Origin of the sequence: Afipia massiliensis (assembly GCF_014203115.1) — a bacterium.
GTDB lineage: Bacteria > Pseudomonadota > Alphaproteobacteria > Rhizobiales > Xanthobacteraceae > Afipia > Afipia massiliensis.
On sequence record NZ_JACHIJ010000001.1, the window covers coordinates 798,347 to 1,026,612 of the forward strand.

Here is a 228,266-nt window from a genome sequence, read left to right on the forward strand (position 1 = left end):
GGCGTTTCGCCATGCTGAGTGCCTCGCCGCGGCAGCTCGACGCCACGCAGTTGACCCACTGCCCGCCATGAACGACGCCGACGCTGAAGGTGCAGTCGTCGCCGGTCATGCCGTCGATGGCAATGATCTGCCGCGCCATTTCGCGGATTGCGGATCGTCCCGCCGCGAGTGTTGCGCCGGCGTGGCTCGGCTTGCCGGCAGCTTCCAGATTGAACCGCGCAATCGCGTAGCGGCCCGTGGTGACGCCTGCATTCTTGAACGCCGGTTCCGGCACCAGCACATACTTGTTGCGCGCCGCTTCCGCCTCAATGATGTCGCGGGTGCTGGGCGTGCCCACTTCCTCATCCGGCGTGAACAGAACCGTGACCGGCAACGGCGTCGCAATCGACGCTCTCTGCAACTGCAGGATGGCTTCGAGCGCAGCGTAATTGCCGCCCTTCATGTCGAGGATGCCCGGCCCGTAACATTTGCCGCCCTCGCGCCGCCACGGCAGCTTTTGCAGCGTGCCGATCGGATGAACGGTATCCATGTGTCCTGCGATCAGGATACCCGGCTGTCCCTGATTGGGGTGCGGAAATCGCGCCCGGATGCAGCCGCCGAAGCCCTGCCGCCCGGCGATCGTTTCAATCGAGGCCCCGCCAATCGCCATGTCGCGCGCGGCAAGTTCAAGCATGCGATTGACCGCGGCGGCGTCCCAGGTCGGGCTTTCGCATTCAATCCACGGACGCAGGCCCGTCAGCATGGTTTCGGTATCGAACGGAAGCGAGGCGGGATTGATCAAGGCGCTGTCCCCTTTTGAATGCTTTTTCTGACTGGCGGGATCTCGTGCCCCGCGCCCCCGGATCGTTGCAGGTTCGGCAGCCGATTCAAGATGCAAACTTGCCGGGGCTGCTGTCAGTTTGGCGATGTTGCCTGCCGGAATCAGATTGCGTATGCAGGCCCCAATCTCATTGGGAAGGTTTGCGATGTCGATTTGCGCTGCAACACAGGTGCGTTTGTGACGCAATCGCTCGTCGTCGTCCCCCCGTCCAACGCGAGGGCCGCCGGCTGGATGGCCGGATGGCTGACCCTGATGCTGGTCCTGCTGGTGGCTGGCCGCGAAGCCACGCGCGAACTCAGCGTTTTCCAGATCATGGAAATGCGCTCGGTCATCGGCCTTTTCATGCTCTATCCGCTGATTCATCTGAACGGCGGCCTGGCAAATATGAAGACCGCGCGCCCGCTCCAGCACATCGGCCGCAACGTCGTTCACTACGCCGCGCAGTACGGCTGGTTTCTGGCCTTGACGCTGATCCCCCTGGCGCAGGTGGTGGCCATCGAATTCACCATGCCGATCTGGACCGCGTTGCTCGCGGTGAGCTTTCTTGGCGAACGGCTCAACGTCTGGAAAATTCTCGCCATCATACTCGGGCTTGTGGGTGTTCTCATCATCGTGCAGCCCGGCGCCGCGCAGGTCAGCCCCGGCCAGCTGATCATGGTCCTCGCCGCCATCGGCTTCGGCGCGGCGATTGTGATGGTGAAATCCCTCACCCGCACCGACTCGGTGATCGTGATCATCTTCTGGATGCTGGTGATCCAGTCCCTGATCGGATTGATCCCAGCCCTTTACTATTGGCACACGCCATCAGCGCATGTCTGGCCATGGATTCTAGTGATCGCGTTCTGCGGAACGTATTCGCACTACTGCTTCGCGCAGGCGATGCGCTATGCCGACGCCACGGTTGTTGTGCCGATGGACTTTCTCCGCGTACCGCTCTCGGCGACGCTCGGCTGGCTGCTCTATTCCGAGCGGCTTGATGCGGCGACCATTGCCGGCGCTGCGCTGATCCTGACCGGGAATCTGCTGAATTTGAAACGATCGTAACCGGCGGCGGGCGGTCGCCGTAGAAACCTAAGTTCGTCATGCCCGGCCTTGTGCCGGGCATCCACGCCTTCCTTTCTGAAGCGCAACAAGACGTGGATGGCCGGGACAAGCCCGGCCATGACACTGTTTGGATTGCGAGTTCAACGATAGAGCGAGCCTACGCCGCGCTTTTCTTGTCCGCCGACAGCACGCCGCGGCGGATCTGGTCTTCCTCGATCGACTCGAACAGCGCCTTGAAGTTGCCCTCGCCGAAGCCGTCGTCGCCCTTGCGCTGGATGAACTCGAAAAAGATCGGGCCAATCGCGTTGGCCGAGAAGATCTGCAACAGCACCTTGGTATGGCCGCCGTCCACCACGCCTTCGCCGTCGATCAGGATACCGTTCTTCTGCAGCCGCGCGACGTCCTCGCCGTGCTTCGGCAGCCGCGCGTCGATCTTCTCGAAATAAGTCTGCGGCGGCGGCGGCATGAACGGCAGGCCGTCGGCGCGCAGCTTCTCGATGGTGTGATAGATGTCCTTCACACCGCAGGCGATGTGCTGGATGCCCTCGCCGTGATAGGTGTTGAGATATTCCTCGATCTGGCCGGAATCGCCGGCGTCCTCGTTGATCGGAATCCGGATCTTGCCGTCGGGACTGGTCAGCGCGCGCGAGAACAGGCCAGAGGCCCTCCCCTCAATGTCGAAGAAACGGATCTGGCGAAAATTGAACAGCCGCTCATAGAAGCCGGTCCACACATCCATGCGGCCGCGATGCACGTTGTGGGTCAGATGGTCGAGGTAAAACAGTCCCGCGCCCTCCGGGTGAATGTCCTTCAGGCCAAGCCACTCGAACTCGGTGTCGTAGGCCGAGCCCTTCGCGCCGTAGCGGTCGACGAAGTACAGCAGACTGCCGCCGATACCCTTGATCGCCGGAACATCCAGCGTCTTGCGGGATGACGCCTCGTCGGCCGGCTCCGCGCCGAGCGACAGCGCGCGCTCATAGGCCTGCTTTGCGTCGACCACACGGAACGCCATCGACGGCGCGCACGGCCCATGCACGGCGACAAAGTCATATCCGTGGGTGCCCGGCTGTTCGTTGACGAGGTAGTTCACATCGCCCTGGCGATAGACCGTGATCGCCTTGGTCTTGTGCTTGGCGACTGCCGTGAATCCCATCAGGCGGAACAGCGCGTGGAGCTTTTCCGGCTCGGGATGGGCGTATTCGACAAACTCGAAGCCGTCGGTGCCCATCGGGTTCTGCTCGGAAATGACGGCGGCCGGTGCATCGTGCGGAAACGGACCCATGGCGATCTCCCTTGAATCTTCTGGCGATTCTTTCTCAGGGAAGCATCGTGCGCCGCTTTTCATGCAACAGGCGTGCAAAATGAGCCGAGTTATGCCAAAATCATGCACGGAACGTGCACATACGAGGGTTTTGGCGCATGACTTCGCTGGACGGATTCGACCTCAAAATTCTCGCCGCGCTTCAGGACGACGGCCGCCTGACCAATCAGCAACTCGCCGATCTGGCGGGCCTGTCGGCGTCGCAATGCTCGCGCCGCCGCACCCGGCTGGAGGACGAGAAGATCATCGCCGGCTATCACGCGGATCTCGCCAGCGAAGCGCTCGGTTTCAATGTGCTCGCCTTCATCCAGATCACGCTGGCGACGCACTCACCGAACAACGCAAAGCGGTTTCGCGATCTGATGCGCCGCGTCGATGAAATCCAGGAGGCCTATTCGCTGACCGGCGACGCGGACTATCTGTTGAAGGTCGTGCTGAGCGATCTCAAGAGCCTGTCCGACATCGTCAACAACGTGCTGATGCCGCACGAGAGCGTGGCGCATGTACGCTCGTCCATCGTACTCGACCGGCTGAAGACCACGCGCAAGCTGCCGCTGCGGAAGCTCGCCGGTTGATCACTGATCCCTCATCGCGTCATGGCCGGGCTTGTCCCGGCCATCCACGTCTTTCTTGGTGCAATCCAAGACGTGGATGCCCGGCATAAAGCCGGGCATGACGGTGGATGGATGCGAAGATGTACAATCACTTTCAAACCGACGGAAGGATCGTGCCTTCAACTTCGCCAAAGCCAATTCGGTAGCCGTTGCCCTGACACCAGCCGCGCATGGTCAGCGAGTCGCCGTCCTCGAGAAACGACCGGCGCTCGCCGCTCTCAAGCGCCAACGGTTCTGTCCCGTTCCAGCTCAATTCCAGCATACTGCCGCGCTCGCTTTTCTCGGGACCGCTGATGGTGCCCGAGCCCAGCAGGTCCCCGACATTCATCGCGCAGCCGCTTGAGGCATGATGCACAAGCTGCTGCACCGACGACCAGTACATGTTCCTGAAATTGGTGCGGCAGATCGTGCCGGGCTTGTTCATCTTCTCGGTCTTGATGTCGACTGCGAGCTGCATGTCGTAGTTATTCGCGCCCTTCTGCTGCAGATATGGCAGCGGCGTCGGGTCCTGCGCCGGGCCGTGAACCCGAAACGGCTCCAGCGCCTCGCGCGTCACGATCCACGGACTGATCGAAGTGCCGAACGCTTTCGCCTGAAACGGTCCCAGCGGCACGTATTCCCATTGCTGGATGTCGCGCGCGCTCCAGTCGTTCAGCAGTGTGAAGCCGAAGATCATCGCGTCGGCCTGCTGCTCGGTCAGCATCTCCCCCATCGCCGACGCCTGCCCGATCACGACGCCCATCTCCAACTCGAAATCGAGCCGCTTGCAGGGCCCGAAGGTCGGCAACTCCACCGTCGGCGGCTTCAACTGCCCGCGCGGGCGGCGGATCGGCGTGCCGCTGACGACGACAGTCGATGCGCGGCCATTATAGCCGATCGGGATGTGCAGCCAGTTCGGCAGCAGCGGATTGGTCTTGTCGCGGAACATGGTGCCGACATTGGTGGCGTGTTCCTTCGACGAATAGAAATCCGTGAAGCCCTGCACGGCAATTGGCATCTGCATTTGCACGAACTTTTGCGGAACAAGCGCTAGCTCACGTAGCTTCTTGTTATCGCGCAATTCTGCGTTGTCGTGGCGCAAAAGTTCGCTGATCCGCGCTCGGGTCTGTGACCAAACCTTTGGTCCCAGCGACATGAAATGATTAAGTGCGCCGACAGCAAAAACACCCGGTTGATCGGCCACGCTTAGCAGACCGTCTTGTTCAAGCTCCCATAGATCGAGCACGTAGTCGCCGATGGCAACCCCCGTTCGCGGAAGAGGCTTCTCCGGCGTGAAGAACACGCCGTAAGGCAAGTTCTGGATCGGAAAATCCGACGATGGATCGATCTCGATGAAGGAGCGCAGCTTGGGATCGTTGGGGTGCATCGTGTCCATCCGGTTTATCTATTCGGCATCGGGCTGGCGACCGGGTTCGGCGGCGGCAAAGGCTTTGAGCTTCGCGGCGGCAGCATCCAGCGCCACGATGCGCTTGTACGGCGCAAGATCCACACCGAACCGCCGCGCGTTGAACACCTGCGGCACGATGCAGATGTCGGCCAGCGTCGGCTGATCGCCGAGCGCAAACGGTCCCGGCAGATGCGCCAGCCGGGCCTCGACTGCCTCGAAGCCGGTCTCGATCCAGTGTTTCGACCATGCCGCGCGGGCGGCCTCATCGACGCCCATGCCGGTCAGCCTGTTCAGCACCCGCAAGTTTCCGATAGGATGAATGTCGCTGGCGACAACCAGCGCGATTTCGCGCGCAATCGCCCGCCCTTTTGGATCCGGCGGCAGCAGCGGTGGCTTCGGATGGGTCTCGTCGAGATATTCGATGATCGCAATCGACTGCGCCAGTTCGAGATCGTCATCGATCCAGTACGGCACCAGTCCCGCGGGATTGACCTTGCGATAGGCCGGTTGCGTTTGCTCGCCCTTGCGCAGATGCACAAAGCGATGCTCCGCGCTCAGTCCCTTGAGATTGAGCGCGATGCGCACGCGATAGGCCGCGCTTGAGCGGAAGTAGCCGTAGAGAACAGCGTCACTCATGTGCGCTGCTTTACGGCTTCGACGGGTCGAAGCGGCGCTCCAGCCCCTGCCAGCAATCGGCGTAGTCGTCCTGCAGCGTGCTGGTGGTCGCGGCATACTCGGTCACGCGCTGCGCAAAGCGCGTCTCGAACATGAAGGCCATGGTGCCGGTCAGTTTCACCGGCTTGAGTTCACCATTGCTGGCGTGATCGAACGCCTCGCGGTCCGGCCCGTGCGGCAGCATCATGTTGTGCAGGCTGATGCCGCCCGGCACGAAGCCCTGCGGCTTGGCATCGTAGACGCCGTAGATGAGCCCCATGAACTCCGACATGATGTTCATGTGATACCACGGCGGACGGAAAGTGTTTTCCGCCACTGCCCAGCGCTCGGGGAAGATCACGAAGTCGATGTTCGCGGTCCCCGCCGTTTCCGAAGGCGAGGTCAGCACCGTGAAGATCGACGGATCGGGATGATCGAAGCCGATGGCGCCGACCGGCGAGAACGTCCGCAGGTCATATTTATACGGCGCATAGTTGCCGTGCCACGCCACCACATCCATCGGCGAATGTGGCAGCTGGGTCACGAACAGCGAGCCGCCCCACTTCACGTAAAGCTCGGTCGGCGTGTCCTTGTCTTCGTAGGCCGCCACCGGCGTCAGGAAGTCGCGCGAGTTGGCGAGGCAATTCGCGCCAATGGGTCCGCGCTCCGGCAGCGTGAACGCGCCGCCGTAGTTCTCGCAGAGATAGCCGCGCGCCGGACCTGACGGAATCTCGACGCGGAATTTGGTGCCGCGCGGGATCACGGCGATCTCGCCGGGCTCGATGTCGATGATGCCGAACTCGGTGACGAGGCGCAGGTTGCCCTCCTGCGGAACGAACATCAGTTCGCCGTCGGCGTTGTAGAAATGCTGATCCACCATCGATTGGGTGATGAGATAGACATGCGCTGCCATGCCCGCCTGCGTGTTGGCATCGCCCGCCGTGGTCATGGTGTAAACGCCCTGCAGGAAGGTCTGGTCGTCCTTCGGCATCGGCACGGGATCCCAGCGCAGTTGCGCGATCGGCATGTGGTATTCGGTACATGGCGCGGTGCGCCAGTATTTCGCATCGGCCTTGGCGAAGCGGCCCGAATGTCTCACCGACGGGCGAATGCGATAGAGCCACGAGCGTTCGTTGGTGCCGCGCGGCGCGGTGAACGGCGAGCCGGACAGTTGCTCGGCGTAGAGCCCATAGGCGCAGCGCTGCGGCGAGTTGCGGCCGATGGGCAACGCGCCGGGCAGCGCCTCGGTCTCGAAGCTGTTGCCGAATCCGGACATGTAACCCGGCGTGACATTGACGGCGTTGCGGTTGACGACGCCAGGAGCGGTGTTGATGTTCATCGCACTATCCTCCTTGCAGAGCTGCCCACATTTCGCGGTCGCGCTTGTCGGTCCAGATCACCGGATCGTCGATCCCGGATGCTTCGTCGAAGGCGCGCGAGACATTGAACGGCAGGCAATGTTCATAGATCGCGAAGCTGGAGAATTTCGGGTCCATCACGGCACGCGTCGCGGCCATTGTTTCTTTCAGCGTCCGCCCCTTCGCCACCGACAGTTCCGCCGCGCCGTAGAGCGATGTCACGAAATCGCGCGTCATGGCGATGGCTTCGTTCACGGTCGCCACACCCTTCAGCGCGTCGCCGCGGCCGGGCGCAACGGCTTTTGGGTTGAAGTCGCGGATTTCATTCAGCGTCAGCGGCCATTCGCGCAGCAGCGCGTCGCCGCAATAGCAGGCCGAATGGAACTCGATCAGATCGCCGGAGCACATCACCTGCGCATCGGGCACCCAGGCCACGATGTCGCCGGACGTGTGGCCCGCGCCGAGATGAATCAGTTGCACTTCGCGCTTGCCGAGATAGAGCGTCATCCCGGTCTCGAACGTGATCGTCGGCCATGTGAGACCCGGAATGCTCTCGGCATCGCGGAACAGCCTTGGAAAGCGGCCATATTCAGAATCCCAATCCTGCTGCCCGCGCTCCATGATGAGGCGATGGGTTTCCTGCGAGGCGACGATGCCCTGCGCCTTGTAGGCGGATGCGCCGAGCACGCGCACCGCGTGATAATGCGACAGCACCACATACTTGATCGGCTTGTCGGTCACGGTCTTGACGCGCTCGATCACGCTGTTGGCCATCGCCGGCGTCGCCTGCGCGTCGAACACGAGGCAACTGTCGTCACCGACGATCACCGCCGTGTTGGGATCGCCCTCTGCCGTGAATGCGTAAATATCCGGGCCGATTTCGGAGAAGGTGATTTTCTTCTCCGTCATATCTCCGGTCGAAGCGAAACCCTTGGCGTTCATTTTGCGTCCCTTGTTGAATTCGTCGTATCGCCCGTGACGAGCTGGCGCTTCGCCAGCGCGATCGCTTCACGCAGCACCTCGGCATCGCCGATATGATTGGCTAAAATCAGAACCAGTGCTGTATCCAGCGATGCACTGTCCTCGTCGCTGAGGCCGCGATGCGCCTCGACCACCAGCCGGTAGGCGGTGTCGGGATCGCTGAAATTCGATGTCGTCGAGAGCGTCATGACGAGGCTCCCGGCTGTGCGCTGGCGCGGGCAATGGCGGCTTGCACGGCGGATGCCGTCGGTTTCCTGAAACGCGCCGCGACATAGCCGTCCGGCCGCAGCAGATAGGCCGCGCCATTGGAGAGATCATAGCGCTTCGCAAACAGTCTGGACACATCGCGCAGCGGCGCTGCTTCTCCAATCACGATGGAGTGACAGCCAGGCAACTCGCCGCCGCCTGCTCCCGATTGCAGCAACACGAAGTTGCCACTCCCCTGCCTGAACGCCTCGGTGAGATAGATCGGCTCGCCTTCTGCCGTCGCCAGCGGCGCGTCGATCATGTGCGCGCCGGGACGCGGCCCGGCATTCCATGGGTCGCGATCGGGCGTCGACAGCGGCGACTGATAGACCGACGGCGTCGAGAGCCGCCCGCCATTGACCATGCGCTTGGCGAATTCGGTTTCCTTCGCGAGTCTGAGCACCGCCTGCCGCATCCGGCGTTCCTGCTTCGAATGCGGCGCGATGAAATCGGTGGAGCGGGTCGATGCGCGGATGTTCTCGTCGGCAGCGGCGCTGCGTTCGATCTCGTAACTGTCGAGCAGCGATGCGGGCGCCTTGCCGCGCAGGATCAGCGACAGCTTCCACGCCACATTCTCCGCGTCCTCAAGACCGGAATTCGCGCCGCGCGCGCCGAACGGCGAAACCTGATGCGCGGAGTCGCCGGCGAAGATCACACGCTCATGCACAAAGCGCTGCATGCGGCGGCATTGAAACTTGTAGATCGAAATCCATTCGAAATCGAAATTGGTGTGACCCAGCATCCGCTCGATCCGCGGCCGCACATTCTCCGGCAGCCGCTCGACGGCGGGATCGGCATCCGGCCCCAGTTGCAGATCGATGCGCCAGACATCGTCCGGCTGACGATGCAGCAGTGCGGACTGGCCCGAATGGAACGGCGGATCGAACCAGAACCAGCGCTCGGTCGGAAACTCGGCGGTCATCTTGACGTCGGCGATCAGGAACTGATCCTCGAACACCTCGCCGGAAAACTCAGCTCCGACCAAACCTCGCAAGGCCGAGCGCGCGCCATCGCAGGCGACGACGAAATCCGCCTTCAGATGATAGCGCCCGTCCGGCGTGTCGATAGCCAGAACGACGTGATCGTTGCGCTGGTCCAGCCCGACCACCTTGTTGCGCCAGCGCAGATCGACCTGCGGCAGTTCCTGAACGCGATCGACCAGAAAGGCTTCGGCGTAATATTGCTGAAGATTGATGAAGGCCGGCATCTTGTGACCGTCTTCCGGCAGCAGATCGAAGCGGTAGAGCATGTCGTCGTTCAGAAAGATCTTGCCGACCTTCCAGACCACGCCCTTCTCCACCATGCGCTCGCCGACCCCGAGGCGGTCCCACAATTCCAGCGAGCGCTTCGAAAAGCAGATCGCGCGCGAGCCGTCGCCGATCCTGTCGGCGTCATCGAGCAAAACGACGCCGTGACCGCGCTGGGCCAGATCGATCGCCAGCGTCAGCCCGACCGGCCCCGCTCCGACCACCACCACCGGATGGCGCGCCGCATCCGCCGCCGTCCGGTCCTGATCGGAATGGCGGCGATAGCCGAACTGAATGACCCGAGGTTCCGGCACGTCTCAACCCTGCTTGACTGACGGGCTTCTTGAACGAAGCTCTGGTGTGGTGGTTCGCAAGTCCGCATCAGTTCTACGGCACATTCTGTTGCGGACTTGCGAACCCAAACCACACCAGAATTATAGTCTCCAGTGTCCTCTTGAATCCGACGTTCGCTATAGAGTGCGCTGCAAAAATGAAGCGAACTTCGGATTCAGGACACTGGTCATCAGGATAGACCAAGGCTATGATCGTTGCAACTGCAACCAACTAGACCAAGTCCTGCCCTTGGCCTCAACCGGACGTGTTTCCTTGAGCAAGCTCGATCTCTTCAAGTTCATGCCGTTCCGACTGAACCGGCTGGCGGCGGAAGTCAGCGCCGAACTCGCCAGCGAATATCGCGAGCGCTATGGCCTGGATATTCCGGAATGGCGGGTGCTGGCCACGCTGGGCTTTCGCGACGACGCCTGCACGGCGCAATACATCGCCGACTGCACGCGCACGCATAAATCCACCATCAGCCGGGCCGTCGCCCACCTGCTGGAACAGCAACTGATCGAACGCGTGGAAAACAAGGATGACCGGCGCGAGCTGGCGCTGCAACTCACCGGCAAGGGACGCGCGCTCTACGAGGAACTGATCCCTCGCCTGCTCCACAAGGAGCAGGACATCCTGTCATGCCTGACGGCGGCGGAGCGCAAGGATTTCGCCAACGCGCTCGGCAAGATCGAGCGCCAGCTCGATCTTGTTCAGACCGTGAAGGATGCACGCGCCAAGAAGGATGCGTATTAGTTTGCATTCCCGCGACTGAAAACCCACTCGCTCATTCCCGCGAAAGCGGGAATCCAGCCCTTCAAAGAGTGGGTCCCCGCTTTCGCGGGGACGAGCGGGGATGACATCACGCCGCGCGGATGTTCTCCATGAAGCGGTCCAGCTCCTGACGCAGCCGCGTGCTTTCAACCGCCAGCGTCTGCGCGGAGTTCAACACTTCACCCGAGGCCGTGCCGGTTTCGCTCGCGCCACGGTTGACCTCGGAGATGCCCTCCGCGATTTCCAGCGTGCCGCTGGCGGCGCTCTGGACGTTGCGGGCGATTTCCGTCGTCGCGGTGGTCTGCTGCTCAATCGCTGCGGCGATGTTGCCGGCGATCTTGGAAATCTGGCCGATGGTCTCGCCGATTTCCTTGATCGCAAAGACGGACTCTTGCGTGGCTTCCTGCATCCCGGCGATGTGCGACGAAATCTCGTCGGTCGCCTTCGCGGTCTGGCTCGCCAAAGACTTCACTTCGGACGCGACCACGGCAAAGCCCCGCCCCGCGTCGCCCGCCCGCGCAGCCTCGATGGTGGCGTTGAGCGCCAGCAGGTTGGTCTGCTCGGCAATCGCCGTGATCAGCTTGACCACGTCGCCGATCTCCTGTGCCGCGCGCGACAGTTTGGCGATGCGCGCGTCGGTGGCTTCGGCCTGCGACACCGCCGCGGCGGCGATCCGGCTCGACTCCTTGACCTGCCGGCCGATCTCGTTGACCGAAGCTGACAGTTCTTCCGTGGCGGCGGCGACGGATTGCACATTCGCCGAGGCTTCTTCCGACGCGCCCGCGACCTTACCGGACAACTCCTGAGCGGTCTCGACGGTCCGGGTCAGGGTCGTTGCGGACGACTCAAGCTGGCTCGCCGAAGACGAGACGCTCGACACGATCACGCCGACGGCGGTTTCGAAATCGTCGGCGAAACGGTGAAGCTCCGCACTGCGGGCAGCGCTGGCGGATTTGCCCTGCGCCTCACGCTCCGCCGCCTCGCTCTGCGCCTTGGCGACAGCGCGCATCTTGAACTCCTCGACGGCACCCGCCATCTCGCCGATTTCATCCTTCTGGCCGAGCCCCGGCAGCACAACATCGAAGTTGCCGCCGGCGAGCTGCCGCATCGCGTTGCACATGGCGATCATTGGCCGGGAAATTCCGCGGCCCAGCATCCATGCGAGGATCGCGCCGAACATGATGCCCCCGGCGCCGAGCGCCGTCACGAACTGGCTGGTCGTATGCGCTGCCGTGGCCGATTCCTTTGCAAGCTGCGTCTGCCGGACGACCAGACCATCCTTGATGGTCTTGGCTTCCTGGGTCACGGACGCCGCCGCCTCGTTCATCTTGGTAGACAGCGCCGTAATCTTCGCGGTGTTCTCGACGAACTTCGTGAAGGCCACCTTGTAGGCATCGAGTTCCTGGGTGATTTCCGAAATCTTCGATGCAAGCTTCGCGTCGTCAGCCGTCAGCGTGCCAAAGCTGTTCTTCAGAAGCTGCATGCGGGCATTGACGCTGTTGGCGACGGCTGCATCGGGACGCAGGACGTAGTTGCTGATGTTGGCTGTGATGGACGCCGAGTGGGTCGCCAGTTCCTTCGCATTCTGCTGGATCGACGTCAGGCCGGCGAGAATCGCGGTGTCCGCCAGATCGTCGAATTTGTAGCGGATCACGTTGCCCATGCGGAGCAACTGGTTCGACGCGATTGCCGCGTTCTCGGTCTTGAGCTTGATGACATCCGCGAACAGCGCGGAGAATTCACTGTAGCTGGCGGAAAGGCTGAGCACGCTCTTGCGGTTGTCGGCGGTGGCGACACGCGTCGCGCGCTCGATCGCCTCGCCAAGACTCTTCTCGGCGGCACGCGCAGCTTCTTCGTCCGCCGGAAGACCGGTCGTCACGTATTGGCGGGCGAGAAGCTGATAGGCCACAAGCTCGCGATCGATCTCGCGCGCGCTGTCGCTCTCGGCGACGATGCCCTGATAGGACTGAACGCCACTGGCGATGCGCTCGAACCCGAAATAGGCGACGCCCATATTGATGGCGGAAATGCCCAGCACGATCACGAAGCCGAGCATGATCTTGGTTCGGAATCTCAGATTTGAAAGGAAGCTGACGTTTGTCTTCTGCTTTGCCGGAGTGCCCTTGAACCAGCCCATTCCCAACCCCCAAAAATTCTTTTTGCATGCCCGACCGGCCGGCCAATCAGCCGGCGGAAAGTCCCCCAAGGTAAACAAAATTGAATAACGCCCCGTAAATTGCTACCGCGCGCAGCAAAAAACGCCCGCCAGGCGGGCGTTTCTTGCTAGCGACGTGTGCAAATGCAGCAGGGTCGCCATATCCCGGCACCGCCGGCGCCGAAAGATTAACAGTTCATTCCCAGCTCAGCGCGCCGCCATTCTGGTACTCGATCACGCGGGTCTCGAAGAAGTTCTTCTCCTTCTTCAGGTCCATCGCCTCCGACATCCACGGGAACGGATTGTCGGTCTCATCGAATACCCGGGTGAGCCCGAGCTGGGCGCAGCGGCGGTTGGCGATGAAATGCATGTACTGCTCGCACAGCGCCGCATTCAGACCCAGAAACCCTCTCGGCATGGTGTCGCGGCTGTAGGCGGCCTCCAGTTCGGCGGCCTCGCGGATCATGCCGCGTATCTCGTCCTGGAATTCGCGCGTCCACAGATGCGGATTTTCCATCTTGATCTGGTTGATGACGTCGATGCCGAAATTCAGATGAATGGATTCATCGCGCAGGATGTACTGATACTGCTCGGCAATGCCGACCATCTTGTTGCGGCGGCCGAGCGACAGGATCTGCGCGAAGCCTGTGTAGAACCACATGCCCTCGAAGATCACATAGAACGCGACCAGATCGCGCAGGAAGGCCTGATCGGAGTCCGGCGTGCCGGTCTTGAAATCCGGGTTCTCAAGATTCTGCGTGTGCTTCAGCGCCCACGCCGCCTTGTCGGTGATCGACGGCACCTCGCGGTACATGTTGAACAGCTCGCCCTCATCGAGGCCGAGACTTTCGACGATGTACTGGAACGTGTGGGTGTGCACCGCTTCCTCGAACGCCTGACGCAGCAGGTACTGGCGGCATTCGGGATTGGTCAGGTGGCGGTAGATCGCGAGCACGATGTTGTTGGCGACGAGGCTTTCGGAGGCCGCGAAGAATCCGAGATTGCGCTTGATCGCGCGGCGCTCGTCCTCGGTGAGGCCGTCGCGCGACTTCCACAGCGCGATATCAGCCTGCATCGAGACTTCCGTCGGCATCCAGTGGTTGTTGCAGCCGGCAAGATACTTCTCCCACGCCCATTTGTATTTCAGCGGCAGCAACTGGTTGACGTCGGCACGGCAATTGATCATCGCCTTGTCGTCCACCGACACGCGACCGCCCTTGCGGTCGATGGTGCCGAGTCCTGTTGAATCGAGGCCGGTCTGGTCAATCGCTGCGGATTGGCCGGTCAGGATCGGCGGGAGCGTGTTGGCGGCTTTGGGTGAGGTTTCGGACCAGTCGAGCATGGGGAATTCCTGAAAAATCGTGTGACTTTCACCCTCCCCTTGAGGGGGAGGGTCGGCGACCGTCAGGTCGACGGGGTGGGGTGAAGCGAGAGAACGGCGCAGAATTCTCACCCCACCCCGCCGCTACGCGGCGACCCTCCCCCTCAAGGGGAGGGTCAGAAACGTTACTGGCACGCCTCGCAATCGGGATTGTCGATCGAGCACGCCACCGCGTCCGACAGATCCGGTGCGGATGACGACTGCGGCACCACGATGGGCTTGTTCACCGGCATAGCCGCGAGCGACGACGACGACGACACCGCGTTGAGCTTGCCGTCGGTGCCCTTGAGCGTGGATTTCTCCACATGCGTGGCGCTGCGCGACCGCAGGTAGTAGGTCGTCTTCAGACCGCGCGTCCACGCCAGCCGGTACAGTTGATCGAGCTTTTTGCCCGATGGATTGGCGATGTAGAGGTTGAGCGACTGCGCCTGATCGATCCACTTCTGCCGCCGCGCCGCCGCCTCGATCAGCCACGCGCTGTCGATTTCGAAGGCTGTTGCATAGAGCAGCTTCAGATCGTCCGGCACGCGGTCGATGGAGCCGACGCTGCCGTCGAAATATTTCAGATCGGAGACCATCACCTCGTCCCACAGGCCACGCGCCTTCAGGTCGCGGACGAGGAACTCGTTCACCTCGGTGAAATCGCCGGACATGTTCGATTTAACGTAGAGGTTCTGATAGGCGGGCTCGATCGACTGCGCCACGCCGCAGATGTTGGAAATCGTCGCCGTCGGCGCAATCGCCATCACGTTGGAGTTGCGCATGCCGACCGACTGCACCCGCGCCCGCAGCGCCGTCCAGTCCAGCGTCACCGACCAGTCGACATCAAGGCCGCCGCGGGCGTCCGCTAAAATCTCGATGGAGTCGATCGGCAAGATGCCCCTGCTCCACAACGACCCCTTGAACGAGGGATACTGTCCGCGCTCGGCGGCGAGATCGACCGACGCCGTGATCGCGTGGAACGAAATCGCTTCCATGCTGGTGTCAGCGAACGTGACGGCCGCGTCCGACGCCATCGGGATTCGCAGCGCATGCAGTGCATCCTGAAAGCCCATCAGGCCGAGGCCGACCGGACGATGCTGCAGGTTCGAGCGGCGCGCTTCCGGAATGGTGTAGAAATTGATGTCGATGACGTTGTCGAGCATCCGCATCGCGGTCGAAATCGTCCGCTTCAGCCGCGCATGATCGATGCCGCCCTCGCCCACGTGGTTGAGCAGATTGACCGATCCGAGATTGCACACCGCAACCTCGTCGTCCGAGGTGTTCAATGTGATCTCGGTGCAGAGATTGGACGAATGGATCACGCCGACATGTTGCTGCGGCGAGCGCAGGTTGCACGGGTCCTTGAAGGTGATCCACGGATGCCCGGTCTCGAACAGCATGGTCAGCATCCGGCGCCACAAGTCAGTGGTGCGCAGCTTCTTGAACACGCGCATCTCACCGCGTGCAGCCTTCGCCTCATAGAAGGCATATCTTTCAGCAAAAGCCTTTCCATAAAGATCGTGCAGATCAGGCGTCTCGTCTGGCGAGAACAGCGTCCATTCGCCGTCGGATTCGACGCGCTGCATGAACAGATCCGGCACCCAGTTCGCAGTGTTCATGTCGTGGGTGCGGCGGCGGTCGTCGCCGGTGTTCTTGCGCAGATCGAGGAATTCCTCAATGTCGACATGCCACGTCTCGAGATAGGCGCAGACCGCGCCCTTGCGCTTGCCGCCCTGATTGACGGCTATCGCCGTGTCATTGGCGACTTTCAGGAACGGGACAACGCCCTGGCTTTCGCCGTTGGTGCCCTTGATGTGTGCACCGAGGCCGCGCACGCGGGTCCAGTCATTGCCAAGACCGCCGGAGTATTTCGCCAGCAGCGCATTGTCCTTCACCGACTTGAAGATGCCGTCGAGATCGTCGGCCACCGTGGTGAGGAAACAGGACGACAGCTGCGGCCGCAGCGTGCCGGAATTGAACAGTGTCGGCGTGGACGCCATGAAATCGAACGACGACAGCAGGTTGTAGAACTCGATGGCACGCGCCTCGCGGTCGATCTCGCGGATCGCGAGCCCCATCGCCACGCGCATGAAAAACGCCTGCGGCAGCTCGATGCGGTTGCCGTCTTGGTGAAGGAAATAGCGGTCGTACAACGTCTGCAGCCCGAGGAACTGGAACGACAGATCACGCTCCGGCTTCAAGGCCGCTGCGATCCGCTTCAGGTCGTAGCGCGCCAGTTCGGGATCGAGCAGCTCGGCCTCGATGCCCTTTTTGACATAGGCCGGAAAGTACTCCGCATAGCGCGCCGTCATGTCGGCCTGCGAGGCGTTGACCTGCGCGGAATGGACGAACGACAGCACTTCGGTGCGCAGCTTGTCGAGCAGCAGCCGCGCGCTGACATAGGCGTAGTTCGGCTCCAGTTCCACCAGCGTGCGCGCGGCCATGATGCCCGCGAGCGCCAGTTCATCCTGGCTGATGCCGTCGTAAAGGTTGCGGCGGGTCTCGGCGAGAACCGGTGCCGCATCGACGCCGTCAAGATTGGCGCAGGCTTCCTGAATGATCAGCGTCAGGCGGTCCACATCGAGCGGCACGCGCGCGCCATTGCCCAACGTCACATGCAACTGCGGTTCGGACGATGTCTTTGCGGGCTTCGCAGCGTCTGCCTTGGCGCGCTGGCGCGTGCGTTCCTCGCGATAGAGCACATAGGCACGGGCAACCTTGTGATGTTCGCTGCGCATCAGCGCCAGTTCGACCTGATCCTGCACGTCCTCGATGTGAAAAGTGCGCCCCTCGCCGATCCGGCGGGTCAGCGCGCTAACGACTTCGTTCGTCAGTTGCTCGATCACCTCGTGAATGCGGCGCGACGCCGCCGCCGTGTGGCCCTCGACGGCAAGAAACGCCTTGGTCATCGCAATCGAGATCTTGCTCGCATCGAACGGCGAGACCGTGCCGTTGCGGCGGATGACCTGCAAAGGCGGTGTGGTGGCAGGGACGGCCAGCGACTCGGAACGCAACTGAATGAGAGGAGCGGATTTGGCGGCTTCGCGTTCGAGAGAGAGAGACATCGGCAGACCCCGTGCGTGTTGCAATTTTCTGGGGGCTTGAGCCGAGAGCGCTGCATGACGACCGGCAAGCGCCGGCAATGCTGCAAGCGACCTCCGGACACCCCGCCCGTGGACGTTCTTTTGGTGTCGCGGCAGGTCTCCTGGCTCGCAGGTCGGCGTTGAATCCGGTCTTCCCGATGCGAAAACGCACCAGTGACATCGGTCGGATTCAACTCACTGCTTACAGTTGCGGGGGCAGCGCCGGACTTGCTGCATCAAACGTGCAGCTCACCGGCTTCCCATTTTCACCGCTAGGCCTTGCGGCTTTGCGGAACCTCGACGTCTACATCTGGTAGCGTTCGGGTGACGCTGTCAAGCACCGGTGGATGTGAATAACGGGACCAAAGCAACAAACGCGCGAAATGCTCAGCAAATCGCGACAGATTTTTTTCTGGGGCGGCGAGCAATGAGTGCGCGGCGCCTCGTGCATCGGGTAGCTCCCGGCGAATCGCCGCAAGCGAATCTCATTCCGCTCCTGCCCACTCACCCCGAGCGCGCGCCTAGCATCGCGGCGGTGGGAAGCTTTCCCTTTGACCGACCGGAATGCGGTTCTCATAACTTGACCATCGCGGTTCTGCGGATCGGTGGTCCGGAGCCAAGAGGGAATGCGGTGCGCGCGGTCCGGTTGAATCGTGCAAGTCCGGAGCTGCCCCCGCAACTGTAAGCGGCGAGCCTTAGTCCATCACTGCCACTGCGGCGCAAGCCGCGGGAAGGCCGGACGCAGGCGCCGACCCGTGAGCCAGGAGACCTGCCGCGATCACATAACGTCCACGGGCGGGGTGCCCCGGTGTGTCGCTGCGATAGGACGGCTCGCCGCCCTTGCCGTTCGCGCATGTCCGCCCCTGCCCCAACATCACGGGGTTTCCGATGACGAATTCTGCTTCCACTGCTTCCATTCCTGTCGCCACGCTTGGCGTTCCGCGCATCGGCCCACGCCGCGAACTGAAAATGGCGCTGGAGAAATTCTGGTCCGGCAAGATCGACGAGGCCACGCTGCGCGAGGCCGCCGCGAAAATCCGCGCCGACAACTGGACGCGCCAGCGCGATCTCGGCGTCACCGTGATCCCGTCCAACGATTTCTCGCTCTACGACCAGGTGCTCGACACCAGCACCATGGTCGGTGCGATTCCGAAGATCTACGGCTGGACCGGCGGGCCGGTGTCTTTCGAGACATATTTCGCGATGGCGCGCGGCAGCCAGAAAGACTTCTCTCATAAAGATTCGGGCGACCACGACGGCTGCGCGCATGGTCATAGCCATGGTCACGGTGTTCCGGCGCAGGAAATGACCAAGTGGTTCGACACCAACTATCACTACATGGTGCCGGAATTCGCCAAGGATCAGACCTTTGCCCTCTCCTCCACCAAGGCGATCGACGAATACCGCGAAGCCAAGGCGCTCGGCATCCAGACCCGGCCGGTGCTGGTCGGCCCCGTCACGTTCCTCAAGCTTGGCAAGGGCGAGAATCGGCTGTCGCTGCTGCCCAAGCTGCTGCCGGTCTACATCGAGGTGCTCAACAGGCTCGCAGCCGAAGGCTCTGACTGGGTGCAGATCGACGAGCCGTGTCTCGTGCTCGATCTCGACGCGGATGAAAAGGCTGCGCTGAAGACCGCATATAGCGAATTCGCGCTGAAGATCCCCGGCATCAAGATCATTTTGGCCACCTATTTCGGCGAGCTCGGCGACAACGCCGATCTCGTCACCAAATTGCCGGTGGCTGGCGTGCATCTCGATCTGGTGCGCGGCAAGGGCCAGATCAACTCCGTCCTCGACAAGATGCCCGCGGACCGCGTGATTTCGCTGGGCGTGATCGACGGACGCAACATCTGGCGCGCCGATCTCACACGGGTCTTCAATTTCTCCAGCGACGCCATCGCGCTCCGTGGCGCGGACAGAATCCAGATCGCGCCATCGTGCTCGATGCTGCATGCGCCGATCGATCTCGATCAGGAAACCGATCTCGATGCCGACCTGAAGAGCTGGCTTGCCTTCTCGGTGCAGAAGATGGGCGAGCTCGTCGCGCTCAGCCGCGCGCTGTCGTCGGGACGCGAGTCCGTCAAGGACGTGTTCGCGGCCTCGGACGATGCTGCCAAGAAGCGCGCATCGTCGCCGAAGATTCATAATCCTGCCGTGCAATCGCGCGCGGCGGAAAAATCCTCCGCCCTGTCGGAACGCAAGAGCGCGTTCAGCAAGCGGCAGAAACTCCAGAGCAAGGTGCTCGGCCTGCCCTCGTTCCCGACCACGACCATCGGCTCGTTCCCGCAGACCGAAGAGGTGCGCAAGGCGCGCGCCGCTCACGCCAAGGGTCGGCTCAGCGACGCCGAGTACGATGCGTTCCTGCGCAAGGAAACCGAGACCGCCGTGCGCTGGCAGGAGGACATCGGCATCGACGTGCTGGTGCACGGCGAGTTCGAGCGCAACGACATGGTGCAGTATTTCGGCGAGCAACTGTCGGGCTATGCCTTCACCAAGCACGGCTGGGTACAGAGCTACGGCTCGCGCTATGTCCGCCCGCCGATCATCTTCGGCGACGTCTCGCGCCCCAAGCCGATGACGGTCGGCTGGTCGTCCTACGCGCAGTCGCTGACCACGCTGCCGATGAAAGGCATGCTCACCGGCCCGGTCACCATGCTGCAATGGTCATTCGTGCGCGACGATCTTTCGCGCGATCAGGTCTGCCGCCAGATCGCCTTCGCGCTGCGCGACGAAGTGACCGATCTCGAGCGTGCCGGCATCGGCGTGATCCAGATCGACGAGCCGGCGTTGCGTGAAGGCCTGCCGCTGCGCAAGGGCGACTGGAAGGCGTATCTCGACTGGGCGGTGGACTGCTTCAAGGTTTCGCAAGCCGGCGTGAAGGACGAAACCCAGATCCACACCCACATGTGCTACGCCGAGTTTAACGACATCATCGACGCCATCGGCGCAATGGACGCCGACGTGATCTCGATCGAGACCTCGCGCTCGAAAATGGAGCTGCTCGACGCGTTCGTGACCTACAAGTATCCGAACGAAATCGGACCCGGCGTCTACGACATCCATTCGCCGCGCGTGCCGGAGGTGCCGGAGATGATGGAGCTGATCGGCAAGGCGCGGCGCAACCTGTCGCCGGAGCAGATCTGGATCAATCCGGATTGCGGCCTCAAGACCCGCGGCTGGCCCGAGGTCAAATCGGCGCTGAGCAACATGGTCGAAGCGGCACGGCAGGCGCGCGTGGCGTAGTCGTCGTTCTGTTGATGCCAGTTCTCCCTCTCCCCGTTTTTACGGGGAGAGGCGAAGAACAGTATCTCGTGTCGTCCCCGCAAAGGCGGGGACCCATAACCACCGAATTCACGGTTGCGCGTGATGTCGCACCGCTTGCCCGGCTATCAATCTTAAATGAGAGTTTAGGGCGTATGGGTCCCCGCCTGCGCGGGGACGACATTGTGCGTGTGGGTCGTTCGCGCGAACGCGCGCCCGGAATGACGGACTTACTTCTTCTTCCCGTCGGCGCCGAACTGCTTGAGGAATGCAGTGAGATCCTTGATCTCGTCTTCCTTCTTGATGCCGGCAAACGCCATCTTGGTACCGGGGATCTTCGCCTTCGGGTCCTTGATGTACTCGGCGAACACCGCGTCATCCCAGGTGATGCCCGAATTCTTGTTGGCGTCGGTATAGTTGTAGCCCTCGATCGTTCCCGACTTGCGGCCGAACAATCCGTTCAGCACCGGACCAACCGTGTTCTTGGCGGTCTCGCCGACCTGATGGCAGGCGCGGCACTTGTTGAAGGACTTCTCGCCCGCGGCAGCGTCCTGAGCATAGGCGGAAGTGGCAAAGCTGACAGCGGCAAGAGCGAGGGCGGCGACGAGCGAACGAGCAATCATGTGGTTTGACCTTTGAAGCGGGCAGGAAGGCTGGCAGGTGGTGAGTGTGAGAACTATGGGCGGGAAGACTTAGAGAAGAGACTTGAGAGAAGAGGATTTTGGGGCATGAGAACCGAAACCCGCCGCGCCCCGCGGCGGGTTCCGTCAGTGATCAGTTCATCAGCCGAATATATCGGCCGTGATCCCGGTATACCAACCCATGTTTTCCGCCTGTGTCTGCTTGCGCAGTTCGGCGCTCTCGCCGGTCTTTGAGACAAAGGTGGATGACGCGCCGATCTTGCCGTCCTTGGCTTCGTAAGCGCCGCCGACCTTCACGGCGTCATCGGTGTCGATCATGCTCCAGCAGGTGTTGGTGTAACGCGCCGGGAACGTGCGCGCCGAAGCCAGTTCACCCCGGATCATCATGGCGGCGACCTTCGCCTGGCTGTTGGCGGAGAACGCCGATTTCGGCATCTCGCCGGCGATGCAGGCATCGCCGAGAACGTAGATGTTGGAATCGATCGCCGACTTCATGTTCGTCGGATCGATGGCGCAAAAGCCGGTGGCATTGGCGAGGCCCGCATCGCGCGCGATCGCGCCGGCCATCTGCGCGGGAATGACGTTGACCAGCGCCGCGTTCTTGTAGGTCTCGAAACCGGTGACGACGGTGTTGGTCTTCGGATCGACCGATTTCAATCCGTCATGCACCTTCGGGCCGAGCCATTCGACCATGCCCTTGTAGCGGTTTTCCCAGCCTTCCTGAAACAGCGCCTGCTTGGAGAAGGTTTCCTTCGGATCGATGATGATGATCTTGCAGCGATCCTTGCGCGCCTTCTTCAGCGCATGGGCCATCATCGAGACGCGCTCATAGGGACCGGGCGGGCAGCGATAGGGGTTCGGCGGAGCGATCATCACAATGACGCCGCCGTTCGGCACCGCATCGAGACGCTTCTTGAGGAGCAGCGTCTGCGCACCCGGCTTCCAGGCATGCGGCATCTTTTCTTCCGCGGCCTGCGACCAGCCCGGAACGGAATCGTATTTCAGGTCGATACCCGGCGAGACCACGAGGCGGTCGTAGGGCAGCTTCTTGCCGCTGGCGAGAATGACTTCCTTCTTGTCGCGATCAATCTTCGCGGCCCGGTCAGCAACGACGGTGACACCGTGCTTCTTCAGGCCCGCATAGCCGTGGGTGATCGACGCATAATCCCGCACACCGCCGAGATAGAGATTGCTGTGGAAGCAGGTCTGATACTTGGCGTTCGGCTCGACCAGCGTGACGGAGATCGCGCCCGCGCTCTCCTTGGCGATATACTTCGCCGCCGTCGCACCGCCCGCGCCGCCGCCGATCACCACGACGCGCGGCTTGCCCTGCCCGAGTACCGCAGGTGCGCCAAACATCATGACGCCCGCGAACGATGCCGATCCCGTAATCAACTGCCGACGATTGATGCTCATGGTATCCCCCAATTATGTTTCATTGAAAACATGGATTCAGCAGGCAGGCCACGCCGGTCAGCCGACTTTCAGATAGGCAAAGCCTTTCGATTGCAGCGCCGCGACGGTGGCGACGCCCGACGGCACGAAGCTGATGAACGGCACGTCTCGCACCTTGCCCTTGTCGAGCTTCAGCCGCTGGAAGGTGATCTCGCACAGATGGACCTTGAGGCCGTTCTTGGCGAGCGCGGTCACGCGCTCGAACAAGGCCGGATCGATGGTCTCGTCCTTCCAGGGCGTTCCTTCCAGCGTGCTCAGGAAATACTTCACCGCAACGCTGTGCGCGATGATGACGAGTTGCAGGCCGAACGGATCGGAGCCGTAGGCCGAATAGTGATTGGAAATGTTGTTCAGCGTCTGGGCGAAGCGCGCGTTGTCGCCATAGTCGCAATGATAGAGGCATGCGACATCGCCCTCTTTCTTCAGGTCGGCCATCGACAGTGCCTGCGGCGCGGCTTGCGCCGTTGCCGCGGCCAGACCACCCGCAGCGGCTCCGATGATGACGCTGCGACGCGTTGTCGAACCCTTGTGGTCTGCCATGACAACCTCCGATGTTGGAACCGCTATTTCTGCGTCTTGAAATAAGCCGCCAGAGCCGCGATGTCACCCGCTTCGAGCCGTCCCGCGATGGTTTGCATCACCGGGTTGTCGCGTTGCTTGTCCTTGTAGGCATTCATCACCGCGATGAACTGGTCTTCCGGCCATCCAGCGATTTTCGGAATGCCCTGCGCATTCTGGCCCGAAACGCGGTGACAGGTCACGCATTCCGACGACAGATATTGTCCAAGTTCGCGGTCTCCCGCAGCAGCATTTTCCAGCGCAAGGCCCGCCGCCAGAACGAAAAGCATCGCCCTCGCCGACCGCAGGCTCATCAGTCGACCTTCGGCCCGGATTTGCTGTCGGGCGTCACGTCCACCGAGATCGCCCGGCCGGTCACCTTCGGTGCGCTGCGGCAATCCTTCATGCACGGGTCTTTCTTCCAGAACTGTTTTTCAGCGGTCTCGCGGTCGTCGTCGTAAAACGCCGCCGCATTCGGCATCTTGATGGACGTAAAGTTCCTGTCATTCAATTCGAAATTTTCGTCTTTGACGATATCATTCATGCTGAGAAGATAGGCCGTCAGGGCATAAACGTCATCATCGGACAGCGACCGCGCATTCCCGTAAGGCATCGCGCGCTTGATGTAGTCGAACGCGGTCGACAGATCCGGCCAGAACGAGCCGATGGTCTTGTCGGGGCGATCCGCCTTCAGCGTTCCGGCGCCCCCGGCCAGTACCGGCCAGCGGCCAGCACCCTCGCCGAATTCGCCGTGGCAGGACGCGCATTGCGCCTGAAACAACACGTCCCCCTGCTTCACCGTGCCCTTGCCCGGCGGAAGGCCCTTGCCGTCCGGCCGCACAGCGGTGTCCCACGCCTTGATTTCATCCGGCAGCGCGGGGCGCCCAAGCCCAAGCTTAGACGAGGTCTTCGCGGCCGCCTGTGCGGCAATTTGCTGCGCTTCGATCCGCGAGTTCGCAACTGCGAGCGCGACGCCGCACAACAGCGCGACTGCGGCGAGCTTAACCGATCTCGACATTTTCAGTCTCCCCGCCTGAACGCACCAGCCAGGTCTGAATGCCGTTGTTGTGGTAGATCGAGTTGACGCCGCGCACCTTGCGCAGTTCGTGCTTGGTGGGCTGCACATAGCCGGTGGAATCTATCGCACGGGACTGGATCATCAGTTCCTGCCCGTTCCAGTCGAAATCGACATAGAAGCGCACCAGCGACTTGTCGAACACCGGCCCGTCGATCCGCGCCGTCTGCCAGTTGCGGCCGCCGTCCATCGACACGTCGACACGCTTGACCGTACCGCGGCCGGACCATGCGAGACCACTCAGCACATTGCGGCCCTTGTGTTTGAGCGGCGCCTGCGGCGACGGGTTGGTCACCACCGACTTCGCATCCATGACGAAGGTATGCTTACGCGAGCGGCCGTCGGCCAGGAGGTCGGTGTATTTCGATGTTTCCTCGCGGGTCTGCCATGGCTGGTCGCCAACCTCGATGCGGCGAATCCATTTCACCCAGAGATTGCCTTCCCAGCCCGGGATCACCGCACGCAGCGGATAGCCCTGCTCGGGCCGCAACGCCTCGCCGTTCATGGCGAAGGCCAGCATGCAATCGTTCAGCGCCTTCTCGATCGGCAGCGAGCGGTTCATGGCGGCCGCGTCCGCGCCTTCCAGCATCAGCCACTTCGCATTCGGCTTCAGGCCCGCCTCATCCAGCAGCGTCTTCAGCGACACGCCGGTGTACATGACATTGTGCACCATGCCGTGGGTGAACTGGCAGCCATTGAGCTGCGCGCCGCGCCATTCCATGCCGGAATTCGCCGCGCATTCGAGGAAGTAGACCTTGTTCATGCGCGGCATGCGCTTGATGTCATCCATCGTGAACACCAGCGGCTTGTCCACGAGGCCGTTGATCATCAGGCGGTGTTCGGCGGGATTGATGTCCGCGACGCCGGAGTGATGCCGCTCGAAGCACAGCCCCGACGGCGTGATGATGCCGTCGAGTTCGTGCAGCGGCGTGAAGTTGACGGAGGATTCCGGCGATGCCGTGAGCCACGACACGTCGCGGCGGATCACGTTTTTCTCGAACTTCGACGGCATGCCGTAAGGAGTCTTCTGCACGCCATCGCCGAGATAGCGATTCCAGTCCTGAATCTCGGTGATCAGCGGATCGGGCTTGGCGCCTTCCGCCATCGCAGGCTTCGCGCCGAGCGCAGCGCCTGCGCCGGCGAGACCGACTGCGCCGAGAAACTTGCGGCGGTTGAGAATATCCGCAGATGATTTGTCACTCATGCGGCATCCTTTCTATTTATCTCGATACGTGAATATGTTGATGACGACAGTGCATTGAATGTCCTGCGTCAGACGCCTGAAACTTTAACGGCCGTGTTCGGTTCGACTTTGACGGTGCCGCGCTTGCCGACATGCGCCGACAAGACGTCCCAGATCGGCGGACCTTGGGTGTTTTCGTTGACGCTGGCCCAGCCCGCGACGGTGTAGCTCTTGGCGGCATCGATCGGCTTGCCGGATTTCAGATGCGTCAGTTCGGAGATGCGCGAGCCCATCGGCTTCGACACATCGATCGAGTAACCCATGCCGCCGATGCGGACCATGTCGCCGCCGCCCTGGAAGTACGGATCGGGGTGGAAGATGTTGTCGGCGACGTCCTCGAGGATTTCCTTGAGCTGCGCGCCGGTCATCTGGTTGCGATAGCAGTTCGGATAGGTAATCGCGGTGGCGTTGGTCACGTCTTCCCACGTGATCGGGCTGTCCGGAAGCAGCGTGCCGCCCCAGCGGAAGCCCGGCGACAGCGCGATTTCGACATCGCGCTCCGACAGCATCGCGTCGCAGATCAGATCGTCGAAGGTGCCGTTGAAATTGCCGCGGCGGTACAGCAGCGAGTCCGTCTTGCCGATGACGCGGGCCAGATCCTTGGCGAACGGCGCCCTCACCTTCTCCACCAGCGCGGTCATCGCGCTGTCCGGCTTGATCGCATCGGTGAACACCGGCATCAGCTTGAAGCGGACGCCCGCGACCTTCTTGTCCTTCACCTCGATATCGAGACGCGAGACGAACTTGCCGTGCGAGCCGGTCGCGACCAGCACGGTGTCGCCGACGCGCACGAGGCCCGGCATCGCATCATGCGTATGCGCGGTCAGGATCACGTCGAGACCCTTGACCCGGCCAGCCAGCTTGCGATCGACGTCGAAGCCGTCGTGCGACAGCAGAACGACGATCTGCGCGCCCTCGGCGCGCGCCTCGTCGACCTGCTTCTGCATGTCCTCTTCGCGAATACCGAATTCCCATTTCGGGAACATCCAGCGCGGATTGGCCACCGCCGTGCGCGGCAACGCCTGTCCGATCACGGCGATCTTCGCGCCGCCGCGCTCGAACATCTTGCGCGGCTCGAACACCGGCTCCTGCCATTCGTTGTCGCGGACGTTCTGCGCGAGGAACGCGAACGGCGCCTTGTCGGCGATTTCCTTGACGCGCTCGGCGCCGTAGGTGAATTCCCAGTGACCGACCATGGCGTCGAGCTTCAGCGCCGACATGACGTCGACCATGTCCTGCGCCTTGGTCTGCAGCGAGGACCAGCTTCCCTGCCAGGTGTCGCCGCCGTCGAGCAGCAGCACTTTGTCCGCGCCGCGCTCCGCGCGCACCGCATTGATCAGCGTCGCCACGCGGTCCATGCCGCCCATGCGGCCGTAGTTGCGCGCCAGCGAGACGAAATCGTCCGACGTCAGCGCATAGGCATCCGCCGACCCGGCGGCGACATTGAAATATTTCCGGAACTCCGCATCGGTGAGATGCGGGGGAAGTCCGCGATCCGCGCCGACGCCGAGATTGACCGACGGTTCGCGGAAATACAGCGGCATCAACTGCGCATGGATGTCGGCAACATAAAGCAGCGTCACCGTGCCCAGCGGATCGAAGCGCGTGATGTCGGCCTGCGTCAGGCGCTGCTGCGCGGCCACCCGTCCGAGCGAGCCAAGCCCGCTCCCGATCGTCAGCGCAGACGCAGCCGCGGTCGCCTGCAGGAATTCCCGCCTCGATATCATCGAACCACCTTTGTCCCCTCAGCTGAGGGAAACGATTTTCAGAAAGCTTGGCACTCGCGCGGGATTGAGAACCCGCGCGAAAAAATCAGCCGACAGTCAGCTTGTTCTTGGCCGTGTATTCCGAACCGTCGTCATCCTTCCAGGTGAAGGTGAACTCGCCGGTCTCAGCGGCCTTGTAGAAAAACGACTGATACGGATTCGCCGAGATCGCCGGATTCCAGTCCGCTTCAAACACCGGCTTGCCGTTGAACGTCGCCGAGAACTTGTTGATGATCTTGCGTGGCACAACCTTGCCGGACGAATCCTTGCGCTGACCCGATTCCATTTCGTGCGAAATGAGGGTCTTGATTTCGATCATCTCGCCGGCCTTCGCGGTGGCAGGAACACGAACGCGCGGGGTGGGTGCATTGGCCATGGGAAAATTCCTCGCCTGAATATTTCTTCTTAAGTGAACGCCGCTCGATCAGCCGCCGCAGCCGCCGATGGTGACCTTCACGTTTGCTTTCGCCATGTAGAGATTGCCGTCCGACATTTCCGCGACGCAGACGATGTTCTGGGTCTGCGCGAGGCGCATGCGGGTCGACGCGGAGGCCTTGCCGCAGGCCGGCGTGAACTTGTAGGTGACGACGCCGGGAAGCGGATTGCCGTCGGCGAACACATGAACCGCCTTCACGTAATCCTTGTCGGTCATCGGGCTTTCGACCTCGACGTTGACCGGCACCACGAGGCCGTTCTCGGCGATCTCGGGCACGTCGAGCTTGATCTTGCCGCTGGCTGGCTTCTTGTCGCCGTAGAGCTTCTTGATCTCGGCGGCGACGGCGTTCTCGTCGGCGAACGACATCTTCGGCGCGAGGAATGCCGCAAGCCCCGCGATGGCCGCGAGCGTCAGCGTTTCGCGACGGGTTGTTTCAGTCACTTTCAAATTCATCGATGATTCCTCCTGCGGGAGTCTTTTGCATCCCTTGACGATAGTATCGCTTGACGATGCCAAGTCTGATCTATCATGATCCGCTCACATCATTATATTGTTTTTCTTGAATGTAAAGATGTTCTAAGGTGGCGGTTCGCGGGTCCGAATCTGCAAAATTCGGATTCAGGACACCAGGCTAACCGGGGAACCGAAAAGGTCGCACAGACGACCTGACGGAGGGAGGATAAAGAATGAGACGGACCACGATTCGGTCGGCGATAGCTTTCGCCATTCTGGTGTGCGCTTCGGGCGCCCCCGTTCATGCACAGGATGCGAGTGAAAAGGAAATCGAGCGCTATCGCGCGATGATCTCCGATCCAATGTCGAATCCCGGCTTTCTCGCGGTCGATCGCGGCGAAGTCCTGTGGAGCCAGAAGCGCGGAACCAAGGATGTTTCCCTTGAAACCTGCGATCTCGGCCAGGGTCCAGGCAAGCTGGAAGGCGCCTTCGCCAAGCTGCCGCGCTATTTCAAGGACGCCGACAAGGTCATGGACACCGAGCAGCGCCTGCTGTGGTGCATGACGAACATTCAGGGTCTCGACACCAAGGACGTGATCGCCCGCCGGTTCTCCGGCCCCGGCCGCGCGTCCGACATGGAAGATCTCGTCGCCTTCATCGCCAACAAGTCGAGCGGCATGAAGATCGACGTTCCGCTCAGCCATCCGAAAGAGCAGGAAATGGCCGCGGTCGGCGAAACGCTGTTCTATCGGCGCGGCGGCGTGAACGATTTCTCCTGCGCGACCTGCCACGCCGAGGAAGGCAAGCGCATCCGGCTGCAGGGCCTGCCGGACCTGTCGAAGCCCGGCAAGCTCCCGCAGGAAACCATGGGCGGATGGCCGACCTATCGCGTGTCGCAGGGCGCGCTTCGCACGATGCAGCATCGTCTGTGGGACTGTTACCGGCAGCAGCGCTGGCCGGTGCCTGAATATGCCTCCGACGCACTGACCGCGCTGACCGTGTTCCTGCAGAAGCAGGCCGCGGGCGGCGAACTCAACGTCCCGTCAATCAAGCGTTGAGAGAGGAGCGCATCATGACGTCATCTTTGAAAATTGCAGCGCTGGCTCTCACTGCCGGCATCTTCACCGCCCTTCCCTTCGCAGCGTCGGCGCAAACCGCACCGAAGTCCGCGGACCCGGCACTTGTCGAAGCCTATCTGAAATCCACCTTCGGCAAGGCGCCGCAGGAATGGCAGGATCGCATCGTTCCGGACGAGACGCTGAAGGTCTGCAACGCCTTTCACAACAACGTGCCGTCGGCGGAAGCCGACAAGATCGTGAAACGCGAACTGGAGAAAGTCGTCTATCCAGCCGACGGAAAATTCCTCGGCGACTGGAAGGAAGGCCGGAAGGTTGCCAACAACGGCCGCGGCGGACAGTTCTCCGATGCACCGGGCACGGTCGCAGGCGGCAACTGCTACGCCTGTCACCAGTTGGAAAAGTCCGAGGTCTCCTTCGGCACGCTTGGGCCAAGCCTGACCAACTACGGCAAGGACCGCAAATACGCGCCCGACGAGATCAAGAGCGCCTACACCAAGATCTACGATTCGCAGGCCGTGTTCGCATGTTCCAACATGCCGCGGTTCGGCGCGAACAAGGTGCTCAACGAGCAGCAGATCAAGGATCTCGTCGCATTGCTGTTCGATCCGGAATCGCCGGTCAACAAGTAGACCCGGCAATCCTGCGCAAAGCGGAGACAACGAGATGAAGGTGCAATATCTGCTGGCGATGGCGGCTGTTTGCGCCCTCGCCTCGTTTCCCGCGCGCGCGCAGGACGCGACCGTCACGTACAAATCGCTCAGCCCCGAACTGGCGCTGGACGCGGCGAAGGCCGCGTTCGCCGATTGCCGCAAGCGCGGCTATCAGGTCTCGGTCGCCGTGGTCGATCGTTTCGGCACGCCGCAGGTGATGCTGCGTGATCGCTTCGCGGGTGCGCATACACCACCGACCGCAACCGGCAAGGCCTGGACCGCGGTTAGCTTCCGCAGCAGCACAACCGAGCTCAACACGGCAACGCAGGCCCCTGCGATGCAGGGCCTGCGCAATCTCCCCAACGTCGTGGTGATCGGCGGCGGCGTGATGATCGAAGCCGGCGGCTCATTGCTCGGCGCGATCGGCGTTTCCGGCGCACCGGGCGGCGACGCGGACGAAGCCTGCGCCAAGGCCGGCATCGCCGCGATCAGCGACAAGCTGGATTTTTAGCGCGATGTGATCGCGCTCTCGATGTGTCGCCGTCATCCTGAGGTGCGAGCGCTTGCGAGCCTCGAAGGATGATGGCTCTGATGCGTGGCGCGCATCCTTCGAGGCTCGCCGCAAACGCGGCTCGCACCTCAGGATGACGCTGCCTCCTGAACATGTCGGCGGCTGCTCATTCGCATTAGCCGCACGTCTCATCCGCTTTCGATTTAGGCCGGAGCCTTGAGCTTCTTCAGCCGGAACGACAGTCCGATGAAAATGACGCCCATGAGCATCGAGAACCAGGCGATCGTCCAGACCAGCGCCAATGCGCCGGCGCCGGGCCGGACCAGGAGGAGAACACCGAAGGCGATCGAAACCAGGCCGCCGAGGATCAGCCACCATTCGCCTTCAATTTCCTTGCGCAGTTGAATCGCGCCCCAGATCTCCAGCACGCCGATCACGATCGACCAGACGGCGATGAACATCAGCAGCACCAGGGCGGTCGTGCCGGGCCAGAAGAACGCCAGCAAGCCCGCGACAATGCCGGCGATGCCGACGAAAGCGAGCCACCAGCGCGGTGCAATGGCGTCACCTCTGCCGGATATCGCGGCCCATAGCGACAACACCCCGTCAGCGAGCGCGAATGCGCCCCAGAACAACGTGAGAGTCAGCAGCGTCAGACCCGGCCAGATAAAAGCCAGTATGCCGAAGAGAATGGCGGCGATGCCGCGCAACAACACCAGCCACCAGTTTTGAGCGAGAGCTTCACGCAGCGCAAATCCTGAACCGGGTAAGGTTGCCCGCGATGGGGCCGGTGTGTCGGACATTGGGTCTCTCCGTTCTTTTGACGTTGCACAATCGTCCCGTTGTTTCCAACCGTCTCCAGGGAGCGACCGATGGCATCGGCATGTTCGAACGCAGGAGCCGCCTTCAGCGCATCCTCGTGACATCGGTCAGAATTTGCCTGTTGCCGGCCAGTGTCAACTTTTGAAACCGGCATGTGCCGCAGAGCGCCAATGCTCGGAGCGCGATGCTTTGGTTAAAGAGGTCTTCCACAAGAAGAAACAATGCGCTCAGGCCAGCGAGCGCAGGATTGAATCGATGGGCGGGCCGATTTCTCCACCCGTCATTCCGGGATGCGTCCCTTGGCGCAGGCCCGGAATCCATGATCACTCGCGGAGACTGGACCGCCGTCATCCTGAGGTGCGAGCCCTTGCGAGCCTCGAAGGATGAGGGCGACGCGCGGCGCATCCTTCGAGGCTCGCCGCAAACGCGGCTCGCACCTCAGGATGACGCACCACCCACGCTAGGCCCGCCTGCAACATTTCGTGATGGGGATACGAATCCCCGCGCTCCGAACCGCTCGTATGTTCGGGACGTCCTGTTCGCGGGGGGCGCTTTCTAGAGGCGTCTGAAGGCGGAGCAGGATGCGGCGCCTGCGCGCACGGTTCGCACCCGTTGCGTCCGGGAGGCTGGGGTCACCGTCCGGGCCAACTAAGTGGCTCTGCCGTTCGCGGCTGGACGCGGCGAGGACGAAGGCGGCGAAAGCCGGCCGGATCAGGACGTGAAAGCGTCCGTCCTCACCCGGAAGTACGGTCCCCTCGCCCAAAATCGCCGCCAAATAGCAGTCAAGCTTGCGCAGACTGCGTAAACTTGTCTGCGGAGCGCCGCAAGGCGATGCGCTTTCGGAGAACCATCGCCTCGCAAGCGATGCCGGAAGCGAAACAAGACAAGGTGCGCCTCGCGGCGCTCCATGCCCCTCATTGCTAAGGGGCGAGACTAAAAGCTCACCTCGCGCGCGATCAAGCGCGAGAGCAATTGCGCGTGGCTGTTTGAAAATTGAATCAGAAAGTCGAAGTGACGCACGCTATCGCGTCACACTCAATGTCGTCCCCGCGAAAGCGGGGACCCATAACCACCAAACGACATGACAATGGCGAGAAGGTTGCTCCGAAATCTCCCTCAAATCGATGACTCAGGGAGTATGGATCCCCGCTTTCGCGGGGATGACGTGGAGGGGATGTCCTCCCCACAAGGGGATAAGAAGGTCACGCCTGCCGCTTCAGCCACTCCGGGAACGGCGCGGACTCATAACCCTTCTCACGGACATAACGGAACATCGCGAGAAATTCGTTCGGCTCCAGCAATCCCGGCAGGCGGGCGACTTCCCGCGCCTGTCCGCTCTTCGCCGCAAGACCCGTCGCGGCCTCGGGAAAGAACTGGATCGTCGGCGTGAAGCGAACGCCGTAAGCCTCGGCGAACGCCTTCTCGCCGCGCTTGCGCCCGTCGAAATCGGTCACTTCGCGCGCGCCGATATGGTTGAGATGAAGAATCTCGAAATTGTCGCGGATGTAGCTTTCGATCTTCGGGTCCAGCATATGCACCTCGTGCATCCGCTTGCAGGCCGGGCAACCCTTCAGCCCCCACATGATCGCGAAGCGCTTGCCCTTCGCGGCCGCGCCGGCGAGATCCTCGGACACATCGAGGAAGCTGTCGAGATACCAGTCCATGTGGTAGATGCCGTCGTCGCCGAGCTTGGCCTTCGCACTGGCCGGCGCAGCGCGCAGGCTCAGGGCGCCGATGCCGAGCGCCGCAATAGCGTGCCGCCGGGTCAGAAGTTTTTTGTTGTTGGGCAAGAAGACCTCCTTCGTCCGCGTCAGCCAAACGATCCGAACACCGGAAATGTTTCCAAGAGCCAGCCCGCGATGCGCGGCATGCCGCCAGTCAAAAACAGCACACCGGTCAGCACAAGAGCGCCGCCGATCACCTTTTCGATAGTGCCCATATGCCCGCGCAGCCGCGCCATCAACCGCATGAATGGCGCAGAAAACAGCGACGCCAGCATAAACGGAATGCCGATCCCGAGCGCATAGGCCCCGAGCAGCGACGCGCCGCGCACCGCCGATCCTTCGACGCCGGCGACCACAAGAATCGCCGCCAGCACCGGACCGACGCACGGCGTCCAGCCGAATGCGAAAGCGAGACCGACGACATAGGCACCGAGAAATCCCGCGGGCTTCGAGGCGGTTTGAAATCGCGCCTCGCGAAACAGCAGCCGGATCCTGAACACACCAAGGAAATGCAGACCGAGAATGATGATGATCACGCCGGCGATGATGGCGAGCGTGTCGAAATACGCGGTGATGGTCTTGCCCAGCGCCGAGGCCGATGCGCCGAGCGCGACGAACACCGTGGCGAAGCCAAGCACGAAGGCGAAAGACAGCGCCACCACGCGCCAGTTCGGCCGCCAGCCGGGCGCGGCGTCGTCCTTGGTCAGATCATCGAGGCTGATGCCCGCCAGGAAGCACAGATACGGCGGCACCAGCGGCAAAACGCAGGGCGAGAGGAACGACAGCAGCCCCGCCCCCAGCGCGCCGATCAAGGAAATGGAAGAAACCACGGATTTTCCGGCTCTGGCAGATACATGCGAATTCGTGTATATGTATCACATGTCTGGACAAACGCTCGCAAAAACCGTCGCCGCGGCCGCACTTTCAACAAGCATGCTGTGGCCGGTCATGACGCAGGCCGCCGAACTCGTGATGTTCGAGCAGGCCGGCTGCATCTATTGCCAGCGATGGGACCGCGAAGTCGGCGCGCTCTATGAGAGGACCGAAGAAGCCAAGGCGATGCCGCTCCGGCGCATCGATATTCGGGATCAAAAGGCCAGCGGTATCGTTCTCGCCGCGCCGGTGCGCTACACGCCGACCTTCGTGGTGGCCGAAAACGGCCGCGAGGTCGGGCGCATCACCGGCTACAGCAATGACACCGCGTTCTGGGGACTGCTCGACGCGCTCGTCGCGAAGCTGCGTCCCTCGCCGCGCGAACCCAGTCGAATCTGACGACGTTTCACCGTTTGAAAAGATAAAGCCAATGACATCGATCCTTTCATCCGAACTGGAAACCGAACTTCGCGACGGCGCGGAGTATTCGCCCGAACTCGACCAGTTGATGCGCAAGGCGCGCAAGGCCAGCAACTTCCTCAAAGCGTTGTCGCACGAGAACCGGCTGCTGCTGCTGTGTCTTCTGGCGGAGCGCGAACGGTCGGTCACCGAACTCGAGAACATCCTGTCGCTGCGGCAGTCCGCCGTGTCGCAGCAGCTCGCGCGGCTGCGTTACGACGGCATGGTCGATACACGGCGCGACGGCAAGACGATCTACTACAGCCTCGCCAATGACGACGTCCGCCGGGTGATCTCGGTGGTCTACGATATTTTCTGCGCGCCTGTGGAGGCTGCAGACAAGAAATAACCTGCCGCAACGGCAGGCGGACGCGACACGGCCCGCAAGGCCAGACGTCGCGCCGATCCGGGAGAAACGCCATGCAGAACATGTCTGCCTGGATGCAAGCTTTGGGCGGTTTCGCCATCGGCGCAACTGCGGGCTTCGCCGTGCGCCATGCGCGGCTGTGCACGTTCGGCGCCATCGAGGATGCGCTGATGGGCGGCGACAGCCGGCGGCTGCGCGTGTTCGGGCTGGCGCTCGGCATCGCCATTCTCGGAACGCAGGCGCTGATCGTCGGCGGTGTGCTCGATCCTTCATTGGTGACCTACACGCCGTCTGCGTTGCCACTGGTTGCGATCGCCATCGGCAGCGTGATGTTCGGCATTGGCATGGCGATGGTCGGCACATGCGGCTTCGGCTCGCTGGTGCGGCTCGGCACCGGCGATCTGCGCAGTCTCGTGGTGGTGTTGGTGCTGGGCGGTGCGGCCTATGCGACGCTGCGCGGAATCTTTGCCGGGTTCCGGATCGACTTTCTGGAATCCCTGTCGCTTCCGATGCCGAACGGCACCCGCGCCGAGATCGCATCGCTGTCGTCGCAACTTCTCGGTATCGACACGCGCATTATCCTCGCAACAATCGCAGGCGTCGGATTGTGCTGGCTGGCACTTCGCGACCCGCGGCTCAGGCGCGCACCGCGACTTCTATCAGCGGGTATCGTGCTCGGCGTTCTCATCGTCGCCGGATGGATCGTGACGGCGTCAGTCGTGGATGAGTTCGCCGGCCCGTCGCGCCCGCAAAGCCTGACGTTCGTCTCCACCGTCGGTAAGGCGCTTTACGCGGGCCTGCTGAACGTCACGAATTTCGCGGACTTCGGCGTCGCCAGCGTGTTCGGTGTCATCGCCGGATCGTGGCTCGCCGCATGGCGCGCGGCGGAGTTGCGCTGGGAAGCGTTCGATGACGACCACGAGATGCGGCGCCATCTCGGCGGCGGCGTGCTGATGGGCGTCGGCGGCATTCTCGCCGGCGGCTGCACCATCGGTCAGGGCCTGACCGCCGGATCGATGCTGGCGCTGTCCGCGCCGCTCGCCATCGGCGGCATGATTATCGGTGCGCGGCTCGGCATCGCAATTCTGGTCGACGGTTCGCCGCGCGACATCATTCAGCGCCGCTGGGCCAGCCTGCTCGGCAGAAGCAACCCGGCAGAATAGCGATCAGGGACGAATGACGGTGTAGCCGCTCTCGCTCAGGATCAGCAGTTGCCCGACGCCGACCTGCACTTCGATGGCATGCGGATTGATCTTCGGCCGCGTCCCGGTCTCGTGCTCGATAGTATCGAGCGTGTTGCCGCAGACATCAAAACGAACGCCCTGTGTGCTGAGGCTATCGACTAGTTGCCGGTTTTCGCTGGTGTCGCGCAAGAGGTCGATGCCCGGCCCGAAAGCCACCACCTCGATCGCGATCTTGTCCTGCCCGTAGGCCTTCTGAAGATTGCTCGCGACGCTCAGGACCAGCCGCTGCTTTTTCGGATCGGAATCGGACAGCTGCAACGCGATGAAATGCTCGGCGAAGGGCTTGTCCTCGGGCGGCTTGGCTCCAGCCTTCGTTTGTGCGCCAGCCGGACGCGAAACGGCCGAGGCCAGCGCAGCAAGAGCGGCTGAGTAAAACAGTTGACGACGATTCATGGTGGCTTGCCTTTTCCGGCCGACAACGCGGCGGGAGAATGCAGGAGCACTTTCAGGACGACAAGGTGCCGTCGCAAACGTTCTGGTGAACGCTCCGGGAACCGGGATATTGCCGTTAGCGCGTCGCCAGCGCCGGAATGATAACCGGTCCGCGAATGCCGAGCGCAGCACCCGAAATGATTCCGGCGACCGCGATGAACGACGGCATTCCCAGCGTGGATAAGCCGGTCAGTCCCTGCCCGATCGAACAGCCGTAAGCCATCGCACCGCCGATGCCCATCAGCGCCGCGCCGGAGATCGAGCGCACCATGTGGTTCGGCGAAGTGTAGCCCTCAAGCTTGAAACGTCCGGTCACGACTGCCGTCACAAGGCTGCCGGAGAGCACGCCCGCGACAAGCGCGATGCCGAAGCTCAACGTCAGGCCAGTGGAGAGCATCGTGTATTGCAACGAATCCGCGATCGGCGAAACGAAGGAGAGCGACGTCACCGGAATCGGGTTGAAATCATCGGCGCCGAGCCAGCCGGTGGTGAGCCAGCCGGCAGTGACCAGAAGGCCAACAGCGAGACCGGCCGCGATCTGGCCGTAAGCGCGGCGGAACTGGCGGTCGGAGAACGCGAAGATCAGCAGCGCGCCGCTCGCGATCAGCGTCACGGCGATGCGGGCCACGAACTCGTCAATGCCCATGCTGGCGAGCAGTCCCGGCGCGGAGACAGCGGCCGGCGTGGTCTGCGTCGCCTGGAGAACGCCGAGACGCGCAGGCGCGATCAGGCCCTTCAGGGTCATCTGGGCGGCGATGCCGATGATGGCGATCACGACCAGCGAGCGAAGATTGCCCTTGCCGAGCAGAACCAGCGCGCGCGAGGCGCAGCCGTTGGACAGAACCATGCCGAAGCCGAACAGCAGGCCACCGGCGAAAATCAGCGGCGCGGAGAACGAGGGCTGCAGATAGATCGACTTGGCGATATCGACGAGGCCTGCGCCCGCGATGAACTGCGTTCCCAGAATCGCGACGGCCAGCGCCAGCGCGTAACTGCGAACCTTGCGGCCGTCGTTGGCGGTCCACCAGTCGCGAAGGCTGCTCATCAGGCAGAAGCCGCTGAGAAGACCGACGACGCCGAACGCGAGACCAATCGCGAAACCAGCAGAAACCGGGATACCGGGCATGACGGAGTTCCTTGACCACAATCGATAACGTCTGGAGAACAAATATCTATTCGCCCGCTTGCAAAGGGTCCATATCGTTGAAAAACTAAGGATATTCTTGCCCACGCAGCGAAAAATGGAGAGAGTCCTGCTATTCTGAGAGGCGCCAGGCGGAAATCCTTCTCCCATGCTTCAGCAAAAATCCGTGCTGCCGGCGGCACTCTCTATAATCCTGCCCCATAGCCGGTCTATTCTGGCCGCATGAGATCAAACGCACCCCTCCCCGCCCCCGCCAATTCCCCCAGAGACGGTATGAACCCAGTTAAAGCTCTCACGACTCACGGCCAGGCCATCTGGCTTGATTTCCTTGCACGCGGTTTCATCGCCAATGGCGAACTCAAGGCGCTGGTCGACAGCGACGGGGTGCGCGGCGTCACGTCCAATCCTTCGATCTTCGAGAAGGCGATTGGCGGCAGCGATGAGTATGACGGGGCCGTCTCCGCACTCCTGAAAGAGCGCGACCGGCCCGTGGGTGATCTTTATGAAGCGCTGGCCGTGGAAGACATTCAGCGCGCTGCAGACGCACTGCATTCGGTCTATGCCGCACTGAAGGGCACTGACGGCTATGTCAGCCTCGAAGTCTCGCCTTATCTGGCGCGCGACACCGAGGGCACCATCGCCGAGGCGCAGCGGCTCTGGAAAGATGTCGGCCGCGCCAACCTGATGGTGAAGGTGCCGGGAACACGCGAGGGCGTGCCGGCGATCCGCGCGCTGATTTCGCAGGGCATCAGCATCAATGTCACGCTGCTGTTCTCGCAGAAGATGTACGCCGAAGTTCTGGAAGCCTATATCTCCGGCCTTGAAACCTTCATCGCGGGCGGTGGCGACCCGAAGCGCATCGCCAGCGTGGCCAGCTTCTTCGTCAGCCGCATCGATACTGCGGTCGATACTCAACTCGACGGCAAGATCGCCGCCGCGAGTGGCGATGAGAAGGCAAAGCTCGAAGCACTCAAGGGCAAGGTAGCCATCGCCAACGCCAAGCTGGCGTATCAGCATTATCTGAAAGTGATCGGAAGCGAGCGCTGGAAAAAACTCGCCGCGAAAGGCGCACAGGTCCAGCGCCTGCTGTGGGCCTCGACCGGCACCAAGAACAAGGCCTACAGCGACGTGCTGTATGTCGAGGAACTGATCGGACGCGATACGGTCAACACCGTACCGCCCGCGACCCTCGATGCCTTCCGGGATCACGGCAAGCCGCGAGACAGTCTCGAAGAAAACATTGCGGACGCCGAGAGCGTGCTCACTGGCCTCGCGAAAAGCGGCATCTCGCTCGACGCGATCACCGAAGCGCTGGTCGACGATGGCGTCAAGCTGTTCGCAGAGGCCTTCGACAAGCTGCTTGGCGCCGTCGCGCAAAAGCGTGCTGCAATTCTCGGTTCGCGTATCGATGCGCAGACCATCAAGCTGACGGTGGAGATCGAGAAGGACGCCAGGGCCTTGTCGGAGCGCTGGCGTGCGGATGGGACTATCCGCGCCTTGTGGCAGCGCGATGCGTCGGTCTGGACCGGCACTGATGAGAGCAAGTGGCTCGGATGGCTCGATGTCGTCGCCCGCGAGCAGAGCGACACGGCTCGCTATGTTGCGTTTTCCGGATGGGTGAAGAGCAAGAACTTCAGCGACGTTGTCGTGCTCGGCATGGGCGGCTCGAGTCTCGGGCCGGAAGTGCTCGCCGAAACCTATGGTCAGATCGACGGCTTTCCGAAACTGCGCATTCTGGACTCCACCGATCCCGCTCAAGTCCGGCGGACCGAAGCCGCAATCAATCTCGACAGGACGCTGTTCATCGTGTCGAGCAAATCCGGCGGCACCACCGAGCCAAACGCGCTGATGGAGTATTTCTTCATTCGCGCCGGCGCGAAGGCAGCCGAGCGTTTTGTCGCGGTGACCGATCCCGGTTCATCGCTTGAAAGGGTGGCAACCGCGCGCGGCTTTGCGCAGATTTTCCTCGGCGATCCGACCATCGGTGGCCGTTACTCGGTGCTGTCGCCGTTCGGTCTCGTACCTGCGGCAGCGGCTGGAATCGATGTGTCGGAGTTTCTCGGCCTTGCCGCCGCGATGGTGCGCTCCTGCGGTCCCGATGTGCCGCCTGCGGAGAATCCGGGCATTCAGTTGGGATTGGCGCTTGCTGCTGCCGCGAAACATGGCCGCGACAAGCTCACCCTGACCGGATCGAAACGCATCGCCGATTTCGGCGCTTGGGCCGAGCAGTTGATCGCCGAATCCACCGGCAAGAACGGCAAGGCGCTGATCCCGCTTGAGGGCGAGCCGCTCGGCGAGCCGGAGATTTACGGCAACGATCGCTTGTTCATCGATCTGCGGCTGAAGGACGATAGCGACAACGCGCGTAAGACCGCGCTTACAGCACTGGAGGCGGCAGGACATCCGGTCGTTCGCATTGTCGTGACCAGCCCCGCACATATCGGACAGGAGTTCTTCCGCTTCGAGATTGCAACCGCGATTGCGGGCGCAGTCATGGGCATCAATCCGTTCGACCAGCCAGACGTCGAGGCCGCGAAGATCAAGACGCGCGAGCTGACATCTGCGTTCGAAAAATCCGGCGCGTTGCCGGCTGAGACCGCCATTGCGACCGACGGAGCGATTGCGATTTATACCGATGCGGCGAACGCCGGCGCATTGCGTAAATCCGGCGCGGGCAACGATCTCGCATCATGGCTCAAGGCGCATCTCGGTCGCATCAAGGCGAATGATTATGTGGCCACCCTCGCCTATCTCGACCGTAGCGACGCCAACATTGCTGCGATCCAGAGCATCCGCATGGCGATCCGCAACAGCAGGCACGTTGCGACCTGCGTCGGATTCGGGCCGCGCTTCCTGCACTCCACCGGACAGGCCTACAAAGGCGGCCCGAACAATGGTGTGTTCCTCCAGATCACCGCGGACAACGCCGCCGATCTCGATGTGCCCGGCCAGAAGACGAGTTTTGGTGTGATCGAAGCGGCGCAGGCACGCGGCGATTTCGATGTGCTGACAGGACGCGGCAGGCGGGCGCTGCGGCTTCACATCACAGGCGATGTGGCGAAGGGATTGGCGATCATCGCCGCAGCTGTTCAGGGTGCCTTGAAGTAAGCGCTGAAAAAGGATCGCTCGGACTTATCCTAGCGATCCTCAACAGCCGACGCGATGAAGCGATAGATGTCCGTGTGATCGGCATTCTTGTCGAGCGCGGCCTTGGCGTTCTCCCAGAGCGTCGCGATGGTTTCCGCGTTCGACGGATCGAGCCCGACGAGCTTCGACAGATCGGCGGCGATGCGCAGATCCTTGGCCATCAAGGCCAGGGAGAATCCTGACGCGAACGTCTCCGAGATCACGAACTGCTTCATCTTGACGTCGGTGGAATTGTTCTTGCCCGTCGAGGCGTTGAGCACGTCGATGACAGTCTCAGGCTGCAAGCCGAAGCGGCGGCCCACCAGCAGCGCTTCGCAGGCTGCGACAAGCCCCGCCGCGGAAACATAGTTGTTCAGCGCCTTCATCGCATGACCCGAGCCTAGCGGTCCGGTCGCGAAGACCGATTTCGCCATGGCCTGCAGCACCGGCTTCGCGCGCTCCACGAGCGCTGCGTCACCTCCAGCCATAATCGACAGGGTGCCGTCGATGGCGCGCTTGACGCCGCCGGACACCGGCGCATCGATCAGCGCAATCCCGCGCGCGGCAAGATCCTTGCCGAGCGACTGGGTATCGACCGGCACCGACGAACTCATGTCGATGATCAGTGCGTTCTTCGCAAGAACGTCGGCGACGCCCTGCTCGCCGAGCACAGCCTCGCGCACGATCCTGCTGTCCGGCAGCATGGTGATCAATATCGACGCATCTTTTGCGGCCTCGCGTCCGCTCGCGAAAACCTCTCCGCCCACCGCAGCTAGCGCGTCGCGCGCGGAAGCTGACAGGTCCGCACCGCGAACCGTGAAACCTGCGGCGATGCAGCGTTTCACCATGGGCAGACCCATTTGCCCGAGACCTATGAACACAACAGTGTCGGGTGTCGCCATGGTGCTTCGATCCGTGTTGGCCTTAGAATAAAATATGCCGGCGCGAGTAACCCCGCGCCGGCAAAATCATAGCGAACGATCTCAGGCTGCGTTGAAGCCAGCGATCGCCTTGGCTTCGAGATACTCCTCGAGGCCGAACTTGCCCCACTCGCGGCCGTTGCCCGACTGCTTGTAGCCGCCAAATGGCGCGGTGCGCTCGTTCGGCACGCCGTTGAGGTTGACGTTGCCGGCGCGGATCTGACGGCCGACCTTGCGCGCACGCTCCACCGTGCCGGCCGAGACGTAACCTGCAAGACCGTAGGGCGTATCGTTAGCGATCTTCACCGCATCCGCTTCGTCCTTCGCACCCATGATCACCAGAACCGGCCCGAAAATTTCCTCGCGGGCGATGGTCATTTCGTCGGTGACGTCGGAGAACACGGTCGGGCGAACGTAGAAGCCCTTGTTGACTCCTTCCGGAAGGCCAACGCCGCCGGCGACCAGCGTCGCGCCTTCGTCGATGCCCTTCTGAATCAGGCTCTGGATCTTGTCCCACTGCGTGCGGTTGACCACCGGACCGATGGTGGTGCCTTCGGCGCGCGGATCGCCCGCCTTGGTCTTGTCGGCAACAGCCTTGGCGATCGCCGCGATCTCCTTGATCTTCGCCTGCGGCACGATCATGCGCGACGGCGCGTTGCAGGACTGGCCGGAGTTGTTGAACATGTGCGCCACGCCGCCGGTCACAGCCTTGGTGAAGTCCGCGTCATCAAGAATGATGTTCGGCGACTTGCCGCCCAGTTCCTGGCTGACGCGCTTCACGGTGTTGGCCGCGCGCTTCGCAACGTCGATACCGGCGCGGGTCGAACCGGTGAACGAGATCATGTCGATCCCGGGATGTTCGCTCATGGCGACGCCGACATCCGGGCCGAGGCCGTTGACCAGGTTGAACACACCCTTCGGCACGCCCGCTTCATGCAGGATTTCCGCGAAGATCAGCGCCGACGACGGCGTGTATTCCGATGGCTTCAGGACCATGGTGCAGCCGGCAGCGATCGCGGGCGCGACCTTGCAGGCGATCTGGTTGAGCGGCCAGTTCCATGGCGTGATCATGCCGATGACGCCGACCGGTTCGCGGACGACGACGGCGGAGCCGATCGGCTCCTCGAACTGGTAGTTCTTGAGAACCTCGAGGGTCGATGCGAGATGGCCGAGACCGGCGCCTGCCTGCATTTTCTCCGCCATCGGCAGCGGCGCGCCCATTTCATCGGACACCGCAGCGCCGATATCCTTCATCCGGGTCTTGTAGACCGCGATGATCTTTTCGAGCAGCGCAACGCGCTCCTCGCGGCTGGTCTGCGAGAAGGTCTCGAAGGCGCGGCGCGCGGCGGCGACCGCCTTGTCGACATCGGCTTTCGATCCAACCGCAATGTCATAGATCGCTTCTTCCGTCGCCGGATTGACCACCGGAATCGACTTCTTGATAGCGGGATCCACCCAGCTGCCGTCGATATAGAACTGCATACGATTGGTCATGACGTTTCCTTTACTGGCCGCGTTCGTGCGTAGATATTGATGGAATCGATCGTGCGATCGGTGAATTAGCAGACCGGCCCTCGCCGGCATATCGGGATCGTACCGCTCTTGCCGCTGAAGCGAAAGACCATTCCCGGTCGTTTCTCATGACGTGCGGTCGCAGCGCATGCGAGGCATGCGTTCTCCTTGAGTTTCGAGGTTTCGTGCGGCGGGATGCGTCAAACATCACAACCACAGGGAGCTTTTGAGCCATCTCAATCCTTTTGACAATGGCATAGCATTCTGGATTAATATCGGCTTTCTCGATACGAGGACGGTCGATGGATACCGAACTGGCCAGAACGTTTCTGACCGTCGTCGAAGCGGGCAACTTCATCAACGCCGCTGAACGGCTCCATGTAAGCCAGTCGACCGTCAGCACCCGAATCAACACGCTCGAAAATCTGCTTGGCTGCGTCATGTTCGTGCGCAACAAGGCCGGCACCACGTTGACGCCGGCCGGCCGTCAGTTTCAGCGACACGCGACCGCACTGGTCAGGACAGTCGCTCAGGCGCGGCACGATATTGGCCTCCCCGAGGGCTTCAGCGGAACGCTGGTGATCGGCGGCCGCATCGGGCTGTGGGAAGAATTCCTGCTGCAGTGGCTACCGCTCATGCAAAAGGCGACACCGACAATCTCCATTCGGGCCGAAAGCAGCCTTGAACCTGAAATCATGCAGGGACTGATCGAAGGCCGGATCGATATCGGCGTGATGTACACGCCGCAAAGCCGTCCAGGCCTCAAGGTTGAACAGCTATTCGACGAGCGCCTTGTGATGGTCTCGACCAGCGCCAGGAACGCGCCCGAGCCGCAGGCTGGATATGTTTACGTGGATTGGGGTCCGGAATTCTATGCGCGGCACAGCGCCTGCTTCCCAAACTTCGGCGGACCATCGCTCACGGCAAACATCGGCTGGCTGGGACTGCAACACGTCATGAAGAGCGGAGGATCCGGCTATTTCCCGATGCGGATCGTCCTCCCCCACATCGCCGCGAAACGGTTGCATCTTGTCGCAGGTGCACCTGAATTTTCCGTGCCCGCGTATGTGGTCTATCCCGTCGATAGCGAACGCGAGGTGATCGCGAGCGCGATCGACATCATGCATCGGCTGGCCAGCTCAGCGACAAAAAGCAAGACTGCGGTAAAACCGGTCAAGCACGCAACCCGGGCCAAGCGATAGCTTTCACGATGCGGCGCCGATGTATCAGGTTCTTCGATACAACCGGCCACTATTTATCACTTGCCAACCACTCCTTCGGGGCGAGGATAACAGATGCACATAATCGGTAACGGAGGAACGATGTATCGAACGCCATCCGGGCAAGAAACTGCCCTCGCCAGCATGATCCGGAAAAGTACGGCCTCCCCATGCTGGCCTCGCGACGCCGACATGGAGCAGTCTTCCGAAAAATCTTCCAGCAAGCCGGCGTCTTCTGCGCCATCCGTGCCTGCCGATGCCCGGCGAGACGAAAGAACATGACCGCAGTTTCAGCCAGTCTTGCCGATGCGCTGCTGGCATCAGCGTCAGATGCCATCATCGCAACCGACCGTAACGGCCTCGTCACTTTCTGGAATCCCGGTGCTGTGCGAATTTTCGGCTTCTCGTCCGATGAGGCGATGGGGCAACCGCTCGACTTCATCATTCCCGAAAATCTCAGGGCGCGCCATTGGGCTGGATATCGGAACACGATGGCAACCGGTGAAAGCCGCTATGGCGAGGGGGATCTGTTGTCGGTTCCGGCGCTGACCAAGAGCGGCCAGCGCATCTCCGTCGAGTTCACGATTGTCTTGTTGCGCGACGAACGCGGTCTGCCTGATGGAACGGTCGCCGTGCTGCGCGACGTGACCAGGAATTTCACAGAGAAACTCTCTTTGAGGCGCGAGGTTGCGGAGCTTCGACGGTCCACCTCCAGCAGGTGAACCGTCTCCGCCGTCCATTTCTGAAAATCTGATCTGATTTGACACCGTTCGGAACGAAAGGATAGCGTTCCGGCGACGTCATTTCCGCGACTCCAGCCGCGCGCTGGCATCCAAAATCGACGCACGTTGCGTTGCAAAAACCGCATCCCGGCTGGACGGCTGGGCAAAAGAATGTGCAGGACTATGATGACGATCAGCCCCTGCGGACAATTGGAAAAGGCCCTGTAGCGTGAGCGAGAATATTGTTGCGGAGACAGCGGAGCGGATTTTTGCGGATCTTGCGGACGCACAGAACATCAACGGCGCTGCGAATGATACCTGGAAGCAGCCACTGTGGAGCGCACTGACGGATGCGGGTCTGCCGCTGTCTTGGGTGCCGGAGGATTGTGACGGCTCCGGCGCGAGCCTCGCGGATGGTTTTGCGGTTGCGGCTTCCGCCGGAAAATTTGCGGTGCCCGTTCCGCTGGTCGAAACGATGCTGGCGGGCTGGCTGCTGGCGCAGGCGGGGCTTCCCTCGCCCGCCGGCAAAATGACCGTTGCCCCGGCGCGGCCGCAGGATCGCATCGCCCTCAACGTCGATGGCACGCTCAGCGGACGGCTTCGCGGGGTGCCGTTCGCATCCGAGGCCGCGCATATCGCGGTGATCGCACAAACTGCGAAGGGATACTCCATTGCACTGGTGGAGGCATCGGCCTGCCGGATCGAGACCGGAGAGAGTCTCGGCAATGACGCATCGGACACCGTGACGCTCGACAATGTCAGGCCGCTTGCCGCAAAGCCCGCGTCTGCGGGAGTGACGCACACCTCGCTGATGCAGATGGGCGCGACCGTGCGCAGCCTGCAGATCGCTGGTGCGCTGGAGACGATGCTGGAGATCACGGTGCGCTATTCGAACGAGCGTGTGGCGTTCGAGAAGAAAATCTCGAAGTTCCAAGCCGTACAGCACAACCTCGCGCGGCTCGCGGGCGAAGTCGCCGCCGCCGTCGCGGCGGCAGGGTCAGCCGCCGACGCGATCGCGAACAGCGCGTCATTCGACGACGCGGTGTTTCTCGAGGTTGCATCGGCCAAGGTCCGCTGTGCGGAAGCAGCCGAGAAAGGCACCGCGATCGCGCACCAAGTGCATGGCGCCATCGGCTTCTCGATGGAGCACATACTGCATCGCTACACGCTGCGCGCGCTGGGCTGGCGCGACGATTTCGGCCACGAAAGTTACTGGGCCACCGAGCTTGGCAAATTCGTCGCCGCCCGAGGCGCGGATGAGCTGTGGCCGCTGGTCGCGTCGCGGTAATCAAACCACAATCGAGTTTTCAGGAAATATAAGATGACCGCAGCGCTTCGTTTCGACCAGATCCGTTTGCCGGAAGAATGCGAGACGCTGCGGCGCGAGGTGCGCGCGTTCCTCGCCGAGGAGATCGCCGCCGGCACCTTCAATCCGCATGAACCGCAGCGCGAGGACACCGACATTCCGGAGTTCAGCCGACGGGTCGGCGAACGCGGCTGGATCGGCATGACCTGGCCGAAACAATACGGCGGCCACGAGCGCACCTTCCTCGAGCGCTATGTCGTCACCGAGGAGATGCGCGTCGCCAATGCGCCGACCCGCCGCTTTTTTGTCGCTGACCGCCAGAGCGGCCCGGTGCTGCTCAAATACGCCAACGAGCGGATCAAGATGGACATCGTGCCGCGGATCTGCCGCGGCGAAGTCTGTTTCGCGATCGGCATGAGCGAGCCGAACTCCGGCTCCGACCTGTTCGCCGCCAAAACCAAGGCCACCAAGACCGACGGCGGCTGGCTGATCAACGGCACCAAGATCTGGACCACCTCGGCACACATGGCCGACTACATGCTCGCGATTTTCCGCACCTCGCCGCCGACCAAGGAGAACCGCCGCCACGGCCTGACCCAGTTCCTGGTCGACATGAAGACGCCCGGCATCACCGTCAATCCGATTGAGCAGATCAGCGGGCTGAAGGAATTCAACGAGGTCGTGTTCCAGGATGCGTTCATGCCGGACGATCACGTGCTCGGCGAAATCGACGGCGCATGGAAGCAGGCGACCAGTGAACTGGCCTATGAACGCAGCGGACCCGAGCGATTCCTTGAGACCTACTACGTGCTGACCGAACTCGTGCGTGCGCTGGGACCGAACCCCGACACCCGCGGTGCGGAAGGCATTGGCCGGCTCGTCGCCCAGCTTCACACCATGCGCCGCATGTCGGTATCGGTCGCAGGCATGCTGCAGGCCGGCAAGGAGCCCGTCGTCGAGGCGTCCATCGTCAAGGACATCGGCACCATCTGGGAACAGCAGTTGCCACACCGGGTGCGCGACCTTGCCGCCTTTATCGATGCCGACGCTTCGAATCACCACACGCTAGAAGACCAGCTTGCCTTCGCCATCAAGATCGCACCCAAGCTCACCATCCAGGGCGGCACCACCGAAGTGCTGCGCGGCATCATCGCGCGCGGACTCGGGCTACGCTGAGATAACAACAACCATTGAACGAGGAAAATCAATGAGCGGCTTTACCGATATCGGCGTCGAGAAACATGGCCACGTCACGCTGATCGAAATTCGCCGGCCGCCGCTGAATTTTTTCGATCTTTCCCTTATCCGCCAGATTGCCGATGCGCTCGGACAGATCGACAACGACATGGACAGCCGCGCCGTGGTGCTCGCCTCGCAAGGGAAAGCGTTTTGCGCGGGCGCGAACTTCAACCGGCCTGCGGGCTTTGATGGAGACGCCGCCTCCGGCGACGGCACCACCGGTGACCTTTACCGTGAGGCTGTGCGTATCTTCAGCAACAAGAAGCCGATCGTTGCAGCCGTCCAGGGCGCGGCCATCGGTGGCGGACTTGGTCTTGCGGTCTCGGCAGATTTCCGCGTCACCTGCCCCGAGGCCCGCTTCGCAGCAAATTTCACCAAGCTTGGATTTCACCCCGGCTTCGGCCTCACCGTGACACTTCCCGAAGTGGTCGGAAAGAACAACGCCGCGCTGATGTTTTACACCAGCCGCCGCGTGACCGGTGAGGAAGCGTTCAACATGGGATTGGCCAACGTGCTGGTGCCGCAGGATCAGGTGCGCGACGAAGCGTTCAAACTCGCACACGAGATCGCAGAAAATTCGCCGCTGGGATTGATGTCAACACGCGCAACCATGCGTGCGGGATTGGCGGATCGCGTCAAGGCGCAAACCGATCATGAACTCGCTGAGCAAACGTGGCTGCGCGAAACCGAGGACTTCCAGGAAGGCATCAAGTCGACCGCAGAGCGCCGCGCCGGCAACTTCAAGGGGCGGTGACGCGTCCCTTAGATTCGTCCATCAGTTCCAAAAGCCACGCAAGGCTGACGCCGAGGCCGAGCCCAATCAGCAAGCTGGTGAGCAGCACACCGATGGGAAACGTTCCGCTCGGCTCAAGCGGTGCTCTCGCCCGGCTCAGTATCCTGGCATTTGAGCTGTCAGGTCGGGGTTGTCCGCCAAGGTCGCGAGACCGGGCCAGCACCGCCTGATAGGCAACCCGGCTCGCCTCCACGTCGCGTTCAAGCTCCTTGAGACGCGCGACAGTCTCGTTGGATTTCGTCACGTCCTGTTTCGACGTCTCAAGACGGCTTTTGAGCTGCGTTGCCGACGCGCGCGCCCGCTCCAACTCGCTCGTGGCAGACTGAACAGCCCCTTGGAGTGACTGATCCAGCAGCCGTTTTGCTTCGTTAGCCCGCATCCGCGCAATGATGAGATCGGGATGGCGGGGCCCAAGCGTCTCGGACAGATCGAGCTCAAGTTGCTTCGCCGCGGCGTAACGATTTCCGAGCGCGCCGACGGCTCCGCCGCGAGCCGTGTCGGGAATGCCTCCGGCTTCCAGAATCTTTTTGGCACGCTGAAGCTGGTTGAGCGTCGATCGCAGACCGGCGACCTTGGCCTCGGCAGCGGTCATCTGGCCGGAAATCTCGTTCATCTGCTTCTCGGCATTGGATGAACCGGTCGCGACAACCGTCTGGTTCTCACCGCGAAACTTCTCATAGCGTTGTTCCGCGTTCCGCACGCGGGACTGAAGCGTTTCCAGCCGTGGGCCGAGAGATGCGGCGGCGCTGGGCGATACTCCCTTGCGCGCCTGCGCCTGTTCCTCGACATAGCCATCCATTACGGCATTGGCGACACGAGCCGAGGTCTCACGGTCCGGTGTGACGACGTTGACGTCGACGGCATGAGAGCCGGGATTGCGCACGATGCTGACCGCACGGTCGAGCTGGCGCAGCGCCATCGCGTGCCGATCGACGGCAGGAGCAAGCCCGACGCCGGTCAGAAGCGTGGAGAGAATGCCCCTCGATTTGCCGCCAAAGAACGGGGCACTTTCGAGTTTCTCCTGCGCGATGACCCGATCGTAAACACTGCGCGATGTCATGACGTGGATCTGGTTTTCGACGCCCGTCGCGTCCGCGTTACCCGCTGCTGCCGGAGCCGCGCCACCGCTGCTAACCTGGGCTCCCGGCAAGTCGAGCAAAATCCGGCCGGAAGCGACATACTTTGGAGCCGACAGCAGAATCCAGGCAAGGCAAATACCGGCACACGCAAGCGTCACGGCGGTAATGAATGCAGCCCGGCGGCGCAACATCGCCGCGATGCCGTCCACATCCAGGGCGGGCGCCTGAACGCGCGGCAGGTACGCGTCGTGCCTGTCGCTCTCGGATATCGCCATGCCAACAACCTTACGCAGTACAATCCGAGAGCCAGTTTAGCCCCTCTCCGCACTCCCTGGGGAGACATCTTTGTTCAATGATTGAACAAAATCTGCCCTCAGACCGGGCCGCAGAAGGCACCCTGCGCCAAGTGACTGGAGCCACAAACGCCGCGATGAGCAGGATATGCGCGTCAGTCCGCGAATTCGATAAAGATCGGCTGATGGTCCGAAGCCGCGGTCTTGGCGTCCACCTCGATGTGGCGAATCCGGCCGCTCAAATCCTCGGTCGTGAAGATGAAATCGCGGCAGTCGGGCCCGTCTGACCATTGCACGCGATCATATAACCCACATGTCATCGCGTGAGGCTGGCCGGGATGACAGGTCGACCACGCATCGCGATAGTTCAACCCCGCACGGGCTGATTCATTGATCAGCGCGTGCTGGGGGTCCGAGACATCGAAATTGAAGTCGCCGCAGAGCAGGCTCGACGCTGCCAGTGTCTGGGCCGCATAGGGCTCGTTGTATGAACCGCTTGCCTTGGCGCTCGTCGATGCCTCTTCCTGAAGATCGAGCAACCGCTTGATCTGCGCTTCGCGCTGATCGGCAGAATGATACTCGAGGTGGGTGTTGACGACGCGCAGCGCACCGAACGCGGTCTGAACCGTCACATCAAGCGCGTGACGCCGCATGCTGCGGACAGCGCTGGCTCCCGGCCACGGCAACAGATGATTGGAGATCTGCATCACCGGCAAACGCGACAACGTCATGTTTCCGAACCGGTGCGTTCGTCCGTCGTTATCGATAGATTCAATTGCCGGACGAAAGACCGGCACATATCCGGGCAGCAGGGATGCCAGCTGCGCGCTTTGATCGTCGCCACCGTCGAGATTGGCAAAATTGTCGGAGACTTCCTGAAAACAGTAGACGTCCGCGTCAGCCAGCTCCTTTGCGACGGAGACGATGCGCGCAAGATCGGTCACGCCATCGCAGCCCTTGCCGCACTGAATATTCCAGGTCAGCAGCCGCATCAGCGAATGCCCGCACGCATGAAAGATTGTACGAACTGCCGCTGGAACAGCAGGAACGCAATCAGCAGCGGCCCCATCGTCATCACCGTGGCTGCCGTAATGATCGACCAGTCCACGCCGGTCTCAGGGGCACCGAACACAGCAAGGCCTACGGTAAGTGGCCGGCTTTCCACCGAGTTCGTCACGATCAAAGGCCACAGGAAGTTGTTCCAGTGATAGCTGACAGACACGAGGCCGAAGGCCACGTAAGTCGGTCGCGCCAGCGGAACGTAGACCTTCCAAAGGATCTGCAGCGGCCCCGCACCCTCGACACGGGCGGCTTCCACCAGTTCCTGCGGTACGCTCTTGAACGTCTGCCGCAACAAAAAGATGCCGAACGCGCTTGCGAGGTATGGCAGCGCAATCGCGGGGATCGTGTCGAGCAAGCCAAGCTTCCCGATCATGCGATAATTCTCGACGATCAGTACGTCCGGCATGATCATCAACTGCAATAGCACCAGTGCGAAGGCGATCCCACTTCCACGGAACGTGAAACGCGCGAAAGCGTAGGCCGCAAGCGTCGAAAGTATCAGCTGACCGATCAGAATGATGACGACCAATACGACCGTGTTGATGTAGTACCTTCCGAACGGCGCCTGATTCCAGGCGCGCGCGAAGTTCTCCAGTGTCCACGGCGCAGACAGACTGAACGATGTCGCGTAAGCCGCTGGATGCAGCGCACTCCAGAATGCGTAGACCAGCGGCGCAAGCCAAAGCAGCGCCAGCAGCCATGCGGCAATCGCCTCAAGAGGATGCGTGCGGCCGTTCATTGATAATGAATCCTGCGATCGAGGTAGCCGAATTTGATCAATGCGACCGCGCTGAGCAGAACCAAGAGCACCACCGTCAGGGTCGCAGCGTAGGCAGAATCCTGGAACGTGAACGCGACCTCATAGATGTAATACAGCAGCAACGTACTGGCGTTGTTGGGCCCGCCCTTCGTCATGATGACGAGATGATCGACCAGCTTGAACGAATTGATCACCGCGTTGATTGTCACAAACAACGTCGTCGGCATCAGCAACGGGAAGGTAATCCGACGGAAGGTGTACCAACGGCTTGCGCCTTCGACTGCGGCGGCCTCCTCCAGATCCGGCGACAACTGCTGAAGCGCAGCCAGATAGAAGATCATGAAGAATCCGGCTTCCTTCCAGATCACCATCACGACAAGACAGCTCATCACTGTGCTCGGATCACCGAGCCAGTTCCAGCCCGCAAGCCCGAAAACCCCGCGCAACTGATCGAGCAGTCCGTAATCCGGCGTGTAGAAAAACAGCCAGATGTTCGCGACCGCGATCATCGGCAGTACGGTCGGCGTGAAGAAGGCAAGCCGCAGAAAGCCGCGGCCACGCATGTTGCGATTGACCCAGATCGCCATCAACAGCGCCAGAGCTATCGACGTCGGGATGGTGCCCAGCGCAAACCAGAAATTGTTGACCAGCGCCTTCCAGAAAATCGGATCGGCAGCCATCGCATGATAGCTCTCCAGACCGACGAAAACTTCCGTGCCGTTCCGGCGCGTAATAAAGAACGAATGCCGGATAGTCGCCAGGATTGGATAATGCGTGAACGCGATCAATAGCACCGCGGCTGGCAACAGCAGCAGCCACGCGTTCACAGCATTCCACCACGCGTGCGACTTCGGCCTGCGTGCGGCAACTGATAGTGTGGCGGCTTGATCTGTCATCGGACAATTGACCGGATGGCGGCGAACCGCCACCCGGTCTTTTCTCTACTTATAAGCGCGCAGCACGCGATCCGCCTGCTGTTGCGCGGCCGCAAGCGCTTCTTGCGGCTTTTGCGTGCCCGTCACCGCAGCCTGAATGGCGTCGTTGACGAACTTGTAGATACGGCCGTTCTCGTGAACCGACAGCTCAGGGACAGCATGTTCGAGCTGATCGCGAGCGACCAGAGCTGCGGGGAAGCCCTTCGCATAAGCCTCCATCGCCGGCGTCTTGTAAGCCGCGGGCGAAACAGCAGCATATCCGGTCTTGATGCTCCATTCGGCCGCGCGCTCAGGCGTCGTCATCCACTGGATGAACTTCACCGCCGCCTTCTGCTGCTCGGGCGAAGCGCCCTTAAAGATGTAGAAGCTGCCGCCACCGGTTGGCGAACCACGGCGTTCCTTGGCAGGCAACATGGCGACACCAAAGTTGAACTTGGCGCCGTCCTTCACCGCGGTCAGATTGCCCGTGGTGTGCCACATCATCGCGGTCTTGCCTTCGAGGAAATCGGTACGCAGCGTCGCCCAGTCGATGCTGCCCGGAGGCATCACCGCCTGCTTGCGCGACAGATCAACCCAGTAATCCAGCGCACCGACGGTCTTCGGCGCGGTGAGATAGACCTCATTGCCCGCCTCGTTCATTAGTCTCTGGCCGTTTTCGATCGCCAGGGCCTGAAGCATCCAGTAGCCGTAACCCGTCGTCGGAATTTCGACGCCCCAGCGCGTGGTGTTGCCGGATGCATCCTTCTTGACGAGCTTCTTGCTCATCTCGGTCATTTCACCCCAGCTTGCGGGCGCCTTTTCCGGATCGAGACCCCCTTCCTTGAACGCGTCCTTGTTCCAGTACAGCACGATGGTCGACCGCTGGAACGGAATGCTCCAGGTCTTGCCGTCGACCTGCCCGTTCGCCATGAACGCCGGATAGAATTCCTTGAACCACGCCTTGTCGGCAACGAGGTCGTCCATCGGCACGATGGCTTTTTCATCCATCAGCGTAAACACGTCGGTCGAGAGCAGCACCGACAGCTGCGGCGGCTGGCCGCCCTTCATCGCCGTCATCGCCTTGGTCATCGTATCGGTGTAGTTTCCGGCATAGACCGCCGTCACCTTGATGTCCGCGTTTTCCTTCTCGAAACGCGCCACCATGTCGTCGATGATCTTGGTCACCGGGCCGCCGACCGCGACAGGATAATACATGGTGAGATCAACCGCAGCCGCAGGCCGCGAACCGAAAGACAGAGCCGCAAGCGCAGCCGCCGCAAGCATCGTTCGTGTACGGAATTTCATACTATCCTCCCCTTGTTATCGTTTGACTGTCTGATGCACCGTTACGGCCTCAGACAGCAGCAACCCTCTTCGTCTCACCGGCGACGGATTCGATCCGCCGCTCTGATGCCTTGTCGAACTGATGTTCAAAACCCGCATCCCAAACGAGCCGGATGTCGTCTCCCGGCTGTAATTTGCAGAATCCGTCCTGTCGCACCGAAACCGGCTGCCCATCGATTTCACAGAGAATGATGCTGTCAGCACCGAGATGCTCGACCGCCTTTACGCGCGCCGGATGACCGTCATGCGACACGACGCGAATATGTTCTGGACGAATGCCGAGCAACCGGTCGCCTTGCGCAATCAGATTCATCGGCGGCGTCCCGATGAAGCGCGCTGTAAACGCGGTTGCCGGCCGATTGTAGAGCTCTTCAGGCGTGCCGTTCTGCTCGATGCGACCGTCACGCATCAGCACCACGCGATCTGCCATGGTCATGGCTTCGGTCTGATCGTGAGTCACATAAACCATCGTCATGCCGAGGCGCTGCTGAAGCGAACGAATTTCGGTGCGCATTTCGTGGCGCAGCTTGGCATCGAGGTTGGAAAGCGGCTCGTCCATCAGGCAGACTTTCGCCTCCGCGATAATGGCGCGTCCAAGCGCGACACGCTGACGCTGGCCGCCGGAAAGCTGCGACGGTTTGCGCTCCAGCAGATGGCCGAGACCAACGATGTCCGCGACACGCTTGAGCCGTGCATCCCGCTCCGCGCGAGACACGCGGCGAACGCGCAGGCCAAACACAATGTTCTCCCCGACGCTCAGGTGCGGAAACAGGGCGTAGGACTGAAAGACCATCGAGATCTTGCGCTGAGCCGGCGTCAGATGCGTCACGTCGGCTCCGCCGATCGTAATGGTGCCGCCGTCCGGCTGCTCGAGGCCGGCAATCAATCGCAAGGTCGTGGATTTGCCGCAACCCGATGGCCCCAGAAGAACCAGCAGCGAACCCTGATCCGCCGTGAGACTCACGTCGTCAACGGCGCGCATCGGGCCCCAGTTCTTGGAGATATGATCGAGACTGATCGCCGACATGAACCTACCCGGTCCGGACAAATTGGGAGATACGAGAGCCTCTCCTTGTGCACGGGCATGCGCGCCGGACGATCCCGCTGGTCCGAGACTGCCACAACCGGCTCACGTCAAAAGAACGCTTCGCTCCCGTCCAAGGCAACATCCAAAAGCTCTCCATATGTTCATTCGAACATAAATCTTGATCAAACGAAATAAGAAATTGCGCGTTTCTGGTTCGGATGATAATATTTCAATCAGATACATGCTCAAGATGACAAACAAGCGACAGACGCTGATCCTCGAAATCGTGCGCGAAAAGGGTTTCGCCTCGATCGAGCACCTTGCTGCGCATTTCAACGTGACGCAGCAAACCGCGCGCCGCATCGTGAACCAGCTCTGCGATCAGGGTTTGTTGCGCCGCATCCATGGCGGCGTCGGCTTGCCGGTCTCGAACCAGAATCTGGCCTATGAAAGCCGGCAGGGGCTGAACTTCGAAGCCAAGCGGCAGATCGCCCAGGCGGTCTTCAATTTCATTCCCGACGGCGCGTCGATCATGATCGGGCTCGGGACGACGCCCGAATATGTCGCGCGGGCGCTCGCGGACCGCAAAAATCTGCGCGTCATCACCAACAATCTCAATGTGGCGTCTGCGTTCGCACGCAACCCCGATGTCGAGATCACGATCGCCGGCGGAACACTGCGCCCGCTCGATCGCGACATCATCGGCGACGCGGCTGTGCGCTTCTTCTCGCGCTTCAAGGTGGACGTCGGGATATTCGGCGTCGGCGGCATCGACGAGGAAGGCACGTTGCTCGATTTTTATTCCGGCGAGGTCCAGGCGCGCCAAGCCATCGTCGCGAATTGCCGGACCGCCCTGCTCGTCGCCGACGCCAGCAAATTCGGCCGCAGCGCCACCGTCCGCGGTGGACACGTCAGCGACTGCCATCATCTTTTTACGGACAAGCCGCTTCAGGCTGATTTTCAACGGATCGCCGAACAATATGGCGACAAGATCCGCGTCGTGGGCGACGGCCGCGTGCAGGCCGCCTAAACTCCTTTCGGCGCTCTAAGGGGACTCGATCATGACCCTGGCCATCAACCTGATCGACCTTGCCGGGTTCATCGCCTTGCTGCTGTGGGGCACCCATATGGTGCAAACCGGCATCCAGCGCGCCTTCGGTTCGAAGTTGCGCGCGATCCTCGGCAGCGCCTTGCGGAATCGCTTTCGCGCGTTCCTTGCAGGCATGGGTGTCACGGCAGTCCTCCAGAGCAGCACCGCAACCGGATTGATGACGGCTGGTTTCGCAGCGGGCGGTTTCATGGGGCTGGTGCCCGCCCTCGCCGTCATGCTTGGCGCCAATGTCGGGACGACCTTGATCGTCCAGGTTCTCTCGTTCGACGTCACACTGGTCGCACCCGCCCTCGTCCTGATCGGCATGCTGATGTTTCGCAGAGATTCGCGGACGCAGGCCCACGATCTTGGCCGCGTGTTCATCGGTCTCGGATTAATGCTCCTTGCGCTGCGCCACCTCCTCGATCTCATGACGGGCTACGAGAGTTCGCCGACCTTGGCCGCGCTGCTGGGCCTTATCTCGTCATCATGGTTGCTGGATGTATGTCTTGCGGCCGCATTGACATGGGCTGCCCATTCGAGCGTCGCCATCGTCCTGCTGATCATGTCGCTGGCGACAAAGGGGATCGTACCTCCGGATGCCGCCTTTGCGCTGGTACTCGGCGCAAACATCGGAACGGCTATCAATCCCCTGATTGAAGGCCCGGCGGGAGACGACCCGGCTGCCAAACGGCCCGCGCTCGGGAACCTGATCGGCCGTCTTGTCGGCGTTGCTCTCGCAATCGGTTTTCTGGGGCCGATCAGTCAGTTCATCATGGCGATAGAGCCAAACAAAGCGCGCGCCGTTGCCGACTTTCACACGCTTTTCAACCTCGCCATCGCGGTGGTGTCACTGCCACTGCTGACACCTTTTGCATCGCTGCTTCGCCGCTTGCTTCCTGACCGAGCTGATCCGGCCGATCCGGCGCGGCCGCTCTACCTCGACCCCGCGGCAAAGGAGACGCCCATCGTTGCTCTCGGCGCAGCTTCGCGCGAAGCGCTGCGTCTGGCGGACGTGCTGGAAGAAATGCTGCTGGGGGTCAACGCCGGGCTCGCAAAGGGAGACCGCCGGCTACTCGTGGAAATCCGGCGGCGCGAAGATATCCTCGACAAGCTTAACATTGCGATCAAGTCGTACCTGACATCGCTCGATCCGGACGAGTTGAATGAGACGGATCAGCGTCGCCTGAATGAAATTCTGACGTTCACAATGAACATCGAACAAGCCGGCGATGTGGTGGACCGCAATTTCCTGCCGCACGCTTCCAAGCGGCTCAAGCGCGGCCTTGTTTTCTCCCACGAGGAGCAGAGCGATCTGACTGCGATGATCGCGCGACTTGCGGTCAATCTCAAGACGGCGGCTTCGCTGTTCGTCACCGAAGACCCGCGAACTGCACGGCTGCTGGTCGATGAGAAGGCCGTTTTCAGGGATGCAGAAACAAAGGCGACCGCTTCGCATTTCGACAGACTCAGGGACAGCGATCTTCAGACCGCCCAAGCCAGTTCGATCCATCTCGATCTGCTGCGCGACATGAAGCTGATCAATTCGTACATTGTCGCCGCAGCTGCATATCCCGTGCTGGAGCGCACCGGAGCGTTGTTGCCAAGCCGGATGACATAAGCCTCGCTGGTTTGCGCCAGCAGTACGATGCTCGTCGACTAGCGCTCGACGAACGCCTTTTCGATCACGAACTCGCCCGGCTCGCCGTGATTGCCTTCGGTAAAGCCTTTGTCGAGCAACAGTGTACGAGTGTCCTGCAACAACGCGGGGCTGCCGCAGATCATGACGCGATCATGTGCAGCCTCGAGTGGCGCGAGACCCGTATCGTTGAACAGCTTGCCTGACGTCATCAGATCGGTGATCCGGCCGCGATTGCGGAACGGGTCGCGGGTGACCGTCGGATAGTAGATCAGCTGGTTGCGCACCAGTTCGCCGATCAAGTCGTCTTTCGGCAGATGCTCATTGATCATCTCCCCATACGCCAGCTCGGCGACATGGCGACAACCGTGCAGCAATACAACCTTTTCGAACCGGTCGTAGGTTTCCGGATCCTTGATGACGCTCAGGAACGGCGCGAGCCCGGTTCCGGTACCGACCAGATAGAGATTCCGGCCATCCTTCAGATTGTCGATGACAAGCGTGCCGGTCGCCTTGCGGCCAACGATGATCTCGTCGCCTTTCTTCAAGTGCTGCAGACGCGAGGTCAGCGGCCCGTCCGGCACCTTGATGGAGAAAAATTCGAGCCGGTCCTCGTAGTTGGCGCTCGCCACACTATAGGCACGCAGCAGCGGCTTCTCGCCGACCTTCAGGCCGATCATGGTGAATTCGCCGTTCCGGAAGCGGAACGACGGATCGCGTGTGGTGGTGAAGCTGAACAGCGTGTCGGTCCAGTGATGGACGCTGAGGACGCTCTCCTGATTGAAGTTGCTCATGTCGCTCGATCCGGTGTGCGGGTCTGATCGCGGGGCAAAATCAAAAAACGCAGAGACAGATTGCCTCGCCAAATTTCATTTGTATACTAATGAATAATCCAACTTGATCCCGCCGTCAAGGCGCGCTCAAGTTGGCGCCGACCCGCCGCCAAGCTCCTGAACCGAAGGAATAATCCATGTCCCACGATGCGCCCCAGGGCTCTGCCGGCCCCACCAAGCTGGTGATCCGCAACATCGGTCTCATCCTGAGCGGGGCGATGGAAAAGCCGATCCTGGATGCCGACACCATCGTCGCGGAGAACGGCAAGATCACCGCGATCGGGCGGGCCAAGGACATCGACGCGGAAGGCGCGACCACCACCATCGATGCCAACGGCACGACGGTGACCCCCGGCCTGATCGACAGTCACGTCCATCCGGTCGCCGGCGACTGGACGCCGCGACAGAATCAGATCGGCTGGATCGACAGCTTTCTGAACGGCGGCGTGACCACCATGATCTCGGCCGGCGAGGTTCACATGCCCGGCCGTCCACGCGACGTCGTCGGCGTCAAGGCCATGGCGATCTTTGCCCAGCGGGCGTTCGACAATCTGCGCCCCGGTGGCGTCAAGGTTCATGCCGGGGCACCGGTGATCGAGCCGGGGATGACAGAAGAAGACTTCAAGGAATTGGCCGCAGCCGGGGTCAGGCTGCTTGGTGAAGTCGGCCTCGGCGGCGTCAAGGACGGCCCAACTGCGCGCAAGATGGTAGCGTGGGCGCGCAAATACGGCATCCAGAGCACGATTCACACCGGCGGTCCGTCCATTCCAGGATCCGGCCTGATCGACGCGGACGTCGTGCTGGAAGCCGACACCGACGTCATCGGCCACATCAATGGCGGCCACACCGCCCTGCCCGATGGGCAGATCCGTTGCATCTGCGAGGGCTGCAAACGCGGCCTCGAACTGGTTCACAACGGCAACGAGCGCGCCGCGCTCTATACGCTGCGGATTGCCCGCGAGATGAAAGAGCTGAACCGCGTTATTCTCGGTACCGACGCGCCAGCGGGTTCAGGCGTGCAACCTCTCGGCATTCTACGCATGGTGTCATTGCTGTCGTCGCTCGGCGATGTGCCTGCCGAAATCGCGTTCTGCTTTGCGACGGGCAACACCGCGCGGATGCGCGCGCTGGATTGCGGCATTATCGAAGTCGGCCGCGCCGCAGACTTCGTCATCATGGACAGAGCGCAGCACTCGGCCGGAAAGAATATTCTGGAGAGTGTTCAACTCGGCGACCTGCCCGGCATCGGCATGACCATCATCGACGGCATCGTCCGTACCCAGCGCAGCCGCAACACGCCGCCAGCGACCAAGGTGCCGGAGATTGTCGCACACTAGTCAGCGATCCATCACCTCAGCTTGCTCAGCAGCGCGACAAAGGTTTCGCGCTCCTTTGCATCGAGCGGAGCAAGCGTTTCCTTGGTGATGGCCAGCGCATTCGGCGCGGCCTTCTCGGCCATTACCTGCCCTGCACGGGTCAGGCTGACCAGAAGCCGGCGGCCGTCCTGCGGGTCGGAGCTGGTCTCGGTCAGGCCCCGCGCGGTCAACCGATCGATCACGCCCTTGATGGTGGCAACATCCATTGCCGTCAAACGACCGAGCTGGTTCTGAGAGCACGGCCCGGTCTCGGTGAGTTTCGCCAAAGCCGCCCACTGCGTCGGTGTCAGATTGATCCCGATTTCCTTCGCAAAGATCGTCGCGTGGCGTTGCCAGACCTGACGCAGGATGAATCCAATCTGATCGTCGAGGACATAGGATGGCTTTGGCCCCTTGGTACTCCGTTTGGGAGCGGCTCCCTTGATCAAGGTTGTCGCTTTACTTTGAGCACCGGCATTGTTCAGCGCGGCCTTATTAAGAGCAGCCTTATTCAGAGCAGCTTTGGCCATTCTTTTCCCCCAGCATTTCTTCTTGCCTGACGGTGTGAGCCGCCCACCAGTTACACAGCCAGATGCGCATCGCGAATGTCCGGGCGAGCCTCGAGTTCGCTCATCGTGCCGCTGAAGCAGATGCGGCCACGCTCGATGATATAGGCACGGTCCGATATCAGATTCGCAAAGTGGAGATTCTGCTCGGAGACGACGATGCTGACGCCCTCCTTCTTCATCGCCAAGATCGCGCCCACCATCTGCTCGACGATCTTCGGCGACAATCCCTCGGATGGCTCATCCAGCAACACCAGTGACGGATTTCCCATCAAGGTCCTCGCGATGGTCAGCATCTGTTGCTCACCGCCGCTCATGCGCCCGCCCATGCGGCCGCGCATCTCGCCGAGATTGGGAAACAGGTTGAACAGCTTCTCGCGGGTCCACTGCGGTGCATTCAATCGCGGCGGCTGTCGTCCAACTTCGAGATTTTCATCAACGGTAAGGTCTGTGAATATTCGCCGCTCTTCCGGCACATAGCCAAGCCCGCTGCGGACAATGGCGTGGGTCGGCTGGTTCGAAACGTCCTGTCCTTCGAAAACAATCTGGCCTTCGCGCTGTTCGACCAGACCGACAATCGACCTGAACGTTGTCGACTTTCCCGCGCCGTTTCGGCCGAGAAGCGCCACGACCTCTCCATCACCTACCTCAAGCGCAACATCGAACAGGATATGCGCTGGCCCGTAATAGCTGTTTAGTCCCTGCACCGAGAGCTTCATGCCGAAGCTCCCTCGCGATGGCGTGCGTCGTACACCAGGCCTTCTCCGAGATAGATTGCGCGAACCTGCGGATTGCGCCGGACTTCCTCCGGCGAGCCCTCCGCGATCAGCGAGCCACGGTTGAGCACAAGGATACGGTCGGCATGTTCGAACACCACATCCATGTCGTGTTCGGTGAACAGAACCCCAATCGATTTTTCCCGCGCGATCCGCGCGGTAAGCTGCATCAGCGCGATACGCTCGCGCGGCGCCATGCCTGCGGTCGGCTCGTCCATTAAAAGTAGCTTTGGTTGATTGGCGAGCGCGATTGCAAGCTCAAGGCGCTTGAGATCGCCATAGGCGAGTTCTCCACATGGCCGGTCCGCATAGCCACTCATCCCGACGAGATCGAGCAGACGGTCGGCCTCAGTACGTTCGAATCCAGCGGTCGAGCGCCACATATTAAAAAGCTCGGAATTGTATGACACGAGGGGGACCTGCACGTTTTCACGCACAGTCATGGTGGGAAACGTCGCCGTAATCTGGAAGGTGCGCCCGACACCGAGCCGCCAGATCGTACGTGGTTTCTTGCCAACCGTGTCCTGGCCAAGCAAATGGATCTTGCCGCTGTCCGGCATGTTCTGGCCGTTGAGCATGTCGAAACACGTGCTCTTGCCAGCGCCGTTCGGACCGATCAGCGCCAGAATTTCGCCCGCCATGAGCGAGAACGACACGCCGCGCACGGCGTGTACGCCACCGTAGGATTTTGTCAGGCCTTCGACTGCAAGCAGTGTGGGTGCGACATTCATTCAGCGGTCTCGATCCGTGATGCCACAATGGCAGATTTCGACGATTGCGACTGACGCCGTGCGCGAATGGTTTCGATCATACCGACAATGCCCTTCGGGAAGGCAACCACGATCAGTACGATAATCGCGCCAAGCACCAGTTTGGACAAATCCGTCTGGCTCACCAGCCAGATGTTGAGGGCCTTGAAGACGATGGCGCCGACCACCGCGCCTGATACCGTCTCGACGCCGCCGAGCAGCACCATCACCAGCGCATCCACCGACAGAGAAATGCCAAGACTATCGGGGAAAACGCTGCCCTTGAGATACGCGAACAACGCACCGGCTACACCCGCGACGGTGCCTGCGATCACAAACGCGGTCCATTGAATGCGTTTGCCGTCGATACCGATCGCTTCGCTCCGCAGGATGGAATCCCGTGTCGCGCGCAAAGCGTAACCGAACGGTGAGAATACGATGACGCGAAGCACCACCACCGCCAGCGTCGCGATGCCCAGCGACAGCCAGTAGAAACTGGCAGGCCCTGCTGCCCACGCCGCGGGCCAGACTCCCAATATTCCATTATCACCGCCGGTTACGCCCACCCACTGAAATGCAATCGACCAGACGATTTGTGCAAAGGCCAGCGTCAGCATCGCAAAGTAAACGCCTGACAGTTGAACCGCGAAGAATCCGAAAATTGCCGCACCGAACAGTCCAAACAGCGGCCCGAGCAGCAGACACGCAATCATCGGCAGGCCCGCGGCCTTGGCGAAGAATGCGACGCCATAGGCCCCTAGGCCAAAGTAGGCCGCATGGCCAAACGACGCGAGGCCGCCGACCGACATCAGGAAATGCAGACTGGCCGCGATGATCACAAAGATCGCGATCTCCGCGCCGACGTTGAGTGCGTAGTTGCCGCCAAACAGCGGCAATGCTGCCGCCACAATCAACACGGCCAGCGTCGCAAAACGTTCGTTCATCGTGAGCGGCCGCCACGGACGAACCGTGAGCCCTGGCGTCTTGCGCGCCGGCGCTTCCGGTTTTCCGAACAGACCCCACGGCCGAACGATGAGGACCGCAGCCATGACAAGAAAGACGAGAATGATCGAGATCTTCGGGAATATCAGGATTCCGAACGCGTTGAGCTCGGAGACCAGCACCGCTGCAACGAACGCACCAATGATGCTGCCGAGGCCACCGATCACAACCACCACGAAAACATCAACGATGATGCGCAGATCCATCGCATGATGAACGGCATCACGCGGGATTTGCAGCGCGCCGCCGAGCGCGGCCAGAAACACACCAAGCGCGAACACGCTGGTGAAAAGCCACTTCTGGTTGACACCGAGCGCGGCCACCATGTCGCGATCCTGCGTCGCTGCGCGAACCAGAACGCCCCAGCGCGTGCGCCGGAACAACAGCCACAAGACGCCCAGCACCACGGGACTGAGCACAATCAGAAACAGGTCGTAGGTTGGAATGTTCTGGCCGAAGAAGTCCACCGCGCCACGGAATCCGGGTGCGCGGCGACCCACCAGATCATCCGGCCCCCAGATCAGAACCACGATATCCTGCACCATCAGGGTCAGGCCGAAAGTGGCGAGAAGCTGGAACAGTTCCGGCGACTTATAAATCCGCCGCAGCAACACCATTTCGACCAACACGCCAAGAACCGCAACGACAAGCGCCGCGACGACAATACCGCCCCAGAATCCCAGCGCACCGGACAACCGCTCAGTCAGGGTGAACGCAACATAGGCGCCCAGCATGTAGAACGCGCCATGCGCGAAATTCACGATCCGCGTCACGCCGAAGATAATCGACAGGCCCGATGCCACGAGGAACAGCGACGCCGCGCTCGCTAGACCAGTCAGGAACTGAACAAAGTAGAAGCTCATATGCGATCCAGGGGCTGGAAAATGCCGCGGGCGCATCGCGCGCCCGCGGTCGTCAACATCAGTCCTTCGGGCGCAGCTTCTCGACTTCCGCATCGCTCGGCAGGAAATCCTCGCCCTTGCGATACACAGAGTCGACCATCACACCCTTGCCGTCCTTCAGCGCTGTCTTGCCGACATAGGCACCGAGCGTCGATTGGTGATCATTCTTGCGGAAGGTGATCTGGCCGAACGGCGACGACATCGACAGGCCTTCTGCCGCTGCGATCATCTTTTCCGGATCGGTCGAATTGGCCTTGGTGAGAATCGCAGCCGCGGCCTTGATCGTCTGATAGCCGACGATGGAGCCCAGCCGCGGATAGTCGTTGAACTTGCCCTGATAGGCTTTCAGGAACGCGTCGTGTTCGGGTGTCTTGATGCTGTACCAGGGATAACCGGTGACGATCCAGCCCGAGGGAGTTTCCTCCTTCAGCGGATCCAGATATTCCGGCTCGCCGGTGAGGAAGCTGACCACCGAGCGATCCTTGAACAGACCACGGGTGTTGCCTTCGCGGACGAACTTCACGAGATCCGCACCGAAGGTCACGTTGAGAATGGCTTCCGGATTCGAATTCGCCAGCGCCTGCACGATCGGGCCTGCATCGATCTTGCCCTGCGGCGGCCACTGCTCATCGACCCACTGGATGTCGGGCCGCTTCTCCGACAGCAACTTCTTGAAAATACCGACTGCCGACTGGCCGTACTCGTAGTTCGGCGCGATAGTTGCCCAGCGCTTCGCTGGCAGCTTGGCGGCCTCATCGACCAGCATTGCCGCCTGCATGTAGTTCGATGGCCGCAGGCGGAACGTATAACGATTGCCTTTCGACCAGGTGATCGCGTCGGTCAAAGGCTCGGCAGCCAGGAAGAACACCTTCTTCTGCTTGGCGAAGTCGCTGACAGCGAGGCCGATGTTGGACAGAAACGTGCCGGTCAGCATCACCACGTTCTCGTTCGACACCAGTTCGTTCGCCGCGGTCTGCGCATCGGCAGGCTTACCGCTGTCATCTTTGGAGACAACGACCAGCTTCTTGCCGTTGATTCCGCCCGCCGCGTTGACCTCCTCGACCGCGAGCTGCCAACCCTTGCGATACGGCTCGGTGAACGCCGGCAATAGCGAATAGCTGTTAATCTCGCCGATCTTGATTTCGCCGCTCTGCGCCATGGCGGACGGCGCCATGCTGCCGAACACCACGCAGAGACTTGCGCCTAACAGGCCTTTCAAAAGAAATTTGCGTCGTTGCATCCCAGACCTCCAATGTTGGCGAAGCGTCTGCTTCGCCGTGACATCCGTCCATCCCTTCCCTCACTCGGGGATAGTCCGGCCATTCCTCTCGCTATCTCGGGAATCAGACGACTATCGAAGGCCGTCCTCACCCTTGATCTCTCCAATCGTCAGCCCACCGACACGTGGCAGCGGCCGCCCGCTGTCGGTCACGGCAACCGCGACCATGATTTCGTTGGCGCGCGGCGCGTCGCTGATCTGCACTTCCATGCCGTCGAAATGACTGCGCACGAACGCCGCGTCCTTGTGACCGAGCGGAATATCCAGCACTGTTCCCAGCCCGCCGCGCTTTTTGGAAGACGGTATCAACGCAGCACCCTTGCCCAGCACCTTGCGCACCGGCGCACCCATTTTCGGATGCAAGATTGCTGCCGCATGCTCAAGCTCGCCATTTTCGCCGACCGCTGCCGCCTTGCCGTAGCTTTGCGCCTTGCTGCCTTCGATGCCCAATGCCGCAACCGCCCTGGCGGCAAGCAACTCGCCCAATTCCTCGCCAATAGCGACAAGCGGCGCTAGATCGTCGGCAAACTTTCCGGCAAACGGATTGTCGATCACCGCTATCGCCGCCGCGCGGCGAGTCGGCGGCGAGACATCCCGCCCACCCTCCATCAGCGTTTCCTCGACCACTGTAACGATCTTGCGAATGACGGCACTCATCGCAGTCCATCCTCCCCCTTGATCTCGCTAGCCTTGAGGCCACCGACCCGGGCATGAATCCGTGAACCGGTGGTCATCACAAGTGCAAGAAGCAATTCATCAGCACGCGGGGCGTCGGAGATGCCGACTTCCATCGCATCGAAGTGGGACCGCACATAAGAAGCGTTGATGTGTGTCACCGGAACGTCAAGCCTGGCACCCGGGCCGCCAACCTTCTTGGCAGACGGCACGATAGCCTTCGCCTCGCCCAGAATTTCCCGCATCGCGTAGCCACCGGGCACATGCCACAACGCGCCGTGCTCCAGTTCACCGGCCGAACCAATGATCGCTCCCTTGCCATATCCCTCAATCGCGGCAGGATCGCCACCGAGCGCCTTCAACAATGAGCCCGCCATCGCGATGCCAAGCGGCGTGAGATCGTCCATGAATCCGGCGATATCTTCGACATAACGCCCGGCAAACGGATTGCGGATCACACACAGGATCGCACCGCGGCGTAACGGCCGCGCCGCCGGCTTTCCACCCTCATGGAAAATCTCTTCAATCAGAGTGACGCGTTTGCGGATCGCAATCTCAGGCATGCATCAGGCTTTCGGTTCGGGCCGTCGGGCGCTGTAACGGCGCGACGCCATCGACGATCCTCAGAGCGACAACGCACGTCTCACCCTGCAGGTGAAGTGCTGCACCATCGATCAATCCCGCAGCAAGCAACAGCCGCGCACAATCCGCGCCAGCCTCGAGAGCAACAGCAATATCGTCTGGTGGCAAATGGCCGACATCCCGGGTGACGAGACGCGCACCGAGATCGCTGTCGAGCTGAATCTCAGTCGCCGGGCAACGGACAACGGCCGGATGCCCCGGCAGATTCACCGAATTGGCGATAATGGTCGCGGCAGCATCGGCCTGCGCAGCAGTTCGCGCCAGAACCGTGATTGCGTCAGCAATACCCAATGAGAAACTGCGCCCACGCCATCCGCTGGTCGCGACACCTCGTGTCGGATCGCTCGCCGCAATAACCGTCGTCCCGATCAAGGCCGGTGTATCTGGCCGGTCTACCAGGCCGACCGTGAAGTGCTCGCCACTGGCAAGATGCAGCGCAATATCGCCGCCGTTGTTGACATAGGCGCGATCGAGATCGGCTGCTTGCGTCATGGCGCCAAGAATTTCTTCGGCAACGGAACCGGCGACCGCCGCCATCGGCGTGATGAAATGATCCGTGGCAAACGGCGCGACCGCGTCATGCATACGGCGCGCAACAACGCTGTTCAAGGAGCAGACGTCAGGCCGCGCAGCCTTGCGCAGTTCCGGCAACTCTTCGCAAAGTTCGTCGAGGAGTCCGGTGAATCGCCGAATGGAAGCTTCATATGCCGCACGAAGAGCAGCCCCCGCGCCTCGCGCCTCCACAATCAGATCAATGGGGCCGTCCTGCAGGTGAAGCCTCCTGCCGTCCGCCAGCCATCCGATCTGCGGGAGCCGTGTCATGGGCGCGATCTCGGCTCAGAAGTTTGTCGCGGCAATTGACGGATTTCCGTACTGTCCTTCAATGACGCCAATGGCCGCACGTGATCCATGTGACCGCCGAGCGCGGCATAATCCGAAAGCCGCAGGGTGAACTCGATGGGCGCAACCAACGCAGGTGTTGGCACATACCCGAAAGCTCCTTCCGGAACCTGCGTCACATCGACCATGAAGGTGATGCCGCCGCCCGGCCAGACATAAACTGGAGCACCACCGCAGGTTACCGAGGTCAGCGCATCCTTCACCGACCGCGTAAGCCGCACGGGGTTATCGGTGACGCCCGCCCTCAGCGATCCGCCCGCGCCGCCCATGAACAGCACCGTGCACAGGGCCGGTTCGCAGTTTTCCTGAATCCGCTCAACCGATAGCTTGAGGTCGGCCGGCATCTCCTTCTCGACGGGTTTCAGCGCCTCGTCGAGTTCGAAATAAGCGGCGTGCTCGCCGGTGGTGCTCACCATCATCATCCGCATGCCGGGATGCGCTGTCTTGGGATCGAATGGACCCAGCACCGAAAGCGGATCGGAGATGTTGGTCCCACCCCAGCCGGTGCCGGGCTCCGCGACCTGGAAATAACGTCCGGGTGTTGAGCGGCGGCCCTTCATCTTGATGCCGGTGTCGGGAATATCGAGAAGTTTTCCAGCCTGATGCTCGGACAAAACGCCAGTGATGTGATCGTCCACCACGACAACCTCATCGACTTTGCCATGCCACTGCTTGGCGAACATGCCTATGGTGGCGGAGCCGCAACCGACGCGCATCCGCTCCTCAGTGACGCCGTTGACGATCGGCGGGTAACCAGCCTGCACCACGACCGTCGCGCCACCGTCGATTGTGAGTTCGACAGGCTTGCCGTTGGACAGATCCATCAGCGCGTCGCACGTGACGCGCCCCTCTTTCTTCGATCCCCCGGTCAGGTGATGCACACCGCCGAGGGACAGCATCTGCGAACCGTACTCGCCGGTCGTGACATGCCCCACCGCCTCGCCCTGCACGCGCACCGTCGCGGTTTCAGGCCCGAGATAGCGATCGGTGTCGATCTTCACCTTGACGCCGCAGTAGCTGAAGATGCCCTCGGTCACCACCGTGACCATATCGACACCGTCTATCTCGGAAGAAACGATGAACGGCGCAGGCTTGTAATCGGGATAGGTGGTACCGGCGCCAATGGCCGTGACGAAAACGCCAGGCTCATGAACGATCTTGCCGTCCCAATCGCCACCGGCCTGAAACGGAACCAGCCGACCGCCATGCGAAACCGTGCGCTCAAGCACCACATGCGGATCGACGCGCACTAACTCGCCATTGTTGTTTGCATAGCGATCACACGCACCCGCGGCGCCGGGCTTGATGTAACACATCACCGGGCACGCATCGCAGCGGATCTTGTCCGCGCTGCCGGACGCTGTAACGGAGGTCACCTCGGTTTGCATGACCAAACTCGCGTGCAAGCCAGCGAACTGATGCGCGGCGCCAATGCCGCGAGGATTAGTTCAGTCAGTCCGCATTGGCATTTTGTTCGTATACGAACGATGTTGCGCGCAGTCACGAAAGCTGTCAAGCGCCGTCGCGCGCGAAAACCGGAACTGCCGAATAAAAACTCAATTGCCTACTTCCCGTGTTCACAAATCGTGCAATGCATCATCGCGCGGGACACGCGCCACTTGGGCGCATCATGCGCTTGCACGTTTGTATACAAACGGTATCGTCACCGTGAAGCATTACCGACCTTTTGCAGCGCAGCAGATCGGACCGTACGATGAACGTGGTGCAGGAAATGATCCGGCTGACGGTGAACGGCAGGATCCACGATGTCGGCGCCGCGCCCGACACCCCGCTACTTTATGTGTTGCGCAACGATCTTGAGTTGAACGGCCCCAAGTATGGCTGCGGGCTCGGCGAATGCGGCGCTTGCACCGTCATCATCGACGGTGTGGCAGCCCGCTCCTGCTTGATACCGGTCAGCGGCTGTGTGCAGCGAAACATACTGACGCTCGAAGGCCTCGGATCGCGCGATCATCCCGACCCTGTGCAGGAAGCCTTCATCGAGGAGCAGGCCACGCAATGCGGTTACTGCCTTAACGGCATGATCATGAGCACGAAGGCTCTTCTCATGCAGAACCCGCGCCCCTCGGAAACGGAGGTGCTCCAGGCCTTGCGATACAACCTGTGTCGGTGTGGCGCGCACGTCGAAATCCTGCGTGCCGTCATGCGTGCCGCGGGTCATGCCGTTGAAGGACACGAATAATGGTGGCGGATTCGCAGACGGATCGAGCCTCTCACTCCGGATCGCTATCCGTCGTTCGACCGGCATCTTCCAGCAATACTGGATCGGCTTTCGAGACCTTCATCAAGATCACCGCGAACGGGATTGTCACAGCGTTCAACGGTCATGTCGATCTCGGGACCGGCATCCGTACGGCGCTTGGGCAGATCGTCGCGGAAGAGCTGGACGTCTCGTTCGCGCGTGTCATCGTCGTACTGGGCGACACTTCGCTCGTTCCCAATCAAGGGGCGACTATCGCGAGCGAAACCATCCAGATCACTGCGGTACCACTGCGTAAAGCGGCCGCGCAGGCACGTCACTTTCTGATCGCACGCGCCGCGCAAAGGCTTCAGCTACCGGAAAGTGAACTATCGGTAGAGGATGGCCTGATCCGGGGTCACGATAACCGCAGCATCAGTTACGGCGAACTGATCGGAGACGAAACCATCCGGCTCGATCTCGCCGATGATGTCTCGGTCAAAGCGGTCGAATCCTACAAAATCGTCGGACAATCGACCCCGCGCGTCGATCTCCCGGCCAAGGCAACCGGTGAACTGGTCTACGTGCATGATGTGCGCGTTCCCGGCATGCTGCATGGGCGCGTGGTGCGTCCGCCCTACGCCGGTGTCGATGCCGGAAGTTTCGTCGGGACCAGCCTGATTGCCGTCGATGAATCGTCGGTTCGCGATATTCCCGGCATGGTGTCGGTTGTGCAGATCGGCGACTTCGTCGGTGTCGTCGCCGAACGCGAGGAAAACGCGGTCAAGGCGGCCGCTCAACTCAAGGTGACATGGAAACCGACACCGACGCTGCCCAATCTGAAAGATATCGAAACGGCGCTCCGCGCTAATCCGAGTACGCTACGCAAATTGCTCGACAAAGGCGACGTGGATTCTGCCATCGCGGATGCGGCGAAGCCGATGCAGCGGACCTACATCTGGCCGTACCAGATGCACGGATCAATCGGACCTTCGTGTTCTGTGGCAGATGTTCAGGAGGGATTCGCGCGGGTATGGTCCGGCACGCAGAATCCGCACATCCTGCGATCCGACCTCGCACTGCTTCTCGCACTGCCGGAAACCGAGATCGACGTGATCCGATTGGAGGCCGCCGGTTGCTACGGCCGCAACTGCGCCGATGACGTCTCCGCCGACGCGGTGTTGCTGTCACGCGCGGTCGGCCGGCCGGTGCGCGTACAGCTAACCCGTGAGCAGGAACACGCGTGGGAGCCCAAGGGCACTGCGCAACTGATGGACGTCAACGGCGGCCTGCGTGGCGATGGCAGCGTCGCGGGCTATGACTTCGCCACGCACTATCCATCGAACGGAGCGCCGACGCTGGCGCTGCTGCTGACCGGCACCGTCCCGCCTGTTCCCGCGGTCTTTGAGATGGGCGACCGCACCGCGATCCCGCCTTATGACTACGATGCGATGCGAGTGACCGCGCACGACATGCCACCCATCGTGCGGGCGTCGTGGTTTCGTGGCGTCTCGGCATTGCCCAATACGTTTGCGCACGAATCCTACATTGACGAACTCGCGGCCGAAGCCGGCGTCGATCCGATTGAATACCGCCTGCGCTATCTGAAAGATCCGCGTGCCGTCGATCTGGTCAAAGCCGTCGCCAAGCGCGCCGATTGGACGCCTCGTCCGCTCTGGAAAGAGCAGGAAGCCGAGGGCGATGTCGTGCGCGGGCGCGGCTTTGCTTACGCGCTCTATGTCCACAGCAAGTTCCCGGGCTACGGCGCAGCATGGTCGGCCTGGATTGCGGACGTTGCGGTCAACAAATCGACCGGCGATGTGAGCGTGACCCGCGTCGTTGCCGCGCAGGATTCCGGGCTGATGATCAATCCGGATGGCGTGCGCCATCAGATCCACGGCAACATCATCCAGTCCACCAGCCGCGCACTGATGGAAGAGGTCTCGTTCGATCGCGCAGCCGTGGCCAGCCGGGAATGGGGCGCCTACCCGATCATCACATTCCCGGACATTCCCAAGATCGATGTCTTGATGCTGCCACGGCAAGATCAGCCGCCGCTCGGCGTCGGTGAATCAGCATCGGTCCCGAGCGCCGCAGCAATCGCGAACGCAATTTTCGATGCAACCGGTGTGCGCTTCCGCGAACCCCCGTTCACGCCCGAGCGCATTCTTTCGGGGCTGCGCGGCGATGCTCCCGCACCGCGGGCCTTATTGCCGGCGACCAGTTTCAAGCCGCAGGAACGAATTCCGGATACGCCAAGTCCGTTCTTTAAACGCCGCAGTACGTTCGCAGGTATTGCCGCAGTCTGCACAGCGGCTGTCGGCATCGCCGCAGCGGTGCTGCCGTGGCGATCGATTGCACCAATCGCGCGGCCGGATGTATCGACGTATTCCGCGGCGACCATCGCCCGCGGCCAGCAACTTGCGGCGCTCGGCAACTGCGCCGGCTGCCATACCGACATTAACGGGATCGCCAATGCGGGCGGGCGAGCGCTCGAGACACCGTTTGGCATCATTTACAGCACCAACATCACCCCCGATGTCGAGACCGGCATAGGGGCGTGGTCTTATCCCGCATTCGAGCGCTCGATGCGCGAAGGCATCCATCGCGACGGCCGGCACCTCTACCCGGCATTTCCCTACAATCACTTCGCCAAGACCACCGATGCCGATCTTCAGGCGATCTACGCCTATCTGATGGCGCAGGCGCCTGTGCACGCCGTCAACCGCGAGACCGCACTGGCGTTTCCCTTCAACCTCCGGCCGCTGATGGCGGGCTGGAATGCACTGTTTCACGAGCCGACCCTCTTCAAGGCTGATTCCACAAAATCAGTCGTCTGGAATCGCGGAGCCTATCTGATCGAGAGCCTCGGCCATTGCGGAGCTTGCCATACACCAAGGAATGCATTGGGCGCGGAGAGAACAGCCAAAACCTATTTGGCCGGCGGCGTCGCGGAAGGCTGGGAAGCGCCGCCACTGACGTCCCTGTCGCGCGCGCCGATCCCGTGGAACGAGAACGAACTTTTCGCCTATCTGCGCACGGGCATCTCCCGCTTCCACGGAGTCGCCGCAGGACCGATGGCGCCGATCGTGAGAGAGCTCGCAACCGTGCCGGACAGCGACATTCGCGCTATGGCGGTTTATCTCGCCTCTTTCAACGAGACCGCGATCACGCCGGCGGTGCAGGAAGCTCTGGCGACACGACTGGAAACCGAAACGAGCGTGAAGTCCGTCTCTGCCTCAGCTCTCGGCGCGCGCATCTATGACGGCGCTTGCGCGGTCTGCCATCAGATCGGCGGGCCTGTTCTGTTTGGCAGCAAACCCTCATTGGCGCTGAACAGCAACTTGCACAGCACCATGCCCGACAACCTTATTCAGGTCATTCTCCACGGCATCGAGCAGCCGGTCTCCAGCGATCTCGGCTATATGCCCGCCTTCAAGAACAGCCTCAATGATGAACAGGTCTCGGAGCTGGTGTCCTATCTCAGGCAGCAGTTTGCTCCGGACAAGGCGCCCTGGACCGACATCGCCGCCGCGATCGGCCGGGTCCGGCACGCCGCCAGACCATAAAATCACGCGGGGGTGGCTGGCTGCCCCTGAGGGAGCCGGATATGATCCCGGCATGGCCATTACAGACATCGCTTCGCGAACCTACAACCACGGCTGGCGGCTCGATCCGATCGTGCGCAGCCTTCTCGACACCGATTTCTACAAGCTCCTGATGCTTCAGATGATCCGGCGATTCTATCCGGATGAGCATGTGACGTTCTCGGTGATCAATCGCACCCATCATGTACGCCTCGGTGAAATCATCGACGAGGGAGAGCTTCGCGCCCAGCTTGATCATGCCCGCACCGTTCGCTTCACCAAAAAGGAGCTGATCTGGCTCGCCGGTAATACGTTCTACGGCAAGACCCAGATGTTCTCGCCGGGCTTCATCAGCTGGCTCGCCACGTTCCAGCTCCCCGAATACGAGTTGCGCACCGTCGATGGGCAGTATGAGCTGCATTTCCACGGACCGTGGACCCACACGACCATGTGGGAAATCCCGGCGCTCGCCATCATCAACGAGTTGCGCTCACGGCAGGCGATGAAGGGACAAGGCCGGTTCGTTCTCGACGTTCTGTACGCGCGGGCCAAGGCCAAGCTCTGGACCAAGGTCGAACGGCTGCGCAAACTTGAAGGCCTGCGGCTGTCGGATTTCGGGACACGGCGGCGGCACGGCTTTCTGTGGCAGCGCTGGTGCGTCGAAGCTGTCAAGGAAGGGCTTGGTCCTGCATTCACCGGAACGTCCAATGTTTTGCTGGCGATGGACAATGATCTGGAAGCTATCGGCACCAACGCACATGAACTGCCGATGGTCGCAGCCGCATTGGCGAAGGACGACAACGAACTGCGGTGGGCGCCCTACCTTATCCTTGATCAGTGGCGACAGACCTATGACGGAAATCTTCTGATCGCCCTGCCCGATGCGTTCGGCACCAAGGCGTTTCTGCGGGATGCCCCCGAATGGGTGGCCGACTGGACTGGCTTCCGCCCGGACAGCGCGCCGCCGATTGCCGCAGGCGAAGAGATCATCAAGTGGTGGAAGGAAAAGGGACGCGATCCGAAGGAGAAACTGCTGATTTTCTCAGACGGCATGGACGTCGGATCGATCGAGGAGACGCATCGTTACTTCTCCGGACGCGTCAGGACCAGCTTCGGCTGGGGCACCAACCTCACAAACGACTTTGTCGGATGCGCGCCGGACGGAACCGCCGATCTCGATCCAATCTCGCTGGTGTGCAAGGTGACCTCCGTCAACGGACAGCCGGCGGTAAAGCTCTCGGACAATCCGGAAAAAGCGACCGGCAGCCCAACCGAGATTGCGCGCTATCTGCGTGTGTTCGGCAATGCAGGCCGCGTGCGCAGCGCGGTCCACGTATAAACGCTTGCGGAGCAGATCGTCCGGACCGATTTCCATTCGGCCTCATCATGTGTAGATTGGTCCGATCAGGATCGTGATCCTGAATGAATGGGATGCCAGTACAGGAACGATTTGATGAAGGTCACGATCAACATTGATTGCACGCCGCAGGAAGCACGAGAGTTCCTAGGACTTCCGAACATCCAGCCCATGCAGGAAAAGGCGATGAAGCAGCTTGAGGAAAAATTGCTTTCCGGTGTCGCAGGTATGTCGCCCGATGCCATCCTGCGCAACTGGATGTCGTTCAATCCCGAACAATTCGGGGACATGTTCAAGATGTTCGGCGGACTCGGCGGCACCAAGAAGTAAGGCGCGAAGAACGGCAGGATTATCTATAGCGATACTGCGTAAATTTCGTATTCCTCACGAACAGTCTAGACATGGTCGCACATCCGCGTGCCAGTGACGCGCCTGGTTCATTGACGCCAAGTGATCACCGATCGAAATTCGTGACATGCCGGCCTCAAAGATCATGCTTTCTCATCCGGCGTGTCAATCAGACTGACATGCGCCGCGACGATCCGCCAGCCTTCCGCGAAACGAACCCATGTCTGCATCTGCCGCCCGACTCTTCCGGGAGCAGATGCGCGATGGAACAGCGTGGAGGCAACGGCGGTATCGCGGCCATAAGCCGTAATGACGGTGTTCGACAGATCGCGCATCAGACCCGCCGGGTTTCGCGCCGCGCGGAACGCGGCAATGGCGTCGTAGCCGTAAAGATTTTCACCGATCCCGTAGCGGATCGTCCTATAGTCGTTGCGAAACAGCGCATTGAGTGTCGCAACGTCATTCGACGTCAGCGCCTTTTCGTAAGCCGCGAAGGCCGCGCTGACTTCAGCAACCACGTCGGGCAAGTCGACTTCCACCGTCATTTTCAAATACCCTTAAGGCGCGTGCGCTCGGACCCACTCATTTCGCAAATCCTGTTCATCGTGAACTGATTGGCGTTTAACGCCGTCGTGCCCTGCATGCCTATTCGGCAGCGACGGCTGCTGCGGTTCGGCCCCGGCTCATCAGTACAAAGCCTTCGTAGCCTTTTCCCGCAACATCATTGCAGATCTGGCGATAAACCCCGACACCGCCGATATAGGGCATGAAAACCTGCGGCTTTCCGGGAATGTTGGCGCCCATGTACCAGGAATTGGCCTGCGGATAGAGCGTGCCGCTCGCAACATCGTTGACCTGCGTCACCCAGTCATCCTCAGCGTCCTTTGTCGCCTCCATACAGTCGATGCCGCGCTGGCGCTTGTAGCCGATGCAGTCGCTGATCCAGTCCACGTGCTGCTCAATCGACAGATCATGTTGCTCAGTACCGACGGGCTGCCCGGACCGGTGATAATGAACATGTTCGGAAAGCCGGCACACATCAGACCGAGATAGGTCCGGGGTCCCTCGGCCCATTTCTGATTCAGGGTCGGGCCATCCTTGCCCTTGATATCGATCTTGGCGACCGACCCGGTCATGGCGTCGAAGCCGGTGCCGAACACAATCGAGTCCAGTTCGTAATCCTTGCCTCCGGTCCGCAACCCATGCGGCAGTATTTCCTCGATTGGGCTGGATCGAATGTCGACCAGAGTGACGTTGGGCCGATTGAAAGTAGCGTAGTAATCCGTGTCCACACAGATGCGTTTCGAGCCGATTGGATGATCGTGCGGCTGCAACAGTTTTGCGACCGCGGGGTCCTGCACAATTTCCTCGATCTTCGAGCGAACGAATTCGCACGCGGTGTCGTTTGAAGGCTTGTCGAACAAGAGGTTATTGTAGGATGCCATGAAGCTGATGCCGCCGCGTGTCCAGCCTGCCTCATATTCCTGTCGTCGCACAGCTTCTGTATCGTCAAGCGCGCCTTTCTCCGGAATGACCATCAGGATACCGTTTCGCGACTCTTCGCGCGCCCGCCGCCGCCGATCGGCATAGTCGGACTTCCAGGAGCGCGTGGTCTCCGGCGTAAGCGGAGCATTGTGTGCCGGAACGCTGAAATTCGGCGTGCGCTGGAAAACAAAAAGATGGCTGGCCTGCCCGGCGATGATGGGAATTGACTGGATCGCAGATGAACCGGTTCCGATGACACCAACCCGCTGCCCGGTGAAATCCACCTCGTCATGCGGCCAGTGTCCGGTGTGATACGTTTTTCCTTGAAAACGATCCCGGCCCTTAAAATCAGGTATCCGCGCGTTCGAGAGACAGCCCGTCGCCAGGATGAAATAGGTCGCCGATACGGTTTTTCCGTCCGACGTGATCACCGACCAGCGGTTGGCGCTCTCATGAAATTCCGCCGCCTCGACACGCGTGTTGAGCTGAATATCGCGACGCAGATCGAACCTGTCAGCGACATGGTTGGCGTATTTCAGGATCTCGGGCTGCGGCGCATAACGCTCGCTCCATTCCCATTCCTGCTGCAACTCCTCTGAAAACGAATAGGAATATTGCATGCTCTCGACGTCGCAGCGCGCGCCTGGATAACGATTCCAGTACCATGTTCCCCCGACGTCACCGCCTTGCTCATAGACACGCACCGAAAGACCGAGGCCGCGTAGCCGATGCAGCATGTACAAGCCCGCGAATCCCGCACCGACAACAACAGCGTCGTAGCTTTCATTGGAGGGCGTTGAATCATGCTGCGGAGCAATCATATCTTCGTTCTCCCGGATTTTCCGTTGCTCTTGGAAAGCTGCTGCTCAGCCTTCTGCATGCAATGTGACCTCGAAAAACGGGCAAAGACAATAGATCGATGCCGAGTGGACGCCATGCACGGTGACGGGACGATTCGACGCGCTATCCCATCGCCCTGAGCCAACTGCCGATTTCCCGCATCGCGTCACTCGCCTTCGGGAGCAGTTTTCCCATGGTGATGAATCCATGAAATTGACCGAGATACGTCCGGTACACCACGGGCACACCCGCGTTGCCGAGACGCTTGGCGAATTCTTCTCCCTCGTCGCGCAAAGGATCGGCTCCAGCCGTCAACACAAATGCAGGTGGAAGTCCTGAAAGATTTTCCGCCCTTGCTGGAGATGCACGCCAATCATCAGTCCCGGCCGCGCCGTTAAGATAATGATCGCGAAACCATCGGATCACGGAATGGGTCAGCAGTGCGCTGGTCTCTGGCTCGCTGTGCGAGGGATGAGTCATGGCGAAATCGGTTGCAGGATAGATAAGAACCTGGCCCGCGATTTTCGGCCCCGCCTCCCGAGCGTTGATCGCGACGACTGCCGCGAGATTGCCGCCTGCGCTGTCACCGCCCACAAGCAATCGAGATGCATCAATCCCTAGCGAAAGAGCATTCTTCGAAACCCACTCCGTCGCCGCAATCGCGTCATCGACCGCCGCCGGGAAGCGATGCTCCGGTGCGAGACGATAATCCACCGAAATCACGATGAGTTGGCCTTCATCAGCCAGCGTCCGGCAAACCACGTCATGAGAGTCGAGGTCGCCAATCACCCAGCCGCCGCCATGGAAAAAGACCAGACATGGCGCGAGGCCATCGGCCTGCCGCAGCTTCAACGGCTTGTAGAGCCGTGCGGGAATTGGTCCCGCCGGTCCCGTTATCGCTACAGGCTCCACAGAAGCAATTACCGGCGGCTCAGGATTTGAGACGACGCGTCCTGCCAGGTACATCTGACGGGCTTCCGCCGCTGACAATGTTTCATACGGCGGACGCCCTGCTTCGCGAAAGGCGTTGAGAACTGCAGCGGCATCGGGATCGAGTGTAACTGGCATGTTGCTCCCCAGGTTCTTGCGGGTGTTGTTATCCCTCTTGGTCCAATTGTTAACTCGCGATTTGGCTGCTGTCGACGCTGCCGGACAGAACACCCAACCAGCAGATGCCACAAGACGACGGCGCCGCACAGGAATGCAGCGCCGTCAGCAGTCAAGAATCGGTATGACACCAATCTCCGAGATTACATGCCAAGGATCGCGATATCCTTCACCGTGCCGCTGACGCCTGAAATCTTCGCAGCTTCAGTCGCCTTTCCCGTCGCCAGATCGACGCTGTAAAGCGTGTCGCCCGCCATCAGCCAGGCTTCATTCTTGCCATTGCCGTCCGACCAGATGTCGAACGACGCGCCGTCAGCCTTGACGCCAAGCTTGCCGATGGTGCCGAGAATGCCATCATTCGGAGGAGCCTGCTTCACGAGCGTACCGGCGGTTGCGTCGATGTTGAACAGCGCCGTTTCCTTGGTACCCTTCACCGAGTTGGTATAGGCACCGGCGATCACATTTGGCTTTGCACCCTTGCTGGCGTCGGTCTCTGCGTACTTGTGGTCGCCGTCCTTGGTGACCTTGCCGTCATCGACATTGGCGCGCAGACTTGTTCCGTCAGAACCCATCACGCGCAGGCGATCCGCGGCCGGGTTGAAATCGACCGTGACGAGCACGCCCTTCGCGACCATGGTTTCGAGCTTCGATTTCATGGTCGCCTTGCCGTCCTTGGCGATTGTGACGACCGTGCCGTCATCGACCAGGCCATAAAGCATCCCGTCGGCGGGGCGAACGTCGATACCCACCAGCGCCCCGGAAATCCCGGTCACCTTGATGGAACCGGTGGCCTTCTTTTGTGCGGTGTCGACCATCGCGATGGTGTCGTTGCCAACCAATGCTGCAACTTGAGCCGCGTTTGCCGCGACTGATGTCATCAAAAGTGCCGTGGATGCTGCGAAAATTGTGCTGAACTTCATGGCGAAACTCCCTGTATCTCGACGATCCCATTCGGACCGATACAGGCGATACCGGCGGCAAAGCCGAACGGATGCAGCGCCCTCGAGATTATTTTCGGGGCGGTGCATCCAAATGCCGCACGGGACCGGTATAAAGGCTATGCAATCTCTGACGCATGGCCCAGGTCCCCGAGGTTCCCGCTTTGGATGTCCGAACAGACAAGCCCCAGTTCGACCGGGAGCGCGAGGCGCAACTCGCCGCCGCATTGGCACGATGCACCGTGGGCGACCGCACTGCGCTTCAGATGATCTATGACAGTGAAGCAGCGCGGATGGTCGGCGTGGCGCGCCGCATTCTCATTCGTCAGGATCTCGCGGAGGAAGCTGTCCACGATGCCTTCGTGCGGATATGGAATGGCGCTCGCGGCTTCGATCCGCAGCGCGGCAGCGCCATCGGCTGGCTTTACGCCATCGTAAGAAACCGCGCGCTCACCATCTATCGCGGCGAACATCGCTACGACCATGACGAACACGGCGGCCTTCAAGACATCGCTCCCGATGATTCAATCGCTCGTCTTCCGGAAACCAGCGCGCTGCGCCGCTGCCTTGAACGCATTGAGCGGCCGCGCCGCGACGTGGTGGTCCTCGCCTATGTTCACGGCATGAGTCATGGCGAAATGGCCGGACGGCTGAAGGTGCCGCTCGGCACCGTCAAGAGCTGGGTGCGGCGCGGGCTGATGTCGTTGCAGGAGTGCATGGGATGAGCATGCAGGACGAACGCGACACCACGGCGGCCGACTACGTGATGGGCCTGCTCGACGCAGCGGACGAAGCCGCTGCCGAAAAACGGCTTGAGAGCGATCCAGCATTTGCGGCAGCAGTGAGCGCCTGGCGCGAACGGCTTTCGGAGTTCGACACATCCGCCGAACCCGTGACACCCAGCCCTGACCTGTGGCGCCGGATCGCGGAGACGACGAAGAAGGAAACGATTTCGGCACTGCCCGGCGCTCGCAACGCCGTACTCGGCGCAACGGTTTGGAACAATATCCACTTCTGGCGTACAACCGGCCTGACCGCCAGTGTCGCCGCATTGCTGTTTGCGGTTATCGCGCTTGGTGCGCTCACGACGTCAAAGGAGCTGCGACGCGATCTGGTTGCGCTGGCGCAAAGCAAGCCGGTTTACGTCGCGATCCTCGTCAACGACGCCACCAAGGAAGCCGGCGCAGTGGTCAATGCTTTCGCCAACGGCCGTGTCGAGCTGATTCCGCTCAAGGCCATCGACGTGCCTCCCGGACGCACGTTGCAGGTGTGGACATTGTGGGACCGCGCCATCGGCCCGAAATCAATCGGGATCACCGGCCAGTCGCGCACGCTGCAGCTCAATCTCGAGTCCCTGCCCGAAACCGTGGCTGATCAGTTGTTCGAAATCACGCTTGAACCGGAAGGCGGATCGCCCAACGGGCGACCCACCGGTCCGATCCTGTTCAAGGGCAACGCAGCAAGAACACTATAGCTGTTCATCAATCCGTGTGATCGAATCTCAAACCTCGATCACACGCTCCGTGAGAACGCGACGGCAATCCATTTCATACTCAAGATCCTGCACCGGCGGTCGGTTCAGATGCCAGGTCAGACCTTGCCGGAAGATGCCGCGCTTGCCGAGTTCGCTTTCGATGAACGGGAAGATGTCGTGAACGGTGTAAAGCTGCGTCGCCGTAAGCTGGCTCCAGTCGCCGCCGAACGCGCCCATGCGCCGTTCCATCTCGCCCAGAACCCATATCGCCTTCTCCAGCATCGCTGCGGGAGAGATATCCCCAAGCCGCACGGCGTGGTCGCGATAGTTCCCCTTGCCTTCAGGGGCCTCGCCGCTTCCGGCGACAACGAACGATGCTGGCGCGTTCGCCGCGACAACACTGTACGTAAAGGCATGGAAACTAGGCGTCGACGGCGGATCGATTTTCGGACACACGTTGCTGCGCGCCACCGGATTGTCGGCACCGTCCCGCATCACGCCCCATTCCTTCAAAAAGCCGGTGTACTCCGCGTTGAAGCTCACGAACCCGCTTTCAGTAAAGGGCGCCGGTGAACGCAACTCGCATGCTGCGAACGCCGACAGCGGGCGACCTGCTGCTTTCAGAACCTGTGCGATCTTCTCAAATCCCTGACGCAACGGCACTGGATTCGCGAACCGCACTCGTTCGAGCGCGAAGCCTGGAAGCGCTCCAACGCCTGCCGAATACTGGCTGACACCCGGTATGAAACGATAGCCACTGTCGGGCGCTTCAACGGTCTTCATCATGATACCTCTTCTAGCTTCTGAGAGTTGAATTGTGGTCTTGGCCTGGGATTATTCTTCCAGAACGCCGAGATAGGCGTCGCGAATGATCGGGTCGGCCAGAAGTTCGGCGCCCGAGCCCGATCTCACGATTCGGCCCATGTCCATGACAAAGGCCGCGTGGCACAAATCCAGCGCCGTTGTGACATCCTGCTCGACCAGCAGGATCGACATGCCTTCGGCATTGAGCGTACGCAGCGCGGCGACAAGTTGCTCCACCAGCAGAGGCGACAGACCGAGTGACAGTTCGTCAATCATCAGAAGCTTCGGCGCGCTCATCAGGCCGCGTCCGATGGCACACATCTGCTGCTCTCCGCCGGAGAGCGTCGCCGCGGCCTGATTGCGCCGTTCGGACAGCTTCGGGAACGTCGTATAAACCCTGTCCATATCGCGACTGATCTCGGCGCGCGACGCGGTACGCGAATAAGCACCCATCAGAAGATTGTCTTCGATGCTCATTGCGCCGAACAGACGCCGCCCTTCTGGCACGTGAACAATGCCGCGTGAAAGAATCCGGGCAGCGGTAGCGCCTGCGAGGTCCTCGCCGTCCGATCGATAGGAGCCGGACTGAACCGGGATCAGACCCGACAGCGCACGCATCAGCGTGGTCTTGCCCGCACCGTTAGAGCCGATCAGCGCCGTAATCTCACCCCTGCGCACCGCGAGATCGATGCCCCATAGCACCTGCACCTCGCCATAGCCGGCGCGCAAACCTTGCAATTCGAGAATGGGAGCAGCATCAACCATGGGCGGCAGCCCTCTGGGCATATTGCTGACCGAGATAGGCTTCCACGACGGCAGGATTCTTGATCACATCGCGCGGCTGACCGTCCGCGATCAGCCGCCCGTTGTGCAACACAACGATCCGCGTGCAGACATTGAGCACGACTTTCATCAGGTGCTCGATCATCACGATGGTAATGCCACTTGCTGCCAGTTCGTGAATGAGCCGGGTCGCACGTTCCACCTCAGCGCTGTTCAACCCGGCATTGACCTCGTCCAGAAACAGAAGCTTCGGCTTCATCGCCAGTGCCTTTGCGAGTTCAAGCCGCTTTCGCATCGCCAACGTCAGCGTCGCCGCCGGCTGGTCGGACTGCGCTTCGAGACCGACGAAAGCCAGACGCTCACGGGCCGCCTCACGCGCCGACTTCAGGCTTTCATTCGGCTGCGAAAACAGCGCGGCAGCAGCCACGTTGTCGAGAGCAGAGAGTTCCGCGAAGGGCTGTACGATCTGAAAGGTTCGAGACAGGCCGAGGCGCGCGGACTGGTAGGTCTTCACACGCGTGATGTCCTGCCCCGCGAATGTCACGGTTCCAGAACTCGCCGGGGTGACGCCGGTAACGACATTGACGAGCGTGGTCTTGCCGGCGCCGTTTGGGCCGATCAGGCCGAGCACCTCGCCCTTGTTGATGCCGAGCGAGACGTCGCTGAGCGCCTTGAGGCCGCTGAAATTGCGGGAGACTGATTGAAGCCGGAGAATCTCAGACACGCTTCGGCCTCCATGCAAGAAGTCGATCACGCAGCGACATCAGTCCGTGCGGAAGGAACAACAGCAGCGCGACGATGAGAACGCCGAGGACGCCGCTATGGATCTGGATGTAGTTGCGCCAGACCACCTCCTCCAGACCGAGATAGACGAGCGCACCGATAACCACACCAAGCGGCGAACCGAGCCCACCAATCAGCGCCATCACGATCGGCTTGACCGAATAGAGAATGTCGAACACGTCCGACGGATCGATGTAATGGACCCACGCGGCATAGATGCCGCCCGCCGCGCTGACGAAGCATGCCGAGAGGCCAAACGCGACGCTCTTGTAGAGCGTGGCGTTGAGACCAATCATGTTGGCGGCGGTCTCATTCTGCCGGATGCACGCGAGTCCAAAGCCGAGCTTTGACCCCGAGACGACGAGCACCATCAAGGCGGTACCGAGCAGCAATGCCCACATCGCATAAAAGAAGAAGGTCGCGTCCGATATCACACCGGCTGCGGATGTCAGCGGGATGTTCAGGCCCATGCCGCCGCCGGTGAGATCGGTGGCATTGTTGACGAGCTCGCGAAACACCTCGATCAGCGAAAGGCTTGCAATCGCGAAGTAATGTCCGCGCAGGCGCAGCAACGCGGCTCCCAGAAGGGCTGCAACCACGAACGATCCCACCCATGCGGCAGCCACCGCAACACCGATAGGCACGCCGCGCGACATCAAAACGCCGGTTGTGTACGCCCCAAGGCCAAAGAACGCTGCCGTGGCGAACGATGGATAGCCCGCGAAACCACCGACAATATTCCATGACAAAGCGAGGATCGCGTACATGCAGGCGATCGTGCCAAGCCTTAGCGCATACGCTCCACCGAACATCGGCAGCGCGGCGATACAAGCGATTAGCACCAGCAGGATCAAATTCGACCGGGTCATTCGAAGCCCTTTCGGCCAAGCAGGCCCTGGGGGCGGACGATCAGGAAGATGATCAGCAAGACGAATGACAACGTCGTCGCATGCGCCGGACCGATCAGCGTGGAGCCAATACCTTCGATCAGGGCCAGCAGAATGCCGCCGGCCAGAGCACCCGACACACTGCCAAGGCCACCAAGAACGCAGACAACGAAAGCCTTGCCGAGATAGGCCGTGGAGGTCAGCGGCGAGATCGGGAAGATCAGCGCCATCAGCACACCAGCGCAGCCGGCCAGTGCCGCACCGAGGCCGAAGGCAATCGCGTAGATCGACTTGACATCGACACCCATCAGCGTGGCCGCGTCACGATCGAGCCTCACCGCAACGATAGCTCGCCCGACACGCAATCGGCGCAGGATCAGATAAAGCACCCCCGTCAGCGCCAGCGCGGACGCGGTCGCGATCAGCCGATCGACCGGAACGACAACGTCGAAGAATGAGATCGACCCCATCGGCGGCGTCAGCGTCAGCTTCCGGTAATCAGCCTTGAAATAGTAGATCATCGCGTTGTTGAGGATCAGATCGAGGCCGAATGTCAGCGTCAGCGTCACCAGCACCGGCGCGGTGATCACACGGTTAAGAATGATACGTTGAATGAGGTAACCGAACGCAAAGAACAACGGCGCCGCGATGAGAAGCGCGTACCACGGCGAGAGATGGAGTGACTGATAAAGTCCCCAGGCCAGATAAGCGCCGAGAACGATGAACGAGCCATGGATCAGGTTGATGACGTTCAGAACGCCCCAAACCAGTGAGAAGCCGATCGCAATACATGCGTAAAGGCAGCCCAGCACTAAAGCATTGATCAGAACCTGGGCCGCCAGCATGTGATGTCCTCGCCTCCGCGCCCGTGGATCAGTTCACGCCGAGCTTGAATTCGCCCTGCTTGATCAGCGCAGGCGAGAGCACGACAGGCTTGCCGCCCTGAAGCTGGAATACCGGCGGCTCCAGCGAGTTGATCTGCCCTGTCGGACCAAACTTCACGGGGCCGAAGAACGTCATCACGTCAAGCTTGGCGAGTTCGTCGCGCACCTTGTCCTTGTCGAGCGACCCGGCCTTCTCGATCGCCATCTGGAACAACGCTCCGGCGACCGAAGCCGACGCCTGCGCATAGTCAGGTTCGGATTTGAACTTTTCCTTGAACAGCTTCACGTAGTTTGCCGTGGTGCCGAAAATGTCCTTGCCAGAATACTGCGCGGCGGGATGCCACCAGGCGGCGCTGGTGATGTTTTCTCCGCCCGCACCGGCGGCATCGATGAACTCCTGATAGGCCGGACCCGCGATCATCGAAACCACCGTGGCCTTGATCTGCTGATCAGCCATCTGCTTTTTCACCAGCAGCAGATCGTTGATATAGCCGGTGACGAAGATCCATTGCGGAGCCAGCGACTTGATCTGCGACAGCGTGGCGGAGTGATCGAGTGTCCCGATCGCATACTTCTCGAAGTACGCAACTTCGAGACCGTTGCCCTTCGCCGATTTTTCCATTTCCTGCGCGATGGCAAGGGGGAACAGATCGTTCCGCGCCAGAATCGCGACCTTCTTCACGTCCGGCGCCTTCGCCTTGACCATCTGGGTGAGCGGTGTGGTCAGCGTGTCGTTCGGCGTGAAGGTGCCGAACAGGTATTTGTAGCCCTGGTCGTAAACCTGCGCCGACGAGGCGGTCGCGGCGATGGTCGGCACCTTGTACTTTTCGGAGACGCTGCTGCCCGCCTTCGCGGCGCCCGACCCGAACGGGCTGAACAGGAAATTGACGTTGTTCTGGGTGATCATCTGCTCGGTGGTCTGCACCGCGCGCGGCGTGTTCGACTGGTAGTCGGTGTAGACGATCTCGACCTTGTACTTCTTGCCGCCGACCGAGATGCCGCCTGCCTTGTTGGCCTGCTCGGCCCACAGGTCATATCCCTGCTGCTGCTTGATGGCCTCGGGCGCGAGCGGCCCGGTAAGCGGGAGCGGCGCTCCGAACTTGATGACATCCTGCGCCTGCGCCGCTGAGGCGGACAATCCCAAAGAGGCAGCAATCAAAAGTGAATTCAAACCACGCGAGACGAGCCGGGAGCGAGCCATCCAGATTCTCCATCAGGGACCAAGGGTACGACCTGTCGAAATCTTGGCAAAATAAGGGATCGAATAAAAGCATTGAATTTCGATGCGAACGGTCTGAAAATTAGATCGCTATGCACGACCTGCTTGATTTCAAAGCATCCCCCTTACCGGAAGAACTGGTCCGAACACATGATTGAATCAACGGCTATTCGGTACTTTCGCGAGGTCACGGTGCGCGGCTCAATCAAGCGGGCTGCGGAATCCCTGCGGATTGCCCCCAGCGCCATCAGCCGACAGGTGCAGGGGCTCGAAGACGAGCTTTCGGTCAAATTGTTCGAGCGCGGGGCGCGGGGGATGAATCTGACCAATGCCGGCCACCTGCTCTACCGCTATGCACAAGAGAGCCTGACGAAACTGGATCGGGTCCGCGCGCAGGTGGAGGAATTCGATTCGCTGCAGCGCGGTCACGTCAAGCTGGCGACCGTTGAAGGCCTGCTGGCGAGCTTCGTGTCGGACTTTGTGGTCGATCTTTCGAGGGACTACCCCGGCATTTCGATCGCGGTGACCACCGTGGGATCGCGCGGCGTCGCCGAAATGGTCGGACGGCATGAGGTCGATCTTGGGCTTGTCTTCGGCCGCGCGCCCCGCCGCGACCTGATTGAACTGGCCCGGATGCGGCAATCACTGTGCCTGATGGTTGCGCCGCAACATTCGATGGCCGGCAAGGATCATTGCGCGATAAAGGATCTGGCCGGGCTACGAGTAATCCTGCCCGATCCTTCGTTCGGTATTCGCCAGGAAATCGATCGCGCCTGCGCCAAGGCCAACATCGAACTCGATATCTACAGCGAGACCAACTCCATCGCCTTCTTACGAACGATGGCGGCCAAAACCGGTCTCGGCACCTTCCTGCCACGGAATGCGGCGATGCCCGAGCTGGTTGCGGGTACGCTGGTCGCCATCCCTATGCGCGACAAGCGACTGGAGGCAACGCAGGTCACGCTGGTGCAACTCGCGGCCCGCAACACCACACCCTCCAGCCTCCGCGTCGCGGAGTTGCTGGTCGACAGAATGAAGCAGCAGACGGACTAGCCGGGAACACTTTCCGTGGTCCGGGGCTCCATTTCAACACTGCCCGGGAACAACCTGCGCACCAGAATGTAAAAGATCGGCGTGAAGATCAGCCCGAACAGCGTGACGCCAAGCATGCCAAAGAACACGGCGACGCCGACCGCTTGACGCATTTCCGATCCGGATCCCGATGAAATCACCAGCGGAAGCACGCCGAGAATGAATGCAAAGGAGGTCATCAGGATCGGCCGCAATCTTAGCCGGCACGCCTCGATAACGGCTTCAAGCTGGTCGCGCCCCTCCCGTTCAATGTCGCGGGCGAACTCGACGATCAGGATGGCGTTCTTGGCCGCCAGCCCCACCAGCACGACGAAACCGATCTGGGTCAGAATGTTGATATCCTGCCCCATGATGCGCACGCCGATTGTCGCGGCGAGCAGGCACATCGGCACAATCAGGATCACGGCGAATGGAAGGGTCCAGCTGCCGTATTGCGCCGCAAGCACGAGATACACGAACAGCACGCAGATCGGGAAAACGTAAAGCCCCGTATTGCCTCCTGTCACCTGCTGATACGACAGATCGGTCCACTCGAATCCGAACCCGCTGGGCAACGTCTGGACCGCCAGTGCTCGCATCGTATCGATCGCCGTTGCAGAACTTGTTCCTGGAAGCGTATCGCCCTGCAACTCGGCGGACGGATACAGATTGTAACGCGCAACCCGGTCAGGTCCCGACGTATCGCGGAAATCGACGACGCTTCCGAGCAGCACCATGTCTCCCGCTGTGTTGCGGGTTCGTAGCCTGGCGAGATCCGTGGTCTCCCGGCGGAACGGCAAATCCGCCTGGGCGACCACGCGATAGGAACGGCCGAGAATATTGAAGTCGTTGATATAGGTCGAACCGAAATAGGTCTCGATCGCTTCGGTCACGCTCTGGACCGGCACATTAAGCATCTGCGCCTTCTGGCGATCGATCTCGACGAATACCTGAGGCGTGTTGGCGCTGAACGGTGAAAACACCGCTGTCAGCCCGTGAGCTTTCCGGGCCTCATTCACTAGTTCGTCAGTGGCTGCGGCAAGCAGTTCGGGACCCCGCCCCTGCCGGTCCTGCACGCTCATGGTGAACCCGCCGCCCGTCCCGATACCTGGTACAGCAGGCGGCGGCACGACGATCACAAAGGCGCCCTCGATACTCGACAGCCGCTTGCGCAACTCCGCGGTGATCACATTGGCAGTCAGGCCCTCCTTCAGCCGGATCTTCGGGTCCTCGAACACCGGAAACAACGCAGCAGCGTTGCTGGCTTGCGTCCGTGTCGCACCGGACAAGCCCGCAAAGGAAGGCACGCGTACGATCCCCGGCGTCTCAAGTGCGATCCTCTCGATCTCACGAACGACCTCGGTCGTGCGTGCGAGCGATGCAGCGCCGGGCAATTGCACGGCGACAATGACATAACCGCGATCCTGCGCCGGAATAAAGCCTTGTGGTGTGGCTACGACCAGCCAGACGGCTGAAGCAATCAAGGCAGCGTAAGCCAGCAGCATCACAACCGAATGCCGGATAACAAACTCCGCCGCAGTTCCATAACCGTGCGAAAGGCGATCGAACACACGGTTGAAAGCGCCTGTGAATTTTCCCCATCCACGCGCGATCACATTCCAGCTCGCCGGCGGCCGTTTCTCTTCATGCGGGCGCAGGATGATCGACGCCAGCGCTGGAGAAAGGGTCAGCGAACAGAAACACGATATCGCGGTGGCAACCGCGATAGTCACGGCGAATTGCTGGAAGAACTGCCCGGAGATGCCGCCCAAAAATGCAGTGGGCACGAACACCGCACACAGCACCAGCGCGATCGAAACCAGTGCCCCGCCGACCTCCTGCATGGTGAGCAATGCGGCTTCGCGCCTGCTCAGACCCGCAGCCAGATGCCGTTCGACATTCTCAACAACGACGATCGCATCGTCCACCACAATGCCGACGGCAAGCACCAGCCCGAACAGCGTGAGATTGTTGATCGAAAATCCGAGCGCCGCCATGACCGCGAAGGTGCCGATCAGCGAAACAGGAATCGCCAGAATCGGAATGATCGCCGGACGCCAACCTTGCAGAAACACAAGGACGACGATCACGACCAGGATCATCGCTTCGTAGATTGTCTTGATCAGTTCATTGACCGACTCCGCAATGAACTCGGTGGGATTGTAGCCAATGTTGTATTCGAGGCCTGGTGGAAAATCCGCCTTGAGCCTTTTCATGGCATCGGAAATGCCCTTGGCGGTAGCCAGCGCATTCGAGCCAGGCCGCTGCGACACCAGCATCGCGACCGCGGATTTCTTCAACAGAAAGCTGTTGGTTGTGTAGGCCAGCGCCCCGAGTTCGATACGCGCCACATCGCGCAGACGCACGATACGGCCATCCTCTCCGGCCTTGATGATGATGTTTTCGAACTGCTGCGGATCTTTCAAACGCCCCGTAAAGGTGAGATTGGGTTGAAACGCGCGGTCGGAAATCGGCGGTTCGGCGATCTGGCCACCGGCGATCTGTAGATTCTGGGCGCGGATCGCGGTGACTACGTCACCGGCAGTCATTCCAAGCGTGGAAATCTTCTCCGGGTCGAGCCACAGGCGCATCGAATAATCCCGCGCGCCGAAAATCTGGATGTCGCCGATGCCGTCTAGTCGGAGCAACTGATCGCGCACCTGCCGGAGCGCATAGTTGCTGATGTAGAGCTGGTCGTAGGTGTCGTCAGGCGACAGCATGAACACGACCATCAGCAGATCGGGGCTGTCTTTGCGTGTCACAACACCATTACGTTGCACTTCCGTCGGCAAACGGGGCAACGCAATCGCCACCCGGTTCTGAACCAGCACCTGCGCCTTGTCGAGATCGGTGCCCAGCTTGAACTCGACGGTGATTGTCAATTGGCCGTTCGAGGTCGCCTGACTGTAAATAGACACCATGTCCTCGACGCCATTGATCTCCTGTTCGATCGGCGTTGCGACGGTATCCGACACAGTTTGCGCGGACGCGCCCGGATATTGCGTGGTAACGATCACCGTCGGCGACGCCACCGGCGGATACTCGGCGACGGGCAAGGTGGTGTAGGCAATCGCGCCGATAATCATCAGCACGATGGACAGCACCATGGCCAGAATTGGCTGGTTGATCGACAGGCGGCCCAGATTCATGACTTACCCCCGCCGGCCGGCTTCGGCGCATGCGGCGCGACCTTCGCTCCGATCCGCGCACGCTGGAGCCCTTCGACGATCACACGATCATCCGGCGCAAGCCCTTCGCGGATCACGCGCAAACCACCGTCGAGGGGTCCAAGGGTAACCGGTTTTGCTTCCACGGTATCATCGGCCTTCACGACAAAGACGATCTTGCGGGATTGATCGGATGCAATCGCTGTGTCCGGCAGCAGCAGCGCTTCGTAGGGAGCACTTCCAATGACGCGCACGCGGGCGAACTGCCCGGGCAGGATCGACAGATCCTGATTTGGAACCAGCGCGCGGCCGCGCAGGGTTCCGGTGCCGACGTCAAGCCGATTATCGAGGAAGTCCATCGTGCCCTCGCGCGAGGGCTTGGTTTCGCCGGACAGGATAATCTGTACGGGGTTTGGCGTATCGCGCGAGCTTGGCCTCCTGCCCTCGAACCACAACCGGTTGTTTTTAAGATAGATCGATTCATCCATATCGAAATAGACATGAATCGGATCGAGCGAGACGATCGAAGTGAGCAGCGTCGCGCCGCTCTCGCTCCCCTGCACAAGGTTTCCGACCGTCACCAGATGACGACTGACACGCCCATCGATCGGTGACTTGATTTTCGTGAACTCGACGTCAAGATCGGCCCGACGCAGCGCACCCTCGGCCTGCAATACGCTCGCCTGGGCGGATTCAAGCTGCTGACGACGTTGATCGACGATGGTCTCGGCGACGGCCTGCGTCTTGATCAACTGTTCGGCGCGTGCCAGTTCGCGCTCCGCCAGTTCGACCTTCGCCTTGGCGTCGGCGAGCTGCCCCCGCGCCTGTTCCAAAGTCGCCTCGTACTGACGCGGATCGATCACGTAAAGCAGATCGCCGGTCTTGACGAAGGCACCATCCTTGAATTCGATACCCGTCACAAAGCCGGTTACACGCGCCCGGATCTGAACTTGCTGAATGGCTTCGAACCGGCCCGTGAACTCGTCCCAGTCCGTTACAGTCCGCTTGGTTGGTTGAGCGACCGTGACAGGCGGCGCACTGGCTGCGGGTTGTTGCGCCGGCTTGTCGCAGGCGGTCAAAATTGATCCGACGGCAATTGTGACAAACACCAGGAGTGACTTGTTTCGTCCGGAGCGCCAGAAACCATTAGGGATCACATGTGATCTCATAATAGAGCTCCCCTATCGTCACCGAACAGCTTGAACAGCGTTCCTGTCGAGCGAGCACGTTATCGCGCATTGATGAACATCGCCAGTGCCCTAAATCCTCCGGCGATTTAGTCGCAGCTAATCATTTTTGATTAGAAACGATCTTGCTACTCCGCGCCGTCTTCCCGCACACGAGTTCTTGTCATTGATATACTACGAATATATGCTTGGGTTGATGGAGCGGATTCTTGCCAATGGTGACGGATTGAAATCCAAGAAGGCTTCAAAGCGTGCAGCCCCAAATTCAGATATCGATGACGGGACGCTGACCGATCGTGCCTATCGCGAACTCGAGGAAATGATCGTCACCTTGCAGTTGCCGCCAGCCACTGTGCTGTCGGAGCATACGCTTGCAACAAAGCTGAAAATTGGACGCACCCCCATTCGGGAAGCGCTCCAGCGTCTCGCGAGGGACGGTCTCGTGGTCATCATGCCGAGACGGGGCATCATGGTCTCGGAAATCAATCTCCGGCTACAACTGCGGCTGCTCGAAGTTCGCCGCGAACTTGAGCGGTTGATGGCGAGGCTGGCAGCCGAGCGCGCGACCCCCGAAGAACGCCAGGAGTTCGCGGAAGTCGCGAAGGGAATGCTCGCGGCGGCTGCTCAAGCCGACGACATCGAATTCATGCGGCTTGATCAGCGATTCAACCTGCTGATCGCAACGACAGCGCGCAACGAGTTTGCCCGGCGCTCAATGGGACTGATGAACGCCCTCTCCCGCCGTTTCTGGTATCAGCACTATCAGGAGGTTGCCGATCTGCCCCTGGCTGCCAAGCTGCATGCAGCGGTCGCCGAGGCCGTTGCCGGGAAAAAGCCGAAGATGGCGGCTTCCGCTTCGGACAAGCTGATCGACTATATCGAGGATTTCGCGCGCAAGACGCTCGACACCTAAATGGTGATCTGCCGGTTACGGCGGATACCGGAAGCAGCAAGTCAAATCGTGACCGTTTCAGCCAAACATCACGACACTGCGGATGGTTTCGCCACGCTTCAACGCGTCAAAGCCCACGTTGATCTCTTCGAGAGAAATACGCCGTGAAATCAATTCGTCCAGCATCAGCGACCCATCGAGATAGGCCTGCGCCAGCATCGGAAAATCACGCCGTGGCCGGGCATTCCCATAGCTGACGCGTCGAATGCGCTTTTCCTGCATCAGCGATCCCCAGCGGAACGATATGTCCTGCTGCACATCGACCTTGCCCAGCCAGATCACGTGACCACCAGGCCTAACGGCTTCGGTTGTCACGCGAAAGGCAGCCGGGCTGCCGGCTGATTCGATCACAACATCCACGCCACGTCCGTTGGTAGCATTCTTTGCGAGCGCGACAGGATCCTCATTCGACGCATTGACCGTGCTGGTCGCACCCATCGTCATTGCGAGCGCTAGCTTTGCGGGATCGAGATCCACGGCGATGATTGTTCCTGCCCCGGCCAGACGTGCGCCCTGCACCGCTGCCAGTCCGACAGCGCCGCAACCGACCACCATCACCGTATCGCCGTGAGCGATTGCACCAAGATTGAGAGCCGCGCCTACGCCCGTCATGACACCGCAGCCAATCAGGCAAGCGCGATCGAAGGGAATGTCCTTCGGCACCGGCACGGCCTGCTGATCGGGTACGATGCAATATTCGCCGAACGATCCGAGAAACATCAACTGCTGAAGATTGCGCCCATCCGTCAGCGTTGCCCGGCTCTCGCCGTCGAAGGATCGCGCCTTTGGCCCTTCGCCAAGGTACTCTTCGCATAGTATCGGCAGATCCCGGTCGCAATAGAAGCAATGGCCGCAGTGCGGATTCCACGACAGAATAACGTGGTCGCCCTTCTTGACCCCTCGCGCCGCTGATCCAACCTCTTCGACAATCCCGGCCGCCTCGTGACCAAGGACAATTGGCATCGGGAAACGCAACGATCCTTCGATCACCTCGAGGTCGGTATGGCACAGTCCGGCAGCGCGGATACGCACCAGTACATCTGTGGGCTTCAACGCCGATGCAGTGACCGTTTCAATCGCAAGCGGTGTTTTCGCAGCCTGAAGAACGGCCGCACGGTATTGAAGCGGCATCTACGCGACCGCCTTGCCGGGATTTCCGTTGCCCAGCGCCGTGAGTGCGACATCGATATCGGACGATGTCATTTCCCATTCGTTGCCAAAATTTGCCACCACCGCCCGCATGAACGGATCAGTCATGGTCTTGGCAGCGCCTGCATCTCCAAGGTGCTCGACAAGCATCGCAAGCGCGAGTTGTCGCGGCTCCGGTCCTTCATAGCTCCATTCGAAGCCGTTTTTGGTGAACTCCGTGACATCCGTACGAGGATTCAGCGGTGCTCCGTCGACAGTCACTTTCACGCCGTCGATTGTCCTGTCGCCTACATACCGCTTCATTCTGCTCTCCTCATTCGTATCCGAGCCGAAAACTGCACTAATGCGCCGCTTCGATCTCGCCCGCGATCACACGCATTACATCGCGATCGCGATGCGCCTCGGCCAAGGTGCCGGAAAACATTAGTTCGCCACGCTCCAGCACGTAAAGACGATCGACATAGTCCGGAATGTGATGAACATTTGATTCCGCCATCAATACGCCCTTGCCCATGGCACGGATCGAGGCGACGCCTTCAGCGATCAAGGGGATGATGGCCGGCGATAGCCCCTCAAACGGCTCGTCGAGCAACAGCAACTTCGGATCGAGTGTCAGCGCGCGGGCGATCGACACCATCTTGCGTTCGCCGCCGGACAGTTGCGCTCCGCCGCGTGCAAGATACTGCCGTAGCTTCGGGAAGACCGCATAGGCCTCCTCAATACGCTCATGTGCGGGGCGCCCCGTCGGCCGCGTCCATGTCGAGAGCTCGATGTTCTCTGCAACCGTCAAATCGGCATAGACCTCGGATTCCTCCGGTGAGAAACCAATGCCACTCTGCGCGATCTTCCACGTCGGCAATTTCGTCAGGTCAGAGCCGTCAAAGCTGATCTCGCCCGACAACGGGCGGCGATAACCCATAATGCTGCGAAACGTCGTGGTTTTTCCGGCACCATTGCGGCCGACGAGACAGACGAGTTCCCCTGCCGCGACCGACAGGCTGATTCCGTTCAGGATGCGGCTGCCCTGAATATCCACTTTCACGCTGGAGAGCTTGAGCATCAGGACGCCCTCTTCAAGGTCGGTGGCCGCGTTCCCACCACCGCCGAGATCATCGCTGGATCTGCAAAGAATTGATCGGGCGGCATATCGGCCAGAACCCTGCCCTCCTGCAGCGCGACAATCCGATGCGAGTAACGCGCGACCAGATCCATATCGTGTTCGACCTGAACAATGGCGCGGACCCCCGCTGCCTTCGCCGCGGTCACGAGAACCTCCATAATGGCATGCTTGTCCCCGGTAGAGACGCCGCTGGTCGGTTCGTCGAGCAGGATAACCTTGGGGTTGAGCGCGAAAGCGCTGGCAATATCCAGCAGCTTCTTCTCGCCCTGCGACAGCGTCGATGCCACGGTGTCCAGCTTGCCGCGAAGACCGAGAACCTCCGCGACGCGCACCACATCCGCCTGAAGCTCGCGATCCTTCGACAGCGAACGAAATGGATTTGAGATTCGCTGCAATCGTGAGGCAACGGCAACCGCCAGAGTTTCGCGCACCGTCAGCGCCGGAAATATGTTCACAAGCTGGAAAGCACGCGACATGCCACGCCGCGCCAGTTCAACAGGCCCCACACCCGCAATGTCCTGACCGAGAAAGCGGACCTCGCCCATGGTCGGTCGCAAAAGACCCGTGACAACATTGACGAGCGTGGTTTTGCCGGCGCCGTTTGGCCCGACGATCGAGACGAATTCACCATCATCGACGTGAAACGATACGTCATGCAGCGCTCTGAATGCACCGTAGTGCTTGGAGACGCCGATCGTTTCGAACAACCGCGCACCGGCGGCCGGGTTTCCGCTATCGCGCATCACCTGTCTCCTGTCTTGCGGGAGGCGAGCATCTCGACGGCCCCCGACAGACCTTGCGGCAGGAAAATCACGAGCAGCACCAGCACGCCGCCCATCACGAAGCGCCAATACTGGGTGATGGCCATCACAAAGTCCTGCAGCAGTACGAATGCCAGCGCCCCGACTGCCGGACCGACAAAGGTTCCGCTTCCACCGAGAACCGCCATGAACACCAGATTGCCGGAATGGGTCCAGTAAGCCAGTTCAGGATCGGCGAGACCGGTCGTGATGGCGAGAATGGTCCCGCCGATACCGCCATAAATCGCGGAAATCACGAAAGCCGCAAGGCGCATGCGGAAAATCTGCACACCGACGTAAGCCGCCTTGCCCGCGTTCTCGCGGATCGCCTTCAGATGCAACCCGAACGGCGATTGGGTAATGCGCCACATGATTGCTCCCAACACACCCAACAGCGCGAGCACATAGTAATAAAACGGCCCGGTGAGAAATGCGGTCTTTCCGCCGCCCCATTCCATGCCGAACAGCAGCGGGCGCAGCACGCGCATCCCCTGATCGCCACCGGTGACGCTGTAGAACTTGAATAGAAAGGAATGGAACAGCATGCCGAACGCAAGGGTCAGCATACCGAAGAAGATTCGGGTGTAACGCACGCAGAGCATGCCGATAACAAGCGCAACCGCCGCCGAAACAACCGCGCTGGTGAGGACAATCAACTCAAAACTCAGCACCCCGAATTTTGAGGTCAACGTCGAGGCGGTATAGGCCCCGACGCCAAGAAAGAGAGCGTGCCCGAACGAAAGCAGTCCCGTCGTTCCAAACAGCAGGTTGAAACCGAACAATGCGATAGCATAGGCAAAGAACGGCACCAGCAACAGAAGCGCATAAGGTGACGCCACCAGCGGCATAAGACCCATTAGCGCAGTCAAGCCAATGAAGATCCAAAGCCCCTTGATGTGCGGCAGCGAGCGCCGCCTCGGCGTGGTCAGCGAGATATCGAGAGATTGTTCACTCATGCCGTCACCTTGCCGAACAGCCCTGCGGGCCTGAGAATGAGCGCTGCGACGACAACCAGATAAACGGACAACAGCTCCATTTCCGGCATGATCGAAATCGATGCAGCACGCATCAATCCAACAATCAGCGCACCGACAAGCGCGCCACGCATGCTCCCCAAGCCACCGATAACGACAACGGCGAAGGCTTCCACTACCAGCTCGACCGCCATGTCGAGCGAGGCCGCACTCGACGGCACGACCAGTGCGCCGCCTACCGTGCCGAGCATGCAGCCGACTGTGAACACAAGTGCGAAAATTTTCGACGCGTTGACGCCAAGCCCTTCCGCCATGTCGCGGTTTTCAGCTGTCGCCCGCACAATACGCCCGGTCTTTGTGCGCTGGAGAAATAACCCGAGCGCGACCGCAATGCCGATGCTCGCCGCGATCACCAGCAAATTGTAGGTCGGCACCTGCACACCCAACACATGCGCCGTGCCGTAGGCCATGTAGGCGTTGTCCATGGTGCGCGGTGTCGCGCCCCATGTGAAGCGGAAGACGTCCTGGAACATCAGCAGCAGGCCGAAGGTGAGCAGCAGCTGATAGCTCTCATCCCGCCGATAGACCGTACGCAACACGCGTTCAATCGGCAGCCCGACAAGGCCGATGGCAAGACCTGCCAGAATCAGGACGGGAAAGAACATCATCGGCGGGAGCCCGAGCTTCATGGCGACAGCAACCGCCGTAATCCCGAAATACGCTCCCAAGGCATAGAAGGAGCCACACGCGAGATTGACGATCTGCTGCACGCCGAACACGAGCTGAAGCCCAGCCGCCACCAGGAACAGGATGGCGGCGTGGAATATCCCGCCGAGGACGATATCGACGATCGATGTCATCGCTTAGACCGGCAGTTTGGCGGTCTTGATCCATTCCCAGAAATCCGCACCGGGCGGTTTCTGCAACTGATCCGCCTGGAATGTGTCGATCGAAGCCAGCGTCGGGAAATCGTACTTGTTCTTGTTGGTCGACGGCCCCTGATAGAACACCTGCTCCGCGATCTTGTCCTTTCGGAACCGGCCCTTGCCGCCGAGGCTTTCGACTTCGATGCCGGGCATGGCTTCGGCAACCATGTCAGGCGTCGGCCATTTCTTGGCGGCTTTTTGCGCCGCCTCGACACCGGCCTTGTAGCTAGCAAGCGCGAAATAGGCGCGGTCCGCTTCCCAGTGCGGAGCCTCCTTATACTTGTCCATATAATCCTGAACGAACGCCTTCTGCAGCGGCGACGCTTGCGGATGATCGAAGTAAAGCGTGTTGTGCCCGAAGATCACGCCTTCCGGCATGAACTCCTTCTTGAGCTGATTGAGCTGCCAACCCGCCGCCGGCAGCACGACCTTCACGCCATCAAACAGGCCAGCGGCCGCGCCCTGCTTCATGAATACCGGCAAGTCGGCAAACAGCATCGAGGAGAAAATCAAATCCGGCTTGGCCGCCTTCAGCGCAGCGATATGCGACGTCAGATCGAGTGTACCGACCTTCGGCCATTGCTCGGCAACGAACTCCGCCTCCACGCCGTAGCGCGCGAGGATTTGCCTGAAGGCCTCCCAGTTGTTGCGGCCGTAAGAATAATCCGGGTTGATACCGGCGACGCGCTTGAACTTGCCTTTGAAGTGCTTCACGGCCAGCAGCGACGCCATAACGGCCTCACACTCGTTGTCGGTCGAGCGGAAGACGTAACGCGATTTCGGCATCACTTCCTTCACGCCGTCCTGCGTGGTGCCGTCCCACATGACGAGAAGGGACTGTTCCTCCTCCGCGACAGGGGCAACTCCGAGACTGACGCCGGTCGAGATCAGGCCATGAACGCTCTCGACCTTCTCCTGCAGCACCAGGCGCCGGAACCGCTCGATGGTGTCCTTGGGATTCGTTTCTTCTTCAATGACCAACTCGAACTTTCGTCCGGCGATGCCGCCGTCCTTGTTCATGCGCTCCGCAGCCCACTGCACGGCACGGATGCCACATTCGCCGGCAGTACCGGCGACGCCGGAACGCGGTGCAATGATGCCGATCTTGAGCGGTTTGTCTTGGGCAATGGCCGGGGCAAACAATTGCGGCGCAGCAGCAACGGCAGCGCCTGCACCGGCGAGCTTGGAAAACGCGCGGCGAGTGAGCTTCATCTGATGTCCTCCCATGATCTATCAGCGCATCTGCCGTGCGCTCTTGCCATACCATAAATATATCAGACGCATTTCAGCAAGCGCTTTTTGCAGGGAGCGTCAACTTGCAGCAGATCATTGCCCAACTAATAGATTGGTGATATGTCAGATGGCAAATGGCCGGATAGGGTCGCCGGCCGCCCCGGAAACAAAGGAGAAGGCGCCATGGAACTCACATCCAGCCCGATGACTGACCGGCAGCGGAAATACCGGGCGACCTACAGGGACCGAATCGCGGGCTGGTACAACGGCTGGCTGCACGCCTTCGTCATTTACGTGATCGGGTTCACCGCCCTCTCCGTTTATATCGCCAACATCAGCAACGTTCGCTGGTGGGAATTTCTGATCGTGCCGGTGACATTCCTGGCGGCAAACTTCTTCGAGTGGTGGATTCACCGCTTCGTCATGCATCGCCCGTCGCAAATCAAAGCATTTCGCGCGATCTACAACCGGCACACGCTGATGCATCACCAGTTCTTCACCGAAGAGGAAATGCGCTTCGCCGATCATAACGACTGGCGCGTCACGTTCTTCCCTCCCTATGCCCTTGTCACGTTTACATTGATGTCGATCCCGCCCGCGCTGGTTCTTGGCTGGCTCGTTTCACCGAATGTCGGCTGGCTGCTGATCTGCACCACGACATCGATGTATCTCATCTATGAATTCATGCACTTCTGCTGCCACGTCGACGAGAACTGGTTTGTGCGCAACATGCCTTTCGTCAATACCATCCGGCGTCATCATGCGGCCCATCACAACCAGTCGATCATGATGGAGCGGAACATGAATCTGACCTTCCCCGTCATGGACTGGCTGTTTGGCACCTCGGACCTCGATCGCGGCCTGATCGGCCATATCTTCAATGGCTACGACACCCGCTACATCCGGAAGAACATGCGCAAGACGTCGCGGACCCCGAAGCCGGAAGCCGCCGGTCAGGGTACGGGATTCGCTACGCCTGCCGAATAGCAGCAGCCGAAACTGAACGGAGATTGGCATGAGTGCGATCGAGCCGAACTGGCTATCGCTGATCTGGTTTGCCGGGTTAGCCACCGTGTGCGGAGTTGCCTTCCTCATCGTCGCCGGCATGTTCCCGCTTCATGCCCGGCCTGATGCAGCAAAGTCTCCGTTCGTCACGCTACTTGTCCTCGGCAACGCCGCGTTACTGGCCATACTTTTGGGCGCCACCGGACTCTATGGATATCTTGAGCTACGATGGACCACGCTGATCGTCGTCAGCGGGCTCATCTTCCTGTTTGCGCCGGCGCTGTTCGAGGAATGGCGGTGGCCGCTGCGCAATACCGCGGTCGAGCTATCCGTACTGATCGGCGTTCAGGTGCTGGCACTTGCGATCTTGAGCAAGATCGGCGGTTCAGCGCTGGCGAGCCTGTCGTGAAAATGCGTCGATAAGGTCAAGGGAGAAACCAATGCCCGTAAAGATCAAATTTGTACTATCCATCGTAGTTGTTCTCGTCGCGGCTATCGCGTTCTACATGCAGCACGCGCTCGGCCACGGCCGCATTCAGTATCTCGTGGCATTTCTCGGGTGTCTGATGGTGTTCGCGATGTGGCTGTTCCCCGAGGTGAAACGCGAAGAAACAGCAGGCGGTATTCGTCGGGAACAACAGCCGGGCCGCTGAACCCGGCGACTGTGCGCTCCTGTCAGGGGAACAGTCCGCGTGTGATTTTCCCGGCGCGCACACGCTCAACACCAATCGCCATGGCAGCGGTTCGGTTGAAAATCTTGTCGCGTTTTGCCCGCGAAGCCATTTGATCGAACGCGCGATTGAGGATCTGATACTCGCGCCGCGTCACCTCTTCCTCTTCCCAGAACAGTTGCTGCAGGTCCTGCACCCATTCGAAGTAGCTGACCACGACGCCACCGGCGTTGCACAGAATGTCCGGGATCAGGAAAATCTCGTCCTGGCGCTTCTCCAGCACGAGGTCTGCGTCAGGTGTTGTGGGACCATTCGCCCCCTCGGCGAGAATCCTGCATTGCAGTTTTCCGGCAATACTCGCGTCGATGACGCGTTCGGTGGCGGCCGGCACCAGAACGTCGCAAGGCAACGTCAGCATACTGACCGGATCGCACTGCAGTTCTTCTGAGTAGCCGAGAAGACTGCCATGCTTTGCGACGTGCCTCATCAGGTCGGCCACATCCAAGCCCGCTTGGCGATGCAGCGCACAGGTGTGATCGCTGACTGCAACAATTGTCACGCCCATCGCCTGCAATTCCGCCGCAGCGATCGACCCGACGTTTCCGAAACCCTGAATCACGGCCGTCGCGGTGTTCAGCCCGATTGAACGCTCGGTCATCACGCGTTTGGCGAGGTGAGCGACACCGCGCCCCGTTGCCTCCCGTCGCCCCAGCGTTCCGCCTGCGCTGACCGGCTTTCCGGTCACGATTTCCGTGACGGTGCGGCCCTGATACATCGAATATGTATCCATGAACCACGCCATCACCTGCTCGTTGGTCCCCATGTCAGGCGCCATCACGTCGATATGAGGCCCGACAAATGGAATCATTTCCTGCATGTAGCGACGCGACAGCGATTCCAGTTCGTGTGCGGACAGGCTTGAAGGATCGACGCCGATGCCGCCCTTGGCGCCGCCATAAGGCAGCCCCACGAGAGCGCACTTCCAGCTCATCCAGATCGCAAGCGCTGCGACCTCGCCGAGATCGACGCTTGCGGCAAAGCGCGTCCCTCCCTTGGTGGGGCCGAGCGTCAGGTGATGCTGAACGCGATAGCCTTCGAAAACCGCCGTCGATCCATCGTCACGATGAATGGGACAGGAAACGACCACCGCGCGCTTCGGCAACAGCAGCCTGTCACGTTCATCTGCAGGAATCGCGAGATAATCCGCAATGACGCCGAACTGGTTGGCCGCCATATCGAAAACCGGGCCGCTGTAAACTGTCATTGACGTCTCATCGGCTTGGTCAGCTGCGGAGATGGGCATCTCCGCAGCAACAAATCTGCTGATGTGGTCGAAGGGACAAGAATCAACGTATCGAGACAGCCTTATCGCACGAAAAGAATCTCAGCGCCCCCCTTGCAAAGCTCCGACTCGCCTAGATTCCACCCATGCAGAGGTACTTGATCTCGAGATAATCCTCGATGCCGTACTTGGAGCCTTCGCGGCCGTTGCCGCTTTCCTTGACGCCGCCGAACGGTGCGATCTCGGTCGAGATGATGCCCTCGTTGATCCCGACCATGCCGTATTCAAGCGCCTCGGCGACGCGCCACACCCGCCCGATGTCGCGGCCGTAGAAATAGGCTGCCAGTCCGAACTCGGTATCGTTGGCAAGGCGGATGGCTTCCTCTTCGGTCTTGAACCGAAACACCGGCGCCACCGGACCGAATGTTTCCTCGCGGAAGATCAGCATATCCGGGGTCGTGCCGGTCAGGACCGTCGGCTCATAGAACGTGCGGCCGAGCGCGTGACGCTTGCCGCCAATCGCAACCTTGGCGCCCTTGGCGGTCGCATCGGAGATGTGCTCTTCGACCTTCTCGACGGCAGCCATGTTGATGAGCGGACCGATGGTAACGCCCTCGCCGAAACCGTCGCCGACCTTCAGGCCGCGCACCGCCTGCGACAGCTTCTCGACGAACGCGTCGTAAATCTTGTCCTGCGCGAAGATGCGGTTGACGCAGACGCAGGTTTGCCCGGCGTTGCGATACTTCGATGCCATCGCACCCTTCACCGCGGCGTCAATATCGGCGTCATCGAACACGATAAACGGCGCATTGCCGCCAAGCTCCATCGAGGTGCGCTTCACGGTCGAAGCGCTCTGCTCCATCAGCTGCTTGCCGATCTCGGTCGAGCCGGTGAAGGTCACCTTGCGCACGATCGGGTTCGACGTCATCTCGCCGCCGATGGCCGAGGCCGATCCGGTCACCACGGAGAACACGCCCTTCGGCACGCCTGCGCGTTCGGCCAATACCGCCAGAGCCAGCGCCGACAGCGGCGTCTGGCTGGCGGGCTTCACCACCATCGTGCAGCCTGCGGCCAGCGCCGGGGCGGCTTTGCGGGTAATCATCGCCGCCGGAAAATTCCACGGCGTGATCGCAGCGCAGACCCCGATCGGCTGCTTCAGCACCACGATGCGGCGATCGGCCGTAAATGGGGGAATCGTGTCGCCGTAGATGCGTTTGCCTTCCTCGGCAAACCACTCGATGAAGCTCGCAGCATAGGCGATCTCGCCCTTGCTTTCCGCCAAGGGTTTGCCCTGCTCCGCCGTCATGATCATGGCGAGGTCTTCCTGATTGGCCATCATCAGGTCGAACCATTTGCGCAAAACGGCGGAGCGCTCCTTTGCCGTCCTGGCGCGCCAGGCCGGGAGCGCGGCATTCGCCTGTTCGATGGCACGCTTCGTCTCGCCCGCGCCCATGTTGGGCACCGAACCGACCAGCTCACCGTTCGCAGGATTGTCGACCTTGATCGTACCGCCGCTATCGGCCGCGACCCACTCGCCGCCGATGAAGCAGCCGTCACGCAACAGCGAAGCGTCTTTCAGGGTGAGTTTTGATACCTTGTCCAGCATGTTACGAAGCCTTGTTGATGGGCGCGATCAGCGTTTCGCGCAATTTGAAGCGGATGATCTTACCAGAACCGGTGCGCGGAATCTCGTCCGGAAATACCGAAGCTGGAAACCTTCTATACCCCACGGCAATGATCGAGAAGGTCCTCGGTTCCCATGCTTGTTCTGGCCCGCGCAACTGCAAACAATGCAGGGCATCGCACCGCAATCGATCACATTCACGATTGTGTTGACGACTTCTGGCGGCAAGCGAGCGTGGAGCCGCTCCCAGCGAGGCCGCATATATACCGGCGAAAGAGTTGCCGAACTCGTGCGCGCCGCCAGCATACGCGACGCAAGCGGCGGCAGCGCGTCAAGGACAGCACACGGTCTTAATTGCCTCCACGCCTGCGCTGGCTATCAAGCACGACGCGTCTGTCGCGGCCAGGCTATCTGCAGCGGCGGACACGCACGCCATTGACCCACACGGTGCGGCAAACGACCGCTGGACGAACGACCACTGGACGACGGACGACGGCCGCTCCACGGGGCCCAACGCAGCCTGCGCGATAAACTCCACGGGCACAGACGACCGCGTTGGCGTCAGTGGTCACGACAGTCATCGTTCCGCCAAAGGCCAGAACAGCGGCCGCAATAAGCAAGATTGTGCGCATGATTACCCTCCCGCACTACCTGATTGATCCTGGCGCAATTCTCCCGAACAAGTCCGACGCACCGCCGACTACTTCTTCTCCGCGGCGGTCAACACCTTCTTGCACTCAGGGGTAAGCTTGTCGCTCGACTTGGACAGACAAGCGATGACCCGGCCTCCTCCTGGCGCAACGCCTTTGCAGAACTTCTCATAATCCCCCATGCATGCGCTGCGCCGTTCAGCCGTCAGATCCTGCGCATACGCAGCACCTGACAACCCAAGAAGAGCAACAATCAAGATCGTGCGCGTCATGTGTACATCCTTTCCGGTTGTTAGCAGATCAAATCAGGTCAGTGAGGTTCTTGCTTCTTTGCTGCTCAGCCGTTGTACTCGAACTCCGTAAAGTCCCAAGCAATACGTTCAAACCGAATTCATCCGATACCGGCCTTCGTCGTGGGGAAAGACCATGCAGGATATCCGAAGCAAATGGCTTACGTTTTACGCTGAGCATGTCGAACACGTCTCAAAGGAGATGTTTAGTCACGTCGAAAAAATGATCGTCGCGACATTGATCATATCAGCAGGCGCACATGTCTCCAGTACCGACCCGGCCATACTCCTGTTCGGCTATTTGCGTCACAGTCTGGTTGGCCGTGGAGTCGAGCTATTTGGTATCATCCTTCTTATTCTCAATTTCCTCGACGGCTTCTACAAGCTCACAAGATTGAGTTGGCATGTCGCGTATCTGATCATTATGTCCGTTTGTTACTTTGCTTTAAGCGTCCGACTGGTCCAGCTGATCCTGGCTTTTCGCGGTGAATAGCGTACCGCGCATCAGATCTTCGCAGGTAAAACGAAAACGGGTCTATCGCGCGGCAAACTGAGCGAGAACATCCTTGCAGGCGGGTGAAAGGTCAGCCGCTCGCACGGCCAGACACTGCACGATGCGGCCACCGCCGGGTGCAACGCTTCCGCAAAGCGTGCGAACATCTCCGCTGCACGCAGATCTCAGGACAAGCAACTCCTCGCGTGGCCGCATGGGCCGCAGCACCAAGGCAGGCGCTGGAACTGCCGCCGCTCCGGCAGGCGCCGCAGCGGTGGTCGGCGCACTACCCGCGGCTGGCGCTGCTCCACCACCGCCCACTGCGCTGACTGCCTTCTGGCAGCTTGGCGAAAGTTTCGGCATGCTCTTCTGCAAGCACTGCAATGACGCCTCGCCGCCCGGCGGCACGCTTGCACAATTCTTCTGATAGTCCGAACGGCAGGCGCTGCGTATGGCAGCGGTTTGCGTATCGGTCGGCTTTTGTGTTGGTGTAGCAGCCGCCTTGGGAGCTGCTGCAGCCTTGGGCGCAGCCGCCGGTGCGGCGGCTTTGGCCGGTGCAGGAGCCGCGGGCGCTGGTGCGGATTCCGCCTTGGGCGCGGCGGCGGCCGGTTCGATGGCATTCACAGCCTGCTTGCAGGACCCGGAAAGCTTCGACATGTTTTTCTGCAAGCACTGCAGCGAAGCCGCTCCACCTGGCGGCACACTGGCACAATTAGCTTCATAATCCGCGCGGCATGCAGAGCGGATCGCATTGCGCTGTTCATCGGTGGGCTGTTGGGAAGCAGCCGGCACTACAATCGTGAAAACGACCACTGCCGCCAGTGCCCACAACGCGGCAACACGCTTCAACGTGTTGATCATCTGAAAATTCCTATTGTTGTTGCCGAATTCGTCGCGCCAACTAGAATGAAACTGTAAAAAATTTGGCGGAACAATCCTCGCCAGCCGCATCATTTTCGTTTTTGAGTTCCACCGCAAGCAGATTGTTGTTATTCCTAGCTGGCGGACGCAATTTTTGATCGAGCGTAATTCCGCTGAAACATCATGAGGCGAGGCATCTGAATGAAGCCTGCGTGTCCGACCTCGTTCACCGCGCTCATCGCTGCTGTTGATCGCAGATCACACAGGGCCTCCCGTGTCCTTCTGGCCATATTCGCATTCGTCACGCTAACTGCCTGCGAACAAAATAGTTTTGTGGCCCCGCCGCCCGCCAAAGTCGATGTCGGGCTGCCTGTGCAGCGCACCGTCACCCGCTACCTGATGGCCACCGGCAACACCGCCCCGGTCAACAACGTCGATCTTGTGGCCCGGGTACAGGGTTTTCTCCAGTCGATCTCCTATCAGGACGGCGCCTTCGTGAAGCAAGGCACGACGCTGTTCACGATCGAGCCCGAGACTTACAAGCTGAAGCTTGAGCAGGCACAGGCAGCCGAGGCTGGTGCACAGGCCTCGTTGAGACAGGCTGAGTCCGACTTCAAGCGCCAATCGGATCTGGTCTCGCGACAGGTCGTGTCGCAGGCAACTCTCGAACAGTCCACGTCCTCACGGGACAATGCGCAAGCCAATCTGCAGCAGGCCCAGGTCAATACCAAGATCGCGGAGGTCAACTACAGCTACACCAACGTCACCGCGCCGTTCGATGGAATTGTCAGCGCGCGTCTCGTCTCAATCGGCGAGCTCGTCGGGGCGTCATCGCCAACCCAGCTTGCAACCATCGTTCAGCTCAACCCGATTTACGTAAACTTCAACGTCAATGAACAGGACGTTTTGCGGATACGCGCGGCGGCCGCTGAAAAAGGTCTCACGCCGAAAGACCTCAAGGAAACGCCGATCGAGGTCGGACTTCAGACCGAGAACGGCTTTGCACACCAGGGGAAGCTCGACTACGCAGCGCCAACGGTCAATCAGTCGACCGGAACCCTTGCAGTGCGCGGGGTTCTGTCAAATACCGACAGGGTTCTACTGCCCGGATACTTCGTACGCGTTCGCGTTCCTCTCGATCAGCAGAAGGATGCCTTGCTGATTCCCGATGTCGCATTGGGGAGCGATCAGGCCGGAAGATATGTCCTTGTGGTCAACAACGAAAACATCGTCGAGCAACGCAAGGTGCAGACCGGACCTCTCGAAGGCGAATTACGCGTGATCGAGAGCGGATTGAAGCCTGATGACCGTGTTGTGATCGCCGGCCTGCTCCGCGCGATCCCCGGCCAGAAGGTCGATCCGCAGCTTCAGAAAATCGGGCAACCTCGCGCATCCGCAAACTAGGACGGGGCCATGATCTCGAAATTTTTCATCGAGCGGCCGGTTCTTTCGAACGTCATCGCGATCCTGATGGTCCTGATCGGCGGCGTTGCGCTGCTTGGCCTTGCCGTCGCACAATACCCCGACGTGGTGCCTCCGACCGTGCAGGTCACGACGCGCTATCCCGGCGCCAGCGCCAAGACCGTCATCGACACCGTCGCGCTGCCGATCGAGCAGCAGGTGAACGGCGTCGAAGGCATGCTCTATATGCAGTCCTACAGTGCCGCCGACGGCACCTACTCGCTCACGGTGACGTTCAAGATCGGGACCGATCTGAATTTCGCGCAGGTGCTGGTTCAAAACCGGGTCTCCAGCGCCCTGTCGTCCCTGCCCCAATCGGTGCAGACACAAGGTGTCACGGTCCAGAAGAGGTCCACAGCAATCCTGTCGTTCGTGACACTGACCTCGCCAAACGCCACGTACGACAGCCTTTTTCTGAGCAACTACGCCACCATCAACATTCGGGACGAGCTATCGCGCCTTTCCGGAGTCGGTAACGTCACCGTGTTCGGTGCCGGTCAGTATTCGATGCGTGTCTGGCTTGATCCCAACAAGCTGCAGGCGCTGGCGCTCATGCCGCAGGATGTCATTCAGGCGATCCAGCAGCAAAGCCAGCAAGTCACCGCAGGCCAGATCGGGATGCCGCCAACGCCTCCCGGACAGGCTTTCCAGTACACCCTCAACATCAACGGACGACTCGACGACGCTACCCAGTTTGACGATGTCATCGTCAAGACCGGTAACAATGGCGACATCGCCCGCGTTCGCGACGTCGGGCGCGTTGAACTCGGCGCTCAGACCTATAGCCAGATATTCTCGCTCGACGGGAAACCAGCCATCGGCATCGGTGTCTTCCAGTCGCCCGGGGCGAATGCGCTGCAAGTCCAGCAGGCCGTCCAGACGAAGATGGACGACCTGTCACGCGGCTTTCCGCAAGACATGAAATTCGAAATTCCGTTCGATACCACCAAGTTCGTGTCGGCCTCGATCCATGAGGTGTACAAAACACTGATCGAGGCGGGGTTTCTGGTTCTGATCGTAATTCTCGTGTTCCTGCAGGACTGGCGCGCCATGCTGGTTCCTGCAACCACGGTACCTGTCACGATTATTGGCGCATTCGCCGCGATGGCCGCGCTCGGTTTCACCATCAACCTGTCGACGCTGTTTGCGATCGTTCTCGCCATCGGAATCGTGGTCGATGACGCGATCGTCGTCGTCGAGGGGGCCGCTCACAACATCGAACAAGGATTGTCCGGCCATGATGCGGCAATCAAGGCGATGGATCAGCTGTTCGCTCCGATCATCGGAATCACGCTGGTGCTGGTATCTGTGTTCTTGCCGGCTGCGTTTCTGCCGGGGCTGACCGGCCGCATCTATGCGCAGTTCGCCCTTGTGATCGCTGCAACCGCCCTGATCAGCGCGATCAACGCGGCAACCTTGAAGCCGACACAATGCGCACTGTGGCTGCGGCCACCGGTCCCGCCGGAGCAGCGCAACTGGTTCTACCGCGGATTCAACGCGATCTACGACCGGGTCGAGAAGGGTTACACCGCTCTGATCGGCCGCATGGTCGCGCACAGCAATCTGTCGGTCGTTGTTGCGCTGATCCTGATCGGCATCGGCGGTTACGGCCTGTCCCGCGTGCCGACCGGATTCATTCCCATTGAGGATCAAGGTTACCTGCTGGCCGCGGTTCAGTTGCCGGACGGAGCATCACTCGATCGCACACAGCGCGTTCTGGATCAGGTCACCGAGATATCAAGCAAGACGCCCGGCGTTGCGCAAGTCATCAGCATCGCCGGCATATCGGCGCTCGATAACAGCTCGAGCCTCGCCAATGCAGGCGTCTCCTACCTCATGTTGAAGGACTGGGATGAACGAGGCGCAGGAGAAGATCTGCGCTCGCTTGTAGTCGGACTGAACAGGAAACTCGAAACTATTCCGGAAGCACGGATATTCGTGCTTCCGCCACCACCTATACAGGGCATCGGCAATGCCGCCGGCTTTGCCATGCAGGTCGAATTGCGTGATGGAAACTCCGATTTCGGCAAGTTGCAGGCCATAACGCAGGCGGTGGTGGCCAACGCAGAGACGCAGAGCGCCCTGCAGCGAGTGAACTCACCGTTCCGCTCCATGGTGCCGCAATTCGACGTTGAGGTGGATCGGATCAAGACCCAGACACTGCACGTCACCACCGATCAGGTGTTCTCGACGCTCGCGTCCTATCTTGGCGCATCCTACGTCAACCAGTTCAACAAATTCGGCCGCACATTTCAGGTCTATGCCCAGGCGGATTCGCAATTTCGCCTGACCACCAAGGATATCGAAAACCTGACGGTGCGAAACCAGCAAGGCGCCATGATCCCGCTTGGCACAATTGCGACCATTACGCCGACGGTCGGCCCCTCACTCATCAGTCTGTACAATCTCTACCCATCCGCGACCATCATCGGATTGCCCGCCCAAGGCTACAGCTCCGGCCAATCCATGGCGCTGATGGAAAAAGTCGCCGAGAAAACCTTGCCGCCGGGCACCGGATACGAATGGACGGCGATGTCGTATCAGGAGAAGGCTGTCGGCAGTCAGATCTACTTCGTCTTCGGCCTCGCCCTGCTGCTCGTCTACCTGGTGCTGGCCGGACAATATGAAAGCTGGTACGCGCCGATCGCCGTCATTCTAGCTGTGCCACTGTCGTTGCTCGGCCCGATGGCCGTCCTTACAGGACTAAGAATCGAGAACAATCTCTACACGCAAATCGGATTGATCCTGCTGATCGCCCTGTCGGCCAAAAACGCTATCCTCATTGTTGAAGTCGCGCTTGAACTGCATGTCCGCGACCGGAAGCCACTGCTGGAGTCCGCCGTGGAGGCTGCGCGGGCGCGATTCCGGCCTATCTTGATGACGTCGTTCGCTTTCATTCTTGGCGTTGCGCCATTGGTATTCGCCACCGGCGCCGGCGCCAGCGCACGCAAATCAATCGGCATTACTGTGTTCAGCGGCATGATCGCCTCCACCTGCCTCGCGGTGCTTTTCGTTCCGACGTTCTTCGTCATCGTCCAGCGATTTGAGAATTGGCTACGTGAGCGCAAGGAAAAGAAGGCCGGTTCACAGGCGACGGCGTAATCAGGTCCCTGACCTTCTGATGTAGTTACATCTCCCTCACGCGGTATCCGATCCCCGGCTCCGTCAACACCACGCGAGGATCGTCCGGCTTGTCCTCGATCTTCTGCCGGAGCTGGCCGATATAGACCCGCAGATACTGCGTATCCTCCGTATGTGCAGGCCCCCAGACAGCGGCGAGAATTTGCCGGTGCGTGACGACACGGCCTGCGTGCCGCGCCAGAAAGGACAGCAGATCGAACTCCTTCGGTGTCAACTTGAGCTCCGCACCCCCGCGCGTGACACGATGACGAACCGAATCGACCTCCAGGTCGCCGACGCAAAGCAAAGGCGTCTCGGCCTTGCGCTGCAAGCGATGGCGCAGTGCCGCCCGCATCCGCGCCATCAACTCACCGACATTGAACGGCTTGTTCACATAGTCGTCGGCGCCAAGATCGAGAGAATCGATCTTCTCGGCCTCGCGTTCGCGCGCCGACAGCACGATGATCGGCACGTCCGACCACTCCCTGACACGGCGGATGACATCCTTGCCGTCGCCGTCGGCGAGCCCAAGATCCAGCAAAACAATATCCGGAGTTTCGGCAGCAATTCGTTTGATTGCGTCAGCGACAGTATCGGTGCTGCTCATCTCATAGCTGTTCGCTTCGAGTGCCGGCTTGAGGAAGCGCAGGATCGCTGCTTCGTCGTCAACGACCAGCACACGGGCTCTGGCAGTCATGCCTTCGGATCCTTTCGCGGAAATGTCATGATGAAGCGAGCGCCGTGGTTCTCGGCAACAGGACTCTCCGCCCGGATTGAACCTCCATGCGCTTCCATAATGCCCTTGGCAATGGCAAGCCCAAGCCCGGTCCCCTGCCCACCGTCGGTGCTTGCATTCAGACCACCCCCCTTTACAAAGCGGTCGAAGATTCGCGGAAGAACATCGACAGCAATGCCAAGCCCGTTATCCGTCACGCGCAGAGAAATTTCGCTTTCAGCTGCTACGGCATCAATGACGATATGTGTATGCTGCGGAGTGTGCAGCACCGCATTGGCGACAATATTACCGATGGCTTGTTCGACCAGTATCGCATCGGCACGCACCAACGGCAGATCCGCCGGCATTTCGATGGCCAATGATTGCCGAGCTCCACGACGACGCGCGGCGCTGATAACACGAGCGACGATGTCGCGCAGATCGATCCAATCGTTCCGCAACTCAAGCGCGCCCGCGTCGATCCGCGTGATCGCCAGAAGGTTGCGCACCATCTCGTCGAGACCTTCGGTCTCCTGCTTGATCTGTCCGAGCAAATCGGTCTTCGACGCTGCATCGAGTTTGTCGCCATAATCGAGAAGACTCGTCGCAGACCCAAGTATCGATGACAGTGGCGTACGGAAATCATGGGAAATCGAAGCTAGCATGGTATTGCGGACCCGTTCGGCCTCGGCGGCGGTCTTGGCGTCGACCATTTCGCCTGCCAATGACGCCCGCTCAAGCGCAGCCGCCGCCTGTCCGCATAAGGTATCCAGCAAGGCTCGCTCCTCCGAGTCGAGCGGCGGCGCATCTTTCTCTGTCGCGACGCCAATGGTCCCCAGCACCTTGTTGCCGATCCTCAGCGGCGTAAAAAGCCACGGGATGATCGGCAGCGTACCCGTATTTGCGCCGGCGGGCTCGGCGTGATTATAGGCCCAGCGCGCGGCTGTCATCGCCGCAGCATCAAGCTCGTCCTCCGGTGGCCAGGCCGCCGTTAGCGCCACATCGTCATCCTTTGCCAACAACACCACGACCGGCCGCCTCAAACTGGTGTGAATTTCGCTCGCAGCACCCTCCGCAACATCAACGGAACTGGCCAGTCCCGACAGCCGCCGCGTGAATTCGTACAACCGACGTGTCGCGCGCATTCGATCCGCCGAAGTCCGCGCCTGTGCGCGAACCCTGGCCGCCATGGCGGCACTGGTGATCGCGACAACGAGAAAGATAACCAGTGCGAGCAATTCATAGGGCTCAGCAACGGTCAGGGTGTGCAGCGGTGAAATGAAGAAGAAATTATAGGCGAGGAACGACAGGATCGACGCATAGACCGCCGGCCAGATGCCGAAATTCATCGCGCTAAACAGCACCGCCAGCAGGAACACGATCGAGAGGTTCGGAATAGGCGTCAGCCTCGTGAGAACCTCGCCAGCCGCCACCGCCCCGCTGACTGCGGCAGTGGCATATAGAAAATGGGACGAGTTCAGTTTTTCAGTAGACCAGCGTCGCCGCGGCCGGGGCGGAGACGCTGCAACATCAGCCTCTCGCGTGACCAGATGAATCGCAATATCCTGTGTTCTCCGCACCAGTTCGTGCGGAAGCGAGCGCCGCAGCAATTCGTTGATAAGGCCCCCGCGCGCCCTGCCAACAACAATCTGGGTTACGTTCTCGAACTTCGCGAACCGCAGAAGTTCAGCCGGCATGTCGGTGCCGGTCAACGTCTGGGTGTCAGCTCCAAGGCTCTCGGCAAGCTTCAGTATCTCATCCAACCGCTGGCGCGCGACGCTGTCGATATAAGCACCTGGCCGCTCCACCGTTACGGCGATCCACGGTGCATCCATCAAATCGGCGAGACGTTTGGCTGCACGCACGACGCTCGGTGAGATTTGGTCGGGTCCGACACACGCAAGAATGCGTTCGCCTGCCGCCCAGGGCCCTTCAATCGCCTGCGCCTGCATGCTTTCGATGAGAGCAGCATCGACACGTTCGGCCGCCCGCCGCAGCGCGAGTTCGCGCAGCGCCGTGAGATTCTGCGGCTTAAAGAAGTTGTCGACAGCGCGAGCGGCGGTATCCTGAACATAGATCTTGCCTTCAGCCAGGCGCTTCAACAGTTCGTCCGGCGGAAAATCGACCAGCACGACCTCATCGGCTTTGTCGAAAACCTTGTCCGGCACGGTCTCGCGCACCCGCACCTTGCTGATCTTCTGAACAACGTCGTTGAGGCTTTCCAGATGCTGGATGTTCAGCGTCGTCCAGACGTTGATCCCTGCCCGCAACAGCTCATCGATATCCTGCCAGCGTTTGGGATGACGGCTGCCGGGCACGTTGGTGTGCGCGTATTCATCGACCAGCAGAAGGTCCGGTCTGCGCGCGAGAGCCGCATCGAGATCAAACTCGCGCATCACCTGATTGCGGTAGACGATCGGCTTTCGAGGCAAAACCGCGAACCCGTCGATGAGTTGCTCGGTCTCCCGCCGGCCATGCGTCTCGATCAGCCCGGCGGCAATATCCTTGCCGCCGGATTTCTCGCTGCGCGCCGCCGTGAGCATCGCGTAGGTTTTGCCGACACCGGGGGCCGCGCCGAGGAAAATCTTCAGTCGTCCCCGCCCTTCCTTGCCGGCGAGGGCTAACAAAGCATCAGGTGAGGCTCTCTTCGTCTCCTCGCTAGACATTCAACTCCTCGGTAGCTGCACTCACGAACCCATCTTATCCATTGCAAGGTTCAACTGCAGCACATTTACGCGAGGTTCACCCAGAAAGCCGAGACTGCGCGTCGCAACCATCCCCTCCACAAGCGAGCGAAGTCGCGCTTCCGGCAAGCCCCGCGCTTTCGCAACCCGCGGCACCTGAAACAGCGCCGCTGCCGGAGAGATATCCGGGTCAAGCCCGCTTCCCGACGTGGTCACAAGGTCGACCGGGACAGCCGCCGAGGAATTCTCCTTCTTCAGAGTCTCAACGCCACTCGCAAGCCGCTCGGCCAGCACCTTGCTGGTCGGGCCGAGATTCGATCCCATGGAGTTCGAGGCATTGTACGGAGCCGGGCCGGTCTTGGAGGAATCCTGCGGGTCAGGCCCGGTTGTCGCCGAAGGCCTGCCATGGAAATACTTGGCTTCCGTGAACTGCTGCCCGATCAGCGCAGAACCGATCACCTTGCCGTCCTGTTCGATCAGGCTGCCCTGCGCCTGATAGGGGAACAGCACCTGTGCCGCTCCCGTCATCGCCAGCGGATAGATCAACCCGGTGATGGCCACGAGGCCGATAAGGAATACAAGCGCGGGACGAATTTCTCTCAACATGACTAAACCTCTCAAGCCAACTTCAGGGCTGTAACCACAAGATCGATCGCCTTGATGCCGATGAACGGCAGGATCACACCGCCGAGCGCGTAAACCAGCAGATTCCGCCGCAGCAACGCAGCCGCACCGACAGGACGATACTTCACACCCTTAAGCGCCAGCGGAATCAGACCGATGATAATGAGTGCGTTAAAGATGATTGCCGACAGAATCGCGCTTTGCGGAGACGACAGTTGCATCACGTTCAACACGCCGAGTTGCGGATAGAACGCCACAAACATCGCAGGAATGATCGCGAAGTACTTCGCCACATCGTTGGCAATGGAGAATGTCGTCAGCGCTCCACGCGTCATCAGCAATTGCTTTCCGATCTCCACCACCTCGATCAGCTTGGTGGGATCGGAATCGAGGTCGACCATGTTGCCGGCCTCGCGCGCCGCCTGGGTGCCGCTCTGCATCGCGACGCCGACATCCGCCTGCGCCAGTGCAGGAGCGTCGTTGGTGCCGTCACCGCACATCGCGATCAGACGTCCGTTCGCCTGCTCGCTGCGAATGTAACGCAGCTTGTCTTCCGGTGTCGCTTCGGCGATGAAATCATCGACGCCCGCTTCGGAGGCGATGGAGGCCGCCGTCACTGGATTGTCGCCGGTGATCATCACCGTTTTGATTCCCATGCGGCGCAGGGCGGCAAACCGGTCTTTCACATCGGGCTTTACGACATCCTTGAGATGGATCACGCCAAGGATGCGCCCGCCATCGGCCAAGCCGAGCGGCGTGCCGCCCGAACGTGCGATCCGGTCGACCGCCGCACGGAACGCGGGCGGTTCGGTGATATCCCCACCCGCCTCGTCGCGAGCGAATTTCAGAACCGAGTCGATTGCGCCCTTGCGCAGTTTGCGCGTGCCGATATCGACGCCGGACAGGCGCGTCACAGCCGAGAACGGAATGAAGGCCGAGCCCTTTGGCACCGCTGCGCGTTGAACGCCGTACTTCTCCGCTGCCATCGTTATGATCGAACGGCCTTCCGCCGTCTCGTCCGCGTCGCTCGCAAGCAACGCAGCTTCGGCCGCTTCGCGTTCCGTCACGCCCGGAACGACGATAATCTCCGTCGCGAAACGGTTGCCGAAGGTGATCGTGCCGGTTTTGTCCAGCAACAACGTATCGACGTCACCAGCGGCCTCGACTGCGCGCCCGGACATCGCCAGCACATTGAAACGAACCAGGCGATCCATGCCCGCGATGCCAATCGCGGACAACAGCGCGCCGATCGTGGTGGGAATCAGCGTCACGAACAGTGCAACCAGCACCACCACCGAGATCGATCCACCCGCATAAGCGACATAGCTCGGGATCGTAGCCGTGGCGAACACGAAAATGATCGTCAATCCGACCAGCAGGATGTTCAACGCAATCTCGTTTGGCGTCTTCTGCCGCTCTGCGCCTTCCACCAGCTTGATCATGCGGTCCAGGAACGACGATCCCGGCGATGACGTAATGCGAATGACGATACGGTCGGAGATCACCGTGGTGCCGCCTGTGACCGCCGAACGGTCACCGCCGGACTCCCGGATCACCGGCGCCGACTCACCCGTAACCGCAGCCTCGTTGACCGATGCGATACCCTCGATCACCTCGCCGTCGCCAGGAATGATATCGCCCGCCTCGCAGACAACGAGATCGCCTGCTTCGAGCTGGTCCGCAGACACGCCCTCATAGAGTTCATCGTTGTCGGCCGACAGAAGCCGCTTGGCGCGCGTTTCCGTTCGGGTCTGCCGCAGCGTATCGGCCTGCGCCTTACCGCGCCCTTCCGCGACGGCTTCCGCGAAATTGGCAAACAGCACGGTAAACCACAGCCATATGGCGATTTGCAGCTCAAACGCGATGTTCTCGGCGCCGATGACGATGTCGCGTATCAGCAGCACCGTCGTCAGCACCGTGACCACCTCGAGCACGAACATCACCGGATTTTTGGCGAGCGTGCGCGGATTGAGCTTGACGAAAGCCTGACCGATAGCCGGCAGGACGATGGACGGATCGAGCAGCGTCGTTGCCGATACGTGTTTACGCAGTTTCGCGGATTCCATAACGTTACTCCGAGGGAGATAATCTAGAACGAGCCGCCGGCCAGCATCGCGAGATGTTCGGCGATGGGGCCCAGCGCCAGCGCCGGAAAGAAGGTGAGTCCGCCGACGATCAGGATCACGCCGACCAGCAGGCCGACGAACAGACCGCCAGTGGTCGGGAACGTCCCGCTGGACACCGCTACGGTTTTCTTCGCGGCAAGCGACCCGGCAATCGCCATGGCAGGCACGATCATCCAGAACCGGCCGACAAACATCGCGATCGCACCAGCCAGGTTGTAGAATGGGGTGTTGCCCGTGAGTCCACCGAAGGCAGAGCCATTGTTTGCGGTCTGCGAGGTGAACGCGTAGAGCACTTCGCTGAAGCCGTGCGGACCGGCATTCCCCATCGATGCAACCGCCGGCTCATAGACCACCGCGATCGCCGTCCAGCCCAGCATCATCAGCGGCAGGATCAGGATGGCAAGCATCGCCATTTTGACCTCGCGCGCTTCGATCTTCTTGCCGACGTATTCCGGCGTGCGGCCGACCATAAGGCCTGCGACAAACACCGTGACGATGACAAACAGCAGCATCCCGTAAAGACCTGCGCCGACGCCGCCGACGACGATCTCGCCCAGTTCCATGTTGATCAGCGGAATCATGCCGCCGAGCGCCGTGAAAGAGTCATGCATTGCGTTGACCGCACCACATGAGGCGGCGGTAGTGACAACGGCAAACAATGCGGATGCAATAATGCCGAACCGGACTTCCTTGCCTTCCATGTTGCCGCCGGACAGGCCAAGCGCCTGCAGCGCAGCCGTGCCGTTGGCTTCAGCCCAGTAGCAAACCGCGACGCCGACAATGAACAGCACGCCCATAGCCGCCAGGATCGCCCAGCCCTGCCGCTGATTGCCGACCATCCGGCCGAAGACATTCGTCATGGCAGCGCCGAGAACGAAGATCGCCAGCATCTGCACGAAGTTGGACAGCGCGGTTGGATTTTCAAACGGATGCGCAGCATTCGCGTTGAAGAAGCCGCCTCCATTGGTGCCCAGCATCTTGATGGCCACCTGCGAAGCCACAGGGCCGACCGCGATGGTTTGCTTCGCGCCTTCCAGTGTTGTCGCATCGACGTACGGGCCGAGCGTTTGAGGCATACCCTGCCACACAAGAAACAGCGTGAGCAGCACGCAAATCGGCAGAAGCACATAAAGCGTACTGCGGGTGAGATCGACCCAGAAGTTGCCGACGGTTTGCACCGACGCTCGCGAGAATCCGCGAGTCAATGCAACCGCGATGGCAATGCCCGTCGCACCCGACAGGAAATTCTGATGCGTCAGGCCCAGCATCTGCACGAGATAGGACATCGTGCTTTCGCCGCCGTAGTTCTGCCAGTTGGTGTTGGTGATGAAGCTGACGGCCGTGTTCAACGCAAGCTCGGGCGCGACTGCGGACTGGCCTGCCGGATTGAACGGCAGCGCACCCTGCACGCGCATCAAAGCGTACAGAAACACGAAGCCGCCAACATGAAACAGGAGTATGGCAACCGTGTAGGCAAGCCAGTGCTGCTCGCGCTTCTCGTCAACCCCGCCAACACGATACAGAGCCAGCTCAACCGGCCGCAGGATCGGCGACAGGAATGTGCGTTCGCCCGCGAACACGCGGGTCATATAGCCGCCGATCACAGGAGTGAGCGCGACGAGGACGATACAGAAAATGATGATCTGGGCCCAGCCGATCATTGTCATGGCGGACTCCTAGAAACGCTCGGGACGCAGCAAAGCGTAGGTGAGATAGACAAGCAGCCCCGCTGTTGTCAGCGCGGCTAACGAATAATCAATGGACATGAGACGCCTCTTTAGAGCCGGTCGCAGGCGATGGCGTAACCCATCGTCAGGATGAAAAGGCCAAAGACGATGGCCAGCATGAGCAGATCGAGCATGGAAAACTTCCCACAAATGATTGGGCTTCCATGCAGATAGGCCGCGGCACATAAGGAAACGATGCGAATTGCCAGGGGGGCGTATAAAGAAACAATAAAGATGGGGAGGTTTGACCGACGAGCCGGCAAGTCGCGAGGACACATCCCCGCCCCGGTGGATGACCACCGGCGCTCGCAAAGGGTTCTGCCGTCCCGCTAGAACGTTGTTTTTAAAGGCGTTACTAGGCTTGGCGTGTTCAGCCCGGCTTAGCGCAAACTATCTGCGCGCTTGAGCGCAGCCACGAGGTTTTCCTCGGTCACGGCTCCGACAAACTGCTTGAGGTATGGCGCTTCGGCAATCGAGCGCTGCGCGATGGTCAAAATGCCGTCCTGCAGGTCGCCCGAAAACCCCAGGTCCTTCAGGCTCGTCGGCAAACCGACCGCCCGATAAAACGAGACGATGTCAGCAAGAAAGTCTGCCGACCGTTGCTCGAGACAAAGCTGCGTCAGAAGTCCAAACGCCACCTGCTCGCCATGGAGCGATGCATTCAGTGAGGGAACGGCTGAAAAGCCGCGCGTGAGGGAATGCGCGATCGATAACCCGCCGCTCTCGAAGCCGAGACCGCTCAGCAGGATCGTCGCCTCGACGATATTCTCAAAAGCCGCGTCAGGCTCCTTGCGATCGACTGCTGCGAGGGACGCGACAGCATCCCGCCGGATCACCTGATAGCACTGGTCGGCAATCGAAACCGCGAGCGCGGCAGGCCGCGCCTTGTAGAAGTTCATGCCGCCGGAATTGAAGCACTGCTCAGCCTCGAACTTCTTCGAGAGCGCATCGCCGATGCCCGCAACGAAGAAGCGGCGCGGCGCCCGCGCGATAATCGACGTGTCCACGACGACCGCGTCCGGATTCGTCGGCATCAGCCGAACCTCCTTCAGGACGTGATCGTCGGTGTAGACGATCGCCAGCCGGCTGGTCGGCGCATCGTTCGAGGCCACCGTCGGCACGACGATGATTGCCCCTCCCCGCAGGATACGGACACCCTTTGCGGTATCGATCGCCTTGCCGCCGCCAATCGCAATAATGACATCGCTGTTAGCGGCACTGGCCTTTGCGGCCATCGTATCGATCTGGTTCGCGGAACATTCGCCCGAGAATTCAGCGAACTCCAGGCCATCGACGCATGGCTTGAGCAATGCGGTGAGCTGCTCGCGGAGCGAGCCCAGTACCGCTACGTCAGCAACGATAAACGGGCGACGACCGTAAAGAGACACCAGCGCTGCAAGTTCATTCAGTGCGCCCGGACCCTGAACATAACGATGCGGACCGCCGAAGGCTCGAATGGTCATTGGTCACCCCAGAAGAAGTCGCGCTTGCCGCCATCCATGCAGATCAGCGCGCCGTTGATGAACGCGGCCTGAGTGGAGCACAGAAATGCGATCAGCGAACCCACCTCATCCGGCTGGCAAAACCGGCCGAGCGGATTCTGTCCGGCAATCACCGCGCGCTTTTCTGCCGAAAAACCCGCGATCAGCGCGGTCTCGACATAACCCGGCGCGATTGCATTGACCGTAATCCCGGCGCTGCCGACTTCCTTGGCCAGCGTCCGCGTGAAGCCGATGACCCCCGCCTTCGCGGCGGAATAATTCGTCACGCCGGGACGTCCGCCGCCGGTGACGTTCATCGACGACGTATTGACGATCCGTCCGAAGCCGCGTTCGCGCATCAACGGGACGGCATACTTGCTGCAGAGGAATGTGCTGCGCAGATGTGTCCGGACAATAATGTCCCAATCGTCGAGCGACATATTCTCGGCAAGGCTGCCGAGATGCCGACCGCCTGCGCCAGCGTTGTTGACCAAAATGTCGAGATGCCCAAGTCCGCGATGCGCTTCGCAGACAACGGCTTCCGCGCCCGCTTCTTCCGAGACGTCACCAATAGCAACAACCGCCTTCGTACCTGCCGCCGTCAATTCAGCGACTGTGGCCTCCGCGGCCTCGCGATCGATGTCGTTGATCGCGATGGAGCATCCTTCTGCCGCCAGCGCCAGTGCCTCAGCCTTGCCGATGCCACGTGCGGCACCGGTGACCAGTGCGGCCTTGCCCTTCAGTCCGAGATCCATGATTAACCCTTCACAGCGCCGGCACCGAGGCCTTGGATAAAATATTGCGTCAACAGCGCGAACGCCGCGAACAAAGGCAGCGCGATCAACGTCGATCCCGCCATGATCTCACCCCAGCGCAGATCGAACGACCCCACCATCGAGGCCAATCCCACCGGCAACGTCTTGTTGGCATCGCTGCCGATCATGATCAGCGCGAACGTGTAATCTGTCCAGGACAACAGGAACGAGAAGATCGCCACCGTGATCAATCCCGGCAATGATAACGGCAACACGACCCGAAGGAATGCGCCAAGCCGCGTGCAACCATCGACCATCGCAGCTTCTTCGAGTTCGAACGGCATACCCTTGAAGAAGCCCCACAGGAACCAGACGCCGAGCGGCAGCGTCAGCGTCAGATGCGACGCGATCAGGCCAATCAACGTGTCGCTGAGGCCAAGGCGCGCGAAGATCGTGAACATCGGGATCGCGATCAGCAGCGGCGGAAACATGTAGGCGTAGAGCATTGCGCCGACGATCAGCTTCTTGCCGCGGATGCGCTGGCGCGTCACGGCGTAGGCGATCATGATCGAAAAAATCATCGTCACAACGACCGTGACCACCGCAACGATCACGCTGTTCATGAAATGCGTCGGATAATCGGTCAGTTCGAGCAGGTTCCGATAGTATTCGAGTGTGAACGGACCCGGCATCAGCGAGACGGTGCTGAGCAGGCTCGTCGGCTCGCGCAGACTGGAGATGAACATCCAGTAGATCGGGAACGCCGAATAGATCGCGATGACGATCGCGGCGCCATAGAGACTCAGCCGGGCGGGAAGCGATTTGACGGCGGCCATTAATCGTCCTCGAGCGGGAAGATGCGGAAGTAGAAGAACACGGCCACCGACAGGATCGCGAAGGAAATCGTCGCAATCGCAGCGCCGCCGCCGATGTCGAAGAGGCTGAATGCGTGGCGATAGGACAGGATGGCCAGATGCTCGGTCGATCCGACCGGCCCGCCTCGGGTCAAAAGCCAGATCACGTCGAACTTGTTGAACATCCAGATCGCGCGGAGCAGAACGACTACCGTCAAAATCGGCTTCAGCATCGGCAGCGTAATGTGGAAGAACCGCTGCACCGCCGTGGTGCCGTCCACCCGCGCCGCCTCGTAGAGCGACGTCGGAACGGTCTGCAATGCCGCGAGGAAACAGGTCGTAACAAACGGGGTCCACATCCAGACGCTGACGAGGATGACTGACGTCATTGCCGCGCCGGAACTCTCGAACCAGTTCACAGGCGGCAGCCCCATTGCTGCGATGGCTTTGGTGATGATGCCGATGCTGCCGTCCACCATCCACTTGAATGTGAGGATCACGACCACGGTCGGAAGCAGGTAAGGAAGAATGGAGAGTCCGCGAACGAAATTTCTACCCGGGAACGTCTCATTCAAGATCAGGGCAAAGCCGATGCCGAGCACCACCTGAAGCACGATCGACCCGGCTGAATAAACGACACCATTCCAAAGCGCGCGCCAGAATTCCGGCAACTGCATAATCGCAATGTAATTGTCGAGGCCAACCCATTTGGGCTCACCGACAAACGAGTCGAGCTTGTAGAAGCTCAGGCTGATGGCATAGGTCACCGGCGCGACGATCAACACGAGCGTCACCAGCAGTCCAATCAGCAAGAAGCTGTAGATCGTCGCTTTCGAACTCAAGTTCGTCTTTCCGGGGAAAAGCCCGGCCGGGAGCATCCGGCCGGGCAGTTGGCAAACGCTTTTCTTATGCTGTGAGCTTGCGCATCTTGTCGCCAGCCGCCTTGACGCAGTCGGCCGCCGGCATGTTCTTCAGGATGCGGTTCTGCAACATTTCGGGGATCACAAAGCCTTCGAAGACCTTGCCCGGACGCAAGTCCGGCGCAGGACCTTCCGTATCGACCGAGGTCAGGGTCATCGACTTGTCGACGATGAAACCCTTCATGGTCTCCACCGCATCCTTGTGCTTCTCGATAAGCGGGTGAGCACGCCAGCGCGCATCCTCGTAAACGTCGAGGCGCGGAGGCTGGAAGTGCAACGGCGCAGTATGCAGGAAGTTGATGTACTGGTTCTCGGTGAACCACTTCATGAACTTCATCGACTCGCTCGAGTTCGGCGTCTTCAGCACCACCCAGCCGTCATAGCCGTGGTTGACCGCCTTCGCCTTCCCCGCGCTGTCCATGTACGGCATGATTCCGTACTTGGTCGCGAGAGCCGGTGACGTGCGCTCGAGCGCCTCGATGATGCGGCCGGCATAGGCCGTGTGCCCGACCTTGTCCGAGGAGAAGTTGGAGAGCACTTCACCGAAGCTCGCCTGGCTCGTGCCGGATGGCATGGTCTTGTAGAGATCGGCGAAGAAATCGAGATAGGCGGCGACCTTCGGAGCGTTCGCCGCATTGTCGATAGCGACGTTCCACTTGTCGTCGAATAGCTTGACGCCTTCGGCCCACATGAAGCCCGGCGAAAGCCAATTGGTTGCGCCGTTGCTGCCGATCGGGAACAGAGCGCCCGCGCGGCCGTCCTCATTCAGCGCCTGCGAATTCTTGAGCATGTCGGCCCAGGTCTTGGGAACGCTGAGGCCCTTCTTCTCGTAGAGATCCTTGCGATAGTAGATCCACGCCAGATTGTAATCGTAGGGATACCAGTAGGTTTCGCCCTTGATGGGGAAGAGAATCTTCGGACCCCACTTGTGCTTGCTGGTCAGCTCGGTCAGCGGCATCAGATGCCCTTCCGCCTGCAGCAGAAGGACGTGGCCGACGAACGCGAATGTCGCGATGTCGTAAGGCTGGCCGCCGCGCAGCGAGGTCGTCACCTTGGTAAAGGCATCGTCGAGCGGCACGGAATCCACGATGACCTGCGTGCCGAACTGGCGTTCGTATTCCGCGCATGCGACCTTCAGCGCGCGGATGCTGTCGATGGACGTTTCGGTGTTGAGGAAGCGGATCGTCTTCTTGCCCTGCCCCCAAACTGCAGGCGCGCCGAGCGTACCCGCCGCGATCCCTGCGCCGACTGCGCCGGCGCCCTTGATGAGCGTTCGGCGATCGATATTCGATTTCCCGTTCTTAGACATTTCGTTGTCTCCCATGGCAAATTCACTGTTGTGAACGTTCGTTTTAGTTTCTTGGTCGCCTAGATTCTTTGTCCCGTTGCTTTCGAGAACAGGTGGAGCCGCCCGGCCTGAAGCCGGACGGGAATTCGCTGACCGAACTTCCAGTTATCGACGCGATCGGTGAGGATGCGCAGGCGCGTCCCGCTTACCTCGCCGACGCTAAGGGTCTGCGCGCCGAGCTGCTCGATGACGCCGATTTCAAATGCGAGCGAATCTGGGCCCTCGCCGAGCGCAATGTGCTCGGGGCGAATGCCTAGCGTGATCTCTTCATTGACGGCCTGATACTCTGCTGGAAGCGCGATCCGCAGCGCCCCGCTCTCGAATGTGCCGTTCGACGCACGCCCCTCGATCAGATTCATTTCGGGCGATCCGATGAATCCGGCCACGAAGAGATTGACCGGACGATCGTAGACTTCCAGCGGCGCGCCGACCTGCTGGACGTGACCGTCCCGCATGATGACGATGCGATTGGCGAGCGTCATCGCCTCGACCTGGTCATGGGTCACATACACCATGCTGGTGCCGACTTCCTGATGCAGCCGGGCGATTTCCTCACGCATGCGCACGCGCAGCTTGGCGTCCAGGTTGGATAGCGGCTCATCCAGCAGGAACACTTCGGGTTCGCGCACGAGAGCGCGGCCGAGCGCGACGCGCTGCATCTGGCCGCCTGAAAGCTGCTTCGGCTTGCGCTTCAGGTATTCATCGAGGCCGAGCATTTTTGCCGCGCGCTGGACCCGCATGTCGATTTGTGCCGGATCCATCTTCCGCATCCGCAGACCGAAGGCGAGGTTCTCGTAGATCGTCTTGTGCGGATAGAGCGCATAGTTCTGGAACACCATCGCGATATTGCGATCCTTCGGCTCCAGTGCGGTGACGTCGCGGTCGCCGATGAAGATTTTGCCGGAGGTGATTTCCTCAAGACCTGCCAGCATCCGCAGCGTCGTCGATTTTCCGCAGCCCGATGGCCCAAGGAATACGACAAATTCACCATCGCGAATCGTCAGATCGACGCCATGAACGGCGACCACCGGACCATACGCCTTGCGAACTTTTTCGAGTCTAATCTCTGACATAGATCACTTGTTCTGGCCGGCCACGAAATCGTGGATGCGATGATTGATCGGCGCGAGCGCCTTCTGAATATCGCGGTAAATCGGGAAACCCTGGTCGTAAATGGCAGCGCGTGCCGGATCCGGTGTCGCCCGCGACACGATCTGGACGACCCCTGCTGCATCGCGCTCGTCCTTGAAGACGCCAATGCCGACGCCAGCGAGCAATGCGGCTCCGTACGATGCATCCGCGACCGCAGGGAGTTCGACGGTGATGTTGAGCACGTCGGCGACAATCTGCCGCCACAGGGCGCTGCGCGCACCGCCGCCGGTCAGGCGCGCGGTCGTGAAGCCGAGCCTCTTGGATTCCATGACCTCGAGGCAATCACGCAGCGAGTAAGCCACGCCTTCATAAAGCGCGCGAACGAAATGACCGCCACCGTGGTTGAAGCCGGCCCCGACAAAATCCGCTCGCAACAGCGGATCCCAGTACGGGCTGCGCTCGCCGTTGAGATAGGGATGGAAGAACAATCCTTCCGAGCCGGGGCGGACCGCCGCTGCACGTGCATCCATGGCGTCGAACACAGTGCTGCCGTCTTCGCCTTCGCGGCGGAAGAACGTGTCGCGCAGCCATTTATGCGCCGATGCGCAGGAATTGGTGGCGGCGATGACGTACCAGTGATCCGGCACGACGTGGTAGTAATTGATTAGCGAAAAATCCGGTCGCGCCCTGGGCGACAGGACGTTCACGGTCGCCGCTGTCGCCAGTTTCACGACGCCAATGCCCTCGCGCACCATGCCAGCACCGAACGTCTCGGCGGCGGTGTCAGAGGTGCCACAAACCACCGGCGTGCCTTCGGCGAGACCCGTTGCCTGCGCGGCTTTCGCCGTCACCTTGCCAACGACGGCGCTCGGCTTGACGATCGGCGGCAACGTCGCCATCGGCCAGCCGATCATGTCGCACAGTTCCTTGGACCATTCAGCGGTCTGCGCATCCAGCATCAGGGTGCCAAGCGCATCGATGGTGTCGGTCTCCCACGTGCCGGTGAACTGCGCGCGCAGCCAGTCCTTGGCGACGTAAAGCCGCTTCACCCGTGCAAATGCTTCCGGCTCATGGTTACGCAGCCACAGCATCTGCGGCAGCGTCCAGGTCGGATTGGCGCGGTTCGCCCCGATTTCGAGAATGCGAGCATCGGCCTTGTCGCGAAGCTGCTGCGTCTCGTCGCGGCTACGCTGATCGTTCCAGAGAATGGCCGGACGGATGACGTGGCCGTCGGCGTCCTCCAGCACTTGCGTGTGCGCGCCGGCGGAAAACGAAATCGCGGCAATATCCGAAGCTGGACGGCCCGACGACTTCAACCCGCGACGCAGTGCATCGCAGGCTGCAAGCCACCAATCATCCGGGTTTTGCTCGCTCCAGCCGGGATGCGGCGACGATGTCGCGACTGGCGACGATGCCTCGCTGACCAGCGAGCCATCGGCCTTGATGATGCTGATCTTGAGCGAGCCCGCGCCGAGATCAATACCGACCAGAAGAGGATCAGACGCCGCCATAATGGGCGTCCTCCCCTGCAGCAGCACGGATGTGCGCCATGTCAATCACGGCGAATGTCTTTCGCATTCGGCCCGGCGCGCAGTCCAATCTTGCCGGGATTGAACAGATTGCCGGGATCCAGCGCATCCTTGATCGATTGCAGGACTGCGAGACCGGCGCCGAGCTCGCGCTTCATCCACGGATTGCGGAACAGACCCGCGCCATGATGGTGCGCAATCGAACCGCCATGATCGAGCGTGAGTTGCTGAACGGTATCCCAAAGCTTCTGGTGAATAGGCAGCGCCTGGTTATCCGGCATCGGAGGCAACCGCACCGTCATGTACTGGCACGCGCCTTCGGGATAAACATGCGACCAGTGCGCGCCGAAATGTATTCCCGGATAAATCGCGCGCACGGCATTGCCGATGGCGTCATACATCGCGGGAATCGTGGACCAGTTGCCGGTCACCTCGATGGTGTCGTTGAAGTAGCCCGCGTCATGCCATTTCTGCGAATAGGCCACGTAGCGGTTCTGCTTCCAGTGCTGATACGGCCCGTCAGGTCCAACCTCACCGCCCTGAGCCGCGGCGATTTCAAGCGCCATGCTCTGCTCGGCCGTCACCATCGGCTCGCTGCCGCAGAATTGGAGCACCGCAAGAAACGGCTTGGTCTTGAACAGCGCGATATCCTTGGTCCGCTCATCGCTCTCGACGCGATCATAGAGCCGCACGATCGTCGGACGCAGTTCGGCCTGCATGATCAGGCGTGCGCTGTCGAGGGAAGCCTGCAGCGACGGGAATGCGAGAACCACACCGCGCTCCACGGCAGGCTTCCTGAAGATGCGCAGCGTCGCTTCGGTGATGATTCCGAGAGTGCCTTCGCTGCCGATCATCAGATCGCGGATGGACGGACCGACCGAGCGGCGCGCGACAGGCCGTACTTCGAGCGGCGTACCGTCCGGCAACACAGCCTTGAGCCCCACGACGATGTCTTCAATCTTGCCGTAACGGCTGCTCAGCTGGCCGCCGCCACGGCAGGCCAGCCAACCGCCGACAGTCGATATTTCGATGGACTGCGGCAGATGCCCACTGGTGTAGCCGGCCTCGTTAAGCTGCTGTTCGAAATCAGCGCCATTCATGCCGGCCTGCACGGTCACAACCGCATCGGTCGGATTGATCGAGACAATCTTGTCGAGCCGGCGCGTGTCCACCATGATCTCGCCGCCCAGCGGGATAGCGCCGCCGAGCACACCGGATCCGTTGCCATATGGGATGACGGGAACGTTGCGCGCCTTCGCAAGCTGAACGATGCGAACGATCTCATCCTGGTTCGCAGGGCGCACGACAAGGCGAGGAACCGCGCCTGCAATCTCTCCCGCACGTTCGCGGAAAACGGCAAACGGCAAACGATCCCGCGAATAGCCGAGCCTCTGATCGAAGGACGTCAGAACATTGGCCTGGCCGACGACGGCGCCAAAAGCGGACGCAAGATCTTCATCGACGCGATCGGTATCGCGAACTGCAGCGATGGTGGTTGCGGTCATGACAGCCCCTGCCCAGAGGCCAAATTCGCCACGCTCACTCAACGTCCTCCCTGATCGCATTATTCCGTGATTGAACAAATGGTTTGCGCAATCGTTTGTTCAAACGTCTTACAAACTTCCGCGTGGGTCAAGTTAAAATTTATCGCGGAGCTGGGCCTGTGGAGGCGCGAACGACAAGACCGTCTGGCGCGAGTGGCGCGACAGGTTCCGGCGTACCGCCGTTCAGGAGATCGATCAGGAGATCAGACGCAATTTCGCCCATGAGTTCAGTCGGCATCTTTACCGACGTCAGTTGGGGATAGAGCATTGTTGCGACTGGTGCGTCATGCAGTCCCATCACCGATACGTCGCGCGGAATTTGCAGGCCGGCTTCATGCAGGACGGCCATTGCACCTGCCGCCGTCACCAGCGTTGCGCCCAGAACCGCCGTGGGCTTCAGAGCGAGCAGACTGCGCATCGCGTCCGCACCACCCTCCGCAGTGTACCCCGCGACCGCGACCAGCTTGGGATCGAAGGGAATGCCGTGACGCTTGAGACCGTCGCGATATCCCGCGAGACGCTCGCCCGCATTGAATCCACCGGGCCGCCCTGCCAGATGCGCAATGCGCTTATGTCCCATCTGCGCCAGATGATCGACGGCGATCGTCGCCGCAGCGCGGCTGTCCAGCACGACGCAATAAGGACTACCCGGCAGTTGCCGGTTAAGCAGCACGAACGGCGTGTGAGTGGATTCCAATTCTTCGCGCAGCAACTGGTCGTCGTCGAGGCTGGCGACCAGCAATCCGTCGGCGCGGTTGCCATGCGACAGCCGATGATAAACCGCATCAGTCGCCCCCGACTCGCGATGCGCGATCAGCAGCGAATAACCATGCCTGGCAGACGATTTCTCTGCGCCGCGAATAGCCGACGCGAATACCGGGTTGTCGAGCTGCGGAACGATCAGGCCAAGGGTCTGGCTGCGCGACGTGCGCAATCCCTGTGCAAGCGTATTCGGCGAATAGTCCAGCGCGCGCGCGCTCTTGAGAATGCGCTCACGAGTCTCGTCGCGAATACGTTGATTTGTTTCGCCGCGGAGCACGCGGGACGCCGTGGAGATATCCACGCCTGCCATGCGGGCCACATCAGCCAATCGCGGTCTCATGGATGCACCGACGGTTGCAATGAGGCCACAACCTAGAAAACAGGCCGCCATGACGCAAGCGATCATGCAAACGGGCCGTCTTGCCGGGAAGAACGGCTCGCCTCGCCGCGCAAGAGAATTCTACGCTAATCGCCCGAGCCAAGGGAGATCAGCGCTCCGATACACCTTGATGATTCTTGCGGACGCACCCCGGCAATGGATCAGCGGCACCTGAGACCCGCCGCTTGGGCGCGTGCGGATCTCTCCATCTCCTCAAGCAAACAAAAAAGCCCCCGAAGGGGCTTTGTAAGATTACACTGCGTCCTTGGCAGCTTTGACCGGGCGAGCCCTGACGATCTTCCGTGCAGGCTTTGCCTTGAAGGTCATGGCCTCGCCGGTAAAGGGATTGGTTCCCTTGCGGGCCTTGGTTGCAGGCTTCTTGATAACCACGAACTTCGCAAAGCCGGGAACCAGGAAAACGCCGGATTTCTTGAGCTCTTTGTATCCGACCGCTGCGAGCGTCTCGAGAACGCCCTTCACTTCCTTCTTGGAAATTTCGGTCTCCGCAGCGATCTTCTCAATCAGCTGCGACTTCGTCATTTGGACTGCCATAACTACTCCCTTTGATTCGAGTCAGAACACACTATTGATAATTCCATCAAAAAGCGCTTCTGGTCAGCCGTTTGCACAGCTTTGTGGGCTTTTTACCGGGGATTTCCATAGGAATCGTGCTCCGACACGGCTTTTTAGGGCTGTTCGAGACCGTGCGGCAGCTTGGGCGCCGCTGTCGGAGGGGCATAGAAGGCAAACTCCGCGCCGTTAGCGGCGGCATCAGCGATGGCTTAGGCCAGCCGCCATCGCGGTCGCCACCACGAATATGCCGCCCGGCGCGGCCAGATCACCGCAAAATGAAAACGCGCGGACAAGCCGCGCGCCTTCAATAGAAGCGCTCACTTCGGGGCAACGGAGATGTGCCCCTTCATGTTGGGATGGAAGCGGCAGTAGTACTCCACATCGCCGGGCGTCTTCAGTACGAAACTCACGGTCTTCTTGGGTGGAATCATCACATCCCAGTCGCCGCGAACCGTCGCCGTATGTGCGAAGACGTCCTTGTTCACCCACTCAATGGTGTCGCCGACTTTCGCCTTGATGCTTGCGGGCAGAAAATCGAGCTTGTCGACGGCCACCTGAATCGTTTCGGCATGCGCCGGGACGACGATCGCCATCGACATAACGACAAGAAGAGCGGGCAGACCCAGTCCCGGCCTCATGGCAGACCTCCTTACTTCACGGCTGCTGCGACATGCTCGGCATGCTGCAGGTGGCCCTGGAAGATCTTGAGGCCTGTCTGCAGCAGGCTCTTGAGTTCCGCATTGCTCGCAGACGGGATCAGCAGCGTCTCAAGCGCGCCGTTGACTGCCTTGTGATAGGCGACTTCATTGGCGAGATAGGCCTTGTCGTAGGCAGCACCGTCGAGCTTCGCCAGTTCGGCCTGCTTGTCGGCAGCCTGCTTTGACAGCGCCTTGCTGGTGTCATTGTCTTCCGGCGTAACCTTCAGCTTCTTCACCAGATCCAGCGCCTGTTTGTTCACAGCTTCATGATCGCGCACCATGTCCTGCGCGAACGCAACGACGGTCTTGTTCTTCGATTTCGCAATCGCCTGCTTCGCAGCGACGACATCAATCACACCTGCGGTGTAGGCGATATGCGCGATCTGCGGATCGGTGGGTTTCGCTGTGCCTTGCGCTAAAGCCGCAGTAGCCAGCAGGGACATAACGGCGACCGCCGCACTCAATCGAATCAGCATGACACACTCCTTTTGATCCGCGCGGCAAAGCCTTCGCGGATACCGTTGATGAGGTAGTGTTCATTCGATGATCGGCGGAGAAAAAGGTTTCCGGATATTCCGCACTCTTCGCAAAAGATTCGTCGCCATCGGATCACGGACGGAGGAGCGCGTCCGCGGCCGTCAGACCACGGCGCCCCGCTCCATGGCGAGTTCTGCTTGCAGACTTGCAACGTCACGATAAATCGACGCGACGGCGAGCGTCCTGCCCTTGTGCTTGTATCGCAGCAGACAATCCCTGGCGTTGATGTCTCCATCGACGACAATCTCGTCCCACTGCTCCGCGTGGCCGACATAATTAATCGGCACATCGTAATGCTGGCTCCAGAAGAACGGCACTGCGTCGAACGCTTCGCGTTGTCCAAGCATATTGCGCGCCGCAGTTTGTCCCTGGCGCTCGGCGATCACCCAATGTTCGACGCGAATGCTTTCGCCGGAATACGGATCAGGCCAGCGCGCGATATCGCCTGCGGCATAGATTCCCAAAACGCTCGTCTCGAGGTGCGTATTCACCACCACGCCGCGATCGAGCGCCAAACCAGCGCCCTCGGCCAATGCAAGCCGCGGACGAACGCCGACACCGACAACCACAACGTCGGCCTCCAGAACACCTCCGCTTCTGAGGGTCGCGCTCCGGCCATCGATGCTGACCACGGTATCCTCAAGATGAAAGATCACGCCATGCTCCTCATGCAGCGCACGCACGAAATCACCCATCTGCGGACCAAGCACACGCTCCATGGGCCGCTTCTCCGGCGCCACCACATGGACCTCGATGTCGCGTGCGCGCAGCGCCGCCGCCGTTTCAAGCCCGATGAAGCTTGCGCCAATCACGAGTGCGCGCCGCGCGCCCTGCACCGCATCGATAATGGCGCGGCTGTCGGCCAGCGAGCGCAGCGTGTGGACATGCGGCAACCCGGCGCCGGGAATCGGCAAGCGCACAGGCTCCGCGCCGGTGGCCAGCAGCAGGCGATCATAGGCGACCGTCTCTCCAATAGCCGTCACAACGTGACGCGCTTGAGGATCAATTTTGGCTACGCCGGTATTGAGCCGCAAATCGATGTCAGCCTCCGCATAGAAATTGTCCGGCTTCAGCGGAATCCAGTCCTCCGGCGCGCTGCCCGCGAGATAATCCTTCGACAGATTGGGCCGATCCACCGGCCCATCTGCTTCCTCGCCAAACATGACGATCTGTCCGCCAAAATTCAGCCGCCGCAGCATTTCGGCAGCAGCAAAGCCCGCCGCGCCGGTGCCAACGATGACAATCCTTTTGGGAGTGTCAGCTGGCGGTTTCGCCGACGGCTTTGATTGAGTTTTCGGCTCCAGCTTCTCCTGTACGAAAATCTTGCCGTCGCGCTGCTCGACGCGCCAGCACGACAGCGGACTGAACGCGGGCGCGCGCGTGGCTTCTCCCGTTCGCAGATCGAAGCAGGCGTGATGCCATGGGCAACGGATACTGCCGTCAACCACAAGCCCATCGGCGAGCGGACCATGATAATGAGTGCAATGCGCATCGACGGCCAAGATTTCGGTGCCGGCGCGCACCAACAGGATTTCCTGATCGCCGACATGGCCGAGCAGCTTGCCCTCGATCAATGCTGCGGGTGAGACGCCTTGCGTCAGATCAGGACCACCGGGTGAGGTTTGCTCCTGCGTCATGATCTCTCCCTTTCGTTTCCCTTGACTATATGTGGCCCGGGGGGAGCGGCGGCGGATCGGACACCAGCCTCGTCACACTGCCACGCCGAGGAATTCCTGTCGTGTCAGTGCATTGTCGCGGAAGCAGCCCAACATACGGCTGGTGACCAGATCGGTGTCTGCCTTGTGGACACCGCGGGTTGCCATGCAGTGATGCGCTGCCTTGATGATCACGCCGACGCCCTGCGGCTTCAGCACTTCATTGATGGTGTTGGCGATCTGCGCCGTCATTTTTTCCTGGATCTGCAGGCGCTTCGCGAACACGTCGACCACTCGCGCAAGCTTGCTGATGCCGACGACGCGGCCATTGGGAATGTAAGCCACCCATGCCCGTCCGATGATCGGCGCCATGTGATGCTCGCAGTGGCTCTCAAACGGGATGCCACGCAGCACAATCATCTCGTCATAGCCTTCAGTCTCGTCGAATGTTTTCTGAAGAATCTCGACGGGGTCCTGCGCATAGCCGGAGAAAAATTCTTCAAACGCGCGGGTTACCCGGCTCGGGGTCTCGATCAGCCCATCGCGCTGTGGGTCGTCGCCGGCCCAGCGGATGATCGTTTGAACCGCCGCCTCGACTTCAGCGCGGTCCGGGCGATTCGTATCGTTCTGCGAGACTTTAATGCGCTCCAGCGCATGCACATTCTGACCTTTCAACATACTTCCTCTCTTGCCGGAGCCCACGCGCCGTGCATTGAACCACTTACAAATCGTTGGATGGCCCGAAGACCAAAGGCTCCCAGGTTCAGCCGGGAAGCCCGAGCCGCTTCATCACTCCAGCGGTCATTCGCTCGCAGCGCCGGCCGGCGAACGGAAATGCATCCATCAGAACGGGGCCGATCTGCTTGTCCAACTGCTCACGCACAAGCTTTCGTGCGCGGTGCAGCCGCGTCTTGACCGTCTCCGGCCGCAATCCAAGAATTTCCGCGGTGTCTTCGACGCTCAAGCCCTCGATCACCCGCGTGATGAAAACGACCCGATAGACTTCGGGAAGATTGTCGGTTGCTTGCTCGACGAGTTGCAAAAGCTGGCGCTGCGCCATGGTTCGTTCCGGGTCGTCGGACTTCGACGTGAGGGGAAATTGAATGATCTCCGCGGGCGTGCGCTGCGCTTCGAATGTCACAATGTCCACGGTCGGACGCTGCGTTCGTAGCCGCCCCAGCGCTTCATTGATGGTGATGCGCGAGAGCCATGTCGCAAGACTGGATTCGCCGCGGAAACTATCCAGATGCGTGAAGGCGCGAACATAGGCCTCCTGCACCGCGTCCTCCGCCTCGGCATCGTTCCGAAGAATGCTGCGTGCTAGGCGGTAAAGACGCTGGTTGTAGCGCTGCATGATGGAGCGAAAAGCATCGCCGTCGCGCGCGATGGCGCGCTGCACCAGATCGAAATCGTCTGGTGAGACAATAGGATGGGACTTCTGCTCATGTCCCTGGGCTGATGTCATGACCTGTCTCCTGTTGCCCTTTGGATGGGCGGGCGAGGAAAAGGTTCCAGAGATTCTCGAAATCAGTGCTGGCGGCCTGCCGGGCATGAAATGAGGCTGACCAGCGGCTTCATCGTCCGGCTGACGATAGATCAGATGGCTGTCGGCCTCCAGCGCTGTGAATACCGGCCTATGCCCGCCTTGGTGCGGTAGGTGGTCTGAAAACACCAGGCGCGCCGATATATTCGATGTCGTCCCGGCCAACGGGTCCGGCTTCGCCGGCCCTATGACAGGCTGCGGCCGAGACCCATACGCCTTAGATCATGGATCTATTTGTGATGCTGGTGCTGCTTTCCCACCCTTTATATCGACTGGTGGTTATGGGTCCCGGCCTTCACCGGGACGACATGTGCCTGCTTGACTCTCAAGTCAAGAGATTATATTCCTATTGCGTTCGGGCCGTGATGTTTCATGAGCAGCGCAACCCGGCCCCTGAGTGACGACGGTGGAGCGCCGGGAGGCGCAGCGCCTGTCGCATCAGGCGCGCATGGCCCTCGCCAGGCTGTGCGGCGGACTCGATCGCAAGAGTTCGCCAAAGGTGCCTCGCAAGCACCTTGGCGCCTCCCGGCGCTCCATCGTTCTCGCGTTCCGCGCGAGAAGTGGAGTTTGTAAAGCTCGGATGCATTGATTTGCACCGCGAGGCCAAGGGCGGCTGAGCATGCGTAAAAAGTTTTGCCCCGGTCGTCTCCGCGGACCGGAATCCACCACGATCTTGTGATTTTTTGCAAGCCTTCAAACCGCCAGGATTCGTCACGCCAGATGTTGAACACAGTTCATCCACAGATCGATTTCCGTCGCGACGGGATTGATGAATCATCGATCTGTGGTTCATAAGCCGTCTCCCTGCGGTCGCGATTCAGGTTCGCGATCTTCTCGCTAAGAAAGATACTGCGTGACCAAAACAGTCTCTCAACAGATCGCCGACGAGCTTGGTGTCCGTGAACAACAGGTCGAAGCCGCAGTCACCCTGCTTGATGGCGGCGCCACCGTTCCGTTTATCGCGCGATACCGCAAGGAAGCCACCGGCGCACTCGACGACGCGCAGCTCCGCACGCTGGAAGAGCGCCTAAACTATCTGCGCGAGCTCGAAGAGCGCCGCGTCACCATCCTCAGTTCGATTCGCGAGCAAGGCAAACTCGACGCCGCGCTGGAAGCTGCCATTCTCGCGGCGGACAGCAAGGGACGCCTCGAAGACATTTACCTGCCCTTCAAGCCCAAGCGCCGCACCAAGGCGGAAATCGCCAGGGAAGCCGGACTGGAGCCGTTGGCAGAATTGCTGCTCACGCAACCGGAGAACGATCCGCAAGCCACCGCATTGCCTTTCGTCGATGCAGGCAAGCAGGTCGCAGATGCGGCGGCAGCCCTCGACGGCGCGCGTTCGATTCTGGTTGAGCGGTTCGCCGAAGACGCCGATCTGATCGGCGGCCTGCGTGAACAAATGTGGTCGAATGGACTTCTCGCATCCAAGCTGCGGGACGGCAAAAAGGAAGCCGGCGCCAAATTCAGCGACTATTTCGACTTTAGCGAGCCCCTGAACAAGCTCCCGTCGCACCGAATCCTGGCGATGTTTCGCGGCGAGAAGGAAGAGATTCTCGATCTTCAGATGCTCCCGGATGCCACTCCTGCGACGCCGACAACGGTCAGCTCCTATGAATTGCGCATCAAGCAGCGCTTCGCCATTGCGGATCAGGGACGCCCCGGAGACCGATGGCTGGCTGAGACGGTGCGCTGGGCATGGCGCACCAAAATTCAGGTGCACCTCAACATCGATCTGAGGATGCGGCTGTGGACAGCCGCAGAGGAGGAAGCGGTCCGTGTGTTCGCCTCGAACTTGCGGGATCTGCTGTTGGCCGCGCCCGCCGGGGCGCGCGTGACCATGGGTCTCGATCCGGGATATCGAACCGGCGTCAAGGTTGCGGTGGTCGATGCAACCGGCAAGGTCGTCGCCACGACAGCAATTTTCCCCCACGAACCACAACGCCGCTGGGATGAAGCCCTTGCGATTCTCGGCAAGCTCGCGCGCGAGCATCGCGTCGAACTGATCGCGATTGGCAATGGCACGGCTTCCCGAGAGACCGACAAACTGGCGACCGAGCTGGTGAAGCTTCTTCCTGAGCTGAAAATGTCGAAGATCGTTGTGTCCGAAGCGGGCGCCTCGGTCTATTCGGCGTCCGCTTTCGCATCAGAGGAACTGCCGGGACTCGATGTCACGCTACGCGGCGCAGTTTCGATCGCGCGACGGCTGCAGGATCCGCTGGCCGAACTGGTCAAGATCGATCCGAAGTCGATTGGTGTCGGCCAGTATCAGCATGACCTCGGCGAAACCAAGCTGTCCCGCTCGCTCGATGCGGTGGTCGAGGATTGCGTGAACGCGGTCGGCGTCGATGCCAACACCGCTTCAGCCCCGCTGCTGGCGCGGGTATCAGGTATCGGTGCCGGACTCGCGCAAAGCATCGTCCAGCACCGTGATGCAAACGGTCCATTCCAGTCCCGCAAGGCGCTCAAGGAAGTGCCACGGCTTGGGCCGAAGGCGTTCGAGCAATGTGCGGGCTTCCTGCGCATCAATGCTGGCGAGGATCCCCTCGACGCATCCGGCGTTCATCCGGAATCATACCCGGTGGTGCGGCGAATTCTTGCGGCGACCAAAAGCGACATCAAGGCGCTGATCGGCAACGCCGAGGTTCTGCGGCAAATCAAGCCACAGACATTCGTCGATGACACGGTTGGTCTGCCGACGGTGACCGACATTCTGCGCGAGCTGGAAAAGCCCGGCCGTGATCCTCGTCCGGCCTTCAAAGCCGCGGTGTTTATGGATGGCGTCGAGAAGGTCAGCGATCTCAAACCAGGCATGGTTCTGGAAGGCGCAGTGACCAACGTCGCGGCATTCGGCGCATTTGTCGATATCGGCGTGCATCAGGATGGCCTGGTCCACATTTCGGCGATGTCGCGAACCTTCATCAAGGATCCGCGCGAGGTGGTGAAGTCCGGCGATATCGTTCGCGTCAAGGTGCTGGAAGTTGACGTGCCGCGCAAACGCATTGCGCTGACGTTGCGGCTCGATGACGAACTCGGCGCAAGGCCAGATCGCGCTGCCAAGAGCGAACCGCGTGGCAGTATCCGCTCATCTTCAAGCTCGCCAGCCCCACGCAAGGCGCCGCAATCCACCAGCACGTCAGGTGGCGGCGCGCTGGCCGACGCGCTTCGTCGGGCTGCCGAAAAGAACAAAGGGCGGTAAGCCGAAACCCGGCTAGAAAGAGAGCTGCCGCAGCGCGCGCCTCTTGATCCTCAACGAGGCAGAGGTGCGCGCCAAGGTACCTGGATTCAGCGCAGGAACGCACCGTCACCTTGCATGCGCACCCAGTTCGGCCATGAATTGCTTCAGATGCACCTGCCAGGCAGGAATATCCAGATCGAACGTCGCGCGAATCTTGCGCGTGTCGAGCAGCGAATTCTTGGGACGCGCGGCAGCCGTGCGATACTGCGCTGACGCGATCGGAATGACCTTGTCTTCCTCAACACGCAACGACCAGCCATGTCGCTTTGCTTCGCGTATCAATTCCACTGCATATCCGTGCCAGGACACCCTCCCCGAAGGCGCAAGGTTGAAAACGCCGCGCCCTTTTTCCGCATCGTGTCCACAACAGTCCACGATACGCGCGGTGACATCGGCGATGAATTCAGCAGACGTCGGAGCGCCAACCTGATCGTCGACGATCCGGAGTTCGTCCCGCTCTGCGGCCAGTCTCAGTATCGTTTTGGCGAAGTTGTGCCCTGCCAAACCGTAAACCCATCCAACCCGAACAATCGTGTGATTATCTGTTGCGGTGAAAATCGCCCGATCACCAGCGAGTTTTGCGCGACCGTAAACGTTCAGGGGAGATGGCATATCATCCTCAAGATAAGCCGTCTCTTTCGCGCCGTCGAACACATAGTCGGTGGAGTAATGGATCAACCGTGCGCCCAGCGCTTCAGCCTCTTCAGCGATAACGCCCGGCGCAACGGCATTGGCGCTAAAACAGCCCTCGGCATCCTTCTCGGCCTTGTCGACCGCCGTATAGGCGGCGGCGTTGATGATGATGTTCGGTCGCACGCCGCGGATTACGTCCCGCAGCTGATCGACATTCGCAAGATCGCAAGCCTCCCGATCAGGAGCGAATACTTCGCCGCGACCCGCAAGGCGCGCCTGCATGGCAGAACCAACCTGGCCACTTTTTCCAAGCAGAAGGATGCGGGGCACCGTCATCGCGTAGAACAACCCGGCAAGCCAACGAGATCAGCTGGATTCATGGCAGCAGTTCGCTTGTCTGTATCCATAACCAGCGCAGTTTCATTGTATCTCAAGGCCCCGATGGGCGTCACTGTAACCGGCTCCGCCGGGAAAAAGTAGAGCGCAGAATGAGAGCTGAATCCGTTGAACGTCGCACGACATCCATCCGCTATTTGCAACAGGAGCCATAGCGCGCCGGTATCCGCGGCCGCGCAGCATGAAGTTTCGCAATGCAGTATCATCCGATGTTAAACATCGGATGATTGCAACAGCAAACCAGCCCGTGCTAGCGTCTCGGGAACGCCGTCATAGAGAACGGCGACTGGGAGACGGAAACCGGTGGCAAAACCCCGCCCGAGGACTATCAGCAGAGTCGTCAAGCCCGGACGCATTCACGCCGTCCTGGCGACGCTCGGCAGCGAAATCGCGCGTGACGTTATTCCGGTCGGTGCCACGCTGCCGCCTGAGCCCGATCTTGAAGCACGTTTCGGCGTCGGGCGTGGCGTTGTTCGCGAGGCGATCAAGACACTGGCTGCAAAAGGGCTTGTCAGCGTCGGCCCGCGTCACGGTACCCGCGTATTGCCTCGCCACGACTGGAGCTTGCTCGACCGCGATGTTCTGAGCTGGTTGGTCGGCAAAGGCGATCCGGATCGCGAGTTGTTGCTGGAAATCCAGGAAGTACGCTCGATCATCGAACCGGCGGCGGCGGCATTGGCCGCCAAGCGCGCGACAAAGACCGATCGGCTGCGCATCAACGCAGCATTGGCGGCGATGGAGACGTCGCACGATCAGGCCAGCGCCATTGCCGCCGACAAGGCGTTTCACCTGGCCGTCCTGGACGCGACCCACAATCGGGTGTTTCAGGGGTTCCGGGGCGCGATCGATACCATTCTCAGCACGGTTTTTCTGGTCGCCGTCGGCAGTGTCGGCTGGTTCGACGACAATCTACCCAATCACGCCTCCGTGGCGCACGCCATCGACGAAGGCAATTCCCGCAAGGCGCGGGCCGCGATGGAGCAGGTGCTCGGGTTCACCGAATCCAAACTCTCAAAACGAAAATCCGGCGGAGCACGGCTTTCGCCGAGTCAATCCACAGCCAAGCCGAAGACTCAGAGGAAGCAGTATGTATCGTGATATGAAGGGCTCGACCCATGTGCTCGCGTCGCCGGAGATCGCGGTGGTCGCGATCCCGGAAGACGAGCGCGTCTGGGTGCCGCAAGCTCCCGACGTCTGGTTCAGGCCGCTGATGCTGAACACCCGGCAGGGCCAATGGTGCAATCTGCTACGGGTGCGAAAGTCCGGCGTACTGTCGCGGCATCTACATCCGAATCCTGTTCATGGTTTTGTGCTGAAGGGAAAGTGGTTCTATCGCGAGCACAAATGGGTTGCCACAGAGGGCTCCTACGTGTTCGAGCCGCCGGGTGAAATTCACACCCTCGTTGTGCCTGAAGACACTTCCGAGATGATCACCTTCTTCAACATCCAGGGATCGATGGTTTATCTCGACGAGCAGAACAAGCACGTCGGGTATGAGGACGTATTCACCAAGATCGACATGTGTCGCGCTCATTATGAAGCGAGCGGCCTCGGTCGCGATTACGTCGACCAGTTCGTGCGATGATGGACGGGTCCGCCATACCGCACGAGACAGCGTCTGCAGCGTGGGCGTCGATCTGGTACGCTGGGAAACGCGTGCTTGTGACCGGCGGCACATCGGGAATTGGCGCGGGCATCGCACGCGGCTTTATCGAGGCAGGCGCCAGCGTCTCTGTCGCCGGCGTCGGCGATGCCGAAATCGCGGCAGCAGCTTCCGATCCCGTGCTGAGCAAGGCGCGCGCGCATCAACTGGATGTGCGTGATGGCGACGCCATCAAATCCTTGATCGATTCCCTTGACGGCCTCGACGTGCTGGTCAACTGCGCAGGCGTCATTCGCCGCGGCGAGGAACTAGATCCCGATGTGTTCCAGTCGGTGATCGATATCAATCTCAACGGCACCATGCGGATGTGCGCTGCCGCGCGACCATTATTGGCGAGTTCGAATGGCGCGATCGTCAATCTGGCGTCGATGCTTTCATTCTTTGGCGGCGGTCTTGTTCCCGCATATGCAGCCAGCAAGGGCGGCATCTCGCAACTGACCAAGTCGCTCGCAATCGCCTATGCGGGAGATGGCATTCGCGTCAACGCCATTGCGCCGGGATGGATTCAAACGCCCCTCACCTCCGCGCTGCAAGCCGATCCGGCACGCAGCCAGCCAATTCTCGACCGCACGCCGCTCGGGCGATGGGGAAAGCCATCGGACCTGCTCGGCGGCGTTCTCTATCTGTGTTCGCCAACCGCATCTTTCGTCACCGGAGCAGTCCTCGTCATTGATGGAGGATATGCCATCGCATGACGGCGATGTGGCGACGTGCCGCGCATCCCGCAGCTTGATCGCGATTAGTCTAAGGGCGCTGAACAACAAGTGCCCCTCAAGAAACAACAACAGTATCGGCCGGAAACATAGGTCGCAGGGAGGTACCGTGCTGGTGATACCCAGTCAGAAGATTCGGCCGAGATGGATGACGCGAGGCTTCAGCTCCGTCGTGGGTGCTGCGATGTTCGTGGCGCCCCTGCTCGTCCTCGTCATCCTGTGGGCCATTGTGGTCCCGCTGTTCCAGATCAATCCGCGTGTTTTCCCATCCTTAGGTGCGGTCGGAACAGCTGCAATGGATTCGATCCGCGACGGCACGCTGATCAATCATGTCGGCGCGAGCCTGTTGCGCGTCGGGCTTGGCACATTGATCGGCGTCGTCACTGCTGTGCCGCTCGGGATCGCGATGGGCGTCAGCCCTGCAATCTCCACATTTCTAACGCCGCTGTTTCGCTTCTTCTCTGTGTTGGCTGGAATTGCGTGGATTCCAATTGCAACGCTTTGGTTTGGATACGGGTTCGGCGCGATTATCTTCGTGATCTTCAATGCCGTGTTTTTTGTGGTCGCCTACAATACGCTGCTCGGCGTCTCGACCATTCCCTATTCGCTGCGTAACGCCGCCGCGTCGCTCGGCGCCGGACGCTGGGCGCTGTTGACCCAGGTTCTGCTGCCCGGCGCGCTGCCAAACATCGTCACGGGAATCCGCACTGGGCTCGGTTTTGCCTGGCGCGGACTGATCGCGGCGGAGATGATCGCAACGAATGTCGGCCTCGGCTACATGCTGTTCGTCGCCCGCGATTTCTATCGCACGGAAGTCATCGTGCTCGGCATGATCGTTATCGGTGTGCTGTGGCTGCTGATCGATCGTCTGCTGCTGGTTCCACTGGAGCGCTCGACCATCGAGCGCTGGGGCATGGTGAGGCGCGCATGAACATCATCCTGAAAGGCTGGAGCGCTTATACTCGGATGACAGTTCGCTGGCCGGGCCTCGCCGCCGTGATTCCGTTCATTCCGGTGGTTCTGCTCTGGACCGCGATCTCTGAGGCGGGAGTATTTCCCCGCGCATTCTTTCCCGGTCCCGGCGATGTCGTACGGTCGTTCTTCACGCTCACATATAAAGGCATCCTGCCCGACTACCTTCAGGACAGCCTGATCCGGCTGATCACCGGCGCTGCGGTCGGCATGGCGCTGGGCATTCCGCTCGGCATCCTGATCGGCACCAGCCGCTGGGCGCATCGCGCCTGCTGGCCGGTCCTGCTGTTCTTCCAGGCCATCGGCGACATCGCGTGGCTGCCGATCCTGCTGATCTGGTTCGGCTTCGGTCTCACCACCATGACCTTCGTGATCGTCTACACGGTTCTGTTTCCCGTGGTGCTTAACACCGTACTCGGCGTCGAATCCGTGCCGCGCGATCTCGCACGCGCCGCCCGCAGCCTCGGAGCGTCGCGCGCACGTGTCCTCTGGGAAGTGACGCTGCCGGGCGCATTGCCCAACATCATCACCGGCCTGCGCAACGGCCTCGGCTACGGCTGGCGTGCGCTCATCGCCGTGGAAATCATCGTCGGCACCAGCGGCATCGGATTCATGATGTTCGATGCGCGCCGTGCCGGCTCCACCGTCGAGATCATTCTCGGCATGATCATTCTTGGACTGCTTTGGTACATCGTTGACGCCTGGATTCTCGCGCCGATCGAGCGCGCAACCGGCAAACGCTGGGGATTGGTGACATCATGAGCACGCTTTCGATCCGCAATCTTGCAAAGACCTACTTTGATCCGTATGCCGGCGAGCATGTCACCGCCGTCCGGGATGTCTCGCTCGATGTCGAGCAGGGCGAATTCGTTTCGGTGGTCGGGCCATCCGGCTGCGGCAAGACTACGATCCTCAACATGGTCGCCGGTTTCATTCCGCACTCCGGCGGCGAAATCCTGCTGAACGGAAAGGCCATCGACGGTCCCGGCCCTGAGCGCGGCGTGGTGTTTCAGTCCTTTGCCCTGTTTCCATGGAAGACCGTTCTGGACAATGTCGGCTTTGGTCCGAAAATGCGCGGCGTTCCAAAAGCCGAGCGGGACAAGATCGCGCACGAGTATCTTGCACTCGCGGGTCTGACCCACGCCGCGAACCGTTATCCCAACGAACTGTCCGGTGGCATGCAGCAGCGTGTCGGCGTGGTGCGCGCGCTCGCCAATAATCCAGCCGTCCTGCTGATGGATGAGCCATTTGCCAGCGTCGATGCGCAGACGCGCATGACGCTCCAGGAAGAACTCACCCGCATCTGGCAGGAGCGTCGCCCGACGGTGATCTTCATTACTCATGACGTGCCTGAGGCGGTATTCCTCGCCAACCGCGTCGTCGTTCTTTCAAAGGGCCGCGTTCTCGACCAGATCAAGGTGGATCTGCCACGCCCGCGTGTCTGGGACGACCTGATCGAGGACGACACCTTCAAGAGATTATCCGCACAGGTGCTGCATATGGTGCGTTCCGCATGAGCCTTGCATCCGAAGCCCTGCGTTCGACCAAGGGACGCGTCGTGCTCGGCGTGGTCGCCGCGTGGCTCTGCTTCCAGCTCTGGCTGACGCTCGCCGCGCCAATGAAGATTTCGCCGGAGCTCAAAGGTACTTCCGAGAAGGTCAATATACAGATCGAACTGCCATTCACACCTGAGCGCTTCCACGTTCTCGCGTTCCAGCAATATGGAAGGGTCGCCGGTGCGGACGACCATTCGATAGCACTACGAGGAGTCAAACGAACGGATCTCAACGCGGTTGCCCGGCCTTACTGGGTAACGAGCGTCGGGCCGATAAAAGAGGGAGGATAGTAATGAGACGATTGTTGATGTTGGGAGCTGCACTGATGCTGGCATGCGCGCCGGCGCAAGCGCAGACGATGGTGAAAGTCAAAGCCGGCATGGTGACCGGCATTGATCAGATCGGACTTCCGATTGCGCTCGAACGCGGTTTCTTCGAAAAGAACGGCCTCGATGTCACGATCGCCCGGCCCTACGCGACCGGCGTCGATGCCCTGAATGCGCTGCAGGCTGGCGAAAGTGAAATCGTTCAGGTCGGCGTGCCGATGATTGGCGCCGTCCTGCGCGGAATGGATCTTGTCGCGCTCGGCAACTACAGCGGAAATGCGACCAAGGCCGGTTCTGATGCAACCATGGCGGTGATCGCGCGCGAAGGCGCAGGAATCGTCAAAGGCGACCTCGCAAGCCTGAAGGGCAAGAAGATCGCGGCCTCATTCGGCACAATCAATCATCTCTATATTCTGGCCATCCTCGAGAAGGCCGGCCTGAAGCCGGACGACGTGACGCTGGTGAACACGCCGCCACCGGATATGACAGTTGCGCTGCTCGCCAAGGGCATCGATGCATTCTCGGCGTGGGATCCATGGCCCATCGTTGCGAGCAAGGACGTTCCCGGCTCCATTGAGGTGATCCGGGGCGGTGACGTGATCTCGTATCTCGGCTTCAATGTCGCCTTGCGTCCATGGGTCGAAAAGAATGGCGAGACCATCGAGAAATTCCTCGCCGCCGTCTCCGAAGCCGACCAGTGGATGCGCAAGAATTCGAAACAGGCCGCTGGAATCGCGACCCGCTGGATTCCAGGCCTGAAGCCGGAAATCGCCGAAGCGGCGATGCAGTTCAATATCCAGCAGGCAGACCGGCGTTTGTCCGCGAATAACTTCCGCGCACTTTGGAGCGCGGAGGACCGCCTCGCTCGACTTGGCATCTTGAAGTCAACGTTCGACGTCAACAAGCACATCGAGCCGAAGCACATCCTGAAGGTGATGAAGGATAAACCTGAACTGTTCGCCGACTTACCGCCGATTCCGGCGAACGTGGCGATCGGTCCGGGCTACGTCTTCAGACCCTGAAAACCAATCCACGTGACGGGCGGGGATCTCCCCTGCCCGTCGCATGGGTCTTCCGCATCTATGCCGGTCGGAATGATGAAGACTTCGTTGTCGGAGAACGACTTTTCAAACGCCTCGATGGCTCTTTCTCAAAGCCTCGTTACGGACGTAGTCGATAGCAGCAATGCCGGCTCCCGGCCTTGCCAGTGGCGATCACGCCGTCAAGCTGGCGGAGCACATCGCAGCGACAATCGACCTTGATACGTCGCGAAAACCCGCACCTGTCGCCAAGGCACCGGTGCGAAAAACGAAGGGAGCAAGACGCTAGGCGCGTCCCTCCTTCGGACCGCCGCGAATTCGCCGATTGATCTGTGACCTGGTTCACATACCCCTATTCGGACCTAGGCTATTGAAGCGCTTCCTTCACAGGAGGCTCTCATGCAAGCCCCAATAGGAAAAATTGCCCATCTAGACCTAGCTAGCCGACGGAACTGGACAGTGTGTTGGCGATGGTCGATTTCGATTTTGGCCGCGGAGTTTGTTCTTGTTGTCGCCCTGGTTGGATTCGCTCTCGAGTCCCGGCCGGACTCGCGGGTGAAATCCGAATCCGTGCAGGTGCAACAGGCGCAACAGCACAGACCCAGTGCAAACCGCAAAGCGTGTCCGCTCGTTGAACTCCGAAAAACACTGGAGCTTTAGCGATCAATCCTGCGAGCGCTCAGCCATGACCTTCAACGATTCCACATCGATCACAGTAATCGAGCCACGTTGAAGGCGAACGAGCTTGCGCTCGGCCCACTCATGCAGTTGCTTGTTGACACTTTCCCTTGACATGCCAAGCATCTCGCCAATTTCCTGCTGCGTGATGGCGATTTTCTTGTCCAAGGCCGCTCCCGGTCTATCGATCAGACGCATAAGTGCCTTGGCCAGCTTGCCTGACAACTCAGGAAATATGACTTGCTCCACATGATCGCTGATCCAGCGCAATCGGACACAGAGCAGTTCTATCAATTTTGTCGCCAACACCGGCTGGGAGGCAAGCAAGGTTAGAAAATCCCGCCGATCAATGACAAACAACTCGCAGTTAGAATTTGCGATCGCGTCAGCAGTTCTGGCGAGACCATCAAGGACCGCTATCTCGCCAAACATTTCTCCAGCATCGACCATGTTGAAGATGGCCCCTCGGCCATCGGCGGATGAGACGCCGATTTTCACCGTGCCGCTGATAATGAAAAAGAGGCTTTGGCCGGGATCCCCTTTTGCGAAAATTGTTGCCCCACGTTTGAAGGTTCTCTTTCTGGCGTAACGGCACAGTTGATCTAACGCATCCCTTTCAAGGTCGCGAAACAGGGGATGGCTGCGCAAGACATTCGTCTTATCGCCGGCAGGGAGGGCTGCTTTTGGTCTGTCGTCCTGAAGCATCAGTATATGGCTCAGTTGCAAAGCGACTGAATGTCTTCCTATCCGGAGATGATCACGGCAAAGGGACGACGGGCAACGTAATTTTGGTTGAATCTCAATCAATTACAGCTGCGATGCAGCAACGCGCAATATACTAGACGCATCCCTTTGGCGCGCGTCCATTTTTTGAGCTCCCGATCCGGGGGCGAGTCCGTCTTGCTATTGTCAAAGGAACCCTTAAACCTAGCCTAGGCCCAAAACTGCGGGGCTGCCGTTAACATAGGGCAGCGTAGCTTGGTTGGCAGCACAAATCACCAGTGCACTTATTGCGGTTTCCTTATGGAACCCACAGCCCGGTTTTGCGGCGGCTGTGGACGCCCGAAGGCCCGCTCCGGCGACACGGCGGCGCACGCGCTTTCCTTTCTGCAATCCAACATACCCGCTGACCTCGCAGACCGCATCTTGCGCTCCGGCGGAGCAATGTTGGGTGAACGCAAACATGTCACGGTTGTTTTTGCGGATGTCCGCGATTCAACTGCCCTCATCGATCAGCTCGATCCGGAGGAAGCGCTCCAGGTTCTCGGTCCTGTCCTCAAGAATTTGATGGATGCGGTCCATCATCACGAAGGCTTCGTGAACCAGACACTTGGCGACGGGATCATGGCGCTGTTCGGCGCCCCTATCGCGAGGGAAGATCATGCGGTTCAAGCGTGCAGCGCGGCACTTGCGATGCGAACCGCTGTCGATGAGCTTAATCGCGCAACCGGAAGAGACATCGCCATTCGCATCGGCATGAATTCCGGTGAGGTCGTCATCCATTCGATCGGCAATAATCTCGCGATGAACTATGACGCTGTTGGGAAGAGCGTTCATCTGGCTGCACGGCTGGAAGAGATCGCAAGGCCCGGCAAGATCATGCTCTCTGCGGCAACCCATGATCTTGCCAAAGGCTTCGTGACGGTCCAGCCGCTCGGATTTGCCAACGTAAAAGGCGTCTCGGAAGCCATTGAAGTTTTCGAGTTGACCGCAATGCGGATACGGACCCGGTGGCAGGTCCGATCCGCGCGAGGCCTTAGCGTCCTCGTGGGCCGTCAGAACGAGCTGCGCTGCCTGAGAACCGCACTCGAAGATGCCGCGGCCGGAAATGGGCAATCGCTAACCATTGTCGCTGCGGCAGGACTGGGAAAATCCCGGCTGATACACGATTTCATCCGGAACCTGTCTGATGAGTGGACTGTGCTCGAGACCGCTTGCCCCTCGCAACGCACGAGCTCGAGCTACTATCCCATCAGCATTCTGATCCGAGCCATGTTTGAGATCGGCGCTGATGACAATCCGGAAATCGTTATCGATCGCGTCAAGGACGGGATCAATCGACTGGACCCCACACTCTCGGCTTTCCTGCCCCCAATTCTCTCGCTGCTGGATCTCAGCGCGGACGATCAAGACTGGAAAAAGCTGGAACCATCAGAGAGGCGGCTCAGGACTATCGAAGCCGTAAAATCGCTTATTCTTCGCCTCGCGCAATCAAAACCCCTGGTCATCCTGATCGAGGACCTGCACTGGAGTGATGCGGAGACAAGGCTCATTCTACAGAGTCTGGCCGGCGCGCTGAACGGAATGAAGATCGTTCTGATCGCAACCCAGCGCCCAGAGGGCGCGCCGCCCGATCGCGGCACAACGCGCCTGGACCTGTCACCGCTTGACGATGCGACCTCTCACCAACTGATCGACTGGCTCATGGGCGAGGACGGCAGTCTCGCCCCGATAAAGAGGCGGATACTAACCCAGGCCCAAGGCAACCCACTGTTTATGGAAGAACTTGTCCAGACGCTTAAAGAGACGCGATTTCTTGACGGGCATCCGGGCAGCTATCGGATCGCCAAGAAGACCGGACGAGTTGAGATTCCGCCAACCATTCATTCGGTGCTCGCAGCGCGCATCGATCTGCTGGATGGCTTTCCAAAATCTTTACTCCAGACCTCAGCCGTCATTGGCATGGAAATTTCCGTCGATCTCCTTTCGGGAATGATGGATGTAACCCCGGCCGAAGTATCAGATGAGCTTCGAACGCTGGAAATCGCGGACTTTCTTCGAAAAATCAGGAGCGCCACCTCCGCCGACTATTCTTTCAAACACGAGCTCACACGGGAGGTTGTCTATAGCACCATGCTGCTGGGCCTTCGGCGCTCGCTTCACGCCAAAGCTGTCGAGGTCATCGAGTCTCGTTTCGCCGACCGCCTTGACGAGCACATTGATCGGCTCGCTGATCACGCGTTCCATGCCGGGCTATGGGAAAAGGCAGTTCCCTACCAGTTGCGCAGTTGCCGGCGTGCCATCAAACGCGGAGCTAATCAGGACGCCGTTAGCATCTGTGAACGCGGCCTTGAGACCCTGTCGCATCTACCAGCGTCAGCCGCGAAGATCAAAGCCGGAATTGATTTCCGTCTCGCGCTTGTGATCGCGCTCGAACCACTCGGCAAACATCGCCAGATTGCGGATGTTTTGCGCGAAGCGAGCCGTCTGGCCGACCCCTTTGGAGACCCGCAGCGCACTGCCGCGGTTAATTGCCAGCTTGCTGTGGCGCTTTGGAGACTTGGCGAACATCCAGCAGCAATGTCAGCCGCCGAGACCGCGAGGGGCATTGCCAATCAGATCCGGGATTCATCGCTCCAGTTCGCCTCGCTTCTCATTGTCGGAATTGTTCATCACGAGACAGGAACTTTCGCGGCATCGGTCGATATTCACGAACGGTGTATTGCGCTTGAAACGCCGGAGCTTGACCAGAAACGCGCCGGATGGGCCGCCTACCCCAGCGTCCTCTTGCGTACCTTCATGGCGGACTCTTTGATTGAACTCGGTGACCTCGGACGCGCGCAGGCGGTGGCCGAGGATGCCAGCCGGCGCGCCGAGATCCTGGATCACGCTTACTCACGAGCGAACATCAATCACGTGCTCGGACGTCTGCGCACCGCGCAAGGGCGATACGCCGAGGCGATTGCCCTCTTGCGTGAAAGTTGGCAGACCTGCCTCGATCTCGAAATGGTCCAGATGTATCCGGTCTTTGCAGCCCGAATGGGGGAAGCGCATCTCGCGGCGGGCGACGTCGAAACCGCTCTTGATATCCTGTCGGTGCCTGAACGACTGGACGTGCCGCTGGCTGAACATTCGTTCGGCTGGCGCTATCTTTTCCTCGCTCAAGGTCGGGCTTTGCTCGCAGCCGGCCGGCTCGCAGAAGCACATGCGGCAGGTAAACGCGCTCTCGCACTTGCCGAACAACGAGGGGAATCGCCACAACAGGCATATGCAGCGCATTTGCTCGGTGAGATCTCACGCGCCGCAGATCCGCAGGACCTCATCGTGACGGAAGCGCATTTCAAGCGCGCTCTTCAACTTGCGGAAGAATGCGGCATGCAGACGTTGATAGCGATGTGTCGTCAGTCCCTCGAAAATAGCGCAAACCAACGCGGCGAACCCAGCATCGCACGCAGATGAGCCGCGCTCAGACCGGCAAATGTCCAGTTGACGTCAAACAAGCTCAGGTCGCGCCAATGCACGTACTGCCTCAATGCCGGGCAGGAAAAAGTACGCACCTCCGCGGACCCTGACAAACGGGCGTGGCCGGTCGACATAGTGGTTGGTTGGACGATCCTGAATGGTGACCACATCTCCAGCGCAACTGAAATGCCCGAACGGATCCGTTCCCGCATGAAGGCCGCCGAAGTGAGTGTTGTTGAGCCATGAATGCTGGATCATTTCGAACTGTCCGGCGATGTCGGCATTGAGAGCAATGAACGAGATCCCGCGCGACGCTTGCTTGCCGGCCGAACTGTTTCTTTCCGCATCGAGCCGTTCTCCATACGGCCTGCCACGCCGGATGATACGATGCATTTTTGAAAGGCGCAGCGCTGTGTCGGCGTCAGGTCCTATCGTATCCCGGGGATTTGCGCGGCGAATGTGCGCTCCTATCGGGCACGCCATGCCAAAGCGATCATCGAAATGGTAGAGAAAATCGTTGCGCGGAGATGCGTCGGGACCCCGGTCAACAGGAACCAAGGGATGCCCTTCGCGCGTTCGCCCAACCAGCCGCGCCGCGATTTCTTCCCGCGCTGGCTCATCGGCCCTCCCGTATACGCGCTCTGCTGTGCTTACAACAAAGTCATTAAAGGCGCGCACATCCTGCTCGAGTTGCCGGAAAACGAGGTAGGTACCGTTACGCCGAATGTCCCGCGCTTCCGCACCCTTGCTATCCTTTGTGCCGGAGATACTTGAGATACGGATACGGCGTTCGTTCCTGTAACCGAGAATGAACTCACCCGGCTTGACGAGATGAATGCGCTTTTCGTCAGCGGTCAGCTCCTTGTTCTCCTCTGGATCGCCGGAACTCTTCTTGCGCTTCTTGCTTGCCCTGGGTGATCCTTCGATCATCGGCTGGGAAATTCCATCCTTGAAGCCAAAATGCTCCTTGCGATCCTCATAAACTCGACCTTCGAGAACAATGCGCTCGCCGTTTTGCCGCGATGCTGGCTTGGCTGCGCCCGCCATGGCTTTGATCTCTGCATCGACGAATGCCATGAGAGAGGATCTGTCGCTGGCGTAGAGCAGCAACATTCCGTCGATGTCCCGGCTCCCATTCCAGCCACCCCACTCCCAGAATTCAGGAGAACTGTCGCCGAGGTCTCCGAGAATGTTGGATCGACGCGAAGGACCTACCGCCGTTGGCTTGGGCGCCATGCCTTCGAGAAATTCCGGAGAGAAACTGTTCAGCGCGCTATCGCTGACGGTAATGTGCTTCAGGCCGGACGCCGTGAGCGCCAGATTGATCGCTTGCCTGTCCCCGCGAGCAACGGCGCATGTCAGACGCTCGGCCAGCGAGCCCATCCATCGCTTTGCAGCATCGACCTTGTCGGGTTCGAAGTGCCAGAAGAGATAGGCGGAGAACGGCAACTTCGGATATCCGCTCAACACAAGCCTTTGAACATCCTCCCACTCAACCTTCTCCATGGCAATTTACCCACAGTCAGAGGTTTCGAAAGATCGCGTCGATTTCACCATAGCTTAATGGCTTGAACAGGGATTGTCTCAAGGCGGTATTGGCGTTGATATTGATGACACCAAGCGTTGGATATGCGCCATACCAAACGATCGTTTCGACCTGGCTTTGCCGCACGTAAGCCTTGAAGGGTTGTTCGGCCTGCGCGCCTCTCCAGAACAGAAATTTCGATGCAGGGAAACCGTAACGCTTGCCACCTGCGCTGACAAACGTGTTTGACCAGATGGCGTTCAGGCCTTTGACTGCCGCCAGATCGATGAATTCGTTGAGATAGCTCTCCCAGGCGCCGCCAAAATTATCGAGAAACAACAGCCGTCGTCCTCCATCAATCATAACCCAGCGCGCGGAAAGGATTGTAGGTATCCCGCCGAGTTCCCCGCGATTGAACCAGAAACGGGAAAGCAGATTGATGACGAACAGTGCTAGGCGCAATAGCCAGCGCCGGACAAAGCCTGGCTTCACAGCCGTGATACTCGCGAGGTGATTTTGATATCTGTTGATGCCGCCTTCCTCACGCGTGCACTTTCTCGCATTCTCCTGGGCTCGCGCAATGAGTTCAGAAGGATCGGCAAAACGCCGTTTGTCTCCAGTCTCGAGCACTCTGATTACCCCGAAAATGGCGAGACCGATGGCGTAGAATGCCAGGATGCCGATGAGGCCGTAGGCCACGATTCCAAAGACGGCGAAGACGATGGACCGCATAATCGTCGCAATCTGTAGACCGAAGCCAAGCGGAATATGGCGCGCAATGAGCAACGCACCCACGGCTACTGCGATGACCATCGCGAACCTGTCAAGATCGAGCAGCAAACGCCGCACATTCTCGCGAACGGCATCGTATGGCCGTAGTTCAACAGCGAGCTTCAGAGACGTCGTCCAATAGTTCAGAACCAAGAGAACGACGCCAAGAAGAAGCAGTCGCCATGTGATTGAAGCTGCCGCGACGAACGATACCCAAAATCCAGACTGCGTTCCCACAACTTCTTCGGATCGAGCCGCAGTCATTCCTGGAATGACAGCCAGTACAACAGATCCGACAAGGAAAATGATCAGCGTGTATCTGAAGATAACCGCAAGTTGCAATGGAAACCGATTGATGAAAAGCTGGTCGTGAGGGTTTTTAGTCCAACTGGTGAGGAAGAGTTCAATGATGCGAACGACCAGCCAGATGCAACTCAATGCGATGAGAATGTGCAGGATCGCGGGCTCAATCGTGATGTAATTTGAAACCCGCGGAAACCAGGAAGTGAGAAAGCTTCCGACGCTGGCGCCCATCTGGGTCACCTGCTCGGAGGCTCGAATAATATGATCATGCAGGACAAACGGCCCCAAACCGAACGGCGCCCCGACAGCGATGCCGGTGCCGCACACTATGACGAATGCTGCAATGATCGCTGACGAGACAATCCATGAGCGCTGCCGCACCTCCCGCGGTATGGGTGCCTGCTGCTCTGCCCAACGATTGTCATCCTGGCCGCGGATAACATGACGCCGCACCGCTTCAAGAAATCCCGATGATCGCGCAGGAATAGCTTCGCCTGACGACCATTTGCTTGAGAGGAACGACACGATCTTGTTACGGACGAGGCTTTCGCCCTTCACTTGAGCAACCGAACGCCCCGGACTCCCGCAGAAGAACGTATTCGCGCCGACGTCGTGGCGCATGAGGTATTCCTTGATCAACTGAGAAGCCGCAAGTCCAGAGGACGGATAATCGGTGCAATGCCGGTACACCTCATGTATGCCCTTCGATGCGACATCGAGCAGTTCACCAAGAAAGTCGTCAGTTGGACCATCGAATGTCGCTTCGAACACGAGACTTGGAGCAAATTCGCTATCCGCATCGAGCACGACAAAACTGCAAAAATGCAGACTTGCGATTCTATCGAACCGAAATAGCGGTTGGCATTGCAGAAAGTCGCCGGCTGGACGCGGTTCAGCGGTGTCACGCAAGTATTTCCGGCAGGCCTCCACGCGTCCGGGCTCGAGCGGCGTAATGATGGTCGTGTAGTTCGGGTTCACCGTTCCTGCGCTCCAACGGCTTGCGTGTTAAACGTAAGCACAAATGAACAGGGCGCGGGGCCCTCGTAACGGACTTGGCCGTCGCGTCCGGATGCGCGCGCAAGATCAGGAAGGCGCAATAGCGCCCGCACCATTTCCATGAGGGCGTTCTCAGCAACGTATTTGCCAAAGCAACGACGCTCTCCATCGCCGAAGTGAATGTAACTCTCGATCGGGCGTTTCGGATCGAAACGCCACGGACGCGGAAAGGCGTCCTGATCGAACATCGCGGCCAGCGGACCAGCGAGAATGCGCGCTCCTGATGGAACGACGCGCGCGCGCTTCGTTCCATTTGCAATAACTGCCTCGCGCGGAGCATCGCGCACCAACAACGGAAGCATCGGTCGAAACCGCAGCGCCTCGTAGATATAGTGTGCAAGCGCATCCTGCGATTGCCTTACACGCTTTTCCGCCGATTTTCGATCCCCTTCGGATGCCGTGCTCTCTAGGCTTTGTTCGTGCGCTTCTGCGCGATCGAGCGCGACGGCCAGCTTCTGCGCTTCTCGCAAGGCTTCCGGGCGCGCTACGAGTTGATCAACCGTGTGAGCGGTCCCACGAACAACCGTTGCCAAGCCGGTCGCAACCAGACCGGTCAGGTATCGGCGAATCCAATCTTCATCAAACCAATTCGGCTTATCGCCAACGTTAAGCAACGCAGTCAATCGCGTCAGAAGATTGTCTGGCAGGTTGCTCTGATGCGAAGTGGTGATCGACGATTTAGAAACTGCAATCTCTTCCAGCAGAAGCTGCGTCAAGCTGATCATATCGTCACGCGAATCGATCCAGGGTTGTGAGCCGACCGGTGGATTGACCATGATGATACCGGCCAGGTTGCGCGTCGCGCGCGCCATGCTGCGCTTGTCGCCCTTCAGCGGAGGAACGCCGAAATAGTCGGCGGCGATGCGGACGACAACCGGCTCCGCAAGTTCCGCTACCATGTCTATCTTGCCGTTGGCCGCAGCTATCCGCTCACGGCACTCTTCGGCAACAGTCCTCTTAATAGTCAGCGGATCAACGTCTCGCTTGACGACATTCTGGAGAAGCTTCCGCTCGCGTTGGTGTTGCTCGCTCCAGTCTACCGTCATTAGGAATGGCCCCCATGGCATTCCTGGTTCGATCACTTCACCAAGGGTGAAATCATCGAAGCGATTGAGAACCTCCCGAACGTCACTCATCTTGGTGAGGATGACGAGCTTGCCAAAGATCGAGATGGGGCGCACACGACGAAGCACCGTTAAAACGATCTTAAGCAACCAAAGGTGTGAGAAGATGTAGGAGCTGAAACGGTAGCCGGCCATCTGCCTGGCCAGCGAAATCTTTTCGACACATCGTGTCAGCGAACCACTATCAGTTGCCCGCCAGCGCGGACCTTCGACCATTGATTCAGGAACGTTCGTACCCATGACGACATCCCGCAATTATCTTTGGCGGCGTACGCGAAAAAAATTCGGATCGGCAATCAAATGGTCAGCACGGCAAGCTGCATGATACCATCTTCGGAACCGAGCAGCCACACCTGCAACTTCACCGACAAGAGCAGGAAAGTGGCTGCCTCGACGCGCGGAAGCGGCCAAGAGCCTTACAAAATTGTTAGTTACAACAATAGCTTGGCCCGCATGCACGATGCTTGGGCAAAGCCCTTCGCTCCTGCCAACACCCGGCGCTTTCGGCGCACAACGCGGGCAGCGGTGGGATCAGATGGTCGCACGAAGTCGGCGTCCTGCATGAGGAATAGCATGACACGGCGACCTGGGGGTTAGGCACTATGGGTGCCGAAGTGTTCCTCGGCATGGTCGAGCTCTCGCTCCGTCAAAATCCAGACACGACCGTCAAGCAGCTAGAGCGTGAGTTCAAAATCTTTCTTCAGAACGATCTCGCCATCGCGCTTAACGACGTACGACGCTTTGTAGGTGCCTTGATCCCAGCCGCTCGCAGGACGCTTTCTGCCGGCAAACAGCATGACCTGTGCGTTGTTCTTGTCGAGCGGAATTGCGTAATTTTCAGCGATGACGTGCCCAGAGGGATTTGTAACCGCGAGCCATTGTGTGTCGCCTGCCTTGAGACCTATCGTACGGATAAAGGCAACTATCGCTGCAGCTTCGATCGTGGGCAGTTCTTTTTCCGCGGCTCCGCCCTCGATGAGATCCATCGTGACCGGACTGTTCGTGAAGCCGGCATTCAAGATCGTCCGCTTCTGATACGCCAGTTGCTCGCGAAGTGAAGGGTCCCAGAGAAACTCACCTCCATCACAAGCGCCTGACGGCGCGTCGTATGCGAATGGATCGGCAATCCTGCCCCGATGCCTGACGGTGAAATGGAGATGCGGATACTCGGTCAATCCCGAAAGGCCGACTTGTCCGAGCGGCTGCCCAGCCTGCACGAGATCGCCGGGCTTCACCTGCAGGCTGCCGTTGGCCATGTGGCAGTATTGCGTTTCCCAATGGTCCGGATGCTCTACGACGACGCCATTGCCGCATTCAATGTCGCGGACCGCTTCACGCGCCGATTTGAGAAACGAACCATCCGGAATACCGTCGCGGGCGCGGAGAACGCGGCCGCTTGCGGAAGCCAGTACATTCACGCCAGCGCGCTGCGCGTCCAGCGAGCGCAGGCGAAAATCCGTACCGTTGTGGCCGTCATACGTCAGCGTCCCACATTTGTGATCCTTTGCCGCCGATGAGGAAACGACATCGACATAATTCTGGATCTGGCATGTGCTGCCCAGATCGCAGGCCACGGGCATTTTCAGCTGGAGGTTCTCCGCAACGACGCTGGAGATAAACACCGGTATCGAGCCGGCAACAGCGCAAAGCTTGCGGAAGACCGACCACATCGCGAAACTTTGTGCTTGTGTTAACGGCCTACTCATTGATCGCATGCCTGATGCCGTCCGACAGCCGGATCGTACGCTCTCATACTGCCCTAATGAGTTCTCTCACCCAGCCGAGGACCCGACATGCCTCTGCCCACGGCCTTTTCGCGCCGCCCCGCGCCGAATGGTGACAACGTGAGATGATAGAGCAGGAAAAACTCGGAACGCCGATTGATCCCCAACTTCAGCATGATCCGCTTGGTATAGGTCCTTACTGTCGCTTCCGTCAGACGAAGATCCGCTCCGATCATGCGCGGGCACTGCCCTTGAAGAATGCGCGCTATAATCCTCTCCTCCGCCCAGTTCAGGCTGAACGCGGATGCGATCCGCTCAGCTCCCGACACTTCGTCGAATTGCGGGACGATGACCAGGACTTTCCCCGCCTCGCAATGCGCGGGCACTGCGCCGATCCTGGCAAAGGCAAACTGCTGACGATCAGTGGAGAGAGGCACAGTTGTGTTCAGCCATCCCTGACCGTCATGGGACATCAACGTCTCCCGCAGCGCCTCTTTCAGATTTTCAGTCACCGAGGCCGTCAACCCTGCGAGCGTACCGCGCTCTACAATAAGAAGCTTGCCTTCCGTCAGGAGGGTTCGTCCGCTCCGATTCAGTTCATGCACGCGCAGATACTCATCCACAACGATGGCGGGATAGATCAACTCTTCCAGCCATGTTTGAAGATCAGTGCGCCGAGGCGGCGGCGAGGCAAGAGCACAGGCAGTTTCCCACATCATGCGAACTGCCCGTGCCAGGCAAGGAATCTCGGCCGAAAGAATCGGCGCCGATCGCCATCCCGCCACAAACACGACAGTCACTCCGTCGCCGGAGGAAAACCGCCCTATGACCGAATGACTCTTGGCTCCCGGCTCCGATCCAATCAGTTTTCTCACGAAGGCGGTGCGTGCATTGACGGGTTCGATAACGGTACAATCCGGATCCGTTCCTTTGCGGGCAATTCGCGCGACTGTCATCGCGCATGAAGGATCGATCGTTGCTCGCCCGATCCGGGCCTCTTCCAGTTTTGCGCCGACATGAGACATGGTAGCAACATAGCAATTGCTGCACTCGAGCAACTCGGCGATGGCACGTCCGAACTGCTCCATGACCGCGCGACGCGCAGCTTTTTCCCGATTGGGCCATGGCGGCAGCTGTATCGAGAGACGTTCCACATTGTGGAGGGACTGCGCTCGTTCAGCGCGGTCAAAATGGCTCCCTCGGGAGGGCAGTGCTTTGCTGTTTTCGTACACCTGCTTCTCCCTCGGCAATGATGGCGGCCAGCTTCATGCCGGCCGTTAACTCTCCCTGAACGCGCGATGTATCCGCAGTTTCATCGGCTGCAGTAAATACTCCGCAAAGGTTCTTTCTCCCGTCTCGACGAATATCTCGACGGGCATGCCGGGCAACAACGATGACAGATAGGGAGCGGTCTCTGTTTTGTGTTCCAGTTCAACTTCCGTCATGTATGACGCGACACCGGTCTTTGGATCGACCAAAGCATCGGCCGCCACTGTTACGATCTTCCCATCGAGCAATGGTCTGCGACGAGTATTGAGCGCGTGAACGCGCACCCGCGCGGATTGTCCGGGATAGACCTCTTCACGATCTGTCGGCTTCAATGTCGCTTCTATGACAAGCCGGTCTTCCATGGGAACGATTTCCAGAAGAGTTTCCCGGGGCGCAAGCACTGCACTAAGATCCCTGCTATTGAGGCCGACGATCTTTCCACTCTCGGGCGCGCGCAGTTCAGATCGCGCAAGCTGACTGCGCAACGCGGCAATTCGATGTCTGAGGTCGCCTATTTCTTCGCTCAAGGCATGGCGCTGTTTTGCAATGTCCTGGTTTTGATTAAAACTCAACTGACGTCGCCTATCCTCGAGCTCCGCGATCTTGCCCCGGCTTTCCGCGATCGAAGCTGCGTTGCGCGTAATCTGCGCGCTGGCCTCGGCCTCCGCCCGCTTCAACGCCAGCACGCGCGGCTTCCGGGCAAGGCCCTTCTCCAGCAGGAAACTCGTATCCGCTATCTCCTCAAGCAGAAATGCAAGTTGCTGCTCGACACCTTTGGTGTTGCTCTCCAAACCCCGGATACTGTCTGTCAACTGGAGCATCTGTTGATCTATCAATTTCCGCTCACCATCGAGCGCAGCCAATCGGGCGACAAATTCGGCTTCCTGACTCTCGATGGCGATACGCGCCACAGAGCGCGTCGCATTCATTTGCAGTTCTTCGGGGAAAGAAATTGACTTGGCTCGGATTTGTTCCGCGGCGAGCCGCGCCTCCATCGCCAGATTCGAAAATAGTCTCGTCTCGAGCGAACCAAGGCTTGCCTCAATCTGCGTCGTATCGAGCCGCGCGATGAGTTGGCCCGCTTTGACGTGATCGTTCTCCCTGACGAGAATCGATTTCAGAGTTCCGCCTTCGAGATGCTGCACGGCCTTGCGTTTCGAGTGAACCTTGATGACACCAGGTGCGATGACGGCGCTTCGAAGCGGAACCGTAGTGGCCCAAACTCCAAAGCCGCAGAACTGAAGGACGAGCAGTACACACCCCCATGTGATGATCCGTCTCATATCGGATCGCGGCCTTTCCGGGCCTACCACTGATTGATAGCCGCTTGCGGCAGACGACAGAATGGCGACTGCGCCGCTGTGACGACCTTGCGTCATCGACCCGCTCCCTTCACCGACGATATATGAGGTTCCGCTTCACGCGAGATCGCGCGTGGACCCACCGGCATCGCTCCCGGCACACGCATCGGAAGCACGCCGGAGGGAGGCCCGAACGCAAGCTGCGTCCCATCCCTCAAAAGGAGTACCGCATCCGCGATGGTCAGAAGACGGGGCCGGTGCGTCACGATGACGAGCGCCGCTCCGCGCTCCTTGGCCTGCAGGACAGCAGAACACAGCGCCTCTTCACCCTCGGGATCGAGGTTGGAATTTGGCTCGTCCAGCAGGATCAACTTGCGATCGCCGAAAAACGCGCGGGCCAGACCGATGCGCTGGCGCTGGCCACCTGACAGCCCGTTGCCGTCTCGGCCTATCTCGGTCTGGTAGCCGCGCGGCAATGACAAGATCATGTCGTGCGCCTGCGCGAGCATTGCAGCGGCAATGATGTCCTCGTCGCGCGCAACCTCGTTAAATCCCGCGATCGCTTCGGCGACCGTGCCGCCCAAAAGCTCGACGTCTTGTGGAAGATAGCCGACGTACTGTCCGAGCTGGTCAGGGTCCCAATTATCGAGGGTCGCACGATCCAGCCGGATCGCGCCGCTACTAGGGGATTCGAGTGCGGCGATCATGCGCAGCAGCGTGGACTTTCCCGCGCCGGTCGGACCAATCACCACGACGATTTCGCAGGGCCGGCAACGAAATGTGATGTCAGCAAGGATTGGCCGCTTCGCCGTCGGCGTGCGATACGCTACATGAAGCACGTCAAGATATCCCGACGGCGGCGGAAGCAATGTCCGCCTCTTTCGCTCAAGAACCGGTGCCACAGCGGCGCACACCTGTATCCAGGCTTCGTGTGCTGATGTGAGTGCGCGCCACGCCGAGATCAGGCCCTCCATCGGTTGCAGAGTGCGGGCGATCAGAATCGCGCTTGCAATAAGGCTGCCCGCCAGCACTTCATTCTGAAGCACGAGCCATGCACCCGCGCCGATCGCCGCGATCTGAAGAACTGTTCTCGTCATGCGCGCGGCAGATGCTATTGCGGCGACCCGCTCGCTTGCCCGGACGACCGGCGACAGGGCTTCGTCATTCAGCCGCATGAATTCGCGGGTGGCGCCGCGGGTCCAGCCCATCGCCCGCACGAGGCTGGAATGACGGACGATGCCATCCAGAACGGCCTGTGTGCGCAACGCAGATTCTGATGCCTGCGAAATTTCGGTGCGTGCAATCCAGCGACTGGCAATGCCCATCACCAGCAAGATCCCCGTCCCGATCAGGGCGATGACGCCGTACCACGGGTGAAGAAAGAAGAGAATGAGAATGAACATCGGAAGGAACGGAGCATCGATCAGCGCTGCAACGGTCCCGCTTGAGAGGAAATTTCTCAACTCGCGGACCTTGACGAGATCGTGCGTTCTGCCGTCGCCGCGCCTGTCCGTATTTGCAATGGCACTTTCAAGAACAATTGGTGCGACGCAGCGCTCAAATCCGACCGCGAATCGGCTAAGCAGCCGACCGCGAAGCGTATCGAACATAGCACTGAAGACCAGGGCACTTGCCGCGATAATGGTAAGACCAACGAGAGTTTCAACGCTTCCGCTACTGATGACCCGATCGAACACCTCGATGGAATAGAGTGGGATAGCGAGCAAAAGTAGATTGATCGACACACTGAAAGCCACAACCCACACAAATGCGGATCGTCCCGGAATCAATCCAAGTAGCGATCTCTTGCTGGACGCTGAGATTTCACGACGGATACGCGAATACATCACTGGTTGGCACGATCACTGACTGAGTAGCGCGAAAACCAGTGGGGCGGCTCTGAGCCGCCCCACTGAAATGATGTTATGCAATCACGACTGCGTCGTATCCAGCCGCGTCATTGACATCCTGTATCGACTCGAATGGCGTTCCGCCGCCCGTCACACCGTCGAGCTGGATGGTTCCGAACCCGAAATCAAGCACCGTGTTGGTGCCGTCATCATCGACGACAACAGTGGTCGGATCGAACATCGGATCTGCATCAACATTCACCACATCGCCGTCGTCAAAGTTCAGATCGGTAACTTCATCGTTGCCGAAGTTGGTGGCAGTACCGTCGCCGAAATTGTGAGTATCGGTTCCGGCCCCACCGGTCTGTACGTCGTCGCCAAGGCCGCCGTTCAAAGTGTCGGCCCCGCCCCCGCCGTTCAGGTCGTCGTCGCCCGCCTCGCCGTTCAAGGTGTCGTTGCCGGCGCCTCCGGCTAGCGAGTCGTCTCCATCACCGCCATTTACTGCGTCGATACCGTTACCGCCGGCGAGGGTGTCGTCTCCGGCATCGCCGTTGACGGTGTCATTGCCGTCGCCGCCACTGAGGTCGTCGTCACCGTCGCCACCGGACATCGTGTCCGCGCCAGCACCGCCGGTCAGGGTATCGTCGCCGCCGTCGCCAAACATGGCGTCGGCGCCAGCACCACCATCCATGACGTCGGCTCCGGCGTCGCCGTGCATTGTGTCGACACCGTCGCCACCACTCATCGTATCGTTACCGGCGCCGCCGTTCATGATGTCGTCACCGACACCACCATTTAGCGTGTCGTTACCTTGATTACCGTTCAAGGTGTCGTTGCCCGCGTCGCCGTTCAGCTTATCGTCACCGAGGCCGCCGCCAAGCGTATCGTCACCATCGCCACCATTCAGGGTGTCGTTATCGGCGCCACCGCTCAAGGTGTCGTTTCCGGCGTCGCCCCAGAGAGTATCGATGCCGGCCCCGCCATTCACTGTATCAGCGCCGTCGCCGCCATGAATGCTGTCATCACCTTGGTCGCCGAACAACTGGTCATCACCAGTGCCGCCATCGACCGTGTCATTGCCCGCGTTGCCATGCACCGTGTCGTTGCCGGCATTGCCTGACAGGTTGTCGTCACCTGCGCCACCGTTGAAGATGTCGTCACCGTCTCCACCCAGAATCGTGTCGATGCCGGCATTGCCGTTCAACGTATCGTTGCCGGTGCCGCCATCGATTGAGTCATCGCCCGCCCCGCCATTGACGAGGTCATTGCCAGCCAAAGCGGTTATCGTGTCATTGCCAGCCAGACCGTTGATCTCATCGTCCATTGCTGTGCCAGGTAATACATCGTCGCCTGGCGTTCCATTGATAAGCATGATGTTTGTTCCCTGTGCTTTGACGTTCACAAGGCAAGCCGGCTCCCGGCCCGTCATGGACGCCGTGGATTTCGAGGACACGAATTCCTTTACTTTTGATGGAATTCGACGGGGCAACGTGGATTATTGGGAGGCGCTGCGGCAATCCCCATTTGGTGACAAAAGTGTAGGGAGATACCGTTGCATCGTCCGGAAACTAACCCGCACGCCAAGGGCCAGGAATTTCATCGCGCTCGCACGACTAACCGGTCAGAACTTCGCGGCCTTCATCGTTGCATCGGAAACCGCCATGGCGGGAAAGCATTTTTATCAAGACAAACTAGGCCGACAGGACTCTGAGCCGCAAAAAAAGTCCGCGACCATTGAGACAGACGTGAGATCCTTATTAATTGGGACGGACTTCCAGCTTCTTCCGATTCAATATCCTGATCGTTGCCACGACGGCGACAAAAGAAAGCAGCGTGGCCAGACAGAACAACGCCCCGTATCCGAGAGTATCCGCAATCTTTCCTGAAATCATCGATCCGGCAAAATAGACGATAAGCTGGGCGCATGCGAGGATTGTAAAGTCTGTGCCCGGCTGCTCTTTCGATGCCGTCGCCATAAACAGACTATAGAGCGCAACGATCTCCATGTAGCGGATCAATGTCTGGAAACCCGCGGCTCCAAAAATTTGCACGATCCCGGTGATGAAGCCCAAGGCGTGCGCGGCGAACAACGCAAAGCAAATCGTTCTAAGAAAACCAAGAAGTCCCAGCGTCCAGCCGGTGCCAAACCGCTGCAACAGGACAGCGGCGATGGCTGCGCCAGCCAACCCCGCCGTGGTCGCAGCAATCCCGGACAGGTAACCGATCTGGGTGAGCGGCACACCAGCATCGACGAGGTAGGAGCCCTCCATGGCCTTCACCAGGCCTTCGCTCATCCGGTAGATCAGCGCGACCCACAGCCCATCGCGAACCTCTCGCCTGCGAAAGAAAGCTTTCAAAGACGGGCGATCAACTGCCTGTCCGCCCGTAGGCGCGGGATCCTTTTCCCGCATGGCAAATGCCGCAGCGAGCGGGATGAAACAAAACCCCGCGATTGTCAGGAGCATTCCGGTCCAGCCGATGCGAGAATAGAGAACAAGCCCTAGCGTCCCACCTATGACCACGCCGAACGCGACAGAGCCGCCCTGGATGGCATTGCCGATCGCGCGATCCTCCGGTGCAAGATGTTTTGCGGCGTAGCCGTCTGTCGCAATGTCTTGCGTCGAGATCAGCAACGAACCGAGCATACCTACGCCTATAATGGCCCAGACATTGGTAGGACCAAACGGGATCAGGCACAGAATGCTGATGATTACGCCCGCCTGCGTGATAATCACCCACCCCGCTCGATGCGCCCGCGCGAATGGACGAACGCGATCGACATAGGGCGCCCAGAAGAACTTCAGCAGCAGCGGCAGAAACCAGAGGCTGAGATAGGCAATCGCGGTTCGCGACACGCCGGCCTCGCGCATGATCGGCGGCAATGCAGCCGCAAACAGGTATGAAGGAATTGCCTGCGCAAGATACAAACCGGCTAGGACGGCAAAAAGTCGCTTTCGGCCATGGATCGCAGGCGTAGCGGTGGCGGAAATTCCCGACATCACGCAGCCGGCGCGTAGCTGGACAGAAAATCGCGGGCGGCGCGCTCATCCTGAAAGACCCGGGTCGGCATCGACCAAAGCTTTTGAAACGTCTCCTCCATCTTTCTGGTCGCGTCCGGCCTGACGATCGCGATGGCAAGACACCGCTCGGAGAGGCGGCTTCGCGTGGCCTTGAACCAGAGGGCTTGCGCCCGTTCTCCGGCAGCCGAGAGCCTGCCCCCGCCTCCAAACAGCGTGAGAAGCATGAACGGATCCTCGCGATTCCCTATCCCGGAGAGCGCAGCGAGATAGTCACGCTCATCTGCCTCCGTGTAGGGAGGCAGAAAGCGCAACGTCAAAAGTAACCGTCCGACTTCGAGGCTAACCATGTCGATCCATCACCTCAGAAAGTTCTCCGGTAGCCAACCGTGGCGGTCCGGCCCCACGAGTAAACATTCAGATTGCGTACCGACGTTGCCGTTGGATTGACAAGCGGGGTGTCGAACAGGTTGTTGACGGCAGCGTAAAGCTCTCCGCCCTGCCAGGGACCGCTGATAGCCGCGTTCATCGTCATGCCGCCACCGATCGGGTAAATCGTTCCGGCGGTGTTGATGGGAACGTGGCGCCCGGTATATCCCTCGCCTTCCAGCCTGACCTTGATGCCGTTGTCGAAACGGTAATCGGTGAAGATCGTGCCCCGGAACGGCGTTGCTATGCGGTTGTTGGGAAGCCAGCTGTCGAGGGAGCCGTTTCTGTCGCTGTCATAGCGACCTTCGCGATACCCAAGGACTGTACCGAACGACAGCTGGTTAGTGACGGCCATTTCGCCGATAAACTCGACACCGTAGATCATCTCCTTCTGCTGAGAGATCTTGTTGGTCAACGGATCGAAGGTGACCCCCTGCTCAGAGGTGCTGACAAATCCGGTCAAGCTGCCCCTAAAACGCTCATCCCCGCCCCGAATACCCAGTTCATAATTGTTGACGACCTGCGCTTCGGGCGCAATCGACGTATAGCTGATCGTCTTCCCTCCTGGCGGAGTACAGTTCGGGTTCACAATCGGACATGCATACGCTGTGCTCAGACCCGCACGCCGCGTGTATGCACCGACATCAGGCAATGCGAAGCCCTGCGAGAACCCGCCGAAGATCTCGGAACGATCGTTAAGCTTGAATGTCGCGCCGGCATTATACGTCGGCGATGCGTATTCATATTGCCCGCCGATGACATTGAGTGGCGGCAGCACGAACGCAAAGACCGGTGACAGCGCCGCATAAGCCGCCGGCCGGACGAAATTATCCACCTTCAGATCGAAATACTCGTAGCGGACGCCGCCGCGCACGGTCAGTCTGTCAGTAACCGGCACCTGCAACAGCGCAAATCCGGCCGTTGTCGTCTGCGTAAGAGGCGTGAACACGTCCTGGCCGTTCGTCAGCTCCTGCGAGGTCTTCTCGTAAATGACATCGCTGCCCCATGTGAGCTTCGCGCCGCTCCAGATCCGGTCGAGGGGCGTATCGATCGACAGGTTCACGCCGCCTCGATCCGAAAACAGCGTGGTTTGGTTGAACGGACTGGTCGGGCTGGCCGGATTGCCGGAATAATAAACGGGATTGTTATAGGGAAAAGAGAACGCCGAATAATTGAAGCGCTTCTTGATGTTGTTATAGAAGCCGACGACGTTGACATTGCCCAGCGCAAAATTGGCATCGTTGTAACGCGCCGAGAACGAGCGCGTATCCTCAAGCACGCTCTCACCCGTATAGGGCTTGGTGAAATCCGGCCGTGCGTAGGCGCCCGAGTAGTTGGTCAGATATTGCGGACGCTGGTCGAGATAGATCGAGGTCGCCGAGACCTCAAACCGCTTCCCGTTGTCGAAATCCTTGCCGATCTTGGCGAGGAAATTGCCGCTGATGAAACGGTCGCCGCCACCCTGTCCCAGCATTCCGTCCGACGACAGTTCGCGACCATAACCATCATAGGTCTTTTGCGCGCCCCGGCCGGTACCAACGAACACATAATCGATTCCGTCGGTGTTCTTGCCGCTGACGGTCGCAGACGCTTCCGGAGCAAGTGAGCTGCCGACGTTGGCGGTGAAGGCGCGCAGCGCCGTGTTCACCGTGACCCGGGGCGGACCGGCCTGAGCCCTCTTGGTGATGAAGTTGACGGTGCCGCCTGTGGCGCCCGCCCCATAGAGACTTGAAGCGCCTGCAACCATCTCGATCCGCTCGACCGAGTTCAGGTCGATCAAGGCAAGGATACGGGACACATCCCGCAGCGGGGTATTAAGCGGTACACCGTCAAGCAGCACGAGAAGGTCGCGGCCGCGATAGGTCTCAGATGCGCCCGAGATGGTTTGAGTGGAGGAAGAAAAGCCAGGAAGCAGTTTCGCCAGTGCGGCCGAGGCGCTACCGCTCTGCTTCAACTGATCCTCGATCTGCTGCTGACCCACGATTTGAACAGACTGCGGAATATCGGAAATGGACCTCTCCGCGCGCGCTGCTGTGACAGTGATCTCGTCCAGCTGGGAGGTATTCTGAGTTTGCTGAGAGTGCGCCTGGGAGGACATTGCGGTCACGGCAGCAACCAGGATCGGGTAACGGATACGCATTTTGGCTCGCATTGTTCGATCGAGTTTAGCGGGTCATGAGAAGCTTGAACCAGCGCGCCAACGATCCCCAATTTAGAACCATTGTATTTGTTAATGACGCTTTGCTTCTTTTTACTCTCTCACGGCCCGTCTATTCTTTCGGTACGCGAATACTTGATCCGCTTTCTTGGACTCGCATTTCAAATACACAGACTGGAGCGAACGAATTCACCTTGATCCTGACGATGTGATAAAGCAGCGACAACTCCGGTCCGAGTCAGATGCAGATCTCGCACCGGACCCTTCACTTCATCCGGTCTGGATGGTTGCTGACGACATCGACGAGGCGCAACGCACGCGGCTGGAGCAGCACCTTCCTTCGAAGAGCGCTCTGCGCGGCTCTCTCGGATCGTTCCAATCTGCACCGTTCAAATCAAAAGCGATCCTGCGGATGACGCCGGACCTCGGACTGATGTCTTGTTTCGAACCTGCGGCACGCTCAGTCATGCCGCAAAGCGAACCCCGCAGAATTGTCGTGATCCGGCCGTCAGACGGAATCCTCGTTGCCGAGCAACAGGACCGGCGAAAGACATGCTTCCAGCGCGAAGCGATTATTCTCGACGCGACCGAGGAAACGACATTCATCGCAACCGGCGTGAGCCGCTTCGACTGCTTTATTTTATCGGAAGAAGCCGACCCGCAGGGTATCGTGAACATCAACAGGATGGAGCGCATCAACCAGGATAACGGAGCATTGATCGTCCTTGGTCACTATGCAGCGGCGCTTATGCGAGGGCTGCTGCCGATGGATTCAGCTGCTCTCGCATCGCTCGCTAAAGACTACATGCGTAGTCTTGTGTCAGCGATGATTGATATCGCGAGGCTCACACCAGATCTCCCACGAAACGGGCTTAACAGGACACAACCCAGTCTGATCGCCATCAAAGCGGATATCGAGGTACGACTCGCCGAAAAAGATCTGTCGCTGACCAGCTTCGCTACAGCACGTGGCGTCACGGTCAGGCATCTTCAGAAGCTGTTTGAAGCGGAGGGCCGGACGTTCTCAGATTATGTACTTGAACGCCGTCTTGAGCGAGCGCGCCAACTCCTGCTCAACTCCGTTGCCGCTCCGCGGACGATCAGCACCATCGCCTTTGATCTGGGTTTCGGTGACCTGTCGTACTTCAATCGCACCTTCAAGAAGCGGTTCGGAATAACACCTCGGGAAACCCGGGCGCGAAGCATCGCCCTGGTCAACGCAAGCGGCACCGCAGACTAACTGAGACCTGCGGCGCCCAAGCATCGAACTATGGCTCGATCCATCAAACCTGAAGTGTATCGCCACCCTTGAGATGAAGGATTTCACGGGCTTCGTCAGGCGAGGCGACTTCGAGTCCGAGCCCTTCGATGATCTTGCGAGCGAGACGAACCTGCTCGGCGTTAGATTCCGCCATACGGCCCGGCGCAGCCCATAGTGAATCCTCTAGTCCGACGCGGATGTTGCCCCCCATCGCCGCTGCCATCGCGGCGATCGGCAACTGGTTACGTCCCGCACCCAGCACCGACCAAACGTACTGGTCACCGAACAACCGGTCAGCGGTTCGCTTCATGTGAAGTACGTCTTCCGGATGCGCCCCTGTACCGCCCTGCAATCCGAACACGGTCTGCACGAACAGCGGAGCCTTCACCAATCCCTGATCGAGGAAATACTTCAGGTTATAGAGGTGCGCGGTGTCGTAGCACTCGAACTCGAAGCGCGTCCCGCTTCCCGACAGCTTGCTCAGCACATACTCGATATCCTGGAACGTATTGCGAAAAACGATGTCCTTGTTCTCGACGTGCTTGCGCTCCCACTCATGTTCAAAGGTCTTGAAGCGGTTGAGCATGCCGAAGAATGCGAAGTTCATCGAACCCATGTTCAGCGACGCGACCTCCGGCTTGTAGAATTCCGCCGGCCGGACCCGCTCATCGACCGTCATGGTCGGCGAGCCGCCCGTCGTTAGATTGACCACGGCATTGGAGCGCTGCTTGATGACCTTGAGAAACGGCGCGAATGCTTCCGGGCTTTGATCAGGCTGACCGGTTTTAGGATTGCGCGCGTGAAGATGGACGATGGCCGCACCCGCCTCAGCCGCACCGATGGCGGCGTCGGCGATTTCCTGCGGCGTCACCGGCAGCGCCTTTGACATCGAAGGCGTGTGAATTGCGCCGGTCACGGCGCAGGTGATGATGACTTTTCGGCTCATCTTCTTGTCTCTTTCTTCTGCAGGTTCGTTGATGAAATCAGTCGGTCTGTTTGGCCTTGTGCGCGACCAGGGCCGCGAGCCGTTCATTACGGCTGGCTGTCAACTTTGCAACACGATCCGTCGTCGGTTGATGCGGCCACGCCGCAATAACGCGATCGACGTTCGGGCTGGTGTAGACCTCGGGTCCGGCTGCTTCCGCTGCCAACTCCTTATAGAAGCCTGTATAGCGCGCGCAATAATCCGGGATACCGCCGGGCGCGTTCAGCTCGATGGTTTCGAACGGACCGAGAAACGACCACCGCAATCCAAGGCCATCCTTGACGGTGTGGTCTAGATCCTCTGCCGACATATAACCCTCGCCCACCAGCCGAAAGGCCTCAGCCAGAAGCGCGCCTTGCAACCGGTTAAGAACGAAGCCGTTGATCTCCTTGTTAACGGTGACCGGTACTTGTCCAATGGCGCGGTAGATCTCGCGCGCACGCGACACGGTCTCAGGCGATGTCCACAGCGCACCGCAAAGCTCAACCAGCGGCACAAGATGCGGCGGGTTGACAGGATGGCCAACGAGGCATCTGGCACGGCCCCTCAGACTTTCCGTAAAGCGCGAGGCGACAATCGCCGACGTCGACGATGCCAGCAAAGCATCCGGGGCAGCAAGGCGATCAAGCTCTGCAAATAGCGCGATTTTTTTCTCGATCTTCTCGGGACCGTTTTCCTGGACGAACTCCGCGTCCTTCAGCGCATCGGCAAGATCCGACGCCACCGAAATCCGTGCCATCGCGCCTTCGGGATCGTCGGCAAGGCCGTGGCGGTTCAGCGCCCTCAGTTCCTCGTGGATCAAGCCGGGTGCCGCGCTCAGCGTCGGCGCGTGTGAATCGGTGAGCCGTACGTTCCAGCCGGCGCGAGCGAAGATCGCCGCCCAAGCTCGCCCAATCAGGCCAACTCCGACGATCGCGACGTTTCTTTTGCTATTGGGCATACTTGTTCTTTCATCTCTACAGCCACAGTACCTTGCGTCGCAGATCGAGATCGTCGCGCAACGCCTTCGATGGACCTTCGTGGATGATGCGCCCTCGTTCCAGCGCTACGGTCGTATCCGACAGAGCCAGCGCAAGATCAAGATGATGATCGACGATGATAATCGCGACTTCCTTGCGCAAGCGATCGAACGCCTCGAACAATTGCTCGACGACGGCGGGTGCAAGACCTTCGAATGGCTCATCAAGCAGCAACACTCTCACGTCACCCGACAGCGCACGCGCCACGGCAACCATCTGCTGCTCGCCGCCGGATAGATAGTCCGCCGGACTGTCCAGCCGCTCGCGAATACGCGGGAAATACTCGTAGACCCGTTCGCGAGTCCAGTGCACGCCGTTGCCGGTTTGCCGCTTTAGTCCGCCGAGCTCGAGATTGTGCTCCACGCTCATACCGGCGAACAGCCCACGCCCCTGCGGCACATAACCGATGCCGAGACGCGCACACTCTGCGGACGCACGCCCGACCAGTTCAGCATCGCTCAGACGGATCGAGCCCTTCGAGGCTGGCGCGATACCGACCAGCGTTTTCAGCAAAGTCGATTTACCTGCTCCGTTGCGGCCAAGCAGTGCGATGATCTCATTGTTATGCAACGTGAAGTTCACGCCGTTGAGAATGTGGCTCTTGCCGTAGAACGTATCAACGCCATCGACAGTGAGCAAAGCGCTGGCCTTCGCTGAAGTTTCACGCGGCTTCGCAGCGACGGCTGCTGCGCCAGACCCGATATAAATTTCCTGCACCTTCTTGCTATTGCGCGCATCCTCGACGCTTCCGTCGAGCAGCACGCACCCTTCATTCATCACGGTCACATGATCGGCAAGAGCAAAGACCCGGTCGATGTCGTGCTCAACCAGCAGTACAGGCAGATCCGACGAGATACGCTTGATGATTGCGCCGATACGCTCGCGCTCGGCAGCGGCAAGCCCCGCGAGCGGTTCATCGAGCAGCAGCACGCGAGGTGCGGTGGCCAGCGCGACGCCCATATCGAGCAATCGCTGACCACCGTATGACAGCGCACCTGCTTCGGCCTTCTCGATTCCAGCGAGGCCGAGATAGCGTATGACCTCGTCGGTTTCGCGATTGATGGCGTCGATCGACAACGCATTGGTGAATGGATCAAACCGGCGTGGATGCCTCGCCTGCACCGCGAGACGGACGTTCTCGCCGACACTTAATTCCGGAAAGAGATTCGTGATCTGAAACGAGCGACCAATGCCCGCTTCGGCAATCTCTTCGGGCGTATGGCCGGCGATAGGCTTACCCATCAAGGTCGCTTCGCCTTCATCCGGCGGGAACATGCCGGACAGAAGATTGAACGCCGTGGTCTTGCCAGCGCCATTCGGGCCAATCAACGCATGCAGCGTCCGGTCAGCGACAGAGATATTGATTCCTTGCACCGCCTTGATGCCGCCGAAGCTCTTCACCATGTCGCGGGCTGCCAGCACAGGACCTTCCACGATGCCTTTTGGTTGCAGGAACTCCGGCAGCGGCAGCGCCTCGATCTTGCGCGCCGACATCGCAGCGTCCTCGGTCACTTTCTTGCGGAACGGCGCAAGGAGTTTCTCGCCCACGCCAATCAGGCCCGTGGGTGAGAAAACGATGAAACCGACGAACACCAAGCCAAGCCAGAGCAGCCAGTTTTCGGTGTAGATGCCAAGAAATTCGCGAAACAGAATAAAGAACAGTGCACCCAGCGCGGGGCCGAGGAAGCTGCGCATGCCGCCTATCACGACCATCGCCAGCAACTCGCCGGAGAAAGCAACCGAAATCGGATCGGCCGATGTCATCCGGTTCTTGTACAGCAGCAGGATGCCGGCCAGTCCGGTCAGCGCCGCGGACAACGTGAACGCTGCCAGCTTGTAGCGGTTGGTCGGGTAGCCGAGAAAGCGCGCGCGCTGTTCGTTTTCGCGGATCGCTACCAGCACCGTACCAACGGTCGAATTATGAAAGCGCCACAGCAGCACAAGCACCGCGAAGGCGATCGCCGCGACGAACCAATAATAGGCGGTCGATGAATCCAGATCGAGGCCGAAGATCGCGGGCCGCACGATGCCGCCGAGGCCATTCTCGCCGCCGGTCACGTCGGTCCAGCGGAACGCCACCGAATACAGCATCGCCGCCAGCGCCAACGTCAGCAGCGAGAAATATACCCCACGTCGCCGCAGGATGAGAAATCCGAACGGCACCGCGACCACGACGATAATGAGAATGGCCCCGATCGCCGGACCGAAGAACGATCCAGGCATTACATCGCGCTGAAGCAGGCCCGCCGCGTAGGCCGCCAGCCCGAACCATGCGCCATGGCCGAACGACACCAGCCCAGTGTGTCCGACCAGAATGTTCAGCCCCATGCACGCGATGCCGAACACCACGACTTCCGTCGCCGACGTCATCGTCAGGCCGAGCGCGATCAGCACCGGCGGCAGCACAAGAAGACCGATGGCCGCGATGACCAATTGAACAGGAATGCGCCGGAACATGACGGATGACCTCACTCGAAGCGGGTGATGCGTTCGCCGAACAGGCCGCGCGGCCTGAACACAAGCACCAGAAGCATGAGGAGGTAGATCGCGGCTGTGGACGCCGCAGAGTAGCCGATGCCGACCATCACGCCTTTCACCAGTCCGACCAACAATGCCGCGACAACGACGCCCCAGAAAGATCCGAGTCCGCCGATCACCACCACGACGAAGGCCGGCGTGATGATTTCGTTGCCCATCGCCGGATGCACGGCGTAGATCGGCGCGAGCAGCACGCCAGCAAGCCCTGCAAGGCCGATCCCCAGCGCCGCGACGGCGGACATATAGGGCTGCAGTGAGATACCGAGCGCGCCCACCATGTCCGGGTTCTGCACGCCCGCGCGCACCACCCGACCGAACGCGGTCAGCCGCAGCAGCACCCACAGCCCGACGACGCAGGCGGTGGCGATGCCGAGCAACACGACGCGGTAGAACGAATAGATGAAGGTGCCGACCACGACCTGCCCGCGCAACTCCTGCGGAATCGAATAGGACAGCGGCGGCGCGCCGAAGATCATGCGCAGCGCCTGCTCCGCTACCATCGCAAGCCCGAATGTCAGCAGCAGCGAAAGAATGGGATCGGAGCGGTAGAATCGCCGGAACAGCAGCCGCTCAATCACCACGCCAAGCAGCGCCACCGCCACCGGCGACAGCACCAGCGCGCCGCCGAATCCGAGATAAGGCGAGATCACTAGCGTCAGATAGGCGCCAATCGCGAAGAATGCGCCGTGCGCAAGATTGACGATGCCGCCGAGCGAGAAGATCAACGAGAGACCGAGCGCGATCAGCAGATAGTAAACGCCGTCGAGCAGTCCGTTGAGAATCTGCTGCGCGAGCAATATGCCGGACATTGTCGTCGCCCCGCGATCAATGGGTCACGCGCCACACGTGTGCCGAAAGAAAAGGAAGAGGAAAGCGCGATCCCCCGAATGCCCCGGAGGATCGCATCAAATCGGAGTTACGACGGGAACGTACAACTGTTCTCTTCTTTAGTAGCCGCAATAATTTCGAGATCTTCGTTCGGGCCGGGTACGGGACCGCTCGACGAAAAGATATCCCACTGGTTCTTGACCTGAGCCGCCGGCAGCGCCTTCACCGCATACATCTCGTGCATCAACTGATGATCCGAGGCGCGGAAATAACCCGGTCGCGTCTTCAGCAAATCGAACTTCGCGCCCTTCTCAAAATGCGCGATGATCTTCGGCGATTCCGCCGACTTCAGCTCGTTGATGGCCTGCGCCACGATCTTGGTGGCGACGTAGTCGCCCCACGCCTGATTTTCCGGCGGCTTGTTGTACTTCTTGGTGAAGGCTCCGACGAAAGCCTTGGAACCGGGCGTATCGATGAGGTGATGCCAGACCACAGGCCATGTACCGACGAAATTGCCTTTACCTGCCGCCCACGCCAGCGCGGTGTCGAAACCGAAGCCGCCGACCGGATAGGTCAGGCCGAACTCGGCATACTGCTTGAGGAAGTTGGTGATCTGGTTTCCCGCAAGATTGATCACGACGAGGTCGGGCTTGGAATCGCGGATCTTGAGCAGATAGGCCGAGAAGTCCGTGGCGTCAGTCGGCACCAGATCGTCGCCGGCGAACTGGCCGCCATTGCCTTCCATGAACCGCTTGGCGACGCGCAGCAGATCGTGGCCGAAGGCATAGTCCGCCGTCAGCGAGTACCACTTCTTGCCCTTGACCAAGCCTTCCTGAAGGAACGACCGGCCGACAGTCTTCACATACATCGAGTTCTGCGACTCGACGTGGAACATGTAGCGCTGGCAGTCCTTGCCACGCAGCGCGTCGGAGTTTCCGCCGGTGTTGATGAACAGCGTCTTGTTGCGCGATGCCACCTGCGCGATGGTGAGGCACGATGCCGAGGAAATCTCGCCGATGATGCAGGCGACCTTGTCCCGCTCAATCATGCGCTCGGCCTTGGTGGAGGCGGTCTGCGGATTGACCGAGTCTTCTTTCAGTAGCTCGACCTTGCGGCCCATCATGCCGCCCGCCGCGTTGATTTCCTCGACCGCGAGATCGGCCGCCATCACGGCGTATTCGCCGAGCGGGCCGAGAAACCCGGTGCGCGGCGTCAGGTGACCGATGCGAATGACATCGGCGGATTGCGCCCGCAGGATCGACGGCGCAGAAATTCCAGACACCAGCGCGAGGCCGCCGGCGGTCTTCAGCAACGTACGTCGCGTGAATTTGTCCTTGGTCGACATAAGCCATCCTCCCTGTGACGGCCGCGTTTCGCGGCGCTTATTCCGGCTGGGCGTTGCGCGTTTGTAGGGGCGCTTATATCGCTTGCCGTGATCTGTGATCACACTTAGACTGACAAAGGAAACCAGCGTTGTCGAGTCCCTTGTTTCGCTTTTTGTATATCCCGCAGGATCAACGGCCATGAACCGCCCCGCCGCGCTTGATCTGGTTGAGCCGCTAGATCGACAGACCTTGGGCGGACGTGCCTATGCGCAACTTTCAGATTTGCTGATTTCCGGCCGGATGGCGCCGGGCGAGAAAATCTCGCTTCGTCAGGCGGCTGAGGTGCTCGGTGTCTCTATTATGCCGGTGCGCGAAGCCGTCTCCCGGCTGGTCGCAGACGGCGCGCTCGAAGTCACCCCCAACCGTGCGGTCCGCGTGCGATTGATGACTGCGGCACAGTTTCGCGATCTGACGCAGGCACGCATTGCAATCGAAGGCCACGTGGCGGCTCTCGCCGCCGGAAATCGTAACGACGACGACCTCAAGGCGATCGCACGCGCGGAGGCTGCAATGCGCTCTGAGAGCCGCGCCGCCAAGCCGAACCTACCCCGCGCGGTCGAACTCAATAAATCGTTTCACTTCGCGGTGTATGAGGCGGCGCACTCGGCCACCCTGGTGGACATCATCCGCGCGCTTTGGCTCAAAGCCGGGCCGGTCATCAATCTCGACCTGCGCGCCAATCCCGAGCGGCTGGCGAAGGGCGATGCGGTACGCTTCCACGCCAGGGTGCTCGCTGCCATCAAGGCAGGCGACGAAGCCGGTGCGCGCGAGGGAGTTGCTGCCGACATCAGCAACGCGGCGGAAGTCATTCTGTCGCGTGGCGGTCTTGCTGAATAATAGTTGTTATCGTCTGGAGATGGCATGAACCTCGACATCAAGGGATTGCGCGTGCTGGTGACGGCGGGCGCTAACGGGATTGGCCTCGCCATCGCGCGAGCCTTTGCAGGAGAAGGCGCAAAGGTTCACATCTGCGACGTGGACACTGAGGCGCTCGCAGCGCTGAAAGCAAGCGATCCGTCGCTGACGCAAACCGTGTGTGACGTTGCAGATCGGGACTCGGTGAAGGCGCTGTTCGCGGAAACCACAAACGCCCTCAGCGGCCTCGATGTGCTGGTCAACAATGCCGGCGTTGCCGGACCGACTGCGAAGGTGGACGAGATGAATCCCGAAGACTGGGATCGCTGCCTTCAGATCTGTCTGACCGGACAGTTCAATTGCGCCCGACTGGCGGTGCCATTTCTGCGTGAAAGCAAAAACGCATCCATCGTCAATATTTCTTCTGCGGCCGGGCGCCTCGGCTTTGCCATGCGGACGCCCTATGCGGCAGCCAAATGGGGCGTGATCGGATTTTCGAAATCGCTATCCATCGAACTGGGCCCGGACAACATCCGCGTCAATGCAATCCTGCCCGGCCTTGTCGCCGGCGACAGGCAGCGGCGCGTGCTGGAAGCAAAGGCGCAGCAACGCGGCATCTCCTTCGCCGAAATGGAGAAAACTGCCTTCTCCTACACATCGATCAAGGACTATGTCACGCCACAGCAGATTGCCGACCAGGTCGTCTTCATGTGCAGCCCGAAGGGCCGGACCATTTCCGGCCAGGCAATCTCGATCTGCGGCGACACGCAAATGCTCGGCTAAGGCGTCAGCTCTTAGACGGATTACTTCAGTCTCCCGCCGGCGTACCTGAGTTCGTCGATGCAAGAAAACGCTGCAACGATTGCCGCTGCTGCTCGATGGAGCTTTGCCTGTCCCGCATCTCCGGAGGTGCAGTCCAGCCCGGCTCAATCCCCGTCATGTCCGGCAATTCATGCGCAATGCCCTTGTGGCAATCAATGCAAGTCCGCTCCCCCGAAACCAGGTATCGCGCATGGATCTCAGCGGCTCGTCGAGTCTGCTTGGTGAAATCCATGGCGATGGTAGAATGACAATTCCGGCATTCGAGTGAGTCGTTAGCCTTGAGCCGCGCCCATTCATGCTTGGCGAGTTCGAGGCGCATGTCGAGAAACTTCTGCCGGGTCGAGATCGTACCAAATATCTTGCCCCAGACCTCCTTTGAGGCCTGCATCTTGCGCGCGATTTTGTCGGTCCAGTCGTGGGGCACGTGACAGTCAGGACATGTCGCGCGGACCCCGGATCTGTTCGTGAAATGGATGGTCCGCTGAAGCTCCTGATACACGTTGTCGTGCATTTCATGACAGGACGTACAGAATTTTTCCGTGTTGGTGATTTCAAGCGCGGTGTTGAACGCTCCCCAAAACATTACCCCGCACAGGAAGCCGCCAAGCGTCAGGAAGCCAAGGCTGAAGTAGGTGCTCGGACGGCTCGCGATCCTCCAGAACCACAGCAGCAGAGCTTTCAATCTCGCCATGTCGCTCTCACTGCTTGGGGTCGCGGACCAGAAGCATGTCCTGAAATGTATTCTGCACAAGCGGCGCGGCGTCGGTCTGCTGGACATGACAGGCTGTGCAGAAATATCGCCGCGGAGTCACATCGGCGATGACCTGGCCGTCACGATCCATGAAATGTGTGACGCTGATCATCGGCGCGCCGGAGGCTTCAGTGTACTGGCGCCGATGACAGTCGAGGCAACGATTCGTCCGCAACGTGAGCTGATAGTTGTCGATCGAGTGCGGGATCACCGGCGGCTGTTCCGGATAATTGCGCATCACGCGCCTGTCGTCAGTGATCGGGCGCGCAATGGGCGGGATCGGTGCCTCATTCATGGGAGAGGCGTTACCGGTGACACGCGGCACGATCCTCGGCGCGTTCTGCGCATAGATCGCGCCCGCCAACAGAATCAACGATCCACTGAGAACGGCGCCCAACAGGCAGCGGCCCAGCCCACTCAAATCGGGGTGATCTTGACCGCGCATTTTTTGAAATCCGTTTGTTTCGAAATCGGATCGGTAGCGTCGAGCGTCGCCTTGTTGATGAGCTGGCTTGCGTCGAACCACGGTACGAACACCACGCCACGCGGCATGCGATTGCGCCCGCGCGTATCGACGCGCGTTCTGATTTCACCACGACGGGATGCCAGCTTGACCTCAGCCCCTTGATTGATGCCTCGCTCGCGCGCGTCCTCGGCATGCATGAAGCAGAGCGCACCCGGAAACGCCTTGTACAACTCTGGCACGCGCATCGTCATCGAGCCGGAGTGCCAATGCTCCAGCACGCGGCCGGTGACGAGCCAGATGTCGAACTCCTTGTCCGGCGATTCCGCCGGCGGCTCGTAAGGCACCGCGATGATCCGTGCCTTTCCGTCGGGATGGCCGTAGAACTCGATGCCCTTGCCGGGCTTGACGTAAGGATCGAGACCTTCGCGATAGCGCCAGCGGGTTTCCTTGCCGTTGACCACCGGCCATCGCAATCCGCGCACCTCATGATAGGTGTCAAACGACGCGAGGTCATGGCCGTGTCCCCGCCCGAACGATGCGTATTCCTCGAACATGCCTTTCTGCACATAGAACCCGAATGCCTTCGATTCATGGTTCTCATACTCGGCCGGAATTTCAGTCGCCGCAAAACGATCTACATTGCCGTTGCGGAACAACACGTCGAACAGCGTCTTGCCTCGATAGTTCGGATTAGCTTGCAGGATATCCTGCGGCCAAACTTCGTCGGTGGTGAACCGCTTGGAAAACTCCATCATCTGCCAGAGGTCCGAGCGTGCCTCACCGGGCGCCTTCACCAACTGACGCCAAAAATGCGTTCGGCGTTCAGCATTGCCGTAGGCCCCTTCTTTCTCCACCCACATCGCGGCCGGCAGGATAACGTCAGCTGCCATTGCGGTGACGGTGGGATAGGCATCAGACACCACGATGAAATTATCGGGATTGCGATAGCCGGGATAAGTCTCCTGCGTGTTGTTCGGCGCAGCCTGCAGGTTGTTGTTGACCTGGATCCAGTAGAAATTGAGTTTGCCGTCGCGCAGCATCCGGTCCTGCTCGACAGCGTGATACCCCGGCTTTTCGGGGATCAGGCCATGCGGCACGCGCCATAGTTCCTCAGCATGCTTGCGGTGCTCCGGGTTGGTCACCACCATGTCCGCCGGCAGGCGATGCGCGAAGGTGCCGACCTCGCGCGCCGTGCCGCAAGCCGACGGCTGGCCGGTCAGCGAGAACGGCGAATTGCCGGGCTCGGAGATTTTTCCAGTCAGCAGGTGGATGTTGTAGACAAGCTGGTTGGCCCATACGCCGCGCACATGCTGGTTAAATCCCATGGTCCACAGCGACATCACCTTGCGCGACGGATCGGCATAGAGTTCGGCGAGCTCCTGAAGGAAGCCGCGTTCCACGCCGGTGAGCTCCGAGACTTTCTCCAGCGTGTAGTCTTTCACGAATTTCGCATAGGCATCGAAATCTATCGGCTCCGTCGCGGCGGGATTAGCCGCGCCCTTGGCCTTCTGCTCGGGCGGAGTGTCCTGCCGAAGTCCGTAGCCGATATCGGTTGCGCCCTTCACGAACGCCGTGTGTTTCTTGACGAAATCTTGGTTCACCCGGCCGGTCGTGATGATGTGGTTGGCGATGTAGTTGAGAATGGCGAGATCGGTTCCCGGCTTGAACACGATCGGAATGTCGGCAAGGTCCGAACTGCGATGAGTGAAGGTGGAGAGCACCGCGACCTTGACGTGAGGATGACTCAACCGCCGGTCGGTCAGACGCGTCCACAGGATCGGATGCATCTCGGCCATGTTCGAACCCCACAGCACGAATGCGTCGGCAGCCTCGAAATCATCATAGCACCCCATCGGTTCATCCGCGCCGAATGTGCGCATGAAAGCGTAAGCCGCCGAAGCCATGCAGTGGCGCGCGTTGGGATCGAGATTGTTGGAGCGAAATCCCGCCCGCATCAGCTTGGTTGCCGCGTACCCCTCCCAGACAGTCCACTGCCCCGAACCGAACATACCGAGCGCGGTGGGGCCTTTCTCCTTGAGAACCTTCTTGGCGCGAGCAGCCATGGTATCGAAAGCCTCGTCCCAGCTCACCGGCTCGAACTCACCATTCTTGTCGTAGACACCGTTCCTCTTGCGCATCAGCGGCGTCGTCAGGCGGTCGCCGCCATACATGATCTTCGACAGGAAGTAGCCCTTGATACAGTTCAGGCCGCGGTTGACTTCCGCCAGCGTGTCGCCATGGGTTGCGACCACCTTGCCGCCCTTGACGCCGACCATGACGCCACATCCGGTGCCACAGAAGCGGCACGGCGCCTTGGACCACTTGATCTCCAGCGATCCGATCCCCTCGGCGACCGGCTGCGCCACTGCCGGAACGGTGATGTTCGCAGCAGCAGCGGCAATGGCGGCAGCTTGGGCCTTGAGCATGTCGCGACGCGAAAGACTCATGGTTCCTCTCCATGCCCAGGAGTTTCGTCGATCTGCTCGAACACCATGTTGGCGGACAGCACGCCTTCCCATCCCGATATCTCGGCAAGCCGCGCGCCAAGCGCCCCGCTGTCTGGCCCTTCGAGCACTATGACGATCTTCGACGAATTCCGGTGATGGACTTCGACCTCGGGGAGCACCGACAACAGCTTCTCGACATTCGCAAGATGCTTCGGCAGCACCGAGATCACAGCGCTCGAAATGTGCACGACCGGCGTCTGCAGCCGCCCTGACAGAAACGTTCGCCGCGAAAGTCCGGACTCATTCATGGCCGTTCCTCAGTGCGGCGGGCCCGGAGGGCCCAACACCAATTGCGACATCCAAACGAGAAAACCAAAACCGCCGACAACGCCGACGGCGACAACGGGCCAGATCAAAGCTGCGATGATAAAGAATACGATGAATTCGTCGCGCCGGGTGCTCGGAGGCGCCGAGTGATCTCTGGCTTCGGACTCGTTTGAAACGGTGTCCATGATCGCACCTTTTGCAAGGGCATCCAAAGTCAATCCAGACTACCCGAGACGCATGAGACCAGCAAGATAAAACGGCCCGCGCCTACGTTGAAAAGAAGTGTCGTGAAACCGCACTGTGTCCGTGTGCTGATCGATAGGTTAACGAAACCAATCAACTCAGCGGTTCATCCGTCTCCTGATGAAGGATGCGCTCCGCCGCGCCGTCAAGATCTTCGTACTGCCCGCTCCCAAGCGACCACATGAATGTCACGAGAGCCGTGAGCCCGAGTCCGATCGCGATTGGTATGAGATAATAGTAGTCCGTCATTCGGCTGCCTCGACGAAGCGAGCGATCTGTACGGTTTCCTTCTTTAACGATGTTCCTCCCGCGAGTCCGGAAAGGCGGAGCGCATTCAGAACAACAAGGATCGAAGAGCCCGACATCGCAACAGCAGCAACCAGAGGCGTCACGTAACCCGCCACGGCCACCGGCACCGCAATGACATTGTATGCGACCGCCAGCATCAGATTCTCATGTACGAGTCGCTTCGCCCGTCGCGCAATCCGCACGGCCAGCGGAACCGCGATCAAGCTCTCCTTAAGAAAGACGACGTCGGCGGCCTGCCGTCCGACATCAGCGGCAGACGACGGCGCGATGGAAGCATGAGCCGCGGCAAGAGCCGGAGCATCGTTCAAGCCGTCTCCGACCATCAATACTTTGTGGCCTGCGGCGCGCAGCTTGATGATCCTCGCCACCTTGTCGCTCGGCATCAACTCCGCTGTCGCTTGGATTCCAAGGAGTCCGCCGAGCCGCTGGACCCGCGCCTCATTGTCTCCCGAGACGATTTCCACATCCAGTCCTTCACTGGTCAACGCCGCAACAGCTTCTTCCGCACCCTGACGCATCCGGTCGTGAAAATCGAAAGCAGCGATGATGCGGCCTGCCCTGGAGAGGACGACAGACGATTCTTCGGCGGCATTCTGCTGCGAAGCCCAGGACGACCGCCCCAGCTTGATCATGTCAGCGCCGAGGCGCGCCTCCAGCCCCAATCCGGGACGTTCGATGATGCCTTCGAGCAAGGGCGCTCCATCGGAAGAAACCGTCTGCGCGATCGCGCGTGAATACGGATGAGACGAACGAGAGGCGAGCGTCGCCGCGATAGATAGCGCCTGCTGATCGCCGGTGCGGACAACCAGTTGCGGATCTCCTGCCGTGAGCGTCCCCGTCTTGTCGAGCAGGACTGTGTCGATTTCAGCAAGCTTCTCCAGCGCACCGCCGTCCTTCACCATCACACCTGCTTCGAACAGACGCCGCGATGCCACGACCTGCACCATCGGCACAGCCAGACCGAGCGCGCAAGGACAAGTGATGATAAGCACAGCGATCGCAATCGTGATCGCGCGATGGAAATCTCCGGTCGCGAACAACCAGCCGACGAAAGCAACAAGCGCCGTGAGGTGCACCACGGGCGCATACATCGCCGCCGCACGGTCCGCGATCCGGCGATATGTCGAGCGGCCCTGCTCCGCAGCCTCCATCAACCGCACCATTTCCGCGAGGAACGAGTTTCTCGCGCTTGCGTTGGCCACGACCGTCAGCGGTCCCGTCAGGTTCAGCGAGCCGGCCCGAAGAACGGAGCCGACTTCCGCCGCCTGCGGCGCACTTTCCCCCGAGATAATGGAAATATCGATATCAGAAGCGCCCTGCTTCACCGTGGCGTCGACCGGAACGCGGTCTCCAGCCGCGACAAGCAGCAACATGCCCGGCCTGACTTCAGCAACAGGGATAAACGTATGACGTCCGTCCTCGCCCGCGAGCCGGGCAACCCTCGCGGCAAGACGCGCCAGCCCCGTGACAGCGCTACGCGCCCGTTCCCGCATCATGTGATCGAGCGTACGGCCGATGAGCAGAAAGAAGAGCAGCGATATCGCAGCATCGAAATAAGCATGTGGCCCGCGAACGATCGTCTCGTACAGGCTAAGGGCGAAAGCCAGCAGGACTCCGATCGAGATCGGAACGTCCATGTTGGTGCGTCCATGCCTGAGGCTTCGCCAGGCCGAGCGGAAGAAGACGCGACCTGAATAAGCTAGCGCCGGAAGAGCAATAAGCGCGGACAGCAGGTGAAAGAGGTCACGGGACTCGGCATCCGCGCCCGACCATATCGATACCGACAACAGCATGATGTTGCTCGACGCGAAACCGCTGACAGCGAGCGCCTTGATCAACTCGGAGAAAACGGGATCGCCCCGCGAGGATTCGACGTCGAACAGATGTGCGTCGAAGCCCGTGCCTTTGAGAGTCTCAATGAAGGCTGGGACCGGTCCATCGCCACGCCAGCGGATGGTCACCCGTTTCGTCGAAAGGTTGACGCGGGCATGCTCCACACCCGGCAGCCTCAACAGTTCACGCTCGATCGTTGCGATGCAGGCACCGCAGTGAACACCGGGAACCGAGAGATCCGTCTGCCGCAATCCGCCGCCAACGTCGCGGCTTGCCAGCCGAACTTCTTCTCCGATGGCATCGGATTGGGCAGCGATCCCCGCGACAGCCAGACCTGTGTCGCAACAACTCATAACGCACTCCTCCTATCAGGCCGGATTCTCCGCGCACATCGTCCGATAGGAATGCCAGGTCGCATGACCGAGCACAGGAAAGACCACGATCATACCCAGCAGCCCCGTCGCAAGACTCAAGACGATAAGAACCAGCATGATCGCAGCCCATGTCAGCATCACCGGCAGATTGTGCCACACCAGCGCCATGCTCCTTCCCATCGCCGTCAAGGCATCGACGCGCTGATCGAGCAGCATCGGCATCGAAAACGCACTGACAGCAAACGCGAAGGCCGAGAACAGGCCTCCCACCGCGCTGCCGATCAGCAGCATCGCGTAGCCGGTCCCGGTCGTCAGCAGCATCGCGACGATGTGATCGAGACCCGGAAACGGACGGACCCCGAAGAACAGCGCATAAATGATAACAGCTGCGCGCATCCACAAAAGCGTCAGCATGACCAGCAACGCGCCGGCAAACAGCACCTGCCCGCCGGATTTCGGCTTGACCAGCATCATGTTGAGAAGACTGACCGGCTGCCCTTCGGAAATCCGCTTGCTCTTCTCATAGAGTCCGATGCCGAGGATTGGCCCCATCACCATGAAGCCGGCGAATGCGGGAAACAGGATGTAATCCCAGCCGAAGACGAACAGCCCAACAGTGGTGGCCACCGATACAAGATAAACCAGCAGGCCGTATCCGAGACTAGCTCCCGGATTGATCTTGAAATCCTTCCAGCCGGCCGACAGCCATTGCAGCGCCGCGGCATTCGTGACATCGCGCTTCCAGGGCTTCTCTCGGGGCAGCGGTGGAACCAGAACAGGAATGGTCGCCATGATCTCGGCCTCAACGTGTTTGCGGATTGCACGACGAGCGCGCGGCTCCGAACTGCGCCCCGTCAGGCGCGGTTTCACCCACGCGCGCATGGGTGACGCATTCCGGTTGCGATATAACCGCCATGTAAACCAGATGCGCGTTTGCCCCGATCACCAGCAGCAATCCGGCGCTGACCGCGAGCCATAGCGCGACCTTCGGCGATCGGAGCGTGATCCGGTTCATCGCGCGGCCCTCGGCAAGTCTGTTAGATAAAGCGCCAGAATCTTGCGGTCGAGAGCGGACAGTCGCTCATCCCAGGTCGGCATCTTTCCCTGCCGCCCGTTCCAGACCGACGAACTGACCGATTGCAGATCGCCACCGTAGATCCAAAAGTGGTCTGTAAGGTCCGGCGCGCCCATCTCGGTCTTTCCTTTACCGTCGTCGCCGTGACAGGCCGCACAGTTCGCCGCGAACACGGCTTTGCCAGCATCGAGTCTCGGCGCGGGTGTATCACGCGCAACTTTCGGATCTGACAGGCTCCGCACGTAGTCGACGACGTCATCGACCTCTCGCTCCTTCAGGACACCATCCCGGCCGAAGGCCATCATCTGCGAGAGGCGGCTGTCTTTGTGCGACGAATTGATCCCGACGCGGATCGTCTCCGCGACTGTCGCCGGATCGCCACCCCACAGCCAAGAAGCGTTCGTCAGGCTTGGATATCCTTTTGAGCCTTGCGCGCTGGAGCCATGACACGCCGCGCAATTTTCACGGTACAGCGTCTGACCTGTCTGCCGGACGATCCGCATCAGCTTGGGATCCTTGCGGATGTCATCATAGCTGTTGGCTTCGATCTGATCGCTCCACACCTTTCGCTCCGCAGCCGCCTCCCGCAGATCGGCTTCGAGGGTGGTGCGCTGGTCGATGCCGAGCAATCCTTTCGTGAAAGTCACCCCGGTCGGCCAAGCCGGCATCAGAATCCAGTATACGACGCTGAACAGCACCGTCGCGATCAGGAAAAGATAGACGGCACGCGGAACGGGCGTGTTGAGTTCCTTGATCCCGCTCCATTCATGACCGGTCGTCAGATACCCGGTGTGTGGATCGCGCTCCTCTACCGCCATGGTTTGTCCTTCAACGGCTTATCCTCGTTGCCGAGGATCGATTGCGCAGCCGCATCGAACTGCTTCCGGTTTGACGGCCAATACGCATAGGCGACAATCACCGCCGACATTGCGATCAGATAGAACAAACCGAAGGATTTGGAGAACCAGACCGTGAAGTCGTGATCGATCGGCATCATTGAGCTCCCGAGGCTGCTGTCTTTTGCGCGGCATCCGTCAGCTTTCCGAGAATCTGCAGATATGCGACAAGCGCATCCATCTCTGTCAGTTCGCCGGGGCGCCCGTCGAAGGCGCGGACATTCGTGGCCTCGCCGTATCGCTTGACCACGCCCTCGGCGCGCGGGGAATCCGGAGCAGCCTGGCCATATGCATCCACGGCGGCGTTGGCGATCATCTCGTCCGTGTACGGAACTCCGACCTTGCGAAGCGCCGCAAGATGTTTGCCGATATCATCATTGCGCAGGGAATTTCGCCCAAGCCATGAGTAGTGGGGCATGACCGACTCCGGCACGACGTCGCGAGGATTGTTGAGATGTGCCACATGCCACTCATCCGAATACTTTCCACCCAGACGCGCGATATCCGGCCCGGTTCGTTTCGAGCCCCACAGCATCGGGTGATCGTATTTGGATTCGACCGCGAGCGAGTATGGTCCGTAACGTTCGACTTCATCACGAAGCGTGCGGATCATCTGGGAGTGACAGGCATAGCAACCCTCCCGGATATAGATGTTGCGTCCTGCGACTTCGAGCGGCGTGTAGACGCGCATATTAGGCGCCTCCTCGACCGTCTGATGGATTGTGAAGAGCGGAGCAATCTCGACGGCACCGCCAATACTTGCGACGCCAATAATCGCAAGTACGAAGCCGATGGTTTTCCTCTCGAGGCGGTAATGCAGACCAAAGAAACTCATGTCATTCTCCTGGCTGCAGAGCGGGAGCAGCCACCGAACGCGGCACCGGGCGATCCTTGGCGCGCTCTTCCTCCGGCTGGTTCGAGGTGCGGATGGTCATCCAGATGTTGTAGCTGCCGATCAGCGCGCCGATCAGAAACATGAGGCCACCGATCGCGCGCGCGATGTAATAGGGATGCATCGCCGTGACTGTTTCAATGAACGAATAGGCAAGTGTGCCGCTGTCGTTGTAGGTCCGCCACATCAATCCCTGGATGATGCCGGAATTCCACATCGCAAAGACGTAGACGAGCGTCCCGCCAAGCGCGAGCCAGAAGTGCGCCTCGACCAGCCGGGACGAATACATCTGTTTCCTGTTCCAGAGCCATGGCACGGAGGCATAGATCGATCCAAACGTGATCATCGCGACCCAGCCCAGCGCGCCCGCATGCACATGCCCCACGGTCCAGTCGGTGTAGTGCGACAACGAGTTCACCGAGCGGATCGCCATGAACGAACCTTCAAACGTGGAAAGCCCGTAGAACACTGCGGCCATCATCATGAAGCGCAGCGTCGCATCGTCGCGCACCTTCTGCCAGGCACCGTTCAGCGTCAGCAGCGCATTCGCCGCTGATGCCCAGGAGGGCACGAGAAGCATGACCGAAAAGGTCATGCCGAGCGTCTGAACCCAATGCGGCAACGCCGTATAATGCAGGTGGTGCGAACCCGCCCACATGTACATAAAGGTGATGCCCCAGAAACTGATAATGGACAGGCGGTAGGAAAAAATCGGCCGTCCGGCGCGGACCGGCATGTAGTAATACATCATGCCTAGAAAGCCGGAGGTCAGGAAGAAAGCCACGGCGTTGTGGCCGTACCACCATTGCGTCATCGCATCCTGGACACCCGAGAAGGCCGAATAACTCTTGGCGTGTCCGAGCGACACCGGCACGGCGAGGTTGTTGACGATGTGCAGGATGGCGACGACCAGGATAAAGGCCATGTAGTACCAGTTGGAGACGTAGATGTGCGGCTCCTTCCGGCGGGCAAGCGTGCGCAGGTAGATCGCGAAGTAGACGATCCACACAACCACCAGCCAGATGTCCGCATACCACTCCGGCTCCGCGTACTCCTTCGACTGCGTGACACCCATGAGGTAGCCCGACGCAGCGATCACGCAGAACAGGTTGTATCCAAGCAGTACAAACCAGGGACTTAGCTGATCTGGCAATCGCGCCCGCGAGGTCCGCTGGAGAACGTAAAGCGAGGTTGCGATCAGGGCGTTGCCGCCGAAGCCGAAAATGACGCCCGACGTGTGAACAGGACGCAATCGCCCGAAGCTCGACCACGCCGCGTCGAAGGTCAGGTTCGGATAGGCAAGCTGCCAGGCGACCCAGTCGCCGACGAACATGCCGACGACGGCCCACACCATCGCCAGTACAATTCCGACCTTGGTGGGATCGTCGTAGTAGCGCTCGAGCCGATCCGGCGAAGGCTCCGGATCGTAATAGCGCGAAATGACGACAAAGATGCCTGCGAGGGCGGCGATCATGACGATGGCTCCATGAACGCCCAATGGATCATCGTGTCCGACGACCGCCATAGCGAGGCCGCCCACTGCCAGAAGCAAAAACAGAACGAGGGCGTTCTGACGCTCGGACTTTGTTAGCTGGGCAATCATCTATCTATCCTGATCGTGAGAAAGCCGAATCGTCATAGCGAAGACGGGATACCGAAAACAAAGCAGCAGCATTTTGCGAAAACGCAAAGAAACAGGCGGCACGATTAGAGAATGCTGACCCATGGTCTCAAACACGGCTGGAAAACACCGGGTTGAGAGCCTCAGAGACGCAAGAAGTGAGGCGTAAGATGAGAGTGTATGCCCGATTGCGACAGCGGAACGAGCGCCTCTCCAAAGGGACTTTGGTGTCGTCGGAATATGAAGCGTCAAGGTTGCAGGTCCCGCCTGAAGCTGATCGACCACCCGATGAAGGTGAAGAGGTGCACCAGCACTGCCAAGGATTAACGGAGATCGGCCCCGATGGAATTTCCCGATCTCTACATCAGGGACCGCGCGGAAAATCGAACTGAGATCGGTCAGTTGAGGGCGCACTCGTTTACGAATCAAGCTTGCGAAGCTCCCGCATATTGGTGAGCTTCACCCGCCGCGCACTCGTCAGCGCGATCGCAGCCTGATCTTCCAGAAGTGTCAGCGTTCGTGACACCGTCTCGATGGTGAGGCCCAGATAATCAGCAATATCCTGCCGCGACATGGGCAAGTCGATCGAGCCAGCACCCGCCGTACGATCGACCATCTCAAGAAGAAAGGACGCGACCCGTTCCTGCGCATTGCGCACCAGCAGCAGCACATGCTTCTGCGCGCGCTGTAACTCACGCGCCGTCAATGCCAAGAGCGCATGCGTGATCTTGATGTCGTCTCGGGCAAGGTCGGATAACGAGCTGCGCTTGATCGCGGAGACAGTCGCGTTGCAGATCGCTTCCGCGGACAACTGATGCGCTGTGCCGATCTCCAGACCGAAGATATCGCCCGGCAAATAGAACGCGCCGATCTGGCGACGCCCGTCGCTCAGGATCTTGTAGGTACGCACCGCACCGCTCACGACCTGATAGAGATACTCGGCGTCCTCACCCTCGCCGAAGATTTCCGAGTTCCGATTATAGAGCATCGGCGCCCCGATCTGTGCGACCGGCAAGACCAGCGGATCAGTGTTTGCGAACTCAGAACTGGCCTGCGAATGACTGGCAATCCCTGCGGCGGCGAACATAGCGACCTTCCCGTTGATGGATGACAGCTACGGCAGCCTCGGACTTTGCGAAATCCGGATATTGCTCTTAAGGATAGTTCCTGAGGTCTCGGGCCAGCAAAAACGGACGACCCGGAAAAGTGATTTTCTGCCGTTGAAACAAATAGTTATGCGCAGCGACAATCTGGAAAGACATCTGTCTAACAAGGCACGTTCGCTGCGCGGCCGCTATGGGATTGCGCTGACGGCGGTCGCCCTGTCCGCCGCTGCATGGTTCGCCCTCAACCTTGTCGTTAAAAGCACGACACTGATTTTTCTCTTCGTACCGGCGATCCTGGTATCGAGCGCCCTGGGTGGTATCCTTCCAGGGTTGCTGGCGACGCTGCTGTCCCTGCTGATCGCCGTGAGTCTTGATCACGTGCTGGCGTCCGGACAACGCGACATCGTCGGCACCGCGATTTTCACGGCGGTCAGCCTAGGCATCTGCTATTGGGGCGACCAGCTCTACCGTAACCGGCGCATGGCCGCACAAGTGACGGAAGAGCTTCTCGCCACGACAGAGGACCTTCGCGCGCGCGAAGCCCATGTCAACTCGATCCTGCAAACAGTGCCTGACGCAATGATCGTGATCAGCGAACGGGGCATTATCCGATCGTTCAGCAGTGCCGCGGAACGGCTGTTCGGCTATTCCGCCGAGGAGGTGATCGGATCGAATGTGAAGCGCCTGATGCCGGAGCCATATCGCGTCCAGCACGACGGCTATCTCGACCGCTATCTGGGGACCGGCGAAAAGCGGATCATCGGTATCGGCCGCATCGTCGTCGCCGAGCGCAAGGATGGCTCGACCTTTCCCATCGAACTTGCTGTCGGCGAAATGAACTCCGGCGGCAGACGCTTCTTCACAGGCTTCATCCGCGATTTAAGCGAACGCCAGCAAACCGAAGCGCGCCTGCAGGAGTTGCAGACCGAACTGATCCACATTTCTCGCCTCAGTGCGATGGGCGAAATGGCCTCCGCACTGGCGCACGAACTCAATCAGCCACTGTCGGCAATCGCCAACTACATGATGGGATCGCGGCGCCTCCTGGAAGGACAGACCGACGAGACCTCTCGCCTGGTACGAGACGCAATGGACAAGGCCGGGGAGCAATCGCTCCGCGCCGGACAAATCATCCGCCGCTTGAGGGATTTCGTCGCACGCGGCGAGAGCGACAAACGAGTCGAAAGTCTGACGAAGCTGATCGAGGAGGCAAGCGCCCTCGCCCTGGTCGGCGTCAAGGAGCATGGTGTGCGGGTGATCTTCCGGCTCGATCCGTCGATCGACCGGGTGATCGCCGATCGGGTCCAGATTCAACAGGTGGTTCTGAATTTGATTCGCAATGCAATCGAGGCGATGGAGGGCCTGCCGCGCCGGGAACTGGTCATTACAAGCGAGCCCGGCGATGACGGCATGGTCACAATCAGCATCGCAGACACCGGATCTGGTTTGGCCCCGGAAATCCTGCCCAAACTGTTTGAACCGTTCATCAGCACCAAGGCAAACGGCATGGGGGTCGGATTGTCGATTTCACGGACGATCATCGAGGCACATGGCGGTACGATCTCGGCACGGCCCAATGAAGGCGGCGGCACGGTGTTTCGCCTGACGCTGCGATCGCTGAAGGATGGAGAAGACGATGCAACATGACGCGACAGTGCACGTTATTGACGACGACCAAGCTGTGCGCGAATCGCTTGCGTTCCTGCTCCAGAGCGTTCGCATTCCGGCCGTGGTTCATGAGTCCGCATCATCGTTCCTCACATCGCTCACGACGGGACAGAACGGATGCATCATCACCGACATTCGCATGCCCGACATCAGCGGAATCGATCTCCTGCGCCGCATCAAGGACCTCAATGTCCCGATGCCCGTGATCGTCATCACCGGGCACGGCGACGTCCCGCTCGCCGTCGAGGCGATGAAGCTGGGCGCGTTCGATTTCCTGGAAAAGCCGTTCGACGATGAGGCGATGATCACCACCGTCCGGCTCGCGCTCAACCGCGCCAAACAAGCCGAGAAGGCGAGCGCGGATCGCGCAGACCTTGGCAAGCGCATCACCTCGCTATCGAGCCGAGAGCGAGACGTGCTCAACGGCCTGATTGCGGGGCATTCCAACAAGGTCATTGCCGCAAATCTCTCGATCAGCCCGCGCACGGTGGAGATATATCGGGCGAACGTCATGACCAAGATGCAGGCGGAGAGCTTGTCCGAACTGGTCCGCATGGCGATCACCGCGGGATTGGCCGGCTCAGACTGATCCCGATCCGGAATTTTGACACAGATCAAGACGACTATCACGCGGATGTGGCGTATGAATTGATCGCCGGACCAAACGCGGCGCAGTTGACCGGTCGCCACATGGGACAGATGGACATCGCCGCTCCGAAGACGATCCTCGTCGTGGACGACGATGCGGCACTGCGCAACTCCCTGGAATTCAGTCTTGGCATCGAGGGTTACGACGTTCGCGCTTACGCCAGCGGATCCGCGTTGCTCGCCGAGGCCGACTTCCCGGAAAGCGGATGCATGATCATCGATCAACGTCTGCCCGACATTCAAGGTCTCAAGCTGATCGACGTCCTCCGTGAACGCGCGATCATGCTACCGGCGATCCTCGTGACGACGCATCCGACAAGCGCACTCCGCCGTCACGCCGCAGAGGCCAACGTGCCGATCGTCGAGAAGCCTTTCCTCACCGAAATGCTGTTTCAGCGGATCAGCGCCGCGTTCAAATAGCCGTATATTAGCGCACCGTCTGCAATCGCGCCGGACGGCGCAATCCTCCAAGACTCTGATCTCCGCCGGGTGAAAGTACAGAAATTACTCGGTAATTTCCATTGAAGGCACCGTGCACAATGGCTCGCCGAGAAGGTGAAAATGAGGGCTGGTATACGATTGTTATGTATACCAACTTGCGCTAGACACTGGCGCCCCTTCCCCGAAGGGTTTTTCCCTGTGACGTTAGGTCTGGCCTCGCCGTGCCTTTGCCCAGGCAGGATTTCTAATGTGGTGGACCTTCCCAGCCTGGCTTCGATCGAGGCGTTAAGGCAAATTTTGGACGAGAGAGCATGGCGCGCAATATTCTGATTCTTGGAGCCTCGTATGGCTCACTGCTGGCAACAAAGCTGCTGATGGCTGGTCACAACGTGACCCTGGTTTGCCGGACGAAGACTGCAGAGCTCATCAACCGCGAGGGTACCGAGGTTCGCATCAAGTTGCGTGATGAGCCGGCGCACCGCTCAATCTTTTCACGCGATCTGCCCGGGAAGCTGGACGCGACCTCGCCCGACAAGGTCGACCTTTCCCGTTATGAGCTGGTTGCTCTTGCCATGCAGGAGCCGCAATACACCAACCACACGATCCGCGTTCTGATGATCAAAATCGCCGCGGCGAACTTGCCTTGTCTTTCGATCATGAACATGCCGCCCCTGCCCTATCTCAAGCGGATTCAGGGACTGGCGGGCATGGACCTCGAAGAGGCCTACACCAATGCGCAGGTATGGGAACGGTTCAAGCCGGGACTGGTGACGCTTTGCTCGCCTGATCCGCAGGCCTTCCGTCCGCCGGAAGAAGCGGCGAATGTCCTGCACGTGGGCCTGCCGACAAACTTCAAGGCCGCGACATTTGAAGATGAAGCTCACAACAAGTTGCTGCGCGAGCTGGAAGCGGACATCGACGCGGTGAGGCTGGACGGCCAGGACGTCCCCGTGAAGCTCAAAGTGTTCGATTCGCTTTTCGTCCCGCTGGCGAAATGGTCGATGCTGCTGACCGGGAATTACCGCTGCATCACGCCGAGCGACCCTCAGCCGATCCGCGATGCGGTGCACGGTGACTTGGCACTCTCAAAGTCGATCTACACGCATGTTGATGCGATCGCCCTGCGTCTGGGCGCTGATCCGCAGGATCAGGTACCTTTCGAGAAATATGCCAAAGCGGCGGAAAGCCTTCTCAAGCCCTCGTCTGCAGCGCGTGCGGTGGCCAGCGGTGCGCCGTTCATTGAGCGGGTCGATCTGCTGGTGAAGTTGATCTCGCATCAGCTGGGCATGCCCAATGCTGAAATCGACCGCACTGTCCAAGTCGTTGATCAAAAACTCAGCGAGAAGATCGTGGTCGGTGGATCGAGCGCATAAACAAGCGGTTGGGCCAATTCAGTTCGACGAACGGCTGGGCTTGGCATCGTCGCAGGTGTCGCCGATCGCATGGTCGGCATCCCGCACGTTAAAACTTTACGTTGCAGGGCCTTCAGGCTCGGCGTTTGGCCGAGCTGAAGTTTTGCCCTCATACTGGTTAGATTGCGAGGACTTCACCAATCCGCCCGCGAATGATCTCCCGCTCCTCAGGCCCGATCGCCGTCGCAAAGCTCACGTCATATGCGATCATTGCCGGCCGCTTCAGAACCACGATGCGATCGCCAATTTCCAGCGCCTCGCCGATGTTATGCGTGATGAACACCGCCGTCTTTCCATTTTCCTTGACGAGTTTCACAAACTCCGCCCGCAACCGAGTGGCGGTCATTTCGTCGAGCGCGGAAAACGGCTCGTCGCAAAGAAGAATGCTCGCATTCGTGGCAAATGCGCGGGCTATCGAAACACGCTGACGCATGCCGCCGGAAAGAGCGTGTGGATAATCGTTCTCGTGACCTTCCAGCCCCAGTTTCGTCAACCAGAGCTGCGCTGTTGCTCGACGCTCAGCCACTGGTGTATCGAGCATCTCAAGACCTAATTCGACGTTTTGAATCGCCGTTCGCCATGGCAAGAGCCGATCGTTCTGAAAGACGATCGCAATCTTTCCACGAAACGAGTCAAAGTCTGAAAAGGGATTGCGCCCGCTGACCCGAACGTCGCCGCTGGTCGGCTCGGTCAGACCCGCAATCATATTGAAGATCGTCGACTTGCCGCAGCCTGTCTTGCCGAGGATAGCCAGCATCTCGCCGGACTTGACGTCAAGGTTGATCCGATCGACGGCGCGATAGCCACCTTTCGAACCCTCTTTGCCAAAAACCTTTGAGACGTTACCCAGATGGATCGCAGGCGTTGTCGTCTCGATGGTAGCACTCATATTGCACGCTCCGAAACAGCCCGATAGCGGAAGGCCACATTCTCGATCAGAGTCAGCGCCGCCTGGACGATCAAAACAAAGAAAACCAACTGCAGAGTCCAAGCCAACGCACCTGCCATATCAAACAATTGCTGCTGCTGGAGCAATTGATATCCTACTCCTCCCGTCGCACCGACAAGCTCCGCCACCACAACGACGCGCGACGCATTACCGAGATTCACCTTCCACGCCGTCAGAATGTCGGGAAGAACCGCAGGAGCAATCATGACCCGGAACAGCTTCCTCCGCGTGGGGCGGAAACTAAACACCATTTCCATCAAATCCTTGGACATTGCGCGCAACGCGCCAAGAACCTGAAACGCGAAGGCGGGAAGAGTGGTCATGACCATGATGAAGAAAATGCGAAACTCGACCCCGTGAAACCAGATGATGGCGAACACGACCCACGAAAGCGCGGGGATGCCCTGGAACAGCGTCAGAATTGGCGACAGGAATTTATCGACGGCTGGCGACCGCGCCATCAGCAAGGCGAGCACGCCGCCAATAACAAAGGCTCCTGCCAGTCCTGCGAGAATCCGCAAGACCGTCGCGAGGACGTCTGCAAACAAAACTCCGCTGGAGAGAATATCCAGGCAACGCCAGAAAACATCGATCAGCGACGGAAACAGGAAACGCGGAAAGAACAACGAGGCGAACTGCCATAGCGCAATGACCACCACAAACGGGAGGACAGACATGCCCAGGCGCTTTGCCGCCGACAGCATGCGTGCTGACGGCGACAGAGAAACGTCATCTAAGGTTTGATCGCTCACTTACCCTGCCTCTTGTAGATCGTCGATGGACCCGGATCTGCATTCAGGAATGCAATCGACTTGCCGGCGGAATAGACCGACTTGATTTCCTTTTCGACATCAGAAGCCCACTTGACGTTCATCCCAAGTCGGTCGTTTGCCCGAATAAGCTCACCAATCGCCTTCTGGTCGTCAGGCGAGCCCTTGACGGCTATCAGCTTTGCAGCGTCATCCGGATGAGTTGCAACCCACTCGGCGGCTTCCTTGTAAGCCGCGAACAGCTTCTTCACGAGCTCAGGATTCTTCTCCGCCCAAGCCGAATGCGCGGCGACGCCCAGATATGGAATGTTGCGGCTGCCTGTGAATTTCTTCCAGCTCTCCGCAATTCCGATGTCAATCGTTTTGACTCCCGGCTTTTTTGAGTGCAGCGTGGTGTAAGCAGGTTCCCAGAGTTGAACGGCCGTTGCGCGATCCGCCAGCGCATAGCCGACGAGACCGGGCGTTGCAGTGTTAACGACTGAGAACTTCGCAGTATCGGCACCTGCCTGACGCGCGAACCAATCGAACATGACGTAGTTCGTCGTTCCCTTCGCCGCCGCAAGATCCTTTCCTTCCAGATCCTTCAGCGTCTTGATCTCCGGCCGCGATGTCACAACCGCGCCCCAGAAGTCAAAAAGATTGAAAAGATAAGTCACTTTGACGCCGCGCGTATCCGCGAGACCGACCGTCAACAGCGCTGCGCTGCCGCCAAGCTGAAATTCGCCTGAGTTGAACTGCGCAGTGTAGGCATCCGGGGTCCGCTCCTCGAACTTGATGCGAAGACCATGCTTCTCATCCAGTTTATGGGCCTTGATGACGGGCGGCAGAAACGCACCCAGTGATGGAGCTCCGAAAACAACGATGGTCAGTTCTGCGGGCGCCTGAGCGCGAGCCGGTGCGCTGACCAGCAGCATGGAGATACAAGCGAGGCTCGTGAAGAACTTGCGGGTTATCATGTTATCCCTCCAGGTTTGTTGCTTTTTAGGGTCTTATCTATTGGTGTTGTTAAGCTTCAGAACGTCGCGGACGGTTTCCGCAAAAGCATCCGGTGCCTCCACGCTAGACATGTGAGCGGCATCAAGTGTCACGAGATCAGCCTGCGTAATCGCCGCAACGATTTCCTCGGCTCGCGCAGGCGGCGTCGATGGATCGTGCCGTCCAGCGATGACACGTACCGAGCATGAAATCCGCGACAGATCCGGCAAAACATTCGTCGTCGCCAATACTTCGCAGCAGCCTGCGTATCCGGCGGATGACGTGCCCGCAATCATCGCTGCGAGTTCGAGTACGCGCGACTCATGTTTGTCGCGGTATCCAGACGTCACCCAACGCTCCAGAGATGGCTGCACGAACGAAGAAACTCCACTCGAACGCGCGGTCGCAGCGCGATCACGCCACATCGATTCGGGCGGAAAGTTTGCAGCCGTGTTAGCGAGAACCAGTCCGCTGATACGATCCGATGCGTGGATGCCGAGCCACATCGCAGTCAAGCCACCGAGCGAAACCCCGCATACGACGGCGCGCGGAATTTCAAGTGTATCGAGAACGGCGAGCACATCCTTGCCCAGCGTTTCGATCGTATAGCCGTTTATCGGCGCATCTGAACGTCCGTGGCCGCGCGTATCGTAGCGCACCAGGCACGCATGAGGCCCGAGACGTTCCGTGACTTCGTCCCACATCCCGGAAGATGCTGCGAGCGAATTGCTGAAGACGATGACCGGCTTATCCAAAGCCCCGGATATGCTCACGGCAAGCCGGACGTCGGATTCGACCTCGATATTCTGTACGTCTCGTACGGCAATGTTCATATCTGCCGTCCTACTCAGCCGCGCCCTGAGCCGGCACGTCGAATTCCTTGCGCAGCGAAGTGAAGAATTTGGCTACCAAGTGCTTCGATACGCTCCCCAGAATGCGCTGGCCCACGCCTGCAACAAGTCCACCGATCTCGCCAACACCTTGATAAGTCAGCTTCGATACATTCGGACCTTCCGAAGTGATCTCAAACCGGGCCGTGCCATTGCCGTGACCAAGCGTACCTGCACCGGAGACCTTGATGCTGCAGGTCTTGGGTGGCTCCTTGTCCGAAAGCGCGATCTCGCCTTCAAATGAGCCTCCTACAGCGGCGACGCGCAACTGCATGTCGACCTTGTACGTATCGGGCGAGATTTCAGTCATGTTCTTGCAGCCTGGGACACAGCGCGTCAGCACGGTGGGATCGTTGAGCGCGACCCAGAGTGCGTCAACGGAGGCCTGGATTGTTTCTGTACCGCCGATGTCGAGCTTCATGGTGCCTCCTCAGATTCCGAAAAGACGCTGAGCGAGGCCGCCGTTGATCGCGGCGCGCTCGGAGTCAGAGAATTGCGTGTTTGCGACAATCTTGAGCGGCGCCAGATCGCCAATTGGAAATGGCATGTCGGACCCCATCATGATCCGGTCGGCACCGACAACATCCGCCAGGAAACGGAGTGTGCGCGTGTCTTGAACGATGGTGTCGTAATAGAGCGCGGCAAGTGCCGCATCGGGGTCACCGAGTTTGTCCTTGTCGAGCGAATAATTGCGCCGCAAGCGACCAATCACGTAGGGCAACGCTGCTCCACCGATACCCGCAACAATCTTGGCATTCGGATAACGTGTGACGGTGCCGGAGTAGATCAGCCGGGACATAGCGATCAGCGTGTCGGTGATCCGGCCGACAGCGTTGGCCATCCCGTAATCATGAACGCGGTCATCGCCGCTCTCGAAAACAGGATGAATGAAGATGATCGAACCCAGTTCGTTTGCAGCTTCCCAGAACGGAGCCAATGTGGGGTCGTCGAGCACCCCGCCTTTGCCTTTGGGCTGGGTGCCGATCATGGCGCCCCTGAATCCCGAAGCATGAGCTTCACGCAGCACTTCCGCAGCAAGCGGACCGTTCTGAAGCGGCACCGTCGCCAGGGGGATAAACCGCGGTTCGTCCTTGCCGGCTTGCGCAAGGTGAGAATTGATCAATCGAGACCAGCGCGCGCCTTCTTCCGCAGGTGTTTCATAACCAAACATATCGAGCCAACCGCCGACGACCTGACGCTCGACCTTCTGTGTATCCATCCACTGCAGGCGAGCCGGCACATCACTGAGCGGCTTCGATACCGGTCGCGTCGGCTTGCCGCCGGCGAACGAAAACCCCAGACTTCCGCTCTCCTCAATCAGCCGGATCGATGGAAAGTTCGCGGTTTGCGAGCGGATCGCATCCAGCAAGCTTGGAGGGACAAGATGAGCGTGGCAGTCGATAATCATACAGCTGGTCCTTACTGATTGTTCTTTTTGGCTGCCGCAACCGCGTCGCTGATGGCGGAGATGCGAATGGGAAGTTTGGCGAACGAGATGTCGAGACTACGCACGGCATCGTTGATAGCGTTCGATATCGCAGCCGGCGCACCGAGATAGCCGCTTTCACCTGATCCCTTTTGTCCGAACACGGTGTACGGGGACGGCGTGCAGTGATGCACGATCTCGACCTTCGGAATCTCGTGCGACGACGGCAGCAGGTAGTCCATGAAGCTCTGGGTCAACATCTGACCTTCGCCGTCATAGACAAACTCTTCCAGCAACGCTGCGCCGATACCGTGCGCAATGCCGCCCAAGGTCATTCCCTTGACGATGTGCGGATTGATGACGGTGCCGCAATCATGACCGATCACATACCGACGGATGTCCGGCTTGCCGAGAACGGGATCGATAGCGATCAGGACAACGTGAAATTCGAAGGAATGACACGGATACATTTGCACGCGGCCGTTCTCCGGAAGCTTGTCTCCGGTCGGAACCTGCATCACATGCGTGGTTTCCAGTCCCGGCTCCATGCCCGCCGGCAGCAGATGAAAATTGCGGTGGGCAATGCTGACGAGGTCAGCCCACCCCAAGTGGTCGGAACTCTTTGTGGCCGTTACGCGGCCATTTGAATAGCCGACTTCGTCTTCTGTGCAGCCAAACTGATGCGCGGCGATCTTGACGAACTTGGCCTTGAGTTTCTGCGCAGCGTGGAATGCCGCACCGCCCAGCATGATCGCCATCCGGCTGCCAACGGGAGTGTTGGACGGCAATGACGCAAGCGAATCGGGGCGCACAACGCGGATGCTGTCGGGATCGATTTCGAGAACTTCGCCGACGACGGTGGCCACCAGCGTCTCGTGCCCCTGTCCCGCAGAGGTCGTGTGAATGGTGACGGTCACAAATCCAACGCCGTCGATATTGATGCGGCAAGAATCCATCCACGTCGTCGTGGTATTCTTCTCGTTCAGCAACGGCTCGAACGAAGAGTTTCCACCGCTCGGTTCGAGGCAAGCGGCAATGCCGATTCCTGCGAGCATTCCGGATGCCCGAATCCGATCGCGCTCCTTCTGCAGCGCCGCGTAGTCGACGTGTGTGAGAACCTTCTCAACCACCGTGTGATAGTCGCCGCTGTCATACCGCGTCCCGCTCGGGATGAGATACGGAAACTCATCCTTGCGAATAAAGTTGCGGCGGCGAACTTCGACAGGATCAACCCCGATCGCAGCCGCGACTTTGTCGATCGCCGTTTCGATTGCGTAGTTCGTCGGCGACTGGCCAAAGCCGCGCACAGCTTCCTGCACGGCCTTGTTCGACGTCACGGATTGCGCGCGATACTGCACGCTATTGATCTTGTAAGGCCCTACGATTGCGCCGATCGGCTTGCCGAGTTGGAACGGCGCACGGCCGGCATAGCCGCCAGCATTGTCCAGCGCGCGCATCTTCATCGACTTGACGATGCCCTGGTCGTTGAAGGCAATGTCAACATCGAAGATGCGCTCGGGGCCGTGCTGATCGCCGCCGCGCATGTTCTCGAGCCGGTCCTCGATCAGACGAACGGGGCGACCGAGCCGACGCGAAAGATGCGAAACAAGTACGGTGTGCTTGATTCCGCGTTTGACGCCGTAACTGCCGCCGACATCGACATCCTGGTGGACACGAACGTTGTTCGCAGGAATTCGTAGCGCCCGTGCAATCTGGTCTGGATACTTCGGCATCTGAATCGATGCCCAGACATCCAGTATTTCACGCCACGGATCCCAGGACGCGACGACTCCGAACGTCTCGATAGGCACCGTCGAATTCCTGCCCCATACGACACGGAAAGACAGGTGACGCGGGCTTTCGGCGAAATCCTTCTCGACTTCACCCCAGACAAAGGTCTTGTCGAGCAGAACGTTCGAACCGTGCGCCGGGTGAACCGGAGGACTATCGGAATTGAGAGCCTGCTCGGCATCCGTGACAAACGGAAGCGGCTCATAGCTCACGCGAAGTTTCTCGGTGGCGTCCTCGGCTTGCGCTCGCGTCTCGGCCACGACAGCGGCGACCCACTCGCCTGCATATCGGGTCTGACCAACGGCAAGCGGATAACGCTTCACGTTCGGCGTATCGAGCCCGTTCATCAACGGATCGACCGCTGCTGCGAGCTCTTCGCCCGTGAGAACGTAGTGCACACCCGGCATCGCCAACGCGGCTGAACTGTCGATCGAGAGAATGCGGGCTGATGGATACTGGGATGGCAGGATCGCGACGTGAAGCGTACCTTCCCGAACAATATCGGCTACGTAATTACCACGACCGACAACAAAACGACGATCCTCACGGACACGGCGATTGGCGGATACGAAGCGGAAGGCTGATGGATCGGCACTCATTTCGAGCCCCTTCCCGGCGCATCAGCCGCCGCCTCAGGAACGCCCTTTTCAGGCGCATCGTGGCCTGCCGCACTTCCAGTTCGCACGACCTTGGTACCCCGAAGCACATTCGATTTCTTCAACCGGTCAGCCGCGAATTCGACCGCTTCGATGATCTGTCCGTAACCTGTACAGCGGCAGATATTTCCGGAGATAGCCTCAACAATATCCTCGCGGTTTACGTCATGCGTGCGCTCGAGGAGCGCGTGCGCGGTGAGGATCATGCCCGGCGTGCAATACCCGCACTGCATACCGTGCGTTTCGCAGAAAGCATCCTGTATAACGCTCATTTCTCCAGGTGCAGTTGCGACACCCTCGATGGTCGTGATTTCATAGCCATCGGCCTGTACAGAAAATATCAGACAAGAGCGCACCGGCTCGCCATCCAGCAGCACCGTGCAGGCCCCACAGACGCCATGCTCGCAACCAGCATGCGTACCCGTTAGCAACAAGTCGTCCCGCAATGTGTCGAGCAGCGTCGTTCGCGGCTCGACGTCGCTGGTGCAGATCACCCCGTTGACGTTGAGGTTCACTTTCATCTGGCCACTCCCAGGGCTTCTTTGCCATTGGCGCGATCACGCGCATCCTCCAGCGCTCGCGTGCAGAGCGTGACGGCGACGCGGCGGCGATAATCTGCGCTCGCATGCAGATCGTCCGTCGCATCGAGATCAACAGCGGCGACGGCTATGGCGTCCGCAAGCGTTTTTTTGTCGAGGCGCGTTCCGAGCAGCGAAGATACATCCAGCTTCAGCGGCCGGTCTCCAACGCCGCCGATCCCGAGCGCCGCTTCGAGGCAGCGCCCATCTTCGTCAACCGCGATCTGCGCCGCCGCTGAGACAAATGCAAAATCGGAACTGCGAGCGCTGATTTCGTGAAAACCAACGCCAATCCGCTTGTGCGTCCAGACCGGGAAGCGGACCGCACTGAGACATTCACCGATGCCGATAGTGGTCAACATCGGGCCAATAAAGAAGTCGTCCGCAGGCGTTGAAACAGGACCATCGGGAGTTGCAGCTTCGATTTCGGCGCCTAGCGTCACTGCAACCAGCGGGATTTCCGCTGAGGGGTCGGCATTCGCAATCGAGCCTCCGACAGTTCCGCGATTCCGGGTCGGAGGATGTCCGACCCACGGCAGCGCGAGCGCCAGCAACGGAACTGAAGTCCTAATCAGCGGACTATTCAATGCCATCGCTTGCCGCGTCGTTGCTCCGATCACGAGCGAGCCGTTATCTTCGCGAATGCCGGAAAGCTCAGGCAATCGCAGCACATCCACCAGCTTGGTTGGACGTGCAAGGCGCATGGCAAGCATCGGCACCAGCGTTTGACCGCCCGCGATCACGCGCGCATCTTCATCTGCAGCAAGCAGACCGCACGCCTCGGCAAGCGACCCCGGCCTGACATAGTCGAATGGCGCTGGTTTCATAATTCTTCAGCCGAGCAAGGGGCCGGCGAAAGCCGGCGACAACACCGAAATGGTTTGATTTTTGAGAAGCGGTCCGTCGACCTCGCTCGCTTTCTTCACCGCAGCCCATTCGCTGTCGGCACCAAACGCAGCCCATGCCGCCTTGCGGGCCTCTTCGCTCGGAAACCGCGTCATGTATGTGAGACGACCATCTTCTTCCGTCGCGACAAACGCACCGACAAGCTCGATTCCGTGACGGGGAAAGAATTTCGCTGCGACTGCATCCTTAAAACGTTTGCGCATCGCTTCAGCGCGGCCTTCAACGGCCTCATACACCCGGATTTCGTAAACCAAGACACACTCCCCGAAGCCTGCAATTCCGCACTCGCGCCGTCGTATTTGTCGGCGGCTTTAGGCCCCGAACTAAGAATTCACGAAGGCAATTGTCAAATAAAAAAAGAAGCAATGAGTGACTTTTCGCTCATTTGAAGCTATTACAATTACTAAATTGTCGCAGTTTCTGGGTCAAAATGACCACGCTCGTAGTCATTTTGCGTTATCTCACGCTAGTTTTGCGAGGAGTTGAAACGATTTTCGAATTGTACTATTCGACAATGCTGCGACGATATGGACCAACACCAGCACACGCCACGGGGATAAAATGACTGATTGGGTCCCGACCCTTCCTGCAGGCGGCGGTCCTCGCTATCTCGCCTTTGTGGAGTCTCTCGAAGAGGACATTGCTAGCGGCCAGATCAAACCCGGCATGCGACTGCTCCCGCAGCGGGAGATGGCCCAAAGGCTCGGGCTCAGCATCGGGACAATTTCGAAGGCTTATTCCGAAGCAGAGCAGCGCGGTCTCATCTCCGGAGAAGTCGGGCGTGGCACCTTTGTGCAGCGTCGCAAGCCGGAACAGCGCAAAGGCTACGGCCCGTCCGATGCCCCTATCAATCTCGCTCTGAACGTCCCACCCTATACAGGTGAAGACGAGGTTATCGCGTCGGCTCTCGCCGAGATCGCTGCGCAAGGCGAGATGGCAAACCTGCTTGGCTATTTGCCGCATCAGGGCATCAGACGTCATCGTGAAGCGATGGTGATCTGGCTTGCGTCGTTAGGGGTCACGGCCGATCCGGATGAACTTTTCATCACGCACGGGGGACAACACGCCATCTCCGTTGCACTCAATCTGGCGAGCGCGCCTGGTGACATTGTTCTCACCGAAAGGTTTACCTATTCGGGAATGATCGCGCTGTCCGCGCAGAACAGCTATCGGCTGCACGGAGTGGCGGCCAATGCGGACGGCCTCACTCCCGAAGCACTCGACCGCGCGTTCGGTGAGACCGGGGCCAAGGTATTGTTCTGCATGCCAACCTTGCAGACGCCCACCGGGGTGACAATGCCGGAAGAACGTCGCGACGCTATCGCCGAAATCGTCCGCAAGCATAACGCCTATCTGATCGAGGACGATGCTTATGCGTTCCTGTTCGAGAATCCACCTCGCCCCATCTCTGAGCGGATTCCGGAACGTAGCTTTTACGTTGTGAGTTTTGCCAAATGCCTCGCGCCGGGATTACGCATCGCGGCAATGATTGCACCCGCTTCATTCCGTGACCGCTGCAACAATGCCATCCGGGCAACAGGCTGGATGGCCACACCCGTCATGGCAGAAGTTGTCGCAAGACTTATTCATAACGGCGACTTGGTCCGCCAGGTCAGACGCAAGCGCGAAAAAGCTGCCGTGCGAAATGAAATCGCAAGCAGGGTTCTAAGTTCCTGGTTGCCGCCAATTTCCTCTCCCCCGGGATTTCATCGCTGGCTTCCGCTTCCTGCGGGCCGCACGTTGAACGCGCTCGTGACGCAGGCCGCGCACGCAGGCATCACGCTCGCGCCGCCTGGAGCATTGCAGCAAGTCGATCGCGGCACACTCGGCATTCGACTTTGCCTTGGCCATCCTTCCGCCGAAGCTGACCTTGAGAAGGCGATGGTCGAGATCAAGCGAATTCTCGAAATGACGGAAGCAATATCTTTTGTCTGACATGCCATGCGCCATTCAAACGCAAGAGGCTAAGGGGGCGCGTCAACCGAGACAATAAACGCAAAAAAACGAGAAAAAGCAGCGAATCCATTGGACGCTGATCAAGGGAAAAGGAACGCAAACCAATGGAGCCGTTCGCGCTTGTCGCGCTGGTAGTGGCAACATTTCTTCTCGCAGGCTTGGTCAAGGGCGTCGTCGGAATGGGGTTACCGCCCGTTGCGATCGGCATAATGGCGCTCGCGATGCCCCCGGCGCAAGCCGCCGCGCTGGTTCTGGTGCCCGCCTTCGTCACCAACATCTGGCAAATGATGTCGGGAGAACGCCTTATCACCGTCGTTAAGCGCCTGTGGACGCTTCAGCTCGGTATCTGCATCGGCGCCTGGTTGTGCGGCGATATCCTGACAACGCAAACGTCCAAGATACCCAGTCTTTTGCTGGGTTTAATGTTGATGCTGTACGCCGTCTACGGAGCGGCTTCCGCGACGCCGCGGATGCCTGCACGTTACGAACCATATTTGTCTCCGATCGTCGGGCTGATGACCGGCGCCATCATGGCGGCAACCGGACTCATGGCCATTCCTCTGGTCCCCTATCTGCAAGCGATCAATCTTGAAAAAGAGAATTTGCTGCAGGCATTAGGGCTGTCCTTCTTCATATCGGCGGTCGCACTTGGCACGGTACTTACGAGTGCGAATATCTTCCGCGGCGACACAGCGCTTATGTCGGCGTTCGCGCTGCTGCCGGCCGCAGTGGGAATGGCCGTCGGCCGACGCTATGTCAGCCGCATCTCCGCCGCCACCTTCAAGCGCTGGTTCCTGATCGCGATGTTCCTGATCGGATGCGCCTCAGCCATTCAGGCGCTCCGATCCGCGCAACCGGTATTGAACTGACGGGGAGGACATCGGAATGATCGAGCTTCGCCAATTTAGACAGTTCATCGCGGTGGCGGAGGAATTGAGTTTCCGTCGCGCCGCCGAGCGGCTGAACATGGCGCAGCCTCCTTTGACAGCAACAATAAAACGTATCGAGGATGAAGTTGGCACCATCCTTATCGAGCGGACCAACCGCATCGAACGCTTGACCGAGGCAGGTCGCGTGTTTCTCGATGAAGCACGAAAAACCGTCAATCAGGCAGAGCGCGCCATGCTCGCAGCACAGCGGGCGGGCGCTGGCCTGACAGGGACGCTACGAGTGACATTCGTTGCAAGTGCTGCTCGAGAAATCCTGCCATCAATCTTGCTGCGATTTCGGGAGCATTACCCTGCGGTCAAGCTTGAGCTAAGAGAGGCTATGACAACCCAGCAACTCGCGTCTTTGGCGAACAACGACAGCGATCTGGGGTTTGTTATCCCTCCCCTCCAGGATGCTGAAAATCTAACAATTGAGGTCATTGCCAGAAACCGGCTGGTTGCGGCCTTGCCGGAGGGACACCCGCTAACAAAGGCGGCTCAGATAACCCTCGCCGACATGTCTCATGAATCGTGGATCTTGTTCGCGGCCCGCCAGGGCCCCGGCTTACATCGCATCATCCACAAGGCATGTGCCAAGGCCGGGTTCTCACCCAGGATCGGGCAGGAAGCCCCGCAAATGGATACGATAGCCAATCTTGTGGCAGGCGGAATGGGGGTCGCTCTGGTGTCGAGAGCACTCGCAACGAGCGGGCGCAAAGGCGTAGCTTTCCGGGAATTGGCCGGGCCCGGAACCCCGGTCGAATTTGAACTGGCAATCGCCTACGCTCACTCCTCGCCTGTTCTGAATGCATTCGTCGCTGCAACCAGATTGCACGCGAAGATGATAGCGCCGTGAGTTGCGGCTGATTTCCGGAATGTACATCCTCCGTCTCGATCAGCCGCAGCAGCCCTTTCAACTATTCCGGCGGAATGTTCGCCTTCTTGACGACATCGGCCCAACGCGCAATCTCGCTATCTACAAAGGCCCGGAACTCGTCTCCGTAAAGGTCGCCAGGTTCGACACCCATCTCAGCTAGCTTCTTCTTGGTCTCCGCAGACTCGTTGACTTCCCTCATCGCGGCGACAAGCTTCTTGTAAATCGGAGAGCCGTTCGCCTGAGGCATGTAGACGCCGAACCAAGCTTGGACGTTGAAGCCCTTCACGCCTGACTCATCAAGCGTCGGAACATCGGGAAGCAATGGGGAGCGTTTCAGCCCCGTCAATGCGAGAACACGCACCAGTCCGCCCTTGGACGCATTTATGACCGTCGGCAGGGAGTCGAACAGCAACGGAATATGCCCCCCAATGAGATCGTTCATTGCAGGGCCGTTACCCTTGTAAGGAACATGAACAACATCGACTCCTGCCATCTGCTTGAACAGTTCACCCGACAGATGGTTGGAGCTGCCAGTGCCGGCTGAGCCGAACGAGTATTTGCCCGGATTCTTTTTGAGAATCTCAATCAGCTCCTTAACGTTCTTTGCCGGGAAATTGTTGGACGCAAGAATTGCGTTGGGGGCCGCTGCGACGAGCGCAATAGGTGAAAGATCCTTCTTCGTGTCGTAAGGAATGCTCTTGTAAAGGCTCGGCGTAATAACGTGATGCGTGGCCGTGAGGAGCAGCACCGTACCGTCAGCGGGAGATCTCACCACCGGTTCGGTACCGATGATACCGGATGCACCCGGCTTGTTTTCGATATACGTCGTCACACCGAGTTTATCGCCGAGGATTTTCCCGACCACACGCGCAAGCACGTCAGTCGGACCACCTGCAGAGAACGGCACGATAATGCGGATCGCATTACCCGGAATCTCCGGCCCTGAACTGCGCGCATCGCCCGTCGCAAAAAGAAGAAGAACGGCTATCGCCGCAACGAGTACTCTTCGCATTATCATCCCCCTAGATGGCGTTTTGTTCTTTTGATTACGTTATAGACAGTTCATCGTCCAAGATTTGCTGTCTCAGATGAGCTTCTTCACCGGAGTCGGGTCCAGGTTGAAGAGACGCGCGGCATTCAATCCGAGAATATTTCGCTTCGCCTGCTCGGTCAGGAAAGGCAGATCGCATATTTCCTGAGGCAGATCGAAATCGAAATGTGGCCAGTCTGACGAAAACATCAGCTGCGTCTCTGCCTTGATCATTTCGAAGGTGTTTTCGAGCGCCTTCGGATGCGTCGTTTCCATTGGCTGTGTCGTATAGAAGCAATTCGTATTCATATACTCGCTCGGCATACGCTTGAGCTGCGGCGCCTCGGACGGACGCATCAGATACTGATCATCGAGCCGCTGCATGAGGAACGGCACCCAAGCCAATCCACTCTCGACCCACATTGTCTTGAGTTTTGGAAACCGCTCGGGAATCCCATTCAGGATCCAGTTTGTCATGTGAACCATGTTGCACCAGGCAAAACCCAGCGCATGCATACCGAGAAACCGGTTCACAGTCGCCAATGAGGGATCCTGCCAGTGATACCCCGCATGAAAAGCCAACGGCTTCCCGGTTTCTTCGATCATCGAATACAGACGCATATATTCGTTGCTGTGAACCGGCTTGTAGCGCGTGCTCGTGACACAAAACCCGATGACGCCTTTGTTGTCGCCGAATTCTTCTACCGCACGTTCGGCCTCCTTTGGCGTATTGAACGGCAAATAGATCAGCGTCTTAATTCGATCTTCAGCTGACAGTATTCTGTCCGCCATCCATCGATTGTAGGCACGCCCAAGCCAGACCTCCATTTCGGTCTGCGGATGCATGCCGAGAAACAACATCGGGGTCGGAAAGACCACCATGTTGTCCACGCCGAGAGAATCCATCGCACGGCGCGTCAAGGTGACATCGCGGTGAACGTCTGTTTCCTTCACAGCCTCGCGCTGATCGTCCTGATGCGGGATGCGTCCGCCCACCGACTGGTAACGCAGGCCGAGATCGCCGTTCAGGCCATATGGTGGTGCGCCGATCCGCTCCGCCTGATAGCGCATAGCGTTATCGCGAATAACCGGATCCTCGATGTACGTGACGACCTCTTTCCACGAAACCGACTCGACGTGATGTGCGTCGATATCGACGACAAACCAGTCTTGAAGCCCGCGCTTGACAGCATTCCGCTTTGCGTGCGCAAGCACGTCTCGCGTATCTGTGTAAACATCGATCTGCTGCGTCGCGGCGTATTGAGGGCCGACCTTCTCCCGAATGTTCATGACTTAGCCCCTGGATAGTAACTATCTTCGTCCGGCCGCCGGCGATACCAAAGTGCAAGCTCCACCGGACCGAGATGAAGCGCCCGAAGCATTTCCGAAACGGCTGACAGTAATTCCGTCGGTGTCATTTCGCTGTCGCGCTCGCCGGCGATAGGCGGAAATGTTCTTTCCTCACCGTCAGACTTCGCGACATAAAGGCGAATGGCTGCCGTCAGAATTTGCGCAACGGATTCGTCGGAGACACGACAGGCCTCACCGCTTTCCACCAACTCCCGCGATGCGCGCAGCAGATCGGGAGCGAGCGAATCGATCCACCCATACTGATCGTTGCGCCGGTCAGCATCAGACTCGGACATAGATCTCTCCATCCCTGATTTTCATTTCTGCTTTGCGCAACCGGATCTTGGGATTTCCCTGATGGTTTCCGGTTTTGATGCTGTACTCGTAGCCATGCCACGGACAGACGATGTTTGTTTCCGATTCGTCGTATTCCATCGCGCGTACGGTGTGATCTTCCGCAACAGGTTCGAGCACTCGCTTCATAATACGGCCTTGGCAAATCGGACCGGCTCTGTGGGCGCACCGATTGTGCCAGGCGTAGAATTCTCCATCGATCCTGAAAACACCGACCTCCATGTCGCCGCAGACGATCACCTTGCGGTCACCATCGTTGTAATCCGCTACCTTTCCCGCGCTGTATTCTTGCATTGCGTCTCTTTCCATCGGTCGATTTTCACGGCGGCTCGACGCCACTCAGATCGCGCACCAGCGAGATCGCTCGCACGCAATGCTTGCGTTTATATTCATTCTAGATTTTGAACCGGCAATAACGCGTTTCTGAACGAGCGATATGCCGTGCATATCGCGAAAACCAATGGCCCCCATGTCGCGCCGCAAGAATGGCCGCTGGCGACCGCTACCGTCCTGTCTGGCGATCCTGAAAAGCTGACACAGCCGCCAGCGCTCCCCTGCCCGCGCTAGTGCTCGACTTGCGTTCGACTCCTGTTAGGATTTTCTACCAGTCAGGCAGGGAGAAGAAACGTGGCGAAGACACCAATCTGGCAGTGGTCGGCAACGGAGACGGCCGCAGCAATCAGGAAAAGAAAAGTGACCTCCGAGGAAGTGGTGAGCGCCCATGTCGATCGGATGCACGAAGCCAACGCCGCAATCAACGCAGTGGTCGTTGATCTCAGCAAAGACGCGATGAAAGCAGCGAAGGCCGCCGACACGGCGCTCGCCAAAGGCAATGACATCGGACCACTGCACGGTGTGCCGGTCACGATCAAGATCAATATCGATGTCGAGGGTCAGGCCAATTCGAACGGTGTCGTCGCCTTCAAAGACAGTATCGCTCCGGGCGACTCGCCGGTCACCAGCAATCTGAAGAAGGCGGGCGCGGTCATCATCGGCCTGACCAATACACCTGAATTCTCGCTACGTGTCTGCACCGACAACCCGCTGCATGGGCTGACGTTGAATCCCTGGGACCCGTCCGTCACTTGCGGTGGGTCTTCAGGCGGCGCCGGCGCTTCCATCGCTGCTGGTATCGGCACCATCGCCCATGGCAACGATATCGGCGGCTCGCTGCGCTGGCCGGCGCAGTGCAACGGCGTCGCTACCATCAAGCCGACCCAGGGGCGCGTTCCAGCCTTCAACCCGAGCGCCACTGCAGAACGGCCTCTCATGGCACAGTTTATGTCTTCGCAAGGGCCTATCGCCCGCGAGGTCCGCGACGTGCGCCTGGGCCTGGAAGTTATGGCTCAGCGAGATTCCCGCGACCCGTGGTGGGTGCCGGCGCCATTGAAAGGACCTAAGCTGAACGGGCCGATCAACGTCGCGCTCGCTAAAATCCCTGACGACACGGATACCGATCCCGGCGTGATCTCACTCCTGCGAAAAGCAGCCGACTATCTAGCCGATGCCGGATACAGGGTTAGCGAAGTCGAATTGCCCGATCTCAACGGCGTCTGGCAGCTCTGGTGCGATCTGATCATGACCGAGCTTCAGGTCCTGCAGGAAGAACAGATGCGGGCTGTCACCAGCGCAGATTTCAACCAGACGCTCGACGCTGTCTTGGCGTTATCAACACGTCTCGACCAGGCCGGCTACATGAAGGCTATCAGCGACAGGTCGCGCCACATCCGCAACTGGATGACCTTGCTGGAGGACTATCCGCTCCTCTTGACGCCGACAACGGTGAGGGCCACGCCGGAGGTCAATGCCGATCTCGGGGGCCACAAGAGAGTGAAGGAACTGCTCCGGAATGATCTTCGCTTCATCTCGTCGATGAACGTGCTCGGTCTGCCGGCTGCAGTCGTGCCGGTCGGACTCCACAAAGGCTTGCCTGTCGGCGTCCAGATCGTTGGGTCGCGCTATCGCGAAGACCTGTGCCTGGATGCCGCCGCAGCCATCGAAAAAAGAGCCGGCATTCTGGTCAGGCAACTATGGGAACGGTAGCCCCGTATTCGCACCAGGATAACGCCTGCACAAGCCTTTGATGGCTTGGGAGTCGATCGAGCTTAGGCATCGAGCGCCAGAGAACAATGTAACACGCCGAATTGAGCGCACCCACCTCGCCTTCGACTGTGTGAACAAGGCGACCTGAAGATCAGCGCATCGAAAAGCGCGCGGTCATGCCGCGCGCTTTCGATTTAGCATCGAAGAAACTGGCTACCTGCAACCCAACTGACTACACGCCAAGTGCTCGCCCGTCGCTGCGCGGATCATGCGCGCCCGTGATGCTTCCATCGGTGTTGATGCGGATCGCGCCCGGATGCCCAGCGAGAGGGCTTTGGGCGGGGATCGGACTCATTTCATGGCCGCGTTCAGCGAGCTTCTTGAATACCTCTTCACCTGCATCCTTCTCCAGCTTCAAGCTATCGCGTGAATCGGAGAACGTTTTCCCGAGCAGGAAACGCGGTCGAGAAAGCGCCGTAAGCGGATCCATGTTGTAGTCGATAAGCCTTGTAAGCACCGCCGCCAGCGTCTGCGGCTGGCCGTCGGCGCCTTGCGTTCCATAAAGAAGATGAGGTCGCCCCTGCTTGAGATACATACCAGGATTAAGCGTGTGGAACGGGCGCTTGGCCGGCTTGAGACAGTTGGGGCTCGCAGGATCGAGATTGAACGAGGCGCCGCGATTGTGCCACAGGATGCCGGTATCGCCCGCGACCATGCCGCTCCCCCAGTCGAAATAGACTGTCTGAAGCATGCTCACGCAGTTGCCATTCTGATCGGTCGCGGCGATGTAAACCGTATCACCTTTCTTGAAGACGTGCGGCCAGGGTTGCGCCTTTTCCATGCTGATGGCTTTGGCGTGCGCATCGAGACCGGCCTTCGAGAGCAGCTGGTTGACCGGAACGTCGGTAAACTCGGGATCGGCGATATAGCGATTGCGGTCGATGAATGCATACTTCACTGCTTCGACAAGCAGATGATAGTAATCTGCGCTGCCCTCAGGATACTTCGCAAGCTCGAAGCGGTCGAGAATTCCCATGATCTCGAGGGTCGTAATACCCTGCGTGGGCGGCCGCAGACCGATAAGCTCACCACCGCGATAGCCGACACGCAGCGGCGCTTCATCGCGAGCCCGGCAGCGTGCGAGATCATCTGCCGTGAGCGGTGAACCGATCTTCTTCAGCCCAGCCGCAATGCGTTCGGCCAGTTTCCCTTCGTAGAAATCACGCCCGCCATTCGCCGCCAGCGTTTCCAGCGACCTGGCAAGCTCGGGTTGCACAAGCGTTTCGCCGGTTTCCGGCATCCGTCCCGCAGGCATAAAGATGCGTTGAACATCTGGCCAATCTTTCAAATCCTTTGCTCGAAAGTCTTGCCAGAATCGCTGCGAAGGAGTGACGGGAAATCCCTTGCTCGCGTATTCGATGGGGCGCTCGAACAGCGACGCCCAGCTCAGCTTGCCGCCCCATGACTTGCGGCTGAAATCGAAAGCCTGGTCCCATGTATCGACCGTGGCGGCAGCGGTCAGCGCGGACCCGGGACCCCGTACCGGAATGCTGCCGCTATAGTTCAAGGGATTTGCAGCGGCCTGGCCGATTCCGGACAAAGTCCGGATGTTGCCTTTGCGATCACTCATGATCATGAAGGCATCGCCACCAAGGCCAGTAAAGTGCGGATAAGTCACGCAGAGCGTGGCGCCGATGGCGATGGCTGCTTCGATAGCGTTGCCGCCCTTCCGCAACACCTCCAGGCCTGCCTGGGTTGCGAGATCGTGGGGACTCGTGACCATGCCCTTGGTCGACTGAGCGAGCGCGCTGGAATTGGATAACGCTCGAACGGGGCCCGGCATCGCAGCAGCAACAGCGGCGAAGGCCGACGTGACAAGCAATTCTCTTCGCGAAAAATGACCTCGGCTCTTATCGAAGACTCTAGTATCTGACATCAGTATTCCCCCCGTTTGTGTTGTGGTGAAATCCAAAGCGCGATCAATGGCCTGCATGCACGAGCGAGTTCTTCGTCACCTCCGGAGTTGACAGCCTGCGCGCATTGCGGGCGAGAAAACAATTATGGGTTCTGTACGATGTGCGTCCCGGTCTCGCCGCGAAGCGCGGGCATTGCGTGATCGAGATGACTGATGATTGCACGCTTGCCGCCGCCTTCTAGAAAGCGGATCGCCGCATCGACCTTCGGCCCCATACTTCCGGGCGGGAAATGTCCCTCGCGGTGATAGGCCTTGATTTCGTCGAGCGTCACCTCTGTAAGCTCTTTCTGGTTGGGCTTTCCGAAATTAACGGCAACACGCGGTACCGCCGTCAGTATCAGCAGTTCATCGATATCGAGCACGTTGGCGATATGTGCCGACGTCAGATCCTTGTCGATGACCGCAGGCACGCCGGTGCGCACGCCCTTCGCATCGCGGATTACGGGCATGCCGCCACCGCCGCCGGCAATGACGATCGTGCCGCGTTTGACCAATGCATCGACCAGCGAAATATCGCAGACATGCTTCGGCTTCGGCGACGGCACAACATGACGCCAGCCGCGACCTGAATCCTCGCGCATCGCCCAGTTGAGTTCTTTGCTGATATTCTTGGCTTCCTCTTCCGAAAAGAACGGTCCGACAAATTTGGTCGGGTTGCGAAAGGCCGGATCATCAGCATCGACTTCCACCTGGGTCAGAAGACTCGCGACATGGCGCTGATTGCCATTTTCCCGCAGCGCGTTCTCGATCGCCTGCATCAGGAGATAACCGATGCCGCCCTGGCTATGCGCCACGCAAATGTCCATCGACATCGGCGGTATGCGGCTCATGGTCAGCATCTGACGCATCATGATCTTGCCGACCACAGGTCCATTGCCATGCGTGATCACCAGTTCATTGTCGATCTGGGCAAGCGGTAGCAATGCCTCCGCGGTTTGCCGCGCGACGGATTTCTGCTCGTCGGACGTGCCGCTGATGTCTTCCGGGTGAACGGCGTTGCCGCCGATAGCAATCACGAGACGGCGCGGAACTTCATTAAGTGTTCGCATAGCGGTTCACCTTGATGTCATTGGTCGCGATGGCCAGTACGAGTTCGCATGCCTGTGCGTTCGACGGCGCGACCATAACGCCTGCCTCTTCCAGACGCCGGACCTGTGCGGAGCGCACCTGCCGATCAAGCTCGGTGCCGGTTACCGAGGCGACAATGATGGGCGCATTGTCAGCGCGGTCTGCCACGATCTCCGCCAAATGCGCCGCAGGATCAGCATGCGCGCCGTAGCCGATCACGAGATCAACAAGAATGACCGCCACCTCGGGATCGATCAGCGCTGCGCGCAAGGCGTCGTCGCGCACCGACGGGTCGATCATCGGATGTGGACGGCCTTGGGTATACTCGTCGGCTCCCAGATCGATGATCCGGTCTCGGCCCGCGCTCTCCGGCGCATCGAGATAAGGAACATTTGGGATCGCCGCGTTCGACGCCACCCGGCGTCCGCCGGCCGCGAGAATCACTTGTGCTTCGGCACAAAGCGTTCCTCCCGCAAACAAGCCTTCGATCCGGCGCTCACCTTTTCGTCTGGGCAAGCGTGTAGCCAGTTTCGTGACGTTGAAGTTGCCGCCGATGGTCCGCCCTCCGAGCGCGAGTTCCGCTGCATCCTTGAGTGTGCGGGCAAACTTCGCATTCGGCGGCAGATCGGCTGAAACTGCGCCGATGAAGCAGACCGTGTAGGGCTTCGGACTTCTGGCGATGCGCACGATCACGGCCTTCGCAACATCCGGATGCGGCGGCTTGGAGATCAGCACGACGCGATCCGTTGCCGGATCGGCGTCCAGCGCGTCCATCGCCATCAGCGTCGTAATCCCGCCGATTTCTTTTTTCAGGTCACGCCCGCCTACGCCGATCGCATGCGAGATTCCCTCGCCCGCTTCGGAGATGAGACACGATACTTCCTGCGTGCCGGTTCCGGACGCCCCGATGATTCCGATCTTGCCGCGCTTCAGCTTGTTGGCGAATGCCAAGGGCGCACCGCCGATGACGGCCGTACCGCAGTCCGGCCCCATCATCAGCAGACCCAACTCCCGCGCATGCTGCTTGAGCGACAATTCGTCTGCGATCGAGACGTTGTCGCTGAACATCAGCACGTGAAGTCCGCGATTGAGCGCCTTGCGTGCTTCCGCCGCGGCGAATTCGCCGGGAACGGATATCAACGCCAGATTTGCGTCAGGGGTGGCCTTGACCGCAGCGCCGATGCTGCGCGGCCGCCATGCGGCCTCTCCCGAACTCTGGGTCTTTGGTTTATCGAGCGCCTTGAGCGCGTCGCCGAGCGCCGCGCGCGCGGACTGTTCGTTTTCGGCCCTGACCGCAAGGATGAGATCGTTGCCTTGCGCCGCGATTTCGCCGTCGAGAAGCCCGGCGTTACGCATAATGGCCAAATTCGACGGCGTCCCCATCATCAGCGCGGCTTCAAGAATGCCGGGCGCCACCGCGATCTCACGCGACAGCCGCATCAACGCGACTGAATCCAGATAGAAACCCTTCCGAATCTCATTCAGTACGAACGCGCTCATGATACCCCCAGATCTTTCGCAATGGCCCGGACGGCTTGCTGAAAGCAGGCCATCGGAGCCTTCACCACGCCGGCACCCACCTGCCCGATTCCGGGTTCGCGATGCGCGATACCGGTGTTGATGATCGGTGCCAGCCCGGTTTCAACCACCAGCCGCACGTCGATGCCGGTCGGAACGCCCGCAAAATCGAGTGCAGCGATCGTCCACTCCGGATTTTGTCCCACGGTGATCTCGCCCATTGCCCGGGTAAAATTTCCCGCTGATGATGGCGCGCCGGCGCCGATGAACCCGGCAACAGCAGGCGAAGCCGCCATGGCGAAGCCACCGAGACCAATGGTCTCGACAATGGCGGAGTCGCCCATGTCGGGATTGGCGTCCTTTTCAGAATAACCCGCGAAATAGAGCCCCTCGGGCATTTCGACCGGCGCGGTGAACCACTGATCACCGAGACCACTCACGCGCACGCCGAAGTCGGTGCCGTTGCGGCACATGGCAGTGACGACCGTCGAGCCGCGAATGCCTTTCGCCGGATCGGTCATCGCCTTCCCCATCGCCATCGCGATGTTAAGAAAGAACTGATCGTTCTGCGCAATGAAGGCGATGCAGTCGGCAAGAACCGCGTTATCGGTCGATGTCCGCGCCATTGATGGCCCAACTTCTCTGAGAAACACGCTGGAGCAGGCAAGATTGCGTTGATGCATTTCGTCGCCCATCGAGAGACCGCGCGCGATGATCGACTTCAACTCGATGCCGCCGCGCGCCCGGATGGCCTTGGCGAGTACCGGCCCAAACACATCACGCAGCCAGGCGAGACGGGCGAGTACGCTCGCGTCATTCCCGCCGAAGCGCATCACCTTGCCGAGTCCTTCGTTAATCGCGCAGTAGGCTCGGTTGGAGAACCGGGTGTTCTCGACGACGAAAAGAGGCATCGACACGGTGGTCATGCCGGTCATTGGACCGACCGCGCCAAAATGGTGATTGGGGTGGAATTCAATGCCGCCGCTCGCTGCCAGTTCGGTGGCCGCATCGAGATCGGACGCCCAGCCCTCAAAAACGATCGCGCCGGCGACCGCGCCGCGCATCGGACCGCACATCTTGTCCCATGTGATCGGCGGCCCGGCATGAAGAACCATGCGCTCCTTTAGGCCCTTGAGCACATCCCGCGCCGGAACGATGTCGATCAGCTTTGGCTCGCCTTCCAGAATGCGCGCCATGGCCTGCTTGTTTGCTTCTTCGATCAGTTTCATGGACGCCCCCTCATACGCCGAGCTTTGCAAGCAGCGACGCCATCTCGGGATCACCGCCAGCGGGCGGCGACCAGTCGACATGAACGACCTCGATGTCGCAGTCGCGCAGATCCTTCACGAAGCCCTCAAGCCCGACGTTCACGACTTTCACGTCGCCCGTCAGCAGGGCCTGGTACGGCGTATTTTTTTCGGGTGCCACCAGCGTCATCCTTTACTCTCTTTCGATGGGTCGAGATTAGTAAGAAAGTTTTTACTTTGTCAATTGCGGATGCAAATACACTGCACGAATGCCGAAAGATCACGTGCGAGCGAAGGAACGAAAAGAAGAGCGCTGGCGCTACGCGTCGCTATCGACAGGCCACCCTGCGCCGAGACAACACCACGAGCCCGGCACGCGCATGATCCCCGGGGAACTGAGATTCCAGTGAGCCCCGAGGATCTCGCGCCGCAAATCGCAACCTATCGGGCAGCTACCACGCCATCGCTGCGGGGATCGCTTGCGCCCTCCATCAAACCATCCGGGTGCCACACGATCGCGCCCGCGTGCCCCATGAACTCCTCGAACGCCCCCACCACCTGAACATCGTGTCCGAGGCGGCGCATGGCGTCGATTGTCCCTGGATCGAAACGAGACTCGATTTTCAAATTGTTGTTTTCCTCGCCCCACGTTCGACCGAGCAGCCAGCGCGGGGCCGTGACTGTCGACTGGAGATCCTGACCATGGAGTGCGTAGCGCGAGAAGATCGCGGCCTGCGTTTGCGGCTGCCCCTCTCCGCCCATCGTACCATAGGACATCAGGCGCCCATCGCTCAGTTCGGCCATCGCTGGCTGGATGGTGTGGAATGGAAGCCGCGATGGCTCAAGCCGGTTTTGTTCGTTCTCGGCAAGGCTGAAGCTGGTTCCGCGATTTTGCCAGGTCACGCCGGTTTGCGGAAGAATGACACCCGAACCGAACTCCCAGTAGATACTTTGAATGAAGCTGACGCTCAGACCGCTACGGTCGGTTGCGGCGAGCCATACTGTGTCACCCTGCTTGGAAGGATCTGGCCACGGAGCCGCGCGTTCTGTAGCGACAGTTTCGTCGAGAGCTGCGAGCGCTTCTTCCGTCAGGAAGTCAGCAGCAGCCCGCTCCATGTAGTCGGGATCCGTCACATGGCGATTGCGAACACGGAATGCCGCTTTCGTGCATTCGACCAGCCGGTGCAGGTGGTCGATGCCGTCCGCCTCGTTGGCGATACGTCGGGCGTAAAGTCCGAGGATCAGCAGCGACGCCAGACCTTGCGTTGGCGGCGGCATATTGAAAACCTTGTGACCGGCCACATCAAGCGACAACGGTGTCACCAGGGTTGCCTGATGACGTTCGAGATCGGCCAGACGAAGCGGGCTACCCGCCTTCTCCAGATCCGCCGCCATCGATCGTGCAAGATCACCGCGATAGAAATCGGACAGGCCCGCTTGCGACAGCCGCGCGAGCGTGTCCGCAACACGTGGCTGCCGGAGCTTTGAACCGACAGCCAGTGGAGCGCCGTTCGGCAAATAGACATCGGCGAAGCCCGGCACATCTTGCAGTTCCGGGCGCTTCTTCTTGGTGTTTTCGTGAAGGGTCTGCGGAACAGGCACACCTTCCCACGCGTAACGGATTGCGTCCTGCAGAAGCCGCGACATCGGCAATCGGCCGCCATGCTGCCGGCGGCTGAGATTTTGCGCCTTCTCCCAGCCATCGACGGTGCCTGCAACCGTCAGCGCCGACAACGGACCACGCCCAGGAATGGCAGCGCACCCGCGCTCGCGATACCAGTTGCGATCGGCGGCCATCGCGGAGCGCCCGCATGCCTGAATTCCGATTGGCGCCGATCCCGGCTTGCCGATCAGCCAAAAGCTATCTCCGCCGAGGCCGTTCATGTGCGGATACACGACGGCGATTGCAGCGGCAGAGGCAATCATCGCTTCAATCGCATTGCCGCCATCGGACAGAACCGAAAGACCGGCCTGCGCCGCGAGATGATGCGGCGCCGTGACCATGCCCCGATAGCTTCTTTTTGTCTGCAACATCGAAACGCTCCAGGTAAAAACAAGTAATAATGTTTTTACTTATATATCGTCAAGAGCGTTTGCTGCGCGGCCCAAAGCGTTACGCGCAGCGGCGCTGACGGACATCCTGCGGCCCCGGGACACCGAAACACCGGAAACACCGCCACAGACAAGAACTGCTCCGAACACTGAGTCCGGAGCAGCCAAGGCTGGGGAAAGCCTGCGGCGCAAATGCGCTTGTGTTAGGTGCCGATGGAAATCGAGCTTCGTTCTTTATAGCTGGCAAAGTTCCGCTCGACCGCTCGCAGCGCAATCAAGACACCTGCAAAGCCGTCGCGGCCCGAGCTGTGACCGATCGCCGATACCGCGGCCAAAGCCTGCTCAACACGACCCACCTCTCCTGTCATCGTGGCGTGAATTGCAACGTGCATTGCGGCGGCTCCGTAGCCCAGCGCCGCTGTCCGCAAATGCACCCGGCTGATGTCGTTGGTGCGATCAAGATGCTCGCGGCAGATCCGCCACAGCAAATCCCGCACATTCAACAGATCGAGCGCCGCCAGCGCGATCAGCGCGCCCCCGATCAGATCATCGCCGGACGGAGTGAGACCGGGCCCAAGGCCGATCAGATTGACAAGCTCCGCACAGTCCGCAGGCGACGGAGTGCGCTCATGGAGCGCATCTATGATGATGCGATCGAGAGCGGCGGTTCCTGCTGAAGCGGCTGCGAGAAGTGGCGTAAGCTTTGCGGGGAGTAGCGCACAACCCGCCGCTGCCAATCCCTCCTCCACCGAACCCACACGCCAGAATTCGTCAACAGCGCCGAGCCCGATCCGCAAACCGGCACGCGTCCAACCGGGCGCCAGCTCTGGCTTCCAGATGGAGGCGCCATCGAACGTGGCGAACGGCTTGTTGTCGATAACAAGGATCGAGCCAGTCACCGCGACCGCAGCCCCGACCGTTGGCCAACACTGTGGCCGACGCTGGCACAAGACGTGCAGCGGACCAGAGCCAAGATGCGGGAGGCCAACACAAATCCACTGGCTGCCGAGCACAGCGTAAAAAGAGCGATCGAAAATAGCGACAACCCGGCCGTTGCTTTCAACCTGAAGGACCTTTTCGGCAAGCAAGCCTAGCTCACCAATGGCCGGAACTTGGCGAATTTCAGCTCGCCCGGGCTGTAGGGCGCGCTCCGAAGTTTGTATTCGATCCGCAATCATCATACCGAGATTCCGCGCCGCAAATCGGCAAGAAAACCGCCTGCATCCTTAAAGTAATAATTCTCTTACTTAACGTTGTCAAATGACAACTCCAACCGCGAAAGCGGCCGGCGAATTATTACAAGGGCATGCTCAGGAGTGGACCGCTGCGCGCGCGGTCGCAAAAGTCGAACAACTATACCAAGTCGGACGCTTTGCCACGCACAGGCGAGAGCTTCGGCGAGGACACTTTTTTGCCGTCCTTGCGCAGCGCATCAGGGGCCATCAACCATGTCGCGATGACATCGTGAGTGTGCATGCGGCGATCAGCGAGCCATTGCGGATCGCTCAGGTCCTTGTCGAACATCAACGACAGCGTGTGCCGGTTCGACACATGGAAGTAGCTGAATGCGGTAATCGTCACGTAGAGCTGGATAGGATCTATCCCGCTGCGGAAAATACCTGCCGCCGCTCCGCGCCGCAGAATGTTCTCGATGTTGGAAACAAGCGGCATGGTGAGCGCTGCAATTTTCCGGGATTTACGAAGGTATTTCCCGCGCTGCAGATTCTCGGTGTTGATCATAGCGATGTAGTCTTGGTGATTCTGAAAAAACGTGAACGTAAAATCGATGAGCTCCTGCAGAGCTGTCGCGGGGTCGAGGCTGTCCAGATTAAGCTGCTGTTCAGCAGCCCGGATCTCCGTATAGACGTGCTCAAGAGCAGCCAGGTAAAGCCCGTTCTTGTCTCCGAAGTAATGATACAGCAAACGCATATTGGCCTTTGCGCGCGCGGCAATCGCATCGACGCGCGCCCCGCCAAGACCATTCCGGCAGAACTCAAAAGTAGCTGCCTGCAGGATCGATTCCTTGGTGAGGGCAGAATCCCGCTTGCGCTTGCCCTCTGGCTTCTTTCGTACCGAACGCTTCTTTGCTGACGTCTCGTTCATCCGTGCACCTGGTCAACGCCTTTGAGAGCATCTGGCGACTTTAGCATGAGTTGCCGTTCCGGCGGGTCGTTCGACCTCTGAAACCTCGTTTTACGGGCGGCATTTGACAGCTAGCTACCACACAGGCCCGATTGCAATCAAATAACGGGAACGTCCATGCCACACCGTCGGCCATCCGGCGATCAAGGCACGTGTTTCAACGCCCATCGGCGGTCATCGCTCCGTTACTGGCAATCAGACGGCCCGTCTTATAAACGTCGCGCGGCTTCGGCCGGGAAATGACCGCTTCCTGGATGTGCTGCGCGCCGAGCACGAGGAAATCGGCTGCCCCACCTTCGACAAGGCCATAATCATCGATATTGAGCGCTTTCGCTGCGCTCGACGTCACCATATCGAAAGCAAGCGCGAGTTCCGCATCGGTATTGAAGCCCGAACGATACCCCACGATCATTGCCCGTTCGAGCAGATCGCCGTCGCCGTAAGGCCACCAGGAATCCCGAATATTGTCGTTGCCTGCGAACACGTTGACGCCAGCGTCATGAAGCAGCAGCACCGGCGGAAAGGCGTGGGCTCCGGGCGCGTTCGTCAGAATAGACACCCCCGCCTCTGCAAGCTGATTTGCCGCCCGCTGCGCGATATCGCGGGAAACCTGACCGAGCGCATAGGCGTGACTGATCGTTACCTTGCCGGCAAGCCCGAGCGCCTTGGTGCGCCGCGCGATCTCCTCGATTTCGAAGACACCGAGCAGATCGCCGTCATGCAGATGTATGTCGATCCCAACGCCATGACGTCCTGCGATATCGAAGATCGCATCAAGATGTCCTGCGATGTCGCCATCATAGCCAGCCGGATCGAGGCCTCCGACAAGATCGGCACCATTGCGCACGGCCTCGTCGAGCAATTCGCGCGTGCCAGGCGCCGTCACGATGCCGCTCTGCGGAAAGGCGACGATCTGGATCGACACCCTGTCGCGATGCGCATCGCGTACCGCCACGACTTGCTCGAGATTCCGCAATCCGATCTCCGGATCGATATCGACGTGGCTGCGCATATGGGTCGTTCCCTGCGTGACGCAGAGTTCGATCAGACCCGCGGCGCGCACGGGAATCGGCTTCGCCTTGGCAAGCTCCTGCTTTTCGAATTCAACCCGTTCGCGGACATTGAAGCCCGCAGTGCAGGGCCGATGGGGTTTCCACTCGTCGCCGATGAAGCCCTTGTCGAGATGAATGTGGCCATCGACGAGACCCGGCAGCACGAGACGACGGTTGATATCCAAGGTTTCACGCGCCGACACGGAACCGCGCTGATCGGAGGTGATCGCGGCGATGCGGCCATTCCTGATGGCGATATCGACAACGCGTCCATCGGACAGTCGTGCATTTCGAAACAGGGTGTCGAATTCAGTCAATTGAAGTCCCCAAAAAAAAATGTAGCCGCGAACGCGCCGTCGGCTTAGCGCTGCGTCAAGACGGAATGATCCCTTCCGGCAACGTGCAGCAATAGTCCGCGACGCCTCCAGCCGTCGTAATCCAGATGTCGCTGCGCTTCGCAACGATAGTCTGCAGCGCGCGCCGCAGTGGCCGCAGACGATGAGGCTGCCCCACGAGATAAGGATGCAGCGCGATTCCCATCACGAGGGATTGCTTCGTTGACTGCTCCAGCATTTCCTCGAAGGTATCGATGATCATCGCCGCGAACTGTTCGCCGGAATCTTTCCGGCCGACGATAGAGGGAATATCGTTAAGTTCCTGCGGATACGGCACTGAAAGAATGCGCCCGCCATCTCTGGTCGAAAACCATACGGGCTGGTCGTCCATGCACCAGTCCAGCAGATAGCTGTAGCCAGCCTCGGCCAGCAGATCCGGTGTAACCGACGATTGCGAAATCCAGGGCCCGAGCCAACCAGCCGGCGGACGCCCCTCCGCACGCGTGATGACCTCGGTGCACTCCTCGATCAGCAGTCGCTCCTGTGCTTGCGGCAATATGCCCTGCCGCTCCGAATTCGTCCGACCGTGACCGACCACCTCGGCTCCGCGCGCCCGAAAAGCATCCATCACCTCCGGACAGTAGTCATAGATGCTGCTGTTCGCGAGCACAGAGACCGGCAGTGACAGTTCATCGAAGAGGTCAATCAATCGCCAGACACCGACCCGGTTACCGTAGTCGCGCCATGCATAGTTCAGAACATCCGGCTGCGGCCCGCCGGGGCAAAGTTCCGCGCCCAAACCGTCGCCGAAGGCGAAGTGCTCAAGATTTAGGCCGATGTAGACCGCAAGGCGCTTGCCTTCGGGCCAGTTGAAGTCGGGTCGGCTGACGATGGCGCTATAGCCATAACGCCCGTGAGAAGGAACTTCGAGGGTTTGCCCTGATCGCTCGCCGGACGGCCTCGATACGTTACCCACATCTTGCTGGAAGCCTCCAACGTCGGGTGCGGACTTCACGACGTTGCCCAGTGTATTCGACGCGCCTGTCTGCGTGGCGGGTTTCTCGCCCATCCAAAAACTCCTTCAACGAGATGATGTGCGCTTGACATTCCAACTATAGTTGAAGAAAGTTTTTACTTCCGTCAAGCTTGCAGCAGATGAGCCGACGGGAAAGCTGGCGAGGTTGTTCTCGATGCCGAGAGCATAGCCCTTAGCGGGAGGTTACCAGAATGAAGCAGGTTTCGAAGTTGTCGAGTCGTTTTCTCTGCCGTGCGGCCATGTTCAGAAACATGGCCGGCGTAGCCTTCTCCACAGCGTTGTTGTTTTCATCCGGCGCATTGGCTGCAGACCCGATCAAGATCGGGCTTGTCACTGCCCTTTCGGGGCAATCGGCCCGGGCTGGCGAGGCGTTGACCCGCGGAGCCACCATCGCCATCGAAGAAATCAATGCGAAAGGCGGCGTCCTTGGCCGTCCGCTCGAACTGGTTCGCCGCGACGACGAAAGCAATCCGGCCAAGGGTCTGATCGCAGCGCGCGAACTGATCCAGCGCGAGAAGGTTGCCGCGCTGATCGGCGGTCTCGACACTCCGGTCGCCCTCGCGATTGTACCGTTCGTCAACAACGCCAAGATGCCTTTCGTGGTGCCATGGGCCGCCGGCACCGCCATCACCCAAAATGGTGCCAGCTCGAACTATGTATTTCGCGTCTCGGCCATGGACGATGAAGTCGACAAGGCTATCGTTCAGTTCGCGCGCAAGACCTACGACACCAAGAAGCCTGGCCTGATTCTCGTCAACAATCCCTGGGGCGAGTCGAACGAGCATGGTCTCAAGTTGGCAATGAAGGCCGCTGGTACCGAACCCGCCGGGATCGAGAAGTTCGAAGGCAACGACGTGGATGTCGTGCCGCAGCTATCGCGGCTGAAGCAGGCCGGAGCCGACACGCTCTTCCTGGTCGGCAACGTTGGTCCGGCTTCACAGGTGGTGAAATCGCTTGACCGCATGGGCTGGGCACCGCCGATCGTCTCCCATTGGGGTCCCGCCGGCGGCCGTTTCACCGAGCTCGCAGGCCCCAACGCCAAGAACGTGATCTTCGTGCAGACCTATAGCTTCTTCGGCGACCTCTCACCTGCCGGTAAGAAGGTGATGGCCGCATTGCAAGCGAAGTATCCCGACATCAAGGGACCTGCAGATGTCACTCCGGCTGTCGGCGTTGCCAATGCCTATGACACCGTCCTGATGATCGCGAGCGCAATCCAGAAAGCCGGCAAGACCGACCCGACAGCGATCCGTGATGGCTTCTATGCAATCGACCGTGTCGATGGCCTGATCAAGACCTACGAGAAGCCCTTCACACAGACAAAGCACGATGCCCTCACGGAGAACGACTACATCTGGACCCGGTTCGAGGACAACCGCATCCTTCCGTTCGTGAAAAAGTAAACCGGCTCGTTAGTCGACAACCAGCACAGGCTCGCACATGTCAATTCTTCCTGCGATTATCACAGGATTAGCACTCGGCAGCATGTACGGGCTGCTCGCGCTTGGCTTTCACGTTACTTACGCAGTATCCGGCACGGTAAACTTTTCCCAGGGAAGCTCTATGACCCTGGGCGCCGTGGCCGGATACTTTTTTCTTGTTCTGTGGGGTTGGCCGGGCGCTCTTGGCATTCCGGCTGTCCTTGCGATCTGCGCCCTGTATGGCCTCATCATCGAACGCTATGCCGTGCGTCCGTTCGTGCAGCGCGGATCGGACAACTGGCTGATGGCCACCGTTGCCGTCGGCATCATTGTCGATAACCTCATGCTGTTTGTGTTCGGCAAAGAGCCTCGTGGCTTTCCATCGATCCTCGCAGTGAAACCGATCCAGATCGTCGAAGGAGCTGGCGTCTACCCGCTTCAGCTTCTGATACCTGTGGTCGGCCTGCTGCTGGCGACGGGTCTTCACCTGTTCACCCGCCGTACGCGCCACGGCGTCGCCATGCTGGCGGTCGTGCAGAATCCAAATGCAGCGCGCCTGATGGGCATCGACGTCAGCCGCGCCATCGCGGCGAGCTACGCGGTGTCGGCCGTTCTCGCCGGGATCGCGGCACTGCTGATTGCGCCGTTGTTCAACGTCTCCTCGGATATGGGGACGCTGTTCGGCATCAAGGCATTTGCCGCCGCGATCATCGGGGGCCTCGGAAGCGCATGGGGCGTGATGCTGGCCGGACTTTGTCTTGGTCTCATTGAGGTGTTCGCCACCAGCTATCTCGGCTCGGTCTACACCCAGATCATCACGTTTGCTTCCGTCATTGTCATCCTCGTAGTTCTGCCTCACGGGCTGCTCGGCCGCGCTGGAGTTAAAAAGGTATGATGTCCCGCACATCTCTCCTCGCCGCCGGCGCTGTGCTGGCGATCGCCCTTGGCTATACGGCGATCGCCGATAGCTACGCGGTCTTTCTTATCGCCACCATTTCTCTGACGGCGATTGCTTGCATTGGCCTGAACGTTCTGCTCGGACTGGCTGGGCAGATCTCGCTGGGTCATATCGGCTTCATGGCGATCGGCGCCTACACAACGGTGCTTCTGATGGAAAAGGCCGGCTGGCCCTATCTGGCAGCCACCGCAGCAGGCATCGTCCTTGTCAGTATCATCGGCGGCCTTCTCGCCATGCCGGCGCTACGTGTCAGGGGACCGTATCTCGCCATGGTCACGATCGCGTTCGGCTTCATCGTCGAGCATGGCACCGTCGAGTGGCGCGATCTCACCGGCGGCGGCAACGGCCTCGTCCTGACCGCTCCACCGACAATTTTCGGTATGCCGTTGTCGGAACGTGGCCTCGCGATCGCCAGCGTCGTTCTGGTCTTCGCTGGCATCATTCTGTTCGATCGGCTTAAGCGCAGCGGCTGGGGTTACGCCATGCGCGCTGCGCGCGATTCCGAGGTTGCGACACGTTCGATCGGTATCGACCTCGTTCGCGTTCGGACCATGGCTTTTGTCATTTCCGCCGCGGCCATGGCGCTGGCGGGAGCCCTGTTCGCTCCGCTTCAGGGGTATATCAGCCCGAGTTCATTTCCCTTCCTGCAATCGATCTTGTTGCTTTTCGGCGTCATGATCGGTGGGGCCGGATCGGCCCTCGGCCCGGTGATCGGTGCACTTCTTATCGTGCTGCTGCCGGAACTTCTGTCAGATCTGGCGGAATATCGCTTGCTCGCCTTCGGGCTTCTGCTGTTCGCCGTGCTGCGCGTCGCCCCTAACGGGATTGCCGGCCTGATCGCACAGCTCACCGCAAAATTCATTCCCACATCAAAACCGCAAACCGCGACAGAAGGCGTGGTCGCTGAACCGGACGCCCGGCTTCGGGTGGAAGGCAACAGCGTTCCTCCGCTCGACGTGGCGGATCTCTCGATCTCATTCGGTGGCGTCCGCGCGGTGCAGCACGTCTCGTTCACCGCAAAGCCAGGTGATGTGACGAGCGTGATCGGCCCCAATGGCGCGGGCAAGACGAGCGCCCTCAACCTGCTCTGCGGATTTTATCGCCCCAGTTCGGGCACCGTGAAACTCGGGGATCGCGACCTGACCGGTATGCCGTCGCACGCCCTCGCCCGCGTCGGCGTCGCCCGGACATTCCAGACCACGCAATTGTTCGGTTCTCTCACCATTATCGAAAATGCGCTTCTGGCAGAAACAGCGGGCAAGCTCGGCGGCATCGTCTCGCCGCTGCGCAACCCTGACACGGAACATTTCGCGCGAGCGCTGCTGCGCTTCGCAGGCGTCGAAGGCGACCTCGATCGACCGGCGGAGTCCTTGCCGCATGGCGAGAAGCGTCTGGTCGAGATCGCACGCGCATTGGCATTGCGACCGAAGGTTTTGCTTCTTGACGAGCCGGCCGCCGGCTTATCGAAAGGTGACAAGCAACGTCTGACGACGCTGCTGCGCCGCATCGCGGACCTCGGCATCGCGGTCATCATTGTCGAGCATGACATGCCTATGATCATGTCTCTCAGCGACCACATCGTCGTGCTCGACGGCGGCAAGCGCATCGCCATCGGTGAACCGGCCGCCATCCGGAATGATCCTCTGGTCCGGAAAGCCTATCTTGGCGACGCCGCTGCCAGCGAACAACGTCACCGCGCCGCCCGTCAGACCGGGCAAGAGACGATGCTCGAGATCAAGAAGCTCGACGCGTTCTACGGTCTGTCGCAGGCGCTTGAAGGCGTCGATGTCGTTGTTGCCAACGGCGAGGCGATCGCCGTTCTTGGCGCAAACGGTGCTGGCAAGACCACGCTGATGCGCTCGATCGCCGGCCTTGAGCCGCCGCGTGCAATGGGCGAAATTCAGCTTTCCGGCAAACGGATCGATAGTTTGCCCGCGCATGCACGGGCTCGTATCGGTGTTGTGCTGGTGCCGGAAGGACGGCAGGTATTTCCGGAACTTACTGTCCGGCAAAATCTGCAGCTTGGAGCCTACGCGCGCACCGGTATCGATCTGGATACCGAGGTCGAAGCCATGCTGACGCGCTTCCCGCGTCTCAACGAGCGCATCGATCATCGCGCCGGTCTGCTCTCCGGCGGCGAACAGCAAATGCTGGCAGTCGCCCGTGGCCTGCTGACCTCGCCGAAAGTGCTGATGCTGGACGAACCGTCGCTTGGCCTGGCGCCGCTTGTTGTCGAAGAACTTTTTGCGTCATTCGAAAGACTTCGCGTCGAAGGCATGACGCTCATTGTCGTGGACCAGATGGCCGGACAGGCTCTCGCCCTGGCCGACAGGGCCTATCTCCTCGAGACCGGCGCTATCGTGAAAAGTGGGGCGGCCGGAATTATTGCAGAGGATCCATCCCTCGAAGCCAGCTACCTGGGAGGAGAGGTCCAGACAAAGGCCGAACCTCAAACCACTATGGCGGCTTCGTAACGCACACTGGCGTCGGCTGACATAAAGCCGACGCCGCACTCTCATAGAGTTTCTTGAGGCGGCGTTGCCTACATCGCCTTGACGATGTTCTCGGTCATTTTCTTGGCGTCGCCGAGCAGCATCATGGTGTTGTCGCGATAGAACAGCGGGTTGTCGACACCGGCGTAGCCGGAGGCGAGCGAACGCTTGATGAACATCACGGTGCCGGCCTTCCAGACCTTCAGCACCGGCATGCCGTAGATCGGCGACTTCGGATCTTCTTCCGCCGCCGGGTTGGTCACGTCGTTGGCGCCGATCACGAAGGCGACGTCGGCCTGCGCGAACTCCGAGTTGATGTCCTCGAGTTCGAACACCTCGTCGTAGGGCACGTTGGCTTCGGCCAGCAGCACGTTCATGTGGCCGGGCATGCGGCCCGCGACCGGATGAATCGCGTACTTCACCTCGACGCCTTCCTTCTTCAGCGTGTCGGCCATTTCGCGAAGGGCGTGCTGCGCCTGTGCCACCGCCATGCCGTAGCCCGGCACGATGATGACCTTCTGCGCGTTCTTCATGATGAAGGCCGCGTCGTCCGCAGATCCCAGCTTGACCGGCTTGACTTCGCCGGTGCCCGCCGCGGCCGGACCGCCGCTGTCGCCGCCGAAGCCGCCGAGGATCACCGAGATGAAGGAGCGGTTCATCGCGTGGCACATGATGTAGGACAGGATCGCGCCCGAGGAGCCGACCAGCGCGCCGGTGATGATCAGCGCCGAGTTGCCCAGCGTGAAGCCGATGCCCGCCGCCGCCCAGCCCGAGTAGGAGTTGAGCATCGAGATCACGACCGGCATGTCCGCGCCGCCGATCGGAATGATCAGCAGGGCGCCGAGCACCAGCGCGATGATGGTGATCATCCAGAAGTCGAACGAGCTTTGCGAGACCACGAGGCCGTAGATGAAGAACACCAGCGCCAGCGCGAGCACGATGTTGATGATGTGGCGGGCCGGCAGGATGATCGGCGCGCCGCTCATGCGGCCACTCAGCTTGAGGAACGCGATCACCGAGCCGGTGAACGTGAGCGCGCCGATGGCGACGCCGAGCGACATCTCGATCAGGCTCGAGGCATGGATGCTGCCGCGGGCGCCGATGTCGAACGCGGCGGGCGCATAGAACGCGCCGGCGGCGACCAGCACCGCGGCCATACCGACCAGCGAGTGGAACGCTGCGACCAGTTCCGGCATCGAGGTCATCGGCACGCGCCGCGCGATCACCGCACCGATGCCGCCGCCGATAGCGATGCCGAGGATCACGAGGATCCAGCCGGTCGTGCTGGTCGGCGGATGCGCCGCCAGCGTGGTGACGATGGCGATCGCCATGCCGATCATGCCGAAGAAGTTGCCCTGGCGGGAAGACGCCGGGCTCGACAGGCCGCGCAACGACAGGATGAAAAGGACGCCAGCGACGAGATAGAGCAGCGCTGCGAGATTCGCGTTCATGTTCCCTGCCCCGTCACTTCTGCTTTTTCTTGTACATCGCCAGCATGCGCTGGGTGACAAGGAAGCCGCCAAATATGTTGATGCACGCAAAAACCAGCGCGATGAAACCGAACGCGCGTGCCCACAGCGGGCCGTCGTCGTTGCCGACCTGCGCAACACCGGTCGCCAGCAGCGCGCCGACCACGATGACCGACGAAATCGCGTTGGTGACCGACATCAGCGGCGTGTGCAGCGCGGGCGTTACCGACCAGACCACGAAGTAGCCGACGAAAACCGCGAGAACGAAAATCGACAACCGGAACACAAACGGGTCGACAGCCTCAATTCCATGCATGTCGGCTCTCCT

Annotated in this window: 202 protein-coding genes, 1 pseudogene and 2 riboswitches (1 of these 205 cut by a window edge); of the genes and pseudogenes, 57 read left to right on the forward strand and 146 right to left on the reverse strand. The window is 60.1% G+C overall.

Annotated features, from left to right (window positions below; genetic code table 11):
- On the reverse strand, positions 1–778 hold the 5' portion of the coding sequence (locus HNQ36_RS03680) for a M20/M25/M40 family metallo-hydrolase (protein WP_184082782.1). It extends 353 nt beyond the left edge of the window; the window shows 778 of its 1,131 coding nt (coding positions 1–778); its start codon is at positions 776–778; the stop codon falls past the left edge of the window.
- A 219-nt stretch (positions 779–997) separates the two neighbouring features.
- Here HNQ36_RS03680 and HNQ36_RS03685 point away from each other — a divergent pair, with 219 nt between their 5' ends.
- Positions 998–1,864: a DMT family transporter gene (locus tag HNQ36_RS03685; protein WP_347339939.1), complete on the forward strand. Its 867-nt coding sequence runs from the start codon at positions 998–1,000 to the stop codon at positions 1,862–1,864.
- Between the two features lie 157 nt (positions 1,865–2,021).
- On the opposite strand, the gene hppD is transcribed toward HNQ36_RS03685, so the two are convergent.
- A complete protein-coding gene (gene hppD, locus HNQ36_RS03690; protein ID WP_184082565.1) occupies positions 2,022–3,146 on the reverse strand; it encodes a 4-hydroxyphenylpyruvate dioxygenase in 1,125 nt (374 codons plus the stop codon).
- 137 nt (positions 3,147–3,283) lie between these two features.
- Between hppD and HNQ36_RS03695 the strand changes: the two genes are divergently transcribed.
- Entirely contained in the window at positions 3,284–3,760 is a 477-nt protein-coding gene (locus HNQ36_RS03695; protein WP_184082566.1) for an Lrp/AsnC family transcriptional regulator, read from the forward strand.
- Between the two features lie 133 nt (positions 3,761–3,893).
- Here HNQ36_RS03695 and fahA read toward each other — a convergent pair whose 3' ends face one another.
- The 6 genes from fahA to HNQ36_RS03725 are packed head-to-tail and all read right to left on the reverse strand — an operon-like array spanning position 3,894 to position 9,986.
- Positions 3,894–5,165 (reverse strand): fumarylacetoacetase, encoded by a 1,272-nt coding sequence (gene fahA / locus HNQ36_RS03700; protein ID WP_184082567.1) that lies wholly within the window; start codon positions 5,163–5,165, stop codon positions 3,894–3,896.
- A gap of 18 nt (positions 5,166–5,183) precedes the next feature.
- The gene (gene maiA / locus HNQ36_RS03705; RefSeq protein WP_184082568.1) at positions 5,184–5,822 is read right to left on the reverse strand and encodes a maleylacetoacetate isomerase; all 639 of its coding nucleotides are present in this window, start codon (positions 5,820–5,822) and stop codon (positions 5,184–5,186) included.
- A gap of 10 nt (positions 5,823–5,832) precedes the next feature.
- On the reverse strand, positions 5,833–7,179 hold the full coding sequence (gene hmgA / locus HNQ36_RS03710; protein WP_184082569.1) for a homogentisate 1,2-dioxygenase: 1,347 nt from the start codon (positions 7,177–7,179) through the stop codon (positions 5,833–5,835).
- Positions 7,180–7,183: 4 nt separating this feature from the next.
- On the reverse strand, positions 7,184–8,140 hold the full coding sequence (locus tag HNQ36_RS03715; RefSeq protein WP_184082570.1) for an MBL fold metallo-hydrolase: 957 nt from the start codon (positions 8,138–8,140) through the stop codon (positions 7,184–7,186).
- The gene (locus HNQ36_RS03720; RefSeq protein WP_184082571.1) at positions 8,137–8,367 is read right to left on the reverse strand and encodes a DUF2783 domain-containing protein; all 231 of its coding nucleotides are present in this window, start codon (positions 8,365–8,367) and stop codon (positions 8,137–8,139) included. The genes HNQ36_RS03715 and HNQ36_RS03720 overlap by 4 nt, the downstream gene beginning before the upstream one ends.
- Positions 8,364–9,986, reverse strand: a complete 1,623-nt coding sequence (locus tag HNQ36_RS03725; RefSeq protein ID WP_184082572.1) for an FAD-dependent oxidoreductase — start codon at positions 9,984–9,986, stop codon at positions 8,364–8,366. The genes HNQ36_RS03720 and HNQ36_RS03725 overlap by 4 nt, the downstream gene beginning before the upstream one ends.
- 319 nt (positions 9,987–10,305) lie before the next feature.
- Here HNQ36_RS03725 and HNQ36_RS03730 point away from each other — a divergent pair, with 319 nt between their 5' ends.
- Positions 10,306–10,758, forward strand: coding sequence for a MarR family winged helix-turn-helix transcriptional regulator (locus HNQ36_RS03730; RefSeq protein ID WP_246395277.1), 453 nt, complete (start codon positions 10,306–10,308; stop codon positions 10,756–10,758).
- 106 nt (positions 10,759–10,864) lie between these two features.
- Here HNQ36_RS03730 and HNQ36_RS03735 read toward each other — a convergent pair whose 3' ends face one another.
- From HNQ36_RS03735 to HNQ36_RS03745, 3 genes are all read right to left on the reverse strand, one after another.
- A complete protein-coding gene (locus HNQ36_RS03735) occupies positions 10,865–12,913 on the reverse strand; it encodes a methyl-accepting chemotaxis protein (protein WP_184082574.1) in 2,049 nt (682 codons plus the stop codon).
- A gap of 214 nt (positions 12,914–13,127) precedes the next feature.
- Positions 13,128–14,273 (reverse strand): ribonucleotide-diphosphate reductase subunit beta, encoded by a 1,146-nt coding sequence (locus HNQ36_RS03740; RefSeq protein WP_184082575.1) that lies wholly within the window; start codon positions 14,271–14,273, stop codon positions 13,128–13,130.
- Positions 14,274–14,437: 164 nt separating this feature from the next.
- Positions 14,438–17,359, reverse strand: a complete 2,922-nt coding sequence (locus HNQ36_RS03745; protein ID WP_184082576.1) for a ribonucleoside-diphosphate reductase subunit alpha — start codon at positions 17,357–17,359, stop codon at positions 14,438–14,440.
- A gap of 113 nt (positions 17,360–17,472) precedes the next feature.
- Positions 17,473–17,692, reverse strand: a riboswitch (cobalamin riboswitch).
- 258 nt (positions 17,693–17,950) lie between these two features.
- Positions 17,951–18,168, forward strand: a riboswitch (cobalamin riboswitch).
- A gap of 97 nt (positions 18,169–18,265) precedes the next feature.
- Between HNQ36_RS03745 and metE the strand changes: the two genes are divergently transcribed.
- Complete coding sequence (metE, locus tag HNQ36_RS03750; protein ID WP_184082577.1) at positions 18,266–20,617, forward strand: 5-methyltetrahydropteroyltriglutamate--homocysteine S-methyltransferase; 2,352 nt, start codon at positions 18,266–18,268, stop codon at positions 20,615–20,617.
- Positions 20,618–20,865: 248 nt separating this feature from the next.
- Here the strand turns inward: metE and HNQ36_RS03755 are convergent, their stop codons facing one another.
- The 9 genes from HNQ36_RS03755 to soxY all read right to left on the reverse strand — a co-directional run bounded on the left by HNQ36_RS03755 (position 20,866) and on the right by soxY (position 28,262).
- The gene (locus tag HNQ36_RS03755) at positions 20,866–21,258 is read right to left on the reverse strand and encodes a c-type cytochrome (protein WP_184082578.1); all 393 of its coding nucleotides are present in this window, start codon (positions 21,256–21,258) and stop codon (positions 20,866–20,868) included.
- Positions 21,259–21,417: 159 nt separating this feature from the next.
- Positions 21,418–22,692, reverse strand: coding sequence for an NAD(P)/FAD-dependent oxidoreductase (locus HNQ36_RS03760; protein ID WP_184082579.1), 1,275 nt, complete (start codon positions 22,690–22,692; stop codon positions 21,418–21,420).
- Positions 22,693–22,749: 57 nt separating this feature from the next.
- Positions 22,750–23,271: a DsrE family protein gene (locus HNQ36_RS03765; protein WP_184082580.1), complete on the reverse strand. Its 522-nt coding sequence runs from the start codon at positions 23,269–23,271 to the stop codon at positions 22,750–22,752.
- Between the two features lie 23 nt (positions 23,272–23,294).
- Positions 23,295–23,579 carry a c-type cytochrome gene (locus tag HNQ36_RS03770; protein WP_246395234.1) on the reverse strand — a complete coding sequence of 95 codons (285 nt, stop codon included), beginning with the start codon at positions 23,577–23,579 and terminating at the stop codon, positions 23,295–23,297.
- A 23-nt stretch (positions 23,580–23,602) separates the two neighbouring features.
- Positions 23,603–24,307: a c-type cytochrome gene (locus tag HNQ36_RS03775; protein ID WP_184082582.1), complete on the reverse strand. Its 705-nt coding sequence runs from the start codon at positions 24,305–24,307 to the stop codon at positions 23,603–23,605.
- Positions 24,291–25,568 carry a sulfite dehydrogenase gene (gene soxC, locus HNQ36_RS03780; RefSeq protein WP_184082583.1) on the reverse strand — a complete coding sequence of 426 codons (1,278 nt, stop codon included), beginning with the start codon at positions 25,566–25,568 and terminating at the stop codon, positions 24,291–24,293. The genes HNQ36_RS03775 and soxC overlap by 17 nt, the downstream gene beginning before the upstream one ends.
- 68 nt (positions 25,569–25,636) lie before the next feature.
- Positions 25,637–27,334: a thiosulfohydrolase SoxB gene (gene soxB / locus HNQ36_RS03785; RefSeq protein WP_184082584.1), complete on the reverse strand. Its 1,698-nt coding sequence runs from the start codon at positions 27,332–27,334 to the stop codon at positions 25,637–25,639.
- A gap of 85 nt (positions 27,335–27,419) precedes the next feature.
- On the reverse strand, positions 27,420–27,749 hold the full coding sequence (gene soxZ, locus HNQ36_RS03790) for a thiosulfate oxidation carrier complex protein SoxZ (protein WP_184082585.1): 330 nt from the start codon (positions 27,747–27,749) through the stop codon (positions 27,420–27,422).
- Between the two features lie 48 nt (positions 27,750–27,797).
- Positions 27,798–28,262: a thiosulfate oxidation carrier protein SoxY gene (gene soxY, locus HNQ36_RS03795; protein WP_184082586.1), complete on the reverse strand. Its 465-nt coding sequence runs from the start codon at positions 28,260–28,262 to the stop codon at positions 27,798–27,800.
- A gap of 233 nt (positions 28,263–28,495) precedes the next feature.
- Between soxY and soxA the strand changes: the two genes are divergently transcribed.
- From soxA to HNQ36_RS03810, 3 genes are read left to right on the forward strand one after another with little or no spacing between them, the layout of a single operon-like run.
- Positions 28,496–29,320, forward strand: coding sequence for a sulfur oxidation c-type cytochrome SoxA (gene soxA / locus HNQ36_RS03800; RefSeq protein ID WP_184082587.1), 825 nt, complete (start codon positions 28,496–28,498; stop codon positions 29,318–29,320).
- Between the two features lie 14 nt (positions 29,321–29,334).
- Positions 29,335–29,970: a sulfur oxidation c-type cytochrome SoxX gene (soxX, locus tag HNQ36_RS03805; protein WP_184082588.1), complete on the forward strand. Its 636-nt coding sequence runs from the start codon at positions 29,335–29,337 to the stop codon at positions 29,968–29,970.
- Positions 29,971–30,004: 34 nt separating this feature from the next.
- Positions 30,005–30,502, forward strand: a complete 498-nt coding sequence (locus HNQ36_RS03810) for a GlcG/HbpS family heme-binding protein (RefSeq protein WP_046829286.1) — start codon at positions 30,005–30,007, stop codon at positions 30,500–30,502.
- A 203-nt stretch (positions 30,503–30,705) separates the two neighbouring features.
- Here the strand turns inward: HNQ36_RS03810 and HNQ36_RS03815 are convergent, their stop codons facing one another.
- From HNQ36_RS03815 to HNQ36_RS03825, 3 genes are all read right to left on the reverse strand, one after another.
- Complete coding sequence (locus tag HNQ36_RS03815) at positions 30,706–31,305, reverse strand: HdeD family acid-resistance protein (protein ID WP_184082589.1); 600 nt, start codon at positions 31,303–31,305, stop codon at positions 30,706–30,708.
- Between the two features lie 1,221 nt (positions 31,306–32,526).
- Positions 32,527–33,114, reverse strand: coding sequence for a SoxW family protein (locus tag HNQ36_RS03820; protein WP_184082590.1), 588 nt, complete (start codon positions 33,112–33,114; stop codon positions 32,527–32,529).
- Between the two features lie 20 nt (positions 33,115–33,134).
- Positions 33,135–33,878, reverse strand: a complete 744-nt coding sequence (locus tag HNQ36_RS03825) for a cytochrome c biogenesis protein CcdA (protein ID WP_184082591.1) — start codon at positions 33,876–33,878, stop codon at positions 33,135–33,137.
- Here HNQ36_RS03825 and HNQ36_RS03830 point away from each other — a divergent pair.
- The 3 genes from HNQ36_RS03830 to HNQ36_RS03840 all read left to right on the forward strand — a co-directional run bounded on the left by HNQ36_RS03830 (position 33,865) and on the right by HNQ36_RS03840 (position 35,910).
- Positions 33,865–34,320, forward strand: coding sequence for a thioredoxin family protein (locus tag HNQ36_RS03830; RefSeq protein ID WP_184082592.1), 456 nt, complete (start codon positions 33,865–33,867; stop codon positions 34,318–34,320). The genes HNQ36_RS03825 and HNQ36_RS03830 overlap by 14 nt on opposite strands.
- A 31-nt stretch (positions 34,321–34,351) precedes the next feature.
- Complete coding sequence (locus tag HNQ36_RS03835) at positions 34,352–34,729, forward strand: ArsR/SmtB family transcription factor (protein WP_019196204.1); 378 nt, start codon at positions 34,352–34,354, stop codon at positions 34,727–34,729.
- Between the two features lie 71 nt (positions 34,730–34,800).
- Complete coding sequence (locus HNQ36_RS03840; RefSeq protein WP_184082593.1) at positions 34,801–35,910, forward strand: YeeE/YedE family protein; 1,110 nt, start codon at positions 34,801–34,803, stop codon at positions 35,908–35,910.
- A gap of 3 nt (positions 35,911–35,913) precedes the next feature.
- On the opposite strand, the gene HNQ36_RS03845 is transcribed toward HNQ36_RS03840, so the two are convergent.
- Positions 35,914–36,384, reverse strand: a complete 471-nt coding sequence (locus HNQ36_RS03845; RefSeq protein WP_184082594.1) for a DsrE family protein — start codon at positions 36,382–36,384, stop codon at positions 35,914–35,916.
- Positions 36,385–36,499: 115 nt separating this feature from the next.
- The gene (locus HNQ36_RS03850) at positions 36,500–37,549 is read right to left on the reverse strand and encodes a YeeE/YedE family protein (protein WP_184082595.1); all 1,050 of its coding nucleotides are present in this window, start codon (positions 37,547–37,549) and stop codon (positions 36,500–36,502) included.
- Between the two features lie 291 nt (positions 37,550–37,840).
- Between HNQ36_RS03850 and HNQ36_RS03855 the strand changes: the two genes are divergently transcribed.
- Complete coding sequence (locus HNQ36_RS03855; protein WP_184082596.1) at positions 37,841–40,675, forward strand: bifunctional transaldolase/phosoglucose isomerase; 2,835 nt, start codon at positions 37,841–37,843, stop codon at positions 40,673–40,675.
- A gap of 29 nt (positions 40,676–40,704) precedes the next feature.
- On the opposite strand, the gene HNQ36_RS03860 is transcribed toward HNQ36_RS03855, so the two are convergent.
- On the reverse strand, positions 40,705–41,631 hold the full coding sequence (locus tag HNQ36_RS03860) for an NAD(P)-dependent oxidoreductase (protein ID WP_488225935.1): 927 nt from the start codon (positions 41,629–41,631) through the stop codon (positions 40,705–40,707).
- Between the two features lie 45 nt (positions 41,632–41,676).
- Entirely contained in the window at positions 41,677–43,107 is a 1,431-nt protein-coding gene (locus HNQ36_RS03865) for an aldehyde dehydrogenase family protein (RefSeq protein WP_184082598.1), read from the reverse strand.
- 320 nt (positions 43,108–43,427) lie between these two features.
- On the opposite strand from HNQ36_RS03865, the gene HNQ36_RS03870 reads away from it, so the two are divergent.
- From HNQ36_RS03870 to HNQ36_RS03890, 5 genes are all read left to right on the forward strand, one after another.
- Positions 43,428–44,327 carry a LysR family transcriptional regulator gene (locus HNQ36_RS03870; RefSeq protein WP_184082599.1) on the forward strand — a complete coding sequence of 300 codons (900 nt, stop codon included), beginning with the start codon at positions 43,428–43,430 and terminating at the stop codon, positions 44,325–44,327.
- Positions 44,328–44,623: 296 nt separating this feature from the next.
- Positions 44,624–45,067 (forward strand): PAS domain-containing protein, encoded by a 444-nt coding sequence (locus HNQ36_RS03875; RefSeq protein WP_184082600.1) that lies wholly within the window; start codon positions 44,624–44,626, stop codon positions 45,065–45,067.
- A 229-nt stretch (positions 45,068–45,296) separates the two neighbouring features.
- Positions 45,297–46,355 carry an acyl-CoA dehydrogenase family protein gene (locus tag HNQ36_RS03880; RefSeq protein WP_184082601.1) on the forward strand — a complete coding sequence of 353 codons (1,059 nt, stop codon included), beginning with the start codon at positions 45,297–45,299 and terminating at the stop codon, positions 46,353–46,355.
- Positions 46,356–46,388: 33 nt separating this feature from the next.
- Positions 46,389–47,549, forward strand: a complete 1,161-nt coding sequence (locus HNQ36_RS03885) for an acyl-CoA dehydrogenase family protein (RefSeq protein WP_184082602.1) — start codon at positions 46,389–46,391, stop codon at positions 47,547–47,549.
- A gap of 31 nt (positions 47,550–47,580) precedes the next feature.
- Positions 47,581–48,366 (forward strand): enoyl-CoA hydratase/isomerase family protein, encoded by a 786-nt coding sequence (locus HNQ36_RS03890; protein WP_184082603.1) that lies wholly within the window; start codon positions 47,581–47,583, stop codon positions 48,364–48,366.
- Here HNQ36_RS03890 and HNQ36_RS03895 read toward each other — a convergent pair.
- From HNQ36_RS03895 to HNQ36_RS03920, 6 genes are all read right to left on the reverse strand, one after another.
- Positions 48,353–49,759, reverse strand: a complete 1,407-nt coding sequence (locus HNQ36_RS03895) for a GumC family protein (RefSeq protein ID WP_184082604.1) — start codon at positions 49,757–49,759, stop codon at positions 48,353–48,355. The genes HNQ36_RS03890 and HNQ36_RS03895 overlap by 14 nt on opposite strands.
- Positions 49,760–49,932: 173 nt before the next feature.
- Positions 49,933–50,769, reverse strand: coding sequence for an endonuclease/exonuclease/phosphatase family protein (locus HNQ36_RS03900; RefSeq protein ID WP_184082605.1), 837 nt, complete (start codon positions 50,767–50,769; stop codon positions 49,933–49,935).
- The gene (locus tag HNQ36_RS03905; protein WP_184082606.1) at positions 50,769–51,578 is read right to left on the reverse strand and encodes a carbohydrate ABC transporter permease; all 810 of its coding nucleotides are present in this window, start codon (positions 51,576–51,578) and stop codon (positions 50,769–50,771) included. The genes HNQ36_RS03900 and HNQ36_RS03905 overlap by 1 nt, the downstream gene beginning before the upstream one ends.
- On the reverse strand, positions 51,575–52,495 hold the full coding sequence (locus tag HNQ36_RS03910) for a carbohydrate ABC transporter permease (RefSeq protein ID WP_210311895.1): 921 nt from the start codon (positions 52,493–52,495) through the stop codon (positions 51,575–51,577). Before HNQ36_RS03910 ends, HNQ36_RS03905 begins: the two co-directional genes overlap by 4 nt.
- Before the next feature lie 45 nt (positions 52,496–52,540).
- Positions 52,541–53,818: an ABC transporter substrate-binding protein gene (locus HNQ36_RS03915; protein WP_246395236.1), complete on the reverse strand. Its 1,278-nt coding sequence runs from the start codon at positions 53,816–53,818 to the stop codon at positions 52,541–52,543.
- A gap of 49 nt (positions 53,819–53,867) precedes the next feature.
- Positions 53,868–54,884 carry an ABC transporter ATP-binding protein gene (locus tag HNQ36_RS03920; protein WP_184082607.1) on the reverse strand — a complete coding sequence of 339 codons (1,017 nt, stop codon included), beginning with the start codon at positions 54,882–54,884 and terminating at the stop codon, positions 53,868–53,870.
- A gap of 241 nt (positions 54,885–55,125) precedes the next feature.
- Between HNQ36_RS03920 and HNQ36_RS03925 the strand changes: the two genes are divergently transcribed.
- Both HNQ36_RS03925 and HNQ36_RS03930 read left to right on the forward strand, forming a co-directional pair.
- On the forward strand, positions 55,126–55,914 hold the full coding sequence (locus HNQ36_RS03925) for a DeoR/GlpR family DNA-binding transcription regulator (RefSeq protein ID WP_184082608.1): 789 nt from the start codon (positions 55,126–55,128) through the stop codon (positions 55,912–55,914).
- Between the two features lie 31 nt (positions 55,915–55,945).
- Entirely contained in the window at positions 55,946–57,595 is a 1,650-nt protein-coding gene (locus HNQ36_RS03930) for a Na/Pi cotransporter family protein (RefSeq protein WP_184082609.1), read from the forward strand.
- Positions 57,596–57,633: 38 nt separating this feature from the next.
- On the opposite strand, the gene HNQ36_RS03935 is transcribed toward HNQ36_RS03930, so the two are convergent.
- A complete protein-coding gene (locus HNQ36_RS03935) occupies positions 57,634–58,407 on the reverse strand; it encodes a ferredoxin--NADP reductase (protein ID WP_184082610.1) in 774 nt (257 codons plus the stop codon).
- 176 nt (positions 58,408–58,583) lie between these two features.
- Here HNQ36_RS03935 and HNQ36_RS03940 point away from each other — a divergent pair, with 176 nt between their 5' ends.
- The gene (locus HNQ36_RS03940; protein WP_184082611.1) at positions 58,584–59,783 is read left to right on the forward strand and encodes an amidohydrolase family protein; all 1,200 of its coding nucleotides are present in this window, start codon (positions 58,584–58,586) and stop codon (positions 59,781–59,783) included.
- Between the two features lie 11 nt (positions 59,784–59,794).
- Here the strand turns inward: HNQ36_RS03940 and HNQ36_RS03945 are convergent, their stop codons facing one another.
- The 9 genes from HNQ36_RS03945 to HNQ36_RS03985 form a co-directional block, all read right to left on the reverse strand.
- Positions 59,795–60,331, reverse strand: coding sequence for a MarR family winged helix-turn-helix transcriptional regulator (locus tag HNQ36_RS03945; RefSeq protein ID WP_246395240.1), 537 nt, complete (start codon positions 60,329–60,331; stop codon positions 59,795–59,797).
- Between the two features lie 50 nt (positions 60,332–60,381).
- The gene (locus HNQ36_RS03950) at positions 60,382–61,086 is read right to left on the reverse strand and encodes an ABC transporter ATP-binding protein (RefSeq protein ID WP_184082612.1); all 705 of its coding nucleotides are present in this window, start codon (positions 61,084–61,086) and stop codon (positions 60,382–60,384) included.
- The gene (locus HNQ36_RS03955; protein ID WP_184082613.1) at positions 61,083–61,874 is read right to left on the reverse strand and encodes an ABC transporter ATP-binding protein; all 792 of its coding nucleotides are present in this window, start codon (positions 61,872–61,874) and stop codon (positions 61,083–61,085) included. The genes HNQ36_RS03950 and HNQ36_RS03955 overlap by 4 nt, the downstream gene beginning before the upstream one ends.
- Entirely contained in the window at positions 61,871–63,757 is a 1,887-nt protein-coding gene (locus HNQ36_RS03960) for an ABC transporter permease (protein WP_184082614.1), read from the reverse strand. The genes HNQ36_RS03955 and HNQ36_RS03960 overlap by 4 nt, the downstream gene beginning before the upstream one ends.
- Positions 63,758–63,815: 58 nt before the next feature.
- Positions 63,816–65,036, reverse strand: coding sequence for an ABC transporter substrate-binding protein (locus tag HNQ36_RS03965; RefSeq protein ID WP_184082615.1), 1,221 nt, complete (start codon positions 65,034–65,036; stop codon positions 63,816–63,818).
- A 111-nt stretch (positions 65,037–65,147) separates the two neighbouring features.
- Complete coding sequence (locus HNQ36_RS03970) at positions 65,148–65,732, reverse strand: amino acid synthesis family protein (RefSeq protein ID WP_184082616.1); 585 nt, start codon at positions 65,730–65,732, stop codon at positions 65,148–65,150.
- Positions 65,729–66,313, reverse strand: coding sequence for an amino acid synthesis family protein (locus tag HNQ36_RS03975; RefSeq protein WP_184082617.1), 585 nt, complete (start codon positions 66,311–66,313; stop codon positions 65,729–65,731). Before HNQ36_RS03975 ends, HNQ36_RS03970 begins: the two co-directional genes overlap by 4 nt.
- Positions 66,306–67,214: a UPF0280 family protein gene (locus tag HNQ36_RS03980; RefSeq protein WP_184082618.1), complete on the reverse strand. Its 909-nt coding sequence runs from the start codon at positions 67,212–67,214 to the stop codon at positions 66,306–66,308. Before HNQ36_RS03980 ends, HNQ36_RS03975 begins: the two co-directional genes overlap by 8 nt.
- Positions 67,211–68,680, reverse strand: a complete 1,470-nt coding sequence (locus tag HNQ36_RS03985; protein WP_184082619.1) for a 6-hydroxynicotinate reductase — start codon at positions 68,678–68,680, stop codon at positions 67,211–67,213. Before HNQ36_RS03985 ends, HNQ36_RS03980 begins: the two co-directional genes overlap by 4 nt.
- A 344-nt stretch (positions 68,681–69,024) precedes the next feature.
- Here HNQ36_RS03985 and HNQ36_RS03990 point away from each other — a divergent pair, with 344 nt between their 5' ends.
- From HNQ36_RS03990 to HNQ36_RS04005, 4 genes are all read left to right on the forward strand, one after another.
- On the forward strand, positions 69,025–69,495 hold the full coding sequence (locus tag HNQ36_RS03990) for a (2Fe-2S)-binding protein (protein ID WP_430641342.1): 471 nt from the start codon (positions 69,025–69,027) through the stop codon (positions 69,493–69,495).
- Positions 69,495–73,061 (forward strand): molybdopterin cofactor-binding domain-containing protein, encoded by a 3,567-nt coding sequence (locus HNQ36_RS03995; protein ID WP_184082621.1) that lies wholly within the window; start codon positions 69,495–69,497, stop codon positions 73,059–73,061. The genes HNQ36_RS03990 and HNQ36_RS03995 overlap by 1 nt, the downstream gene beginning before the upstream one ends.
- Positions 73,062–73,113: 52 nt before the next feature.
- Positions 73,114–74,418 carry a nicotinate phosphoribosyltransferase gene (pncB, locus tag HNQ36_RS04000; protein WP_184082622.1) on the forward strand — a complete coding sequence of 435 codons (1,305 nt, stop codon included), beginning with the start codon at positions 73,114–73,116 and terminating at the stop codon, positions 74,416–74,418.
- A 114-nt stretch (positions 74,419–74,532) separates the two neighbouring features.
- Positions 74,533–74,766, forward strand: a complete 234-nt coding sequence (locus HNQ36_RS04005) for a DUF6489 family protein (protein WP_184082623.1) — start codon at positions 74,533–74,535, stop codon at positions 74,764–74,766.
- Between the two features lie 161 nt (positions 74,767–74,927).
- On the opposite strand, the gene hpxZ is transcribed toward HNQ36_RS04005, so the two are convergent.
- The 4 genes and pseudogenes from hpxZ to HNQ36_RS04025 form a co-directional block, all read right to left on the reverse strand.
- The gene (gene hpxZ, locus HNQ36_RS04010) at positions 74,928–75,323 is read right to left on the reverse strand and encodes an oxalurate catabolism protein HpxZ (RefSeq protein ID WP_184082786.1); all 396 of its coding nucleotides are present in this window, start codon (positions 75,321–75,323) and stop codon (positions 74,928–74,930) included.
- A gap of 106 nt (positions 75,324–75,429) precedes the next feature.
- Positions 75,430–77,090: pseudogene (locus HNQ36_RS04015) on the reverse strand (flavin-containing monooxygenase).
- Between the two features lie 142 nt (positions 77,091–77,232).
- Positions 77,233–78,177, reverse strand: coding sequence for an alpha/beta hydrolase (locus HNQ36_RS04020; protein ID WP_184082624.1), 945 nt, complete (start codon positions 78,175–78,177; stop codon positions 77,233–77,235).
- Between the two features lie 182 nt (positions 78,178–78,359).
- Positions 78,360–79,136, reverse strand: coding sequence for a DUF4394 domain-containing protein (locus tag HNQ36_RS04025; protein ID WP_184082625.1), 777 nt, complete (start codon positions 79,134–79,136; stop codon positions 78,360–78,362).
- Between the two features lie 155 nt (positions 79,137–79,291).
- Between HNQ36_RS04025 and HNQ36_RS04030 the strand changes: the two genes are divergently transcribed.
- Both HNQ36_RS04030 and HNQ36_RS04035 read left to right on the forward strand, forming a co-directional pair.
- Positions 79,292–79,879 (forward strand): sigma-70 family RNA polymerase sigma factor, encoded by a 588-nt coding sequence (locus tag HNQ36_RS04030; RefSeq protein WP_184082626.1) that lies wholly within the window; start codon positions 79,292–79,294, stop codon positions 79,877–79,879.
- A complete protein-coding gene (locus tag HNQ36_RS04035; RefSeq protein ID WP_184082627.1) occupies positions 79,876–80,628 on the forward strand; it encodes an anti-sigma factor in 753 nt (250 codons plus the stop codon). Before HNQ36_RS04030 ends, HNQ36_RS04035 begins: the two co-directional genes overlap by 4 nt.
- A gap of 27 nt (positions 80,629–80,655) precedes the next feature.
- Here the strand turns inward: HNQ36_RS04035 and cnbZ are convergent, their stop codons facing one another.
- From cnbZ to HNQ36_RS04065, 6 genes are read right to left on the reverse strand one after another with little or no spacing between them, the layout of a single operon-like run.
- Positions 80,656–81,414, reverse strand: a complete 759-nt coding sequence (gene cnbZ / locus HNQ36_RS04040; protein WP_184082628.1) for a 2-amino-5-chloromuconate deaminase CnbZ — start codon at positions 81,412–81,414, stop codon at positions 80,656–80,658.
- 48 nt (positions 81,415–81,462) lie between these two features.
- Positions 81,463–82,197, reverse strand: coding sequence for an ABC transporter ATP-binding protein (locus HNQ36_RS04045; protein WP_184082629.1), 735 nt, complete (start codon positions 82,195–82,197; stop codon positions 81,463–81,465).
- A complete protein-coding gene (locus HNQ36_RS04050) occupies positions 82,190–82,939 on the reverse strand; it encodes an ATP-binding cassette domain-containing protein (RefSeq protein ID WP_184082630.1) in 750 nt (249 codons plus the stop codon). Before HNQ36_RS04050 ends, HNQ36_RS04045 begins: the two co-directional genes overlap by 8 nt.
- Positions 82,932–83,867: a branched-chain amino acid ABC transporter permease gene (locus tag HNQ36_RS04055; protein WP_184082631.1), complete on the reverse strand. Its 936-nt coding sequence runs from the start codon at positions 83,865–83,867 to the stop codon at positions 82,932–82,934. The genes HNQ36_RS04050 and HNQ36_RS04055 overlap by 8 nt, the downstream gene beginning before the upstream one ends.
- Entirely contained in the window at positions 83,864–84,730 is an 867-nt protein-coding gene (locus HNQ36_RS04060) for a branched-chain amino acid ABC transporter permease (protein ID WP_046829239.1), read from the reverse strand. The genes HNQ36_RS04055 and HNQ36_RS04060 overlap by 4 nt, the downstream gene beginning before the upstream one ends.
- Before the next feature lie 28 nt (positions 84,731–84,758).
- Positions 84,759–85,970 (reverse strand): amino acid ABC transporter substrate-binding protein, encoded by a 1,212-nt coding sequence (locus HNQ36_RS04065; RefSeq protein WP_184082632.1) that lies wholly within the window; start codon positions 85,968–85,970, stop codon positions 84,759–84,761.
- Positions 85,971–86,042: 72 nt separating this feature from the next.
- On the opposite strand from HNQ36_RS04065, the gene HNQ36_RS04070 reads away from it, so the two are divergent.
- Positions 86,043–87,041 carry a LysR family transcriptional regulator gene (locus HNQ36_RS04070; protein ID WP_246395241.1) on the forward strand — a complete coding sequence of 333 codons (999 nt, stop codon included), beginning with the start codon at positions 86,043–86,045 and terminating at the stop codon, positions 87,039–87,041.
- Here the strand turns inward: HNQ36_RS04070 and HNQ36_RS04075 are convergent.
- Together HNQ36_RS04075 and HNQ36_RS04080 are read right to left on the reverse strand one after the other, a co-directional pair.
- The gene (locus tag HNQ36_RS04075) at positions 87,038–90,208 is read right to left on the reverse strand and encodes an efflux RND transporter permease subunit (protein WP_184082634.1); all 3,171 of its coding nucleotides are present in this window, start codon (positions 90,206–90,208) and stop codon (positions 87,038–87,040) included. The two genes, HNQ36_RS04070 and HNQ36_RS04075, sit on opposite strands and share 4 nt — an antisense overlap.
- Complete coding sequence (locus HNQ36_RS04080; RefSeq protein WP_184082635.1) at positions 90,205–91,395, reverse strand: efflux RND transporter periplasmic adaptor subunit; 1,191 nt, start codon at positions 91,393–91,395, stop codon at positions 90,205–90,207. The genes HNQ36_RS04075 and HNQ36_RS04080 overlap by 4 nt, the downstream gene beginning before the upstream one ends.
- 214 nt (positions 91,396–91,609) lie before the next feature.
- On the opposite strand from HNQ36_RS04080, the gene HNQ36_RS04085 reads away from it, so the two are divergent.
- Positions 91,610–92,326, forward strand: coding sequence for a GntR family transcriptional regulator (locus tag HNQ36_RS04085; protein WP_246395243.1), 717 nt, complete (start codon positions 91,610–91,612; stop codon positions 92,324–92,326).
- 57 nt (positions 92,327–92,383) lie between these two features.
- Here HNQ36_RS04085 and HNQ36_RS04090 read toward each other — a convergent pair whose 3' ends face one another.
- The 7 genes from HNQ36_RS04090 to HNQ36_RS04120 are packed head-to-tail and all read right to left on the reverse strand — an operon-like array spanning position 92,384 to position 98,546.
- Positions 92,384–93,496 carry a Zn-dependent alcohol dehydrogenase gene (locus HNQ36_RS04090; RefSeq protein WP_184082636.1) on the reverse strand — a complete coding sequence of 371 codons (1,113 nt, stop codon included), beginning with the start codon at positions 93,494–93,496 and terminating at the stop codon, positions 92,384–92,386.
- Positions 93,497–93,817 (reverse strand): DUF6166 domain-containing protein, encoded by a 321-nt coding sequence (locus tag HNQ36_RS04095; RefSeq protein ID WP_184082637.1) that lies wholly within the window; start codon positions 93,815–93,817, stop codon positions 93,497–93,499.
- A gap of 37 nt (positions 93,818–93,854) precedes the next feature.
- Positions 93,855–94,574: an ABC transporter ATP-binding protein gene (locus HNQ36_RS04100; RefSeq protein ID WP_184082638.1), complete on the reverse strand. Its 720-nt coding sequence runs from the start codon at positions 94,572–94,574 to the stop codon at positions 93,855–93,857.
- The gene (locus tag HNQ36_RS04105; protein ID WP_184082639.1) at positions 94,574–95,377 is read right to left on the reverse strand and encodes an ABC transporter ATP-binding protein; all 804 of its coding nucleotides are present in this window, start codon (positions 95,375–95,377) and stop codon (positions 94,574–94,576) included. Before HNQ36_RS04105 ends, HNQ36_RS04100 begins: the two co-directional genes overlap by 1 nt.
- The gene (locus HNQ36_RS04110) at positions 95,377–96,390 is read right to left on the reverse strand and encodes a branched-chain amino acid ABC transporter permease (protein ID WP_184082640.1); all 1,014 of its coding nucleotides are present in this window, start codon (positions 96,388–96,390) and stop codon (positions 95,377–95,379) included. The genes HNQ36_RS04105 and HNQ36_RS04110 overlap by 1 nt, the downstream gene beginning before the upstream one ends.
- Positions 96,387–97,268: a branched-chain amino acid ABC transporter permease gene (locus HNQ36_RS04115; RefSeq protein WP_184082641.1), complete on the reverse strand. Its 882-nt coding sequence runs from the start codon at positions 97,266–97,268 to the stop codon at positions 96,387–96,389. The genes HNQ36_RS04110 and HNQ36_RS04115 overlap by 4 nt, the downstream gene beginning before the upstream one ends.
- A 3-nt stretch (positions 97,269–97,271) precedes the next feature.
- Positions 97,272–98,546 (reverse strand): ABC transporter substrate-binding protein, encoded by a 1,275-nt coding sequence (locus HNQ36_RS04120; RefSeq protein ID WP_184082642.1) that lies wholly within the window; start codon positions 98,544–98,546, stop codon positions 97,272–97,274.
- Between the two features lie 204 nt (positions 98,547–98,750).
- Between HNQ36_RS04120 and HNQ36_RS04125 the strand changes: the two genes are divergently transcribed.
- The 3 genes from HNQ36_RS04125 to HNQ36_RS04135 are packed head-to-tail and all read left to right on the forward strand — an operon-like array spanning position 98,751 to position 100,225.
- Positions 98,751–99,554 carry a sterol desaturase family protein gene (locus HNQ36_RS04125; protein WP_184082643.1) on the forward strand — a complete coding sequence of 268 codons (804 nt, stop codon included), beginning with the start codon at positions 98,751–98,753 and terminating at the stop codon, positions 99,552–99,554.
- 28 nt (positions 99,555–99,582) lie between these two features.
- Positions 99,583–99,981 (forward strand): hypothetical protein, encoded by a 399-nt coding sequence (locus tag HNQ36_RS04130; protein ID WP_184082644.1) that lies wholly within the window; start codon positions 99,583–99,585, stop codon positions 99,979–99,981.
- A gap of 31 nt (positions 99,982–100,012) precedes the next feature.
- Positions 100,013–100,225 carry a hypothetical protein gene (locus tag HNQ36_RS04135; protein WP_184082645.1) on the forward strand — a complete coding sequence of 71 codons (213 nt, stop codon included), beginning with the start codon at positions 100,013–100,015 and terminating at the stop codon, positions 100,223–100,225.
- Positions 100,226–100,247: 22 nt separating this feature from the next.
- Here HNQ36_RS04135 and HNQ36_RS04140 read toward each other — a convergent pair whose 3' ends face one another.
- The 4 genes from HNQ36_RS04140 to HNQ36_RS04150 all read right to left on the reverse strand — a co-directional run bounded on the left by HNQ36_RS04140 (position 100,248) and on the right by HNQ36_RS04150 (position 104,071).
- On the reverse strand, positions 100,248–101,507 hold the full coding sequence (locus HNQ36_RS04140; protein ID WP_184082646.1) for a Glu/Leu/Phe/Val family dehydrogenase: 1,260 nt from the start codon (positions 101,505–101,507) through the stop codon (positions 100,248–100,250).
- Between the two features lie 151 nt (positions 101,508–101,658).
- Positions 101,659–103,131 (reverse strand): NADP-dependent succinate-semialdehyde dehydrogenase, encoded by a 1,473-nt coding sequence (gene gabD / locus HNQ36_RS04145; RefSeq protein WP_184082647.1) that lies wholly within the window; start codon positions 103,129–103,131, stop codon positions 101,659–101,661.
- Positions 103,132–103,556: 425 nt separating this feature from the next.
- Positions 103,557–103,781 (reverse strand): hypothetical protein, encoded by a 225-nt coding sequence (locus HNQ36_RS26065; RefSeq protein ID WP_083992677.1) that lies wholly within the window; start codon positions 103,779–103,781, stop codon positions 103,557–103,559.
- A gap of 68 nt (positions 103,782–103,849) precedes the next feature.
- Positions 103,850–104,071, reverse strand: a complete 222-nt coding sequence (locus HNQ36_RS04150) for a cysteine rich repeat-containing protein (protein ID WP_184082648.1) — start codon at positions 104,069–104,071, stop codon at positions 103,850–103,852.
- Positions 104,072–104,225: 154 nt separating this feature from the next.
- On the opposite strand from HNQ36_RS04150, the gene HNQ36_RS04155 reads away from it, so the two are divergent.
- Positions 104,226–104,582, forward strand: a complete 357-nt coding sequence (locus HNQ36_RS04155) for a hypothetical protein (RefSeq protein ID WP_184082649.1) — start codon at positions 104,226–104,228, stop codon at positions 104,580–104,582.
- 42 nt (positions 104,583–104,624) lie between these two features.
- Here HNQ36_RS04155 and HNQ36_RS04160 read toward each other — a convergent pair whose 3' ends face one another.
- A complete protein-coding gene (locus HNQ36_RS04160; RefSeq protein ID WP_184082650.1) occupies positions 104,625–105,443 on the reverse strand; it encodes a hypothetical protein in 819 nt (272 codons plus the stop codon).
- Positions 105,444–105,644: 201 nt separating this feature from the next.
- On the opposite strand from HNQ36_RS04160, the gene HNQ36_RS04165 reads away from it, so the two are divergent.
- Together HNQ36_RS04165 and HNQ36_RS04170 are read left to right on the forward strand one after the other, a co-directional pair.
- Positions 105,645–106,847, forward strand: a complete 1,203-nt coding sequence (locus HNQ36_RS04165; protein ID WP_184082651.1) for an efflux RND transporter periplasmic adaptor subunit — start codon at positions 105,645–105,647, stop codon at positions 106,845–106,847.
- A 9-nt stretch (positions 106,848–106,856) separates the two neighbouring features.
- A complete protein-coding gene (locus tag HNQ36_RS04170) occupies positions 106,857–110,006 on the forward strand; it encodes an efflux RND transporter permease subunit (protein ID WP_184082652.1) in 3,150 nt (1,049 codons plus the stop codon).
- Positions 110,007–110,031: 25 nt separating this feature from the next.
- On the opposite strand, the gene HNQ36_RS04175 is transcribed toward HNQ36_RS04170, so the two are convergent.
- From HNQ36_RS04175 to HNQ36_RS04275, 21 genes are all read right to left on the reverse strand, one after another.
- Positions 110,032–110,721, reverse strand: coding sequence for a winged helix-turn-helix domain-containing protein (locus HNQ36_RS04175; protein ID WP_184082653.1), 690 nt, complete (start codon positions 110,719–110,721; stop codon positions 110,032–110,034).
- Positions 110,718–113,405, reverse strand: coding sequence for a sensor histidine kinase (locus tag HNQ36_RS04180; protein WP_184082654.1), 2,688 nt, complete (start codon positions 113,403–113,405; stop codon positions 110,718–110,720). The genes HNQ36_RS04175 and HNQ36_RS04180 overlap by 4 nt, the downstream gene beginning before the upstream one ends.
- 21 nt (positions 113,406–113,426) lie before the next feature.
- On the reverse strand, positions 113,427–114,029 hold the full coding sequence (locus HNQ36_RS04185; RefSeq protein ID WP_184082655.1) for a K(+)-transporting ATPase subunit C: 603 nt from the start codon (positions 114,027–114,029) through the stop codon (positions 113,427–113,429).
- Between the two features lie 11 nt (positions 114,030–114,040).
- Complete coding sequence (gene kdpB / locus HNQ36_RS04190; RefSeq protein ID WP_184082656.1) at positions 114,041–116,113, reverse strand: potassium-transporting ATPase subunit KdpB; 2,073 nt, start codon at positions 116,111–116,113, stop codon at positions 114,041–114,043.
- Between the two features lie 23 nt (positions 116,114–116,136).
- Positions 116,137–117,840, reverse strand: a complete 1,704-nt coding sequence (kdpA, locus tag HNQ36_RS04195; RefSeq protein ID WP_184082657.1) for a potassium-transporting ATPase subunit KdpA — start codon at positions 117,838–117,840, stop codon at positions 116,137–116,139.
- 9 nt (positions 117,841–117,849) lie between these two features.
- Positions 117,850–117,939, reverse strand: a complete 90-nt coding sequence (locus HNQ36_RS04200; protein ID WP_046829212.1) for a K(+)-transporting ATPase subunit F — start codon at positions 117,937–117,939, stop codon at positions 117,850–117,852.
- 341 nt (positions 117,940–118,280) lie between these two features.
- Entirely contained in the window at positions 118,281–119,363 is a 1,083-nt protein-coding gene (locus HNQ36_RS04205; protein WP_184082658.1) for a glycerol dehydrogenase, read from the reverse strand.
- On the reverse strand, positions 119,360–120,136 hold the full coding sequence (locus tag HNQ36_RS04210; RefSeq protein WP_184082659.1) for an SDR family NAD(P)-dependent oxidoreductase: 777 nt from the start codon (positions 120,134–120,136) through the stop codon (positions 119,360–119,362). The genes HNQ36_RS04205 and HNQ36_RS04210 overlap by 4 nt, the downstream gene beginning before the upstream one ends.
- Positions 120,137–120,138: 2 nt before the next feature.
- Positions 120,139–120,972 carry a carbohydrate ABC transporter permease gene (locus HNQ36_RS04215; RefSeq protein WP_184082660.1) on the reverse strand — a complete coding sequence of 278 codons (834 nt, stop codon included), beginning with the start codon at positions 120,970–120,972 and terminating at the stop codon, positions 120,139–120,141.
- Entirely contained in the window at positions 120,972–121,832 is an 861-nt protein-coding gene (locus tag HNQ36_RS04220) for a carbohydrate ABC transporter permease (protein WP_184082661.1), read from the reverse strand. Before HNQ36_RS04220 ends, HNQ36_RS04215 begins: the two co-directional genes overlap by 1 nt.
- 64 nt (positions 121,833–121,896) lie before the next feature.
- Positions 121,897–123,219: an ABC transporter substrate-binding protein gene (locus HNQ36_RS04225; protein WP_184082662.1), complete on the reverse strand. Its 1,323-nt coding sequence runs from the start codon at positions 123,217–123,219 to the stop codon at positions 121,897–121,899.
- Positions 123,220–123,278: 59 nt separating this feature from the next.
- A complete protein-coding gene (locus tag HNQ36_RS04230; protein WP_184082663.1) occupies positions 123,279–124,331 on the reverse strand; it encodes an ABC transporter ATP-binding protein in 1,053 nt (350 codons plus the stop codon).
- Between the two features lie 3 nt (positions 124,332–124,334).
- Positions 124,335–125,861, reverse strand: a complete 1,527-nt coding sequence (xylB, locus tag HNQ36_RS04235) for a xylulokinase (protein ID WP_184082664.1) — start codon at positions 125,859–125,861, stop codon at positions 124,335–124,337.
- Between the two features lie 41 nt (positions 125,862–125,902).
- Positions 125,903–127,384 carry an FAD-binding oxidoreductase gene (locus tag HNQ36_RS04240; RefSeq protein ID WP_184082665.1) on the reverse strand — a complete coding sequence of 494 codons (1,482 nt, stop codon included), beginning with the start codon at positions 127,382–127,384 and terminating at the stop codon, positions 125,903–125,905.
- 139 nt (positions 127,385–127,523) lie between these two features.
- Positions 127,524–128,504 (reverse strand): LacI family DNA-binding transcriptional regulator, encoded by a 981-nt coding sequence (locus HNQ36_RS04245; protein ID WP_347339944.1) that lies wholly within the window; start codon positions 128,502–128,504, stop codon positions 127,524–127,526.
- Positions 128,505–128,816: 312 nt separating this feature from the next.
- Positions 128,817–129,116, reverse strand: a complete 300-nt coding sequence (locus HNQ36_RS04250) for an HU family DNA-binding protein (RefSeq protein WP_046829204.1) — start codon at positions 129,114–129,116, stop codon at positions 128,817–128,819.
- A 338-nt stretch (positions 129,117–129,454) separates the two neighbouring features.
- Positions 129,455–129,775 (reverse strand): cupredoxin domain-containing protein, encoded by a 321-nt coding sequence (locus HNQ36_RS04255; RefSeq protein ID WP_184082667.1) that lies wholly within the window; start codon positions 129,773–129,775, stop codon positions 129,455–129,457.
- Positions 129,776–129,786: 11 nt separating this feature from the next.
- Positions 129,787–130,311: a DUF4142 domain-containing protein gene (locus HNQ36_RS04260; protein WP_184082668.1), complete on the reverse strand. Its 525-nt coding sequence runs from the start codon at positions 130,309–130,311 to the stop codon at positions 129,787–129,789.
- Between the two features lie 162 nt (positions 130,312–130,473).
- The gene (locus HNQ36_RS04265; protein WP_184082669.1) at positions 130,474–132,009 is read right to left on the reverse strand and encodes an FAD-dependent oxidoreductase; all 1,536 of its coding nucleotides are present in this window, start codon (positions 132,007–132,009) and stop codon (positions 130,474–130,476) included.
- A gap of 72 nt (positions 132,010–132,081) precedes the next feature.
- The gene (gene folE, locus HNQ36_RS04270) at positions 132,082–132,705 is read right to left on the reverse strand and encodes a GTP cyclohydrolase I FolE (RefSeq protein WP_184082670.1); all 624 of its coding nucleotides are present in this window, start codon (positions 132,703–132,705) and stop codon (positions 132,082–132,084) included.
- Between the two features lie 85 nt (positions 132,706–132,790).
- Entirely contained in the window at positions 132,791–133,492 is a 702-nt protein-coding gene (locus tag HNQ36_RS04275) for an RNA polymerase sigma factor (RefSeq protein WP_184082671.1), read from the reverse strand.
- Between the two features lie 931 nt (positions 133,493–134,423).
- Between HNQ36_RS04275 and HNQ36_RS04280 the strand changes: the two genes are divergently transcribed.
- Positions 134,424–136,766, forward strand: a complete 2,343-nt coding sequence (locus tag HNQ36_RS04280) for a Tex-like N-terminal domain-containing protein (protein ID WP_184082672.1) — start codon at positions 134,424–134,426, stop codon at positions 136,764–136,766.
- Positions 136,767–136,871: 105 nt separating this feature from the next.
- Here HNQ36_RS04280 and rfbD read toward each other — a convergent pair whose 3' ends face one another.
- Positions 136,872–137,786 carry a dTDP-4-dehydrorhamnose reductase gene (rfbD, locus tag HNQ36_RS04285; RefSeq protein WP_246395247.1) on the reverse strand — a complete coding sequence of 305 codons (915 nt, stop codon included), beginning with the start codon at positions 137,784–137,786 and terminating at the stop codon, positions 136,872–136,874.
- A gap of 351 nt (positions 137,787–138,137) precedes the next feature.
- Between rfbD and HNQ36_RS04290 the strand changes: the two genes are divergently transcribed.
- From HNQ36_RS04290 to HNQ36_RS04325, 8 genes are all read left to right on the forward strand, one after another.
- Entirely contained in the window at positions 138,138–138,932 is a 795-nt protein-coding gene (locus HNQ36_RS04290; RefSeq protein ID WP_184082673.1) for an FCD domain-containing protein, read from the forward strand.
- Positions 138,922–139,419 carry a 2,4'-dihydroxyacetophenone dioxygenase family protein gene (locus HNQ36_RS04295; protein ID WP_246395249.1) on the forward strand — a complete coding sequence of 166 codons (498 nt, stop codon included), beginning with the start codon at positions 138,922–138,924 and terminating at the stop codon, positions 139,417–139,419. The genes HNQ36_RS04290 and HNQ36_RS04295 overlap by 11 nt, the downstream gene beginning before the upstream one ends.
- Positions 139,419–140,192 (forward strand): SDR family NAD(P)-dependent oxidoreductase, encoded by a 774-nt coding sequence (locus tag HNQ36_RS04300; RefSeq protein WP_184082674.1) that lies wholly within the window; start codon positions 139,419–139,421, stop codon positions 140,190–140,192. Before HNQ36_RS04295 ends, HNQ36_RS04300 begins: the two co-directional genes overlap by 1 nt.
- Before the next feature lie 166 nt (positions 140,193–140,358).
- Positions 140,359–141,141, forward strand: coding sequence for an ABC transporter permease (locus HNQ36_RS04305; protein ID WP_184082675.1), 783 nt, complete (start codon positions 140,359–140,361; stop codon positions 141,139–141,141).
- Positions 141,138–141,944: an ABC transporter permease gene (locus tag HNQ36_RS04310; protein WP_184082676.1), complete on the forward strand. Its 807-nt coding sequence runs from the start codon at positions 141,138–141,140 to the stop codon at positions 141,942–141,944. Before HNQ36_RS04305 ends, HNQ36_RS04310 begins: the two co-directional genes overlap by 4 nt.
- Positions 141,941–142,699: an ABC transporter ATP-binding protein gene (locus HNQ36_RS04315; RefSeq protein ID WP_184082677.1), complete on the forward strand. Its 759-nt coding sequence runs from the start codon at positions 141,941–141,943 to the stop codon at positions 142,697–142,699. Before HNQ36_RS04310 ends, HNQ36_RS04315 begins: the two co-directional genes overlap by 4 nt.
- Complete coding sequence (locus HNQ36_RS04320) at positions 142,696–143,028, forward strand: hypothetical protein (protein ID WP_184082678.1); 333 nt, start codon at positions 142,696–142,698, stop codon at positions 143,026–143,028. The genes HNQ36_RS04315 and HNQ36_RS04320 overlap by 4 nt, the downstream gene beginning before the upstream one ends.
- Before the next feature lie 2 nt (positions 143,029–143,030).
- On the forward strand, positions 143,031–144,086 hold the full coding sequence (locus HNQ36_RS04325; protein ID WP_184082679.1) for an ABC transporter substrate-binding protein: 1,056 nt from the start codon (positions 143,031–143,033) through the stop codon (positions 144,084–144,086).
- A 681-nt stretch (positions 144,087–144,767) separates the two neighbouring features.
- Here the strand turns inward: HNQ36_RS04325 and HNQ36_RS04330 are convergent.
- Positions 144,768–145,487, reverse strand: coding sequence for a Crp/Fnr family transcriptional regulator (locus HNQ36_RS04330; protein ID WP_184082680.1), 720 nt, complete (start codon positions 145,485–145,487; stop codon positions 144,768–144,770).
- Positions 145,488–145,805: 318 nt separating this feature from the next.
- On the opposite strand from HNQ36_RS04330, the gene HNQ36_RS04335 reads away from it, so the two are divergent.
- Entirely contained in the window at positions 145,806–148,961 is a 3,156-nt protein-coding gene (locus HNQ36_RS04335) for an ATP-binding protein (RefSeq protein WP_184082681.1), read from the forward strand.
- 33 nt (positions 148,962–148,994) lie between these two features.
- Here the strand turns inward: HNQ36_RS04335 and HNQ36_RS04340 are convergent, their stop codons facing one another.
- The 11 genes from HNQ36_RS04340 to HNQ36_RS04390 form a co-directional block, all read right to left on the reverse strand.
- Positions 148,995–150,470 carry a Dyp-type peroxidase gene (locus HNQ36_RS04340; RefSeq protein WP_184082682.1) on the reverse strand — a complete coding sequence of 492 codons (1,476 nt, stop codon included), beginning with the start codon at positions 150,468–150,470 and terminating at the stop codon, positions 148,995–148,997.
- A gap of 16 nt (positions 150,471–150,486) precedes the next feature.
- Positions 150,487–152,541, reverse strand: a complete 2,055-nt coding sequence (locus HNQ36_RS04345) for a hypothetical protein (protein WP_184082683.1) — start codon at positions 152,539–152,541, stop codon at positions 150,487–150,489.
- The gene (locus tag HNQ36_RS04350) at positions 152,538–153,983 is read right to left on the reverse strand and encodes a cytochrome P450 (protein ID WP_184082684.1); all 1,446 of its coding nucleotides are present in this window, start codon (positions 153,981–153,983) and stop codon (positions 152,538–152,540) included. The genes HNQ36_RS04345 and HNQ36_RS04350 overlap by 4 nt, the downstream gene beginning before the upstream one ends.
- Positions 153,984–154,417: 434 nt before the next feature.
- Positions 154,418–155,413, reverse strand: coding sequence for a M23 family metallopeptidase (locus tag HNQ36_RS04355; RefSeq protein WP_184082685.1), 996 nt, complete (start codon positions 155,411–155,413; stop codon positions 154,418–154,420).
- A gap of 89 nt (positions 155,414–155,502) precedes the next feature.
- On the reverse strand, positions 155,503–156,699 hold the full coding sequence (locus HNQ36_RS04360) for a helix-turn-helix transcriptional regulator (RefSeq protein ID WP_347339940.1): 1,197 nt from the start codon (positions 156,697–156,699) through the stop codon (positions 155,503–155,505).
- A 45-nt stretch (positions 156,700–156,744) separates the two neighbouring features.
- Entirely contained in the window at positions 156,745–158,115 is a 1,371-nt protein-coding gene (locus HNQ36_RS04365) for an HlyD family type I secretion periplasmic adaptor subunit (protein WP_184082687.1), read from the reverse strand.
- Positions 158,112–159,884, reverse strand: coding sequence for a type I secretion system permease/ATPase (locus HNQ36_RS04370; RefSeq protein WP_210311931.1), 1,773 nt, complete (start codon positions 159,882–159,884; stop codon positions 158,112–158,114). Before HNQ36_RS04370 ends, HNQ36_RS04365 begins: the two co-directional genes overlap by 4 nt.
- Positions 159,885–159,960: 76 nt before the next feature.
- Positions 159,961–161,259: a calcium-binding protein gene (locus HNQ36_RS04375; protein WP_246395251.1), complete on the reverse strand. Its 1,299-nt coding sequence runs from the start codon at positions 161,257–161,259 to the stop codon at positions 159,961–159,963.
- Positions 161,260–161,644: 385 nt separating this feature from the next.
- A complete protein-coding gene (locus HNQ36_RS04380; RefSeq protein WP_184082689.1) occupies positions 161,645–162,886 on the reverse strand; it encodes an MFS transporter in 1,242 nt (413 codons plus the stop codon).
- Entirely contained in the window at positions 162,886–163,254 is a 369-nt protein-coding gene (locus HNQ36_RS04385; protein ID WP_184082690.1) for a hypothetical protein, read from the reverse strand. The genes HNQ36_RS04380 and HNQ36_RS04385 overlap by 1 nt, the downstream gene beginning before the upstream one ends.
- A gap of 14 nt (positions 163,255–163,268) precedes the next feature.
- Positions 163,269–165,473, reverse strand: a complete 2,205-nt coding sequence (locus tag HNQ36_RS04390) for a TonB-dependent receptor (RefSeq protein WP_184082691.1) — start codon at positions 165,471–165,473, stop codon at positions 163,269–163,271.
- Between the two features lie 166 nt (positions 165,474–165,639).
- Between HNQ36_RS04390 and HNQ36_RS04395 the strand changes: the two genes are divergently transcribed.
- Positions 165,640–166,731 carry a helix-turn-helix transcriptional regulator gene (locus HNQ36_RS04395; RefSeq protein ID WP_246395253.1) on the forward strand — a complete coding sequence of 364 codons (1,092 nt, stop codon included), beginning with the start codon at positions 165,640–165,642 and terminating at the stop codon, positions 166,729–166,731.
- A gap of 43 nt (positions 166,732–166,774) precedes the next feature.
- On the opposite strand, the gene kce is transcribed toward HNQ36_RS04395, so the two are convergent.
- The 5 genes from kce to HNQ36_RS04420 all read right to left on the reverse strand — a co-directional run bounded on the left by kce (position 166,775) and on the right by HNQ36_RS04420 (position 173,467).
- Positions 166,775–167,698, reverse strand: a complete 924-nt coding sequence (gene kce, locus HNQ36_RS04400) for a 3,5-dioxohexanoate:acetyl-CoA acetone transferase (RefSeq protein ID WP_046829180.1) — start codon at positions 167,696–167,698, stop codon at positions 166,775–166,777.
- A 37-nt stretch (positions 167,699–167,735) separates the two neighbouring features.
- Positions 167,736–168,677 carry a 3-hydroxyacyl-CoA dehydrogenase gene (locus tag HNQ36_RS04405; RefSeq protein WP_184082692.1) on the reverse strand — a complete coding sequence of 314 codons (942 nt, stop codon included), beginning with the start codon at positions 168,675–168,677 and terminating at the stop codon, positions 167,736–167,738.
- A 16-nt stretch (positions 168,678–168,693) separates the two neighbouring features.
- Positions 168,694–171,213: a branched-chain amino acid ABC transporter ATP-binding protein/permease gene (locus HNQ36_RS04410; protein ID WP_184082693.1), complete on the reverse strand. Its 2,520-nt coding sequence runs from the start codon at positions 171,211–171,213 to the stop codon at positions 168,694–168,696.
- An 11-nt stretch (positions 171,214–171,224) separates the two neighbouring features.
- Positions 171,225–172,103 (reverse strand): branched-chain amino acid ABC transporter permease, encoded by an 879-nt coding sequence (locus tag HNQ36_RS04415; RefSeq protein WP_184082694.1) that lies wholly within the window; start codon positions 172,101–172,103, stop codon positions 171,225–171,227.
- Between the two features lie 107 nt (positions 172,104–172,210).
- On the reverse strand, positions 172,211–173,467 hold the full coding sequence (locus HNQ36_RS04420) for an ABC transporter substrate-binding protein (protein ID WP_046829177.1): 1,257 nt from the start codon (positions 173,465–173,467) through the stop codon (positions 172,211–172,213).
- Between the two features lie 178 nt (positions 173,468–173,645).
- On the opposite strand from HNQ36_RS04420, the gene HNQ36_RS04425 reads away from it, so the two are divergent.
- Together HNQ36_RS04425 and HNQ36_RS04430 are read left to right on the forward strand one after the other, a co-directional pair.
- On the forward strand, positions 173,646–174,344 hold the full coding sequence (locus HNQ36_RS04425; RefSeq protein ID WP_184082695.1) for a GntR family transcriptional regulator: 699 nt from the start codon (positions 173,646–173,648) through the stop codon (positions 174,342–174,344).
- Positions 174,345–174,368: 24 nt separating this feature from the next.
- Positions 174,369–175,145 carry an SDR family oxidoreductase gene (locus HNQ36_RS04430; RefSeq protein ID WP_184082696.1) on the forward strand — a complete coding sequence of 259 codons (777 nt, stop codon included), beginning with the start codon at positions 174,369–174,371 and terminating at the stop codon, positions 175,143–175,145.
- A 25-nt stretch (positions 175,146–175,170) separates the two neighbouring features.
- Here the strand turns inward: HNQ36_RS04430 and HNQ36_RS04435 are convergent, their stop codons facing one another.
- The 14 genes from HNQ36_RS04435 to HNQ36_RS04500 form a co-directional block, all read right to left on the reverse strand.
- Complete coding sequence (locus HNQ36_RS04435) at positions 175,171–175,875, reverse strand: cytochrome c3 family protein (protein ID WP_184082697.1); 705 nt, start codon at positions 175,873–175,875, stop codon at positions 175,171–175,173.
- A gap of 7 nt (positions 175,876–175,882) precedes the next feature.
- Positions 175,883–176,380 (reverse strand): nitrate reductase cytochrome c-type subunit, encoded by a 498-nt coding sequence (locus tag HNQ36_RS04440; protein WP_184082698.1) that lies wholly within the window; start codon positions 176,378–176,380, stop codon positions 175,883–175,885.
- On the reverse strand, positions 176,353–178,848 hold the full coding sequence (gene napA / locus HNQ36_RS04445; RefSeq protein WP_184082699.1) for a periplasmic nitrate reductase subunit alpha: 2,496 nt from the start codon (positions 178,846–178,848) through the stop codon (positions 176,353–176,355). The genes HNQ36_RS04440 and napA overlap by 28 nt, the downstream gene beginning before the upstream one ends.
- Entirely contained in the window at positions 178,845–179,156 is a 312-nt protein-coding gene (locus tag HNQ36_RS04450) for a chaperone NapD (RefSeq protein WP_184082700.1), read from the reverse strand. Before HNQ36_RS04450 ends, napA begins: the two co-directional genes overlap by 4 nt.
- A gap of 9 nt (positions 179,157–179,165) precedes the next feature.
- Positions 179,166–179,360 (reverse strand): nitrate reductase, encoded by a 195-nt coding sequence (locus tag HNQ36_RS04455; RefSeq protein ID WP_184082791.1) that lies wholly within the window; start codon positions 179,358–179,360, stop codon positions 179,166–179,168.
- A gap of 151 nt (positions 179,361–179,511) precedes the next feature.
- A complete protein-coding gene (gene ccoS / locus HNQ36_RS04460; RefSeq protein ID WP_184082701.1) occupies positions 179,512–179,667 on the reverse strand; it encodes a cbb3-type cytochrome oxidase assembly protein CcoS in 156 nt (51 codons plus the stop codon).
- Positions 179,664–181,913, reverse strand: coding sequence for a heavy metal translocating P-type ATPase (locus HNQ36_RS04465; protein WP_184082702.1), 2,250 nt, complete (start codon positions 181,911–181,913; stop codon positions 179,664–179,666). The genes ccoS and HNQ36_RS04465 overlap by 4 nt, the downstream gene beginning before the upstream one ends.
- 15 nt (positions 181,914–181,928) lie before the next feature.
- A complete protein-coding gene (locus HNQ36_RS04470) occupies positions 181,929–182,726 on the reverse strand; it encodes a DUF2189 domain-containing protein (RefSeq protein ID WP_184082703.1) in 798 nt (265 codons plus the stop codon).
- 10 nt (positions 182,727–182,736) lie between these two features.
- Positions 182,737–182,949, reverse strand: a complete 213-nt coding sequence (locus tag HNQ36_RS04475) for a hypothetical protein (RefSeq protein WP_184082704.1) — start codon at positions 182,947–182,949, stop codon at positions 182,737–182,739.
- Positions 182,946–183,827, reverse strand: a complete 882-nt coding sequence (gene ccoP / locus HNQ36_RS04480) for a cytochrome-c oxidase, cbb3-type subunit III (protein ID WP_184082705.1) — start codon at positions 183,825–183,827, stop codon at positions 182,946–182,948. The genes HNQ36_RS04475 and ccoP overlap by 4 nt, the downstream gene beginning before the upstream one ends.
- Positions 183,818–184,003 carry a cbb3-type cytochrome c oxidase subunit 3 gene (locus HNQ36_RS04485; protein WP_184082706.1) on the reverse strand — a complete coding sequence of 62 codons (186 nt, stop codon included), beginning with the start codon at positions 184,001–184,003 and terminating at the stop codon, positions 183,818–183,820. The genes ccoP and HNQ36_RS04485 overlap by 10 nt, the downstream gene beginning before the upstream one ends.
- Positions 184,003–184,740, reverse strand: coding sequence for a cytochrome-c oxidase, cbb3-type subunit II (gene ccoO / locus HNQ36_RS04490; protein WP_184082707.1), 738 nt, complete (start codon positions 184,738–184,740; stop codon positions 184,003–184,005). Before ccoO ends, HNQ36_RS04485 begins: the two co-directional genes overlap by 1 nt.
- Position 184,741: 1 nt before the next feature.
- The gene (gene ccoN, locus HNQ36_RS04495; protein WP_184082708.1) at positions 184,742–186,400 is read right to left on the reverse strand and encodes a cytochrome-c oxidase, cbb3-type subunit I; all 1,659 of its coding nucleotides are present in this window, start codon (positions 186,398–186,400) and stop codon (positions 184,742–184,744) included.
- 436 nt (positions 186,401–186,836) lie between these two features.
- Positions 186,837–187,505: a helix-turn-helix domain-containing protein gene (locus HNQ36_RS04500; RefSeq protein WP_184082709.1), complete on the reverse strand. Its 669-nt coding sequence runs from the start codon at positions 187,503–187,505 to the stop codon at positions 186,837–186,839.
- Between the two features lie 148 nt (positions 187,506–187,653).
- Here HNQ36_RS04500 and HNQ36_RS04505 point away from each other — a divergent pair, with 148 nt between their 5' ends.
- The 4 genes from HNQ36_RS04505 to HNQ36_RS04520 all read left to right on the forward strand — a co-directional run bounded on the left by HNQ36_RS04505 (position 187,654) and on the right by HNQ36_RS04520 (position 191,654).
- Complete coding sequence (locus HNQ36_RS04505) at positions 187,654–189,171, forward strand: PAS domain S-box protein (protein ID WP_184082710.1); 1,518 nt, start codon at positions 187,654–187,656, stop codon at positions 189,169–189,171.
- A complete protein-coding gene (gene fixJ / locus HNQ36_RS04510; protein ID WP_184082711.1) occupies positions 189,161–189,781 on the forward strand; it encodes a response regulator FixJ in 621 nt (206 codons plus the stop codon). Before HNQ36_RS04505 ends, fixJ begins: the two co-directional genes overlap by 11 nt.
- A 47-nt stretch (positions 189,782–189,828) precedes the next feature.
- Entirely contained in the window at positions 189,829–190,260 is a 432-nt protein-coding gene (locus HNQ36_RS04515) for a response regulator transcription factor (protein WP_347339941.1), read from the forward strand.
- Positions 190,261–190,592: 332 nt separating this feature from the next.
- A complete protein-coding gene (locus tag HNQ36_RS04520) occupies positions 190,593–191,654 on the forward strand; it encodes a ketopantoate reductase family protein (RefSeq protein ID WP_184082712.1) in 1,062 nt (353 codons plus the stop codon).
- Positions 191,655–191,811: 157 nt separating this feature from the next.
- Here HNQ36_RS04520 and HNQ36_RS04525 read toward each other — a convergent pair whose 3' ends face one another.
- The 10 genes from HNQ36_RS04525 to HNQ36_RS04570 are packed head-to-tail and all read right to left on the reverse strand — an operon-like array spanning position 191,812 to position 200,888.
- Complete coding sequence (locus HNQ36_RS04525; RefSeq protein WP_184082713.1) at positions 191,812–192,684, reverse strand: ABC transporter ATP-binding protein; 873 nt, start codon at positions 192,682–192,684, stop codon at positions 191,812–191,814.
- Positions 192,579–193,394 (reverse strand): ABC transporter permease subunit, encoded by an 816-nt coding sequence (locus HNQ36_RS26530; RefSeq protein WP_184082714.1) that lies wholly within the window; start codon positions 193,392–193,394, stop codon positions 192,579–192,581. Before HNQ36_RS26530 ends, HNQ36_RS04525 begins: the two co-directional genes overlap by 106 nt.
- Positions 193,391–194,368, reverse strand: a complete 978-nt coding sequence (locus tag HNQ36_RS04535; protein WP_184082715.1) for an ABC transporter substrate-binding protein — start codon at positions 194,366–194,368, stop codon at positions 193,391–193,393. The genes HNQ36_RS26530 and HNQ36_RS04535 overlap by 4 nt, the downstream gene beginning before the upstream one ends.
- Before the next feature lie 33 nt (positions 194,369–194,401).
- Positions 194,402–195,220, reverse strand: a complete 819-nt coding sequence (pcaD, locus tag HNQ36_RS04540; protein ID WP_184082716.1) for a 3-oxoadipate enol-lactonase — start codon at positions 195,218–195,220, stop codon at positions 194,402–194,404.
- 10 nt (positions 195,221–195,230) lie between these two features.
- Complete coding sequence (locus HNQ36_RS04545; RefSeq protein WP_184082717.1) at positions 195,231–195,698, reverse strand: SRPBCC family protein; 468 nt, start codon at positions 195,696–195,698, stop codon at positions 195,231–195,233.
- Between the two features lie 9 nt (positions 195,699–195,707).
- Positions 195,708–196,685 (reverse strand): amidohydrolase family protein, encoded by a 978-nt coding sequence (locus HNQ36_RS04550; protein WP_184082718.1) that lies wholly within the window; start codon positions 196,683–196,685, stop codon positions 195,708–195,710.
- An 11-nt stretch (positions 196,686–196,696) separates the two neighbouring features.
- Complete coding sequence (locus HNQ36_RS04555; RefSeq protein WP_184082719.1) at positions 196,697–199,093, reverse strand: xanthine dehydrogenase family protein molybdopterin-binding subunit; 2,397 nt, start codon at positions 199,091–199,093, stop codon at positions 196,697–196,699.
- Positions 199,090–199,671 (reverse strand): 2Fe-2S iron-sulfur cluster-binding protein, encoded by a 582-nt coding sequence (locus HNQ36_RS04560; protein ID WP_184082720.1) that lies wholly within the window; start codon positions 199,669–199,671, stop codon positions 199,090–199,092. The genes HNQ36_RS04555 and HNQ36_RS04560 overlap by 4 nt, the downstream gene beginning before the upstream one ends.
- Positions 199,668–200,555, reverse strand: a complete 888-nt coding sequence (locus tag HNQ36_RS04565; RefSeq protein WP_184082721.1) for an FAD binding domain-containing protein — start codon at positions 200,553–200,555, stop codon at positions 199,668–199,670. The genes HNQ36_RS04560 and HNQ36_RS04565 overlap by 4 nt, the downstream gene beginning before the upstream one ends.
- Positions 200,556–200,561: 6 nt before the next feature.
- Positions 200,562–200,888: an NIPSNAP family protein gene (locus HNQ36_RS04570; protein ID WP_046829165.1), complete on the reverse strand. Its 327-nt coding sequence runs from the start codon at positions 200,886–200,888 to the stop codon at positions 200,562–200,564.
- 364 nt (positions 200,889–201,252) lie between these two features.
- Between HNQ36_RS04570 and HNQ36_RS04575 the strand changes: the two genes are divergently transcribed.
- From HNQ36_RS04575 to HNQ36_RS04585, 3 genes are all read left to right on the forward strand, one after another.
- On the forward strand, positions 201,253–202,569 hold the full coding sequence (locus tag HNQ36_RS04575) for an aminotransferase class I/II-fold pyridoxal phosphate-dependent enzyme (protein WP_184082722.1): 1,317 nt from the start codon (positions 201,253–201,255) through the stop codon (positions 202,567–202,569).
- A gap of 125 nt (positions 202,570–202,694) precedes the next feature.
- Positions 202,695–203,459: a sulfite exporter TauE/SafE family protein gene (locus HNQ36_RS04580; RefSeq protein WP_184082723.1), complete on the forward strand. Its 765-nt coding sequence runs from the start codon at positions 202,695–202,697 to the stop codon at positions 203,457–203,459.
- 16 nt (positions 203,460–203,475) lie between these two features.
- Positions 203,476–204,375 (forward strand): LysR family transcriptional regulator, encoded by a 900-nt coding sequence (locus HNQ36_RS04585; protein WP_184082724.1) that lies wholly within the window; start codon positions 203,476–203,478, stop codon positions 204,373–204,375.
- Between the two features lie 61 nt (positions 204,376–204,436).
- Here the strand turns inward: HNQ36_RS04585 and HNQ36_RS04590 are convergent, their stop codons facing one another.
- The 4 genes from HNQ36_RS04590 to HNQ36_RS04605 form a co-directional block, all read right to left on the reverse strand.
- Positions 204,437–205,408 (reverse strand): Bug family tripartite tricarboxylate transporter substrate binding protein, encoded by a 972-nt coding sequence (locus HNQ36_RS04590; protein ID WP_184082725.1) that lies wholly within the window; start codon positions 205,406–205,408, stop codon positions 204,437–204,439.
- A 72-nt stretch (positions 205,409–205,480) separates the two neighbouring features.
- The gene (locus HNQ36_RS04595) at positions 205,481–206,716 is read right to left on the reverse strand and encodes an amidohydrolase family protein (protein ID WP_184082726.1); all 1,236 of its coding nucleotides are present in this window, start codon (positions 206,714–206,716) and stop codon (positions 205,481–205,483) included.
- Entirely contained in the window at positions 206,713–207,072 is a 360-nt protein-coding gene (locus HNQ36_RS04600) for a hypothetical protein (protein WP_184082727.1), read from the reverse strand. The genes HNQ36_RS04595 and HNQ36_RS04600 overlap by 4 nt, the downstream gene beginning before the upstream one ends.
- Positions 207,059–207,424, reverse strand: a complete 366-nt coding sequence (locus HNQ36_RS04605; protein WP_184082728.1) for a Rieske (2Fe-2S) protein — start codon at positions 207,422–207,424, stop codon at positions 207,059–207,061. The genes HNQ36_RS04600 and HNQ36_RS04605 overlap by 14 nt, the downstream gene beginning before the upstream one ends.
- Before the next feature lie 294 nt (positions 207,425–207,718).
- Between HNQ36_RS04605 and HNQ36_RS04610 the strand changes: the two genes are divergently transcribed.
- Entirely contained in the window at positions 207,719–209,173 is a 1,455-nt protein-coding gene (locus HNQ36_RS04610; protein ID WP_184082793.1) for an amidase family protein, read from the forward strand.
- A 232-nt stretch (positions 209,174–209,405) separates the two neighbouring features.
- Here the strand turns inward: HNQ36_RS04610 and ggt are convergent, their stop codons facing one another.
- From ggt to HNQ36_RS04660, 10 genes are all read right to left on the reverse strand, one after another.
- Positions 209,406–211,016, reverse strand: coding sequence for a gamma-glutamyltransferase (ggt, locus tag HNQ36_RS04615; protein WP_184082794.1), 1,611 nt, complete (start codon positions 211,014–211,016; stop codon positions 209,406–209,408).
- Positions 211,017–211,231: 215 nt separating this feature from the next.
- Positions 211,232–212,197 (reverse strand): carbamate kinase, encoded by a 966-nt coding sequence (gene arcC, locus HNQ36_RS04620; RefSeq protein WP_184082729.1) that lies wholly within the window; start codon positions 212,195–212,197, stop codon positions 211,232–211,234.
- Complete coding sequence (gene fdrA, locus HNQ36_RS04625; RefSeq protein ID WP_184082730.1) at positions 212,184–213,716, reverse strand: acyl-CoA synthetase FdrA; 1,533 nt, start codon at positions 213,714–213,716, stop codon at positions 212,184–212,186. The genes arcC and fdrA overlap by 14 nt, the downstream gene beginning before the upstream one ends.
- On the reverse strand, positions 213,713–214,963 hold the full coding sequence (locus HNQ36_RS04630; protein ID WP_184082731.1) for a YlbE family protein: 1,251 nt from the start codon (positions 214,961–214,963) through the stop codon (positions 213,713–213,715). The genes fdrA and HNQ36_RS04630 overlap by 4 nt, the downstream gene beginning before the upstream one ends.
- 10 nt (positions 214,964–214,973) lie before the next feature.
- The gene (locus HNQ36_RS04635; RefSeq protein WP_046829154.1) at positions 214,974–215,171 is read right to left on the reverse strand and encodes a hypothetical protein; all 198 of its coding nucleotides are present in this window, start codon (positions 215,169–215,171) and stop codon (positions 214,974–214,976) included.
- A 251-nt stretch (positions 215,172–215,422) separates the two neighbouring features.
- Positions 215,423–217,015 (reverse strand): gamma-glutamyltransferase family protein, encoded by a 1,593-nt coding sequence (locus tag HNQ36_RS04640; RefSeq protein ID WP_184082732.1) that lies wholly within the window; start codon positions 217,013–217,015, stop codon positions 215,423–215,425.
- A 221-nt stretch (positions 217,016–217,236) separates the two neighbouring features.
- A complete protein-coding gene (locus tag HNQ36_RS04645) occupies positions 217,237–218,214 on the reverse strand; it encodes an oxamate carbamoyltransferase subunit AllH family protein (RefSeq protein ID WP_184082733.1) in 978 nt (325 codons plus the stop codon).
- A gap of 172 nt (positions 218,215–218,386) precedes the next feature.
- On the reverse strand, positions 218,387–219,136 hold the full coding sequence (locus HNQ36_RS04650; protein WP_184082734.1) for a TetR/AcrR family transcriptional regulator: 750 nt from the start codon (positions 219,134–219,136) through the stop codon (positions 218,387–218,389).
- A 196-nt stretch (positions 219,137–219,332) separates the two neighbouring features.
- Positions 219,333–220,544 carry an amidohydrolase family protein gene (locus HNQ36_RS04655; RefSeq protein WP_184082735.1) on the reverse strand — a complete coding sequence of 404 codons (1,212 nt, stop codon included), beginning with the start codon at positions 220,542–220,544 and terminating at the stop codon, positions 219,333–219,335.
- 55 nt (positions 220,545–220,599) lie between these two features.
- Positions 220,600–221,631, reverse strand: a complete 1,032-nt coding sequence (locus HNQ36_RS04660; protein ID WP_184082736.1) for a polysaccharide deacetylase family protein — start codon at positions 221,629–221,631, stop codon at positions 220,600–220,602.
- Between the two features lie 218 nt (positions 221,632–221,849).
- Here HNQ36_RS04660 and HNQ36_RS04665 point away from each other — a divergent pair, with 218 nt between their 5' ends.
- Genes HNQ36_RS04665 through HNQ36_RS04675 form a run of 3 tightly spaced genes read left to right on the forward strand, consistent with a single transcriptional unit; the run spans position 221,850 to position 226,451 of the window.
- On the forward strand, positions 221,850–223,001 hold the full coding sequence (locus HNQ36_RS04665; RefSeq protein ID WP_246395255.1) for an ABC transporter substrate-binding protein: 1,152 nt from the start codon (positions 221,850–221,852) through the stop codon (positions 222,999–223,001).
- Positions 223,002–223,038: 37 nt separating this feature from the next.
- Positions 223,039–223,914, forward strand: coding sequence for a branched-chain amino acid ABC transporter permease (locus tag HNQ36_RS04670; RefSeq protein WP_046829148.1), 876 nt, complete (start codon positions 223,039–223,041; stop codon positions 223,912–223,914).
- Positions 223,911–226,451 (forward strand): branched-chain amino acid ABC transporter ATP-binding protein/permease, encoded by a 2,541-nt coding sequence (locus tag HNQ36_RS04675; protein ID WP_184082738.1) that lies wholly within the window; start codon positions 223,911–223,913, stop codon positions 226,449–226,451. Before HNQ36_RS04670 ends, HNQ36_RS04675 begins: the two co-directional genes overlap by 4 nt.
- A 68-nt stretch (positions 226,452–226,519) precedes the next feature.
- Here the strand turns inward: HNQ36_RS04675 and HNQ36_RS04680 are convergent, their stop codons facing one another.
- Together HNQ36_RS04680 and HNQ36_RS04685 are read right to left on the reverse strand one after the other, a co-directional pair.
- Positions 226,520–227,920, reverse strand: a complete 1,401-nt coding sequence (locus HNQ36_RS04680) for an NAD(P)(+) transhydrogenase (Re/Si-specific) subunit beta (RefSeq protein WP_184082739.1) — start codon at positions 227,918–227,920, stop codon at positions 226,520–226,522.
- 13 nt (positions 227,921–227,933) lie between these two features.
- Positions 227,934–228,254, reverse strand: a complete 321-nt coding sequence (locus tag HNQ36_RS04685; protein ID WP_046827661.1) for a proton-translocating transhydrogenase family protein — start codon at positions 228,252–228,254, stop codon at positions 227,934–227,936.
- Positions 228,255–228,266 lie beyond the last annotated feature (12 nt).

What these genes read in the sequence shown, in the direction of transcription:
- HNQ36_RS04630 (WP_184082731.1), bottom strand. Translation starts at nt 214,963, where the DNA reads ATGAAACTGATCGAAGAAGCAAACAAGCAGGCCATGGCGCGCATTCTG.
- HNQ36_RS04635 (WP_046829154.1), bottom strand. Translation starts at nt 215,171, where the DNA reads ATGACGCTGGTGGCACCCGAAAAAAATACGCCGTACCAGGCCCTGCTG.
- HNQ36_RS04205 (WP_184082658.1), bottom strand. Translation starts at nt 119,363, where the DNA reads ATGACCATTCGAGCCTTCGGCGGTCCGCATCGTTATGTTCAGGGTCCG.
- HNQ36_RS04580 (WP_184082723.1), top strand. Translation starts at nt 202,695, where the DNA reads ATGGAGCCGTTCGCGCTTGTCGCGCTGGTAGTGGCAACATTTCTTCTC.
- HNQ36_RS04500 (WP_184082709.1), bottom strand. Translation starts at nt 187,505, where the DNA reads ATGTTCGCCGCCGCAGGGATTGCCAGTCATTCGCAGGCCAGTTCTGAG.
- HNQ36_RS04025 (WP_184082625.1), bottom strand. Translation starts at nt 79,136, where the DNA reads ATGAAGTTCAGCACAATTTTCGCAGCATCCACGGCACTTTTGATGACA.
- HNQ36_RS03910 (WP_210311895.1), bottom strand. Translation starts at nt 52,495, where the DNA reads ATGACAGATCAAGCCGCCACACTATCAGTTGCCGCACGCAGGCCGAAG.
- HNQ36_RS04435 (WP_184082697.1), bottom strand. Translation starts at nt 175,875, where the DNA reads ATGGCGAGATTGAAAGCTCTGCTGCTGTGGTTCTGGAGGATCGCGAGC.
- HNQ36_RS04115 (WP_184082641.1), bottom strand. Translation starts at nt 97,268, where the DNA reads ATGACATCGATCGTCGATATCGTCCTCGGCGGGATATTCCACGCCGCC.
- HNQ36_RS03755 (WP_184082578.1), bottom strand. Translation starts at nt 21,258, where the DNA reads ATGATTGCTCGTTCGCTCGTCGCCGCCCTCGCTCTTGCCGCTGTCAGC.
- fixJ (WP_184082711.1), top strand. Translation starts at nt 189,161, where the DNA reads ATGCAACATGACGCGACAGTGCACGTTATTGACGACGACCAAGCTGTG.
- HNQ36_RS04180 (WP_184082654.1), bottom strand. Translation starts at nt 113,405, where the DNA reads ATGTCTAGCGAGGAGACGAAGAGAGCCTCACCTGATGCTTTGTTAGCC.
- HNQ36_RS04230 (WP_184082663.1), bottom strand. Translation starts at nt 124,331, where the DNA reads ATGTCAGAGATTAGACTCGAAAAAGTTCGCAAGGCGTATGGTCCGGTG.
- HNQ36_RS03920 (WP_184082607.1), bottom strand. Translation starts at nt 54,884, where the DNA reads ATGTCGGCGATCAGTCTCGATCATATCTCCAAGAACTGGGGCCCGATG.
- HNQ36_RS04475 (WP_184082704.1), bottom strand. Translation starts at nt 182,949, where the DNA reads ATGAACCGGATCACGCTCCGATCGCCGAAGGTCGCGCTATGGCTCGCG.
- HNQ36_RS04210 (WP_184082659.1), bottom strand. Translation starts at nt 120,136, where the DNA reads ATGGATCTCGGACTGAAGGGCAAGGCCGCACTGGTCACCGGTGCCGCA.
- maiA (WP_184082568.1), bottom strand. Translation starts at nt 5,822, where the DNA reads ATGAGTGACGCTGTTCTCTACGGCTACTTCCGCTCAAGCGCGGCCTAT.
- HNQ36_RS04465 (WP_184082702.1), bottom strand. Translation starts at nt 181,913, where the DNA reads ATGAGTTGTTGCGACACAGGTCTGGCTGTCGCGGGGATCGCTGCCCAA.
- HNQ36_RS03870 (WP_184082599.1), top strand. Translation starts at nt 43,428, where the DNA reads ATGGATACCGAACTGGCCAGAACGTTTCTGACCGTCGTCGAAGCGGGC.
- HNQ36_RS04105 (WP_184082639.1), bottom strand. Translation starts at nt 95,377, where the DNA reads ATGCGCGATAGCGGAAACCCGGCCGCCGGTGCGCGGTTGTTCGAAACG.
- xylB (WP_184082664.1), bottom strand. Translation starts at nt 125,861, where the DNA reads ATGGCGGCGTCTGATCCTCTTCTGGTCGGTATTGATCTCGGCGCGGGC.
- HNQ36_RS03935 (WP_184082610.1), bottom strand. Translation starts at nt 58,407, where the DNA reads ATGAGCAACTTCAATCAGGAGAGCGTCCTCAGCGTCCATCACTGGACC.
- HNQ36_RS04200 (WP_046829212.1), bottom strand. Translation starts at nt 117,939, where the DNA reads ATGTCCATTGATTATTCGTTAGCCGCGCTGACAACAGCGGGGCTGCTT.
- HNQ36_RS04030 (WP_184082626.1), top strand. Translation starts at nt 79,292, where the DNA reads ATGGCCCAGGTCCCCGAGGTTCCCGCTTTGGATGTCCGAACAGACAAG.
- HNQ36_RS04320 (WP_184082678.1), top strand. Translation starts at nt 142,696, where the DNA reads ATGAGCCTTGCATCCGAAGCCCTGCGTTCGACCAAGGGACGCGTCGTG.
- ccoS (WP_184082701.1), bottom strand. Translation starts at nt 179,667, where the DNA reads ATGACGGACTACTATTATCTCATACCAATCGCGATCGGACTCGGGCTC.
- fdrA (WP_184082730.1), bottom strand. Translation starts at nt 213,716, where the DNA reads ATGAGCGCGTTCGTACTGAATGAGATTCGGAAGGGTTTCTATCTGGAT.
- HNQ36_RS03775 (WP_184082582.1), bottom strand. Translation starts at nt 24,307, where the DNA reads ATGTCGAGATCGGTTAAGCTCGCCGCAGTCGCGCTGTTGTGCGGCGTC.
- HNQ36_RS03760 (WP_184082579.1), bottom strand. Translation starts at nt 22,692, where the DNA reads ATGAGCATCAATCGTCGGCAGTTGATTACGGGATCGGCATCGTTCGCG.
- HNQ36_RS03905 (WP_184082606.1), bottom strand. Translation starts at nt 51,578, where the DNA reads ATGAACGGCCGCACGCATCCTCTTGAGGCGATTGCCGCATGGCTGCTG.
- HNQ36_RS04555 (WP_184082719.1), bottom strand. Translation starts at nt 199,093, where the DNA reads ATGAGTGCCGATCCATCAGCCTTCCGCTTCGTATCCGCCAATCGCCGT.
- HNQ36_RS04165 (WP_184082651.1), top strand. Translation starts at nt 105,645, where the DNA reads ATGAAGCCTGCGTGTCCGACCTCGTTCACCGCGCTCATCGCTGCTGTT.
- HNQ36_RS04340 (WP_184082682.1), bottom strand. Translation starts at nt 150,470, where the DNA reads ATGGAGAAGGTTGAGTGGGAGGATGTTCAAAGGCTTGTGTTGAGCGGA.
- HNQ36_RS04405 (WP_184082692.1), bottom strand. Translation starts at nt 168,677, where the DNA reads ATGCCCAATAGCAAAAGAAACGTCGCGATCGTCGGAGTTGGCCTGATT.
- HNQ36_RS03740 (WP_184082575.1), bottom strand. Translation starts at nt 14,273, where the DNA reads ATGCTCGACTGGTCCGAAACCTCACCCAAAGCCGCCAACACGCTCCCG.
- HNQ36_RS04065 (WP_184082632.1), bottom strand. Translation starts at nt 85,970, where the DNA reads ATGGCTCGCTCCCGGCTCGTCTCGCGTGGTTTGAATTCACTTTTGATT.
- HNQ36_RS03980 (WP_184082618.1), bottom strand. Translation starts at nt 67,214, where the DNA reads ATGACACGGCTCCCGCAGATCGGATGGCTGGCGGACGGCAGGAGGCTT.
- ccoN (WP_184082708.1), bottom strand. Translation starts at nt 186,400, where the DNA reads ATGATTGCCCAGCTAACAAAGTCCGAGCGTCAGAACGCCCTCGTTCTG.
- HNQ36_RS04085 (WP_246395243.1), top strand. Translation starts at nt 91,610, where the DNA reads ATGGAGCGGATTCTTGCCAATGGTGACGGATTGAAATCCAAGAAGGCT.
- HNQ36_RS04275 (WP_184082671.1), bottom strand. Translation starts at nt 133,492, where the DNA reads ATGACATCAGCCCAGGGACATGAGCAGAAGTCCCATCCTATTGTCTCA.
- HNQ36_RS04470 (WP_184082703.1), bottom strand. Translation starts at nt 182,726, where the DNA reads ATGGCGACCATTCCTGTTCTGGTTCCACCGCTGCCCCGAGAGAAGCCC.
- HNQ36_RS04170 (WP_184082652.1), top strand. Translation starts at nt 106,857, where the DNA reads ATGATCTCGAAATTTTTCATCGAGCGGCCGGTTCTTTCGAACGTCATC.
- HNQ36_RS04485 (WP_184082706.1), bottom strand. Translation starts at nt 184,003, where the DNA reads ATGCCGATCGATCACGACTTCACGGTCTGGTTCTCCAAATCCTTCGGT.
- HNQ36_RS04060 (WP_046829239.1), bottom strand. Translation starts at nt 84,730, where the DNA reads ATGCTGGCGGCCCAGGTTCTGATCAATGCTTTAGTGCTGGGCTGCCTT.
- HNQ36_RS04660 (WP_184082736.1), bottom strand. Translation starts at nt 221,631, where the DNA reads ATGGGCGAGAAACCCGCCACGCAGACAGGCGCGTCGAATACACTGGGC.
- HNQ36_RS04075 (WP_184082634.1), bottom strand. Translation starts at nt 90,208, where the DNA reads ATGAATCTGGGCCGCCTGTCGATCAACCAGCCAATTCTGGCCATGGTG.
- cnbZ (WP_184082628.1), bottom strand. Translation starts at nt 81,414, where the DNA reads ATGATGAAGACCGTTGAAGCGCCCGACAGTGGCTATCGTTTCATACCG.
- kdpB (WP_184082656.1), bottom strand. Translation starts at nt 116,113, where the DNA reads ATGGAATCCGCGAAACTGCGTAAACACGTATCGGCAACGACGCTGCTC.
- HNQ36_RS03950 (WP_184082612.1), bottom strand. Translation starts at nt 61,086, where the DNA reads ATGAAGCTCTCGGTGCAGGGACTAAACAGCTATTACGGGCCAGCGCAT.
- HNQ36_RS03985 (WP_184082619.1), bottom strand. Translation starts at nt 68,680, where the DNA reads ATGCAAACCGAGGTGACCTCCGTTACAGCGTCCGGCAGCGCGGACAAG.
- HNQ36_RS04455 (WP_184082791.1), bottom strand. Translation starts at nt 179,360, where the DNA reads ATGGACACCGTTTCAAACGAGTCCGAAGCCAGAGATCACTCGGCGCCT.
- kce (WP_046829180.1), bottom strand. Translation starts at nt 167,698, where the DNA reads ATGAGCCGAAAAGTCATCATCACCTGCGCCGTGACCGGCGCAATTCAC.
- HNQ36_RS04080 (WP_184082635.1), bottom strand. Translation starts at nt 91,395, where the DNA reads ATGAGATCACATGTGATCCCTAATGGTTTCTGGCGCTCCGGACGAAAC.
- HNQ36_RS03850 (WP_184082595.1), bottom strand. Translation starts at nt 37,549, where the DNA reads ATGCCCGGTATCCCGGTTTCTGCTGGTTTCGCGATTGGTCTCGCGTTC.
- HNQ36_RS04640 (WP_184082732.1), bottom strand. Translation starts at nt 217,015, where the DNA reads ATGTTGCAGACAAAAAGAAGCTATCGGGGCATGGTCACGGCGCCGCAT.
- HNQ36_RS04185 (WP_184082655.1), bottom strand. Translation starts at nt 114,029, where the DNA reads ATGTTGAGAGAAATTCGTCCCGCGCTTGTATTCCTTATCGGCCTCGTG.
- HNQ36_RS04120 (WP_184082642.1), bottom strand. Translation starts at nt 98,546, where the DNA reads ATGAAGCTCACTCGCCGCGCGTTTTCCAAGCTCGCCGGTGCAGGCGCT.
- hmgA (WP_184082569.1), bottom strand. Translation starts at nt 7,179, where the DNA reads ATGAACATCAACACCGCTCCTGGCGTCGTCAACCGCAACGCCGTCAAT.
- HNQ36_RS04390 (WP_184082691.1), bottom strand. Translation starts at nt 165,473, where the DNA reads ATGCGTATCCGTTACCCGATCCTGGTTGCTGCCGTGACCGCAATGTCC.
- HNQ36_RS04240 (WP_184082665.1), bottom strand. Translation starts at nt 127,384, where the DNA reads ATGACCGCAACCACCATCGCTGCAGTTCGCGATACCGATCGCGTCGAT.
- HNQ36_RS03965 (WP_184082615.1), bottom strand. Translation starts at nt 65,036, where the DNA reads ATGCAACGACGCAAATTTCTTTTGAAAGGCCTGTTAGGCGCAAGTCTC.
- HNQ36_RS03940 (WP_184082611.1), top strand. Translation starts at nt 58,584, where the DNA reads ATGTCCCACGATGCGCCCCAGGGCTCTGCCGGCCCCACCAAGCTGGTG.
- HNQ36_RS04440 (WP_184082698.1), bottom strand. Translation starts at nt 176,380, where the DNA reads ATGCGCGGTCAAGATCACCCCGATTTGAGTGGGCTGGGCCGCTGCCTG.
- HNQ36_RS04605 (WP_184082728.1), bottom strand. Translation starts at nt 207,424, where the DNA reads ATGCAAGAATACAGCGCGGGAAAGGTAGCGGATTACAACGATGGTGAC.
- HNQ36_RS04310 (WP_184082676.1), top strand. Translation starts at nt 141,138, where the DNA reads ATGAACATCATCCTGAAAGGCTGGAGCGCTTATACTCGGATGACAGTT.
- HNQ36_RS04355 (WP_184082685.1), bottom strand. Translation starts at nt 155,413, where the DNA reads ATGTGGTCGGTCTTCCGCAAGCTTTGCGCTGTTGCCGGCTCGATACCG.
- HNQ36_RS04045 (WP_184082629.1), bottom strand. Translation starts at nt 82,197, where the DNA reads ATGGTTGATGCTGCTCCCATTCTCGAATTGCAAGGTTTGCGCGCCGGC.
- HNQ36_RS04375 (WP_246395251.1), bottom strand. Translation starts at nt 161,259, where the DNA reads ATGCTTATCAATGGAACGCCAGGCGACGATGTATTACCTGGCACAGCA.
- HNQ36_RS04380 (WP_184082689.1), bottom strand. Translation starts at nt 162,886, where the DNA reads ATGTCGGGAATTTCCGCCACCGCTACGCCTGCGATCCATGGCCGAAAG.
- HNQ36_RS03865 (WP_184082598.1), bottom strand. Translation starts at nt 43,107, where the DNA reads ATGACCAATCGTATGCAGTTCTATATCGACGGCAGCTGGGTGGATCCC.
- HNQ36_RS03695 (WP_184082566.1), top strand. Translation starts at nt 3,284, where the DNA reads ATGACTTCGCTGGACGGATTCGACCTCAAAATTCTCGCCGCGCTTCAG.
- hppD (WP_184082565.1), bottom strand. Translation starts at nt 3,146, where the DNA reads ATGGGTCCGTTTCCGCACGATGCACCGGCCGCCGTCATTTCCGAGCAG.
- HNQ36_RS03970 (WP_184082616.1), bottom strand. Translation starts at nt 65,732, where the DNA reads ATGAGTGCCGTCATTCGCAAGATCGTTACAGTGGTCGAGGAAACGCTG.
- HNQ36_RS03890 (WP_184082603.1), top strand. Translation starts at nt 47,581, where the DNA reads ATGAGCGGCTTTACCGATATCGGCGTCGAGAAACATGGCCACGTCACG.
- HNQ36_RS04255 (WP_184082667.1), bottom strand. Translation starts at nt 129,775, where the DNA reads ATGAGGCCGGGACTGGGTCTGCCCGCTCTTCTTGTCGTTATGTCGATG.
- HNQ36_RS04160 (WP_184082650.1), bottom strand. Translation starts at nt 105,443, where the DNA reads ATGATCAACACGTTGAAGCGTGTTGCCGCGTTGTGGGCACTGGCGGCA.
- HNQ36_RS04415 (WP_184082694.1), bottom strand. Translation starts at nt 172,103, where the DNA reads ATGTCCGGCATATTGCTCGCGCAGCAGATTCTCAACGGACTGCTCGAC.
- HNQ36_RS03855 (WP_184082596.1), top strand. Translation starts at nt 37,841, where the DNA reads ATGAACCCAGTTAAAGCTCTCACGACTCACGGCCAGGCCATCTGGCTT.
- HNQ36_RS04675 (WP_184082738.1), top strand. Translation starts at nt 223,911, where the DNA reads ATGATGTCCCGCACATCTCTCCTCGCCGCCGGCGCTGTGCTGGCGATC.
- pncB (WP_184082622.1), top strand. Translation starts at nt 73,114, where the DNA reads ATGGCCATTACAGACATCGCTTCGCGAACCTACAACCACGGCTGGCGG.
- HNQ36_RS04315 (WP_184082677.1), top strand. Translation starts at nt 141,941, where the DNA reads ATGAGCACGCTTTCGATCCGCAATCTTGCAAAGACCTACTTTGATCCG.
- HNQ36_RS03815 (WP_184082589.1), bottom strand. Translation starts at nt 31,305, where the DNA reads ATGTCCGACACACCGGCCCCATCGCGGGCAACCTTACCCGGTTCAGGA.
- HNQ36_RS04005 (WP_184082623.1), top strand. Translation starts at nt 74,533, where the DNA reads ATGAAGGTCACGATCAACATTGATTGCACGCCGCAGGAAGCACGAGAG.
- HNQ36_RS03730 (WP_246395277.1), top strand. Translation starts at nt 10,306, where the DNA reads ATGCCGTTCCGACTGAACCGGCTGGCGGCGGAAGTCAGCGCCGAACTC.
- HNQ36_RS04600 (WP_184082727.1), bottom strand. Translation starts at nt 207,072, where the DNA reads ATGTCCGAGTCTGATGCTGACCGGCGCAACGATCAGTATGGGTGGATC.
- HNQ36_RS04365 (WP_184082687.1), bottom strand. Translation starts at nt 158,115, where the DNA reads ATGACGCAAGGTCGTCACAGCGGCGCAGTCGCCATTCTGTCGTCTGCC.
- HNQ36_RS03745 (WP_184082576.1), bottom strand. Translation starts at nt 17,359, where the DNA reads ATGTCTCTCTCTCTCGAACGCGAAGCCGCCAAATCCGCTCCTCTCATT.
- HNQ36_RS04680 (WP_184082739.1), bottom strand. Translation starts at nt 227,920, where the DNA reads ATGAACGCGAATCTCGCAGCGCTGCTCTATCTCGTCGCTGGCGTCCTT.
- HNQ36_RS03765 (WP_184082580.1), bottom strand. Translation starts at nt 23,271, where the DNA reads ATGGCAGACCACAAGGGTTCGACAACGCGTCGCAGCGTCATCATCGGA.
- HNQ36_RS04055 (WP_184082631.1), bottom strand. Translation starts at nt 83,867, where the DNA reads ATGACCCGGTCGAATTTGATCCTGCTGGTGCTAATCGCTTGTATCGCC.
- HNQ36_RS03895 (WP_184082604.1), bottom strand. Translation starts at nt 49,759, where the DNA reads ATGGCGATATCCGAGAGCGACAGGCACGACGCGTACCTGCCGCGCGTT.
- HNQ36_RS04130 (WP_184082644.1), top strand. Translation starts at nt 99,583, where the DNA reads ATGAGTGCGATCGAGCCGAACTGGCTATCGCTGATCTGGTTTGCCGGG.
- HNQ36_RS04665 (WP_246395255.1), top strand. Translation starts at nt 221,850, where the DNA reads ATGGCCGGCGTAGCCTTCTCCACAGCGTTGTTGTTTTCATCCGGCGCA.
- HNQ36_RS03835 (WP_019196204.1), top strand. Translation starts at nt 34,352, where the DNA reads ATGACATCGATCCTTTCATCCGAACTGGAAACCGAACTTCGCGACGGC.
- HNQ36_RS04140 (WP_184082646.1), bottom strand. Translation starts at nt 101,507, where the DNA reads ATGACAGTTTACAGCGGCCCGGTTTTCGATATGGCGGCCAACCAGTTC.
- HNQ36_RS03900 (WP_184082605.1), bottom strand. Translation starts at nt 50,769, where the DNA reads ATGCGGCTGCTGACCTGGAATATTCAGTGCGGCAAGGGCTGCGATGGC.
- HNQ36_RS03875 (WP_184082600.1), top strand. Translation starts at nt 44,624, where the DNA reads ATGACCGCAGTTTCAGCCAGTCTTGCCGATGCGCTGCTGGCATCAGCG.
- HNQ36_RS04090 (WP_184082636.1), bottom strand. Translation starts at nt 93,496, where the DNA reads ATGCCGCTTCAATACCGTGCGGCCGTTCTTCAGGCTGCGAAAACACCG.
- HNQ36_RS04535 (WP_184082715.1), bottom strand. Translation starts at nt 194,368, where the DNA reads ATGATAACCCGCAAGTTCTTCACGAGCCTCGCTTGTATCTCCATGCTG.
- pcaD (WP_184082716.1), bottom strand. Translation starts at nt 195,220, where the DNA reads ATGAACATTGCCGTACGAGACGTACAGAATATCGAGGTCGAATCCGAC.
- HNQ36_RS04595 (WP_184082726.1), bottom strand. Translation starts at nt 206,716, where the DNA reads ATGAACATTCGGGAGAAGGTCGGCCCTCAATACGCCGCGACGCAGCAG.
- HNQ36_RS04325 (WP_184082679.1), top strand. Translation starts at nt 143,031, where the DNA reads ATGAGACGATTGTTGATGTTGGGAGCTGCACTGATGCTGGCATGCGCG.
- HNQ36_RS03715 (WP_184082570.1), bottom strand. Translation starts at nt 8,140, where the DNA reads ATGAACGCCAAGGGTTTCGCTTCGACCGGAGATATGACGGAGAAGAAA.
- HNQ36_RS03925 (WP_184082608.1), top strand. Translation starts at nt 55,126, where the DNA reads ATGCTCAAGATGACAAACAAGCGACAGACGCTGATCCTCGAAATCGTG.
- HNQ36_RS03770 (WP_246395234.1), bottom strand. Translation starts at nt 23,579, where the DNA reads ATGCTTTTCGTTCTGGCGGCGGGCCTTGCGCTGGAAAATGCTGCTGCG.
- metE (WP_184082577.1), top strand. Translation starts at nt 18,266, where the DNA reads ATGACGAATTCTGCTTCCACTGCTTCCATTCCTGTCGCCACGCTTGGC.
- HNQ36_RS04100 (WP_184082638.1), bottom strand. Translation starts at nt 94,574, where the DNA reads ATGCTCAAGCTCTCCAGCGTGAAAGTGGATATTCAGGGCAGCCGCATC.
- HNQ36_RS03990 (WP_430641342.1), top strand. Translation starts at nt 69,025, where the DNA reads ATGATCCGGCTGACGGTGAACGGCAGGATCCACGATGTCGGCGCCGCG.
- HNQ36_RS04505 (WP_184082710.1), top strand. Translation starts at nt 187,654, where the DNA reads ATGCGCAGCGACAATCTGGAAAGACATCTGTCTAACAAGGCACGTTCG.
- HNQ36_RS04685 (WP_046827661.1), bottom strand. Translation starts at nt 228,254, where the DNA reads ATGCATGGAATTGAGGCTGTCGACCCGTTTGTGTTCCGGTTGTCGATT.
- HNQ36_RS04110 (WP_184082640.1), bottom strand. Translation starts at nt 96,390, where the DNA reads ATGAGTGAACAATCTCTCGATATCTCGCTGACCACGCCGAGGCGGCGC.
- HNQ36_RS03955 (WP_184082613.1), bottom strand. Translation starts at nt 61,874, where the DNA reads ATGAATGTCGCACCCACACTGCTTGCAGTCGAAGGCCTGACAAAATCC.
- HNQ36_RS03995 (WP_184082621.1), top strand. Translation starts at nt 69,495, where the DNA reads ATGGTGGCGGATTCGCAGACGGATCGAGCCTCTCACTCCGGATCGCTA.
- HNQ36_RS03840 (WP_184082593.1), top strand. Translation starts at nt 34,801, where the DNA reads ATGCAGAACATGTCTGCCTGGATGCAAGCTTTGGGCGGTTTCGCCATC.
- HNQ36_RS04175 (WP_184082653.1), bottom strand. Translation starts at nt 110,721, where the DNA reads ATGACTGCCAGAGCCCGTGTGCTGGTCGTTGACGACGAAGCAGCGATC.
- HNQ36_RS03845 (WP_184082594.1), bottom strand. Translation starts at nt 36,384, where the DNA reads ATGAATCGTCGTCAACTGTTTTACTCAGCCGCTCTTGCTGCGCTGGCC.
- HNQ36_RS04295 (WP_246395249.1), top strand. Translation starts at nt 138,922, where the DNA reads ATGTATCGTGATATGAAGGGCTCGACCCATGTGCTCGCGTCGCCGGAG.
- gabD (WP_184082647.1), bottom strand. Translation starts at nt 103,131, where the DNA reads ATGCTGGACAAGGTATCAAAACTCACCCTGAAAGACGCTTCGCTGTTG.
- HNQ36_RS03960 (WP_184082614.1), bottom strand. Translation starts at nt 63,757, where the DNA reads ATGAGCTTCTACTTTGTTCAGTTCCTGACTGGTCTAGCGAGCGCGGCG.
- HNQ36_RS03930 (WP_184082609.1), top strand. Translation starts at nt 55,946, where the DNA reads ATGACCCTGGCCATCAACCTGATCGACCTTGCCGGGTTCATCGCCTTG.
- HNQ36_RS04155 (WP_184082649.1), top strand. Translation starts at nt 104,226, where the DNA reads ATGCAGGATATCCGAAGCAAATGGCTTACGTTTTACGCTGAGCATGTC.
- kdpA (WP_184082657.1), bottom strand. Translation starts at nt 117,840, where the DNA reads ATGACAATGATCGGCTGGGCCCAGATCATCATTTTCTGTATCGTCCTC.
- HNQ36_RS04450 (WP_184082700.1), bottom strand. Translation starts at nt 179,156, where the DNA reads ATGAATGAGTCCGGACTTTCGCGGCGAACGTTTCTGTCAGGGCGGCTG.
- HNQ36_RS04020 (WP_184082624.1), bottom strand. Translation starts at nt 78,177, where the DNA reads ATGCCAGTTACACTCGATCCCGATGCCGCTGCAGTTCTCAACGCCTTT.
- HNQ36_RS03720 (WP_184082571.1), bottom strand. Translation starts at nt 8,367, where the DNA reads ATGACGCTCTCGACGACATCGAATTTCAGCGATCCCGACACCGCCTAC.
- HNQ36_RS04095 (WP_184082637.1), bottom strand. Translation starts at nt 93,817, where the DNA reads ATGAAGCGGTATGTAGGCGACAGGACAATCGACGGCGTGAAAGTGACT.
- HNQ36_RS04305 (WP_184082675.1), top strand. Translation starts at nt 140,359, where the DNA reads ATGACGCGAGGCTTCAGCTCCGTCGTGGGTGCTGCGATGTTCGTGGCG.
- HNQ36_RS04420 (WP_046829177.1), bottom strand. Translation starts at nt 173,467, where the DNA reads ATGTCGACCAAGGACAAATTCACGCGACGTACGTTGCTGAAGACCGCC.
- HNQ36_RS03810 (WP_046829286.1), top strand. Translation starts at nt 30,005, where the DNA reads ATGAAGGTGCAATATCTGCTGGCGATGGCGGCTGTTTGCGCCCTCGCC.
- HNQ36_RS04350 (WP_184082684.1), bottom strand. Translation starts at nt 153,983, where the DNA reads ATGGGTACGAACGTTCCTGAATCAATGGTCGAAGGTCCGCGCTGGCGG.
- HNQ36_RS03885 (WP_184082602.1), top strand. Translation starts at nt 46,389, where the DNA reads ATGACCGCAGCGCTTCGTTTCGACCAGATCCGTTTGCCGGAAGAATGC.
- ggt (WP_184082794.1), bottom strand. Translation starts at nt 211,016, where the DNA reads ATGCCGGGCCCCGTTCGAGCGTTATCCAATTCCAGCGCGCTCGCTCAG.
- ccoP (WP_184082705.1), bottom strand. Translation starts at nt 183,827, where the DNA reads ATGGCGGTAGAGGAGCGCGATCCACACACCGGGTATCTGACGACCGGT.
- HNQ36_RS04330 (WP_184082680.1), bottom strand. Translation starts at nt 145,487, where the DNA reads ATGCTTCAGGACGACAGACCAAAAGCAGCCCTCCCTGCCGGCGATAAG.
- HNQ36_RS04550 (WP_184082718.1), bottom strand. Translation starts at nt 196,685, where the DNA reads ATGATTATCGACTGCCACGCTCATCTTGTCCCTCCAAGCTTGCTGGAT.
- HNQ36_RS03945 (WP_246395240.1), bottom strand. Translation starts at nt 60,331, where the DNA reads ATGGCCAAAGCTGCTCTGAATAAGGCTGCTCTTAATAAGGCCGCGCTG.
- soxZ (WP_184082585.1), bottom strand. Translation starts at nt 27,749, where the DNA reads ATGGCCAATGCACCCACCCCGCGCGTTCGTGTTCCTGCCACCGCGAAG.
- HNQ36_RS04370 (WP_210311931.1), bottom strand. Translation starts at nt 159,884, where the DNA reads ATGTATTCGCGTATCCGTCGTGAAATCTCAGCGTCCAGCAAGAGATCG.
- soxX (WP_184082588.1), top strand. Translation starts at nt 29,335, where the DNA reads ATGACGTCATCTTTGAAAATTGCAGCGCTGGCTCTCACTGCCGGCATC.
- soxC (WP_184082583.1), bottom strand. Translation starts at nt 25,568, where the DNA reads ATGAGTGACAAATCATCTGCGGATATTCTCAACCGCCGCAAGTTTCTC.
- HNQ36_RS03735 (WP_184082574.1), bottom strand. Translation starts at nt 12,913, where the DNA reads ATGGGCTGGTTCAAGGGCACTCCGGCAAAGCAGAAGACAAACGTCAGC.
- HNQ36_RS04520 (WP_184082712.1), top strand. Translation starts at nt 190,593, where the DNA reads ATGGCGCGCAATATTCTGATTCTTGGAGCCTCGTATGGCTCACTGCTG.
- folE (WP_184082670.1), bottom strand. Translation starts at nt 132,705, where the DNA reads ATGTTGAAAGGTCAGAATGTGCATGCGCTGGAGCGCATTAAAGTCTCG.
- HNQ36_RS04215 (WP_184082660.1), bottom strand. Translation starts at nt 120,972, where the DNA reads ATGGCCGCCGTCAAATCGCTTCCCGCCCGGCTGAGTCTCTATGGCGCC.
- HNQ36_RS04585 (WP_184082724.1), top strand. Translation starts at nt 203,476, where the DNA reads ATGATCGAGCTTCGCCAATTTAGACAGTTCATCGCGGTGGCGGAGGAA.
- HNQ36_RS04335 (WP_184082681.1), top strand. Translation starts at nt 145,806, where the DNA reads ATGGAACCCACAGCCCGGTTTTGCGGCGGCTGTGGACGCCCGAAGGCC.
- HNQ36_RS04260 (WP_184082668.1), bottom strand. Translation starts at nt 130,311, where the DNA reads ATGCTGATTCGATTGAGTGCGGCGGTCGCCGTTATGTCCCTGCTGGCT.
- HNQ36_RS04650 (WP_184082734.1), bottom strand. Translation starts at nt 219,136, where the DNA reads ATGAACGAGACGTCAGCAAAGAAGCGTTCGGTACGAAAGAAGCCAGAG.
- HNQ36_RS04565 (WP_184082721.1), bottom strand. Translation starts at nt 200,555, where the DNA reads ATGAAACCAGCGCCATTCGACTATGTCAGGCCGGGGTCGCTTGCCGAG.
- HNQ36_RS04385 (WP_184082690.1), bottom strand. Translation starts at nt 163,254, where the DNA reads ATGGTTAGCCTCGAAGTCGGACGGTTACTTTTGACGTTGCGCTTTCTG.
- HNQ36_RS26065 (WP_083992677.1), bottom strand. Translation starts at nt 103,781, where the DNA reads ATGCGCACAATCTTGCTTATTGCGGCCGCTGTTCTGGCCTTTGGCGGA.
- HNQ36_RS04265 (WP_184082669.1), bottom strand. Translation starts at nt 132,009, where the DNA reads ATGACGCAGGAGCAAACCTCACCCGGTGGTCCTGATCTGACGCAAGGC.
- HNQ36_RS04560 (WP_184082720.1), bottom strand. Translation starts at nt 199,671, where the DNA reads ATGAAAGTGAACCTCAACGTCAACGGGGTGATCTGCACCAGCGACGTC.
- HNQ36_RS04430 (WP_184082696.1), top strand. Translation starts at nt 174,369, where the DNA reads ATGAACCTCGACATCAAGGGATTGCGCGTGCTGGTGACGGCGGGCGCT.
- HNQ36_RS04670 (WP_046829148.1), top strand. Translation starts at nt 223,039, where the DNA reads ATGTCAATTCTTCCTGCGATTATCACAGGATTAGCACTCGGCAGCATG.
- soxA (WP_184082587.1), top strand. Translation starts at nt 28,496, where the DNA reads ATGAGACGGACCACGATTCGGTCGGCGATAGCTTTCGCCATTCTGGTG.
- HNQ36_RS04250 (WP_046829204.1), bottom strand. Translation starts at nt 129,116, where the DNA reads ATGGCAGTCCAAATGACGAAGTCGCAGCTGATTGAGAAGATCGCTGCG.
- HNQ36_RS04425 (WP_184082695.1), top strand. Translation starts at nt 173,646, where the DNA reads ATGAACCGCCCCGCCGCGCTTGATCTGGTTGAGCCGCTAGATCGACAG.
- arcC (WP_184082729.1), bottom strand. Translation starts at nt 212,197, where the DNA reads ATGCGAACACTTAATGAAGTTCCGCGCCGTCTCGTGATTGCTATCGGC.
- HNQ36_RS04300 (WP_184082674.1), top strand. Translation starts at nt 139,419, where the DNA reads ATGGACGGGTCCGCCATACCGCACGAGACAGCGTCTGCAGCGTGGGCG.
- HNQ36_RS04035 (WP_184082627.1), top strand. Translation starts at nt 79,876, where the DNA reads ATGAGCATGCAGGACGAACGCGACACCACGGCGGCCGACTACGTGATG.
- fahA (WP_184082567.1), bottom strand. Translation starts at nt 5,165, where the DNA reads ATGCACCCCAACGATCCCAAGCTGCGCTCCTTCATCGAGATCGATCCA.
- HNQ36_RS04590 (WP_184082725.1), bottom strand. Translation starts at nt 205,408, where the DNA reads ATGCGAAGAGTACTCGTTGCGGCGATAGCCGTTCTTCTTCTTTTTGCG.
- HNQ36_RS04125 (WP_184082643.1), top strand. Translation starts at nt 98,751, where the DNA reads ATGGAACTCACATCCAGCCCGATGACTGACCGGCAGCGGAAATACCGG.
- HNQ36_RS04135 (WP_184082645.1), top strand. Translation starts at nt 100,013, where the DNA reads ATGCCCGTAAAGATCAAATTTGTACTATCCATCGTAGTTGTTCTCGTC.
- soxY (WP_184082586.1), bottom strand. Translation starts at nt 28,262, where the DNA reads ATGAATTTGAAAGTGACTGAAACAACCCGTCGCGAAACGCTGACGCTC.
- HNQ36_RS04225 (WP_184082662.1), bottom strand. Translation starts at nt 123,219, where the DNA reads ATGTCTAAGAACGGGAAATCGAATATCGATCGCCGAACGCTCATCAAG.
- HNQ36_RS03975 (WP_184082617.1), bottom strand. Translation starts at nt 66,313, where the DNA reads ATGCCTGAGATTGCGATCCGCAAACGCGTCACTCTGATTGAAGAGATT.
- ccoO (WP_184082707.1), bottom strand. Translation starts at nt 184,740, where the DNA reads ATGAGTTTCTTTGGTCTGCATTACCGCCTCGAGAGGAAAACCATCGGC.
- HNQ36_RS04645 (WP_184082733.1), bottom strand. Translation starts at nt 218,214, where the DNA reads ATGATGATTGCGGATCGAATACAAACTTCGGAGCGCGCCCTACAGCCC.
- HNQ36_RS04410 (WP_184082693.1), bottom strand. Translation starts at nt 171,213, where the DNA reads ATGTTCCGGCGCATTCCTGTTCAATTGGTCATCGCGGCCATCGGTCTT.
- HNQ36_RS04545 (WP_184082717.1), bottom strand. Translation starts at nt 195,698, where the DNA reads ATGAAGCTCGACATCGGCGGTACAGAAACAATCCAGGCCTCCGTTGAC.
- soxB (WP_184082584.1), bottom strand. Translation starts at nt 27,334, where the DNA reads ATGATATCGAGGCGGGAATTCCTGCAGGCGACCGCGGCTGCGTCTGCG.
- HNQ36_RS03830 (WP_184082592.1), top strand. Translation starts at nt 33,865, where the DNA reads ATGGAAGAAACCACGGATTTTCCGGCTCTGGCAGATACATGCGAATTC.
- HNQ36_RS04150 (WP_184082648.1), bottom strand. Translation starts at nt 104,071, where the DNA reads ATGACGCGCACGATCTTGATTGTTGCTCTTCTTGGGTTGTCAGGTGCT.
- napA (WP_184082699.1), bottom strand. Translation starts at nt 178,848, where the DNA reads ATGAGTCTTTCGCGTCGCGACATGCTCAAGGCCCAAGCTGCCGCCATT.
- HNQ36_RS03915 (WP_246395236.1), bottom strand. Translation starts at nt 53,818, where the DNA reads ATGAAATTCCGTACACGAACGATGCTTGCGGCGGCTGCGCTTGCGGCT.